We start from the raw sequence: 230,686 nt of genomic DNA, 5'->3' as shown, positions 1-230,686 counted from the left end.
TGACTACGGTCAGTGACAATTCGGACATGTATGTCTATTTTTCCATGACTGAGAATCAGTTACTTGCCCTTACACGCCAGTATGGTAGCATGGATGAAGCTCTGAAGAACATGCCGGAAGTGGAACTGATACTGAATGATAATTCGGTATATAATAAGAAAGGTGTCATAGAATCCATTAGTGGAGTTATCGACCGTCAGACGGGCACTGTAATGGCACGCGTGGTATTTCCTAACGAATCACGCCTGCTTCATAGCGGAGCATCCGGTACGGTAGTGGTGCCCAGCATCTATAAGGATTGCATTGCCATTCCGCAGGGAGCCACTGTGCAGATGCAGGACAAAGTTGTGGTATATAAGGTAGTGGACGGCAAAGCAGTCTCTACACTGATCACTGTAGCCGGAATAAGCGACGGGCGCGAATATGTGGTGCTCAGCGGATTACAATCCGGTGATGAAATTATATCGGAAGGTGCCGGATTAATGCGCGAGGGCACACAAGTAAAATAAGAAGGGAGACAAATTATGAAAGGAAATGTATTTATAAAGCGGCCGGTGATGGCTATCTCCATCTCCGTGCTGATTCTGGTCATAGGGCTTATTTCGCTCCTTACGCTGCCGGTAGAGCAGTATCCGGACATTGCACCTCCCACAGTATATGTAAGTGCCCAGTATACGGGTGCCGATGCCGAGGCGGTAATGAATAGCGTCATCATGCCGCTGGAAGAGAGTATCAATGGTGTGGAGAATATGATGTATATCACTTCTACGGCATCCAACTCCGGCCTTGCTATTATACAGGTCTACTTCAAGCAAGGTACGGACCCGGACATGGCGGCAGTGAATGTGCAGAACCGTGTAGCTAAGGCACAGGGTTTACTGCCGGCCGAGGTAACCAAAATCGGTGTAAGTACGCAGAAGCGTCAGACCAGTTTCCTCCAGATTGGTGCTTTGGTCTGCAACGACGGGCGTTATGATCAGACGTTCCTTGCCAATTATCTGGACATCAATGTACTGCCTCAAATCAAACGTGTAGAGGGGGTAGGGGATGTAATGGAATTGGGTGATACGTACAGTATGCGTATCTGGTTGAAGCCGGAACGGATGGCACAATACGCACTGGTTCCTTCGGATATTACTGCCGTGCTGGGTGAGCAGAACATTGAAGCTCCTACCGGTTCGCTGGGTGAGAGTTCGAAGAATGTCTTCCAGTTCACCATGAAGTATCGCGGACGGTTGAAGAGTGTGGAAGAGTTCCAGAATACGGTGATCCGTTCGCAGAAAGACGGCTCTGTACTCCGCCTGAAAGATGTGGCCGACGTACAATTGGGTACGATGACTTATAGCTTCCGCAGTGAGATGGATAGCAAACCGGCGGTTCTTTACATGGTATTCCAGACGGCAGGTTCCAATGCAACCGCTGTGAATAAGGAAATTACTGCCCAGATGAAGCAGATGGAAAAGAGTCTGCCGGAGGGAACAGAGTTCGTCACGATGATGAGCTCCAACGACTTCCTTTTCGCATCTATCCACAATGTGGTAGAAACATTAATCATCGCTATTATCCTGGTTATCTTGGTGGTGTATTTCTTCTTGCAGGACTTGAAGAGTACACTCATCCCGTCCATATCCATCATAGTGTCGCTGGTAGGTACGTTTGCCTGCCTGGTGGCTGCGGGATTCAGTCTGAACATCCTGACACTGTTTGCACTGGTGCTTGCCATTGGTACGGTGGTAGACGATGCCATTGTGGTGGTGGAAGCGGTGCAGTCCAAATTTGATGCCGGATACAAATCTTCTTATCTCGCTACCAAAGATGCGATGGGCGATGTGACGATGGCTATCATTTCCTGTACCTGTGTATTCATGGCAGTGTTTATTCCTGTAACATTTATGGGAGGAACTTCCGGTGTATTCTATACACAGTTCGGTATCACGATGGCAACTGCTGTCGGTATTTCCATGATTTCGGCTTTGACGCTATGCCCGGCTTTGTGTGCTATCATGATGCGCCCGTCGGACGGGACCAAGAGTGCCAAGAGTATTAATGGACGGGTACGCGCAGCTTACAATGCCTCGTTCAATGCCGTGCTGGGTAAATATAAGAAAGGTGTGATGTTCTTCATCCGCCACCGCTGGATGGTATGGACTTCATTGATAGCCGCTATCGCGTTGTTGGTTTATCTGATGAGCACTACCAAAACGGGACTTGTTCCTCAGGAAGACCAGGGTGTCATCATGGTGAACGTCAGTATCTCACCGGGAAGCACGCTTGATGAAACAACGAAGGTAATGGATAAACTGGAAGATATCCTCCGGGATACGCCCGAAATAGAACATTATGCCCGCGTAGCAGGCTATGGACTTATATCCGGTCAGGGAACCTCTTATGGTACAATCATTGTGCGTTTAAAGGACTGGAGCGAACGAAAAGGAAAGGATCACAGTTCGGATGCTGTGGTTACCCGCCTCAATGGACAGTTCTATGGTATTAAGGAAGCGCAGATATTCAGTTTCCAGCCTGCTATGATTCCGGGGTATGGTATGGGTAACTCCCTCGAACTGAACCTTCAGGACAAGACGGGTGGCGATATGGAAACATTCTACCAGTCGGTAATGCAGTTCCTCGGTGCGTTGAATCAGCGTCCGGAAGTAGCTATGGCTTACACGGCATATGCCATTAATTTCCCGCAGGTATCAGTAGAAGTGGATGCGGCTAAATGTAAGCGTGCCGGTATTTCTCCGGGAGCAGTGCTCGATGCATTGGGCAGCTATTGCGGTGGTGCGTACATTTCCAACTATAACCAGTTCGGTAAAGTATACCGCGTGATGATGCAGGCTTCGCCTGAATACCGCTTGGACGAGCAGTCTCTGGACAATATGTTTGTACGGAATGGTACGGAAATGGCTCCGGTGAGTCAGTTCGTAACACTGAAGAAAGTGTTGGGACCGGAAACTACCAATCGTTTCAACCTGTATAGCTCTATCTCTGCCAATGTAAATCCTGCCGAAGGTTACTCGTCCGGTGAAGTGCAGAAGGTGATTGAAGAGGTAGCCGAACAGACTTTGCCTACGGGCTACGGATATGAATATGGTGGTATGGCACGTGAAGAAGCAAGTAGCGGTGGCGCACAGACTATTTTCATCTATGCCATTTGTGTATTCCTTATCTATCTGATTCTGGCATGTCTTTACGAAAGTTTCCTTGTGCCGTTTGCCGTTATTTTCTCCGTACCGTTCGGATTGATGGGATCGTTCCTGTTTGCCAAGTTGCTCGGGCTGGAGAATAACATTTACCTGCAAACAGGTGTGATTATGTTGATTGGCTTGCTGGCCAAGACGGCTATCCTGATTACGGAATACGCCATAGAGCGTCGCCGTAAAGGAATGGGTATCGTGGAATCTGCTTATTCTGCCGCGCAGGTCCGCTTGCGTCCTATCCTGATGACAGTATTGACAATGATTTTTGGTATGCTTCCGTTGATGTTCTCTTCCGGTGCGGGTGCCAATGGTAACAGTTCGCTGGGTGCGGGTGTTGTAGGAGGTATGCTTGTAGGTACACTGGCATTGCTGTTCGTAGTACCTGTCTTTTATATCATCTTTGAATTCTTGCAGGAGAAGATTCGTCCACCGATGGAGGAAGAAGCAGACGTACAAGTGTTGCTTGAGAAGGAGAAGAGCGAAGCTGAACGGGGTAATAAATAAAAGGAGGAATGATGTATCAAGGATATATATTTTGGGTAGAGCAATTGATAGCATATTGCATTGCCGCTATTTTATGGTGCATTATTGATAAAATCAATTCTAGGAAACATATTAAAGATACTGAAGAATGAAAAAGCAAATCATCACATTAGTTGTCACCGGCCTGCTGCTGAGCAGTTGTGGCATCTATACTAAATACGAGCCCGTTACTTCCGTCCCCGACCAGCTTTATGGCGGGGAAGTAGTGGCCGAAGACACCGCCAGTCTGGGCAATATGGATTGGCGGGAACTCTTCACTGATCCTTATCTGCAATCCCTCATTGAACTGGGATTGCAGGCCAATACTGATTATCAGTCTGCCCAGCTTCGTGTAGAGGAAGCACAGGCAACACTGATGTCTGCCAAACTTGCTTTCCTGCCTGCCTTTGCTCTTGCTCCGCAGGGAACCGTGAGTAGCTTTGATACGCAAAAGGCAACGCAAACTTATTCGTTGCCCGTCACTGCCAGTTGGGAGTTGGATGTCTTCGGCCGTATGCGCAATGCCAAGAAACAGGCGCAAGCTCTTTATGCTCAAAGTGAGGATTATCGTCAGGCTGTCCGTACCCAACTGATAGCTGGGATAGCCAATACCTATTATACGCTGCTGATGCTCGACGAGCAACTTGCCATTTCCCGGCAAACGGAAGAAGCGTGGAAAGAAACCGTGGCGTCTACTCGTGCCCTGATGAATGCCGGAATGGCGAATGAATCGGCCGTATCGCAGATGGAGGCGACGTACTATCAGGTACAGGGTTCCGTGCTCGACTTGAGGAAGCAAATTAACCAGGCAGAGAACAGTCTTGCCCTTCTGTTGGCTGAAACACCCCGTCATTATGAACGTGGTAGTCTGGCACAGCAGCAGTTCCCCGCCGACTTTTCGGTAGGTATTCCGGTGCAGATGCTTTCCGGTCGTCCCGATGTCCGCAGTGCCGAGCGTTCACTCGAAACAGCGTTCTATGGTACCAATAAGGCCCGTTCGGCTTTCTATCCCTCCATTACTTTAAGTGGAAGTGCCGGCTGGACGAACTCTGCCGGTGTGATGATACTCAATCCGGGCAAGTTTCTGGCATCTGCTGTGGGATCGTTGACGCAACCGCTCTTCAACCGCGGACAGGTAGTTGCCCAGTATCGCATTGCCCGTGCACAGCAGGAAGAAGCCGCACTTGGCTTCCAGCAAACCTTGCTCAATGCAGGCAGCGAGGTGAACGATGCTTTAACGGCTTATCAGACCAGTCAGGGCAAGAAACTTCTGTTGGATAAACAGGTCGCTTCTTTACAAACCGCCCTGAGAAGTACTTCCTTGTTGATGGAGCATGGCAATACCACTTATCTGGAAGTACTCACAGCCCGGCAGACATTACTTAGCGCACAATTGTCGCAGACTGCTAATCATTTTACCGAAATACAAAGCTTAATTAACCTATTCCAAGCGTTGGGAGGCGGACAGAATTAAAACTGTATCATACTCTCTTTCTGTTACTTTACTTCAATGAAAGGAGAGCTGCCCGGGAGGTGTTCCGTGGCAGCTCTTTTCTTGTACTAGTGATGAAATCTCGCTTTTGGTTCAGTTCTTTTACCTCCTGGAAATTCATCAGCTTTTCTTTGATACACCCTCCATTCCATAGGTATTCGAGTTCGATACACACATTCTTTCTTCATTTTCTAAGGTTATATACGCAGTGAAATCTTCTTTTTGCCACTCATCCGGTAAAGAAAATTTGCAATGGCTATCCTTTCTCATTTCTTTTCGATTTCCGTTTTGTCGTGTTCATCTGGATAGTATGGAGTCAACCAGTAATTTAGTAGACGTATTCTATCTGTCATGCAGAGGTATCTGCATACTAATGGGAATAGTAGTGGGACATCGGGATGAATCTAAATGATTTCTGCTTCTGTACTTCCTGTGAATTCCATAGCATCAGCCTTTCATCAAAGTATAATCCGCAGGTAGCCGAAAAGTTATTCAGCAATGCGCTGACAACCTGACACAACGATGTGCATATAAGTACCGCCTTCCATCTGGCCGAACTGTGCGGTATAAAAGATCAAGCCGAAATTCCATCCGACGTTGGTACACTTGGTACAGCCCTTCTTTCGTCTCACACACGCGCGTAAGGTGGACGCTCAAGAGGAAAATGTGGCAAATGACAGTAATCCGCTGTCATGGGCGGAGCTTTCACGCTTCGCCTCACCGAGGAGCAGAAGAAGGAATTCAAGCCCTATGGGATCTCGCCATTACCTCCGCTTCCATTTGGCTGAAGCACTTGCGAAATACGGTCTGTTGGAAAGCGCAGATGGAAATGGAACTTATACAAAGTCGGATAAGCGGTGAGGAATGATCGGTGGTGGTGGCTGAGTGGTGGGGATTCACACCTTAATTATACGCGCACGTGTGTGTGAGGAAAAGGAGCCGGTGAACCTCTGTACCAAGTGTACCAACTTCATCATTACAAAACCATACCTCAACTCCGCAAAAATGAATCTCAACTTTACCTCGCTAAACCTCAGCTCTAGGTTCTCAAACCTTAGCTTTATACCTCCAATCCTCAGCTTTAAGGTTCTCCCTGTGCTTTTTCCCGCCTCTGTTCACGCGCACATTTCGCGCACGTATATATAATAATGTATCCTCTTCCCCTTCTTTCATCCTTTCTTTCAGAATTATGTTCTACAACATCCTTATCAATCAGCCATTTACGAAATTGTTTCAGAAATATGGTGAAAAAGTGATAGATATATTTGGATTGAATCGTAATATGCCCTACTTTTGCATCCGCTTTCCAAGAGACGGTAAGCCTTGCAATTGACATTCTGACAGAAACGGCGTAGGAACTCCACCGTTTTTCTTTTCTTTGGGCTTAATTCCAACCAAGAATACAGCATTTTAAAAGAAAAAAGAAAAAAAACTTCCGGAAACATTTGGAAGATATGTGATAAAGTTCTTACCTTTGCGCCCGCTTTCCAAACGAAGGCAATCGATAATTGACTTGCTGATTAGGAAACCGGTGTTGCTAAGAACTCCTTTCTCTTTCCTCTTTTATCTCCCTTTCGCAAAGAGAGACGACGAGAAAAAGAAAAAAGAAAAAAAACTTCTGAAATTATTTGGAAGATATGCTTAAAAGTTCTTACCTTTGCATCCGCTTTCTGAAAAGAAAAGCAGTTTTGAAAAGAAGCGATCTTTGAAGAATTTACATAAACAATACAAGTAGTACAAGAGCAGAATGCTACAATGGTTAGTAATGAATAATTAATAACCAAGCGTACATTCTGGGTATAAAAAAAAGAACCGTCAAGTAACTTATATATATAGGTAATTTGAAGACTTTTAATAAACCGAGCGTCCTGAACAGAGCAAAATCACTAGTATTCTTACTAGTAATAACAATACTTTTACAATGAAGAGTTTGATCCTGGCTCAGGATGAACGCTAGCTACAGGCTTAACACATGCAAGTCGAGGGGCAGCATGGTCTAGCAATAGACTGATGGCGACCGGCGCACGGGTGAGTAACACGTATCCAACCTACCGGTTATTCTGGGATAGCCTTTCGAAAGAAAGATTAATACCGGATAGTATAACGAGAAGGCATCTTCTTGTTATTAAAGAATTTCGATAACCGATGGGGATGCGTTCCATTAGTTTGTTGGCGGGGTAACGGCCCACCAAGACATCGATGGATAGGGGTTCTGAGAGGAAGGTCCCCCACATTGGAACTGAGACACGGTCCAAACTCCTACGGGAGGCAGCAGTGAGGAATATTGGTCAATGGACGAGAGTCTGAACCAGCCAAGTAGCGTGAAGGATGACTGCCCTATGGGTTGTAAACTTCTTTTATATGGGAATAAAGTGCAGTATGTATACTGTTTTGTATGTACCATACGAATAAGGATCGGCTAACTCCGTGCCAGCAGCCGCGGTAATACGGAGGATCCGAGCGTTATCCGGATTTATTGGGTTTAAAGGGAGCGTAGGCGGAAGCTTAAGTCAGTTGTGAAAGTTTGCGGCTCAACCGTAAAATTGCAGTTGATACTGGGTTTCTTGAGTGCAGTAGAGGTAGGCGGAATTCGTGGTGTAGCGGTGAAATGCTTAGATATCACGAAGAACTCCGATTGCGAAGGCAGCTTACTGGACTGTAACTGACGCTGATGCTCGAAAGTGTGGGTATCAAACAGGATTAGATACCCTGGTAGTCCACACAGTAAACGATGAATACTCGCTGTTTGCGATATAATGCAAGCGGCCAAGCGAAAGCATTAAGTATTCCACCTGGGGAGTACGCCGGCAACGGTGAAACTCAAAGGAATTGACGGGGGCCCGCACAAGCGGAGGAACATGTGGTTTAATTCGATGATACGCGAGGAACCTTACCCGGGCTTAAATTGCAACTGACGGATTTGGAAACAGATCTTCCTTCGGGCAGTTGTGAAGGTGCTGCATGGTTGTCGTCAGCTCGTGCCGTGAGGTGTCGGCTTAAGTGCCATAACGAGCGCAACCCTTATCTTTAGTTACTAACAGGTCATGCTGAGGACTCTAGAGAGACTGCCGTCGTAAGATGTGAGGAAGGTGGGGATGACGTCAAATCAGCACGGCCCTTACGTCCGGGGCTACACACGTGTTACAATGGGGGGTACAGAAGGCAGCTACACAGCGATGTGATGCTAATCCCAAAAGCCTCTCTCAGTTCGGATTGGAGTCTGCAACCCGACTCCATGAAGCTGGATTCGCTAGTAATCGCGCATCAGCCACGGCGCGGTGAATACGTTCCCGGGCCTTGTACACACCGCCCGTCAAGCCATGAAAGCCGGGGGTACCTGAAGTCCGTAACCGTAAGGAGCGGCCTAGGGTAAAACTGGTAATTGGGGCTAAGTCGTAACAAGGTAGCCGTACCGGAAGGTGCGGCTGGAACACCTCCTTTCTGGAGCGGCGCTCAAATTCAATTAAACGATTGAAACAAATATTAGAGGTTGGTTCTTTTGTGATACTTCCATTAGAACCTCTTGGACTACGCGTAGTTGTTTATATAATATAAGAGAAAGAAGAAGCCGAGCCGCAAGGCGAGGGTTTGACTGACAGTCCTATAGCTCAGTTGGTTAGAGCGCTACACTGATAATGTAGAGGTCGGCAGTTCAACTCTGCCTGGGACTACTCTTTAAGTAATTACAAATTATGAATAAAAATTACTCCGTTCGGACTTGTAGTTGTTATTTAGTAATTCGTAATTAAAAGGGGGGGATTAGCTCAGCTGGCTAGAGCACCTGCTTTGCACGCAGGGGGTCAACGGTTCGAATCCGTTATTCTCCACTCTACCTTTTCTAGGTAATCGATCTTTGACATGATGTACAAAAAAAAGTAAAGTTATAACAAGCTGAAAGTATATATCGAGCCATACGGCTAGGTAAGACTAAAAGTAAGTAAGGGCGCATGGCGGATGCCTTGGCTCTCGGAGGCGATGAAGGACGTGATAAGCTGCGATAAGCCGCGGGTAGGTGCAAATAACCTTTGATCCGCGGATTTCCGAATGGGACAACCCAATATCTTGAAGAGATATTATCCATCTAATGATGGAGGCGAACGCAGGGAACTGAAACATCTTAGTACCTGTAGGAATAGAAAATAAATAATGATTCCCCTAGTAGTGGCGAGCGAACGGGGAACAGCCCAAACCATATGTGTTACGGCATGTATGGGGTTGTAGGACCACGTCGTGGGACGACAGTTAGTGAGTAGAATGATCTGGAAAGTTCAGTCATAGACGGTGATAACCCGGTATACTAAGCTAACTTAACCCTAGTGGTATCCTGAGTAGCGCGGGACACGAGGAATCTTGCGTGAATCTGCCGGGACCATCCGGTAAGGCTAAATACTCCCGAGAGACCGATAGCGAACCAGTACTGTGAAGGAAAGGTGAAAAGCACTTCGAACAGAAGAGTGAAATAGTCCCTGAAACCATGCGCCTACAAGCGGTCGGAGCAGCTTTTAGCTGTGACGGCGTGCCTTTTGCATAATGAACCTACGAGTTACTTTTTCCGGCAAGGTTAAGGATCTTGAGATCTGCAGCCGAAGCGAAAGCGAGTCTTAATAGGGCGGATAGTCGGAAGGAGTAGACGCGAAACCAAGTGATCTACCCTTGGCCAGGTTGAAGGACAGGTAACACTGTCTGGAGGACCGAACCGATAAGCGTTGAAAAGCTTCCGGATGAGCTGAGGGTGGGGGTGAAAGGCTAATCAAACTTGGAGATAGCTCGTACTCCCCGAAATGCATTTAGGTGCAGCCTTGATTTATACTAATATGAGGTAGAGCGACTGATAAGATGCGAGGGCTTCGCCGCCTATCAAGTCTTGACAAACTCCGAATGCGTATTAGTTCTATATCAGGAGTGAGGGCATGGGTGCTAAGGTCCATGTCCTAAAGGAGAACAATCCGGACCATCAGCTAAGGTCCCGAAATAATTGCTAAGTTGATCTAACGAAGTCAGATTGCTAAGACAGCTAGGATGTTGGCTTGGAAGCAGCCATTCATTTAAAGAGTGCGTAACAGCTCACTAGTCGAGGAGTTTGGCGTGGATAATAATCGGGCATAAGCAATTTACCGAAGCTATGGGATGTTTATACATCGGTAGGGGAGCATTCCACTCCGCGTTGAAGGTGAAGCGTGAGCTTTGCTGGAGCGTGTGGAAAAGCAAATGTAGGTATAAGTAACGATAAAGGGGGTGAGAAACCCCCTCGCCGAAAGACTAAGGTTTCCTGATCAACGCTAATCGGATCAGGGTTAGTCGGGTCCTAAGGCTCAGCCGAACGGTGAGGCCGATGGCAGAACAGGTTAATATTCCTGTACTACCTTAAGGAGTGACGTGGAGACGGAGGCGTGACAGTGCCGCGGACTGACGGAATAGTCCGTTGAAGGGTGTAGATGTTGATCGGGGTAGGCAAATCCGCTCCGAGAGTCGAACCTGATAGTATGGAGCGTTCTTCGGAACAATCCAATAGCGCATGTAAACATACTCCCAAGAAAATCCGCTAAACTTAATCTTTAAGGTACCCGTACCGCAAACGGACACACGTAGTCGGGTTGAATATACTAAGGCGCTTGAGTGATTCACGGTTAAGGAACTAGGCAAATTGACCCTGTAACTTCGGGATAAAGGGTCCCCGCTGCGAGGCGGGGCGCAGAGAATCGGTCCAGGCAACTGTTTAACAAAAACACAGGGCTGTGCCAAATTGAAAGATGAAGTATACAGCCTGACACCTGCCCGGTGCTGGAAGGTTAAGAGGAGATGTCATCGCAAGAGAAGCATTGAATTGAAGCCCCAGTAAACGGCGGCCGTAACTATAACGGTCCTAAGGTAGCGAAATTCCTTGTCGGGTAAGTTCCGACCTGCACGAATGGTGTAATGATCTGGACACTGTCTCAACCGTGAGCTCAGTGAAATTGTAGTATCGGTGAAGATGCCGATTACCCGCGATGGGACGAAAAGACCCCGTGAACCTTTACTATAGCTTAACATTGAATTTGGGTAATTGATGTGTAGGATAGGCCGGAGGCTTTGAAACAGGTACGCCAGTATTTGTGGAGCCGCTGTTGAAATACGGCCCTTTGGTTATTTGAGTTCTAACTCGCGCTGCGAGGACACTGTTTGGTGGGTAGTTTGACTGGGGTGGTCGCCTCCAAAAACGTAACGGAGGCTTCTAAAGGTGCCCTCACGACGATTGGTAACCGTCGGCAGAGTGTAATGGCATAAGGGCGCTTGACTGGGAGACTCACAAGTCGATCAGGTAGGAAACTAGAGCATAGTGATCCGGTGTTTCTGTATGGAAAGGACATCGCTCAAAGGATAAAAGGTACTCCGGGGATAACAGGCTGATCCCTCCCAAGAGCTCATATCGACGGAGGGGTTTGGCACCTCGATGTCGGCTCGTCACATCCTGGGGCTGGAGAAGGTCCCAAGGGTTGGGCTGTTCGCCCATTAAAGTGGCACGCGAGCTGGGTTCAGAACGTCGTGAGACAGTTCGGTCTCTATCTATCGTGGGCGTATGAAATTTGCGTGGCTCTGACACTAGTACGAGAGGACCGTGTTGGACTGACCTCTGGTTTACCAGTTGTGCCGCCAGGTGCATTGCTGGGTATCTAAGTCGGGATTGGATAAGTGCTGAAAGCATCTAAGTACGAAGCCAGCCACAAGATTAGATTTCTTAGGGTCGTTGAAGACTACAACGTTGATAGGATGCAGGTGTACAGGTGGTAACATCATAGCCGAGCATTACTAATTGCCCGTTGACTTTTGGTCCTTGCCTTGTATGGCGGATATATACGTTCAGTTTTCTAACTTTGCTTTTTACATCGTGTCTAACTTATTTCAGGTGACTATAGCATCAGGGTTCCACCTCTTCCCATTCCGAACAGAGAAGTTAAGCCTGGTCACGCCGATGGTACTGCGTCAAGTGGGAGAGTAGGTAGTCGCCGTTTTTGAAGGAAAGCCTCCATATCGAAATGATATGGAGGCTTTTTGTGTTTATAGGTATAATATTTCTTTGGCATTTACGTTTATATACCGTAAGTTTACATCTTATTTATATATAATGCGCTTTATAAAGGAAATCCATCCGATAAAATTCTGGTTGGTATTAGCTGCCATGGTGATAGCTGTTGCCTCTCTTTATGTCTCACATTCTCTGATAAGCGATTTATCTGCTGAAGAACGAGTACGTATGGAAGTGTGGGCGGAAGCAATGAAGAATTTGCAAACTGCAGATGGAAATACGGATTTGACTATGGTCTTGAAAGTTCTGAATGCCAATCATACTATTCCGGTAATCGTGGTTGATCAGAATGAGGATGTACAGACATATAGGAATATAAAACTGTCTTCGGCTGATACAATAGCCTCCTTAAAGAGAAAACTGAGTGATTTTAACCGTGAAAGTAACTGTATTCGCATAGATCTTAATGGCGATGGCGATTATCTGAGTGTATATTATGGACCTTCCCTTATGCTTACCCGGTTGGCTGTTTATCCTTATGTTCAATTAACGGTAGTACTTATTTTTGTTCTTATTGCTATCTTTGCTTTGTTGAGTTCTAAAAAGGCGGAACAGAATAAAGTATGGGTTGGGTTATCCAAGGAAACTGCCCATCAACTGGGAACTCCGATCTCTTCACTAATGGCATGGACGGAATTACTGAAGACACAATATCCACAGGATGATTTGATTCCTGCTATGGCGGAAGATGTGGAGCGTTTACAGATGATTGCTAATCGTTTCTCTAAAATCGGTTCTATCCCTGAGCTGGAGGATGCTGATTTAAAAGCTCTGTTGGAACGGGTGACGGATTATATAGCCCATCGTACTTCAGACAAAGTGAAAATCAGTACCCATGTACCCGATTCACTTTCCCCCGTGCGGCTGAATGTTGCTCTGTTTGAATGGGTGATAGAAAATCTTTGTAAGAATGCTGTTGATGCAATGGGTGGAGTAGGAGTATTGGTTATTTCGGTGCAGGAAACGTCAAGATATTGGTGTGTTGATGTGGCAGATACGGGGAAAGGAATTGACAAACGATATTTTGAAACGGTCTTTGCTCCTGGATATACCACTAAGAAAAGGGGATGGGGATTGGGCCTTTCATTAGCACGAAGGATTGTGGTTGAGTATCATTCTGGATCCATTTTTGTGAAGCAATCGGAGATCAATAAGGGGACGATATTCAGAATAGAGCTTAAAAAATGAATATTTCGTTGCTAATTTCTACATTATGAGGATAATTATTTGTATCTTTGTCGCCCGAATAAATAAAAGAAGCTTTGGGAAAGTTTGATAAATACAAAATTGATTTGAAAGGCATGCAGGCAGACTCTTGTAAGTATGAGTTTGTACTGGATAACCTTTTCTTTGCTAACATTGATGGACCAGAAGTACAAAAGGGTAAGGTTAATGTTACGCTGGTTGTAAAGAAAACATCTCGTGCTTTCGAATTGAACTTCCAGACGGATGGAATGGTATGGGTACCGTGTGACCGCTGCCTGGATGATATGGAACAACCGGTAAGCTCTACAGATAAGCTGATGGTGAAGTTCGGTCATGAGTATGCTGAAGAAGGTGATAACCTCATTGTGATTCCCGAAGAAGAAGGAGAGATCAATGTGGCATGGTTTATGTATGAGTTTATTGCATTGGCTATTCCGATGAAGCATGTACATGCTCCCGGAAAGTGTAACAAGGCAGTGAGCAGTAAGTTGCATAAGCATTTGCGGACGAAAGCGGACGAAGATGATGCGGAAGATGAAATCTTTATTGAAGGTGAAGATGCAATGCCGGGAGGTGATGTAGAGGAAACTCAGATTGATCCGCGCTGGAACGAATTAAAGAAAATATTAGATAACAATTAAAGATTAAAAAAAATGGCACATCCTAAGAGAAGACAGTCTAAAACAAGAACTGCAAAGAGAAGAACTCATGATAAGGCAGTAGCTCCTACATTGGCAATTTGCCCGAACTGTGGTGAATGGCATGTATATCACACTGTATGTGGTGCTTGCGGATATTACAGAGGCAAGCTTGCTATTGAGAAAGAAGCTGCTGTTTAATTTGCAGCCTGATAAAGAATATACTTGAATGCCGGATGTCTAAAAAGATTTGTAAGCACAAACCTTTTTAGACTACCGTTGTTTAGGTATTCATTAACTTAAGCAGGATTAATGGAAAAAATAAATGCAGTAATTACAGGAGTCGGCGGATATGTACCCGATTATATCTTGACGAATGAAGAGATATCAAGAATGGTGGATACCAATGATGAATGGATTATGACCCGTATCGGAGTAAAGGAAAGACATATCTTGAATGAAGAAGGGTTGGGAACTTCGTACATGGCTCGTAAAGCCGCAAAGCAGTTGATGCAGCGTACAGGTTCTAATCCTGATGATATTGATCTGGTGATTGTCGCTACTACTACTCCTGATTATCATTTCCCTTCTACAGCTTCTATCCTATGTGATAAGCTTGGATTAAAACATGCTTTTGCTTTTGACTTACAGGCTGCTTGTAGTGGTTTCTTGTACTTGTTGGAAACGGGAGCTAATTTTATCCGTTCGGGGAGATATAAGAAAATTATTTTAGTGGGTGGTGACAAAATGTCGTCTATGGTGGATTATACCGAACGTGCTACTTGCCCGATCTTTGGTGACGGGGCAGCTGCGGTTATGATGGAACCGACTACTGAGGATGTTGGTGTCATGGACGCTATTTTAAGAACAGACGGTAAAGGGTTACCTTTCTTGCATATGAAGGCCGGTGGTTCTGTATGTCCTCCTTCTTATTTCACAGTGGATAATCACATGCACTTTCTTTATCAGGAAGGTCGTACAGTATTTAAGTATGCCGTATCCAATATGTCGGACGCTTGTGTGGCTATTGCGGAAAGAAATAATCTCACTAAGGATAATATCGACTGGATTATTCCTCATCAGGCGAACTTGCGCATCATTGATGCAGTAGCTCACCGCTTGGAAGTTCCTCGCGAAAAGGTAATGATTAATATAGAACGTTATGGTAATACAAGTGCCGGTACGCTTCCGCTTTGCCTGTGGGATTTCGAGGATAAACTTAAAAAAGGCGATAACTTGATCTTTACGGCATTCGGTGCAGGATTTACTTGGGGAGCCGTTTATGTGAAGTGGGGATATGATGGAAAAAAACAGTAACAACGTTACGTTAATAAATAAGAAAAAACGCATCCTATTTTCGATGCGTTTTTTTGTCTCAACTAAAATAGAGGAATGTGATGCATAAAGCTGGTTTTGTAAACATCGTGGGAAATCCGAATGTAGGTAAGTCTACGCTGATGAACGCCTTAGTGGGTGAGCGGATTTCGATTGCTACTTTTAAGGCGCAGACAACTCGCCACCGCATTATGGGTATCTATAATACGGACGATATGCAGATTGTATTCTCGGATACTCCGGGCGTGCTGAAGCCACAGTATAAGTTGCAGGAGTCTATGCTGAATTTTTCTACCTCGGCATTGGCGGACGCGGATGTTTTGCTATATGTGACGGATGTGGTTGAGACGCCTGATAAGCATAATGAGTTTATAGAAAAGGTGGCACGTATGGAAATACCTGTCCTGCTGCTTATCAATAAGATCGATTTGTCGAATCAGGAGAAATTGGTGGAGCTGGTGGAAGCATGGAAAGCATTGTTGCCTAATGCAGAAATTATTCCGATTTCCGCAACTACGAAATTCAATGTGGAATATGTGATGAAGCGGGTGAAGGAATTATTGCCGGATTCGCCGCCTTATTTCGACAAGGATCAATGGACGGATAAACCGGCGCGTTTCTTTGTGAATGAGATTATCCGCGAGAAAATTCTATTATATTATGACAAAGAGATACCCTATTCGGTAGAGGTAGTGGTGGAACAATTTAAGGAGGATGCGAAGAAGATACATATCAATGCTGTGATTTATGTAGAGCGTGATTCGCAGAAAGGAATTATTATCGGTAAGCAGGGCAAGGCACTGAAAAAAGTGGCTACTGAGGCGCGCCGTGATTTGGAAAGGTTCTTCGGAAAGACTATTTTCTTGGAGACATTTGTGAAAGTGGATAAGGATTGGCGTAGTTCGGACAAAGAGTTGCGCAATTTTGGTTATCAACTGGATTAGAATATTCATACGACTGGGATAGTCGCAAAAACAATGAGAGTGAACTATGGGAAATTTAGTTGCAATCGTAGGACGCCCCAATGTGGGAAAGTCTACTTTATTTAACCGCTTGACTAAAACACGTCAGGCGATTGTGAACGAAGAAGCAGGAACAACACGCGACCGCCAGTATGGTAAATCGGAATGGCTGGGGAAGGAGTTCTCCGTGGTAGATACCGGTGGATGGGTGGTGAACTCTGACGATATTTTCGAAGAAGAGATACGCAAACAAGTATTGATGGCTGTGGATGAAGCAGACGTAATATTGTTTGTGGTAGATGTAATGAATGGAGTAACTGACCTTGATATGCAGGTGGCTGCTATTCTGCGCCGTACTCAAAAGCCGGTATTGTTGATTGCCAATAAGACCGATAACGGAGAACTGCAATACAATGCTCCCGAATTTTATAAGCTGGGATTGGGTGATCCTTACTGTATCTCGGCTATGACGGGTAGTGGAACGGGTGATATGATGGACTTGATTGTTGGTACATTCAAGAAAGAAGCTGACGAAATACTGGATGAAGATATTCCCCGCTTTGCAGTGGTGGGACGTCCGAATGCAGGTAAGTCTTCTATTGTGAATGCTTTTATAGGTGAAGATCGTAATATTGTGACGGAGATTGCCGGTACAACACGTGATTCTATCTATACACGTTACAATAAATTTGGTTTTGATTTTTATCTGGTAGATACTGCTGGTATCCGTAAGAAGAGCAAGGTGAATGAAGATTTGGAGTATTATTCCGTAATCCGTTCTATCCGTTCTATTGAGAACGCTGATGTGTGTATCCTTATGTTGGATGCTACCCGTGGTATTGAGAGTCAAGACTTGAATATATTCTCACTGATACAGAAAAATGCCAAAGGTTTGGTAGTGGTAGTAAATAAATGGGATTTAGTACAGGACAAAACTGTGAAGGTAATGAAGACTTTCGAAGATACTATCCGTAGTCGTTTTGCTCCGTTTGTTGATTTCCCTATTATCTTCGGTTCGGCATTGACCAAACAACGCATTCTGAAGGTATTGGAAGAAGCGCGTATAGTGTATGATAATCGTATGACGCGTATTCCTACTGCCCGGTTGAATGAAGAAATGCTTCCTTTGATTGAGGCGTATCCACCTCCTGCAACCAAAGGCAAGTATATCAAGATTAAGTATATTACGCAGTTGCCTAATACGCAGGTACCTTCTTTTGTGTATTTCGCTAACTTGCCGCAGTATGTAAAGGAACCCTATAAACGTTTCCTGGAAAATAAGATGCGTGAGAAGTGGAGTTTGACCGGAACTCCGATAAACATCTATATCCGTCAGAAGTAGGATTGTCAGGGCTTTAAGATATTGAAATGAAACCGCTTGATTTAGTTATAAATCGGGCGGTTTTTTGTGTTTTATCAGTGAAATGCAAACAAAAAATAGGTTAGTATGAATATAATATTTATTTTTGCTTAGGTAACAGAAAAAAAGGATTAGATGAAACGCTACGGGTGGTTATTGGGATGTTGCTTGTTCCTGTCCATAGGTATGCTATGGGCTGCGGATGAGTCGGATTTACGTGTACTTCAACAAAAGGCTGCCCAAAGCAGAGATATGGAGGGCTATGTCGGAGTTTGTAAATATCTCTACCAAACGGAAGAAAATCCTGAATTACTTCTTTTATATGCAGATTCTATTCATCAGTTGGCTACGAAAAGCAAGAAGCCGGAACAACTCGTAGAATATTATATTTGGGCAAGTGAGGGACACTTCATCAAGGGAGATTTCCAGCGGGGATATGCCTTAAAGCGGAGAGCTATTGCTCTGGCTGAAAAAGCGGGGTTGAAATTTGCAATAAGCCAGTCTTGTTGTGATATGGGGTATTATTATAATGTGGATGCTCGTTATGATTCCGCACGTTACTATTTTCGTAAAGGGTTGGAAGCCGGAGAGGATTTATCGGAGGCAGGAGAGGCATGCCGTACCATGTTGACAAATTATGCCAGCTCGTTTCTTTTTGAAGGGAAGACGGATTCTGCTCTAGTTTATACTATCCGTGCCAGCGAGCGTTCTGCTGCTGATAAAGATACAGTCATGTTAATTGAAAATTTGAATCAGTTAGGTACTATCTATCGTCGGAAAAAGGATTTAGAGAATTGCATTGCCAACTTTGAACAGGCACTCCATTTATGTGAGTTACGTGGAAATCATAATGCAGTTGCTTTTATATATGGAAATATAGCAACGGCTTATTGTGATTGGAATCGTCCGGGAGATGCGATTCCTTTTTCTGAGAAAGCCGTGGAATATGCTTTGAAGACAGGTAATAAACGAAGGATAGGTACATGTTATGTCAATTTGGGAGCTATTCAGACCCGATTGGTGCAAATGCGTGCGGAGGGAATTGTTACATTATTGAAAGCCATACCTATTTTGGAAGAAGTGAATGACAGACGACTATTGTGCGATGCTTATAATTATTTGGTGAATGCCTATCGGATGGATGGAAATCTGAACCAGGCAATGCGTTATTTGCAAAAGCTTGATAAGCTGGCACATGAAATGCAAACTGATACGGAACGGTTCCGATATTATCAGGCGAAGGCGGGTTTATTGCAAGAGAGTAAAAATTATGCGGAAGCCATTGTTTATTATCGGAGAATAATCGATATGCTCCGTAGTGGCTACAAGGATACCCGTGATTATGAACATTATAAGCGGTTGGCAGATTGCTATCTGGCTACGAACAACTCATCTCAGGCCTATGAGTATCTGACCCAAGCCTATGCGCTGCGTGATTCAGCCTTTCATACTGAACAGACCGAACAGCTATCTGAGTATTCAGTAAAATATCAGACGAAAGAGAAAGAACTGGAGATCGTTACTTTGAGGCGGGAACAGTTGGAGCAGGAGACGTATATGTTGCGTCACCGTATCATTGTAGGATCAGTAATTTCACTGTTGGGAATTCTATTATTAGGTTCTCTCTATGCACGTCAACGCCAAAGGGCAAGGATCGCTGTGTTGGCTAATGCCGCTAATGAAAAAGAACGTGAGTTTCTGGAACTTCAGAAAGAGACTGAGCAGCGCTTGACACGAAAATACATTGATGGTTTGGAGAGTGAGCGTGAACGTATGGCGACTGAATTACACGATGATGTGTGTAACAGTTTGCTTGCGCTTGAAATGAATATTCGTACTATTTCCGGTGAGGAAAGTTCGGATTTGAGTGAACAGTTGGGACTATTGAGCAATACGCGCGAGAGGTTGAGAACTCTTTCGCATGAGTTGATGCCACCCGCTTTCCAGTATGCTACGCTCGACGAGATGTTGGGAGACTATGTGCTGCATTTGGCATTACCGGAGGATATATATGCGGAGTATCACTCTACAGAAAATGTCGACTGGAACATAATTCCTAAAGCTGTTGGATTTGAATGTTATCGTATTGTTCAGGAAGCGGTGAGCAATGCAGTGAAATATGCCAGCTCTGCCCGTATACAGGTGAAGTTAGCACTGGAAAACAAGAACCTTTCCATACTTGTTACAGACGACGGAAAAGGGTTTGATATGAGCAAGAAAACCAAAGGTATTGGCTTGCATACCATCTGGCAACGGGCTGAAACGATTGGTGCTAAAGTTGAACTGACTTCTGCTCCGGGTGAAGGAACCCGGCTGAGAGTAAATGTAATAATCTAATCGAGCAATGGAAAAGAATGTGAAAGCGGAATTATTGGTAGTGGATGACCATAGCCTGATTTTAGAAGGTATTTGCAAAATTGTGAATAAGATGCCGGAAGTAATAGTAGCAGATGCAGTGACTTCTGGAAAGCAGGCTATAAAGTTGATTGAAGAGCGTGATTATGATGTATATATTCTGGATATCAGTATTCCCGATATTTCAGGTTTTGAATTGATTGCCAAAATTCGTGAGTTGAATGACCAGGCAAGGATTGTTGTAAATACGATGCATGAGGAGATATGGATGGTGAACCGATTAGTGCAATGCGGAGTAAATGCGGTTATTCTGAAATCTTCAGCTCATGCAGAACTGGTGGTAGCTATTCGCAGTGTGCTGAGGGGAGAGAGCTATACTTGTCCTCGTTTTGCTTCTATATTGCAAAAGTTAAATTCTTCATCATCAGGTTTACAACCCAAAGATGCTCCGACACGGCGCGAACGCGATGTTCTGGAAGCTGTAGCCAAAGGAATGAATACGCATGAGATTGCTGTGCTATTAAAAATTTCAGAAAATACTGTAGAAACATTTCGCAAGAGGCTTATTAGTAAATTTGGGGCGAAAAATGCAATAGATATGGTAGTCAAGGCTGTTTCACAAGGATGGATAAAGCTGGATTGATTTATAGAAAATTCAATAAGTAACGGTTTTCCGTGATTTTTTATTGATATATTTTGGTTATCTTTGTTGCGTAATTGAAATTGTTCTTCATGTTTTCTCATGAAGATATAGGGACAATCAAAGTATGTCGTGAGGATATATGTCAATTCTATTAACTGGTTTTATGAGAAAAAAGCGTCCGGGGATATCTCCGGACGCTCTTATTTATGACAGATGGATGAGATTAAGCGGCTTATCCCTCTATGTTTTGTACTTCCAATTCCTTTACTTTACGGAAGAGATCGGATGCAAAGATGAAGTCATTCAATTTCTTGTTGCTAGAGGTGAAGATATCATCCTTACTGCCTTCCCATTCTTTATATCCGTCGTAGATATAGATAATTTTCTCACCTATTCCCATAACAGAGTTCATATCATGAGTATTGATGAGGGTGGTCATATTATATTCATGCGTGATGTCGTGTACCAGTTCGTCAATGACGAGCGACGTCTTTGGGTCCAGACCAGAGTTTGGTTCGTCGCAGAACAGGTATTGAGGATTCAGAGCAATGGCACGGGCAATGGCGACGCGCTTTTGCATACCACCACTGATCTCTCCCGGAAATTTGTCCTTTGCTTCTGCCAGATTCACGCGGTCCAGGCAGAACATAGCACGGCGGGTACGGTCGCGGAATGTATCGTTACTGAACATGTTTAATGGAAACATCACATTATCCAATACAGTCATGGAATCGAACAATGCTGCACTTTGGAAAATCATTCCCATTTCTCGGCGCAATGCTTTCTTTTCCTTCTTGCCCATGGCGAGGAAATTTCGGTTATCGTATAATAATTCACCACGTTCCGGCGTCAGTAGTCCGACAATACATTTCATCAGTACTGTTTTCCCTGAACCACTTTGTCCGATGATGAGATTCGTTTTTCCGTTCTCAAAAGTGGCGTTGATATCCTTCAATACATCCCTGCCTTCAAATGATTTCCAAAGTCCTTTCAGTTCAATCATCCCATTAAGAGTTTAGTTAATATTAAGTCGGCAAATAAGATAAGTACGCTGCTGCATACCACAGAGTCCGTAGAGGCTTTGCCTACCTCTATAGAACCGCCTTCGACGGTATAACCGAAAAAGGCCGATACACTGGCAATGATAAAAGCGAAAAACAATGATTTGATAATACCGCACCAGATGAACCATTCCACAAACATGTATTGTAAACCGTATTCCAGATCTACCGCCGACATGATGCCACCGAACCAACATGTGGCAAAGGCTCCGATGATACCGGCAAAGATACTGAACGTCACCAGGAAAGGGATGGTGGTGACCATGGCAAAAATTTTGGGTAATATCAGGTAATTGGCTGAATTAACTCCCATGATCTCCAGTGCGTCGATCTGTTGTGTCACTCGCATGGTTCCCAGCTCTGAAGCGATATTGGAACCTACTTTTCCCGCTAATATCAGGCACATGATGGAGGAAGAGAATTCCAATAGCATGATTTCACGCGTCACATAGCCTACCGTCCAACGCGGCATAAACGGGCTTTCGATATTTAGCTTGATTTGTATGGTGATAACAGCGCCGATAAAGAACGAAATCAGCAACACAATGCCGATAGAGTTCACGCCGAGTTGCCCCATTTCGTTAATGTATTGACGGAAGAACATACGCATACGCTCTGGTCGGGCAAAAGTACGCCCCATCAACATGATGTATCTTCCGACAGTTTTAAGTGCTTTTATCATGACTCTTAACTATTTTGTCTGCAAATATAGCCCATTTTCAGCTGATAATTGCTACATTTGCCGCAAAATGTGTGAGTGACAAGCTTGTCACTTGTGGTTTTGACAGTTTGTAACTGAAAGAATATGGAAGAAAGTAAAATGGTGCTTCGCACCGAAGACTTGGTGAAAAAGTACGGTAAACGTACAGTAGTGAGCCACGTCTCCATAGATGTGAAGCAGGGAGAGATTGTAGGTTTGCTGGGACCGAACGGTGCCGGTAAAACGACTTCATTCTATATGACCGTTGGATTGATTACGCCGAATGAGGGACGTATCTTTCTGGATGATCTGGATATTACGAAATATCCGGTGTACAAGCGTGCGCAAACCGGAATCGGATATCTGGCACAGGAAGCATCCGTATTCCGCCAAATGAGTGTGGAAGATAATATTGCTTCGGTACTTGAAATGACAGATAAGCCTTTGGAATATCAGAAAGAAAAACTGGAAAGTCTGATTGCGGAGTTTCGTTTGCAGAAAGTGCGTAAGAATAAGGGTAATCAACTTTCGGGTGGTGAGCGCCGCCGTACGGAGATTGCTCGCTGTCTTGCTATTGATCCTAAGTTTATCATGCTCGATGAACCTTTTGCAGGAGTTGATCCGATTGCGGTAGAGGATATTCAGCAGATTGTGTGGAAGCTGAAAGATAAAAATATTGGTATTTTGATTACTGACCATAACGTGCAGGAAACATTAAGTATTACTGACCGTGCTTATTTGTTGTTTGAAGGTAAAATCTTGTTCCAGGGGACACCGGAAGAATTAGCAGAAAATAAAATTGTGCGTGAAAAATACCTGAGTAATAGCTTTGTGCTGCGTCGCAAAGACTTTATGAAATAGTGATTAGGGGTAAGTGATTAGTGCAACATTAATCATCTATTCCTAATCACTAAAAACAAAGTCCGCCTGCTCTCTTTCTGAAAGGGTGCAGGCGGACTTGTTTTCTTTTCTCCTGTATAATTAGTATTTCGGAGGTCTTGCTTCTTTAACTACCATGTTACGGCCAAAATATTCGGCTCCATCGAGTTCTTCAATAGCTTTAGCTGCAGCTGCTGCATCTTCCATTTCTACAAATGCGATACCTCTGAAACGACCGGTTTCGCGATCTTTAATAAATTTGACTGCGGTTACAGCACCGTAATCTTCCATGACCTTTTGGAGGTCTGATTCCCTAACTTTGTAGTTAAGGTTTCCTACGTAAATGTTCATAATGAAAATGTAAAATAAATAAATGAATAAAACTCTCTTGGAAGGGTAACTATAATAAAAGGATCACAACAACAGAGAGTTTACAAAAGCGTTTCATGAAAAACGGAAGTAAAAACCATGTACTGAAAATCTAAGAACTAATGTATTACCATTCCGCAACAAAGAAACATAATTATTTCGGATTTTCCATATTTTCTTTCTGTTTTTTTGCTTTTTATTCCGATTCTGAAGCTAAATGCCTAATATAATTACGATCTGTAGTTTATGGGGAATAATCATAATTATGTTTTCATTAAACAATACAGGGAGTATGATTTAGTGATAACTAATCTCTCCTTTTGTTATAAAGAAATAATTCAGCAATGTTTTTTTGATAATTGAAAGAATAACGCTAATTTTGCACCCTCATTTGAGATTGGAACAAAGTATAAATCAAATAAATAATTGTCAGAATGAACGTTTCATTACAAAACATTGACAAAGTAAGCGCTCTGCTTACTGTGAAGCTTGAGAAAGCCGATTATCAGGAAAAAGTTGATAAATCATTGAAAAATCTTCGTCAGAAAGCTCAGGTTCCGGGATTCCGTCCGGGGATGGTGCCAATGAGTCTGGTGAAGAAAATGTATGGCAAATCTGTTATTGCTGAAGAAGTAAACAAGGCACTTTCAGAAGCTGTATATAAGTATATTCAAGATAATAATGTATCTATTCTCGGCGAACCGCTGCCAAATGAAGATAAGCAACCGGATATTGACTTCGATACTATGGAAGAATTCGAATTCCTTTTCGATATTGCTCTGGCACCTGAATTCAAAGCTGAAGTAAGCGCTAAAGATAAAGTTGAGTATTATTTGATTGACGTTACCGAAGATATGGTAAACAATCAGGTGAAGGCTTACACACAACGTAATGGTAAGTACGAACAAGTGGACGTTTACGAAGATAACGATATGCTGAAGGGATTGCTGGCTGAATTGGATGAAAACGGCAATACTAAAGAAGGTGGCATTCAGGTAGAAGCAGCTGTAATGATGCCGTCTTACATGAAGAATGATGAGCAAAAAGCTATCTTTGCCAATGCAAAAGTAAATGATGTACTCGTATTCAATCCTTATACTGCATGGGATGGTAATGCAGCTGAACTGTCTTCTTTGTTGAAGATCGATAAAGAAGAAGCCGCTGAGATGAAATCTAACTTCAGTTATCAGGTAGAAGAAGTGACTCGTTTTGTAGCAGGTGAACTGACTCAGGAAATTTTCGACCAGGTATGTGGTAAAGATGTTGTGAAGACTGAAGAAGAATTCCGTGCTAAAGTAAAAGAAGTAATTGCTAATCAGTTTGTAGCAGACACTGATTATAAATTTCTGATCGACGCTCGTAAGATGTTGATGGAGAAAGTTGGCAAGTTGGAATTCCCTGATGCATTGCTGAAACGCATCATGCGCATGAATAACCAGGACAAAGACGAGAAATTTGTAGAAGACAACTATGATAAGAGTATCGAAGAACTGACATGGCACCTGATCAAGGAACAGTTGGTGAAAGCTAACGATATCAAGGTTGAACAGGAAGATGTAGTCAATATGGCTAAGGAAGCTACCCGTGCACAGTTCGCACAATATGGTATGATGAGTGTTCCTGAAGATCTTCTGGAAAACTATGCAAAAGAAATGCTGAAGAAGAAAGAAAGCGTTGAAGGTTTGGTAAACCGTGTTGTTGAAACTAAATTGGCTTCTGCTTTGAAGTCTCAGGTGACGCTGGAAAACAAAACAATTTCTGCAGAAGAATTCAATAAGATGTTTGAATAAGCTTTTTTATTCTGAAAACAGTTTAAAAACATTAAGAAACACAGAGTCTTATATCATATAACTCTGTGTTTTTTTGTGTCTCTGTGTTCTTTTTTGTTTCTTTGCATTTCAATTTACTAAACCTAAAAAAGAAAGTAATATGGATGATTTTAGAAAATACGCTACCAAGCATTTAGGTATGAATAGCTTGGTGTTGGACGATGTGATTAAATCACAAGCCGGGTATTTAAATCCTTATATCCTGGAAGAACGTCAACTCAATGTAACCCAGTTGGACGTTTTCTCCCGCTTGATGATGGATCGCATCATTTTCCTTGGTACACAGGTTGACGATTATACCGCTAATACTTTACAGGCGCAGTTACTGTATCTGGATTCGGTAGAACCGGGTAAAGATATTTCTATTTATATTAATTCACCGGGTGGTTCCGTATATGCGGGATTGGGTATCTATGATACAATGCAGTTTATCACGAGCGATGTGGCTACTATCTGTACAGGTATGGCAGCAAGTATGGCTGCAGTGTTGCTGGTGGCAGGTGCAGAAGGCAAGCGTTCGGCGCTGACCCACTCTCGTGTAATGATACATCAGCCAATGGGTGGTGCACAGGGACAGGCTTCGGATATTGAAATCACGGCACGTGAAATTCAGAAGCTGAAAAAGGAACTGTATACTATTATTGCTGACCACTCTCATACTCCTTTCGATAAAGTTTGGGCAGACTCTGATCGTGACTACTGGATGACGGCGCAGGAAGCCAAAGAGTATGGCATGGTAGATGAAGTGTTGATTAAAAAATAAATATGGCAGACTCAAAAAGAAACAAAAATAGGTGTAGTTTCTGTGGGCGTACGGAAGATGAAGTCGGATTTCTGATTACGGGAATGAACGGCTACATTTGTGATAGTTGTGCCACTCAGGCCTATGAGATCACTCAGGAGGCGCTGGGTGGAGCAAAAAGGAGTGGCGCTGCAACGAAACTGAACCTGAGGGAACTTCCGAAACCTTTAGAAATAAAAGAATTCCTTGATCAATACGTCATTGGACAGGATGATGCAAAACGTTTCCTTTCCGTGTCGGTATACAATCACTATAAACGCCTGTTGCAAAAAGACGGCGGTGATGATGTGGAAATTGAAAAGTCTAATATCATCATGGTAGGTAGTACCGGAACGGGAAAGACGCTGCTTGCACGTACCATTGCTAAATTGCTTCACGTACCTTTTACTATTGTAGATGCTACAGTGCTTACTGAGGCTGGATATGTGGGCGAAGACATTGAAAGTATTCTGACCCGCCTGCTTCAGGTGGCAGATTACAATGTTCCCGAAGCTGAGCAGGGTATTGTGTTCATTGATGAAATTGATAAGATTGCCCGTAAGGGAGATAATCCTTCCATTACACGTGATGTAAGTGGAGAGGGTGTTCAACAAGGTTTACTGAAATTGCTGGAAGGTTCTGTTGTGAACGTTCCGCCCCAGGGTGGACGCAAGCATCCCGATCAGAAGATGATTCCGGTGAACACAAAGAATATTCTTTTTATTTGCGGTGGAGCATTCGATGGCATTGAGAAGAAGATTGCTCAGCGTCTGAATACACATGTGGTGGGCTATAGTGCAGTGCGTAACACAGCGGTAATTGATAAAAGCAATATGATGCAATATATTGCTCCTCAGGATTTAAAGTCATTCGGTCTGATACCCGAAATCATCGGTCGTCTGCCGGTGCTGACTTATTTGAATCCGTTGGATCGTGCCGCTTTGCGCTCTATCCTGACCGAACCTAAGAACTCCATTATAAAACAATATGTTAAACTGTTTGAGATGGATAATGTGGAACTGACATTCGAGGCGACTGTCTTTGAGTACATCGTAGATAAAGCTGTAGAATACAAGTTGGGAGCTCGTGGATTGCGATCCATTGTGGAAACCATTATGATGGATGCTATGTTCGAAATCCCGTCCGAACACAAGGATCACTTTGAAGTGACGTTGGATTATGCTAAACACCAGCTTGAAAAAGCAAACATTGCAAAACTGCAAACTGCTTAAAATCAAATGGTAAGGGTACACGAAACCGACTATTTTGTTTTTTATTGAAAAATATTCATTGGATTATGCTTGAAATTTAAGAAGTTGTTTATAACTTTGTTAGAGTTCTTACAAAAAGAATAGCTAACCGAGATGTTAAACAATCACTCAAAAAACAACCTAATGAATCATGGCAGGGAAGAAGATTAATTTGACAGACCAGCTGAAGAAGTACTTCGGATTTGACACATTTAAAGGAAATCAGGAGGCTATCATACAAAATCTGTTGGCAGGTAACGATACATTTGTGCTGATGCCTACAGGTGGAGGAAAATCACTATGCTACCAGTTACCGTCATTAATGATGGAAGGTACGGGTATTGTGATTTCTCCGTTGATTGCCCTAATGAAGAACCAAGTCGATGCGATGCGTAACTTCAGTGAAGAAGATGGTATTGCCCATTTTATCAACTCTTCTCTTAATAAAGGTGCGATAGATCAGGTGAAGTCTGACATCCTCAGCGGTAAGACAAAGTTACTGTATGTAGCTCCCGAATCGCTGACGAAAGAGGAAAATGTAGAGTTTCTGAAGACAGTGAAGATTTCCTTCTATGCTGTAGACGAGGCCCACTGTATCTCTGAATGGGGACATGACTTCCGCCCGGAATATCGTCGTATCCGCCCTATTATCAATGAAATCGGAAAAGCTCCGGTGATTGCTCTAACTGCGACTGCGACCCCTAAAGTGCAACATGATATCCAGAAGAATCTGGGTATGATTGATGCCGAAGTGTTCAAGTCGTCGTTCAATCGTCCAAACCTCTATTATGAGGTACGTCCCAAGACCAATAACATAGATAGAGATATCATCAAGTTCATCAAGAATAATTCGGAAAAGTCGGGCATTATTTATTGCTTGAGCCGGAAAAAGGTGGAGGAGCTTGCTGAGATTCTACAGGCGAATGGTATTAATGCCCGCGCATACCATGCAGGAATGGATTCTGCAACACGCACGCAAAATCAAGACGACTTCTTGATGGAGAAAATAGATGTGATTGTAGCTACCATTGCTTTTGGTATGGGTATTGACAAGCCTGATGTGCGTTATGTTATTCATTATGATATCCCGAAAAGTCTGGAAGGATATTATCAGGAAACAGGACGTGCCGGAAGAGATGGGGGCGAAGGACAGTGTATTACTTTTTATACCAATAAAGACTTGCAGAAACTTGAAAAGTTCATGCAAGGTAAACCTGTGGCAGAGCAGGAAATCGGTAAACAGCTTCTGCTGGAAACCGCTGCTTATGCCGAATCTTCCGTATGTCGTCGAAAGACGCTGTTGCATTACTTCGGTGAAGAGTATATGGAAGAGAACTGTGGAAATTGTGACAACTGTTTAAACCCGAAAAAACAAGTGGAGGCTCAAGAATTATTGTGTACCGTGATAGAGGCTATTCTCGCGGTGAAAGAAAATTTTAAGGCAGATTATATCATCGATATTATACAAGGACGTGAAACTACCGAAGTGCAGGCGCATCTGCATGAAGACCTGGAGGCTTTCGGCTCCGGCATGGGAGAAGAAGACAGAACATGGAATGCTGTCATTCGCCAGGCGCTCATTGCTGGTTACTTGAGTAAAGATGTGGAAAATTACGGTTTGCTGAAAGTAACGGATGAAGGAAAGAAGTTCCTGAAACATCCTAAATCGTTCAAGATAACCGAAGATAATGATTTCGAAGAAGTGGAAGAAGAAGCTCCGGCAAGGGGTGGTGGCTCTTGTGCTGTCGATCCGGCTCTTTATTCCATGCTGAAGGATTTACGTAAGAAGCTTTCCAAGAAACTGGAAGTACCGCCTTATGTAATTTTCCAGGATCCTTCATTGGAAGCCATGGCAACCATTTATCCGGTGACACTGGATGAATTGCAAAACATTCCTGGGGTAGGTGCAGGTAAGGCTAAACGCTACGGTGAGGAGTTTTGCAAGCTGATAAAACGTCACTGTGAAGAGAATGAAATCGAACGCCCTGAAGACTTACGTGTTCGTACGGTTGCTAATAAATCCAAGATGAAAGTGGCTATTATTCAGGCTGTAGACCGTAAGGTGGCATTGGATGATATCGCACTTTCCAAAGGCATTGAGTTTGGTGATTTACTGGACGAAATCGAGGCGATTGTTTATTCTGGTACGAAGTTGAATATTGATTACTTCCTGGATGAGATTATGGACGAAGACCACATGTTGGATATCTATGATTATTTCAAGGAATCTACTACTGACAAGATAGATGACGCACTTGATGAACTGGGTGATGATTTCACGGAAGAAGAAGTAAGGTTGGTTCGTATTAAGTTTATTTCTGAGATGGCGAATTAAAGATAAGAATACATTTTTGTTAAAACCGGGCTTATGTTTCATGAGTCCGGTTTTTAAGTTATATATTTGTCTGGTTAATAAATAAGTAACTACATGACAAGGAAATGATAATGAGATATATAGGATCTTTCATATTGCTACTTTGTTTTTTATGCTTGCGAGCTAATGCTCAAGGTCTTGAATTTAATACTTATGAATCTGAAACTATACAAAAGACAAGCTATTCTGTTTTTGATGAAAATCCTTTGACCTTTAAAGGTCATTTCTCTATATCTTATGATTTGGCTATTCAGGATTATGGATCTTTCGGTTATATATTCCGATTAAAAGATCTGAAGCGTGAAAATGCAGATATTTACAGTTTTGTTTTCTCTTATGACAATGACGAACGGAGTTATCTAAAGTTTAATATTGAGGCAAAAGAATGTCTTATTATAGATACTCTATGTAATAAAACACTTGGCCCTTGGCGTTGGATACCCATAGAAATCTCCTTTTTTTTAAAAGAAGATTCTGTATGCCTTACTATTGATAAGCGACAATATCAATCAGGAAAATTAGGCTTATCCGGAGAATTGACTCCTACCATCATGTTCGGAAGTAGTAAGTTTTCTGAAGAAATTCCTTCTTTTGCAATACGGAATTTAGTAATTTCCGACATGGATCAACAAATCAATTTTCCTTTGAATGAAAGTTCCGGTATTCTTGTTCATGATAAACAAGGAAAGATCAGAGGAAAAGCAATTAACCCAATCTGGTTAATAAATAAATCTTATTATTGGAATCTGCTTCATTCGCAGGCTTCTGAAAGTACGGCGGGGTATAATTATGATTCCAAATCTGGCAATTTTGTCTATTTTAATAGTGACTCTCTGTATACCCTGGATATCCGCCGTAATATCTGGGAAGGGTATAAGCATCAACCCCTACCGATGAAGATGTATTTGGGAACAAACTTTTTCTATCCGGATTCTCATTCTGTTTATATCTATGAAGTGGATAATCATGCGGATGTTTGTACCATTTGTGCTTTGAATGTACTTACAGGAGAAGTGGAAAAGGTTGATGATAAATTTTTGCCTTCACAGCGACACCACCATTCTTCTTATCTGGATACTATTCATAATAAGTTCTATATTTTTGGAGGTTTTGGTTCACGGAAATATACCAATACATTAGAAGTATATGATTTGGATCAAAAGTCATGGAATACTATTAAATTGAAAGGTGATTTTGTAGCCCCTCGTTTTTTCTCTTCTATGGGAGCGTTGAATGCTAATGAGTTGCTTTTGTTTGGTGGCACTGGGAATAGTAGTGGGGATCAGAGTATCGGGAAAATATACTATTATGATCTTTATAAGATAAATCTGAAAGATTCGACCGTGCAGAAAGTGAGGGACTTCTCTTATGATGGAACTCAGATTGTTCCGGTAAGAAACCTTCTTTTATCTGATGATGGAGCTTCTTTTTATACGTTGTGTTATCCTATGCAGGAAGCTTCTTCCCATTTGCAGCTTTATAAGTTCTCGTTGCAGAATGATTCCTATGAAGTATTAGGTAATTCTATTCCTATGGAGTCGAAGGCCATTTTATCTAATGCAAACCTTTATTATAATAAAGAAACAAAGGAGTTTTATTGTTGTACGCAAGAATTTAATGAACGTGGCGGAGAATCTTCGGTGACGCGTTTTTATTCATTGTCGGCACCTGCCATTGCAGAGAGCGCATTGTTTTTATATGCTGTTGAAGAAGGACTTTCTTTGCGTGCTGTTATTTTTGTAATGATTGTTGTACTGGTATTGATTATTGGCATTGCGTATTATTTGAAAAGGAAGAAGGAGAAACAACTGATGCCTAAAGCCACACCTATTCGTGAAACTTTCACTCAGGTTGAAAATAGAAAGTCATCACAGGCAAATGCTTTGTATCTGTTTGGGGAATTCACTATAATAGATAAAAAAGGAAGAGATATCACTCATCTATTTAGTTCCAAGATAAAGCAGCTGTTCTTACTTACTTTCCTGAATGGTTTAGGTAATAAGGAAGGCATTACCTCGAATTATATTTATGGGCTGTTATGGCCTGAAAAAGAATTGAGTAGTGCCAAAAATTTGAAGGGCGTAACAATAAATCGATTAAGAAAAATACTGGATGATTTAGAAGGTATTGAATTGGTGTATACTAATAGTCGCTATTCTATCCAATTGTCAGAGGCTTTCTATTGCGATTATCAACAATATCTTGAACAAATGAATAAAATCCGGCAAAGTGATGCATCTCAGGAAGTCAGCCAATCACTGATCGGAATTTTGTCGCGAGGGAAATTCTTAAAGTCTATTGACGACTCTATGTTTGATTCCTTTAAGAGCGAACAAGAATATGAATTGCATGAGATGTTGACGATTGAGTTGAATAATCTATATATGAAAGCTGCGTATGAGCAGGTTGTTCAATTGGCTGAAATCTGGCTGAGAGTAGATTCATTGAATGATACGGCTTTGTGGTATATGCTGAATGCCTGCCATAAGCTGAAGAAGGAAGATCAGGCAATGAAGAAATATTATCTGTATATTGCAGAATATAATAAAAGTATGGGTAATAACTATTCATATTCTTACTCTGATATCATACACAATGACTTAAGGACAAGTTTTCAATAATCAGAAAAAAAGGACTGTTTCCAATTTATAAGTTTCTATATTTAGAGGCAATCTTTTTATGTCTGTAACTTTATGCCATAGAGCATAGATTTTCTTAAATTAATCGGGTAATTAATAAAATACCTCTCAAAATTAACCCTCGATTAACCCTAATGTAACCGCTATTGTAATCTATCAGCATCTATTTTTGCACTCGAACGCTAACGAAAGCAGAAGTAGATTCATAACTTCTATTATTAATCTTAAAAAACACATGTATGAGTAAAAGAACCTTTGTCTCTTTAGCCTTTTGCCTTGCAGGAATGTTTGCACTGTATGGACAAGAAGAAAATCAGAACAATTATGGTGTCGATGAAGCCAATACCAAGTTCAGTCTTCAAAGTGGAGTTTTAGGTGGAGAAACCAACTATACTTACCTTTCATTAAAAGATCATGAAGACGTAAGCGGAGTGCCCTTGGGTGGTATTGGAGTAGGCAATATAAATTTCGCTCCAAGTGGCAAATTCACCAGGATAGGAATGAATAATATTCATACTCCTATTAAACGTTCGGAGCATTCATTCTTCTCTTTATGGACACGGAAGGGAAATGAAAAAGAAGCTGTTCGTCTGGTTAGGGATAATCATGTTTTGTATGGAATGAAGGGAGTAGAACATACTCAATATAGAGGATTATTTCCTACAGCAGAATTAAGTTATGCGGATAATAATTTGAAAGTAACCCCTGTAATTCGTGCCTATTCAGGATTGGTGCCGCACAATGTGAAAGATTCCTCTTTGCCGGTAGTATGGTTTGAGGTTGATCTCATATTTCAGGAGGACATGGAAGCTGCATTAGCCTTTTCCTGGGAAGATTTTATCGGGTTGTTTAATGATCCGAAGAGCTTGGAAGGTTTTGATAATGGTCAGTTATTGAGCGAAGGTAGAGCTAATATAAATAATGGAGAAAACTGGCCGTTGCGTGAGAAAGCTAAAACCTATGTAGAACCTTATCAGATGGGGAGTCTGAAAGGACTGATACAATATGCTGCAGATAACTTACAACCTCGCAAATTGACTTTTCAGAACTATGTGAATCAAGTGGTGATTGCAGTGGAAGAAGAAAAGAATGTATTTTATCTTCCAGCTTATCGTTCGAATTCTGAAGCATGGGATCAGTTTAGAAATAATGGAGAATTCACTTCTTCACTAACCAAAAATGTACTGACGGAGCAATCTCAAACTTCTTCTGCTTCTGCACTGGCTGTTAAGACACAGTTGAAAGCGGGTCAAAAGAAAACAATTCGTTTTATGCTGGCATGGTATGCTCCTGAACTGCAGATTGATGCGGCAGCCCTTCCTATCGGTAGCTACTGGCCTTGTGGGGCTGACTACAATAAATACTATCATAATTATTTTAATAGTATGAATTCTCTGGTGAGCTATGCTGTATCCAATAGGGCAAGAATTGCCCGACAGACTACGGAGTGGCAGATCCCGGTTCTTGAGAGTAGCCTTCCTGACTGGTATAAGTTTAAGCTTATTAATAGTGGATATGTCATTTACACCAATATGGTACTTACTAAAGGAGGTGATGTTATGGTTAATGAGGGAGCTATGGGTGGTTTTGCCGGAACAATGGATCAACGTCTGAGTTCACATCCTTTTTACCAGAAATTTTTCACTCAACTGGATCGTTCGGAGATGGATATTTTTGCAGATGCAATGGATCCGGAAGGTTATATACTTCATTTCATCGGACATTACTATGTAGGTATGGGTACTGTAGGTGGTCGTGTGCCAACGGAAAAGGGTTGGATGTTGGACAATACTTCCGGCTGGATCATACAACTTGTTAAAGACTATGAGCAGACTGGTGATACAGAGTACTTGAAAGCGCATCTTACGGGAGTTAAAAGAGCCATGAAGTTCTTATATAGTCGTATGCCCCAAGGCAGTACAATACCTGTAGGTCCTACTACGTACGATGATTTTACTCATCCTCCTTTGTATTCTTACTATGCAGGTGTATGGCTGACTACACTCAAGGCTTACGAAGCTATAGGAAAAGCTATTGGAGATGAAAGCATCGTGAAACAGGCGCAACAACAGTTTGCTACCTCTCAGAAAGAGGTTCTTGAGAAGTTGTGGAACGGACGTTTCTTTGCCTACGGCTGTGAACCGGATGGCTCCAAAAGACTAGATAATGTATTGTTTACGGGCCAGTTGGCAGGTCAGTTCCTGAGCCGTTACTGCGGATGGGGAGACGTGTATCCTATGGATATAGTGAAGGCATCTATGATATCTCAATGCAAGATTTCCCTTTCCAAGTCTCCTGATTATTACGCTAATAAAGTGTGGGATATCAATCAGAACCGGGGCATTGATAATAGGGGATCACAATGCTGGCCCTTCTATCTGGAAAGTTATACTGCTTTGGCCGGTATGCAGGCGGGATTTTATGAAGATGCCATGGACATTATGAAACACATCCAATTAGTACATCTGCGTAAAGGATGGACATGGACTCAAAACTTGTGGAACCCCAGTGACATTACTTATATGACAGCTCCGGTAACTTGGTTCTCTACAGATGTATTGGCTGGTGCAGGCGTTAACATTCCCCGAAAAGAATTGCGTCTGGCTCCTGTAGTGGCCGATGATAAAGTAATCAGCATCCCTTTGTTTTATCCTAACTTTTGGGGAGTAGTAACTGCTGATCCTCAGAAGAAATCCATTACTTTCAAAATAACGAAGAAATATGGTAAAGAGCGGATCAGTTTCAATAAAGTGATATCGGAGCCTGCGGGACTTCCTACTTCCGAAAAGAGAGAAATCGAAATTAAAGAGTTTGTGGTGGAAGAGGGAAAAACGTTGGATCTGAGTCCGTATTGGGATCGCATTATTGACAATCGTTTGGAAGCCCCGGTACTTTCGGAGGCGGATAAACATGACTTTCGTTACGTAACAATAAAATAAGAATGTTAACCCCTAAAAGAAAATGCCTATGTTAAAAGAAAAGATTAAATGACCCCAAGAATGTATCCACTGAGAAAAGTTGGAAACGTAACATTTAGAAATCTTTTATGTAATTGTAAAGTTAGAAATCTTTTTTTATATGATAAAACACATGAATCATTTAGCACGTACCTTGTTGGGATGTATCATGTTACTCTGTACCACAATGGTATATGCGCAACATGCACAGTTTAAAGGACAGGTGATAGACCAGGAAGGGAATCCGCTGGTTGGTGCGACTGTTGTAGTGAAAGGAGACAATAATAAGAATGCCGTGGCAGATATGTCGGGTGAATTTGTACTACAAAATCTTGAGAAGAACGCTGTTCTTCAGATATCCTATATTGGTTTTCAGACTCAGGAAGTCAGAGTAGGAGCCGAAAACTCAGTAAGAGTGGTGTTAAAGGAAGATGAAGCCGTTTTGGGCGAAGTTGTAGTTGTGGGATATGGTACCCAGAAGAAACAGACACTGACTGGGGCTATTTCTACTCTTAGTGGTGACAAAGTGCTGACGACCAAAAGCACGAGTGTGGCTCAGAGCTTGCAGGGAAAGATTGCCGGTGTGCAGATCCGTCAGCAGGACGGTCAACCTGGTTCGTTCAGCTCTATGGTACAAATTCGTGGTTTTGGTAGTCCGCTGTATGTAATCGATGGCGTTGTCCGCGATAGTGGTGACGGTGGTTCTGAATTTCAGCGCTTGAATCCGGAAGATATTGAAAACATTTCTGTACTAAAAGATGGTGCTGCGGCAATCTATGGTATGAATGCAGCTAATGGAGTTGTGATTATTACCACTAAAAAAGGAAGAAAAGGTAAAGCTCGCTTTAATTACAACGGTTCATTCACGGCTATTTTCCCCACTTCCATGATGAAGGTTATGAATGCTGCCCAATATGCGGAGATTTCCAATGAATTGTCAATGAATGCAGGTACCGGACCTACTACCACTCCTGAAGAACTAGCCAAATGGCAAGCCGGTGATCCTGGCTATGAAAGTACTGACTGGTTGGATGCTGTATTCAAAAAAAGTGCAGGTAGCCAGCAACATACTCTTTCTATCGAAGGTGGTAGTGATAAGATGACCTATTATGCTAGTTTCGGTTATGCTCACGATGGTGACTTGACACGAGGAGGCGATTTCAATTACGAAAGATATACTATGCGTAGTAATTTTACAGCCCAGTTGTCTAAGTATCTTAAAGCGGAAGTTAATGTTTCCGGAAGATATGACGTGACGAATACCCCTATTCAGGGAGTCTTTGACTTACTGTTTAAATCTACATTGATGAGACCGACATCCGGAGTGTATGCCAATAACAATTCCGAATACTACAATGCAGCTTATCCTTTCCTGGACAATCCAGTGGCAGCAATGAATGGTGATCTCACCGGTATGAATACCAGTAGAGGACGTAGTTTACAGTCAACTGCCACATTGACCTATGATGTTCCTTGGGTAAAGGGATTAAAAGCTAAATTAATGACTTCGTATGATGCCAGTGATAACCGTACTTCGCATGAGAGAAAGCTCTACCAGTTGTACAGTTATAATTCGCAGAATGAATCGTATGATGTATCAAAGACAATTAATGACCCGAGCAGTTTGTATGTGAATATGAATAATGGTAATAATCTCAATATTCAAGCACAATTGTCTTATAGTACTACTATTGCGCGCGACCATAACATTTCTTTGATGGCTATGTACGAAATGAATCATGGCTGGAATGATAATGTTTCTGCTACCCGCGAGTATGAGATTTACTCTAAACCTATTCTTGACTTAGGCTCTCAAACGAACATCCAGAATTCTGGCGGCTATGGAGAGACGGCAAACATCTCTTATCTAGGGCGCCTGAATTATGACTACCAAGGCAAATATCTGTTGGAAGGTGCTTTCCGTTATAATGGTTCTTATCGTTATGCTCCGGGGAGTCGTTGGGGATTTTTCCCGGTTGTCAGTGCAGGCTGGAGAATGTCCGAGGAATCTTTTATTAAGGATAATATACCGTTTGTCAGTAACTTGAAGATAAGAGCCAGTTATGGAGAAACCGGTATTGATGCCGGTAATGAATTCCAGTTCATAGAAGGCTTTACAATGGGATCAAAGGGGTATGAGTTCGTTGACGGTACACAAACCAATGGAGTACTGACTCCGTCACTTATCAATAAGAACCTGACCTGGATTACGACACGTACTTATGACCTTGGTGTGGATATAACCTTGTGGGACGGCTTGTTGGACTTCACATTTGATGTCTATCGTCGTGACAGAGATGGGCTGCTGGCTACCAGAGGCAGCCAACTGACCAACACATTCGGAGCTTCCCTGCCGGAAGAGAATCTGAATGCCGACCGCACCGAAGGTATTGAGTTTACCTTGGGGCACCGGAACAAGATCGGTCAGGTTTCATACGGTGTACAAGGAAACTTCAACTTTGCCCGCAGTAAGATGACCCGCCAGATACATGGTGAATACGAAAGTAGTTGGGATGTTTGGAAATCCGCTACCGAAGGACGTTGGAGTGGCATCGGCTGGGGGTATACAACAGCTGGGCAATTCCAGAACTATGATCAGATTTATAATGCGCCTGTGCAAAGCGGTGATAGAGGTAACACCATGATTCTTCCAGGAGACTATTATCTGCAAGATGTAAATGGTGATGGATACATCGATGGCAATGACATGAAGCCTAAGTATTATGGATTGAATATGCCGGCTCTGAATTATGGCGTCACTCTGACAGCTGAATGGAAATGGTTCGATTTCATGGCTTTATTCCAGGGAGCAGCCTGTTATTCTATCCAGATCCCCGACAACCTGCACAATTATGCACCTTGGGAAGGTAATTCATCTGCTTATCTGTATGACAGATGGCATCGTGAAGATCCGTTTGATGCAAACGGCAACTGGATTCCGGGAAGATTCCCGGCAGCCCGTGTGGCCAACTACAATCCGATGGGGAACAATGCACAGGAGACAGACCGCAATACGGTGGATGGAAGCTATCTTCGTCTGAAGAGTCTTGAAGTCGGTTATACGTTACCTCAACGTTGGGCCAGTCATGTAGGCTTGCAAAACCTGCGTGTTTATGTAAATGCTTATAACATCTTCACATTCTGTGACTCTTATTTGAAGAAGGATTTGAAGCTGGATCCGGAGAAAACAGCCGGTCAGGATAATCGTATGATGAATTATCCGTTATCGTCTTCTATCAACTTCGGTGTAAATGTTAGCTTCTAATATAAAAAACGTTAGATATGAAAAATATAAAATATTATTTGGTTATCGGTCTATCAGCTGTGTTTACGGCATGTACGGACTTGCTGGACATTGAGCCTAATAACAAGATCACCCCCAATGAGCTGTTTAATAACCCTAATGGGGCAAAAGCTTTTATGGCAACTATTTATCGCGATTTGCCTATTGAGGATTACATGTTTATGCCGGGTACCAGCGGAGCAGGAGGTTTCAATAATCCGACAGGAAATATCGGTTTATTATGGTATGCCAACATCTGTGAGGAAGCTGTACAAAGCCAGTGGGGTGAGCAATCACCGGGATACGTTATTCGTGCGGATTATTTTAATCATGGCTATGAAACGCTTCGTAGTATCAATTTGCTGAAAAGCATCATCCCTACACTGGATATTCGTGACAGTGAAAAGAAAGAACTGGAAGGGGAGGCTGCTTTCATGACTGCTTATGTATATTTCTACCTGGCAGAAAAATTCGGTGGAGTACCGCTGATCAAGGAATTGCAGGAGTATGATCCGGCCAATCCGGGAGCTTTGGTGGTTCCACGCAGCACAGAGTATGATACATGGGATTATGTAATGCAGCAATGTGATCTTGCAGCAGCACAACTTCCCAAAGAGCGTTCGGACAGACGGGCAACCAGATGGGCAGCATTGGCTTTAAAATCTCGTGCCGCTTTGTATGCTGCTTCTATTGCCAAATTCGGAGAACTGGCGCCGATGGAAGGAGAGGCTGTGACAAAAGGCTTAGCCGGAATGAAACCCGAAAATGCAGCCTATTTCTATCAACATTGCATTGATGCTTCCCTGGCCATTATGACAGAATCGGACCATAAACTGTATAAACCGAATCCTGCCAATCCGAAGGAAGCGGAGGAGAACTATCGTAGTATCTTTGTTAATCCGAACCAAACAGACGGAGAGGCTATTTTTATTAAAGGTATTGTAAAAGAAGGATCTGAGTTTGCCAGTAGTTTAAATTACTTTATCGAGCCTTACCAGACACAGGGACAGGGCAAAATGTCTCCAGCTCTTAATTTGGTAGATGCTTATGAAGATTATACGGACCTGCCAGGTATCCGTTCGGATGCAAAGGTCAAGACTCGTGTCAATGACAATTATTCCAATGCAGGTTTTGATACTGGCTATACTGATTATATCAAAGTAAATAGGGATACCCCTTATGATTTGTTTAATGGCATCGCTTATGGAGATGAGAAAAAAGCGAAAGATGCTCGTCTGTGGGCTTCCATCATACTTCCCGGTACCGAATGGAAAGGGACTAAGATTGTGATGCAAGGCGGTGTGATTCAACCGGATGGAACAGAACTGTATCGTGTTCCGACTACAGTGACTGGAAAAGACGGTAAGACTTACTATTCTTTAGGAGGTGAAAAGCATCAGGTGTCCGGTTTCTGGTCGGGAGACGGAACTCATTCCATGTCTGGTTTCCTCATGAGAAAGATGATCAGTGAAAGCATGCCGGCGCAATATCATAAGACGACGTTGGATTATATTGTATTCCGCTATGCGGAAGTGTTGCTGAATTATGCAGAAGCAGTCTGCGAAAGCGAGTTGGGGGATAAGACTATTGCAGCAAAAGCGTTGAACGATATTCGTAAGAGAGCCGCACATACCAATGAAATAGAATTAACGAGAGAGAATGTGAGAAACGAACGCTTTGTGGAGCTCGCTTTTGAGAATATCCGTATCTGGGATTTGCGTCGTTGGAGAGTGCTGCATACATTGATGAATAATTTCTCTCATGACATTTTGGTGCCTATGCTTGATTTGCGTGATACGAATCCTTCCCTGATATTTGTGCGTAAAACCACTATGGGAGCAAGTCTGAATGGTCCCAATAGCTATTCAATCTCCGAATACTATGAAGATGTACCACGCAATGCCATTAACCAGATGATTCAGAATCCTTAACTTTTAAATTAGTACAGAATATGAGAAAGATTAAATATATAATAGCCGGAATCAGTGCGGCGGTCTTCATGGTAAGCTGCGAACTGGATAATTTTGATGGTCCGGATGCACAAGTATATGGTGCGGTAATTGATGCCGAAACAGAAGAGTTGATTCAGCAGGAAATAGGTACCAGTGGTGATGCAGCTTGTGTGCAGGTTATAGAGTATGGATATGCTATCCGCAAGGTGCAGCAATGGAAGCTCATGCTGAATGGGGAATACAGAAATAATCTTGTTTTCTCCGGTACTTATGATGTCATTATGAATAATGGCAACTTTGTGAAGCTGGATACGATTAAAGGATATCGTTTCGACAAAGGAGAAAATAAGCTTGATTTCAGGGTGATTCCGAATATCCGTATCAAAGAGCCCGTTGTGAAGAAAGAGAATAACGCTATTGTTGCCACCTTTAAATTACAGTATGGTCACAGAACAGGTAAAGCCGAAAAGGTGGCCCTGTTTGCTCAATCGGATCAGAATCCGTCCAACTCTTTCAATCTGGCACATGTAACGGCTAATATTGAAGGCGATGATATCAATTTTGAGAATAATAGCCGGAATGCGAATAAAGTCTTTACATTGACATTAGACTTGAACTCTGACGAAGGTAAGAAGTTGAAAGCCGGACAGAAGTACTTCTTCCGTATCGGTGCACTGCCCAAAGATCTGGGTGAAGGTATACAGGCTAAGTATAATTATTCTCCGGTTTTTGAGATACAGTTATAGTTAGTAGGTAGGATAACAGTTTTCAATAGGTATTTTTTTAGTTGAATCATGAAGTTTATTATTGGTTTCCTGTTGCTTTTTGCTGGGCTGAAAGCGATTGGCAGTGTTCCTTATCGTTTCTCTGAAAGTCCATGGATATCTGAATCTGTGGCAGATGAGGGAAAATATCACATGCCCGGAATGAAGGCTAAGCCGAAGAAGTACTGGAGTTGTGTGGGTGTAATCCCTGTGGATAGCCGTAATAGTGTAGACGAAACAGATGAGATGCGCGGATTGCAATACCATCTCTTGTGTCAGTCCTTGGCGGGACTGACGAACCGTGCGGTAGAAAAAGGCAAGAGCGAAATAGCGGTCTGGTTGTGCGACCACGGTGGAAAGACTTCTTATAAACTTTCCAGACAGGCTTTGGAAGATATGGGGATACATGAACAAGGCATGCAGAATGGTCTTGAACTGGCATGCAATGAATACTCCTCTGTGGATGGTGTAAAAGTCCAGTTAAAAGGAATGTTCGATGGATATGTATTGACCGATGTGAAGAATAATCCGGAAAGTGGTGTAGTGGCATCTGTCGCTTCTCATGTGTACAATTCCATTATTGTGGATATTCGTGATAAGGAGTATTTTGAGAAAGCGGGGTATAAGATGAAATATGATGCCACCCGAAAGACTACAGTGGATGCCTGGCGTGAATTCAGAAATAAATGTAGTAAAAAGGCGCTGGTCATAATGCCGGTGCAAACCGGAGAATTGCGCGAATTTGCCATCAAGAACAATCTGTTTGTATTGAACCTGAACAAGGAACTGGGAGACGCTGAGGCCGGACAAAACATTTCATTACTCGAAGAAGTGCTTGCCTGGCTGGAACCCAATGCTCCGGTATACGGCTGGGAGCAAGGAATGAGTGAAGATCAATTTGTAGCCCGTGTATCCAAAAGCGGACATCCGATGATTCCCTGTGATTGGAGCTATAATCATTCGTTACTGTCCCTGCTTTATGAAAAAGGCCGGGAACAGGTGTTGCCCCGGATTTTCGATCCCCGGTCTATCGATTTCAAGAAAAAGAAAAACTTTGTTTCTTTTTTCCTTTCCGATGGTGATAACATTCAGTGGATGATGCAGGATTTTGCTTCCCGGTATTATGATGTTCCGGAGGCTGAAGATGTGAAGATGACTTTTGGATTGCCGGTTGCTACGTTGGCGATGATGGCTCCTGTACAGTTCAACAATCTGATGGGCTTGCAGAAACAGAATTGCTCGCTTATGGAAATGCTGGGCGGAGGCTATTATTATGTAGATACGTACAGTCAGGATAATAACCGGAAAACCAATCTGAGAGTGGCGGCAAAACGCCTGGCGGTTTCTATGCGTCAATATCAGATCAAGTTATTGGGAATAATGGCTATGGATGTGAAGTCGGAAGCGGCCAAAGAAGCCTATCAAGTTTATGTGGACGCTAATGACCAGTTGGAAGGTATCATTGTTTTGCAATATTCTCCGTATGCCGGAGGTGAGGGAGAAGTCTTCTGGGTGACTAATAAGGCCGGATATGATATTCCGGTTATTACGGTGAAATATTCTCTCTGGGACAGAATACATGAACGTGAAGGTTCTCCCGACTTTATAGCTTCGAAGCTGAAAGAGGAAGCGCAGGAAGAAAGCTTTTCAGTGGTATGTGTGCACGCCTGGAGTCGTTTTGAAGGCGATACTTATGGAGCCTCGGCTGCCAAACGGTGTGCCGAACGGTTGGACGACCGTTTTGAGGCGGTTAATATGCAGGAATTGGTTTGGCGTTTACGTATGAGTCGACGTCCTGAACAAACTCTGGACTATTTGAATAAAATCTATTAATGCTTATGAAGAAATTGATTTGCTTTTTCAACCTTTGCCTTCTGCTCGTTTCGTGCGGACAGAAGTCTCAGGTATCTTTAGTATCTCTGGTGAATCCACTGATGGGAACTGAGTCGACTTTCGAGTTTTCACATGGCAATACTTATCCGGCAGTGGCTGTACCCTGGGGGATGAATTTCTGGAGTCCGCAGACAGGAGAAAATGGAAGTGGCTGGATGTACACATATAAGGATAGCTTGATAAGAGGCTTTCGCCAGACACACCAGCCCAGTCCGTGGATCAATGATTATGGAACATTCTCCATTATGCCCGTATGGGGTGAACTGACTATGGATAATCAGAAACGTGGAATGCGTTTTTCACATGAAAATGAGAAAGCGGCTCCCGATTGTTATCAGGTAAAGTTCGATAATGGAGTCAGTACAGCATTGTCCGCTACTTCACGCGGAGCTGTTTTTGAGATTACATATCCTTCGGAACAAGGGCAGTATATCGTGGTGGATGCTTATCAGCACGGTGGAAGTGTGGTATGGGACAAAGAAGAGAACTGCATCTATGGTATCACTCATTATAATAATGGTGGAGTGCCCGAAAACTTTGCTAATTACTTTATTATCGAATTTGATAAACCCGTTGTCGAGTCCGGTATCGATGAAAATTCTTGTGCGTACGTTAAGTTTCAACTGGAAGCTGGCGAGAAAATGACTGTCCGTACAGCTTCCTCCTTTATTAGTCACGATCAGGCACGTCTGAATTTCAATCGTGAAGTGGCCGGGCGCTCACTGGCAGAAGTCTCAGCAGAAGCGAAAAAGAGATGGAATGACCAATTGGGACGTATCCAGGTGGAAGGCGGAACACATGAGCAGCAGAAAACATTCTATTCATGCTTATACCGTACCCTTTTATTTCCACGTGAGTTCTATGAATTTGATTCGGACAACAAACCTGTTTATTACAGTCCTTATGACGGACAATTGCATGACGGATATATGTATACTGATAACGGATTCTGGGATACTTTCCGTGCGGTACATCCATTGTTTACTCTGGCATATCCCGAGGTTAGCGGACGAATCATGCAGTCCATAGTGAATGCATACGATGAAAGTGGATTTATGCCAGAGTGGGCCAGTCCCGGACATCGTGGCTGTATGATCGGAAACAATTCAATTTCTTTGCTTACCGATGCCTGGATGAAAGGGATACGGACATTTGATAAAGAAAAAGCTTTGGAAGCCATGTTACATCAGACGCAGGCACGCGGAGAAATAGCATCGGTAGGACGTGACGGATATGAGGAATACGACCGTTTAGGCTATGTGCCTTATCCTGAAGTGCCCGAGGCCACAGCCAAAACTCTGGAGTATGCTTATGCTGACTGGTGTCTGGCACGTTTTGCAGAAGCTACTGGAAATCAGGAAATCGCGAAAGCCTATTATAAAAAGGCACAGAACTATCGCAATTTGTTTTATCCCGAAAAAGGTTTCATGTGGGCAAGGGATACCAATGGCAAGTGGCGTGACAACTTTGACGCCACCGAGTGGGGAGGACCTTTCACTGAAGGCTGTTCCTGGCATTGGACCTGGAGCGTATTCCATGATCCGGAAGGTTTGTCTACGCTTCTGGGTGGTCATGAACAAATGGCAGAACGACTTGATTCCATGTTTACGGCTCCTAACACGTTTAATTATGGTACTTATGGTTTCGTTATCCATGAAATAGCTGAGATGGTGGCACTCAATATGGGGCAGTATGCCCATGGAAATCAACCCGTGCAACATGCTATCTATTTGTATAATTATATAGGTCAGCCCTGGAAAGCGCAATACCATACCCGCAATGTGCTGAACAAACTGTATAACTCCGGTCCGCAAGGTTATTGCGGAGATGAAGATAACGGTCAGACCTCGGCGTGGTATGTATTCACTGCATTGGGATTTTATCCCGTATGCCCCGGTGCTTCCGAATATGTACTGGGAAGTCCGTTGTTCAATAAGACAACTCTTTCCTTGCCCGGAGGAAAACAGTTTGTAATTCATGTAGAAAACGCTTCAGAGGATAATTGCTATATTCGTTCGGCAACTCTGAATGGGAAGAATTTCTCCCATAATTTCCTAAAACATGAGGAACTGACGCAAGGCGGTGAACTTAAACTGATCATGGATTGCGTTCCTGATAAAGAAAGAGGAGTAAAGCCTGAAGATGCTCCGTATTCTTATAGTAAATAAGCAAAAGGATATTCTTTTTGTGGAGCTAAATAGTACCTGGGACGTACTTGTTCCGTACCAAGTCCGTACTTTCTCCGTGCAGAGGTACTTCTGACCGAAGAATGTACGGAGCAAGTACGGTTCTGATACGTCCCGGATACGGACCAGGTATATATTGAGTACGTTTCGGGTACAGTCCGGCTACTGTCCGTTTGAAAAGGAAATAAAAGGATTTTGAGGCTATACGGTTTAAAAAAAGTGAACTGTTATAAGCTTTTTATGCAGACATAGTGTGGTTAAACAAGAAAAACCGTATATTTGCACGCAATAAATTTTAAACGCATAGCCCTATGTCATTTATTGCTGATAAGATTGTAATGGATGGATTAACTTATGACGACGTTTTGTTAATCCCCGCTTACTCTGAAGTGCTTCCTAAAACTGTCGAACTCTCGACAAAGTTTTCTAAAAACATTGAGTTGAAAATTCCGTTTGTAACGGCCGCTATGGATACGGTTACCGAAGCGAAAATGGCAATTGCCATTGCACGTGAAGGTGGTATCGGTGTTATCCATAAGAATATGTCTATCGAAGAACAGGCACGTCAGGTAGCCATCGTGAAGCGTGCCGAAAACGGTATGATTTATGATCCTGTAACCATTAAGAGAGGTTCTACCGTAGGCGATGCATTGGCATTGATGGCGGAATACAGAATTGGTGGTATACCGGTAGTGGATGATGAAAGATATTTGGTGGGAATTGTAACAAACCGTGACCTTCGTTTCGTAAGAGATATGAATAAGCATATCGACGAAGTGATGACAAAAGAAAATATTATCACTACTAATCCGACTACTGATATGGAGGCTGTTTCTCAAATTTTGCAGGAACACAGAATTGAGAAGTTGCCGGTTGTAGATAAGGAGGGTAAGCTGGTAGGCCTCATTACTTATAAAGATATAACGAAAGCTAAGGATAAACCGATGGCTTGCAAAGACTCGAAAGGTCGTTTGCGTGTAGCGGCCGGTGTAGGTGTAACGGCTGATACCCTCGACCGTATGCAGGCTTTGGTGGATGCCGGTGCTGATGCGATTGTTATCGACACGGCTCACGGACATTCTATCTATGTAATAGAAAAATTGAAGGAAGCTAAGAAGCGTTTTCCGAACATTGATATTGTGGTAGGTAACATTGCTACCGGAGAAGCTGCTAAAGCATTGGTGGAAGCCGGTGCTGATGGAGTGAAAGTTGGTATCGGACCAGGTTCTATCTGTACCACTCGTGTTGTGGCAGGTGTGGGAGTTCCTCAGTTGTCTGCTGTATATGATGTGGCTAAGGCGTTGAAGGGTACAGGTGTTCCTTTGATTGCTGACGGTGGTTTGCGCTACTCGGGTGATGTTGTGAAAGCTTTGGCTGCCGGAGGATATAGCGTAATGATCGGTTCGCTGGTTGCCGGAACGGAAGAGTCTCCCGGTGATACAATTATCTTCAACGGACGTAAGTTCAAATCTTATCGCGGTATGGGTTCGCTGGAAGCAATGGAGAATGGTTCAAAAGACCGTTATTTCCAGAGTGGTACCAATGACGTTAAGAAATTGGTGCCGGAAGGTATCGCTGCCCGTGTACCTTATAAGGGAACTTTATACGAAGTGATCTTCCAGTTGGTAGGTGGTTTGCGTGCCGGTATGGGGTATTGCGGTGCAGGTAGCATAGAGCAGTTGCACGATGCCAAGTTCACCCGCATCACTAATGCAGGCGTGCTTGAAAGCCACCCGCACGATGTGGCAATTACAAGCGAGGCTCCGAATTACAGTCGTCCCGAATAAAATATAGGTAATTTATATAGAAATACCCGGGGAGTAACCAATACTTTTCCGGGTATTTTTCGTTTAAAGAAAAGGCATCATCTGTTTGGTGTTGAGGCAATATAAAAGATGTTTCCCCGTTATTACATTATTCTTTTCTAAGATAATAGTTATGATAAGAAGTGGATTGACAATAATTCTCCTTTGCCTGGGATTGGCGGTTTTTGCTCAGCAAGATCCGGTGTTGATGCGTATTAACGGGGAAGAAATTCTCCGTTCGGAGTTCGAATATATCTATAATAAGAATAATGCCCTTGCTGGTATCGAACAGAAAACATTGAGTGAATATGTTGATTTGTTTGTGAATTTTAAGCTGAAAGTCGCTGCAGCCGAAGCTGCCGGATTGGATACTACCCGGGCTTTTCGTGAAGAACTGGAGGGATACCGTCGCCAGTTGGCAAAAGCTTATTTGACGGATGAGTCTGTATCAGAGCTTGCAGCCCGTCAAGTATATGATAAAATGAAAGCTAATAATCGTGCCGGACAGATACGGGTAAGTCATATCTTTAAATCTCTTCCCCAAACAGTAACCAGTCATGTGCTGCGTTCTGTGGAAGCTCGGATGGATTCTCTTTATGCCGCATTGCAGAATGGGCAGGCGGACTTTGATGAGTGTGTACGTAATTTCTCCGATGAAAAAAAATCTTTTTGGGTAAGTTGGTTACAAATGCCTGTCGAGTTTGAAGATATTGTATTTGCATTAAAACAAGGAGAGATATCCCGACCTTTTTTTACACCGCAAGGCATTCATATTGTCAAGGTGATTGAACGGAAAGACATCCTGCCCTTTGAAAAAGTGAAGGATGAAATCATGCGTCGCCAGAGCCGTCGTAACGGAATGGACAGAGGGACGGAAGCTCTGGTGGAAAAGCTGAAAAAGGAATATCAATATACGGAAGATAAGACTGGAGTGGATGAATTGCTATCAAAAGGGCAGACGGATAAGAGACTGTTTACACTTGACGGCAGGGAATATACAGGAAAGATGTTTGCCGGTTTTGTAGCTTCCCACCCTCAGGGTGTGCAACGCCAGCTGAAAGGATTTATCATGAAGTCCGTACTGGATTATGAGTATAGTCGTCTGGAAGATAAATATCCGGAATTCCGTATGCTCATGCAAGAGTATCGGAATGGAATGTTACTGTTTGAAATCAGTAACCGGGAGATTTGGGAACGTGTACCTTCAGATGAGGTCGGACTGGCGGCCTATTTTGAAAAGCATCATTCGGATTATCATTGGAAAGTCCCCCGTTATAAAGGAATTGTGTTACATACTACAACGAAAAAGCTTGGAAAGCAAGCCCGTAAATTCCTGAAATCTCTGCCGGAAGAGGAGTGGCAGAATGCCATCCGGCTGACGTTTAATGCAAAGACGCGGCAAGTGCAGGCAGAACAAGGCTTATTTGCTCCCGGAGATAATGCTTATGTAGATGAAGAAATCTTCAAAAAGGGGAAAGCTGAACCTATGACGTCATTTCCTTTTACCACTTTTCTGGGTGAAAAGGTGAAGGGGCCGGAGACTTATCAAGAGGTGCGTGTACTGCTTGTAGGCGATTATCAGAACTATTTGGAGGAGCGTTGGATTGCACAATTACGGAGCACCGCTAAGGTTGAAATAAACCAAGAGGTTTTAAAAACCGTTAATAAGCACTGATGCAACCGATTAAACCGTTATCTTCGTACCTTGAAATAAAGTAAATATCAATCGGTAATGCGAATATTTTTCCTGGCACTCCTCTCCATCCTTTTGTGTGTGGCCTGTAGCGAGCAACACGACCATAAAGGAAAGACACCACTGGTGGAATTGGACGGCAATTTCCTTTACCGGGAAGACTTGCAATCTGCGCTTCCGGCGAGATTGTCGAAAGATGATAGTTTACTGTTCGCAGAACATTATATCCGCAATTGGGTGGAAGATGTCTTATTATATGAGAAAGCGCAGAGTAATATTCCCGATAACGGGGAGATTGAGAAACTTGTGGAGAATTATCGCAAGGCGCTGATTATGCACACCTATCAGCAGGCATTGATTCACCAAAGACTCTCGAATGAAATTTCAGAGGGAGAGTTGGCGGACTATTATGAAAAGAATAAAGAGCTTTTCAGGTTGGAACGGCCGCTGATGCAGGGGTTGTTCATCAAAGTCCCCCTCACCGCACCACAACTAAACAATGTACGTCGTTGGTATAAAGCAGCTACGCAAGATGCAGTGGAACATCTGGAAAAGTATAGCTTGCAGAATGCCGTGAAGTACGAGTACTTTTATGATAAATGGGTACCGATGGCAGATGTGCTTGATCTGATACCATTGAAAGTACCCGAAGTAGAAGATTATGTGAATAAGAACCGTCATATCGAATTGAAAGATACGGCGTTTTATTATTTCCTGAATGTGAGTGATTTTCGTTCGGTGGGTGAGCAGGAGCCTTATGAGTTTGCGCGCCCTAAAGTGAAAGATATGATGCTGAACCTGAAACAAGTGGAGTTTATGAAAAAAGTGAAGGATGACTTGTATCAGCAGGCAGTGAAGAAGAATGAGATTAAATATAATTAGTTTAGATACACAGAATGAAAAATTTTATGAACTTTAAGTTTGTAGTTTTATGTGCCTTGGCGCTGATGACCGGTTCTGCCGTTTATGGACAAGACAACGTGATTGACGAAGTAGTTTGGGTAGTGGGCGACGAGGCTATATTGAAGTCTGAAGTAGAAGAAGCTCGGATGAGTGCTCTGTACGAAGGGCGTAAATTTGACGGTGATCCCTACTGTGTGATTCCTGAAGAAATAGCAGTACAAAAGCTGTTTTTGCATCAGGCTGCTCTCGATAGTATTGAAGTTTCTGAAAGTGAGGTGATCCAACGTGTGGACCAGATGACGAATATGTATATCGCCAATATCGGTTCGCGTGAAAAGATGGAGGAATACTTCAATAAGACATCCAGTCAGATTCGCGAAGCTTTGCGCGACAATGCCCGTGAAGGATTGAAAGTGCAGAGAATGCAGCAGAAACTGGTAGGAGAGATTAAAATCACTCCGGCAGAGGTGCGCCGTCACTTCAAGGATTTGCCGCAGGACAGTATTCCTTATATCCCTACTCAGGTAGAGGTGCAGATCATCACACAGCAACCGAAAATTCCTTTGGAGGAAATTGAAGATGTAAAAAGTCGTCTGCGCGAATATACGGATCGTGTGAATAAGGGAGAAAGCTTCTCTATGTTGGCACGTTTGTATTCCGATGACCGTGGTACGGCTATCAATGGTGGCGAAATGCCATTTACGGGACGTGGTTATCTGGATCCAGCATTTGCTAATGTGGCTTTCAATCTGCAAGACCCCAATAAGGTTTCCAAGATTGTAGAGTCTGAATATGGCTTCCACATTATCCAGTTGATGGAAAAACGTGGTGACCGTATCAAAGTACGCCATATCTTGTTGAAGCCACACGTACCGGAAGAAGCACTGATGGCAGGTACTGCCCGTCTGGACTCTATTGCCGATGACATCCGTAATGGTAAGTTTACTTTTGAAGAAGCAGCTTCCGTACTTTCACAGGATAAGGATACACGTAACAATCACGGTCTGTTACCTAACCCTCAAACCAATACATCAAAGTTTGAGATGCAGGAACTTCCGCCCGAGATTGCTAAAGTGGTGGATAAGATGAAAGTAGGAGAAATCTCCGAGGCATTCACTATGATTCCGCAGAAGACCGGTAAAGAAGAATGTGTAATCGTGAAACTAAAAAGCCGCATCAACGGACACAAAGCAACTATTTCGGAAGACTATCAGAACCTGAAGGAAATTGTATTGGAGAAACGTCGTGACGAGATGCTGGATAAATGGATTCGCGAAAAACAAAAGCATACGTACGTGCGTATCAACGAAAATTGGAAGAACTGTACATTTAAGTATCCGGGGTGGATTAAAGACTGATCCCGGGTGATACACTAACTTTTTGTATGCAGAAGAAAAATACAAGAAATAATTTTCTGAACAGGCATAGATTCCTTCTCACAGGCCTTCTATGCCTGTTTGGCATCTGTTTGCTGAGTGCCCAGGATAAGCAGAAACAGCCGGAAAAGAAGAAAACCCGGGTTGATTTGCTTCACGCTGAGGAGGCGCAGGCGGATAAAATCCTGCTTCCGGATGTTCAGATTCTGATCCGGTCGGTAAAGCTGCGCCATGACAGTATGTATATGTACTGTGACAGTGCGTTGATTTACGAGAAGACAAATTCGGTGGAAGCTTTCGGTAATGTCCGTATGGAACAGGGGGATACGCTCTTTATTTATGGAGATTATCTGTATTATGACGGTATGTCGCAGTTGGCAATGCTTCGTGAGAATGTCCGCATGATTAACCGGAATACGGTATTGACAACGGATAGTTTAAACTACGACCGTCTGTATAATTTGGGCTATTACTTCGATGGCGGCACATTGACCGATGAAGAGAATGTGCTGACTTCCGAGTGGGGAGAATATAGTCCGGCTACGAAGATTTCCGTATTCAATCATGATGTGAAGCTGGTAAATCCGAAATTCGTATTGACTTCGGATACCCTGAAATATAGCACCGATACGAAGATTGCTACGATTCTGGGTCCTTCGGATATTGTGAGTGATAAGAACCACATCTATTCCGAACGAGGTATTTATAACACCACTACAGAGCAGGCTGAACTGCTGGATCGTTCCGTGCTGACCAACGAAGGCAAGAAACTGACGGGTGACAGTATTTTCTATGATCGTGTTTTGGGATATGGTGAAGCGTTTGACAATGTGCAGATGAATGATACCATTAACAGGAATATGCTCACGGGTAACTATTGCTTCTACAATGAGATTACGGGAAGTGCACTTGCCACTCAACGTGCGGTTGCCATTGATTATTCACAAGGTGACAGTTTGTTTATGCACGGTGATACACTGCGGTTGATTACCTATCATATAAATACGGACTCCATGTTTCGTGAGATGAGGGTGTATCATAAAGTACGTGCTTACCGTACGGATGTTCAGGCAGTATGCGATTCTTTGGTATATAATTCTAAAGACTCTTGTATGACGATGTATACTGATCCTATCTTGTGGCATGGCTCACAGCAACTGTTGGGTGAGGAAATTAAAGTCTATATGAATGACAGTACCATAGACTGGGCGCACATCATTAATCAGGCTTTGGCTGTGGAGCAGAAAGACTCTGTTCACTACAACCAGGTGACGGGCAAAGAGATGAAAGGCTTTTTTGTCGGCGGAGATATGCGTCAGGTGGATGTGAACGGTAATGTGCTGGTTGTCTTCTATCCGATAGATGATAAAGACAGTACCATGATAGGATTGAACTATTCTGAGGGCAGTTTCCTGCGTATGTTGCTGAAGGAAAGGCGTATGGAGCAAGGAGCCTTTATAGGGAAAGCGAATGGTACGCTCTATCCGATGGACCAGATTCCGGCTGATAAATATAAGCTGCCGCCTTTTGTCTGGTTCGACTATATCCGACCGAGGAATAAGGAAGATATATTTGAGTGGAGAGGTAAAAAGGCTGGCGAACAATTGCAGAAATCAGACCGTAAGCCTATAGTTTCACCAAGGAATATGAATATAAAAAGAAATAAATAAGCGCTATGGGAATGTTCACAATGAGAAAGCCTCGTGGCTTTAATCATCCATATATATATGTGGATGAGCGGAAAGAAAAGTTGGCGAAGATGGAAGAAAACGCCAAACGTGAATTGGGAATGTTGCCTGAGAAGGAATTTTCACCGGAAGATATCCGGGGAAAATTCGTAGAAGGCACTACCCACTTGAAACGACGCAAGGAAAGCGGGCGTAAACCGGTACACTTGGGGGTAATACTGGTGATTATTGCTTTGCTGATATACTTGTGGTATGCCATAAGCACCGGAATCATTTAATTTAATTACGAATTACAAATTACGAATTGCAATGTAGCATCATGGAACCTGTTGTTATTCGTTATTTGTAATTCATAATTCATAATTCATAATTTGTAATTATCATGAGCGACATAATTCATCTGCTGCCCGATTCGGTTGCCAATCAGATTGCTGCCGGAGAGGTGATTCAGCGTCCGGCATCCGTCATTAAGGAATTGGTAGAGAATGCGATTGATGCCGAAGCACAAGAAATACACGTATTGGTGACAGATGCAGGGAAAACCTGCATACAGGTGATTGACGATGGCAAAGGTATGTCCGAAACGGATGCGCGCCTTGCTTTCGAACGCCATGCCACGTCTAAGATAAGGCAGGCCGCCGATTTATTTGCCTTGCGCACGATGGGATTCCGTGGAGAGGCGTTGGCTTCTGTTGCTGCGGTGGCGGAAGTAGAACTCAAAACCCGTATGGCAAATGAGGAACTGGGTACACGGATTGTGATAGCCGGCTCTAAAGTAGAGAGTCAGGAAGCCGTTTCGTGTCCTAAAGGAAGTAACTTTTCCATTAAGAACTTATTCTTTAATATACCTGCCCGCCGCAAGTTCCTGAAGGCGAACTCAACAGAATTGAGCAATATCCTTACTGAATTTGAACGCATAGCTCTGGTACATCCCGAAGTGGCTTTCTACTTATATAGTAATGATACCGAATTATTCAACCTGCCTGCGATGCCGCTTCGCCAACGCATTCTTGCCGTATTTGGCAAGAAGTTGAACCAGCATCTGCTGTCGGTAGATGTGGATACTACTATGGTGAAGGTCTCCGGCTTTGTTGCCAAACCGGAGACGGCGCGTAAGAAAGGAGCTCATCAGTATTTCTTTGTGAACGGGCGTTATATGCGTCATCCGTATTTCCATAAAGCGGTGATGGATGCTTATGAACAATTGATTCCGGCAGGCGAACAGATTTCCTATTTCATTTACTTTGATGTGGATCCGGCCAACATTGATGTGAACATACATCCTACCAAGACCGAGATTAAGTTTGAAAACGAGCAGGCAATTTGGCAGATTGTTTCCGCAGCGGTAAAAGAGTCATTGGGTAAATTCAATGCTGTGCCGTCCATTGATTTTGATACGGAAGGTATGCCGGATATTCCCGCGTTCGATCAGACTCGTCCGATAGAGCCTCCGAAAGTGCATTATAATTCAGACTTCAACCCGTTCAAGACTTCTTCCGCTTCTTCTTATAGTGGTGGCAGCTATTCCCGGCCGAAAGTGGACTGGGAGGGACTGTATGATGGTCTGGAGAAAGCCAGTAAGATGAATACGCCTATGGAAGAAGGACCTTTTGTAGACGAAACGGACTGGACTTCTGCGCCTGTATCGGTTGATATGTCCGAAGAACGTACTCCGTATGTTCAGGAGACGGAAACTGTATCCTCTCCATCTGCATCGTTATATACCAACGAACCGGCAGTGGAGAAAGGTGCGCAGCATTTTCAATTCAAAGGGCGCTTTATCCTGACTTCGGTAAAATCCGGTTTGATGCTGATAGATCAGCACCGGGCACATATCCGGGTGTTGTTTGAACGCTATATGAATCAAATACGCCAGAAACAAGGTGTTTCTCAGGGAGTTTTGTTCCCTGAAATCGTGCAATTGCCCGCTTCGGAAGCTGCGGTATTGGAAAGCATCATGGAAGACTTCTCGGCAGTTGGGTTTGAACTGACGCCTTTGGGAGGAGGAAGTTATGCGATCAATGGTATTCCGTCCGGCATTGAAGGGTTAAATCCGGTGGAGCTGGTGCGCAATATGGTGCATACGGCTATGGAAAAGGGAAATGACGTGAAGGAAGAAGTGCAAACGATGTTGGCTCTGACACTGGCAAAGGCTGCTGCCATTGTTTACGGTCAGGTGTTGAGTAATGAAGAAATGGTTAATCTGGTAGATAATCTGTTTGCTTGTCCTACTCCGAATTATACACCGGACGGGCGTACCGTATTGTCAACGATTAAAGAAGAAGATATTGAAAAACTATTTGTTCGTTAAAGTAGTATAATCTATTTGTTAAAACTATTTTGCACATACGTGTGAATGATATTCGCCCCTACAGGACTTTTAAAGGCACTTGTAGGGGCGAATCATCATTTATTTATCTGTATATAAGCCTTTCTGCCCTGCCGGTGGAGCGGTTGGAACAAAAAAAACTCTCTTCGTAAAACCTTTTAGTTCGGATGGTGTTATTTAAACAGTTACAATAATGAATTTAAATTAACCACTTAACTATTTAAGGTATATGAAAAAGATTCTAATGTTACTGGCTTTGGCCGGTTTGTCTTCTGCGGCTATGGCGCAACAGAAGACTGAAGTAGTCGAATACGAAATTATCCAGGTACAGGATAAATATCAGGTAATCACCAATCCTTTCTGGAGCAATTGGTTCTTCTCTATCGGCGGCGGTGCTGAAGCAACTTTTGGTGATAATGATAGTGCGGGAAGTTTTGGTAAGCGTATCAGTCCTACATTAAATATCTCTGTCGGTAAATGGTTTACTCCCGGTTTGGGATTGCGTCTGCAATATAGCGGCTTACAGGCAAGAGGCTTTACTTATGATAAAGGTGCCGACTATGTGAAAGGTGCCGAACTGAAAGATGGTTACTATAAACAACGTTTTGACTATATGAACTTGCATGGTGACGTGATGTTCAATCTGAATGCTCTTTTCGGAGGTTATAATCAGCATCGTGTTTATGAGATTATTCCTTATGTAGGTGCTGGTTTCACTCACAATTACTCCAAACCTCATCGCGAAGCTTTGTCTGTGAATGCGGGTATTATCAATAAATTCCGTATTTCGAATGCGGTAGATATTAATCTGGAATTGAGTGCAATGGCTGCTGAAGATAAATTTGATGGTGAAGTTGGTGGTGATCACGGATATGATGGCGTATTGAGCGCTACGGTTGGTTTGACTTATCGTTTCCCGGCCCGTGGTTTCCGTCGTCCGATGCCGCAGTTGATCTCTCAGATCGAACTGGCTGCCATGCAGGATAAGTTGGCTATGATGGGTGCACAGAATGCAGAATTGAAGAATGCATTGGTACAGGCTGAAAACCAACCGGTAGCTGAAGTGACAGAAACTCAGGTGATTGTTCCGGATCCGGATATCGCACCGCGTACTGTATTCTTCCAAATCGGTTCTGCTGAATTGTCCCCGCGTGAAATCATGAACCTGTCTTATCTGGCAGAACAAATGAAACAGTTCCCGAATGCAACGTACACCGTAAACGGTTATGCTGACTCTGCAACCGGTACTCCGGCATTCAACAAGGAGTTGAGCTTGAAACGTGCACAGGCTGTTAAGAATGCATTGGTCAAGAATTACGGTATTGCTGCCGACCGCTTGAATGTGGAAGCCGGTGGTGGTGTAGACAAGTTTGGTCAACCGATTCTGAACCGTGTGGTATTAGTGAAATCTGCTAACTAAATATAGTCTTTTCATTAAAAAGGGAACGCCCTGTTCTCTCGTAGATTCTACGGGAGGTCAGGGCGTTACTCGTTACAGGGGATATTGTTTTTATTCTCCGCTGAATTTCTTCACTTGTTCTGCTATCAGTTCCGCATCGTCGAAGTAGTTAATCTTCATCGCTTTGCGTACATCATCCAATGTAGCGGCGGCAACTTCGCGTGCAGCGTCGCAACCTTTTTTCAGCATATCATAGATGGCAGGAATGTCTTTTTCAAATTCTTTGCGACGATTGCGGATCGGTTCCAGCGTCTCCTGCATGATGGAGTTAAGGAATCCTTTCACCTTCATATCGCCCAGACCGCCACGCTGATAATGTGCTTTCAGTTCATCGAGGTTCGGATATTCGGGCAGGTAAAGACCGAAGTGTTCGGGACGGCAGAAAGCGTCCAGATAAGTAAATACAGGATTGCCTTCTACTTTACCCGGGTCTTGTACACGCAAGTGGTCGGGATCGGTATACATACCTTTCACTTTTTTCTGTACTTCGTCGGCAGAGTCGGAGAGGTAGATGCAGTTTCCCAGGCTCTTACTCATCTTGGCTTTTCCATCTGTTCCGGGCAGGCGCAGGCAGGCGGCGTTGTCGGGCAGAAGGATTTCCGGCTCAACCAATGTTTCACCATAAATATAGTTGAAGCGGCGAACTATTTCGCGTGCCTGTTCCAGCATTGGTTCCTGGTCTTCGCCCACAGGGACAGTTGTTGCCTTAAAAGCGGCAATGTCCGCAGTCTGGCTGATGGGGTAGGTGAAGAAACCTACCGGGATGCTGGCATCGAAGTTGCGCAACTGAATTTCCGCTTTTACTGTGGGATTGCGTTGCAGGCGGCTTACGGTCACCATATTCATGAAGTAAAAACTCAATTCGCACAGTTCGGCAATCTGAGATTGGATGAAGATGGTGCTTTTTGCCGGATCCAGTCCGCATGCCAGATAGTCAAGCGCCACTTCGATAACATTCTGACGTACCTTTTCCGGGTTGTCCACATTGTCCGTCAATGCTTGTGCATCGGCTATGAAAACAAATATCTTGTCATACAAACCGGAGTTCTGCAACTCTACTCTTCTTCTTAATGAGCCTACATAATGTCCTATATGCAGGCGTCCTGTAGGGCGGTCGCCCGTGAGGATGATTTTCTCTTTGGTCATATATCGTTTCTCTTTAGTCTGTTAATACCAATTTTTTCGCAGAGATGCTGGATTTTTTTTCTTTTGCAACGTAGTCACGATGTACTTCCGTCATTTTTCGGTTAAAGGCATCCATAGCCTGATAATCTTCTTTAATGGAGAACCTCCTTATAGTTATATCCTGCAATATTGAAAAAGTTTACAAAAGTAGATATAATAATTGAAAGTCTGATCAATTTCCTTCACTTTTCACATACACTTTATGATTGCCTCTTCCGCTGGTCTCGATGCCAGTGCCCGATGTATGCGCCCATTTGCGCAGTTCGGTGGTGGCAGCGGTTTGTAGCAATCCCGTCAGTTGGCGGTAGTCCGATACGGTGAGGTAAGGATGTTCTTCCAGATAAGCTTTCGCCAGTGCCAGGCGTTGTTCGGCGGTATATTTCCGCGAGGAGCGTACGGGCTTCCAGGGAGCGCGTTTAAGGTCGCACCAACCGTTGGTTTCTCTTATCAGGTCTTTGTCTACGCGGAAGTTCACTCCACCCACACGAATGCTTTGTGCGTTTCGTTTCGTTGCATTTTCTCCCATCCCTTCCCGTTCCTTGTCCGGGCGCAGGGTCAGTGCCGGGGTAAATATACCCAGACCTTCTATTTTTACGGAGCGTCCCATGCCCATTTCGTGGGCAAGTGCTTCGCCCAGTTCGCAGATTACTCCCTCAGTCACTCCTTTGGAGAAGGCGCATTTCATGGCGATGTATTCGGCTAGTTCTCGTGTACTGGTCTGTCCTGTCATCACCATTTGCGGGTAGGTGGTCTGTTCGCCTGTGTCTTGCATATCGGGCATTTCTTTCATTATGTAGTGGGGCATTGTTGGGCTCTCCTTTCTTGTTTGATGATTAATCCGGTTGCTTAGTTGCCTTCCTGCGGTGGAAAGGTGTTTGTCTTACAGTGCAAACTTCCTTTTATGGCAGGAAAGACTTGAAACGAAGTCTTCATTTTTAAGAGTGAAATCTTCGTTTTTAAGAATAAGGCTTTCGTTTTTAAGAATGAAAGTCTTGCTCTGAGTCTTGGCAGGCACAAAGATAACTATCTGCAACTGGGAAAGCAAGTTTTTATTGGGAGAATCGTTCTTTGTTTTTTATAGCTCCAACGAATTGTCCTTCAATAAGAAATCATATATGCTTATGATTGGTCAGGGCACCGATGCCGGAAGCCATAATATTGATGAGCTCTTCCAAATCATCGCCCTTGCGTATCTCATGGCGGTCTTTGATGTCCTTGATATAAGTTTCATCGAACAAGGTTTTCAGGAAACGTACTTTCTGCTCTTCAGTGCCATACGACAATATCTGCGGAAGTCCGCCATAGAGCATATATTCATTGAATCTGGCCTGTACCGTACCGGAATATGCGAAATTTATGTCACTGGATGACGGCGTTTTCGATTAGTGGATTCTTTTCACGCATCAGCCTTGTCCGATTGTCCCTGCCACCTTTTGAAAGCCGAAAATGCAGTTGGTGTAAAAACGGATACTGAATGATATTGATAATCTTTTCTTGTGTGGTTGCAATACTTGTAAGAATATTGTGGACGATAATTTGTTTATTATCGAAATAAGTCGTTACTTTGCACAAATTTTAGAGAAACGATGCAACAACACGGGAAAAGAGATACATATAATCTGCATTCGAATGTATTTCATTCGTTAGTCGATGATTTCTCTTTCTCTGAGAAGATATTGTTAGTTCTTTGGTAATGCGTTAATCCTTTGTTGGGTAACGCATTTTTTTTGTGCCCGAATGTATAGGAAGAAACTTAATAGACAACAAGAGAATATATGGAAAAGAATTTGAAGAAAGTGTTGGTCTTGGGCTCAGGTGCACTCAAGATCGGTCAGGCCGGGGAGTTCGACTATTCCGGTTCGCAGGCATTGAAGGCTCTGCGTGAAGAAGGTATCAGTTCAGTGTTGGTGAACCCAAATATTGCTACTATCCAAACATCGGAAGGTATTGCAGATCAGGTTTATTTCTTGCCTGTAACCACTTATTTCGTAGAAGAAATCATCAAGAAAGAACGTCCTGATGGTATTCTGTTGGCTTTCGGTGGCCAGACGGCTCTGAACTGCGGTGCCGAGTTGTACACAAGCGGTGTGTTGGCTAAGTACGGTGTGCGCGTATTAGGAACTTCGGTAGAAGCTATCATGTATACGGAAGACCGTGATCTCTTCGTGAAGAAGCTGGACGAGATCAATATGAAAACTCCCGTCAGCCAGGCTGTAGAAAGTATGGAAGATGCAATTGCAGCTGCTGAACGTATCGGTTTCCCGATTATGGTTCGTTCCGCTTATGCACTGGGCGGTTTGGGTAGCGGTATCTGCCAGGATAAAGAAGAGTTCCTGAAGCTGGCCGAAAGCTCTTTCGCTTTCTCTAAACAAATTCTTGTAGAAGAGTCTCTGAAAGGTTGGAAAGAAATTGAGTTCGAGGTTATCCGCGATGCTAACGACCACTGCTTCACGGTGGCAAGCATGGAAAACTTCGACCCGCTGGGTATCCATACGGGAGAGTCAATCGTAGTGGCTCCGACTTGTTCGCTGACTGACGAGCAGGTGAAGATGTTGCAAGATCTTTCTACGAAGTGTATCCGTCATCTGGGCATCGTGGGCGAATGTAACATTCAGTATGCATTTAATGCGGAAACTAATGACTACCGTGTGATTGAGGTGAATGCTCGTCTGTCGCGTTCTTCTGCTTTGGCTTCTAAGGCTACGGGTTATCCGTTGGCATTCGTTGCCGCTAAGATTGCATTAGGCTATACGCTCGATCAGATTGGCGAAATGGGTACTCCGTATTCAGCGTATGTAGCTCCGCAACTGGATTATCTGATTTGTAAGATTCCTCGTTGGGACTTGACGAAGTTCGTAGGTGTATCCCGTGAAATCGGTTCCAGCATGAAGTCTGTAGGTGAAATCATGTCTATCGGACGTTCTTTCGAGGAAATCATCCAGAAAGGTCTGCGTATGATCGGTCAGGGTATGCACGGATTTGTAGGCAACGACTTGCACTTCGATGATTTGGATCGTGAGCTCTCACGTCCTACTGACTTGCGCGTGTTCGCTATCGCTGAGGCCTTGGAGAATGGCTATACGATAGACCGCATCTTCGAACTGACCAAGATTGATCCCTGGTTCCTTGGCAAGTTGAAGAACATTGTTGACTATAAGTTGAAACTTTCCCAATATAATAAGGTGGAAGATATTCCGGCCGACGTATTGCGTCAGGCAAAAGTATTGGGCTTCTCTGACTTCCAGATTGCGCGTTTCGTGCTCGAACCGCAAGGCAATATGGAGAAAGAAAATCTGATGGTGCGTGCACGTCGTAAAGAATTGGGTATCCTGCCGGCTGTAAAACGCATCAATACGATTGCTTCCGAGCATCCTGAACTGACTAACTACCTGTACATGACGTACGCCGTTGAGGGTTATGACGTGAACTATTACAAGAATGAAAAGTCAGTGGTTGTACTGGGTTCCGGCGCTTACCGTATCGGGTCTTCCGTAGAGTTCGACTGGTGTTCGGTAAATGCTGTGCAAACTGCACGTAGGCTGGGTTACAAGTCCATCATGATTAACTACAATCCCGAAACCGTATCTACGGACTATGATATGTGCGACCGTCTTTACTTCGATGAGCTGTCTTTTGAGCGTGTACTCGATGTTATTGACCTGGAACAGCCGCGCGGTGTAATCGTATCTGTAGGCGGACAGATCCCGAACAATCTGGCAATGAAACTGCATCGTCAGTCAGTGCCCATCCTGGGAACTTCTCCTCTTTCTATCGACCGTGCTGAAAACCGTAATAAGTTCTCCGCTATGCTCGACCAACTGGGTATCGACCAGCCGGCTTGGCAAGAGCTTACCAGCCTGGAAGATGTGAAAGGTTTCGTTGAGAAAGTGGGTTATCCGGTACTGGTTCGTCCGTCTTATGTACTTTCGGGTGCTGCGATGAACGTATGTTACGATGAAGAAGAATTGGAGAACTTCCTGAAAATGGCTGCCGAAGTTTCTAAAGAATATCCGGTGGTGATTTCTCAGTTCTTGCAGAATACAAAGGAAATCGAATTTGATGCTGTTGCTCAGAATGGTGAAGTAGTGGAATATGCAATTTCCGAGCACGTGGAGTTTGCCGGTGTACACTCCGGTGACGCTACATTGGTATTCCCTGCACAGAAGATTTACTTTGCTACGGCACGTCGTATCAAGAAGATCAGCCGTCAGATTGCAAAGGAACTCAATATCTCCGGTCCGTTCAATATTCAGTTCCTGGCACGTAACAATGAGGTGAAGGTAATCGAATGTAACCTTCGTGCTTCACGTAGTTTTCCGTTCGTGTCTAAGGTGCTGAAGCGTAACTTTATTGAAACTGCTACCCGCATCATGCTGGATGCTCCTTATACCCGTCCTGACAAGTCGGCATTCGATATCGACTGGATTGGTGTGAAAGCTTCTCAGTTCTCTTTCTCCCGTTTGCACAAGGCAGACCCGGTACTGGGTGTAGATATGTCTTCTACCGGTGAAGTAGGCTGTATCGGTGATGACTTCTCCGAAGCATTGCTGAGTGCCATGATTGCTACCGGCTTCCAGATTCCTCAAAAGGGAGTGATGTTTTCTTCCGGTGCCATGAAATCGAAAGTAGATTTGCTGGAGTCCAGCCGCATGCTCTTCAATAAAGGATATAAGATTTATGCAACGGCAGGCACAGCCGCTTTCCTGAATGCTCATGGAGTGGGCACTGAAGCTGTTTACTGGCCCGATGAACGTCCTGATGCAGAGAACAACGTGATGAAGATGATTGCCGAACACAAGTTCGATTTGATTGTCAACATTCCGAAGAATCATACGAAGCGTGAATTGACGAACGGTTACCGTATCCGTCGTGGTGCTATCGACCATAATATTCCGTTGATAACGAATGCTCGTTTGGCAAGTGCTTTCATCGAAGCATTCTGCGAACTGAAGTTGGAGGATATTGCTATCAAGAATTGGCAGGAATATAAGTAACTGAAGAGGAAATAAAAAGGAGGATGCTCGAAAGTGTCCTCCTTTTTTTATCTTTAGTTTTTTTCTGGCGCTATCACTGACTATAAGGCTTATTATTGGGGCTCTTGTGCCCACCAATAGTATATATAATTTAATTTTTTGCCCTCTTCAGTAGGGATATACCAGACCTTTTCTTTCAAATCTGTTTCGATTTTACGGTAAACAGAGATAGGGATTGTGGCATAAGTACCGAAGTTCATGAAAGAAAATTCGACCTCATCAACCTTGCCGGTATCTGAATTTATGCACATTGTTATTATGAGTTCGTGGCCTTTTACTCTTTGCTTTTCACTAGCGGAAAATGCAGCATTTACAATGGAAAGGCGCTCTGCTCGTGTCCATGCGTCATATTGGAGTAAAACGATACCTTCATCTGTTTGTGAGAAAGTTTCTCCTGTATTTTTGTAACTTTGAGTGGTAAAGAGTAATTTGTTACTCTTGTTATAGAGTGTGACTGTCTTTGACGCTGCCACATCGCATTGGTAGGTGTAACCATTTTCATTGAATGTTTTAGTTACAGCATAATAATTTGTCTGTGCATATATATATGTACTACAAAGTGATATGCATATAAAAAAGAATATAGTTTTCATAATCAGCAATTTATTGTTAGCTTGTTTATACATTTAAAATTCTCTAATCCCGGTCGGTTATATTCGAAGGGGTATTTATCCGCTGTGTAGTGATACTTATGGAAAGTAGGGACGATATCATCTTTTATTTTATTTTCTAAATCGGTACGATTCACTCCGGGAAGTAAATTCCCTTTATTATCAATGTAATTCGTTAAACTTTTTATTCTTCTGCGACGGGGGTCTGTATTGTCCCTGTCTTCCCACTTACTGTCTTTATATTCTGGTAAGTTGCTCGTGTAAAGATATTGTGCGTACCATGCTTCTATTTCTCCATTCAGAGTTGATTCTTTGTATGACGCAGTGGTTTCTTGATAAGCTCGGTAAGCATGCATCATTTCATGAAAAAGCTGATTGCTTTCCATCTGCCTGCCAAGACATATTCCTGTTGATTCTCCTTGGTAACCGAAAGAACCCGTCGTACTTGCTCCAAATTGAATGCTTAAGGTTTTTCCATTGAGCAAATTTGTTAATTCATTATATAATGCTTCTCCCATACAGTCTTCTACAATCTTATCAAGCATATTCTCTATTATTATCCAATTTTCTTCTGTCATGTTAGAGTTACGGAATATTGCCTTGGCTCTAGGGGTGTCCTTCTTGCTGGAGTTGTTGCTGCCTCCATCACCCCAGTCTAAATCTCCTCCCTCGCCATTGCCATCTCCATCAATTAATTCATCAGTGTCACGATCTTCACGCAATCTTTCCTCAGTCCAGCAGTAATAAGTATCATATTCATAGGGACCACATTCAGCGGTATAGATAAGTTCGCAATTTTCTTCCGAATCCCAATCCCAGCTTCGTGTATTTATGGTCGCCTTATTGTTTATAAAAGTAAGTCCACTTACTGGTTGCTTATGTAGAGCATATTGAGTAAAGTAATCAAACATCCAAGTTTGCTCAACTTCATTTCCTATTTGGCGGGTTATGACATCTGCCATTTTACGAGTATAGATGTGGTAATGGGTACGTATCCTGCCAATTGAAAAATACCAGATTGCTTCAATTTCTTTGTTAGAATTTAAATTCTTCACCGGAATTGCGTATACTTTACGCCCGTTTTCACGGAAAGATCGAGCATTCTCCCACATTGGGTAACCATAAGCATTAATAAACTTAGAGGTAAATTCCACTGAATCATTTTTTTGTTTTAGCAGGAAAACAATTTGCTGAATGTCTGGGTTGGCAGCGGAAACTTTGAAGAAGTGATCAGATGCATCTGTAATAGGTACTTCTTCGCTAATACATGAAGCCACTAGTAGTGGTACAGCAGATAAATAAATTAGTTTCGTCATTTTCATAATACAAAATTTGAAGGTAATACACTGTACTGTCAGTTCTCAGAGCAGTATTATTATGATTCTTTCTTCTTGATAAAAGAAAAAAGTGCGGGAACTTCCCAGTTTGTCTTTAAAATAGTTTTATTGCGAATGCTTGTTTCTGTTTAAATTGCAATAAATATACGAATATTTTTTGTATATAAAATAGTATAGCTGCGATTCTTTTGAAAACATTTACTGTTTCTTTTTATCAGTATGGTTGGCTGTTTGGAATAAATATCTATTTTTGTGGAAAGTGTAATGGCGAAAGGGTGAATAATTACGCTTTTGAGAGTATAATCTGGTAATTGAAATATATGAATGAAGTAGAGAAAATGCGTAGTTCGCAACTGGCGGATATGTCTGCCCCGGAAGTACAGGCAAAGTTTGAATATGCCAAGAAGTTGCTGGCAAGAATGCGGAAACTGAGTACTTACGATGAGGCTTACAGAGGATTGTTGGAAGACCTGATACCGGGAATACCGGAGACATCCGTTGTGTGCCCGCCTTTCCATTGCGATCATGGGGATGGTATCCGTCTGGGTGAACACGTATTTGTGAATGCAAATTGTACTTTTCTGGACGGAGGTTATATCACGATTGGTGCCCATACATTAGTGGGACCTTGTGTACAGATTTATACTCCACAACATCCGATGGATTATATAGAACGTCGTACTCCGAAGGAATATGCCTATCCGGTGACGATAGGAGAGGATTGCTGGATTGGCGGTGGTACTGTAATTTGTCCCGGCGTAACAATTGGTGATCGCTGTATTATTGGGGCCGGAAGTGTGGTGACGAAAAATATACCCGATGATAGTGTGGCGGTAGGAAATCCGGCGAAGGTGATCAGAAGGAATATATCGGAATGACGGTGTGCTTCTATATCACCGGTTCGTAGATGATGAAAAAAAGTTTCTTTGTTAAATTGCTGAATTTCAATCAGTATATATCTTTCTGTATATTTTTCTTAGAAAATAGTTCGCAATTGTTTTGGTAATTTCAAAATAAGCTGTACCTTTGCATCGCTTTTGAAACGAAAGTGTACGGGCGCTTAGCTCAGCTGGTTCAGAGCATCTGGTTTACACCCAGAGGGTCGGGGGTTCGAATCCCTCAGCGCCCACACTAAAAACCGCACACTTTCGGACAAAAGGGCGCTTAGCTCAGCTGGTTCAGAGCATCTGGTTTACACCCAGAGGGTCGGGGGTTCGAATCCCTCAGCGCCCACATTTGATTTTTATGATGAGTGGTCTTGCAAGCTATTGTGAGGCTATTTTTTTATCTGTTAACTTCCTTACTTAACTTTCTTTCCCCTTTATGGCTTATTACTCAGAAAAAAAAGCTAATTTTGCGGCTCGATAATTATCTAATATACACGTATGGAACTTGATTTACTTACTGCTATCTCTCCGATTGATGGTCGATACAGAGGAAAAACAGATGCTTTGGCAGCTTACTTCTCGGAATTTGCCTTGATAAAATACCGTGTGCAAGTGGAAGTGGAATACTTCATTACCTTGTGCGAATTGCCTTTGCCGCAATTAAAAGGCGTAGACAAAAACGTATTTGAAACATTAAGAAATATCTATCGTAACTTCTCTGAAGCTGACGCGCAGCGTATCAAAGATATTGAGGGCGTAACGAACCATGATGTAAAAGCCGTAGAATACTTCCTGAAAGAAGAGTTTGATAAAATGGGTGGAATGGATGACTACAAAGAGTTTATTCATTTCGGACTGACTTCACAGGATATCAATAATACTTCCGTTCCTTTGTCTATCAAAGAGGCTTTGGAACAGGTTTATTATCCGCAAATAGAGGAACTGATTGCGCAGCTTCGTACGTATGCGGAAGAATGGACGGCTATTCCTATGCTTGCCAAGACACACGGTCAACCGGCTTCACCCACTCGCTTGGGAAAAGAGGTAATGGTATTTGTATATCGTCTTGAACGCCAGCTGGCTATTTTGAAGTCTTGTCCGCTTACTGCCAAGTTCGGTGGTGCTACCGGAAATTACAATGCGCATCATGTGGCTTATCCGGAGTTCGACTGGAAAGCATTTGGTAACCGGTTTGTTGCTGAAAAACTGGGTTTGGAACGTGAAGAATATACTACGCAGATTTCTAATTATGATAATCTGTCTGCTGTATTTGATGCTATGAAGCGTATAAATACGGTAATGATCGATATGAACCGTGACTTCTGGCAATATATTTCCATGGAATATTTCAAGCAGAAGATTAAAGCCGGTGAAGTAGGTTCCAGCGCCATGCCGCACAAAGTGAATCCGATTGACTTTGAAAATGCGGAAGGTAATCTGGGTGTGGCAAGTGCCATCCTGGAACATCTGTCGGTGAAACTGCCTGTGTCCCGCTTACAACGTGACCTGACGGATTCTACCGTATTGCGTAACGTAGGCGTTCCCTTCGGGCATATCGTAATTGCCATTCAGAGCTCATTGAAAGGCTTGCGTAAATTGTTGCTGAACGAAACGGCTATCTATCGCGATCTGGATAATTGCTGGAGCGTGGTAGCTGAGGCTATTCAGACAATTCTGCGCCGTGAAGCATATCCGCATCCGTACGAGGCGTTGAAGGCCTTGACCCGCACTAATCAGGCTATTACGGAGGCTTCTATAAAGGAATTTATTGAAGGATTGAATGTAGATGAGGAAATAAAGAAAGAATTACGTGTGATTACTCCTCATACATATACAGGAATCTAAGATAGAAACATTAAATTTAGCTGTATAATGAAGGCAACATTTTAAATCCGGCGATTGTTAATATAGTATACATATATAATAAAGGTATAAGAGTGATAATAGAATGGCCGTGAGGCCAACGTTTAATTTTATTCGAATAAAACAATGAGTACAGAAAACGAAAATTGGCGTGACGATTCTTCCAGTGAGGAGAATTCAGGCAACAGATTTGAAAGAGAAAACAATTACAGCCGTCCGTCTTACAACCGTGAAGGTGGTGACCGACCCTATCGTCCGCGTTTTAACAGCGAGAGTGGCGAACGCCCACAGCGTGCTTACAGCAGTGATCGCCCGTATCGCCCGCGCTTTAACCCTAATGCTGAAGGTGGTGACCGTCCGCAACGTTCTTATGGTGACCGTCCGTCTTACAATCGTGAGGGTGGCGATCGTCCGCAACGTTCTTATGGTGATCGTCCGTCCTATAATCGTGAAGGCGGCGATCGTCCGCAGCGTCCTTCTTATGGAAATAACAGTGGTGGTGACCGTCCTTATCGTCCTCGCTATAATAGCGGTGATGGTGGTGATCGTCCGCAGCGTCCTTCTTATGGAGGCTCTTCTTTTGGTGACCGTCCCCAACGCCCGCGTTTCAATAGTGGTGACGGACAGCGTTCTTATAACAACGACCGTCCTTATCGTCCTCGCTATAATAGCGGTGATGGTGGTGATCGTCCACAACGTCCTTATGGTGGCTCTTCTTATGGAGGTTCTTCTTATGGCGACCGCCCGCAGCGTCCACGCTTCAATCCAGATGGTGGAAGAGGCGGATATGGTCGTCCCCAACAGCGCCGTACGCCGGATTATGATCCGAATGCAAAGTACAGCCGTAAGAAACAGATAGAATATAAGGAACAGTTTACGGATCCTAATGAGCCGATCCGTTTGAACAAGTTCTTGGCTAATGCAGGTGTCTGCTCTCGTCGTGAGGCAGATGAGTTCATCACGGCAGGTGTGGTTTCAGTAAATGGAGTAGTGGTTACAGAACTCGGAACTAAGATCAAACGTGCTGACGAAGTGAAGTTCCACGATCAGATGGTGAGCATTGAACGTAAGATTTATATCTTGCTGAATAAGCCGAAAGATACTGTGACTACCTCGGATGATCCACAGGCACGTCGTACAGTGATGGATTTGGTGAAAGGGGCTTGCAATGAGCGTATTTATCCGGTAGGTCGTCTGGACCGTAATACTACAGGTGTGTTGTTGCTGACGAACGACGGTGACCTGGCTTCCAAACTGACACATCCGAAGTTCCTGAAGAAGAAGATTTATCACGTACATACAGATAAAAATGTGACGAAAGCTGATATGGAGCAGATTGCAGCCGGTATTCAGTTGGATGACGGTGAAATCCATGCAGATGCTATCAGTTATACGGATGATGTTAGACGGGATGAAGTGGGTATTGAAATCCACTCAGGTAAGAACCGTATTGTTCGTCGTATATTTGAGTCACTAGGTTACAAAGTAGTAAAACTCGACCGCGTATTCTTTGCCGGACTGACTAAGAAAGGCTTACGTCGTGGTGAATGGCGCTATTTGAGCGAACAGGAAGTAAACTACCTGCGCATGGGCTCTTTTGAGTAATTATATAATATAGGTTTAACACAAATTTATGGAAAAGATTAGTAGAACAAAGATTGTTGACGTGTTGAAGCGCGAAGATTTCGGCGCTATGGTCAACGTGAAAGGCTGGGTTCGTACCCGCAGAGGTAGTAAACAAGTTAATTTTATCGCCCTGAATGACGGTTCTACAATAAATAATGTGCAGGTCGTAGTAGATTTGGCAAACTTTGATGAAGAGATGCTGAAAGATATTACCACCGGTGCCTGTCTGAGTGTGAACGGTGAATTGACGGAGTCAGTAGGCTCCGGTCAGAAGGCTGAGATTCAGGCTCGTGAGATTGAAGTGCTGGGTACTTGTGATAATACATATCCTTTGCAGAAGAAAGGTCATACGCTGGAGTTCCTGCGTGAGATTGCTCACCTGCGTCCCCGTACGAATACTTTCGGTGCAGTGTTCCGCATTCGTCATAACATGGCGATAGCTATCCATACTTTCTTTCATCAGAAAGGTTTCGTTTATTTCCATACACCTATCATCACGGCTTCTGACTGTGAAGGTGCCGGACAGATGTTCCAGGTAACGACGAAGAACCTTTATGATTTGAAGAAGGATGAAGCCGGTTCCATCATTTATGATGACGACTTCTTTGGTAAGCAAGCCAGTCTGACGGTTTCCGGACAGTTGGAAGGTGAACTTGCTGCTACGGCGCTGGGCGCTATTTATACGTTTGGTCCTACATTTCGTGCAGAAAACTCCAATACTCCACGCCATTTGGCTGAGTTCTGGATGGTGGAACCGGAAGTTGCGTTCAACGACATTACGGACAACATGGATCTGGCAGAAGAGTTTATCAAATTCTGTGTGAAGTGGGCTTTGGATAACTGTGCTGACGACGTGAAGTTCCTTAACGATATGTTTGACAAAGGCTTGATTGAACGTCTGCAAAGTGTATTGAAAGAATCCTTCGTACGTTTGTCTTATACGGATGGCATCAAGATACTGGAAGAGGCTGTTGCCAAAGGTCATAAGTTTGAATTCCCGGTATACTGGGGTGTGGACCTGGCTTCCGAGCACGAACGTTATCTCGTGGAAGAACACTTCAAACGTCCGGTTATCCTGACTGACTATCCGAAGGAAATCAAAGCGTTCTACATGAAGCAGAACGAAGATGGTAAAACTGTACGTGCAATGGACGTATTATTTCCGAAGATTGGTGAGATTATCGGTGGCTCCGAACGTGAAGCGGACTACAACAAGTTGTTGACGCGTATTGACGAAATGCATATTCCGATGAAGGATATGTGGTGGTATCTTGATACCCGTAAGTTCGGTACGTGCCCTCACTCTGGTTTTGGTCTGGGCTTTGAACGCTTGCTTTTGTTTGTGACGGGTATGGCGAATATTCGTGACGTAATACCTTTTCCGCGTACGCCACGTAATGCAGAGTTCTAGCTTTTAAAATAAATAAGTGAAGTAGCCCGCACAATCTTCTTGTGCGGGCTCTTTTTTTACTAATAAATTGTTATAATATTAAAATAATTACTTATATTTGTGACAGCCAGATGCCTATACGTTAACCAAATATATACGAACATGAAGAAGAAGTATTTCATTACCATGTTGGCAGCAGTGCTGTTGGCGGTAACAGGAGCGACAGCGCAGAAGAAGGCGAGTTTCAAACCTGCGGATTTGAAAGGTATCTGGCAGCTGTGTCACTATGTATCCGAAATTCCGGATGTTCCCGGTACTTTGAAGCCCAGTAATACATTCAAGGTATTGAGCGATGACGGGCGTATCGTCAATTTCACTCTTATTCCCGGCAAAGATGCTATAATCACCGGATATGGTACCTATATCCAGCTGACGGACAATAGCTATCGGGAAAGTATTGAGAAGAATATTCACCTGCCCATGCTGGATAATAAAGATAATGTCCTGGAGTTTGAGATGGGAGAAGGCGGGCTTATGCATCTGAAATATTTTATTTCTAAAGATTTGAACGGCAATGAATTGAACTGTTGGTATCATGAAACCTGGAAGCGGGTAACGATGCCGTCTGTATTCCCTGAAGATATTGTTCGTTAAAACGGGCTTTCCGGATATAAAGTAAATCCAGGCATAGTCATAATAAGCAATGTTCCGATGCAAAGCAAGCAATCTTTTGCATGGGAACATTGCTTGTTTTGTGTCCTAACATTGCTTGTGATTGATAGTCAGCTTCTTTAAAAAAAAGAAGAAAACGTTTGCCAGTTTTGGGAAAATCCGTACCTTTGCAAGCCGATTATTATCTAATAAGGATAAGCAATTAATTCAGAGCGAGTTAATCCACCTTTGTCCGGGGTGGCTAATCCGTAATGAAGATTTTTTTTAGTAGTAACATTTAAAAAACAAATCAAGAGTGGATACTTTAAGTTACAAGACCATTTCTGCAAACAAAGCTACGGTAACCAAAGAATGGGTTATTGTTGACGCTACAGACCAAGTATTAGGTCGTCTGGGCGCAAAAGTTGCGAAACTGTTGAGAGGGAAGTATAAACCAAACTTTACTCCTCACGTAGATTGCGGTGATAATGTAATCATTATCAATGCCGACAAAGTTAAAATGACAGGTAATAAGTGGACTGACAAAGTGTATTTGTCATACACAGGTTATCCCGGTGGTCAGAGAGAAATGACTCCTGCTCGTCTGCAGGCTAAACCGAACGGTGATGACAGACTGTTGAGAAAAGTAGTAAAGGGTATGTTGCCTAAGAACAAATTGGGCGCTAAATTGCTGGGCAATATGTACGTATATGCCGGCAGCGAGCACAAACATGATGCTCAGAACCCGAAATCAATTGATATAAACTTACTTAAATAATAGATATGGAAGTAGTAAATGCATTAGGCAGACGTAAAAGTGCAATTGCACGCATTTTCGTAACCGAAGGTACAGGAAAGATTACTATTAACAAGAGAGACCTTGCAGAGTACTTTCCATCAACTATTCTTCAGTATGTAGTTAAACAACCGCTGAGCAAGCTGGGTGTTGCTGAAAAATATGATATTAAAGTAAATCTTTGCGGTGGTGGTTTTACCGGTCAATCTCAGGCTTTGCGTCTGGCTATCGCCCGCGCATTGGTGAAGATGAATGCTGAAGACAAGGCTGCTCTCCGCGCTGAAGGCTTCATGACTCGTGACCCGCGTTCTGTTGAACGTAAGAAACCGGGACAACCGAAAGCACGTAGAAGATTCCAGTTCAGTAAACGTTAAGAGTTGCAGAAACGTTGGGGCGGACAAGTTGCTTAATTCTCAACTTTTATCTCTCAACTCTCAACTGAAAGAGCGTTTAGTATCTAAACTACCGGGACTCTGGATTGATAGACTACCCGGCGGTTGGTTTAGAAAAAACAAAAAAGAAAGTAAACGATTTAAAGAAAAAACAAGATGTCAAGAACAAATTTTGATACATTATTGGAAGCCGGTTGCCACTTTGGTCACCTCAAAAGAAAGTGGAATCCTGCAATGGCTCCTTATATTTTCATGGAACGCAATGGTATCCACATCATTGACCTCCACAAAACAGTTGCTAAAGTAGACGAAGCTGCTGAAGCTTTGAAGCAAATTGCTAAATCAGGAAAGAAAGTCCTGTTCGTTGCTACTAAAAAACAAGCTAAACAAGTGGTTGCTGACAAAGCATCTGCTGTAAATATGCCTTATGTAATCGAGCGCTGGCCGGGCGGTATGTTAACTAATTTCCCTACAATCCGCAAGGCTGTTAAGAAGATGGCTACCATCGATAAATTGACGAATGACGGTACGTATTCTAATCTGTCTAAGAGAGAAATTCTGCAGATTTCACGTCAACGTGCTAAGTTGGACAAGACTTTGGGTTCTATTGCTGACCTGACTCGTCTGCCGTCTGCACTGTTCGTTATTGATGTTATGAAAGAAAATATTGCAGTTCGCGAAGCTAACCGTTTGGGTATACCTGTATTCGGTATCGTTGATACGAACTCTGATCCTTCTAATATCGACTTCGTAATTCCGGCTAATGACGATGCTACTAAATCAATAGAAGTAATTCTGGATGCTTGCTGCGCTGCTATGCAGGAAGGTTTGGAAGAAAGAAAAGCTGAAAAAGTAGATATGGAAGCTGCTGGTGAAGCTCCTGCCAATAAAGGCAAAAAGAAAGCTACAAAAGCAAGACTCGACAAATCTGACGAGGAAGCAATCAATGCAGCTAAAGCTGCTGCTTTCCTGAAGGAAGACGAAGAGGCTTAATCATAATTGAATGGTAAGATGGTAAAATGATAAGATGATAATATCGTCTTACCATCCTATCATCTTACCATTTTATCATTTAGAATATTAATTATAAAAAGAAAATATATTATGGCTGTAACAATGGCTGATATTACCAAACTCCGTAAAATGACCGGAGCAGGTATGATGGACTGTAAGAATGCATTGACGGAAGCTGAAGGCGATTTCGACAAGGCAATAGAAATAATCCGCAAGAAGGGACAGGCTGTTGCCGCTAAGCGTTCAGACCGCGAAGCTTCTGAAGGTTGTGTTTTGGCTAAAACTACCGGTAACTTTGCCGTAATCATTGCGTTGAAGTGTGAAACTGACTTCGTAGCTCAGAATGCTGATTTCATAAAATTGACTCAGGATGTTCTTGATCTTGCTGTAGCTAACAACTGCAAAACTTTGGATGAAGTGAAAGCATTGCCGATGGGTAACGGTACTGTACAGGATGCAGTGACTGACCGTAGCGGTATTACAGGCGAGAAAATGGAACTTGACGGCTACATGACTGTAGAGGGTGCAAGTACTGTTGTTTACAATCATATGAATAGAAATGGTCTCTGCACTATCGTTGCTTTCAATAAAGAAGTTGACGAGCAGTTGGCTAAGGAAGTGGCTATGCAGATTGCTGCCATGAACCCGATTGCAATTGACGAGGATGGTGTTTCTGAAGAAGTGAAGCAGAAAGAGATTGAAGTTGCTATCGAGAAGACCAAAGCAGAACAGGTACAGAAAGCTGTTGAGGCTGCTTTGAAGAAAGCCGGTATCAATCCGGCTCACGTGGACAGCGAAGACCATATGGAAAGCAATATGGCTAAAGGTTGGATTACAGCTGAAGATGTAGCAAAAGCAAAAGAAATCATTGCTACTGTTTCTGTTGAAAAGGCTGCACACCTGCCTGAACAAATGATCCAGAATATCGCTAAAGGTCGTCTGGCTAAGTTCTTGAAAGAAGTTTGCTTGCTGAATCAGGAAAATATTATGGATTCTAAGAAGACTGTAAGAGAAGTATTGGCAGCAGCTGACCCTGAATTGAAGATTGTAGATTTCAAGCGTTTCACTTTGAAAGCTGAATAAATCAACTCAATATATAAAAAACGACCGCACGGGAATTTCCGTTGCGGTCGTTTTTTATGCATATTTTCCTCCTTTGGAAGAAGTGATATACTTACTGATAGACCGTCTGTTTCGGTGAACCGAATTATCCGACCGGCTTGGTCTGCGTATATCCCTCTTTTTTAAGTAGTTCCAGCACTTTCTGTTTGAAATCTCCCTGTACGATGATTTCTCCGTCTTTGGCACTTCCGCCTACGCCACATTTGGACTTCAGCAATTTACCTAACTCCTTCAGGTCATTTTCCGTACCTATGAAGCCTGTGACAAGTGTGACTACTTTTCCTCCTCGATTCTTGCGATCCAACTGAACACGCAACTTCTGCCTGGAAGCTTCCGGGGTAACTTGTTCCCCATCATCTTCCATTTCATAGTTATAGTCCGGATTGGTAGAATAAACAACATTCAACCGTTCTTTCCAATCATTATTCTTCATATTCGTTTTGTTTTAAGAATCAAAAGTAATATTTTGCATGGAACTTTGCAATCTTTTGGGACTTTTGTCGTCTAATAGAAAACGCTAATTAGCTTCAAATATACGAAATATGAAAAGAATCATCTGGCTATTCCTATTGTCTTTGGTTACTATACTATCTTTTGCACAATCTTTCAAGGGTACTGTTACGGATACTGACGGAAAGCCGGTTCCTTATGCCGCTCTCTATCTGAGAGAAATGAAGTCAGGTTTAACTACCGATGAGCATGGGCGGTTTCAAACGAAATTATTAGCCGGACAATATACCTGTGAGGTCTCTTCTTTAGGATTCATATCCCAGACCTTTACTTTTCAAATGCTGAATCGTGATTATGAGAAAGATATAGTGCTTGCCGAACGTACTTATAGCCTGCCGGAAGTAAACATCACCAAGGGAAATGAAGATCCGGCTTATGCAGTGATGCGTAAAGCGATAGCACGTGCTCCTTATTATCGCACTCAGATAAAAAGCTACACTGCCGGCACGTATTTGAAGGGAACCGGTAAAGGGACCGCTATTCCCGCTGTCCTGAAACTATCCAAAGAGGTGCGGAAAGATGCAAAAGAATGGCTTGGAAAGCTGTTTGTCTTGGAGCAACAGCAGATCGTGAATTTTACTGCCCCCAATGTCTGGAATAATAAGGTATTAGCCAATAAGAACTCTTTTCCAGAAGAAATAGGGGTGGACATGGGTATAACTACGATTAATCTCTATACCCCCGAGCTTTTCGGTAAAGTTTCCCCGTTAAATAAAAATGCTTTCTCGTACTATCGTTTCAAACTTGACGCTTGCTTTGTGGAAGAAGGACAAATGATAAATAAGATCCGTGTGATTCCCAAGAAAGACGATAACCGTTTGCTGGAAGGAGACCTGTTCATTGTAGAAGATTTGTGGTGCATATCGGCTGCTGATGTCAATGTTCGTGCTACCGGGGTGAAAGCAAAGATTAAAATCACTTGCAAGGAAGTACAGTCATCTGTTTTTCTGCCGGTTTCTATTACGACCTCTTCTACCATTGATATAATGGGTTTCAAGGCAGAGGCTTCTTATCTGGCAGCAATACACTATAGAGAGGTAAAAACGGATATCCAGCCGGAGACCAATACAGATAAAACGGCAAAACTTGTAACTGCCACTGTAGTAGCGCAGCCAAAGAAACATAAATTTGAACGTCCGGTACGGATCGGACGCAAAGATACTCAGGTTGATTCGCTTGCCGATAAGCGGGATTCTCTTTATTGGACCACTATCCGTAGTGTGCCGTTGCGATTGGAAGAAGTGCAGAGTTATCAATATAAGGAAGAAAAGATTGCGCTGAACGACTTATCACCCGGAGAAAAATCCGAGAAGAGAACAGCGGTCGGGCAAGTACTGAATACCATTATGTGGGGAAAGACTTTTAGGACTTCCAATAAAAATGCATGGTTAACTTTACCTGGTCTTTCCGCTTATATTCCCGAATATAATTTTGTGGATGGCTTCTGGTTAGGAGTTAAGCTAAAGACGGGAGTGAAGTTATCAGAATCTTCTACACTTCGTTTTGTGCCTTCTTTCTATTATACCACTGCCCGTAAAAACTGGATTGGACAAGGAGAACTGACGCTGGATTATGCTCCCCGGAACCGTGGTTATTTATCTTTTTCCGGAGGTCTTCTGTCCGCCGATTATAATTCGGAAAGCGGAGAATCCCGTTTGATTAACGGTATGTCAAGCTCCCTGTTCGGTCATAACCATCTGAAGCTTTATGAGAATACCTTCTTCACTGTTGACCATGCAATAGAGCCGGCTAACGGATTACTTTTTTCTTCCTCACTTTCCTGGCAACGCAGGAAGATGCTGGATAACCATATCCGTAAAAGTTGGTTTAAAAGAGATGCCGAACCGAATATTCCGGAAAACACAGCTTTTCGACCAATGCCGGAGAATGATATCCTGAAAGCTTCTTTTGAGTTGGAGTACACTCCGGCTCACTACTATCACATGTCGCAAGGTAAGAAAGTGTATGAAGCTTCCCGTTATCCTACATTTGCCTTGAAATATGACAGAGCTTTCCCTATGAGCGGAAGCCGTTATCTTACTTCGTACCACCTGATGCAATTCTCAGCTAAACAGAAAATCGAATTCGGTATGTTCAATCGCCTGCATTGGTCAGTGAATGCAGGCTCATTCTTTGATGCAAAGAATCTTCAGTTCCCCGACTTTAAGCATTTCGCTTCTACCCGCATATTGGTTACGGAACGTTCTTTCGATACCGGGTTTAGTTTACTGGATAACTACGTTTTGTCCACTAATACCCGCTGGGCACAGGCTAATGTCTCTTGGTATACTCCATATCTGCTTTTGAAATATCTTCCTTTTCTGTCAAGAAAAGCATTTGATGAAGCCTTGCATCTTCGTTCCATCGTGATATATGGTCGGCGCCCTTATACGGAGATTGGATATTCGATCGGGTTTTCCGATAAGGCACGGATAGGAGTCTTTGCCGGTTTCGATTGCCTGAAGTTCCATTCGGTGGGAGTTTCCCTTAGTTTGCCGTTATCCCTCTTTGCTGACAAGTAAAACTTTTGTGGAAATTATGTTAACTTTCTTCTGTTGGAGTATTCTTTTCCAAAAAAAGCGTATTTTTGTCCACCTGTAACCGAAAGAAATGAAGAAAATGACCACGAACCAGGCAATTCAATATAAGGATAGCATGAAAGTGCCGGAGCCTACTTTGCGCAGGTTGCCGTGGTACTTGTCGAATGTTAAGCTGCTCAAGCAGCGGGGCGAACGGTACGTCTCTTCTACACAGATATCCAAAGAAATCAATATAGACGCTTCACAGATAGCCAAGGATTTGTCGTATGTCAACATCTCCGGGCGTACGCGTGTAGGCTACGAAGTCGATACGCTGATAGCCGTACTGGAAGACTTCCTCGGATTTACCGATATGCATAAAGCATTTCTATTTGGAGTAGGTAGCTTGGGTGGTGCATTGTTGCGCGACTCCGGTTTGAAGCATTTCGGGCTGGAAATTGTAGCGGCATTTGATGTGACCCCAGAATTGGTAGGCACTACATTGAACGGAATTCCGATCTTCCATTCCAGTGAATTCGAGCAGAAGATGCGCGAATATGATGTGAACATCGGTGTGCTGACTGTACCTATCGAGATAGCCCAATGCATTACGGATACCATGATAGCCGGTGGTATCAAAGCTGTATGGAACTTTACCCCGTTCCGTATTCGTGTGCCGGAAAATATCGTTGTTCAGAATACTTCTCTATATGCTCATTTGGCGGTGATGTTCAACCGCCTGAATTTTAACGAAATCGAATAATGAAGATTATTGCTGTCGGAATGAACTATGCACTGCACAATAAAGAGCTGGGGCATACGTTAGTTAATAAAGAGCCGGTTATCTTCATGAAGCCCGACTCGGCTATATTGAAAGACGGAAAGCCTTTCTTTATTCCCGATTTTTCGGATGAGGTTCATTACGAAACTGAGGTGGTGGTACGTATTTGCCGTTTAGGAAAAAACATTGCGCCGCGCTTTGCCAATCGTTATTATGACGCAGTGACTGTAGGCATTGACTTTACGGCACGCGACTTGCAGCGTAAGTTCCGTGAAGCGGGTAATCCTTGGGAACTTTGCAAAGGGTTCGACCATTCGGCAGCTATCGGAACTTTTGTTCCTTTGGAGCAGGCAGGAGGCGATTTGCAGCAGCTTGATTTCCGTCTGGAAATAGACGGCAAGGAAGTGCAGCATGGTAATACCTCGGATATGCTTTTCAAAGTGGATGAGATCATTGCATACGTCAGCCGCTTTATGACGCTGAAAATAGGCGACCTGTTGTTTACGGGAACTCCCGCAGGCGTAGGTCCGGTACAGATAGGACAGCATTTGGAAGGATACCTCGGAGAAGATAAGTTGCTCGACTTTTATATTCGTTGAGTCAATTTATTACGATATGTTTATCAAACGTTGCTGGTTGCTTTGTTGCTTTATCGCTTTTCTTCTTCCGGTTTCAGCGCAAGAATTCATTACGCTGAACTGGCAGGAATTGTCTCCTGCACAGACGCTTCCCGTAGTGACGCGTGAACTCCCTTTGGGGAAAGACTTTCGTTACTTCACCTATCAGGTGGAAATAGAGTTTCCGGAATATCAGAAGTTAAACCGGAGTGAGGCGGCAGCATTAGAGATGCGACTCGATAGTTTACGTCAGCTACCCAATGAAAATGTTGCTTTCCGGGAAGGCCTGCCGGCATCTCCACAGATAAACTCTTCCATCAAGGTCTCCACACACCGCGGTTTTCTCTCCATAAGTTTTGTTCCTGTTGTTTTTCGTGAAGGAAGTTATCAACGGCTGAATTCTTTCAAACTATCCGTGAATTCTTTTCCTAAGAAAGATAAAATAGGAGAGGAGACAGCTGCCCGAAATCTAAAAACAACTTTATCCGAAGTATCTCTAAAAGATTGTACAACATCACTTCTTGCTTCCGGCCGTTGGACGAAGATAAGTGTGAGAAATACCGGAGTTTTTAAAATCACGAATGCCGAATTAAAAAAGATGGGATTCTCAAGACCCGAAAAAGTCCGCGTATTTGGTTATGGCGGTTATTTGCTGTCCCAACGTTTCAATGAACATCCGGCAGCTGACTTACCCGAAGTGCCTTTGTTGCGTTTGTCAGATGGTGTGTTATTTTATGGTCGTGGCACTGTATCCTGGGCTCCGGATAGTCAAAATACTTACTTTGTCCGCGAGCGCAATTTCTACTCCGATGAAGGGTATTACTTCCTGACTGACCGGGAGGATATTCCGGTAATGGAAACTGAAATTTTCTTTTCGTTGAAAGAGACTTCGGCCAACAGACTGACGACTTTTAATTCCTTTGCTATCTATGAAAAAGATGCATATAGTTGGGCTGGTACCGGCAGGCAGCTTTATGAAGATTATGACTATGTGGCCGGAAATACGAAAAGTTATACGCTGAATTTGCCGGGCATTGTGCCGGAAGCTGCCGGATGGTTGACTACTGTCTTTGCCGCCCGCTCCATTGATGCGTCTACCAGCTACTCTGTTTCAGTGAACGGTGAACAGAAAGGAAACATTGCGCTGGCATCCATCGATTCCGATAATCAATATTATACCAGAGCTACTTCTGCAACGATGAATGGCTCCTGGCAAGGGACTAAGTCGGAAAATACGGTTGTAACCATCACCCATACCCGCCCTTCGGGTACATCGGGGCGTCTGGATTACATCGCCTTGAACTATATGCGTGCACTTACGTTGAACACTCCTTATCTCACTTTTCGCTCTTTGGCTTCCATTCATAAGGAGACAACGTTCGTTCTTTCCGGTGCCACTGCTTCTACTGTTGTGTGGGATGTCACTAATCCTGCAAACATTGGTAGGATAGAAGGCAGTTTTGCCGATGGCACCTATACATTTACCATCCCCGCAGGAGAGTTGCGTGAGTTTGTTGCCGTCACTCCCGAAGCGGTAGGTTTCGATACAGTGGAAAACGTAGGTGGGGTTGCAAACCAGAATCTGCATTCTCTGGAAGCTACGGATATGATTATCATTGCTCCTGACCGGAAAGACCTGCTGGCACAGGCGGAACGACTGGCACAAGCCCATCGTGAGAAAGACGGATTGTCCGTCCTTGTCCTTACCGCTCCACAAATCTACAATGAGTTTTCCTCCGGCACACCGGATGGAACGGCTTATCGCCGTCTGATGAAGATGTTGTATGATCGTTTCCCGAATGAAGCTGAACGTCCCAAATATTTGTTATTCTTCGGAGATTGCAGTTACGATAATCGTATGTTGACTTCTTCCTGGAAGAGTTACCGGCCCGAAAATTTTCTGCTGTCTTACCAATCGGAAACTTCTCTGGAAGAGACTTCTTCCTATGTAACTGACGATTATTTCGGTTTTCTTGATGATGAGGAAGGTGATGATCTTACGGCCGGTATGTTGGATATTGGTATCGGACGTTTCCCCGTTCGTACAGCGGCTGAGGCAAAAGCTGCTGTAGATAAGACAATTGCTTATATGGAAAATAAACAGGCGGGTCCGTGGAAACATACAGTTTGCTATGTAGCTGATGACGGAGATAAGAATCTGCATGCTTCTCAATCTGAATTATTGGCAAGTTACACCGAGAGAAATTATCCTTCCCTGCTTGTCAACCGGATCTATGCCGATGCTTTCCAACGTGAATCTTCCGCTACCGGAGAAACTTATCCTGATGCTACGAAACGCCTCTTGCAGTTATTTAACAGGGGAATGTTAGTAGTCAACTATACAGGTCATGGAAGTACTTCCGCATGGGCGGCAGAGAATCTGCTGACGATGGCTGACATTACTAAAATGACGTCTCCCCGCCTTCCTCTATGGATTACCGCCACCTGTGACTTTACCCGTTTTGATGATATACAAACTTCCGCCGGAGAGCAGGCTTTCCTGAATACTAAAGGTGGCGCTATAGCTTTACTCACTACATCGCGGGTGGTATATGCTTCGCAAAACTCCACGTTGAATCAGGCTTTCCTCCGCCATATTTTTTCGCGTCCCGAAGGTAAACGTTTGCGTCTTGGAGACATCATGCGGTTTTCCAAGTGCGATGAATCTTTGGCTAACGATAGGAATAAACTGAACTTCTCTCTGATTGGCGACCCTGCCCTGACTTTGGCATATCCCGATTACCAGATGCAGGTAGACGAATTTGCAGGTGTGAATGTGGCAGAAGAAATGAGCGTTTGTCCGCAGGTGAAAGCCGGTAGCAAGATTACAGTAAAAGGACGTATTCTGACTCCCGAAGGAGCTTTGGCTGAAGACTTTACCGGTACAGTGCACCCTACTGTGTTGGATAGCAAGGAAGAAGTGACGACTCTTGATAATCGTGATGAGGGAGCTTTCACTTATACCGAGCGCAGCAAAACTCTTTTCTCCGGCAGTGACTCGGTTCGTCAGGGACGGTTTGAATTTACTTTCCCCGTGCCGTTGGATATCAACTACTCCGATGAGGAAGGTTTATTGAGCCTTTATGCTCTGGATGCCGTTCATTCTCATGAAGCCGGCGGAGCTTTCGACCGCTTTCTGGTAGGTGGAACGGATGATGATGTTTCTCTGACGGACACATTAGGACCTAAGATAACTGTTTATCTGAATACGCCGGGCTTTAGTTCCGGTGGACAAACCAATACCACCCCGTTGTTTGTGGCGGAGTTGGAAGATGCGGATGGTATCAATACGGTTGGTAATGGCATCGGGCATGATCTTTCGCTTTGTATCGACGGCAGTGTGGTGCTGACTTATAATCTGAATGATTATTATACTCCGGTAGCGGGAGACTATACCCGGGGAACGGTATACTTTTCTGTGCCCGAACTCACTGAGGGCAAACATACGTTGTCGTTCCGTGCCTGGGATTTGCTGAATAATTCCTCTACAAAGACTTTGGAGTTTGAGGTGGTTCGCGGACTGCGTCCCGGTCTGTTCTCTGTTATTTGTACACAGAGCCCTGCCCGTGAAAGTACTACATTTGTTCTTTCTCACAATCGCCCCGGTTCCACGCTTGCGGTCCGTATGTCCGTATACGATTTTGCCGGGCGGGAAATGTGGACACATCTGGAGAGGGGAGTATCCGAAGGACAAACTTATTATGTGGAATGGGATTTGTGCAGTAATGGCGGGCAACGTCTGGCACCGGGTGTTTATCTGTATCGTGCATCTATTGTCTCCGACGGTAGCCGCGAAAGTACGAAATCACAGAAAATCATTATCCTGTCACAATAAACAGGGGAATTCTCTGTTTTATTAGTATAAAAGATATTTTTCATCCACAGATGACGCAGATTACGCGGATATTCTTTTGCATAGCTTTTAAATCTGTGTTATCTGCGTCATCTGCGGATGAGAAATTAAATGATATTGTATGAAGAAATATATCTTACTCTTACTCATAGCCTTCTTGTCCGCAAGCCTTCTTGCCCAGGACAAGAATCAGTTTAATCCCGTTAATACCGGTGTTAACTCTTTGGGTATTGCCCCTGACTCCCGTGGCGGTGGTATGGGAGATGTGGGTGCGGCTACAGATCCGGACGTAAACTCTCAATACTGGAATCCGGCTAAGTATCCGTTTACAATCAGCCGTGCCGGAGTAGCGGTTTCCTATACACCTTGGTTGCGTAAGTTGGTGAATGATATTGATCTGGCATATCTGGCAGGCTATTACCGTATCGGAGATTATCAGGCTGTCAGCGGCTCTTTGCGTTATTTCTCTTTGGGTGAAGTGCCCGTAGCATATCAGGATGAGAATTCTCCCGGATATACCATTAAACCTTATGAAATGGCGGTAGATGTGGCGTACTCCCGCATGCTTTCCGAACATTTCTCTGCTGCGGTTGCCTTGCGATACATTTACTCCGACCTGGCGTACAGGGAAGATGAAGAAGTTTCCGCCAGCTCTGCTTTTGCTGCCGATATTGCCTTCTATTATACGAATTACGTCATACTTGCCCAACGGGAGTGTATGCTTTCTTTCGGACTGAATGCTTCCAATATCGGTACGAAGATTTCTTATGATAGTGGAAATACCAGTCAGTTCCTGCCTACCAACTTACGTTTGGGTGCTTCCCTGTTATTCCCGATAGATGATTATAATACAATCGGAGTTAGTTTTGACGCCAATAAATATATGGTTCCTACCCGTCCTGTTCGTGGAGAAGATGAGTCGCAGGAAGAGTATGAAGAACGTTTGGACCGTGATTACAATGATATCTCTCCCATTAAAGGGATCTTCAAGTCTTTCAGTGATGCTCCCGGCGGCTTCAAGGAAGAATTGCAGGAGATACAGTGGTCTTTGGGATTGGAATATACTTATCACGAACAGTTTTCCATTCGTGGCGGTTATCACTGGGAACATGAGAACAAAGGAAACCGCAAGTATTTTTCTTTTGGTGCAGGATTCAAGATGAGCGTATTCTCGCTGGATGCTGCTTATCTGGTATCTACGGCACAAAGTAATCCCCTCGACCAGACGCTTCGTTTTACGTTAGGTTTTGATCTGGATGGGATAAAGGACTTGTTCGGACGTCGCAGAAGATGAATCAGCTACGAGCTACGGGCTATAAGTGCCTTTCGGCAGAAAGGGGGAGTTGTGTGTAGAGTATTTAGCGATGCTGGTTCCAGTAGTCCAGATATACATTCGCTATCCCCAATAATATATCCGTTATATTCAGTTTGTCTTCCGGTAGTTTTAAGCGTAGCTTTTCGCTATCGTAGATCATTGCGTTTCTCTCTTGTTTTTTCGGAGTGGTTTTTACGAACATATCCTTCAGATTAATCGTAATAGTGTTGAAGCTCCGGAAGAAATCCATTCCTGCTACTCCGTCTCCAACAAAGTGAAGAGCATCTTCTCCGGGTGTTGCCACTACACTCAAACTATCAATGCATCCCGTATATTCTCCTATCTGGAAGCATCCTCCACCGGGTATCTTGTAGACACAAACTCGTGTCGTTCCGCCGAAACCTGCCATTCTCATGGAATCCTTTTCCGCTATTTGTTCAATACGATCTTTATGTCGCTTGAAATAATCGTAGTTCAGTTGGCTGACGCCGGAACCACTGTCGAAGTTCATACGTAACAGTTCTTGGTTATACACTACTTCCAAATCAAGAATATTTTTCCCTGTATGGCAGATATTCGGTGCAAACGTCGGTGCGGGAGTCAGGACTTTGGGAATAGTCAGCCGGTTCGTAAGGAAATCCAGTCTGATTTCCTGGAGCTGATTAAGTAAAGGCAATCCGATGATAGCTTCCAAATGCTTCATATAGCGGTCTGCTTTTTCTTCTCCGGTCTTCATATCCAGTACATAGAAAGGTACGTTCCGGACCACGAGATCACCTATTCTTACTTCCTCTGCCAAGGCAAGATGCCCGCTTCCCACTCGTATTCCATGTGCCGTAATTTCCACATCCAGCATCTTCATGCCGCAGGCTTCCGCTACTTCGGGTGTCACTACATTGACTCCGGCACCGGTATCCAGTGTATAGTTTCGTTTCTTTCCGTTTAGTTCTCCTGGCAGGGTAATAGCGGTAGAACCTTTGGTTCCTATACTGTCTATGCGGAAGGGGAGGATGAGATCGTTATCTGCTTTGTTCCATTGGTATAGGTCGTATTTCGCCAGTGCCCAGTATTGATATTCCCTTGTCCGGTAGTCGGCAAGGAAGGCGCTGTCCACCTGACCTTCCAGTTGGTCACAAAAACTTTTCAGCGTTTCGGCAGCTTGGTCGTTAGCTCCCAGCTTACTCAGGTTTTCGGATAAGAAGTAAATCATGGAAGCTGTATTTTCAAATCCCATATTATTTTGTTGTTCGTTCAGTAATTTGCCTATGGATTCGCAGGCCGCTTCAGGGCGGTTGAAGAAATTATCCAATAGTGCCTGACCGAATTCTTGCAGGAAAGGATGTAGGGAGTCTTTGTTAATAGCGAATTCGCGTTGCAGACTGAACCAGTCTGCCTGATTCATGTAAGTTCCGGCACGTTCATCGGCTGTTTGGGCAGATGTGCTGAGGCTTATGCAGAGAAGTAAAAAAAGCAATATTGTCTTCATATCTACAGATTGTTTTAGGGTTAGACAATCTTCTGGGTGATTCATTTTTCAAATATACGCAATATTCCATTTGGGTGGGCTAAGAGATAACGTGAAAGTTTTATTTGTTCTGATTTCTATCGTATTGTCTAAAAGTAGTTCATTTAGATATGGAAATACGTATGTCTTTCCTCCGTGGAAATATGAAATAATTATAATAAGTAAATATTACGACTCAGTTTATTTCTGAATTGTTATTATATTTGTGAACCTATAACGATAAAACTAGCTATTATGAAGAAGTTCTTGCCTTTTTTCTTATTGACAATAATACCACTATTTTATTCATGCAGGAATAACTCTCATCTTGCTAATTCTATTTTACTGTCAGCTGATTCTTTGATGCAATCGCATCCTGACAGTTCACTTTATCTGCTTGAACAAATATCCGATCCGCAGAAAATGAAGAAAGGAAATCGGGCTTTGTATTGTTTGTTGTTAACGCAGGCGAGGTATAAGAATTATATATTGTTACAGAATGATTCATTAATAAGGATAGCAATAGAATATTATAGAAACAGTAAGAATCAGGAGCGACTTGCGAAGTCTTATTTCTATCTGGGTTGTGTTTATTTGGAACAAAGAAAGCTTCCGGCAGCTATTGATTTTTATTTGAAGGCTGTAAATATAATGCCTAAAGAAAAAGACTCAGTGTTTTTATCTATGATATATAGTCATTTAGGCGATTGCTATAGTGAGCAGGATCTGAATAAGACGGCCTTATCTATGTATAAAGAAGCGTATGCTCTGTGTATAGGACGAGATTCTTTGCGTACATGTTATAATCTGAAGAATATAGCAAATGCTTTTTTATTGGAACAACAATGGGACAGTACGTACTATTATTACAAAAAGGCATTACCCATAGCTCTTTCTTTGAATAATTCGGCTATGGTGTCGGCTGTATATAAAAATATGGCTACTCTTTATAATGAACAAAATAAATTCGTAGATGCTGATACCTGTATATCGAAAGCTTTGGTTTATTTATCCGAAGGTGAGGGCTATACCGCGGCTTGCTCTGTTAAGGGGGATATAATGAATCATCTGAATAAGAAAGATTCTGCTGCCTATTATTGGAATATAGGAGCAAGGTCATCTAATATATACACTAAAACATCATCTTATCATTCTCTCTTTCAAGAGAGTAAAAGAATGAGAGATTGGGAGAAATCTACCTTGTATGCTGATTCCTTTATAATTTTCTATGATTCTATTCAGATAATGAATGACCGTGCAGAGCTTGATGAACTGATGGACAATCATTTGGTTGAATTGCATAAATATAAACTGTCTGTTAAAAATCAGCAGGTAGTTGTAATCCTAGTTGTTGTATTCTTATGTCTGGTATTTATTTTGGTTGTACTATACTTGTGGCGTGATAGGATCCGACAAAAGAAATATGTATCCTTGCAACAGCAATTAATTAAGAACCGTACTGAGGTCATGTTATTAAATGAAGAGCCTGATACTACAGCTGAAGATAAGGGGGTAGAATTATGCAAGTTGGAAGAAGAACGATTAGAGATTTGCATATCTCTGTTCAAAACGACTAACGGTTATAAAAAACTATATGAACTTGAGAACTCATCTCCTAAAAAACGTATTTCGTTAGTTGCTAATTATAGGATGAAGATTATCAATGATATTCGAAGAACCTTTATAGATGTTATGACCGGGTTTAAGGAGCGTTGCACGGCTTTGACTAATGACGATTTATTATATTGTATTTTAACTCTTCTGAATACCTCCAAAGATGTTATTTGGGATATAATGGACTCTACTCCGGATGCGATAAAAATGAGAAAAAGCCGTATTAAGACAAAAATGGATATTGAACTGTTTGAACAAATCTTTGGTTGCTGAAAATTAGTGGTTTAGAACGCTATTTGTTACCATTGTTACTGCTGTTTTATATTTATTGTTACCATTGTTACTTCATGTTTTTTTGTTCTTATATAAATGATTAAGTTATTTGCGACAATAATTTATATCACATACCTATGAGAGCAAAAACTTTATTACTGTTTTTATTTCTATTATCATTTGTAAATGGAGGTGCAACTGTACAAGAGTCTGGAAAGAGTATTGTACTGAAGAAAAGTACTACTTCTGATGGAACATTACGCTCTGCCGGTTTATTTGCTTCCGCCTATTTAGATCTCAGCAATGAATTGCTATTACTTAATTTTGAGAACTGCTCAGATGATGCTTTTATTTCCGTGACTAATCTTTCAACCAATGACGTAATTTATTCAGGACTATATGGAGCTTCGGATAATATTGTACTGAATATGGCAGGACTATTGCAAGGAGGAGAAAATTACCGTTTGGAGATGACTATTGGAAAGGTGATTCTATACGGAGATTTCACTATTTGACTTACTTAATTTAGGCTTATGGTGTTGCTTAACCATTCAAAGACGTGAAAAAACATTTATTATTCACTCTTTTAGGAGTGTTGACGTGCTACTCATGCAGTAACAGTTATGATTTATTAGAGAATGATATGGAGTTGGCTAAAGCCGCTGCGGATTATGAAGTATCAACCAGGTCAATGGAAGAAAACGCTGATACTCTCAAGATTGAAACAGTTGCGGATGAAGAGACTATTCAGAAGCTTATGGATGATTATGTGACTGAGTTGATGAATCGTACCTCTATTGCAAAAGAGAAAGTGATGCGAACTGTTTACAGTGCTTCTAATGATGTCGTAGGAGTTTTTAAGATTGGTTCGTGTGGTGTCTATACGGAGTTGGAAGTTAATATTGACGCGGAAGATACAAAGCAGAATTCTAAATCAGAGGGTGTGATAGGAGATTCATACATTGATAGCAATGGTAATGTCCGTTTGAAATTTTGTTTAACGGAAGCAAGTCAATATTATCCGGGAGGTGTATTCCTTGTTAATCATATAAACTATTACAGACCGGGGTTTAGTTTTAACCATCCTTGGATGAAAATAGTAGCTCGTTATCATGACTGTGATGATAAACATACTGATAATAGGGTGGTAAGTCTAAATCCTGATTATGATGAAAAAAGCGATATTTCTAAAGGATATACAAAGATAGATGATAACGCCGTTTTAGCTTGGGCCTTCCCTGATGCATTGGGAGTGCCGAGTACAATTGCAAGTGGGAATTTTGGACCTAGAAGTCGGATAAATTATGGAGTAATTTGTGGTTCTCCTCTTGCGACAATGGGAAAAATCCATTTTGATGATGAAGACTCAAGTAATAAAAACTGGGCTAAATTATATACCGGAAATACCTTTACTAAAGATTTATTATCAGATCATTTCTATGGAGAATATGGTTTGAATACCGGAAAGAATACATGGTATAGCTTGACATTCAATACAGATCTCTCTTATTTTAAAAATAAGAATAGGTATCATCCTGGGAGGGTTATGGCTAATTAAATGAAACATGTATTATTAGTGCTGACTGTGTTACTCTGCTCTTGTTCTAAAGGTAATAAGGAAGTTGTAGCAGAAATAAACGGGCATAAGCTTTATGCATCCGAATTGTCTCAGGTGACAACCCAAGAGACCTTCGATTTATTGAATATGGCTTATGAAATAAAGTCAAGAGCCTTGGACGACTTAATCAAACAAAAATTGATAGAGTATGAGGCAATTGATCGGGGAGTACTCACTGATGAGTTTCTGAATGCTTATATTGATAGTATTATGGTCGATCCAACAAAGGAATATATGGAGGATTTGTTAGCTAAAAACAGAGTACGGAGTGTTTTAATCCGGCATTTGGCAGATTCACTATTTAATAGAGCACAAATCAAGCGGTATATCTATCCTCCTAAACAGCCCAATTGTGTTGTAGCCGATTTATGCGTTCAATATAGAGGAAATCTTGATGCTGCTACTCATTTGATAGTAGCATCAGATTTCAATTGCAAACGTTGTGCTGAATTTGAGAAAACGTTGAAACGTATTTATGATAAATACCATGACCGGGTGAAATTTGGCTTTATTAATTTTGCCGACGAACCGAATCTTGCGTCATTGGCTTGTGAAGCGGCTGGTAAATATGGTAAATTCTGGGAGTTTCATGATGCCATATTCTCCTATGATGCGTTGCCGGACTCTGCATATATCTTTGACCTTGCCCGGGCTTTAGGATTGGACGTTGGCGCATATAAGCAAGATGTGCTGTCCGCCGAAACTTATGATAAGGTAAACCATACTATTGATAAACTGATGGAACGGGGACTTTTTGCCACTCCTACCATTATAATTAATAATCGCTTGGTTTATATTACGAATTCTTATGAAGAACTGACTAAACTTTTAGATAAAGAACTACAAAACGAATGAAAGTCTTATCTGTCTATTTGTTTCTCCTCTGTTTCTGTCTGCACACTGCCTTTGCTCAAAAAGTGATAGTACGAGGACGTGTGACGGATGCGAAAACAGGGGAGACTCTCTCGGATGCCAATGTACTGGAAAAGAATTCGAGTACAGGTATGGCTACAAATGCATACGGACTCTATTCCATTACCCTCCATACGGGGAGGTGTGTACTTCAGTGTTCTATGTTGGGCTATACCACCTGGTCGGATACATTGCAACTATCGGGCAATGCGGTGGTCGATATAGCTTTGCAGCCTAATGACTATTTGCTGAAAGGGGTTGAAGTACTGGGAGCCCGAAAACATAGCGGACAATTTATGTTGGATGCACAGAAGATACAAGCTCTGCCTGTTGTGGGAGGAGAGCCCGATTTGATAAAGACTTTACAATTTTTGCCGGGAGTGCAGAGTGGCAATGAAGGGGCTAACAATATTTCTGTGAGAGGAAGTAATCAATGGGGGAATCTGGTCTTACTGGATGAGGCTGTGGTCTATAATCCTACTCATGTTTTATCTTTTTTCTCTGTATTTAATAATGATGCCATTCAAAAGGTGGACCTGTATAAGTCCTATTTTCCACTGAAATATGGAGGACGGTCTTCATCGGTTATCGATGTCCGTATGCGCGAAGGCAATAGTAAAGAGCGCAAGCGGAGTGCAAGTCTGGGATTGATTGCCTCTAAAGTATTGCTGGAAGGTCCTTTGAAGAAAGGCTCTTATCTGGTTTCCGGCAGATTCGGTTATCCGGGAGTCACACTCAGTTTATTAGGTGGTGATCTGGCCTCTAAGCCACAGATGTGGTTTTATGATGTCAATGCTAAGGTGAATACGGCATTGGATGACCGTAACCGTCTTTTCTTTTCGTTGTATAGCGGAGGCGACCATACTGTTTTCAATAAATTGATCAAGGGATATGGTATGGACTGGGGAAATGCCACTGCTACAGTGAGATGGAACCATATTCTGAATGATAGAACTAATATAAATACAAGTGCTGTTTTCAGTAATTATTATTATAGGTATAAATCTTTGGCAGACGGATTACAATATCTTTGGAAATCGGATATGCAGTCTTATCAGTTGAAGTCTGACTGGGAAACACACTTGAATAACTCCTTGAGCCTGAAGACGGGAGCAAGCGTACACTTCTTTACCACTATGCCCGGTTCGGTAGAAAAGTATGGCGATGAATCGAATGTGGTACCTTCCCGTTTGCCCAAAAAGACCTTGTGGGATATAGCTCTCTATGCAGAGGGTGAATATAAGTTCCTTTCCCGTTTCCAGCTGAATGCCGGAGTCCGTTTATCCGTTTTGTATGCTCCGTCCTCTTCTTCGTATGGGGCAAAAACGTATGTTGTTCCCGAACCGCGGGCAGAGTTATCCTATACTCTTAATCCTTCCAATCGTATAGCTGTCTCTTATACACAGGCGGCGCAAAGCATACATATGCTCTCAAATTCCTCAGTAGGAATACCTTCGGATATGTGGATACCTGCCAATGCGTTATTGGAGCCATCTGTTATGCGGCAAGTGGCACTTGGCTATGAATATAACTTTCCGCACAGAGAGTATACTTTGTCAGTAGAAGCTTACATCCGGAAAATGCGCCATGTGGTGGACTATGTGGAAAATGCCAATATATTCCAGAATGACCGGATTGAAAAGGAAGTAGAGAGCGGCACTGCTGATGGGACTGGACTGGAGTTGTACTTTTCAAAGAATCAGGGAGCCCTGACCGGATGGCTTAGTTATACACTTTCGCGTGCAAGAAATAATATCAATGGCGAGAAATATAAACCGATATATGACCGTCCGCATAATTTAAAACTGTTTCTGAACTGGAACATCGGTTCTCATTGGTCGCTGTCATCTACTTTTTCTTATGCTTCGGGAATGAATCTGACGTTGCCGGTAGGAAAATATTATTTCCATCACTCTGTATTCTATATCTATTCCGGTAGAAACGGGTATCGTGCTCCGGCATTTCACCAATTGGATTTCTCCACAACATATAAGTGGAAGAATCGGAGTCTTTCCCTTTCAATCATTAATGCATATAACAGGGAAAATGTTTTTTCCATTTATGCGGGGCGTAATGGAAACTTTTCCATTGCACAGCCTCTTATGTATAAATTATATCTTTACGGCATTGTGCCTTCTTTAACTTATACATTTAAATTCTGATAGTTATGATAAAGTCGGCTTCTTATATCTCGTGTGTTCTTTTAGTCTTGCTTATGTCGGGCTGTGAGAAAGTGTTTGATGTGGATTTGTCGGGCTATGTTTCGGATGCACTTGTTTTTGAAGGGACTGTAACTAATGAACGTCCGCCCTATTTCTTTCATCTTACCAAGCCTGCTGCAATTACAGGGGGTGATTATTATAATTATGAAGGAATAGATGATGCGGTAATTGTGATTACAGATATTACGGAGGGTATCAAGGATACGCTTCAATATGTGAAACCTCGTTTTGAAAATCATGTGTATTATGACTATTATAATTATGATAAGAAGCGGAAGGAAGAGGCTAGTGTGAATGGGATATATAGGAATTCTGCTGGTGGGGTGTATGTGACAACTAAGCTATATGGTATTGAAGGTCATTCCTATTCATTGGATATATATTATGCTGGTAAGCATTTTGAATCGGATGTACAGAAAATGGAGCCAGCTTTTGTTATTACTGATCTCAAGGTAACTAAAGTGGATCTTGGTGAAAAGGGGGAGACCTTTGCACCTTGTATTAGTTTCATTAATCCTCCGGGAGAAAATTATTATTTGCTTTCTTTCTTTCCTGCGTCATATATTTATTTTACCTTCTCGAAACCTAGTGCTTTATTTGGCGCGAATTCACGTTGGCGATATTCCGTTTTAAGTGATGAACACTTGCAGGAGAATGTAGTAGACTTTGCCGTAGATGACGGAGAGAATGCTTTTGGTTATCCTAATGGCTGGGGTTATGACCATTCGAGCGATTCTGTATATGTGTGGGCGCAAACCATTTCCAAGAGTTGTTATGATGTTTTTGATCAGATGTTGAAGCAGTTCCGTACGGATGGCGGTGCATATACTCCGGCTCCATCGTCAATAACCGGGAATATAAGTGGTGGCGTATATGGCTGTTTTCGGGTAAGTGCTGCTTCTGAAAAAGGGATATATGTAGGGGAAAGAAATTAATAATTAACTTATATCTTTGAACTTGTACACTATGATAAAGTCAGCTTCTTATATCTCATGTGTTCTCTCAATCTTGCTTATGTCGGGCTGTGAGAAAGTGTTTGATGTGGATTTGTCAGGCTATGTTTCAGATGCACTTGTTTTTGAAGGAACTGTAACTAATGAGCGTCCGCCCTATTTCTTTCATCTTACCAAGCCTGCTGCAATTACAGGGGGTGATTATTATAATTATGAAGGAATAGATGATGCGGTAATTGTGATTACAGATATTACGGAGGGTATCAGGGATACGCTTCAATATGTGAAACCTCGTCGTGAAAACTTTGTGTATTATGACTATTATAATTATGATAAGAAGCGGAATGAAACGGAGCATATAAACAGTGTATCTGAAGATGCAGCTGATGGGGTGTATGTGACAACGAAGCTATATGGTATTGAAGGTCATTCCTATTTATTGGATATATATTATGCTGGTAAGCATTTTGAATCGGATGTACAGAAAATGGAACCGGCTCTTGTTATTACTGATCTCAAGGTAACTAAAGTGGATCTTGGTGAAAAGGGAGAGACCTTTGCACCTTGTATTAGTTTCATTAATCCTCCGGGAGAAAATTATTATTTACTTTCCTTCTTTCCATGGTCGTATACTCACTCTACGTTCTCTAAGCCTAATGCCCTATTTGGTGCGGGTTCACATTGGCGATATTCCGTTTTAAGTGATGAACACTTACAGGAGAATGTAGTAGACTTTGCCGTAGATGACGGAGAGAATGCTTTTGGTTATCCTAATGGCTGGGGTTATGACCATTCAAGCGATTCTGTATATGTGTGGGCGCAAACCATTTCCAAGAGTTGTTATGAAGTTTTTGATCAGATGCTGAAGCAGTTCCGTACGGATGGCGGCGCATACACCCCGACTCCGTCGTCAATAACCGGGAATATAAGTGGTGGCGTATATGGCTGTTTTCGGGTAAGTGCTGCTTCTGAAAAAGGGATATATGTAGGGGAAAGAAATTAATAATTAACTTATATCTTTGAACTTGTACACTATGATAAAGTCAGCTTCTTATATCTCATGTGTTCTCTCAGTCTTGCTTATATTTATTTTGATTTTAATTTGATTAAACTCTGTGATACTCTATGCTCCGTGTGTTCCGTGATCAGAATATATTCATAACGGAAAAGAAATGTACATATTCCGCCTATAGTTGTATTACACTCTTTTTAGTCTGTTTCTCCTGCTTCCCCCGTACCCGAATCGTATCAGGTCCGTATTATCTCCGTATCCTAACGCTTGGACTTGACACGGCCTTGGTACGGTTTTGATACGGACCGGGTACGGGGAAGGGCATGAGATTGGTTTATAAGTCGGAAAAAGAGGGCATCTATTTGGTTTACAGATGAGAAGTAATGAAATAAATTATTGCTTCCGGACATGTTGGAAACAGAATTTATGCTTACCTTTGTGCTAATTAGAAGACAAAAACAAAAGTTATGGAACAGAAAGATAAATATATACGTTTTGATTGGGCAGTGAAGCGTTTGCTGCGCAATAAGGCTAACTTCGGCGTGCTCGAAGGTTTCCTCACTGTATTGCTGGGTGAGCCTATCCGCATCGTCGAGATACTGGAAAGCGAGGGCAACCAGCAACGTGAAAGCGAGAAGTTCAACCGGGTGGACATCAAGGCGCGCAATAGCAAGGATGAAATCATCATCGTTGAGGTGCAGAACACGCGCGAGATATACTATCTGGAGCGCATCCTCTTCGGCGTTGCCAAGGCCATCACGGAGCATATCGAATTGGGAGAACTTTACTCTCAAGTGAAGAAAGTGTACTCCATCAGTATTCTCTATTTCGACATCGGCAAGGGAAACGATTACCTGTACCACGGTCAGAACTCCTTTGTGGGCGTGCATACGGGCGATTTTCTGGAAGTTACCACCAAAGAGAAGGACGCTATTGTGCGTAAGCTACCTGCCGAAATCTTCCCCGAATACTTCCTGATTCGTGTGAATGAGTTCAACAAGGTGGCCGTCACCCCGCTTGAGGAGTGGATAGAGTATCTGAAAACCGGTATCATCCGCCCCGATACGAAAGCTCCCGGACTGGAAGAGGCACGCCGCAAACTGATTTATTACAATATGGACAGGTCGGAACAACTGGCGTATGACGAGCATATCAATGCCGTGATGATTCAGAATGATGTGCTGAGTACGGCGGCGGAGGAAGGAAGACAGGAAGGCAGACAGGAAGGGCTGGCAGAAGGACTGGCAGAAGGGTTTGAACAAGGAAAGCAAGAGAAAAACATAGAGAATGCCCGTACGATGAAAGCCTTGAATATCTCCTCCGAGGTCATCCACCAAGTGACGGGTTTAGCCATCAAAGACATAGAAGAATTATAAATAGCAAGATACTATTCATTTTCGTCTCGCCCGATTTTCGTTTTTTGAGAAGCAGGCGGGACGTTCTGTTTTCCGGTGTAGTTTTTTACAGATACCCTGGGTAGGTTCATGCCTCTGTCTCTAGGATGCAAGTCTTACAGGCTTAGGAAATACACGTTGACAAATCATCATTTCATTCAAAACCGAAAAGAAACGAATATAATTACTGGTCATCAGTTCGTCTCCTTTCTTTTGTTTTGTTTTCATTTCAACAAAGGTAACATGAACATGTTGAATGTCAAAATGCCGGGTACGGATTTATTTTAAGCGCCCGTTCACTTTTCTTTTTTTGCTTTCAAATAAAAGTTGAGCTCATTTTACTCTCACTCCTCTCACTTTTCGGACAGCTTTGGGGGGGAGGAATGCTGATTCGCCGCATGAACAAAGCGTTTGTCTCGGCAAGATGACGAAGTGATTGAAAAAAAAGGAATATGACGGCAAAAAGTCAGAGGAATAGATTATAAGCTAACAACCGCTGTTTTCGAAAAGTATAAAATAGAGGCTTTCCCAAACGGATTACCGCATATACATGCAGTATATTCGCATTTTTCCTGTCGAATATGGAGAATTGAGCCGCCTGATCTATATCTCCAGCAAGTCCGATCTCTATTTCCTGCGTGTCGGATCTATATTTCGGGCACATTGGATATAGAGATCGGGCACATTACTTGTTAATCCCCGGCACATAGTATCTTAATCCGCGGCACATTGCTTGTTCCGGTGCGGCACATTGCTTGTTATTTTCTGTAGAATAATTGTACGTATTTCTGTATCTGGTTGTAATACAGTAGAATGCGGTTTTTCCTTTCGGTATTTCCTCTGCAACGCACTCCCGGACGCAAAGAAACGATTCTCGGAGCGTTGATAATACAAAATGTCAGAATGATACTTAGCGCCCGGCCGGAACGGTTTTGAATGAACGGGAAACAGTCCGTTTTTCGGTCTTATTTACAGCCTTATTTATGTACCGAAGGCGAAAACCAGCACATATCTGACGATATTAGGGCTGTTTAGTGCCGTAAATACGGAATGAATCAAATAATGAAACATACTGTCTCAACCTCTTTGTCAAAGGCAAGTAGTAACACATTCATGTTACATTTTCGGCTTTTCAGCCGTCCGGCCTCCACATTTGCCCGATTTGACTTGCCTTTGAGGTTAAAAGAGTTTTTACTGCTTCTGCCTAATGTTGTAATCTGGTAAGCATAAAAAAAGCGGTAAGGCATTTGCCTATCCGCCAGAGAGGGAGTCGAAGCCCTTACGCACAAACAGGAAACGCCTACCGCATAAACGGTGAGGCGTATAGTCTGTTCTATGTGCGTATAGATTATTTTCGACTTTTCTCTGGCACAAGAATCAGCTAAACGCTTTTTCTTTAATATGTAAAATCATAGTCGTGTTTACGACTGCACAAATATAATAAATAATCGAATCATTGAGTACAGAATTCTTTATTTTTTTCAGCAAAGCTTATTTTTTTCCTTTATGAAACCGTACGTCAACGTTTCCGGTGAATTCCTGCCAAAAGACTCATGAAACTTTCCATTTCAGATATTTATTCCGTACTTTTGTCCGTGAAGATTTATTGTTAAACCGTGAAAGAAATCCATATGAGGCAACTGAAAGTAATTTTGGCAGTCTTCTTTGTATCCCTGTCCCTGTATTCTTATGCCACTGAAACAGACTCTTTGCTTCGGGTACTTGATATGTCTATCAGGAGCCGCCCTCAATATACATTAGAACGCCAGGAGCAGATAGATGCTTTGCAACGGAAACTCCGTTTGCTTCATTCGGATCAGGAACGCTTTGATGTCTATCGCGAATTGTTCGGCAAATACCGTTCTTATCGCATGGACTCCGCCTTGTGGGTTGCCAACCAGCGTGTGGAGCTTGCCAAGCGCATGAAGAATCCTCTTCATATTTATTCCGCGGAACTGAATGTGGCCGAAGTCATGATCGGAGTGGCCATGTATAAGGAAGGGCTGGAGATACTGGACGGCATTAAATCCAGCGACTTGGATGCTTCCGGCATTTCTTACTATTATTATCAGTATCATCAGGTTTACACGTTAATGGCGGATTATGCTTTTTCCGATAAGATGAAAGATCACTACCGGAGCCTTGCTTATCAGTATAAAGATTCTATTCTCAATATCCGGAAGTCAGGTTCGCAGGGCTATCTGTTGATGAAAAGTGAGAAACTACTGTACGAGGAAAAATACGATGAAGCCATCGAGATACTGAACAGTTGCTACGAGACGCATAAACAGAAAGGATATAGCGTTGCCATTCCTTCCATCGGGCTGGCGAATGCTTATGGCGTGATGGGAAAGACGGAACTACAGAAGAAGTATCTGATTATTTCCGCTATCGCTGACATTCAGGCAGCGACGAAGGAATATATTTCTCTTTGGAAACTGGCAAACCTCTTGTTTCAGGAAGGGGATATTAACCGTGCTTATACCTATATAGAATGTTCCATGCAGGATGCCACATTCTGTAATGCCCGCTACCGTACACAGGAGATTTCAGAAATGCTACCTATTATTAGCCGGACTTATGAGAACAAGTTGCGGCAGGAAAAGACACAGATGGTTGCTTTGTTCGTCTTGACTTCTGCTCTGCTGATAATCCTGCTGATTGCCCTGATTTTCATTTTCTATCAGATGAAACGGCTGAACGTTGCCCGGAAGGCAGTGAGCGATATGAACGAGGAGCTCAAGCATATCAATGCAAACCTGCATACATTGAATGATAAGTTGCAGGAGTCCAACCAGGTGAAGGAAGAATACATCGGTTACGTCTTCAATATGTGTTCGCTCTACATCAACAAGCAGGAGGAACAACGGAAAATGCTTGCCCGTAAAATCAAGACCGGGCAATTGGATGATTTGTATAAGACTGTCAATTCCTCTTCTTTTGTTGCCAATGAGTTAAAAGAATTCTTCTACACGTTCGATAGTGTGTTCCTGAAACTCTATCCTAAGTTCATAGAACAGTTCAATACTTTGCTTCAGGAAGATGAGCGTATCTGTCCGAAGGAGGGTGAACTGCTGACACCCGAGTTGCGCGTCTTTGCTCTGATCAGATTGGGTATTACAGATAGTGGGAAGATTGCTAACTTCCTTCATTATTCTGCCCAGACGGTGTATAACTATCGTCTGAAAGTGCGGAATAAATCTTTGCTTTCCAAGGATGAATTTATGGAAGCGGTGCAGCAAATTGGATGAAAGATCATGCATATTCGGTGAATTATAGTAAAATGACGAATAATTTATTTAGTACTATTCATATTATTACTATATTTGTATGCTAATTAAGTCCCCTTTGTTTTCATGATTTAAAAATAGGAGGTAATATGAAAACAGTAGAAGTTATCGTCGAACATGCAGGAAAGAATTTCAGTGCTTATATCGAAGGTGCCCCGGTTATCACTGTGGGTAATGATATGCGGGAAATTGAGGATAATATGAAGGAGGCTATTGAGCTGTATCTGGAGGACAATCCTGATCCTTGCGAATTGTTATCCGGGGAGTTTGATTTGAAGTTCAAGATTGATGCTGCTACCTTTATTAACTATTATAGTAATATCTTTACCAAAGCTGCGCTAAGTCGTATCACGGGAATCAATGAACGTCAGTTATGGCATTATGCAGCTGGAGTTCATAAACCTCGCAGGCAGCAATTGGAAAAAATACAGAAAGGTATTCAAGCGTTGACGAAAGAGTTATCTGCCATTAATTTGCTTTAGGATACAGACTACCTAAAATATCAAGAAACACTATATTGCATTGATGAAATCTTGCAGAATGGTGTGTTATCGAAGTGAGGAGGCTATCTTTTGCCTCCTTTTATTTTCCTCAAACATCTCCTCTCATCTACTTTTCTTGTCTATACCAAGGAGAAGTCTATCTTCAGAATATCAGTTGCTTATCTCTTTTTTATTTCTGTTTTCGTCTACTTTGCCCATCTACTCAGATCACTTCCCCTGAAAGTTATGCTTTAACTTTGGCGTAGAAAATAAAGTTAACAATAGGTCTTCTTTAGGTATTAGTTTTTATTGGGTAAAATGTAGAGAGAATTATTTTTTTATTAATTTATAATAATAACCTTATGAAAAACATTTTTAGACTTGTCAAGGGACTTCTCCCTTTGTTGGGATTACTACTATCCCTGTCGCTTTCAGCACAAGACATCATGGTGAAAGGGCATGTGAAGGACGCCACCGGTGAATCGGTTATCGGAGCTAACATTCTTATTAAAGGTACTTCTATAGGTACTATTTCCGATGTGGACGGCAATTTTACACTGAAGGTGGCTATCGGAAATGTACTTACCGTCACCTGTATCGGCTATAAAGGGCAGGAAATCACCGTGACAAACAAACCTCTCATTGTAGTTACCATGCAGGAAGACAGCGAGTTGCTGGACGAAGTAGTAGTCATCGGTTACGGACAGGTGAAGAAAGGCGATGTGACCGGATCTTTGCTGACCGTGAAACCGGATGAGCTGAACAAAGGTAAGCAATTGACTGCTGAAGATGCTCTGGTGGGTAAAGTTGCCGGTGTGAATATCGTGCCGGGTAATGGTGCGCCGGGTAGCGGCGGTACCATCCGTATCCGTATGGGAGCCTCTTTGTCGGCAGATAATGATCCGCTGATTGTTATTGATGGAGTACCCGTGAGCAATACTTCTATCAGTGCCATCAATCCGAATGACATTGCTTCCTTTACGGTATTGAAGGATGCTTCTGCCACAGCTATCTACGGTTCGCGTGCCTCCAATGGTGTCATCATCATCACTACCAAGAAGGGAAGTGCCGACGGTACCTCTCGTCCCTCCTTCAACTACAACGGAAACATGACAGTGAGCAATGTATATCAGTATATGGATGTACTTTCTACCGAAGAATTCCGTCAGGCTTTTGCTGGGCATGCCAATGCTCCGGAGACTTTCAAGCTAGGCAATGCAGATGTAGACTGGCAGAAAGAAATCTACCGCGTGGCACTGGGTACGGATCATAACTTGTCCATGACCGGAGCTTTGAAGAATATGCCTTACCGTGTATCCGTAGGATATACTAACCAAAATGGTACATTGAAGAATAATAACTACGAGCGTATCAACGCCAGTGTAGGTCTGTCTCCGAAGTTCTTTGATAAACATCTTTCTGTAGATATCAACGTCAAGGGAAGTATTGAGAATAATAAACCGGTTTCAACAGGTGTGATTGGCAGTGCCATCTCTTTTGATCCTACCCGTCCCGTTTACGAAGACTATGAAGGTAATGTAGGTCTGGGATATTATACATGGATGAATGGCGGTAAACCCATCACGCTGGCCGCTGCGAATCCGGTTGCCGATTTGGAACTGGCTGACAAACTCGAAAAGACAAAACGTTCTATCGGTAACATTGCCCTTGACTACAAGGTGCACGGATTGGAAGACTTGCGCTTCAATCTGAATATGGGCTATGACATCCAGAAGAATGACAATCGTGAAAATGTACCCGATCTTGCTCCCTCCATGTACACTGGTAATCAAAATGACGGTACGGGCAAGCGCTATAAATACCATCAGACCAAGCGCAACACCTTGCTCGATTTCTATGCCAATTACGACAAAGAACTTAAAGATCATCACATCAATGTCATGGGTGGTTACGGCTGGCAACGTTTCTGGTATAAGAATAATAGCGTTACCACCGATACCGAAGGCAAAGAACTGGCTACTCCTCAGCATGCCGAAGCCGAACTTTATCTGCTTTCTTTCTATGGACGTGTAAACTACTCCTGGAAACAACGCTATATGCTGACGGCTACTCTGCGTGCAGATGCTTCTTCACGTTTCTCTCCTGATAACCGTTGGGGGTATTTCCCTTCAGTTGCGGCAGCCTGGCGTGTGAACGAAGAGGCTTTCCTCTCGAACTTCAAAGCCCTGTCCGATTTGAAACTCCGTTTGAGCTACGGGCAGACCGGTCAGCAATCCATCGGTTCTTACTATCAGCACCTGCCGACTTATACGGCATCTTATGACGAATCCCGCTATTACTTCGGTGATCAATGGTACACTACTTACCGTCCCAATGGCTACGATGCCAACATCAAGTGGGAGACTACCGAAACTTATAATATCGGTATCGACTATGGTTTCCTGAACAACCGCATCTCCGGTACGATTGATTATTACTGGCGTACTACCAAAGACCTGCTGAATAAGATATTCGTTCCTGCCGGAAGCAACTTTACCAATATGATTGAAACTAATATCGGTAATATGAAGAGTAAAGGTCTGGAAATCGGTATCAATGTGATTCCCGTGAAGAATAAGGATTGGGAATGGACAGTCGGCTGTAACTTTACCTGGAATACTTCCGAAATAACAAAGCTGAACACCATCGACCGTGAAGATAACTATGTGAAGACTGGTAATGCCGGTGGTACGGGTAAATATCTGCAAGTCCACATGGTAGGCGAAACTCCGAATACTTTTTACCTGTTGCAACAGGCTTATGATGATAATGGTAAGCCGCTGGATGGCAAGTATATCGCAAAAGATGGTTCTACCACCAGCAGCGAAGAAGATGCCAACAAGTACGTGACCGGCAAAAGCTCCAAAGCTCCTTACTACTGCGGTCTTTCTACCCGTCTGACATATAAGAACTGGGATTTGGGTATCAACGGACATGGAAGCTTCGGTGCTTATGTTTATAACTATGTGAAAGCCTCCGATTCTTTGGACGGACTTTATGGTGGAACCGGCGTTTCCAGCAATATTCTGCGTTCTACTCTTGAAACCGGATTTACGCAGGATCGCATCTATACCGATTATTTCCTGGAGAAAGGCGATTTCTTCCGTATCGATAACATCACGTTGGGGCATACCTTCGATAAGTTGTGGAACGAAAAGACCTCTCTTCGTCTCTCTTTCACAGTACAGAACGTATGTACGTTGACAGGTTACAGTGGTCTTGATCCGGAAATCTACAGTGGCATCGATAAGAACATCTATCAGCGCCCGCGTATGTTCATGCTGGGAGTAAATCTTAATTTTTAATTCATGAAAAATCAGAAAACAATGAAAACGAAATATTTCAAGTTAGCAAGTATATGTCTGGTATCTCTCTTCCTTCTTTCTTCTTGTCTGGGAGATTTGGATACATTGCCTTTGGACGACAATGAGTTGGTGGGCGAGAAGGTTTATTCTACGCCTGAGGGATACATCGGAGTATTGGCAAAGTGTTATGCCAGCCTTATCCAGACCGGACAAAAGGGTGGTGATGGCGGAAACGGTGACGTGCCGGGTATTGATGAAGGTTATAGTGGTTATACACGTGCTCTGTTCTATTTGCAAGAGGCTTGTACGGATGAGATCGTTTTCCATTCCGGTGGCAGTCATGGAAGTTTGTCACTGTTGTATATGAACTGGGACCCTTCGACAAAGATTATTTGCTATTCATATTATCGTCTGTATATGGCCATTAACTACTGTAATGAGTTCTTGCGCGAAAGTGCGGAAGGGAAGCTGAAAGCCCGTGGTGTATATGATGCTTTGCAGGCTGAAATGCCTTATTACCGTGCCGAAGCACGCTTCATCCGTGCTTATTGCTACAGCATGATTTGCGACTTGTACGGTTCGGGTCCCTTCATTGATGAAACGATGGATGTAGGTACGATTCCCCATCAGAAGACCCGCCAGGAAATCTATGACTATGTGGTTTCTGAAACGGAAGAACTGACAACCTTGCTGAAAGAACCGAAGCGGAATGAGTATGGCCGTGTGGATCGTGTGTCGGCTTGGTTTCTTCTGGCACGTGTCTATCTGAATGCCGAAACATGGGTAGGCAAGAATGAATATACCAATGCTTATAAATATGCCAGGAAAGTGATTACGGAAGGTAATTATCCGTTGGCTTCCGATTATCGTCACATCTTCCTGGCAGATAACAATACTTGCTCCGAAATCATCTGGCCCTTGGTGCAGGATGCTGACTATGCGCAGAGCAGTGCCGGAACCAACTTCCTGATTAAAGCATTGATGAATGGTCCGATGGATAGCTATGTAAAAACCGGAGTAGGTAGCCGTGGCTGGGGTAATGCCCGTGTGAAGGTGGCGCTTGTAGATAAGTTTGATGAGGCTGACCAAACCTTCTATGAAAATGATCCCTGGGGAGATAATAAGAAGGATAAGCGTGCACAGTTCTTTACCATCGGTCATACAAAGGAAACCTGGGTAGAAGGTAAGGCTTTCCAGAAGACTTTTGAGAATGGTTATGCGTGCATCAAATGGAGAAATGTAACCAGGGACCGTAAGGAATTGGTAGATGGCGGTACTAAGTATTCGTCTGTAGACCTCCCGATGTTCCGTACGGCAGATGCTTACCTGATGGCGGCTGAGGCTATTCTTCGCGGGGCTGCGGAAGGTACGCGTGCTGAGGCGCTGGGTTATGTAAATGAAATCAGAGACCGTGCTTATATGTCCGGCAACTATGGTGACGGGGTATCCGGTCGTATTACCGACGGTCAGTTGAATCTGGATTTCATTCTGGATGAAAGAGCCCGTGAGATGAATATGGAGTTGGTGCGTCGCACAGACCTGATCCGCTTCGGCAAATTCACAAAAGGATATAACTGGGATTGGAAAGGCAGCAGTGACGGTGAAGTTGGTACGTATGTGGGTAAAGATGTGAACGATAAGTACAAATTGTATCCCATTCCGCAGGATGAGTTTACCACGAACCCGTATCTGACGCAGAATCCGGATTATCAGAAATAAGGATGAAGGTTGATTCATTACTTTCCCTTTTTACTAATACAATAATAAATACATTAAAAATAATAACTTATTTATGAGAATGAAACGAACTCTTTTTTCAATCGTCCTGTTAGCAGCTTTTGTTGTTCAAGGTTTATATGCACAAGCCACACGCGAAGAAATCTTCAATGATATTGCAACGACAGGTGGTGTATATTACGCTTATCCCGGTCCTTCGGGTGTCCAGACCAAGGCTCCGAAAGGTTATGAACCCTTCTATATCAGTCACTATGGCCGTCATGGTTCCCGCTGGCTGATTGCGGATGAAGACTACGTCCGCGTGATGGAAGTCTTTGAGAAAGCCCATGCAGCCGGAGTATTAACCGATTTTGGCGAAGATGTCCGTAAACGTCTGGACATTGTCTGGGCAGATGCCAAAGGACATGGCGGCGACCTCAGTCCGGTAGGAGTGAAGCAACAACGAGGCATTGCCGAACGTATGTATCAGGCATTCCCTGAAGTATTTAAAGGTGAACCGCAGATGTCTGCCCGCTCTACCGTAGTTATCCGTTGCGTGCTCAGCATGGATGCATTCTGCGAACGCCTGAAGGAATTCAACCCGAAGATGCAGATTGAGCGCGAATCCAGCAATAAATATATGGATTACCTGAATTTCCATACACAAGAAGCTATGAAGTTTACTTCACGCAAAGGGCCTTGGTATGAGGAATTCCGTAAGTTCGAAGAAGAACATGTCCGTCCGGAACGTCTGATGAATACACTGTTCAATAGCAAAGAGTATATTCGTAAGAATGTGAATCCTGAAGAACTGATGCGCGGTCTGTATTGGGTTGCTTCTGATATGCAGAACGTGGAACCGGAGGTTTGTTTTTATGATATCTTTGAGAAGCAGGAATTGTTTGATATCTGGCAGATACATAACTATAAGAACTATGTATGCGACGGTCCTTCGCCCATGACGAACGGACTGATGCTGGCAAACGCCAAATCTCTGGTCGAGAATATCATGGACTCGGCAGACGCGGCGATTGCCTCCGGTACAAACTCGGCCACTTTCCGCTTCGGACACGACGGTAATGTTATTCCTCTGGTGGGCTTGCTGAGACTGGAGAACTGCTATAATGAAGAGTCCGATCCGGCCAAATTCTATCAGGCATGGTGTAACTTCAAAATGGTGCCTATGGCTGCCAATGTGCAGATTGTTTTCTTCCGTAAGAAAGGCAGCGCAGACGATATCATCGTGAAGTTCATGCTGAACGAGAAAGAAGTGAGTATTCCGGTGAAGACCGACATCGCTCCTTTCTATCACTGGAAGGACGTCAGGGCATTCTACAAAGACCTGCTGTCCCAACTGCCGGATAGACCGTAAATCATAAGGAATACGGAATAGAACGCAAATTACACAGGTTACGCAATTTCTTTCAGGCCTCCTATCGGTTGCCTTATATAAGACGAAAAATTGCGTAATTTGTGTAATTTGCGTTCTGTCTTTATTCCCCACTTGCTTTTTTTCCGTACTTTCGTGCATTCATCCAATAAAATTAAAAGAAGAACGATATGAAAATACGTGTAGGCTTTGGCTTCGATGTACACCAGTTGGTGGCAGAACGTGAACTCTGGTTAGGCGGTATCCGCCTGGAACATGAGAAAGGATTACTCGGACATTCAGATGCCGACGTGCTGATTCATACCATTTGCGATGCCTTGCTGGGAGCCGCCAATATGCGTGATATCGGTTACCATTTTCCCGATACCGCAGGAGAGTTCAAGGACATAGACAGCAAAATATTACTGAAGAAAACCGTAGAACTGATTGCAACCAAAGGCTATTCCGTGGGCAACATTGATGCAACCATCTGTGCGGAACGCCCCAAACTGAAATCCCATATTCCCGCCATGCAGCAGACGCTTGCCAAAGTAATGGGAATAGATGAAGACGACATCTCCATCAAAGCCACTACTACGGAAAAGCTTGGTTTTACCGGTCGCGAAGAAGGTATCTCAGCTTATGCAACAGTTTTGATAACCAAAGAATAATACTGATTTCAACCTAATAAACTACCTAAAAACTAATTACTGACAACATGAAGAGAATTTCTTTAACCCTTTGTCTGGCTTTTCTGACAGTTCTGTTCTGCCAGGCACAGGTTGCCCCCTTAAAGTTTAACAAGAACGGAGAGTTTAAAATCGTCCAGTTTACCGACATCCATTTTCAGTATCACAATCCTGCTTCAGCCATTGCCTTGAAGCGTATCAACGAAGTTCTGGATGCCGAACGTCCCGATTTGATTGTTTTTACCGGAGATGTAGTTTATGCACCGCCTGCTGATACAGCCATGCGGGCCGTACTTGATTGTGCTTCCTCCCGTAAGATACCTTTTGTTGTGACTTTCGGTAACCATGATAACGAACAAGGCAAAACGCGTGCCGAATTATACGATATTATCCGTTCCATGCCTTACAACATCCAGCCCGACCGCGGTAGTGTTGAGTCTCCCGACTACGTCCTCACCGTGAAATCTTCGGATGGTAGGAAAGATGCTTCAGTACTCTATTGCCTGGATTCTCACTCGTACTCCAAATTGCCGGATGTGAAAGGGTATGACTGGCTTACATTCGATCAGGTGAACTGGTATCGTCAACAAAGTGCGGCTTTTACCGCTAAGAATAACGGAAAGCCATTGCCTGCTTTGGCATTCTTCCATATTCCTCTGCCCGAATACAACGAGGCAGCTGCTGATGAGAACGCCATCCTTTATGGTACACGTATGGAAAAAGCCTGTTCGGCTGCCATTAATACCGGTATGTTTGCCGCTATGAAGGAAGCAGGTGATGTAATGGGTACTTTTGTCGGACATGACCATGATAATGATTATTCAGTCATGTGGAAAGGTATCGTACTGGCTTATGGACGTTTCACAGGTGGTAATACGGAATATAACCATCTATCTAACGGTGCACGCGTAATTGTGTTGAAGGAGGGGGAACGTACCTTTACTTCCTGGATACGCCTGAAAGGTGGTGAGTTAAAAGATAAAACAGTCTATCCCGATAGCTATGTGAAGGATGACTGGCGTAAACGTCCGTTGGTTACGGAGTAATACTGCAAGGAAAGTATATATTCAAATAGTTGAGGCTGAATCAAAAATCCTAGTTTGATTCAGCCTTTATATGTTATGACAATCTTATAAAGAATGATGTCATTTTGTGAAAGAGGATTACTTTACTTTTACAATAATCTGTGTGAATGATCGCGGAGCAAATGAATATGTTATTTTCTCACCGGAAGTTTTTATTTCTTCTTTCTTTATATCAATGTTCTGTTCGTTTACAGAGTTTGTAATATTTGCATTTGCTCCTGATACAATATTGGCTGTCGCTTTTTTATCGAAAGAGCCGGTTTGAGAAAGGATATCAGCTGTAATAGCTTTGTCTTTATTACGGTTAACGACATTGATCACTACTTCGTTCCGTGAAGGTTCGTAAGTGGATGAAACGTCCAGATAAGGAACTTCTTTATATTTATCAGTAGAATACGCCGGACTTTTTATATATATGTCCAGTGCTTTTCCACGGCAGTTATTGGCAAAAAGATAGAGTGGGTAATAAGTGGTTTGCTTCCATAATTTATCATTGTCAACACGCATCGGAGCAATGACATTTACTAATTGTGCCATATTGGCCATCTTGACAATGTCACAAGTGCGTAAGAATATATTGAGGTATTGAGCTACAATAAGAGCGTCCTGTAAATCATATATTTCCGATAGGGTATTGTCAGTACCTCCGAATGTCCGAGTCCATGCATTCCATTCGTCGAAAGCTATAAAAACATCTTTGGAAGAACGATTCTTCATTTTTGCTTCCTTTATCTGTTGTTCTACAATACGGATGTAATTCTCTACTTCAATAGTATTTGTCAGATATGTGTAGTAGTCTGAGGTATTGTGCGAATAATGATGAAGAGAGATGTAATCGATGTAGTTATACATTTCGTCCAGTATTGTCCGGTTCCATTTATTCCAGTCGGCATCGTAATTGCTTGAACCGCTGGCAATGAGCTTGATGTCTTTGTCAATCCAGCGCATTAATTTTGCTGTTTCTATTGCTATTTTAGAATAATCTTCGGGTGATTTGTGTCCCATTTGCCACGGACCGTCTACTTCATTGCCTAACCCCCAATACGTTACTTTATGCGGTTTTTCAAATCCATTTTTACGGCGAAGGTCTGAGTAGTATGTTCCTTTCTCCACATTGCAGTATTCCACCCAATTTCGTGCTTCATCCAATGAACCGGTTCCCAGATTGACACAGAAATAAGGTTCCACTTTTGCTTTGCGGGCAAATTGAATGAATTCATCTGTTCCTATCATATTACTTTCTTTACCTCCCCAAGCCAGGTCAATCCGAGTAGGGCGTTTGCTACGATCTCCAATACCATCTTCCCAATGGTAACCTGAAACGAAATTCCCTCCGGGCCATCGTAAGATGGAAACTTTTAACTCTTTTGTCTGTTCGATGACGTCTTTGCGAAAGCCATCTTCATCTGCCTGAATAGACTTCGGATCATAAATACCTCCATATATACCTTGTCCCAGATGTTCCGAAAAATTTCCGTATAGATGAGGATTAATCTGGTCAATTATGCGATCTGTGTCTATTTTTATAATTGCTCTTTCTTGAGCAATCGTCTCATTGGGAAATAGAAATAAGAGAGAAGCAAATAATAAATTATACTTTTTCATAATGGTTGAATTAATAGATTTATAATAATACGGGAGTGTTGTTAACCGCTGCAAACATACATATAACACTCAAAAGTAATCATTCAAAAAATACTAGAAATCATTCAAACGCCTCAAATAACAGATTATTGATACTTAATGACGGCTTATTTTTACTTGTATTTGAATGAGGGGGATATCTTTGCATTACGATGTTGTTAACCCTCGTTAATGTTTTTATTGAACCTGTTTTATTAATCTTTAAAACTAATAAGATGATGAACGATTTCTTTAATAACAAGCTTAGCTTGTTGAAATTTATTCTCTTATCAATAGCCTTTGGAAGTTTCTTCGTATCAGAAGGCTATGCAATGACAAAGTCTGTTGTTATTGCTCAGCAAGAGAAAACTGTAAAAGGGAAAGTTACCGATGACAATGATGAACCTTTAATAGGGGTATCAGTACGGGTTGCCGGTACGAGTGTAGGTACTGTTACTGACTCTGATGGAATATTTCAGTTGAATGTTGCTGGTTCCGGTGTTTTGGAGTTTTCTTATGTAGGCTATAAAACTGTAAAAGTTACAGCTGGAAATAAACCATTTCTTTCTGTCATATTGAAAGAAGATCAGGAAATCCTGGATGAGATTGTTGTGGTGGGATATGGGACTAAACGTAAAGGGAGTATTGCTGCGGCAGTTACTACTATTGGTACAGAAGATATCGCCCGTACTACTTCTTCGACTGTTTCAGGAGCATTGGTGGGTAAAATAGCCGGTATTACTACCCGACAGAAGTCGGGACAGCCGGGTAGCGGTACTTCTATTCAGATCAGAAATATGGGTACTCCTCTCTTTGTGATAGATGGTATTATAAAAGATGAGGCGCAGTTCAACAATCTGGATGTAAATGATATTGAGAACATTTCTATATTGAAAGACGGGGCTGCTGCCATCTATGGAGTAAAAGCGGCCAATGGAGTCGTACTGGTTACTACAAAAAATGGTTCTAAGAACCAAAAGGCAGCCGTAACTTTGGATTTCAATTACAGTTGGCAATCATGGACTTCTTATCCCAGAATGTTGAATGCGTATGAATGGCAATATGCTAATTATATGAAGGAGGCTAATCTGGGTACCCTGTCAGTTTCTCCGGATGTGGCTAGAGCTGAATTGGAAAAATGGCGTACGGGATATTATAATCCTGAAACCGGTGAAGACTATCGTGGATTTGATTGGAGAGATAACTATGTTAGTAATGCAGCACCGCAATCTTACATACATGCAAACCTGAGTGGCGGTGGAAATAAGACAACCTATTATTTATCAATCAGCAATATTGACCAGGATGCAGTTTTCAAGGACTATAATTTTCAGCGTACTAATATTCAGTCTAATTTCAATATTGATATCAGTGAAAAACTGAAGTTGGGTTTCCGGTTGAACGGACGTTTGGAGAATCGTACTAATCCAGCTCTTCCGGGTAGTGATGATTATGCAAATGCCCGTCAGGCGGTTTTTAATCTTCCGCCCATTTACCGTCCTTATGCAAATGATAATCCCAACTATTTGAATAATGTACCCGGTGCTTCTGGTCTTAACCTGGCTGCACTAACTATTGATAATGCAGGTAAATCAGATAACAATACTACCGTGGTACAGATTGATTGGGATATGGAGTGGAAAACACCCATTAAGGGGTTGACGGGAAAAGGCATTTTTTCCTATTGGACCTCTCAGAATAAGGTGAATAATCTGGAGAAAGGTTGGAAAGAGTATACTTATGACAGGGCTGCGGATGAATATATTGTGGCCTATGATAAGTCAGCTGCTAATGAAACTTGGATGGAAAGATTTAATACGACTATCAAAGAATTTTCCGGGCAGTTTCTGCTAAACTATGACAATATGTTTGGTAAACATCATGTAACTGGTGTAGGTGGTTTTGAGTTTACCAAACGGGATTATCATTCGCTAAATGTACAGCAACATCCGGTTGAGAATGAATTTATAGATCTTATTTCAACTAATGATAACAACTTGGTAAGCGAGAATAAAGCTATAACTTCTACAGCCAGCTGGGTATTCCGTGCAGGTTATGATTATGAAAACCGTTATATTCTTGATTTATCGGCCCGTTATGATGGTTCATGGAAATTCCCGAAAGGCAACCGATGGGGCTTTTTCCCCTCAGTTAGTGCGGCATGGCGTATTTCGGAAGAGAACTTTTTTAAGAACTCATCTATAAGTAGCTGGTTTTCGAATTTGAAGTTGAGAGCGTCGTATGGTATGATGGGAGATGATAATCTGGGCGGTTTATATCCTGACTTTGCATACCTTTCCGGATATACTTATTACAAAGGTCAGTCACTTATGCCTGATGACCCGTTCAGTTCTGTGAAAAGTAAAAAAGTAATAGGCTCGGCACCTAAGGGAATTCCTGTAACCACCATTTCATGGATGAAAATTAAATTGATGAATGTCGGTATTGACTTTGGTTTCTTTGATAATCGACTTACAGGAGAGTTTGACCTCTTTAAACGTATGCGTGATGGTATTCCGGGCACACCGAGTGATATTATGTTTCCGTTGGAGACAGGTTTGAGTGCTTTGCCTGAGAATATGAATTCTGATATGACGGTAGGATTCGATGCATTTGTGAAATGGAATGATAAAGTTGGAGATTTAAAGTATAGTGTTGGGGCTAATATAACATTTGCCCGACAGAAAAATGGTAAACGCCATGGAGAAATATTCGGTAATGCATGGGATAAATATCGTTGGGCACAATCCAATCGCTGGTCCAATGTAGTGCTCAATACGGATCAGGGTAATGCCGGAGGTGTATGGATGTGGGAAGTAATCGGTCGTTTTGAAACACAGGAACAGATTGATAGTTATCCGGTTGATCAGGACGGTCAAAACAATGCTACTGTTCGTCCAGGTGACGTAATACTTCGTGACGTCAATGGTGATGGAATTATCAATGATTTTGACGAACGTCCTCAAGCCTATGCATCGGCTGACTGGCCCTGGGATTCAAGTACATCCAATAAGAATCCGTTGATTTCAATGGGTATTAATTTAGGATTTGAATGGAAGGGGGTTGATGTGGCTGCTGACTTTGCCGGTGGTTTTAAAAATACATTTGTTGCTGACTGGGATTTGAAGTGGGGTGTAACGCGCAGCGTGAATGGATATTACTATAACAATATTGACGTATGGAGGCATGAAGATATTTTTGATCCGAAGTCTCCTTGGATTCCAGGGAAATTCCCGGCCTTGCGTGGACAGGAAAGTCATTCGGGGCGTTGGTGGAATAGTTTCTATACGAGAGAAGTTAATTACCTGCGTCTCCGTAATCTTGTAGTTGGCTATTCTTTACCCAAAAACTGGATAAGAAAGGTAGGTATGGAACAATGCCGCATATATTTCCAAGGAACCAATCTTTTCTGTCTGAGTTCGTTGCATGATTATGGTTTTGATCCTGAAATTTCAACAGTGAATGGTCAGGACTATCCGCAACATAAGGTATTGACATTAGGTGTTAACGTTAAATTTTAAAAGAAGAGCATAAATATGAAAACAAAAATATTAGTATATGCATGTGTCGCTTTGTTGAGCTTTACCTCGTGTGAAGACTGGTTGAGTCAGAACGATCCCAAAGAATTATCCGAGGATCAAGCATATTCATCTGTTGCCAGTATCAGTAGTATTGCTGCAAATTTATACGGGCGCATCAAGTTGGACCAGAACTTCGCTTCGGATAATGAATCTTATGATATATGCAGGTGGGATGAAGCTACCAGTAATAGTTATTATTGGCAATTTTCGAGTAATGTTGGTCGTACCTATCGTAATTACTATGATTATAATCTGATACGGGACATCAATATTCATATCAGGAATTTGTCAGAGAAAACCTCACATTTGCCTGAAAATCAACGCGCTTATTTTCTCGGTGAAGCACGTTTTCTAAGAGCATTTACTTACTTCAATATGGTGAAAAATCTGGGAGGCGTACCTTTAATTACAGAAGTGTACGATTATAGTACTACTCCGATAGAATATGCTAAACCCCGTGATACAGAGGCAGCCGTATATGAGTTTGTTGCGACAGAAATGGATGAAGTGAAAGAGGCGCTTGATATTGCTCCGCAGGGAAGTAGCTTACTTACACGTGCCACTAAGGCTTCTGCATTGGCACTCAAGTCACGTGCAATGTTATATGCAGGTACTTTAGCCTATAATGAGGATAAAAGTAAAACAATGGGATTGACCTTGACAAGCGGAGCAGTCGGAATCTCTAAGAATAAAGCAACAGAATATCTGCAAAGTTGTATTGACGCCTATCTGGAGCTAAAGGAGATAGGGCGGTATTCTTTGCTAAAGGGTACTGGAAGCAGTCTGGGTGAGAACTTTAATAATGTGTTTGTATCCAAGACGGATAATCCGGAACTTATTCTCATTCGTGATTATGATGGAAGTACTGATTTCCCAAACAATTTTACAGTGTGGAATATTCCTCGTTCTCAACGTTCAACTGCTAATTTTGGTGGTCATGTGAACCCGACGTTAAACTTAGTCGAGAGTTTTGAAACTATAAATTCCGGTTCATCACAGCTGAATGCTTATGTTGGTAATGAGATTATCGAATCAATGGGAAATGAAACTTCCGCTTATAACTATGTTCTTTATGATTCTCCGATGGGTATTTTCGAAGGACGTGATCCGCGTTTGTGGGGAACCGTAATTCTGCCTGGTGCGGATTTCAGGGGAAAAGAGATTCAATTACAGGCAGGGCTGGCTGTGAAAACAGCTTCCGGTTATGATTTGAAAATGCTGGATTTAATCGAGAATGTATACGATCCGGACAAAAACTTTTATAATGGGCAGCAACTGACCAGCATTGACGGTCCTATCCGTAATAGTTATTATACCAGCCATACAGGTTTCTTGTTGCGTAAATATATAGATCCGGTTACTGGTTCCGAAGCATCAGGAAAGAGCGCAGTACCATATATCATTTTCCGATATGGAGAGATTCTGCTTAATGCGGCTGAGGCTGCTTATTATCTTAATCAACTTGGTGTTGCTAATTATAAAGGCAGCAATACATTACAGTTGTCTTCTGATTGTCTGAATGAAGTAAGAGAACGTGCCGGAGGTACTGCTTTCCGTATTGAAAGTTCGGATTTGACACTTGCACTTTTGCAGAATGAGCGTAAGATAGAGTTGGCATTTGAGGATCATCGTTTTTATGATCTGAAGAGGTGGCGTATTGCTGATCAGATATGGTCGGGTGACTGGAATACTTCGACAGCCCGGATGACTGGCTTGTGGCCTTATAAAGTGTATGCTCCGGGACAGCCGGAAGATGGAAAGTGGCTTTTCCGAAGGGTGTATATTGAGCATCGTGGTAATGATAATGAGAAGGGATTACCTATCCGGTTCGGACAAGATATGTATTATGCAGAATATCCGATGACAGAAGGTAATCCGCATATTGAGAAGAATCCGAAACACTAAAACCTATTAATAGTAAATTGATTATGAAGAAGATTATTATATTATTATTAGCTACGATATTGTTTACTGCTTGTGAGTATGATAATTATGATGCGCCGAGCGTAACTTTCTCTGGGCAATTACTCTATAATGATAAACCATTTCTATGTGATGGTAATGATGCGCGTGATATATTTCTCTTTTTCCAGGAAGGGTTTGGTAAGGTAGACTGGGGAACGAAAATGCACACTTTGGCTGATGGTTCATACCAGCAATTGCTACATTCCGGAGAATATAAACTAACTTTAGGGAATGTAAAGTATCCGTTTGAAATAAATGAGTTTCCAGCTGGGACAGTAGGATATGATTCTATTTATTATGATCTGAAAAAGGATGTACGTCAGGATTTTCACATCACACCTTATTATGAGATATCTGATTTGGATGCAAAATTGGAAGGCATTAACATTGTTGCCAAGTTTAAGGTAAAGAAAGTTTCCGGAACGAGTAAGCCTGCTCCACGTATAGTGAAAGCTCGTATTTATTTAGGTATTAACCACTTTGTAAACAGTAAAAGTCCGGTTGTTGCCGAACAGGAAGTGGATGCTAATTTTAGCGGTGACGGAGAACTGACGGTGTCTATAGATGCGATAAAATATCGTACCGGCTATAAAGAGAATTACAGGGACAATGCTTTTTATCGTGTGGCACTTGAGTTGGAGAATATTCCTGATTATTATCTTTTCTCAGAAACGAAAGAAATTACTGGGATTCCGGAAGAGTTTGATGATATTACGAATCAATATCTAAAGAATTATAAACAGCCGTTTAATGTTGTTTCCTATTTCCCGGATTCTCGCCGTGGCATCCTTTCAGACTGGTTAACATCTAACGCAGCCGTACAGTATACAATGTATGACGGTTGGAGTGACCGCTTGTTTATGTGTGCTGAGAACTGGGGGAATCCTACTGCCTTACAGGGAGCTGTTTATCAGACATTCACTTTGCCTGCAGGAAAATACCTGTTTATAGCTACCCGTGGTTTCAATTGGTGGGATATTGAAAATGAAGGTGGAAAAGACCGTGCTTTCTTTGTTGTAGCAAAAGGTAAAGGAATTGAATGGAAAAGTCCGAGTATTATAGCCCAGAGTGATTGTGGAGATCCTGCAAGTCGTGTTTCCATGCCACTTAATATAACTTTGGAACAAGAAACGGAAGTTAGTATGGGATATGTAGTCAATTTCCCGGGTGGAGAAACGAATGCATTATCATTTACAGCATTTACTATCTATGCAATTTAGAATATGGACAATAAAATAATGAAAATTATAGCAGTTGTTTTTTGCCTGATGCTGAATGCAGGATGTTCAGATAATGATGATTTAACAGAGGAGCCTCCAGGCCCGGTTCATAATGAAAATATTAGTATAGGTTCCGGTAATCCGGAACTTATGCTCGCCTGGAAAGAGAATACGGGTTATACAGTAACAATAGCAGGATGGGGGCAGAAATATATACCTGTCGATGAAGCGATTGTGTGTTTAGAGGTATTCCCAGTAGGTGTACAGTCGTCTAAATGGTACAGGGCAGCGTATCAGGAAGCAGAAAAACAAAATGATCGATTGGTTTGTAAAGCCAGGATAATCACGGACTCCGGTTCTGATTTTGAAGTGACAGATGTATATACGGTGGCGGAGAATGAAGATAAATTACGCTTGTCGAGAGTAGTAGATGTCATGAAAGCTTCCGGTAAGGATCATGCGTTTAACTCTTACTTTATGGTACGGAATGAAGTACAGCAAGCTATTACCGGATGCGAATATTTCATACCTTCTCTCATATATAAAGATGAATCTAATTTAAGTGAATCCTCCATAGGCGCAGATTTTACTCATGATTGGATACTAGCTCGTGAGGAACGTATGGGATTACCTCTGGCCATGTTCAGAAATAAAAGTTCGGAGGTATCTGTTGCTTTGGCAGACTATAATCTCAATCCGGTTACTTTTAAGGAAGAGGTGGGAATGGATCATCTGGTAAATGCGGATATGCATTTCGGCTCATTGGGTTTTTATTTGGCAAGCCAAAGTCCTGCATTAGTATATTGCTTTCCTGGTTCTGAAGGTGAGCATACTTATGCAGACGGAGGTGGAACTCGTGAAAGACGGTGGGCGCGTCGGAGTCATCCTGTACGGGTTGGTGTAGAACATGCCTATATGCTGGAATTGCAATTTAAGAAAGAAGTAGCTTTTCCAAAAGCGCTTGAGGAACACTGGAAAGCGACGTTCAATCTGTACAATCCTGAAGTATTGGAGGTGGATAACGAAGATGTAATGAATTACGGCCTGGAGGTTTTAGATCATTATTGGCTGAAAGATAATGATGCCCCCGGTTTTCCTTTCTCCGTACATCTTCCAAGTGGGGAAGTGAATGAGATTTCCTATTCTATGGGATTTGTGGGGATGCAGATTCCTTGCGCATATTATCTTTACCGGAAAGGCTTGGAAACCAATAATTCCATCTATACGGATAAGGGAGAGCAGATACTTGATTTCTGGGCGGAGAACAGTTCGGCACCTAATGGGATGCCACGGATATGGTGGGATATATCTCCTTGGAATTTCTTTCGTAATCATAATGACTTACGTAATATGCAAGGTGGATTGGAGGCTATGATTTTAGCATGGTCGCATGCTGAAAAACATTTTCCCGGAAGTAAAACTAATTGGTTGGATTATTGCCGGCGGTCAGCTGACTGGATGGTGAGCCGACAACATGCCGATGGTAGCTGGGACAAAGCTTTTGACAATGGCGGGACTTCTATAGATTCGGGTAAACTACTTACTTCCAATCTGATCCGTTTTCTTACTTACATGTATATAGTTACTAAGGAAGAATGCTATAAGACAGCTGCTGTTAAAGCCGGAGAATTTTGCTATCGCGAGATTCATGAACCCTATAAATATGTGGGAAGTGTAATTGATAATCCGTATGTAAAAGACCGTGAGTCCGGGCAAAAGATTATTGAGGCTTTCCTTTGTTTGTACGATTTAACCAAAGATAAAAAATGGCTTGAAGGAGCATCCCAAGCGGCTTATTACACTGTAACCTATATGTATGCCTGGAATATTCCGGCGGCTGGAGGAAATAACCTCATGGCTTGGGATAGCAAAAAGACTACTGTTGGAATTACAATCATTTCCACCGGACATTCCGGAGCAGATTGTGGGCTTTCATATAATTCTTTTGAATACCTGAGACTCTATGTTTTGACAGGCGATGAGTATTTCCTGCATATTGCCCGGTTATTGGAGAAAAATACGAAACAGACTATGGATTATGATGGTACGTTGGGGTATGCTTATCGAGGATTGCAGACGGAAGCCTTAAGATTGGTCACCCGTTGGGGAGATGGAGTAAATTTGTGGCTACCCTGGGTTACTGCATCTGCTTTAGATCCATTGTTCAAGATACGGGATGCTTATGGAGATATGGATATAGAACGTATAGGAACAGAATCTTTATCTACATTGAGACAGAAAGATGCGGTATATGCTGCACATCAGGGAATAATATATTAATTCAGGAGCTTATGGAAAAAGATAGAAGAATAAGAAAGGTTGTATTCCGGATACTGATGATATCAGGATTTTGTCTATTGGGCATATCCTGCCATTATCATGCCATGATCGGGAAAAGTGATTTGAAAACTATTTCTCAGGAATGTATAGAAGAAAGTGATACAGAGAAAATCATTAAAAATGGTGATTATTTCCTTATACTAAGAGAAGGGGATGAAGGTTTTGCTGTATTTTTACAGAATGGTAAAGAGATAGTGGGAAGCCAAGAACTGCCTGCATGGATCACTGTCCGGGGAAGTGATACTTTACCAACGGGGGAATATATCGAAACAGATTATAAGCAACCTTATCATCAGGTCATAAGAAAGAAATATGGCTTTTGTGCTACAGCCAGTGTCCACACGGAAAAAGGGTCTGTATTTATTGTAGAAGATAAGTATACTTTATTAAAGGATGGGGTATTTGGGATATATAGAGATGTGAAGGTGAAAGAAGCGCAGGCAGAGGATGTCGGATTTGCCAGTACAATTTCATTTCAAACCGGGCTTCGTTCGTCTGATAACAATGATTTCGAGTATTTTATTCCTTCTGTTTTATATAGAAATACCTCTGAAGTAAGAGAGGATGCGATTGCTGCTGACCTGAATACTGACCGGATGTATGTAAAAGAAACGCGTACGGGACTGCCGCTGGCTATGCTTCGGGAAAAGGTAACAGGAGCTACTTTAACCCTCATGCATTATAATCCCAGGATAGATGTCGGACAAAATCCTGGTGGTGGAACATTCTATGAGGTGAATGATGCGTTACAATATGGTTCAATAGGTTACTCTATATATCCTTCATTGTCGGTGGATTTTCATTATCCGTGTGCAGAAGGGCCTAGAACATATGAAGCTGCCGGAAGAAAAAGGGATGCAAAGACTATATGGTCCAAAAGATACCATTCGGTGAAAGAGGGTAATATACATAGCTATTCTGTAGCCTTGATTCCTGATAAAAAGGATAATTATAATGAAGCTATGATGTATGCGTTTGGCATGGGCTATAAAACGGAAGAACCGACAATCGTGGATATGAATATGGATGAAATCTACCGGCAGAATATAGAACTTTTTAAAGCTGAATATCGGATGTTTGGAAAGGGAAACATAAAAGCGGCAGGTTTACCATGGTCACTTGATTTACCTGATGGTACAAACACTGAAGGGATATCTTTTCAAATGGGTTTTGTGGGACAACAAATAGCCGTTGGATATCACATGTATCGTTATGGTCTGGATCATCATGATTCAGAGAATAAGAGGAAAGGTAAATCAATGGTTGATTTCTGGGTTTCTGATGCCATCATGAAAACTTATTTCCCCACTGTATGGTGGGATCCTGCTGATAATGCCACAGCTGGACAAAGGCGGGAATATCCAAGTTTTCTTCGATGTTTTGTAGATGGTATGGAGGGATTACTGGATGCCTATCGTATTTCTGTAGCTCACAATGAACCTCAGGAAGCGTGGAATCAAGCTCTTAAAAGGGTTGCTTCTAATTTGGTGAAGAAACAAAATGAAGACGGTTCTTTTTATAGAGCATATAAGACGAATGGTGATGTTGAGACAGGAGGGGATAGGAATACTCATGGGACTTCTAAATTGAATACTCCGGTGGCTATTAGATTCCTGGTGAAGATGTTTGAACATACCGGAGAGACTAAATATAAAGAAGCTGCAATCAAAGCTGCTGATTTCTCTTACAATGAACTGTATTTGAAATTAGGGAAATATGTAGGTGGAACTCCGGACAATCCTAATACTGTTGATAAAGAGGCAGCCATATTTGCTCTCTACGGATTCAATGCTATACATGAACTGACAGGGGATCTGAAATATCTGAAAGCGGCAGAACATGCTGCAAACTGTGCTATGAGCTGGACGTATTGTTATGATTTTGCCATTCCTAACCGAGATGCAATGGATACCAAAAAGAATCCTTTTGTTAAAGGAGGTATTACAGGGTTTTCTATTATTGCTACAGGACATTCGGGTGCTGATAATTTTATAGCTTATGTGTTTTATGAAATGTATAAATTGTATATCAAAACCGGAAATGAACTCTATTTATATATGGCAAAATTCTTACAGAATAATACGAAACTGAATACAGACTTTGACGGTAGAATGAATTATAAGTATCGTGCATTTATGCCGGAAGCAACTAATGTTGCTGATTTGGCTTTCAGGTCTGTATCCTTGTGGCTTCCATGGGCAAGCATTGCGAACATTGAGCCGATTGTTAATCTGGAAGAAGCTTTCGGAAAAAAAGATCTATCTCAGATTGATATGAGTTTACCTGAACTTCGCAGTAGATTGACAATCTATGGAGTAGGTGGAAAGCCTCTCCATAGATAGAATGGCTTTGGTTTGATATATGATCGGAAAAGAACCATCTGTTGCTGGGGGAGTAGCCTGTTTTTATTATATTTGTAGATCACTTTCAATGAATCATATTGTATAGTTATGCTCATAAAGAAAAAAGAAATAGCGTTATTACTAATTTTTCTCTCTTTGGTAGTAACTAACCTTTTTGCCGAAAACTATTATTTTAAGCGATATGACAAAGAGAATGGGCTTTCTCAGCAAACTGTTTTCTGTGCAGTTCAAGATCGTAGAGGTTTCTTGTGGTTTGGTACGAAAGTTGGTCTGAACCGGTTCGATGGTACAAAGTTTAAGAACTATGTGGCCGATCCGGAACAGCCCAATTCTCTTCCCAACAATACAGTTCTTGCTCTGGCGGAAGCACCGGATGGTTCTCTCTGGTTAGGGACTTCAGATGGTTTATGTACTTACAATCCGGAGAAGGATACTTTTGCTCCGTTTGTCAGTGTTGACCTGACAATTGAAGGTTTAATAGATAATTTAGTTTTTGACAAGCAGGGAAATCTTTGGGTTATAAATTCTAAGGGCATATACTGCTTGGATGTAAAAAATGGAAATCATAAGTTTTTTCCTGCATCTGATTTCTTTGTGCCTACAGGGATAACAGTGACTCAGTCCGGTAGTGTATGGGTATTAGGTCTGGATGGTAATATCTATTTGTTTAACCCTCAACGCATGGAGTTTTCGTCTTATCCTATATTGACAAAAGAAGAGAAAACAAAACATATTCTACTTTATCGGATTCTGGAATGTAGTAATGGAGACTTGGTTGTGACTACAGATCGTATTGGGGCCAGGCGTTTTTCCCCTAACAATGGTGAAGTTAAAGTCTTGTTTTGCAATGATTCTCAGAATAATCCTATTTATATCCATACGGCTATTCAGCGGAATAAAGATGAATTCTGGTTTGGTACAGAGTCAGGTATTCATATCTATCAATTGGATTTGGGATTTATTGATCATTTACAGAAGTCGTATAATGATGCTTATTCGCTTTCTGATAATGCTGTTCATATGTTGTTGAAAGACCGTGAAGAAGGTATTTGGGTAGGGACTTTTTTTGGTGGTGTGAATTACTTGTCGAGTAATAATACATTGTTTGATAAGTATTTGCCGAAAGATGAAAAAGGAAGTATAAAGGCAAATGTTATTCGTGAAATTCATCCGGATGTGGAAGGAAATTTATGGGTAGGAACTGAAGATGGAGGGTTATGCTATTTTGATACCAAGACAAAAGTATTCAGGGCATTGACTAATCTGAAATGGGACGGACGTCCCATATCCAAAAATATACAATGCTTGCTGGTTGATAAAAATATGATATGGATTGGAACTTTTGATAGTGGTATCTACCTGTTTGATTTGAAGTCGCAAAATATAATCAATCATTTCTGTAGTGAGAATACTGGTTCCGGATTATTGGTTAATGGGATCGTTTGTTTCAGGAAGACTTCTTTTAATGAAATATTGGTTGGTACAATGGGAGGATTATACCGCTATGTAGAGTCAAAGAATAGATTTGAAATTGTTCCGCAACTGGATTGGGGACTTGTACATTCCATTTATGAGGATTTAGATCATACTTTATGGGTTGTTACAATGGGGAGAGGATTGTTTACATTCAAATATAATGGGATACATGAGAAGATAACAGTTAAGACAATGCCATTCATCAGTAACTATATCACTACTATCTTCGAAGATTCCCGGAAGCGTTTATGGATTGGTACTGAAGGAAACGGGCTTTTTCTTTATGACAGGATAGATGGGACATTTACTCAGACTTTATCTAAACTGGATTATTCCGGACAAATTATTTATCAGATTATAGAGGATGCCACAGGAATGTTATGGGTAACTACTTCGAATGGCTTATTGCATTATGATCCTGAGCAGAAAGCTTTAAGCAGGTTTACAACGTTGAATGGATTGCCGATAGATCAATTTAATTATAATTCCGGCTATCAGGATCGAATAGGCAATATTTATTTTGGCTCATTGAAAGGAATGATAGCTTTCTCGCCTGAGAATTTTATAAAGGCATCAGAACCATTAAAAGTATTCTTTACAGGTTTTCAGTTATTTAATAAAGAAATAGAGACCTGTCAACCGGATTCTCCTTTGAAACAATCGATTATTTTTACAGATAAAATAACATTGCGTTATGATCAGTCTACTTTTAGTATTGATTTTGCTATACCTACTTATTCTATTTCTCAGGACGTATGGTATAGATATAAGCTTGAAGGGTTAGATCATGAATGGATTGTTAGTCAAGGACCTAAGAAATTGTATTATACAAAGTTACCACAGGGGAGATACACTCTTCGTGTACAAGCTTCAAGAGAAAGCGGAACATGGACTGGCGAAGCTTCTTCATTGGTTATCATTGTAAAACCTCCATTCTGGAGTATGCCATTTGCGTATTTCTTGTATGTTCTTATTATCTTTACTACATTTACTTGGTTTTTCATCAGATACAAAAGAAAACTCAAAGAGAAGGAACGACACCAGATAGAAATGTTACAGAACGAGAAGTATAAGGAAATTCTTCAGGCTAAGATTAGTTTCTTTACAAATATTACTCATGAAATAAGAACCCCTTTGACATTGATAATGGGGTCATTGAACCGTATAATAAAGTCGGGAGAAAAGAAACTTGCTGAGAATGAAAATATAGCTGTCATGAGTAAGAATACTCAGCGTTTGCTCGATCTGGTAAATCAGCTACTTGATTTCAGAAAGATAGAATCTTCTACCTTCTTGATGAGTTTTGTAAAACTGGATATCAAACAACTACTTGAAGAGACTTATAGCCGTTTTACTCCGATAGCTCAAACCAGATGCATTGATTTTCATTTTTCCATGCCTGATGAGGGATGTGAAATAATAGCTGATAAAGAGGCTTTAATAAAGATATTAAGTAATATGTTGAACAATGCGATTAAATTCTGTGACCATATTGTTGAGGTATCTTTAGTGAGTATACAGAAAGAAGACAATTCGATTGTTCGGATTAGGGTGAACAATGATGGAGAAAGAATCCCTAAAGATGTGACAACAGACATCTTTAAACCTTTTTTCCAGTATTTCGGAGAAGATGCAAGAGTATCGGCAAAAGGTTCCGGATTAGGGTTGCCTTTAGCTAAATCACTGGCCGAGATGCATAATGGCGCTTTTTATCTTGATAATTCCATTACTGAGATGAATTCCTTTGTGCTTGATCTACCCTTGGAACAGCATGATGTTGCAGAGCCGGGACATTCTCCTTTTTATAAGGAAACCTCTTCTGTAGAAGGAAATAAAGACTATATGCATAAGAGCATGTATAATGTACTGGTGGTTGATGATGAAGTAGAATTGCGTCAGTTTGTTTGTGAAGAACTAACCCCACAATATAATGTGTTGGTTGCCGATAATGGGAAACAAGCATTGGAAATCTTGGAAAGTCATGTAGTATCGCTGATTATTAGTGATTTGATGATGCCGGTGATGGATGGAATTGAATTGTGTAAGTCTGTCAAAACAAATATAAAATATTGTCATATTCCTATTATTGTATTAACAGCTAAAGTTTCTTTACAGGCCCATATTGATGTACTGGAATCGAAAGCTGATGCTTATATAGAGAAGCCGTTCTCTACAGAGCATTTACTGGCTCAGGTTTCAAATCTTTTAGCTAACAGAGAGCTTATCCGTTCTACATTTGTTCGCTCACCTCATGCACATCTCATAAGTGTTGCGTCTAACAATATAGATGAGAAATTTATTGGAAAGATGAATGATTACGTGATGAATAATTTGTCTGATTCCTGTTTGTCGGTTGAAAGCCTGGCTGAATATATGAATATGAGCGTATCGACACTTTATAGAAAAGTGAAAGCTATCACTTCTTTGGCGCCTAATGACTTTATTCGTTTATGCCGATTAAAGAAGGCTGCTGAAATGTTGGCTAAAGGTGATCTTCGGATCAATGAAGTTGCTGAGAGTTTAGGATTTTCTACCACTTCATATTTTACCTCATGTTTCATGAAGCAGTTTGGAATTACTCCGAGTGAGTTTATTAAGTTGAACAAGAATAAATGAAATATCCCCATGTTCCAGACATGGGGATATAATCCTTTCTGCTGTTAATCAGTTTGCTCAGTGGAAGTAATCTGCCTTCCGTTCACCTCTACGTTTTCGAGTGTTAAGTTCACCACATTATCCATCTGTATGGCTTTCGGTGCCTGTTTTACCTTTATGTTCCGCAGGGTGATATTATAAAGTTTAGCTTCCGGCAATCCGTTTGCCATGAGTGCTACGCTGTCCACGCGGTTGCAGGTTACATCTTCTATGCAGATATTGCGGAAGAGTGTCGGATGATTTCCACCGCGGTATCCGTGGTAATTCGTACGGAAATTAATCACTCCCCACAGGCAGACGTCCGCTTCTATCCGGCGCATGTTCAGGTTTTCAAAGTATCCGCCACGGTCCAGATTTGATTTGAAGTAAATACCGTTGCGGCAACTGTCTATCTTGCAATCCTCGATAAAAATGTTCCGTACGCCACCGGACATTTCACTACCGACGGTAATGGCCCACCGGGCGAAGTGGCAGTTGCGGATAATCACATTTTCCGTGGCTTGGCCGATGCGCCAGCCGTCCTGGTCGCGTCCTGATTTTATGGCGATACCATCATCTCCCACATTGAAGTCCATGTTCTCAATCAGTACGTTCGTACTTGATTCCGGGTCACAACCATCGTTGTTGTAGTTGTTACTGTCTATATATACATTGCGTACGGTGACATTGTCGCAGAATACAGGATGGATAATCCAGAACGGAGAATCGTAGATCTGTACATCTTCTACAAGTACATTCTTGCAGCCGTAGAATTGTATCATGCATGGGCGCAGGTAATATCCCTCTCCGAATACGCGTTCGTATACCGGGATGGAATCGATACCCATCTGGCGCAAGCGATCCAGGGCGGGACCTTGCAGGGCGTGCCAACCATTGAAGGTTACAGTTCCGTTACCGTCAATCGTGCCTTTGCCGGTCAGGGCGACATTGGTGCACTGGTAGGCATAGATGAAAGGGGAGTAGTTGAAACATTCCGTTCCTTCCCATTTGGTCAATACCATGGGGAGATAGTCAGAGGCCACGGTTGAGAATTCCAGACGTGCGCCTTCCGCAACGTGCAGGTTTACGTTACTTTTCAGCAGGATGGCGCCTTTGCTGAAATAGTTTCCGGCAGGGATGAGAACGGTGCCGCCACCATTTGTATTACATTGATTGATGGCTTCCAATATGGCAGGTCGGCTGTCAAAACTCGTATCGCTTTTTGCCCCGTAGGCAGTTACGTCATATATACTGTCCGGAAAAGTTGGCGGAACAATGTTCTTCAGGATTTCGGGGACTTTTGCCCATTCACCGGATTCTTTGCGGGTAGTTGCAGTACCGCTACATGCTGCCCACAGAATGGGAAGCAGACAGGATAAAAAAGCTAATTTCTTCATGGTATTCAATCTAAATAATGCATGTGGCAAAAATACCTGTTTCCAGTCGAAGTATATAGGCAGAATTGATTTTTGGATTGGAGATTTTGATATTATCGTTGCTTCATGAAGCAAATAATGATAAATTCATTAGTTTTGCCGAAAGAAAAAATGAAAGATATGGATAAGATAAGAACCGGATTGGCTGCCTTTGGAATGTCGGGACAAGTGTTTCATGCTCCTTTTATTTCCACAAATCCTCATTTTGAGTTGACTGCTGTCACTGAGCGTAGTAAAGAATTGTCACGGGCGAAGTATCCGCAATCCCGTATTGTGCGTAGTTTTGATGAGTTGATAGGAATGGAAGAACTGGAGTTAGTGGTAGTGAACACCCCTGACAGCTCCCATTACGAATATGCCCGTCGTGCTCTCGAAGCCGGAAAACATGTTATCGTAGAAAAACCTTTCACCACTACTGTAGAGGAAGGTGAAGAACTCGTAGCCCTTGCTGCGGAAAAAGAACTGACCTTAAGTGTTTACCAGAATCGTCGTTGGGATTGTGATTTCCTGACTGTGAAAGAAATATTGGCTCAGGGATTGTTAGGCCGTCTGGTAGAATTTGAATCAACCTTTCCCCGCTACCGGAATTTCATCAAGCCGAACACCTGGAAAGAAACCGGCGAGAATGGTGGTGGCCTGACTTATAATTTGGGTGCCCATGTCATCGACCAGGCTGTTCAACTGTTTGGCATGCCCGAAGCTGTATTTGCTGATATTGCAACTTTGCGTACCGGTGGTAAAGTAGATGATTATTTTATCATCCATTTGATGAAATCTGCCCGGATGCCGGAAGTGAAAATCACCCTGAAAGCCAGCTACCTGATGTGTGAGAATGAGCCTCGCTTTGTTCTTCATGGAACGGAAGGCTCTTATGTGAAGTATGGTTTTGATCCTCAGGAAGCGGATTTGACTAAAGGTATGTTGCCGGATACCCCGCATTGGGGAGAAGAGGATGAATCCCAATGGGGAGTGCTCCATACGGAAAAAGATGGTAATGTGGTGCGGAAACCTTATCCGACCCTTCCCGGAAACTACGCTGCTTTTTATGAGAATATTTATCAGCATATCCGGAATGGAGAAGTGTTGCAAAGTGATGCGTGCGGAGTGCTTGGTGTTATCCGCCTGATTGAGGCGGCATGGGAGAGTAGTCGTACAGGAAATGTTATAAAGTTGTAACTTGGTTTATGGATAAGAAAGCAATCGTCCTTTCCGTTGCCGGTTCCGACAGTTCCGGTGGCGCGGGTATACAGGCAGATATAAAAGCTATCTCGGCACTTGGAGGTTATGCAGCTACTGCTATCACAGCTATTACAGTGCAGAATACATTGGGTGTGCAAGCTGTTCATCCTGTTGCGGCAGAGCTGGTAGGCCAACAGATGCAGGCCGTGATGGAAGACTTGCAACCGGATGCCATTAAAATAGGTATGACCGGAAACGTAGAAATTATCCATGAAATAGTACGGATACTGCGTCGCTATTCTCCCCGGAAAGTGGTTTTCGATCCGGTGATGGTTTCTACCAGCGGGCATAGCCTGATGACGGATGAAGCATTGGAAGCCATTCGTACTAAGTTGATTCCGAAAGTAACTCTCGTAACTCCTAATCTGCACGAAACAGAAGTATTGTTGCAACAACCGGTTCAGACGATTGATGAAATGGAGGATGCCGCATGCCGGTTATTCGAAAAATATCACTGTGCTTTTCTTATTAAAGGAGGTCATCTGACCGGTCATGAAATGTGCGATGTACTTTATGACGGAAAAGAACTGAATATCTTTGGTGGCAGGCGCATTCATTCCGCCAACCTGCATGGTACGGGATGTACGCTTTCGTCCGCCATTGCCACTTTTCTAGCGCAAGGATCATCCTTGTATGAAGCAGTGGAGCAGGCTAAAGAATACATTTCCTGTGCTATTGAAGCCGGGAAGAATTTACGTATAGGGCAGGGGAATGGTCCTTTGTGGCATTTTCCGTTTCCGACATATCCGGTAAATGAAGGATAGAAAAATGAAACTGATTATTATCACCTCTCCGGATTTTATTCCGGATGAGGTACGCGTCGTCACTGAGTTATTTAAAGCCGGACTGGACTTGCTGCATGTACGCAAACCGGATGCGGATGTTCGTGCGGTAGAAAATCTGCTGCAAGGTATTGCTCTGGAATATAGAACCCGGATTGTCATTCATGATTTCTTTTCTTTGAAAGATAAGTATCTTCTAGGCGGAATTCACTTGAATTCCCGTCATCCGGAGGCACCTGCGAATTATGAGGGAATACTGAGTCGTGCCTGCCATAGCTTGGAAGAAGTGGAAAGTACAGTTTCCCTGTTCAATTATGTGCTTATGAGTCCTGTTTACGATAGCATTTCCAAACAGGGATATCGCTCGGGATATTCAAAGGATGAGTTGAAACAAGCACAGGAAAGCGGAGTCATCCATGAAAAAGTAGTAGCTTTAGGCGGAATAAGTGAGATGAACCTTGCGGAAATAAAGTCTCTTGGCTTTGGCGGCGCAGCGCTATTAGGAGATATCTGGAACCGTTACCATACGTGGAAAGATGCCGAAGCGTTGCTTGCTCATTTCAGGAGGCTGAAAAAGATTGCAGGATAAGTCTATACAAGAGTATGCTGAAAATCACCACATATTACACTGATTTTTGCAGATTACAAATATAGAGAATCAATCGTTTCCCCTTTTATCTGTGCAAATTCGTGTAATATGTGGTGAACAAATTGCCTACCTTGGTAAATAGTGGCTTCTGAGAAGTTACTTCTTCAGTTTCGCGATAATTTCCTCAGCTACCTTTTTACCGGACATCAACATTCCTCCAAAGATCGGTCCCATACGCGGAGTGCCCGAAACGGCGGAAGCAGCCATACCGCAAACATAGAGTCCCGGATAGATTTCCTTCGTGCCGTTTACAACCTCTTCCTCTCCTGCAATTACATCCAGTGAACGTTCACCAATTACACCACCGGTTTCGGTAGCCAGGCGACTGCCATTCTTGCGGGCTACGGTAGCGGCTATTTCGCTGTCATGGCCTGTTCCGTCTATTACTATCTTTGCAAGGATGTTCAGCGGATCCACGTGCATGCCTTCGCGCAATACGGGAGTCCAGTTTACCACTACTCCGCTTACCGTATTATTCTTGAAGATGACATCTTCTACGGAATAGCAGTTGAATATGGTGGCTCCGGCATGTACGGCATGATAAAGCAATGCAGAGGTACTCTCTACGGAGTCCATCACATATAAGCCGTCCTCATATTTCTCGTGGTTGATATTGAATTCCTTTACAATGTCAATCGCTTCTTCCTGAATCACAATCTGGTTGAACATCATGGCACCGCCCCACATTCCGCCGCCGGGAGCAAGCTTACGGTCGAACTGCGCTACTTTCAACCCGGCCTTTGCCAGATAATAAGCGGCTACTATGCCCGACGGACCACCACCTACAATGGCGACGTCCAGATCAAGATTTCTCTCTAATTTCTCAAAATAGGTACTGATGATACCTTTGGATACTTTTGTTTCAATCATTTTCTTATAAGTTTAAAAAGTAATATGTTGCAAGCTACGAGCTCATTCATTGCAATCCTTCAACTGCTGACTGATGCGCATGGCACAGAAGTTGGGCCCGCACATGGTGCAATACCTCCCGTTCAGGTGGTTGGCTTCCTTGTAATATTGCAAGGCGCGTTCCGGATCAAGACTCAGATTGAACTGGTCCTTCCAGCGGAATTCATAGCGGGCTTTGCTTAAGGCATCGTCGCGTACTTCGGCACCCGGATGGCCTTTGGCAAGGTCTGCGGCGTGTGCGGCGATTTTGTAAGTTACCACTCCTACGCGTACATCTTCTTTCTGCGGTAATGCAAGATGTTCTTTGGGTGTCACATAGCAAAGCATCGCTGTTCCGTACCAACCGATTTGTGCTGCGCCAATGGCACTTGTGATGTGATCATATCCCGGTGCAATATCTGTAACCAGCGGACCGAGAGTATAGAACGGTGCTCCGTGGCATTTCTCAATCTGCCGGTCCATATTTTCCCTAATCTTATGCATGGGTACGTGTCCCGGACCTTCGATGAATGCCTGTACATTTTTTGCCCAGGCGCGTTCTACCAGTTCTCCCATCGTATCCAGTTCCGCAAACTGTGCCCGATCGTTCGCATCGCGGATAGCTCCCGGACGCAAACCGTCACCTAATGAAAGTGCCACATCATATTGTGCGCATATATCGCATATATCATCGAAATGCTCATACAGGAAACTCTCTTTCTGATGGATTTTACACCATTGGGAGATAATGCTTCCTCCCCGGCTCACCATCCCGCAAAGGCGGTCATTGGCATAATGAATATTCTTCAGTCGGATGCCACAGTGGATTGTAAAATAATCCACCCCTTGTTCGCACTGTTCAATCAGTGTATCCTTAAATAGCTCCCAGGTAAGGTCTTCCGCCTTCCCGTGTACTTTCTCCATTGCCTGATACATGGGAACCGTACCTACCGGAACAGGACAATTCCGGATAATCCATTCCCGTGTCTCGTGAATATTCTCTCCTGTAGATAAGTCCATCAGCGTATCTCCACCCCATTTGCAACTCCAGACGGCCTTTTCCACTTCTTCTTCAATCGTGGAAGAGGTAGCTGAATTTCCGATGTTCGTATTAATCTTTACGAGGAACTTCGAACCGATAATCATGGGTTCTGCTTCAGGATGGTTGATGTTGGCGGGTAAGGCGGCACGTCCTGCCGCAATTTCATCACGCACAAACTCCGGTGTGATGTAAGTTTCTATACCCAACTCTTGGCAGTTCATATTCTCACGGATGGCTACATATTCCATTTCAGGTGTTATGATACCCTGTTTGGCATAGTACATCTGCGTAATCTGCTTGCCTGCTTTGGCACGATAGGGCAAGGTGATATGATCAAAACGCAGAGAGTCAAGACTTTTGTCTGCCAGACGCATCTTGCCATATTCGGAGCTGATTTCCGACAATCGCTCTACATCCCGCTCCTGTATCCACGGTTCGCGGAGGCGGGGCAGACCTTTCTTTAAATCTACCTTCTGTTCCGGATCACTGTATGCGCCGCTTGTATCATATATGTAGACGGGCGCATTCTCCGTCATAACTTTTTTCCCGTTTTCCACTACTACGGTAGGGGTAAGGTTCACTTTGCGCATCCCAACTTTCAGATAAGGATGGAGTTGCCCCTGCATATAGACTTTCTCGGATTCGGGATAAGTAATTTTTGTTTTATCTTCCATGGTTCACTAATTGATTGCTATTGGGTCAGTCGTATAATTGTTTCCATTTCACGTACCGGATTCTCAGCTTTTAGAATACTGCCGCTCAATGCTATTCCGCTCAGTCCTGATGCTTTCAGGGATGGGATGTCCTCACGTGTGATTCCACCGATGGCAACGACAGGAATTGTTATTCCTTCTTCGTGCATTTGCGTCAGGATGGAATGATAACCGTCCAGCGCCAGAATGGGTGATAACTTTTGTTTGGTAGTTGTGAAGCGGAAAGGGCCGCAACCGATGTAGTCGGCGCCATCAGCGGCATGTTGCCGGATGTCCTCGAATGTGTTGGCTGTTCCGCCAATAATGAAATCTTTGCCCAGCCTTTCCCTTGCTTCTTTTATCGGCATATCCAGTTTTCCTAAGTGGACACCGTCCGCGCCAATCTGTTTCACCAGTTCCACGTGGTCATCAATGATGAACGTGGCTCCGTATTGGCGGCAGAGTTCCTGCACTTGCATGGCTGTGGCTTTCAGTTCTTCTGAAGAAGCATCCTTCATCCGAAGCTGAACCCAGCGGCATCCCCCTTCAAGGGCTATGCGTGCGGAGTCCGAATAAGAAATGGATGCCGTAAAATGCGTAATGAATTGTACGTCAAACATTCAAACTCTGAATTTAGAAATTATACTTACAGAAAGGGATAGTAGTATAAACGAATAGTAGAATATAGAAAGAAAATTCCCTTCGACGGTACTAACCGTATCAGGTTCATTGGGTATAATCTCAGCTATTTTTATAGCACCCCCTTTTCTGCCGGTAAAGTAAGGACGAATGTTTTTAATAGGAATAATACCGCTCTATCTTTTAAGTTTATTTAAACTTGACATAATTGAGGCGGGTGTATTGTTTGTTTCCCGAAGTAAAGGTACAAGAGATGCGTGCCGAAGCAATATATACCGATTCTCCGGGCTTGAAAGCGTGCTCCGTAGCAGGTACCTGACAAGATTCCCGGCTTGCCGTACGCGAGCTGGTCCTGAAAGTGACGAGATTGCCGATAGGGTCTTCCAAGGTAAGTATCTGCCGGACATAGAAATAAGGAGTCGTTCCTTTCACGGTGGTTTTGTAAGGATCGTCTTCCAGTCGGACACGGAGCACTTTCAGTGTCAGTTCTTTCACTTTATCTCCTTCTTTCCCCAGAAAACGGCTGGTAGAGTATTTCTGATGCGCCTGTCGCTTCTGAATATCCAGATGGACGGAATGATATACTTGTGCTATTTGTACGAAGCGTTCCTGTTTAGGTATACGTGGAGTAAACTTATAAGCAATCCAACTCACATATGCCGGATCGATACGGAAGATTTCGTGCAGGAAATGTCCATGATACTTTCCGAAAGAGATAATGTCGTCTCCCTTACTCTGCATGCGTTTGGCGTTGTATTCTACCAACAGAATGCAACGTGGAGAATAATAACAGAGGCTGCTTGCCGTTCGCAGACTTTCATGGATGTCTGTGGAAAGGTCTTGGACGTAAAAGATGGACTGTCGTTCGGGAAGAGGGGAATACACCCATAGGGAGTAGCGGGGAGATTCCGGACGGGGCAGTACAACCAGATAAGCACCTGCCTCTTTGTAAGAGGTTCTTCCCTGATTGTATTCGTTTAGTTTCTTGTACAACAGTTCTTGTTCAGCTTCTGATATACCAGGAAGAATCGGATTTGCCATAAGCTCTGAGTTATTTACTCAAATATATGATTTTTCGGGCAAATAATCAAGTTTTGTATGGAAAAGTTTAGGAAGAACTCATAGATATAAAGAAATATTCGCTACTCTAACAATAATCTTATAAATTTGTCGCATATTTGTATGCAGAGATTAAAAATTGGGAATATGAGTAATCTTCGAATTTTATTGTATGTATTTATCCTTTCTTTGGTTGCATGTCATCCGGAGGGGACTAATGTGAAACAAGGATTGGACAAAGCCGCCCAATTAATAGAGCAAGATCCGGATACGGCATCCATTATTCTTGAAACTATTCGGATGAACCAAATGAATGAGGCGCAACTTGTAGAATATAATTTGCTTTGTACTCAATTCAATGAAGATAAGAATATACCTCATTCTTCTGATAATCAGATTCGTCAGGCCGTATCTTATTATGAGCAATATGGAAATGAACTTCAAAAGTCGAGAGCCTATTATTATCTGGCATGCGTAGAGAGTGATTTGAATCAGGAAAAAGATGCCGAAGCTCATTTCAAAGAAGCAATAAAATTAGCTGCACATGCAGAAGAATATGAGCAAATGACTAAGATTTGCAAGAGATGTAGCCTGTATTATCAGAAATATAAAAACTTTGACGAGGCGCTGGAAATGGAAAGAAAAGCATACGCCAGCCAGTTGATGCTGATTGATAGTAAAGATAACTCTACTGTCATTCTATCTTCTGCCTTAGGCTTGTTAGGTGTTATGTCTCTCTTGCTCGGATTACTTTGGAAGAAACATTTGTCTGTACATTCGCAACTGGATACCTTTAAGGAAGAAATGCATATGAAAGAGGTTGAATCTGACAAACTGGTGATGCAATGTAATTATCTCGAAGAAAAATATCAATCTCTCCAACAACATATTTATGAGAGTTCTCCGGTTGTCTCAAAAGTCCGTCAGCTGAAGGAACGAACGGCTTTATCTTCTAAAATATCTTTTTTCTCTGAGAAAGACTGGACAGAACTTTTGCGACTTCAGGAAAGTGTTTACGGACTTGTATCCAAATTGAGAGAGATAAGTCCGAAACTTACGGAAGAGGATTTAAGGGTATGTGCTTTTTTACGCGAAGGCGTTCAGCCCGCTTGTTTTGCTGATTTAATGAAACTGACTGTTGAGACTCTGACCCGGAGAATTTCCAGGATAAAAACGGAGAAACTGATGTTGGCAAACTCTAAAAAATCGTTGGAAGATATTGTAAAATCATTGTAGGTCTGAATTTGTCTGTAATTGGTAATGTGATATTGTTGGTTATCAGTTGACTATCTCTTCGGGATGTCCGTGCTCGTCCGGTAAATTTCTTCTCTTTTATAGGCCTGTTCTATAACTTTGCAAACAAAAAAGTTATAGAACAATGAGCAACTTATTATTTAAAAAGTGGAATGATTTTAGTGGGTGGATTGTCTTTGTGATAGCAGCTTTTGTATATGGAATGACGATTGAACCTACTGTCAGTTTTTGGGACTGTCCCGAATTTATCTCGTGTGCCGAAAAGTTACAAGTGGGGCATCCACCGGGGGCGCCTTTCTATATGCTTGTTGGAAACTTGTTTACTCAGTTTGCTTCCGACCCGTCACAAGTGTCCTGGATGGTTAATTTTCTGAATGCGTTGCTGAGTGCCGGTTGTATCTTATTTCTTTTCTGGAGTATCACCCGGTTACTAAGATTCCTGATAATAAATGATGGGCAGAATTTATCAACGGCGGATGTTATCATCATTTTGGGGGCAGGCTTTGTTGGAGCCTTGGCATATACATTCAGTGACACATTCTGGTTCAGTGCGGTAGAAGGTGAAGTCTATGCCTTTTCTTCTTTCCTTACGGCACTGGTATTTTGGATGATTCTTCGCTGGCAAGATGAATCGGATTCGGTATATGGCGACCGTTGGCTTATCCTGATAGCTTATATCATCGGGCTGTCAATCGGAGTGCATTTGCTTAATTTGCTCTGTATCCCGGCCATTGTGTTGGTTTTCTATTATCAGAAATATCGGACGATATCGCTTAAAGGAGTAGCTGCGGCAATTGCCATATCAGGTCTTCTCATTATATTTATTCTTTTTGTTTATATTCCGGGCATGGCTGACATAGGAGGCTGGTTCGAGTTGCTTTTTGTCAATGTATTCGGGCTTCCTTTCCACACAGGGCTGATAAGCTTTTTAGCTTTAACATTTTTCGTACTGGCGGGAGCCATTTATCGTTTCCGAAAACGTATGTTGCATACTTCTTTATGGTGCTTGCTTATGCTCACCGTAGGCTATACCACCTATGCGGTGATACTGATTCGTGCCAACGCCAATACTCCGCTTAATGAGAATGCGCCGGACAATATTTTTACGCTCAAAAGTTATCTGAACCGCGAGCAGTATGAAAGTGCTCCTCTGCTTTATGGAAAAACCTACGCTTCCGAACCGGAATATGTGCCCGAGGGTGACTATTACAGAGTAAAAACCACAAAGGGGAGTGCTGTATATCGCCCGGATAAAGAAGAAGGCAAATATAAAATAATCCGGCATAAAGAAGATGTGTGCTACACTCAGAATATGCTGTTTCCCCGGATGTGGAGTGAGCGCATGGCTTCTTCTTACAAAAATTGGACAGGAGGAAACGAGGCCACTCCCACACAAAAAGAAAACCTGACTTATTTCATTACCTATCAACTCAACTATATGTATTGGCGCTATTTCTTGTGGAACTTTGTAGGACGGCAGAACGATGTGCAAGGAAGTGGCGAACCGGAACATGGGAACTGGATAACAGGAATTTCATGGTTGGATAATTTAAGATTGGGAGACCAGAGCTTGTTGCCGGAATCCCTGCGCCAGAACAAAGGGCACAATGTATTTTATGGATTGCCACTATTATTAGGACTGTTCGGTATCTATTGGCAATGGAACCGCAGTAAGAAAGGCAAACAACAATTTAGTGTACTGTTTTTCCTCTTCTTTATGACAGGACTGGCTATTGTGCTTTATCTGAATCAAACACCCGGTCAGCCGCGCGAACGGGACTATGCATACGCCGGTTCGTTCTATGCTTTTGCTATCTGGATAGGGATAGGTGCTGCCGGATTGTGTGATGCGCTTCGCCGGAAAACGACTTCTACGGTACAAGTCAGTGTATTAATGACAATCTGTTTATTGATTCCGGTGCAAATGGCCACTCAGACGTGGGATGACCATGACCGGAGTGCCCGTTTCACTTGTCGCGACTTTGGGGCTAACTATCTGATGACTCTTCCCGATGCGGGAAATCCGATTATCTTTTGTAACGGGGATAATGATACTTTCCCATTGTGGTATAATCAGGATACGGAGGAAGTGCGCAGGGATGCACGTGTCTGTAACCTGAGTTACGCGCAGACAGATTGGTATATTTATCAGCAGCAATGTCCGTTGTATGATGCTCCCGGACTGCCTATAAGTTGGAATAAGAATCAGTATCAGGAAGGTAAAAACGAATATGTGGTCGTACGCCCGGAACTGAAAAAACAAATAGAGGAATTGTACCGGAAACATCCGGAGGAAGCACGTGACAGCTTTGGAGAAGACCCGTTTGAAGTAAAAAATATCTTGAAATATTGGATATTCTCAGAGAGACAGGAATTTAATGTAATTCCTACGGATACGATAAATATCCACATTGATAAGGATGCGCTGCTCCGTTCGGGAATCATGCTTCCTGAAGCAATCCGGCGTTTGAAAGGGGAAGAACTGAAAGATGCGATACCGGACAAACTTTATATTCCTTTAAAAGATATACGTATGCTGAACAAAGTAGATTTACTGATGCTGGAGATACTGGCTAACTGTAATTGGGAACGTCCGCTTTACCTTGCAATCTCCGTAGGGAGTGTTAGTAAACTGAAGTTTGACAATTACTTTGTGCAGGAAGGATTAGCATTCCGCTTTACACCTTTTGACTATAAGAAGTGGGGGGATGCCGACGAAAACAGGCTTTATGCAGTAGATGTGGAAAGGCTTTATGACAATGTAATGAACAGATATAAATATGGCGGGCTGAATACTCCGGGACTCTATCTGGATGAAACAACCCTGCGTACGTGTTGGTATCATCGCAGGCTTTTCGCGCAACTGGCTAAAGAACTAATAATACAAGGAGACCCTGCGCGTGCAAAGAAAGTACTTGCCTATGCGGAACAGGCTGTTCCGGGATATAATGTTCCCGAAACGTATGAAAGCGGTTCTTATAGCATAGCAACAGCCTATGCCGCATTGGGCGAAAAGATGAAAGCGATAACACTGACAGAGCATTTGATAGCCGAAGCGGAAGATTATATCAACTGGGCTTTTTCATTAAAGGGGAACCGTATGGAAATGGTCCACAACGATTGTATCTATAAATTTTGGCAATGGAGCCAATGCAATGAACTCCTGAAGAAGGTCGATGAAAAGAGATATAAAGAGAGTAACAGTCGGTTTGAAGATAAATATGCACTATTTGCTCCAAACATGAGTTACAAGAACTAAAAATAAAACAGAATATGGGATTGAAAATAATGAAGCGGAAAGAGAAAGAAACGGTATTTGGCAGGAGAAATTATGTGATTCTGCTAATTGGTTCGGTCATAATCATAGTGGGATATCTGTTCATGAGCGGCGAGGGGAGTACCTCCGCCGCCTACAACCCTGATATATTCAGTGGATTGCGTATAAGGGTAGCTCCCATCGTATGCCTGACAGGGTATTTGATTAATATATTCGGTATCCTGTACCGAACCGGACGGAATTAATTATTTTCACTATCCGTCATCCTGAACGTAGTATAAATTAATTAGGGTGATGTACTTATCAGCTACAATACACATTTTTATTAAAAGAAGTAACATAAGCGAAAGAACTTGTAACACAGATATGAGGATCCTCTCTAAAAAAAGCATTCTTTTGTAGCCATTTCCAATTAGTAAGCGATATGCAATGAAAAACCTTTTAATTAATTATCAAATGAAACACTTATTCAAATTTTCCTTTTGTGCATTGGCGATTGCCATGAACGTGAATATCGGGTTTGCACAAAACAGCGAAACGGGACTGAAGGATGCCTATAAGGATTACTTCTCAATCGGTGTGGCTGTGAATATGCGTAACATCGCAAATCCCGAACAGATTGCCATCATCAAAAAAGACTTCAACAGTATTACGGCGGAAAACGACATGAAGCCCCAACCCACCGAGCCCGCCAACGGAAAGTTCAACTGGGAGAATGCCGACAAAATCGCCGACTTCTGCCGCACCAACGGAATCAAGCTCCGCGGACACTGCTTGATGTGGCATGCGCAAATAGGAGAGTGGATGTACCGTGACGATAAAGGAGAACTGGTATCCAAAGAAACCTTGTACAAAAACATGAAACAGCATATCACCGCCATTGTGCAGCGCTATAAAGATATCATTTATGCCTGGGATGTGGTGAATGAAGCCATCTCTGACGGAGGTTGGCAGGGCGGACGCAGAGGCGAGGGACAGAAACCGAGTCCCTACCGTAATTCAGCCCTCTACCAGATAGCGGGTGACGAGTTCATTAAGAAGGCCTTCATTTATGCCCGGGAGGCCGATCCCGATGTCCTCCTTTTCTATAATGACTACAATGCCGCCGATCCAGCCAAGCGCGATCGCATTTACAATATGGTGAAATCAATGAAGGAAGAAGGCGTGCCCATTGATGGTATCGGCATGCAGGGACACTATAATATCTACGGTCCGAGTATGGAAGATGTAGATGCCGCTCTTACCAAATACTCCACCATCGTGAAGCACATCCACATTACCGAGCTGGACATTCGCGCCAACGAGGAAATGGGAGGTCAACTCAACTTCAGCCGTGACGGCGCCGATATCAGTCAGGTGGTGAAAACACTTCAGGAAGACCAGTACACACGCCTCTTCCGGGTGCTTCGCAAGCATAAGGACGTGGTAGACAACGTCACCTTTTGGAATCTCTCCGATCATGATTCATGGCTTGGCGCACGTAACTATCCGTTGCCATACGATGAAAACTACAAGGCGAAACGCGTCTACAACCTCATTAAAGACTTTGATCCTGCATTAGACAATGCCGTGGTGAAAGAAGATTTCCGCCCTTCCGTTCTCAATCAGCCCGGACAGCAGTATCCGATGGTCAACTCGCAGGGATACGCCCGTTTCCGTGTGGTGGCTCCTCAAGCTAAGTCCGTCATTGTCAGCCTCGGACTGGGCGGCCGTGGCGGTACGGTGCTTCGTAAAGATAAAGAAGGCGTATGGACAGGTACTACGGATGGTCCCATGGATGAGGGATTCCATTATTACCATCTGACTATAGACGGTGGTGTGTTCAATGACCCGGGCGCCAAGAATTATTACGGCTCTTGCCGATGGGAAAGCGGTATTGAGATTCCGGCTCATGATGAGGATTTCTATGCCATGAAGCAAGTGCCCCATGGAAATGTTCAACAGGTTTATTTTTATTCCAAGAGTACGGATACCCATCGTCGTGCATTTGTTTATACACCGCCTGCTTATGGAAAGGATAAGAAGAAATATCCGGTTCTCTATCTACAACACGGATGGGGAGAAGATGAGACGGCATGGTCCAACCAGGGACATGCGAATCTGATTATGGATAACCTGATTGCCGAAGGCAAGATTGAACCGTTCATCATCGTAATGACGTATGGCATGACGAATGATGTGAAATTCGGACGTATCAGAGAATTTACGGCCAAGGAGTTTGAAACGGTATTGGTGGACGAACTGATACCTTATATCGATAGCAATTTCCGTACGCAGGCCGACAAGAAGCACCGCGCAATGGCGGGACTATCGATGGGCGGCTTTGAGACGAAACTGATTACCCTGCGCCGTCCGGAGGTATTCAATTACTATGGACTGTTGAGCGGTGGTACCTATACGCCGGGAGACATCAAGGATAAAAAGCAGGTGGAATCCATCTTTATCAGTTGTGGAAGTAAGGAAAATCCTGCCGGCGTGACCAAAGCTGTGGATGAGCTTAAGGCTGCCGGATTCAATGCAACCTCTTTCGTATCTCCTGATACGGCTCACGAATTCCTGACTTGGCGCAGAAGCCTGTATCACATGGTGCAATTGCTTTTCAAGTAGGAACAGAATTGTTGAAACTGTTTTTATCCCGTTCAACATTTAGATGCGGAATTTCACGGATTTTCTTTTGTTTGTTGCGTGAAATTCCGCGTAATTAAATTATAAAAGTATGAAGCTGATTGAAGAAAGAGGTGCTATGACGGCACCCCGGGATTTCGTTCGATATGTTTAGAACCGCACCATCAGTTCCAACACAATTTTATCCTGCTCTGACTCTTTGGCAATGCTGTTTTTGGCATAAAAGTATTTCTCGAAATTCAGTCGGAGGTCTGTGCGGAATGCTTTGCTGAGGCTAAAAGTGATACCGCCGGTTATGCGATGTCGCTTATAGTCAGTAGTGGTTAAGGCACCGGTTCCTTCATCAATGGTCTTTCCGTCGCTTTGGCTGGTCATCATGTCATAGCGTACCAGGAAAGACATTTTGTTGAATACTTTTCGCAGTGGTAAGTCGTAGTTGATGAAACTGTTTACGGCATGCACATTATCGTAAGCATTGTCCGCGTATGTTTTGTACAGGTACTCCCCTTCAATGTGGAAGCGGCCGAATTCATAGAAAGCACCGATGTCATAAGAGTTTATCCGTACATCTTGCGGCTGAATGCTCTGTATGCTTAAAGCCAGGTTTAGCTTCTTGGCAAGCAGGAACTGTGCTTTGGCTGAATAATTTACTTCTTTGTGCCATTCCTTTTGGTTGGTCAGTCCCGAACCATTGTAGAGACCGCCCTCTAATGTAACGGGTATTTCGGTTCCGAATTTATATCCCAATGTGACGCCAACGTCACGAACATTACCGACTTGTTTCGCTATAAATGAACGGTTGGCGAAATATTGCTGATGCGGCGAACGGTGTGCGTCGATGGTGAACGGCACACGCATTTGCCCTGCGGTTACAGTTACGTCTTTTACGGGGAAGAGGCGGGCGTAAGCATCCAGCATCTTGATTTGTCCTTCATCCGAAAGGTCGATTTCGGCTTTATATGCTACTATGGGTAAGACGTTACCCGTAATGCTGATACGCGCGTTGCGTACTTCGAAACGGCTGGCGGCCATTTCTGTCTGATACTCAAACTTAGTGCGGATAGTACCATGTATTTCCGGCAGGTAATCCTTTGTTTCCAGTTTTTCTTTGTCGATCTTCTTTCCGTCCTCGTTGCGATACGGATTTTGGGATTTTGCTGCCAGTGGCAGCAGAACAATGAGCAACATGAGTGCGCTTTTCTTCATAACCATTAGTTGTAGCCGATTAATTTATGGCGGCAAAGGTCGGACATACGTGTTATGTTTCTGTTTCATGTGTATTGCATTTTTGTTACATGGCTGTTTGCGAAGATACGTTTGTTTACAACTCGTAAATTTTTCGTAGCTATAAAAGTACGGAGAGGTAGGGAGAAACAAAGAGAATGATGTGAAGTCATGTGAAAAAGGTATGCCTTTTCTGTTTCTTCTCCCCGAAATCATCTATTTTTGTAAGCTAATTGAATGAACATCCTAAAATGAACAGACCGGAGAAGCGAGTATTGGTAGGCATGAGCGGCGGTATAGACAGCACCGCCACTTGTCTGATGTTGAAAGAACAAGGATATGAGATAGTTGGACTAACCATGTGGGTGTGGGGAGACGAACCTGTGGAAGCCCGGCAACTTGCCGACAGTATGGGTATCGAACACCATGTGGTTGATGAACGTGAGGCTTTTCGCAAAGTAATTGTGCAGAACTTTATTGATGAATATTGCCAGGGGCGGACACCCAATCCGTGCGTGATGTGTAATCCTACGTTTAAATTCCGCATACTCACAGAGTGGGCGGACAAACTAGGTTGCGCATTTATCTCTACCGGACATTACAGCCGTCTGGAAGAAAAAAATGGGAATATATATATAGTGGCCGGAGACGATGATAAGAAAGACCAGTCTTATTTCCTTTGGCGACTGGGGCAGGATGTGCTGAGACGTTGCATTTTTCCGCTGGGCATCTATACGAAGTTGCAAGTACGGGAGTATTTGCGCGGGAGAGGCTATCAGTTGAAGGCGGAAGAAGGAGAGAGCATGGAGGTATGTTTCATCAAGGGTAATTATCGGGACTTCCTGCGCGAACATTCTCCTGAAATAGACCGTGAAATCGGTTCCGGATGGTTTGTCAATTCCGAAGGGGTGAAGTTGGGCGAACATAAAGGTTTTCCTTATTATACCATCGGACAGCGGAAAGGTCTGGAAATAGCTTTGGGCAAACCGGCTTATGTGCTGAAGATAAATCCGCAGAAGAATACAGTGATGCTGGGCGATGCCGAACAATTGCGGACTGAATATATGCTGGCCGAACAGGATAACATCATCGATGAACAGGAATTCTTCTTGGCTCCTGACTTGACGGTACGTATCCGCTATCGCAGCAAACCGATTCCCTGCACGGTGAAAAGGCTGGAAGACGGGCGGCTGTTCGTACATTTCTTGTCCGAAGCATCGGCTATTGCACCCGGGCAGTCTGCGGTGTTTTATGTAGGTAGGCGGGTAGTGGGCGGTTCGTTTATTGCTTCGCAGCGGGGAATTGGGCTGGTGATTGCAGAAAATAATTAGAATTATGGCAGAAAGTCAGAACATAGAATATAAGCAAAGTTGGCGTGACGAATATCTGAAATGGATATGTGGCTTTGCCAATGCTTCGGGAGGGAAAATCTATATAGGGGTCTCCGATAGTGGTCAGGTGGTTGGAACGTCTGATACAAAAAGGTTATTGGAGGATATTCCCAATAAAATTGTGAATTTTCTGGGGAATGTTGCTGATGTGAATCTATTGCGTAAGGATGAGCTGGAATACATAGAAATATCGGTTTATCCGTCGAATGTTCCTATTTCTTATAAAGGTACTTATCATTATCGTAGTGGTAGTACAAAACAAGAGTTGAAGGGATATGCTTTGCAGAACTTCTTATTGAAGCGCTTAGGGCGCACATGGGATGACTTTCCTTGTGATTGGGCTACATTTGAGGATATAAATAGAGAGGCGGTTGACTATTTTTTTAAAAAGGCTTCGGTATCCGGGCGCCTTCCGGGTAATTTAGAGTATGATGATATTCATTCTACTTTCTTAAATCTGGGATTATTGGCTGATAATGGGAGACTAAAGAATGCGGCGTTATTGCTTTTTGCAAAGACACCTTCCCGCTTTTTTCCAATGGTGCAATTTAAAATAGGGAGATTTGGAGAGGATGATTCTGAATTGTTATTTCAGGATATTGTAGAAGGAAATATTCTGCAAATGGGTGATAAAGTCATGTCTTTATTGAAGTCTAAATATTTACGTTCTTATATCCGGTATGAAGGGTTGCAAAGGATTGAAGAGTTAGAAATACCGGAAGAAGCATTGTGCGAAGCTATTTTTAACGCAATCATTCATAAAGACTATACGGGTGCTCCTATACAATTAAGTGTATATGAAGATAAACTTATGCTGTGGAATGAAGGCTGCCTTCCCGAAGACTTGACGATAGAAATGTTCTTGGAAAAGCATCCGTCGCGACCTTACAACAAGAACATTGCTGATATCTTTTTTAAGGCGGGTTTTATAGAAGCATGGGGAAGAGGTATAAACAAAATAGTAACAGGGTTTCAGTTGGCAGAGCTTGAGCAACCTTCGTTTGACTTTTCTATGGGCGGGCTTTGGGTTACGATGCCAAGGAAACAAGCTACCACTCAAGCTGCCACTCAAGCTACCACTCAAGCTCTTCAGGTTTTCAAAACCCAAGACCTTATGGAAACATTCTATTCATTGTATACGAAGGCTGATGAATATACGGCAATTTCCTTGCAGGAAGAACTTGGTTTTAAAAATAGGGTACATTTCAGAAAAGCCTATCTGCTACCATTGCTGGAACAAGGAATTCTAAAACTGAAATATCCGCAGAAGCCCAATCACCCGGAACAAAAATATTTGTTAGTCAAATAAAGTCAAAAATGAAATAATAGACATAAGTGATAATGAGAAAACTGTTTTCCTTTTTAGCTTTCGCCCTCTTAGTGGCAGGAGTATCGGCGCAGCAAGATACCTTGAAGTATCGTATTAGCCTGAAAGACAAGGCCGCCACAGAGTATTCATTGAAACAGCCGGAAAAATTCCTGTCTGAAAAAGCGATTGAACGTCGCAAGAAGCAGAATCTTCCCATTGATTCTACAGATCTCCCGGTTTGCCACAAATATATAGATGAGATTCGTAAGCAGGGGGTTAATATTGTGGTGGTCGGAAAATGGAACAATTTTGTAACGGTGTCATGTAACGATACGACTCTGATTGATCGCATAGCGGCACTGCCTTTTGTGCTTTCAACAGAGAAGGTCTGGATTTCTCCCGGTGCTGGCAAACCATCAATGGCAACGGAACGTGATTCTGTACTAAATCAACCAACGATACATCCGGATAGCATTTACGGACGTGCTATCACTCAGATTCAGATGAGCAACGGTGACAAATTACACGAAGCGGGTTTCAAAGGGCAGGGTATGACAATTGCGGTTATTGATGCCGGATTCCATAATGTCGATAAGATTACTGCTATGCAGAATATCCGTATTCTCGGTACAAAGGATTTTGTAAACCAACAGGCTGATATCTTTGCGGAAAGCAGCCATGGGATGAGCGTACTGTCCTGTATAGGTATGAACCGACCTGATATTATGACGGGTACGGCGCCCGAAGCTTCTTTCTGGTTGCTTCGCAGTGAGGATGAATATTCGGAACACCTGGTAGAACAGGATTATTGGTCGGCTGCGGTTGAATTTGCCGATAGTGTGGGAGTGGATGTAATCAATACATCTTTGGGATACTACTCGTTTGATGATAAATCGAAGAATTATAAATATCGCGATCTGGATGGACGTCATGCATTGATGTCACGCCAGGCTTCCCATATTGCAGATAAAGGAATGATACTGGTGTGCAGTGCCGGCAACTCCGGTGCGGGTTCCTGGAAAAAGATCACTCCTCCGGGAGATGCTGATAATGTGTTGACGGTAGGAGCGATTGACAAGAGAGCTGTGCTGGCTACTTTTTCTTCCGTAGGTAATACAGCGGATCATCGTGTGAAGCCGGATGTGGTTGCGGTAGGGGTTGGATCGGATGTGATCCGTACGGATGGTAATCAGGGACGGGCTAACGGTACTTCTTTTTCTTCACCTATCATGTGCGGTATGGTGACTTGTTTGTGGCAGGCTTGCCCGACGTTGACGGCAAAAGAAGTGATTGAGTTGGTGCGCCGATCCGGTGACCGTGCCGGTTTCCCGGATAATATCTACGGATATGGAGTACCTGATATGTGGAAGGCATACAATGATTATAAATCAAATAATAAATAACTGATTACAAGCTGCTACTCGTAGTTCGTCACTTGTAGCTGGTGGCTTGTCACTCGTAGCTGAACAATATGGAAGCGTTATCTTTACTGGAACTTAATGCTTTGGTGCGCCGCAGTCTTGAACAATGCCTGCCTGATGAATATTGGGTACAGGCAGAGTTGAGTGATGTGCGAACGAACAGTACCGGGCATTGCTATCTGGAATTTATTCAGAAAGACCCCCGTAGCAATGGTTTGGTTGCAAAGGCTCGCGGTACTATCTGGTCGAATGTCTATCGGCTGCTGAAACCTTATTTCGAAGAAGCAACAGGGCAGGCTTTTGTTTCCGGTATTAAGGTGCTGGTTCAGGTTACTGTTAGCTTTCACGAGCTTTATGGCTATAGTCTGACTGTGCAGGATATCGATCCTACTTATACGTTAGGAGATATGGCACGTCGTCGTCGGGAAATACTGAAGCAACTGGAAGAAGAAGGTGTGCTTACTTTGAATAAAGAGTTGGATATGCCCGATTTACCGCAACGTATTGCCGTAATTTCTTCCCCTACGGCTGCCGGTTATGGTGATTTTTGCCATCAGTTGCAGAATAATCCCCGTGGCTTTTTCTTCTATACGGAGCTATTTCCTGCTTTGATGCAAGGCGACCGTGTAGAAGAGTCCGTATTGTCAGCTTTGGATCTTATTTTAAATCGTCAGAATGATTTTGATGCCGTAGTCATCATCCGTGGAGGTGGAGCTACTTCCGATCTTTCCGGTTTTGATACGTATTTGCTTGCTGCCGCGTGTGCCCAATTCCCGCTGCCCATAATTACCGGAATAGGACATGAAAGAGATGATACAGTGCTCGATTCCGTGGCGCACACTCGTGTGAAAACTCCGACAGCCGCTGCCGAATATCTTATTGATTGTATGGATCTTGCTGCCGATGGGCTGGAAGTTCTTGCCAGCCGTTTACACGAAAGCGTCCTTTCCCGTCTGACGGAAGAGCATCGTAAATTGAATTTATACAGGAACCGTATTCCCTCTGCCGTTGTACGCCGTATCTCTGATGCTAAGTTGACTCTGCTGGCTGCCCGGAGAGATATTTCCCAGGCAGTTACGTCTTCCCTTTCGCGCCAACGTCATCGTCTGGAACTGTTACAGCAACGCTTGACTGATGCTTCACCCGAAAAGATGCTTGCCCGTGGCTATAGCATCACTCTGAAAGATGGAAAAGCTGTAAAAGATGCCGCTTCTCTGAATGAGAATGATGAAATACTCACCCGTTTTTACCGGGGCGAAGCAACCTCAATCGTAATTCATAAATCATAAATACTCCTATGCCTACTTCAAAGAAAAAAGAAACCTATTCCCAAGCCATGGAGCGCTTGGAGAAGATTGTCCGTCAAATAGACAATAATGAATTGGAAATTGATGCGCTTGCCGAAAAAATAAAGGAAGCGAATGAGATTATTGCGTTTTGCAGCGATAAATTGACCAAAGCTGACAAGGAAATCGAAAAATTACTGTCGGAGAAGCGGGAAAGTGAAGAATAAAGACTAAATTTGTTGCAGAATGTACGTAATGAGATTACTAATACTTTGAGATATGAAAGAAATAGATTGGTCTAATCTGTCATTCGGATACATGAAGACAGATTACAATGTGAGAATTAATTTCCGCGAAGGTGAGTGGGGAAAACTTGAAATCAGCAGTAGCGAACTTATCAATCTGCACATGGCAGCTACCTGTCTGCATTATGGACAGGAAGCGTTTGAAGGCTTAAAGGCATTCCGTGGCAAAGATGGTAAGGTGCGTATTTTCCGTTTGGAAGAGAATGCTGCCCGCTTGCAGTCTACGTGTCGTGGCATCATGATGGCAGAACTGCCGACAGAACGTTTCAAAGAAGCTGTGCTGACAGCGGTGAAAATGAACGAACGCTTTATCCCGCCTTATGAGAGCGGTGCTTCCCTTTATATCCGTCCGTTGCTGATTGGAACCGGAGCACAGGTGGGGGTACGTCCTTCCAATGAATATATGTTCCTGATATTTGTTACTCCGGTAGGTCCGTACTTTAAAGGCGGTTTTGCTGCTACTCCCTATGTCATTACACGTAAGTATGACCGTGCTGCTCCGCTTGGAACTGGTATTTATAAGGTTGGCGGTAATTATGCTGCCAGTTTGCGTGCCAGTCAGGAAGCTCATGCTGCCGGTTATTCTGCAGAATTCTATCTGGATGCAAAGGAGAAGAAATACATTGACGAGTGTGGCGCTGCCAACTTCTTTGGAATAAAAGATAATACTTATATTACACCTCTGTCTACTTCCATTCTGCCATCCATTACCAATAAGAGCTTGATGCAGTTGGCCGAAGACATGGGTATGAAGGTAGAACGCCGTCCGGTGGCTGAAGAAGAACTTACGACTTTTGAAGAAGCCGGTGCTTGCGGAACTGCTGCTGTTATCAGCCCGATTGAACGCATTGATGACCCTGAGAATGGACATTCTTATGTGATAGCCAAAGATGGTAAACCGGGACCTATCTGCACTAAGTTGTACAACAAGCTGCGTGGAATCCAATATGGTGACGAACCTGACACGCATGGCTGGGTAACCATTGTGGAATAACGCATGAGCAAAGGTAAGTTAGCGAAGTTTGCCGATATGGCAAGTTATCCGCATGTGTTCGAATATCCTTATTCAGCAGTAGATAACGTGCCCTTTGAGATGAAAGGAAAATGGAACGAGTCATTCTTCGGGAATGACCGTCCCATTGTTTTGGAATTAGGTTGCGGACGTGGTGAATATACCGTCGGGCTGGGACGATTGTTTCCTGATAAGAATTTTATCGGAGTGGATATTAAAGGTTCCCGTATGTGGTCCGGTGCTACGGAGTCATTACAGGCAGGCATGAAGAATGTTGCCTTTTTGCGTACGAACATTGAAATAATCGACCGCTTTTTCTCGGAAAATGAAGTGAGTGAAATCTGGTTGACTTTCTCCGATCCACAGATGAAGAAAGCTACCAAGCGCCTTACTTCTACTTATTTCATGGAACGTTATCGTAAATTCCTAAGACCGGATGGTATTGTTCATCTCAAGACAGATAGTAACTTTATGTTCACTTATACCCGTTGCATGATCGAGGAAAATCATCTTCCGGTGGATGTGCTGACAGAAGATCTGTATCACTCCGGCATGGCTGATGAAATTCTCAGCATCAAAACCTATTACGAGCAACAGTGGTTGGACCGTGGATTGAACATCAAGTATATCAAGTTCCATCTGCCGAAGGAAGGTGAACTGCACGAACCCGATGTGGAAATAGAGTTAGATGAGTATCGCAGTTATAACCGCAGTAAGCGGAGCGGGCTGCAAACTTCAAAATAAAAAAAAGTAATGACACTTTATCCTAAACTAATTTTAGATGCACTGGCCACAGTGCGATATCCCGGTACCGGAAAGAATCTGGTTGAGGCGGAAATGGTTGCCGATAATTTACGTATTGATGGGATGAAAGTTAGTTTCTCACTGATATTTGAGAAACCGACCGATCCTTTCATGAAATCTGTAATAAAGGCGGCGGAAACGGCTATTCATACGTATGTATCTGATGAGGTAGAAATAGCCATTACTACGGAAAGCAAACAAGCGGCACGTCCCGAACCAGGCAAGCTGCTGTCTCAGGTGAAGAATATTATCGGTGTTTCTTCCGGTAAGGGTGGCGTAGGTAAGTCAACGGTAGCTGCTAACCTCGCGGTATCTTTGGCGAAGTTAGGCTATAAGGTTGGTTTGTTGGATGCCGATATTTTCGGACCATCCATGCCGAAGATGTTTCAGGTGGAGGATGCGCGTCCTTATGCTGAGCATGTAGACGGTCGTGATTTGATTGTACCAGTTGAGAAGTATGGTATCAAATTGCTTTCTATTGGTTTCTTCGTTGATCCTGACCAGGCTACGTTGTGGCGTGGCGGTATGGCAAGCAATGCCTTGAAACAGCTGATAGGGGATGCGAATTGGGGAGAGCTTGACTATTTCTTAATCGACCTTCCTCCCGGAACGAGTGATATTCACCTGACAGTGGTTCAGACATTGGCACTGACAGGAGCTATCGTGGTCAGCACACCGCAGGCTGTGGCGTTGGCAGATGCCCGCAAAGGTATCAACATGTTTATCAATGATAAGGTGAATGTGCCTATTCTCGGTTTGGTAGAGAATATGGCCTGGTTTACACCTGCCGAACTTCCGGAGAATAAATACTATATCTTTGGAAAGGAAGGTGCAAAGAATCTGGCGGAAGAAATGAATGTGCCTTTGTTGGGGCAAATTCCTATCGTACAAAGCATTTGCGAAAGTGGAGATAAGGGTACTCCGGTAGCACTTGACGAGAATACCGTGACCGGACGCGCTTTCCTGCAATTAGCGGCAAGCGTGGTTCGCCAGGTAGATAAGCGGAATGTGGAGATGGCACCAACGGAAGTAGTGAAGATGCATAAATAAATGGTTATCTGCATCCTACTCCTGATTGTGCTGTTAAAAATCAGGAGTAGGACATTGCAGATAATCTTTATGTGAGAGAGAATTAATGTTGAAAAGAGATTGTTTTATTGCAATCTGAATACGATAGGGAATGTATATTTTACATTGACCGGCATTCCTCTTTGTGTACCGGGTTTCCATTTAGGCATACTTGCGGTGACGCGAATTGCTTCTGTATCCAATAAGGGGTCTACGGGCTGGGTAACTTTAGGATTGGTTACATTGCCGTTCTTATCAATGATGACTTGCATTATAACTCGTCCTTGGATTCCTGCTTTTTGTGCCTCTACCGGATATTTGATATTCTTAGACAGATATTGCATCAGTCCTCCCATACCACCGGGAAATTCAGGCATGTTTTCAACCACCTCAAAAACCGGGTCTTCCTCTGCAGGGACTTGTTTGGAACCATATCCCACGACAACAGTTTCATCAATTTTAGCTATAGGCTTATACTCCTCTTTTTGACCATCATCCGATAAGCGGAACATGACAGGAACTGTATATTTCACCCGTACAGCTTTTCCTTTTTGCATACCCGGCTTCCAATTTGGCATTGTGCTGATAACGCGTACCGCTTCACCATCCAATTCCGGGTCTACTCCACGGATAATCCCTATGTTGGAGATGCTTCCGTCTGCATTTACAACAAATTGTACAGTAACGCGTCCTTGCGTACCATTTTTCTGTGCATTTACCGGATATCTGATGTTTTTCGATAAAAATTGCATCAGGCCTGACATGCCGCCATCCGGAAATTCAGGCATTTGTTCCACTACTTCAAATACAGGATTATCAGGATCATCGGCTGGCGGATTTAGCCATTCCCTATCCATGACAATCTTCATGTTGGAGTTGTTTTCTTTGTTGACAGCCACGGGTACTCCCATCATTTTTCCATCTTTTTTCCAAATTACTATCATTTTAGCATTTTCGAATGCTTTGAAAGAAAAATTACCGTTCTTTCCCGTGACATACGATTGACCTTGTGGTAGTTTGTGGTCTTCATCAATGAAAAACTCAGCGCCTTCCACTGCTTTTCCGTCTTTATCCACTACTACTCCTTTGTAGTTCATAAGTTTGTCTTTATCCTGTTGCGGTACCGGTGTTTCCAGCGGTGCCGTTTCAGTAGCAACTTCCATCTCCGGCGTTGTTGAATTGGACGCCAGATTCTCTTCTACAGCTTCTATGACATCTTTTGCCATCTCTTTCGTGGTACGGGCCACGGCTTCGATATTGCTGATTATCATAAGTAAGGCTGCCAAGGGGAGAAACATAAGGTATTTAGTTCTCCCTATTTCTCGGGTTCTCTTTTTGTTCATCATTTTGATGCGTTTTTTTAAAGGTAATACATTAAAACTGTTATAGATAGTTGCTGCAGCCTTATGGTGTGATAATCCTAACAGGTGATACTGATAGGCTTTAGAGTCATGTCCGGTTTCCAGTACGCGGTTGTCCGCCAGATATTCCAGATTGGTGCGGATTTCCCGTTTCATGAGCCAGGCAAAAGGATTGAACCAGCAAAATATACATACAATCTCACTGACAAGTACATCAATGGAATGCCATTGGTTGGCATGAGTTTGTTCGTGGGTTAATATTTCGCTTAGTTCATCTTCTGTATGTGAAGTCGGATGGATAAAAATCCAGTGAAAGAAGGAAAAAGGTCCGCTTGCTTGTCTGAGCAGATGTACATTCGTATTTTCTATCTTTGCTTTCCGGCAACGGAAAGCTAAACGGATAATCCCAGCCAACTGTATGAGGAAGCGGATCGCTAATACAATTACCATTCCCCAATAAGCAAAACCGACCGTTTGGGGCAGGAGGGTTTTCCAGTCGGAAGTTACCTGTTCCGGTGTTATCGTAAATTCCGGTAAAACGATGTCAGCGTATAAATCTGCCATGGCTACCATAGGCTGCTGTTCCGTAATCCATGTCTGTATATTCAGCAGCGGATAAACGGCAGAAACGGCAAAGAAGCAGAGCAAAGCGGCCCTGCGCCACGTAAAGAACGTGTCTTTATAGAAAAATAGCCGATAAAACGCATAAAATAGCGCAATGGCTACATTGATTTTTAGAAAATAAGCTAACATCTTTATTTATTTTATTATTATTCGCCTTTCATAATCTCAGCCACTTTCTGCTTCATTCCATCTCCCCTGAGATTGCGGGCAACAATAGTGCCATCCGGGGCAAATAAAATAATATGCGGGATACCATTGACACCATAAAGTTCCATTACTTTTTGTTGGGTGTCCAGTAGCTGTGGCCATGTCATATTCAGATCTCCTATCGCTTTAATGATTCTGTCTTTTTTATCCCAGGTTGCAATACCTAATATAACCAGGCCTTTGTCTTTATATGTATTGTAGATTTCTGCTAAATTGGGTATTTCTTCCCGGCATGGAGCACACCAGCTTGCCCACATATCAACAAGAACATAATTACCTTTGCCTACAAAATCTGACAACCGTGTTTCTTTACCTTCTGTGTTTTCACCGGCTATATCGACAAACGGTTTGCCTACTGCAGTTCTCTTTAGCGCTTCGAAACGTGCTTTTATTGCCTGTACTGTTTTTAAAGAATTCAGCCAATTGCCTATTTCTGTCTGAAGAGCATCCATTTCATCGGTACTACATGCCATACTATAATCTCTGAAGGCATATTCTCCCACACCATTATCCTTGTTGGATATAATTTGTTGTTTCAGATATCCAAGGAGTGATGGGCGGATTTTTTGCTCATAATATTCTGCCCATACCAGCTGCCAGTCTTCTGCATTCGGCTTTTCTTTTTTTAGTTCTGCCAGATGCGCGAATCCTTTTTTTCGGATACTGTCGACTGTAGCTATCGTCTTATTGAAAGCTTCATTTAGTTTTGTACCCGTAGGAACATGGGTATATAGATTAACCTTTATAGTTCCTTCATCCAAAATAAAGTTGGCATAGTTGCGTCCTGCATCGATTCGACAAAACGAGGGGATTGCAGTTCGTCCCTCAAATGCAAACTTCTGATTTTCAACTCGGGTACTATCAATATAGTGATTGTCATCATATCGCATGATGTATAACATTTTTCCATTAAATGAATTATCTGTCAATTCTCCTTCTACTCTATAGGAGTAAGTAGTCTGTGCGTGAGCAATGAAACTTACCAGACAAGCTAATAAAGAAAAATAGTATTTCATGCGATTCTTTTTTATGTTTATCTTTTTTCAATCATATCTATTATATCTTTCAGGTCTTTAGTTGAAATCTTTTGCTCTTTGGCAAAGAAAGAAACCATTTCCTTATAAGAATTTTCAAAGTAGTTACGCACGAAGCCGCTCATGAAGGTACGCTTGTATTCGCTTTCACGAATGGCAGGTGTGTATTGATATGTATTCCCTACGCGAGCGGCTGTAACATACTGTTTGCGTTCCAGGTTTTTAATGATGGAAGCCACGGTAGTGTAGGGAGGTGCCGGTTGGGGATATTTGGCAACAATGTCTTTTACGAAGCAACTGCCCAATTCCCAGATGTAAATCATTGCTTCTTCTTCTTGTATAGTCAACTTTTCCATGGAAATAAAGTATTAAAATGAATTCGATACAAATCTACGAATATTTCGTAATAAAGCAAACTCCAGACGGTTAATAAGTGTGAATGCACTCAAAAGAGCTGTGGAGCCATAATAGGAGGTCTATTACCTGTTAATTGATGTGAAACTGTTTATAAATGCAGTTTTTCAGTGTACCTTTGAATCATCTTAATATCTACTAATCATGAGAATCAGAGTTTTTATTTTGGGATTGTTGCTGGCTGCGTCCACTCAGGCCCAACTTCTTTATCGCGATGCTTCCGTTTTCCCCTTGTTGGGCAAGGCAACGGATGCTACTCTTACCCGTTATGAACGCCTTCCGGCTTCTTTGGAATCAGTTTCCCGCAAACCGCTTTGGGATTTAGGACGCAATAGTGCCGGACTTGCTTTGCGCTTCCGTTCCAACTCTACATGCATTGGGGCAAAGTGGGAAGTGAGGGATAACAGAAGCATGAACCACATGACTCCTACCGGAATCAAAGGATTGGATCTTTATTGTCTGCAAGATGGTAAGTGGGTTTTTGCCGGTAGCGGGCGTCCTCAGGGAAAGGTAAATGAAGCTACTATCGTGAAGAATATGGATCCTGAAGAACGGGAATATCTTTTATATCTCTCTTTGTATGACGGGGTCACCTCATTGGCCATCGGTGTGGATAGCCTTTCGACCCTTGATCAGCCTACTGTTGATTTGCCGGTGCGTGAGAAGCCCGTTGTCTTTTATGGGACCAGTATTTTGCAGGGTGGTTGTGCTTCCCGTCCCGGAATGGCCCATACAAATATTCTGGAACGTTGGCTCAATCGTGAATGTATCAATTTAGGATTTAGCGGTAATGCTTTGCTCGATCTGGAGATTGCAGAACTTATAGCTACGGTTGATGCTTCCATGTTCGTGCTTGATTTCCTTCCTAATGCCACAGTAGAACAGATGAAAGAACGGACGGAGAAATTCTACTCTATCGTCCGCAGCAAACATCCCGATACTCCTATCCTTTTTGTAGAAGATCCTATTTTTACTCATTCCCGTTTTGATAAAAAGGTTGCAAGGGAAGTGAATGCTAAAAATGAAACGATTGCGACTATTTTTCAGTCAATGAAGAAAAGGGGTGAGAAGAATATCTATCTTCTTTCTTCAAAGGACATTATCGGGTACGATGGTGAGGCTACTGTTGATGGTATCCATTTTACAGATCTGGGTTTTATGCGCTATGCGGAAATATTATATCCGTTAATCAAAAAACATATTCGGTAACTTATTCAAATTTTATTATTCTATGAAATATGGTAGTTGGCTATCTGCCTTATTAATTTCTTTTTCTACTCTGTCATTTGCTCAAAAAGAGCCGGTGGATTATGTTAATACGATAATTGGTGCTTCAACTTCGGCAGAGGCCGGAAAATCGGGGCATGGGTTGGGAAAAACCTTTCCGGGAAGTTGTACTCCTTTTGGACTTGTACAGTTGAGTCCGGACACTAAAACCGGTGGCGATAATGGCCCCGGATATTCGTGGCATCATTCTACTATCGAAGGATTTAGTTTTACGCATTTAAGCGGTATTGGCTGGTATGGTGATTTCGGAAACTTTCTGGTAATGCCTACTACCGGGCCATTACAAACATTCAAGGGTACTGAAAATAAACCGGAGGAAGGTTACCGTTCCAGATATTCCCATGATACGGAGATTACGCAGGCCGGATACTATTCGGTATATTTACAAGATTATCAGGTGAAGGTGGAACTGACATCCGCTCCTCGTTCGGGGATTCTGCGTTTCACATATCCGGAGTCGGAAAAGTCACGTATCCAGATCGATCTGGCCCGTAGAATTGGTGGCACATCTGATGAACAGTATGTGGAAAAAGTAGACGAATATACGATTCGGGGATGGATGAAATGTACACCCGCTTGTGGAGGTTGGGGAAACGGCTCGGGTAAATCTGATTATACCGTTTACTTTTATTGCTGTTTTGATCGCCCATTGACGGAATACGGTGTTTGGAGTGCTTCTATTCCTGAGGGCGTTAGCAGAAAGAATGAAGCCAATGATAATCCGGCCTATTTCAGCTATATTAAGGATGCCCGGATCATATCTGCTCCCGGGAAAGCACAGGGAAAGCACTTGGGCTTTTATACAGAGTTTCCTACCCGGAAAGACGAACAGGTTCAACTGAAGTGTGGTATATCGTTTGTCAGCATGGAAGGTGCCCAGCGCAATCTGGAACAGGACATTCCAGACTGGAATTTTGAGCGGGTAAAAGAAAATACACGTAATCTGTGGAATCAGGCACTCTCTTCAGTGAAGGTTGAGGGAAGCGAAAGGGATAAGACTATCTTTTATACCTCTTTGTATCATACAATGATCGATCCACGTTGCTTCTCTGATTGTGACGGCCGATATATAGGTGCGGATAAGAAGATTCACCAGACGAAGAATTTTACTTATCGTACAGTATTTAGTGGTTGGGATGTATTCCGTAGTCAGTTCCCATTGCAAACATTGATTAATCCCCGATTGGTGAATGATGAGATAAACTCTTTGATCCAGATTGCCCAGTTAAGTGGTACGGAGTATTATCCGCGTTGGGAAGTAGTGAATGCATATTCTGGCTGTATGTTGGGAAATCCCGCTATCTCGGTACTGGCGGATGCCTATGAAAAGGGGATCCGGGAGTATGATGTACAGAAAGCCGTTGAGTATGCTGCGAATACACAAAAGCAGTTTGGTAATGGAGACCTGGGATATACTCCCGGCAGTCTTTCCCATACTTTGGAGTATGCTTATACGGATTGGTGCTTAGGACAACTCATGAGTTCCTTAGGCAAAAAGAAAGAAGCGGCTGAATATGAAAAGCGTGCCAAAGCTTACCGGAATGTGTGGTGCGACAGTGTGCAGTGGTTTCGTGCCCGCGTGAAGGGTGGAGGCTGGTTGCCTTGGCAAAGTCGTACGGCACAGGATCAAGGTACTACGGAAAGCAATCCTTTCCAACAAGGTTGGTTTGTCCCTCATGATATTGACGGAATGAAAGCTCTGATGGGAGGCCAAAAGAAGTTTGATGCGGAACTGGAAGAGTTCTTTGCCAATGTTCCGGAAGATTTTTTGTGGAATGATTATTATAATCATCCTAATGAACCGAACCATCATGTACCATTCCTTTTCAATTACTCTTCCTGCCCGTGGCTGACACAGAAATGGACGAGAAAGATCTGTGATAAAGCTTATGGTGATGATGTTCTGGGATTGTGCGGAAACGAAGATGTAGGGCAGATGTCGGCATGGTATGTATTGGCGGCTATGGGCATTCATCCGGTTTGTCCGGGAAATCCCCGTTATGAGATTACCAGCCCTGTCTTCGAAAGCGTAGAGATAAAACTGGATACACATTTTTACTCCGGTAAGAATTTCAAAATCATAGCGCGTAATAACTCGCCTCAGAACATCTATATCCAGTCGGTATCATTGAACGGCAAGAAATTGAACCGCCTGTGGATAACGCATGATGAGATTGTGAAGGGTGGGGTGCTGGAATTTGAAATGGGACCTGAACCAACTGCAGCGGATGAGCTAATTCTTTAATTACCAATGTTCTGTATTTACCGATTGTTTGCCGCGGAATGTAAAAGTATTTACTGTCACATGTGACGGCTTTCACCTCGGCATGTAAACAGAGTTACCGTGTGAGGTAAACAGAATTACCATGAAAGGTAACATTACAGTATGTTATTTATTCTTGTACTCTTTATATTTCTCAATCACATGCTTCCGGCTCTGGATAATCTGCCAGCGATATACCCAGCAAGTAGTCAGGAAGTAGATGCCTGCCTGTATCCATAATGCACGGTATTCAAAGGCTACTTCGCCCAGTGTAGCTCCCATGCTATTGATGCGTACGTAGCCATTGATGCCGAAAGTGGACGGGAAGATATAAGAGAAGTATCTCCAGAAATCCGGCATGGCGGCTCCCGGCCAGGAAACACCTGAAAGGAACAATAAAGGTACGGATGTGAAGACGAATATTAACATGCAGGTTTCACGGTTGCGTATGGCAATAGAAGCTGTCATGGCAAAGAAAATACATGCTGCCAGATAAGGCAACATAAAGAGGGTCAGTACACCCGGTTGAGCTATCTGGATGAGACTGAACAGACGTGGCACTACACAGAGCACGTATACGGATACAAGTGCATACACCATGAAGTAACTTAAACCTTTACCCAGTACGATACGTAATGTGCCGTTGTAGTGGCGGTTGATAGGAACCAAATCTTTGAAACGATTCTGTTCGCGGGCTGTTCCGGCAGAAAGTCCGATACCAAGCAGCAAGGTTTGCTGAATAATCAGTATCAATACCGCGGGTATCAGGAAAGCCGCAAAACCATTTGCGGGGTTGAATAAGGTAACATCTTCATATTTTATCGGATAGGCGGTAATCTCATCCTGGCGGTTGGTGGTATTGCCGGCACGTTGCATTTTGATATCTGCATTCATATCCAGTGACACGCTGGTATTGGTGTTCAGCAGAGATTTGTAATAAAGCAATCCGCTCATATCGCAATACAGACTGACCTGTGTTTGCTTTCCCCGTGCAATATCTTCACTGAATTCAGCAGGTATATAGATGATGCCATAAGCCAGACGATCTTTCAGCATCAGTTTGGCTTCTTCCATGTCGGCGCAATAAGATACGATCTTCACTTCCGGACTGGAGTCCACTTTGCGCAGATATTCACGGCTTAACGAACTGCGTGAGTTATCCACTACCACAGCAGGTACTTCCCGTATGGTTTCATTGGTATAGATGAAAGCGTAAATCAGTGGATACACCAACGGGACAAGCACAAAGAAGATGAGCACACCCTGATCGCGAAAGGTCGTGCGGAATTCCCGTATCCAGATATAGAATAGGTCGTGGATACCTTGTACTACTTTCTGTTTGAACGTCAGATGTTTCATTAGGGCACGTATTTATAATAAATCAACGCTTCTTTAAGCCGGTGGACGACAAAGAAAGGAAGCATCATAAAAATAAGTAACGCCACATAGTTTATCCATGAATAAATCATCGGATAACCGTTCAGGGCCTGGTCTACATAGATCAGGAAATAGTGACGCAGCGGGAACAGATTGGCTAATCCTTGCAGAACCGGATGCATTGCCATAGCTGGGAATGATAATCCACACATAGAGAATGAAAGCACTCCCCATAAGGATGCAAAACTCAGTCCCAGACGCAGGGTAGGCAATGTACCTATCATCAGTACGCCCATCCCTTGCGAAGCCAGCACAAGGCAGAGAGTGGCAAGAAGCATCGGCATGATGCCACTGTTGCATGGGAAGTGCAGGAAGCCATATAGATATACGTTATACAATATCCCCATCAGGAAGAAAATAGCCGTATGCGGCAACAGCTTTCCGGCAAGGGAGATGTAGATGGAATTATTTCCCATGCGTAGCCATTCGCGCGCGGTACGGTCTTTTATTTCCACGCCGATGGAGTAAACCGTTATCATAAATATAAGCAGCATCAATACGCCCGGTGCAAATGTATTACACAAGTATACGGAGTAATTCAGCCACGGATTGTTCAGCGGATGTGTATCGATGACGATGGGTTGCAGGAATGCCATAGCCTGGTCTTCCGTAGCACCTTTAGCATACAGACTGGCGCGTGCGGCGGCTCCCGATGCCAATTCGCTCATCATCTTCATATCTTTGTAGAGTAGAGAACCGGCGATAAGCAGCGTATTGTTGGTATAGAATGATACGGTGGGCTGTCGTTGAGATTGCGCCTTGGCAGTGGTACCTTTCGGAATGTAGTAGAATCCGTAGATTTCTCCTTTCTGCATGGCGGCACGTGCTTCGTTGATAGTAGGATAATGGGCTACGATGGCGGTCTGCTCAAATGCATCCAGGTTTCGCATCAATTGGCGCGAAGTGGATGTCATATCCTGATCCACCACTCCTACAGGCATATTGACCGGTAAGCCCGAATCCATCAGTGTCGTGAAGAACACGTAGCAGAACAACGGTGCTATCACCATGCAGAACAGGTACAGCGGACGGGAAACGAGCCGTCGGCCTTCCCGTTTCATGACGTTCCACAAAGCTATATATTTCTTATCTCGTGCCATTCCTTTACTTATCACTAATCACTAACTGTTAATCACTTCTTCAGTATCACCGACATTCCGGGACGCAAGCCTTCCACTTTCTCCTGTGGCAAAGCTTTTACCTCAAAAGTCTTCAGATCAAATTGCCCGGTTGTTTTCGTAGCCTTCCAGGCTGCATAAGTGCCAAGATCCTTCATGTAGTTCACTTTCAGGCGGATATTTTTGTCCAATGCCGGAACGAAAGCTTCGAATTCAGTTCCCATTGTCAGACCTTGCAGCAAATCTTCCCGGACATTGAATGTTACCCACATATCATCCAGTATGGCTATGTTCATGATCGGTGCACCGGTTCCCACCAATTCACCCACTTTGGGGAAGATTTCCGACACTTCTCCGGCTGTCTGGGCTATAAGATAAGTTTCTTTGATATAAGATTCTACTTCTGCAACGGCTCCTTTGGCACGGTCTACCAAGGCGGCGGCAGCAGCTTTATCTTCTCGTTCCGCACCGTTCTTTGCCATGTCGTATTGGGCTTTGGCGGCTTTTTCTGTTGCGACGGCAGCGTCTCGCTGTGCAGTCACCTCATCCAGCTTTTGGGTTGACATCACGCCCTGATCAGCAAGATTTTTCACACGTTTGTAAGATTTCTCGGCTATTTCAAGTCCTGCTTTAGCTTTTTGCCACATCTCAAAGGCAGCCTGTACCTGTTCGTGACGGGCGCCTTTCAGTGCTTTCTCATTTTGTGCCTGAGCAGCGGCTTCCGCCGCACGGGCCTGTTCCAGTTTAGCTAATACATCCGGAGCTTCCAGTATGGCGAGTGTATCTCCGGCCTGCACGCTTTGTCCCTCTTTCACACGGAATTCCAGAATACGTCCCGGTACTTTACTCGATACCCGGTATTCTGTGACCTCTGCCTGACCCTGTACGATTTCCGGTCCTTTGCGCAACATGAAGAAACCTACTACGGCTACAATGGCAATGACGCCTGTCAGCGTTAAGAACGCTAATAGCATGTTACTGTTTTGTGATTTGGTATCCATTTTTTTTATTACTAATTACGAATTACTAATTATGGTGTTATTGATTACTGATTACTAATTTCAAACTAAGCGGAAAGCGTTGTGCAATCTCTATAATTTATAATTAGTAATTAGTAATCGGTTGTTTTCAACTGTCCCAATGCCTTCTTCAGATAGATGTCAGTCAGTTTCACGTCAATTTGTGCATCTATCTTTTCGGACTGGGCTGAAAGCCAGGCTGTGTGTGCTTCGAGTACGTTGCTGGCAGCTATCACGCCTTCTTCAAATCCGAGGGTGGCATATCGAAGATTTTCATCTGCTTTTTCCAGATTCTTTTTTGCCATAATCAGTTTTTTAGCGGCTTCATTAACCTTGAAGACGGACTGGTTGACTTGGAGTTCTATCTTTTCTTTAGCATCGTCCAATTGGTATTGGGCGATACGGGCTTCCGCTTTGGCTGCCTTCACCTTGTACATGCCTTCACCCCAGTGCCAGATAGGAACCTGTAATACCACGCCCACATTCCACATACCTTTGAACTTCTTTTCGAAACCATTGAAAACGGAGGGGTTGGTCATCATATAGCTTCCCATCAGAGCCAGTGACGGCAGATATTCGGAGCGAGTGACGTTTACCTTCTGCTTGTAGATTTCTGTGGCAAGTTCCAGACTGCGTACTTCCGGCCGTGTAGCATAAACCGTATTCAGATCAATTCCATTCGCTGCTACCGGATCAGGAGAGAGATCATCTTCCCGTTCATCTTTCAGCGTGATAGGAGAGGATAAGTCCAAACCGCATAACTGGCATAATAACATTCTGGACAGACTCAAGCCATCTTCTACTTTGGTCAGTGTCATTTCCGCTTCGTTCACTCTTACTTTTACGGATAGACCGTCCGCTTTGGTGGCAACACCTTCGGCAATCATCTTGTCCACATCGCTTTCCAGCTTTTGCAGTAACTTGAGGTAACCTTCGGCTAACTTCTTTTTACTGGCGAGTGATACTACTTGCCAGTAAGCCTGGTCGGTACTAAGTATTACATCTTGCAGACCACTGTCATGTTGCTGGCGTGCCAGTTCTTCTGCATATTTGGTAATTTTGTTGTAAGCACGGATTTTGCCGCCCATATATAAAGGTTGTGTCAGCGTCAGGGCGCCGGCATACATGTTGCGGGTATCTGTACGAAATGCATCAACGAGGGAATTTCCGAGACCGTTGAGCGGAGAGGCGACGTCCACACTTCCTAACGCCTGGATCAATGCCATGAATTGCGGATTCTGTGTCAACTCAGGGTGCTGTGTCAGTATACCTTGTATGCCATTTTGCATAGCGCCGCTCACCTGAGTTCCCATTGAACCTAATGCACCTTTCTGGGCATCACTCAATATTGAAATCTCTTTTTGGGTACGCATATATCCACCGGTGGCGGAAATATCGGGAAGGTAGCTGGTAAACGCCGCTTTTCTCTGATAATGTGCAGAGTTAATTTTCTCCTGACTTATCAGTAGTTCTTTGTTATTGGCAATGGCCAATGCACGGCAACTATCGAGGCTCAAAATCTCTTGTGCGCCGACAGAGAAGGTCAGACATACCAACCAAGTGAAACAGAAGAACTTTCTCATCGTGTCTATACATTATTAAGGTGATTAAAATGATGTTTTGTGATGCAACAATAATTGCATAAACAACGATGCAAATGTATAGGCTTTCAGTGAGACCTCAAAATAATTTAATCTTTTTTAGTTCAATGTAAAGGATTGTGAGCCGATAAGTGTTCCGTCTGCGAAAAGATCTACCCGATAGGTACCTGCATATAGATACTCTTCTACGTTCCAGTACACGGTTATATTTTGCTCTTCACCGTTGTATTCAATGTACTTTTTGATGGAATATCCCAACTCGCGGTTTTCATACGGGAATGTATTGGAAGGGTTTTTAGTCAGCACGTCATTATCCGGTTTGGTGATGCGGACATAGATGGTACGTTCGCCTGTTTCGGCTGTGATATTTTTGACGATAGTGAATCCTATCTTGAATTTCACCACGTCTTTTACTTTCTTGGCTACTTTATCCCGTTTGTTGACAGCTTGTATGTTGATATTGGTAGCATCTAACTGTGCGGCAAGGGTGACTTTTTTATTCAGATTCTTTTTCTCTTCCGCCAGATTGCTGATTTGGCGGGAAGCGTCGTTGTACTTTTGCGTGACCTGTGCGATCACCTCTTTCTGATGGGCGGTCAGTCTATTCAGTGAATCTATCTGGTTGATATAACCTATCATTACTTTACGTAAGGTGGCAAGTTCCTTTTTCAGGCGGCGTATTTCTGCGGCATTGCTGCTTTTTACGGTACGCAGTTCTTCCAACAGACGTTGGGTCTTCAGCTGCTCCTGTTCCAACAGTACGGACAAAGAGTCATTGGAGACTGTTAATTTCAGTTCGTCATACTGTTGTGCAAAGCGTGTATATTCGTTTTCCAGGTCTTCCTTTTCCAGTTGAAATTCCTGTACCAGTTCTTTGTTCGTCTGTTTTTCGGAGAGTAATAATACAGTAACGCCTACCAAGGCTAATACTAATACAGTACCTGCAATAATCACCAGCTTATTCTTGTTATCTGCCATATTGTTTCATTAATATAATAGGTGTGTAAAATAGGGTTAGGTCTATTCCACCGCAAAAATAAGCATTAATCGTCAATCACTAATCACCAACCCTTAACTTAATAATCATTTAACTAAAATTATTACGGAAAAATTTCCTTAATTACGAATGTCGTTGTACTTTTGTCGCAACTTTATTACACGTATAAACAAAAAATTGAAGATTATGTCAAAAGTAACCGTAGTAGGTGCAGGTAACGTAGGTGCTACATGCGCTAATGTGTTGGCCTTTAATGAAGTGGCTGACGAAGTGGTAATGCTGGATGTTAAAGAAGGCGTTTCAGAAGGTAAGGCAATGGATATGATGCAGACAGCTCAATTGTTGGGTTTTGATACCACTATTGTAGGTTGCACCAACGATTATGAGAAGACTGCAAATTCTGACGTTATCGTTATCACATCAGGTATTCCCCGTAAGCCGGGTATGACTCGTGAAGAGTTGATCGGTGTGAATGCCGGTATCGTGAAGACAGTTGCTGAAAATGCATTGAAATATTCTCCCAACGCTATCCTTGTAGTTATTTCTAATCCGATGGATACAATGACTTATCTGGCATTGAAATCTTTGGGGCTGCCTAAGAACCGTGTTATCGGTATGGGTGGTGCTTTGGACAGCTCTCGTTTTAAATATTTCCTGTCTCAAGCTTTGGGTTGCAATGCAAACGAAGTGGAAGGCATGGTAATCGGTGGTCATGGTGATACTACTATGATTCCGTTGGCTCGTTTGGCTACATACAAAGGACAACCGGTCAGCACACTGTTGAGCGAAGAAAAACTGAACGAAGTTGTAGCTTCTACTATGGTAGGTGGTGCTACGCTGACTAAGTTGCTGGGTACTTCTGCATGGTATGCACCGGGTGCGGCAGGAGCTTATGTAGTTGAGTCTATCATTCACAACCAGAAGAAGATGATTCCTTGCTCTGTATTGCTGGAAGGCGAATATGGCGAATCTGATCTTTGTATCGGTGTTCCCGTTATCCTGGGCAAGAATGGTATCGAAAAAATCGTTGAACTGGAACTGACTGCTGACGAAAAAGAAAAATTCGCTGCCAGCGCTAAGGCTGTTCACGGAACTAACGCTGCATTGAAAGAAGTAGGTGCTCTCTAATCAAGAAAGCGTTTTTATATTAATATTTAGTAGCGGTTGACTCCCTTTGTGAGTCGACCGCTATTTTTTTCATTCTGAATATGATTATTTCAAGGTGTTAAATAAACAATCATGGTGCAAAAAATGTTGTATATTTAAATATATCAGCGTATATTTGCAACGCTCATCTACAAATAGAAGGAGTTTCGGGGCTCGGTTTATCTTGATATAAATCTGAGCCCTGCGTTTTTTATTCAATATTTGGTAAACGCTTTTTCATCTTTTTCTTTATGCCTTTTTCCGCATACTCTTTATTCAGATAATAGGCTGTTAATAAGTAATAAGAGCTTTTTCTTTGGCATTCGAGAACTATCACATATTTCTCTTTCTTATCGTAAACATATGTTTTGGTAATATCGCAACGTTTTTTCTGATCACGTTCTGTCACACTGAAGACTTCTATATTTTCAGAAGACAATTCTTGAATGTGATGATTGATCCAATGCAATCGTTGAGAACGGTCTTTTTCAAAAACTCGCTTGGCTGGAAGCAAATTACCATTCTCATCTGTTTCTTTTGCCTCTTCGCAAGTAAGGTGCGTAAATTGTCGACCCATATCAGCCACTCCATCTGATTTGATCGGATAGATTTGTTTCTCTCTGAACTTGAAATTTGGATTATCTTCTATATCTCTTTTGTAGATTCTCATAAGAGATTCTTTACGTTGATGCTCATTCATGTGTAGAATTTCAAGTAATTCCGGATATTTTTTCAGTAGATTAAAAGGCATAACTATTATTTTAGTGAGATAAAGAATAGATTGAATTTTTTCTTTGATAGTGGCGTTGTTCTGTTTAAAGAGATATCTGCGTGTTCTTGAATTTTGTCAACAAGTTTTCTTTTTGCTATAACCTTACCTTCCACATCACCTTTTTCAATTCGGAGATTATAGTTAATGGCTCCCATTAATATATCTGCCAACTGCACAAAATAACTTTCGTGAGAACGGATAAACTGAAAGTGTCTGATAGAAGAGTTCCATTTTAAAATATCTTGTAATGTATGGAGCTTCTTATGGCTACATGTATCTTTGATATCAAAAAAGACATTATATTCATTCTCCATGTCGGATAAATGATGCAAGAGTTGATAGTACATTCTAAAATAGAAATCATTGAAAGTATATTCAGGGCGAGTCTCATCTATTTGAGATTTGTCTACGACTACAGCTCTGAATTTTATATCTGTCGTAAAGAAATATTTAATGAGCTCATTATACATCGGAAATGTAGCGTCATGAACATTAGTCCATTTTAATTCACCTTTGTAGTTATACTTTACCTTAATAGCTTTGATTTGTTCTTTAGCCATCTTTATCTGGGGATATGCGATACTAACATAGCCTAAAAGCATATATGGATGTCCATCGTTTTTCAAATGTGTACTTTCGTCGCAATAAATATTGAAAGTTTTACTCATAGATTCTCATACTTTATTTTGATTATTTGTTACAAAATTAGCTTCATTATTGAAAGATATGCCATTTACTGTTTTAATTAATCTTAATAAGATTGCTTTTCTATATTGACAAGAGCAAATGAGGCTTCTTTGCAAAATACTCATATAGCCGTTCGGTAATCGAGAAGAATCTCTTTATTATATGTAAGGGGCTGGCTCCAATTGAGGAGTTAGCCCCTTCTTTTTCTCTGTTCATTGAGAATGGAAGGAAGTGTCTATTTGGAATGGAAGGATTTGTCCATTCAGAATGGAATACTTATATTTGCACTTGAACTTAAAAAGATAAATATTATGATAAGTCGGTCAGATATCATAGAAGCAATCCGCATGCAGAGTGAGCGGATAAAAAAAGGTCAGGGATACAGGCGTGATTTGTTATCTTCTCTTTCTCCGTTATTACAGGATTATGCACTAATTATTTCGGGCATACGCCGGTGTGGAAAAAGTACTTTGCTGTTTCAGATGCTAATGGATAAATATCAGTTGGAAGAGACTGTTTTTTTGAATTTTGATACTCCGCTATTATATGGTTTTGAGTTTAACGATTTCCGCATAGTAGATGAAGTAATTAAGGAAAATGAGAAGTGTAGATTTCTTTTCTTCGATGAGGTTCAGGTTGTTGAAGGATGGGAAGTGTATGTCAGGGGTAAGCTGGATGAAGGATTCTATGTGGTGGTGACTGGTTCCAATGCTTCCATGTTGAGTCGTGAATTGGGGACCAAATTGACCGGACGGCACATTACTAAGGAACTTTTTCCTTTTTCTTATGCAGAATATTGTGGTTATAAAGAACAAGAGATTGGTGAAGGCTCTTTATATGATTACCTGTATAAAGGAGGCTTTCCGCAATACTTGCAATTAGATAATCCGGATGTGTTATCTGATTTGGTCAATGATATCGTCTATCGTGATATCGCGGTAAGGTATAATATTCGTGATGAGCATTCATTAAAAAGTTTATTGGCTTATTTAGTAGGGAATATAGGAAATTTGGTTTCCGCCAATAAACTCAAGCAAGTGCTTGGAGTGAAAAGTACATCTACTGTATCGGACTATTTTTCTTATTTTGAGCAAACCTATTTAATAAGCTTTGTCCCGAGATTCTCATATTCTTATAAGGCACAGTTACTAAATCCTAAGAAAGTGTACTGCGTGGATAATGGTGTAGTTTCAATAGCCTCTCCTTCATTTACCCGTGACGAAGGACGTCGATTGGAGAATATGGTCTTTGCAGAGTTGCGTCGCCGTTATTCGGAAATTTTTTATTATAATGAGAATCAGAAAGAATGTGACTTTATTATAGCTGAAAACAGTGTACCCTGTTTAGCTATTCAGGTTTGCTATTCATTGACTGCCGAAAACAGGAAGCGTGAAGTTGAAGGACTGCTGGATGCCTTGACCTTTTTTAATCTGCCTGAGGGATTATTGCTATCATTTAATCAGCGTGACAAGTTTATTATTGGGGATAAAACGGTTCGTGTACTACCTGTATATGATTATTTCAAAAATATACATTGATGTATTATACATTGATGTATATTTTGTAAGTCTTGATGGGTACTTTAGGATAGCTACACCCTTTCGCCCGTATAGTGTAGCCCTTTGACCTAAAGGGTGTAGCCATAGGAGGTAAAGGGTGTAGCCTTGGCAAATGCTAATATTAGCCTTGATTATCAGCCGTTTCTGGTTTTCTCTTTTCTTAGTGCGGCGATGACGTATTTGCCTTTTGCCAGTACGGTGCTCCACCGTGTACTACTGATTATTTTAAACACATATCCTCCCAGTCTTCCGTAGTCGGATAGCCGCAGAATGGCATTGATTTCATTTCGGTCTACGATATGAAGTTGTTGCAGTTCCAACATCAAACCTTCCAGATTGTGTGTCTTCTTGTTGTAGGCGTATCCCGGAATTTCGAAAGAAGAACCCTCCATTCCTTTTCCTCCGTCCTCCCCTTGGGGAGTTAGAGGGGGAGTGTTTTGCTTTTCTTTACTTTGCTTTTCTTTACTTTGTTCGGAATTGTATGCATTTTCGGGTGGAAACAATACATCTTGTACCTCATTTTCTTCTTTCCCGTTTTTGGGAACTTTGGTTTCCATAAGGAAGTAAGGGAGGGGAGTCAAGTCCCGTTTTCTGCGTTTGGTAGCTTCCAGCCATACTTTCTGTATGTGTACGGATGTCAATACCTGATGTTCCTCATACATTTTCCGGTCGAATATGTCTTTCGCTATCAGAAGTTCTACGATTTCCTGCATTTCCTTGTCCGATAATTCGTTTCCTAATTTGTGGGCAAAGAGCATGCACTGCTCTTTGTTCCACACCAGATAATATCCTTCTTCTTTATAAATTTTTCCGAGTAGCTTTATGAATGCCGCTACACCTTTCAGTCCGAACCGGGCTTCTATCAATTCTGTTGCTACTCCTTCGAGCAGACTTATAGTTATGGGGAAATACAGTACCCCTGTACAATTCATTGCCATTTCTTTAGTGATTAAACGATTAGTGATTAATGATTAGCAAACGGGGCTCCAGTCCAGTAAATTTTCCAACTGGAAACTTCTCCAAGCCTGTGACTCTACATCCCAGTAAACTACAGTACTTTCTATGCGCTTCATTTCATAGAATCGGTGGAAGAAACTTTCATAGGGTATGAGGGTTGCTTTCACCATTTTGAAGATTGTGCCTTGTTTGTGAAAGGCAATAAGGGCATAGCCATACTGCATGTGGTCAATGAGGTCGATCAATCTTTGTGCCATGTATTCTGCACATTTCTCAGAATACCCCTTTTCGAACATGAACCGTTTTTTCCATTTTTCTGCCATTCTTTCACGGACTGGAACCGGATTTTTGAACTCGTGTCTTTTCATCTTACGATATATTTAATTAATAATAATGTTGGTTACGTTTTCAAGCCCATGCCATAGCATAAAAAAAGATGTCGCTTCGCATAAGAGGAAGCGACATCTCATTGAGGTTTGACTTGGTCTTGTTAACGTGAGGGCAAAGGTAAGGCTTGCTGTTTTGACAGTATCTTTTTAATTCCTGTCTTTTCTGTAGAGTGATTTTTCCTTATGCTTTTCATTGTGTCGGACTCTTTTATCCTTTTGCCACATTTTTTCTGCCATTTTGGTTAAAGTGCTCTTTGACATAGGGGTTCCGCCATCATTTAGGAAGAGTTTGGTTTCCGCTATGCGTTCTATAAACGGGGCCAATTCGAGTTTTTCGGGTGGAATCTTTTCATTGTTTCCAACGTAGAAATTACCCTCGATGTACTCATCCAAAAGATTTCCCAGCATGCTTTCCTGGTTGTTGTTAATTCCTTTAACCTTTTTACCCTTAGGACGGCCTCTGTGTGGTTTATTTTCCGCTTGTTCAGAGGATTGGCTGTTCTGTTCACTTGGTTTTACTAACTCTTTTTCTTCGCTTTTTGCAGCGTTTTTTTTGAATTACTCATTTTATAAATGTATTTATTAAAAAATAGTTAATTTGTAAATAAGGGCGCAAAGATACTATGATTGTTAATATGTAGGATAGGGGATGATGAATAAAATGAAATAAAAACTTTTTTGGTAGGTGTAATATGCAGTAAATTAGAATGGTATAGTAAAAAATAGGGGGTGTTCAAAAAACGTTCGTTTAATGGGCGCAAAGATAAGGGGTATTTTTTGAACGTGCAAGATGTTTAATAAAAATATTTCTGTTATTTCAAATTTAGTCAGTTATATTATTAGTAATCAATGTGATAATATTAATGATATATATATTTAATATCCTCTCATTTTTATGCCTTCAAACTTCATTCTGAAGGTACGATGGCGTTGCCCATTAAACGAACGATTAAAAAACACTTTTGGAAGTTTAATATCTTCGTTTATAACACATTAAGTCGAAATATCTATTTGCTACGGTTTGAAAGAGAATATGTCTCATTCAAACCGCGAAGCGCACCCGGAACTATAGTAAAATCCTCGATTCTCTTTTTGCAAGTGATTGAAAATCAAAAATATTGGTTTGCTGCCCGCACTCGTGACAAGCAAGAGTTTGCTGTCCGAAAATCCTTAGATAAGCTTAAGTCCGAAGAGAAACTGGATCTTGACTATTATCTTCCCACGCGAATTGTGATATCACAGTTGAAGTATCGTCGTAAACGTAGTGAGGTTCCTGTTATCCGGAATTTAATCTTCATCCGTGCTACTAAACAAACCGCTTGCGACATATCCAATATTTATAATGTCCAGCTTTTCTACATGAAGGATCTATTTACTCATTCCATGCTGGTTGTTCCTGATAAGCAGATGGAAGACTTCATATTTGTGATGGATTTGAATCCTGATGGGGTTAATTTTGATAACGAACCTTTTGCTATTGGAGATAAAGTGAAAGTTGTCAAGGGGGATTTCAGTGGAATTGAAGGTGAGGTTGCTACGGAAGCTAATAAAACTTATGTGGTTATCCGTATCAAGGGCGTTTTGATCGCAAGCGTCAAAGTACCCAAATCCTATCTAAAGTTTATAAAATAATATCATCTCAATTATAAAATGAATTCTTTACTTTCTCGTGCTGTTGAGCTTCAGCATGCCGCCCATACTTTAATGTATCTCGGCATGGATGGTGAGCCTCTTTATTCTGATGACTTTTGTCGTCAGAATAAAGAGGTTCTCTTGAAATCCGATTCTCTTTTTGCTGCAAAAAGTTCCGATATCGAAGAAGAGGCCAACTTGTGTTTGGCTCTTCTGATGGGTTACAATGCCACTATATACAATTATGGTGATAAGGAGCGGAAAAAGCAAGAGATTCTTGTGCGTGCTTGTGATGTTTTGGAACGGCTTCCGGACTCTTTGCTCAAAGTCAGGCTGTTGACCTATTGTTATGGTGAGACTTATGAAGAAGCTTTGTTACAGTCTGCCCGTAAGATTGTGGATGGATGGGGGCAGGCTTCTCTTACATCCGAACAGATTGAGGCTGTTGAAGAACTTCGTAATATAGAAGAGAATCCCTATCCATGGGAATATGTCGATGAGTAAAAAATAACCGGGGATTTTGTTTGGAGCGTCTGGACTCTACGCATAAATATAAATCAATAAATCACCTCAGGCGTTCCCGTCCCCGGTTTCTATTGCAATATAGGCTTGCTGTCAGAACTTTTGTCAGCGGATGATATATAATAATGATGAACAAGTGTATGCGAATGAGTAAGAAGAATAGCATGAGAATTCTGTTTCTTTTTTGGCTTTTGATGATGTTCGGGCTGATTTATATGCTTTTCCTTTTACTTTTCTGACTTGTTGTCAAGTATACTTTGATATTTAATTTAACACAATCTGTTTTATTTTGGTTATAGCAGTAGATTTTGATGGTACCATAGTCGAGCATCGTTATCCCTCTATCGGTCGTGAGATTCCTTTCGCCATCGATACCCTAAAAAAACTGAGTTCCGAACGCCATAAGCTTATCCTCTGGAGTGTCCGTGAGGGTAAGCTTTTGGACGAGGCAGTTGCTTTTTGTCGTGAGCGTGGTCTTGAGTTTTATGCCGTCAACCGTGACTATCCGGAAGAGGAGAAGAACTTGAATAACCATTTTTCCCGCAAACTGAAAGCGGATGTATTTATTGACGATCGTAATCTTGGCGGTCTTCCCGACTGGGGAATGATCTACGAGATGATTAACCGTAAACTTACCTATGAAGATCTCATGCGCAAATATGAGTATGGTTCTGAACCGGAAAAACCGAAAAGTTTCTTTGCACGCTTATTCGGGAAATAGAGAGTTATTTTTATAACATCATTACTCTTGCTAAAAAAACAAGTAACAAATATGAAAATCAGAAAATTTCTCTTAGTATTGGCTATTCCTTTGGCACTGGCAGGCTGTACTTCTTATAAGAGTGTTCCTTACATGCAGAACCCTGAAGTTGTGAATAGTGGCAGTAATTCTCTTCCTCTTTATGATGCTGAAATCATGCCGAAAGATTTGCTGAGTATCACCGTGAATACTACTGACCCTCAGGCTGCTGCTCCATTCAATTTGACAGTACAGACACCGTTGAATGCTGCCTTGACCAATATCAATACTACTACGCAGCCCACTTTGCAGCAATATCTTGTGAATAATAAGGGTGAAATAGATTTTCCTGTCATTGGGCGTCTTCAAGTTGGTGGTTTGACTAAGAATCAGGCTGAAGACCTTATTCGGGAGAAGTTGCAGCCTTATTTGAAAGAGAGTCCGATTGTAACCGTACGTATGGCTAATTACAAGATATCGGTTTTGGGTGAAGTTGCTCGTCCGGGAACGTTTACTGTTGGTAATGAAAAGGTAAATATTCTGGAAGCCCTTGCTATGGCCGGTGATATGACTGTTTATGGTATTCGTGATAATGTGAAGCTGATTCGCGAGGATGCCACAGGAAAACGTGAGATAATCACTTTGAATCTGAATAATGCCGATTTGGTGCTTTCACCCTATTATTACTTGCGTCAGAACGATATCCTGTATGTCACTCCTAATAAGACGAAAGCCAAGAATTCTGATATCGGCAGTAGTACTACCCTTTGGTTCAGTGCTACTTCCATATTGGTATCCATTGCCAGTCTGATAGTTAATATAGTCCGGTAATCACCCTTATTGTTATTTCAATCGTAAATTGTTAAATTGTAAATATTCCCATGTTGCGAGACGACCAAAATTTAGATAGTGATCAATCAAAGAGTGACGAATCTATCAATCTGTATGCCATCTTCTTTAAATACTTTGTCTATTGGCCCTGGTTTGTAGCCAGTGTGCTGATCTGTTTAGTAGGCTGCTATATTTATCTTCGTTATCAAGCTCCTGTTTATAATGTTAGTTCTGCTGTATTGATTAAGGAGAATGATAAACGTAGTGGTAGTTCAGCTAATAATCCCTTAGGTACTATGCAAGATTTGGGTATGTTTTCTATGACGAATAACTTTGATAATGAAATAGAGATTCTGAGATCGCGCACTTTGATAAAGAAGGTCGTGAATGATTTGGGACTTTATATTAGTCTTTCTGAGGAACGTACTCTGGGTTATAATATTCCTTTATACAAGAGTTCACCTGTTAATGTATATATGACCCCAGAAGAGGCTGAAAAGTTGGAAGCAAGTGTTAAACTGAAAATACAGTATACCAAGGATGGTAAACTAACAGTGAAAGCTGAGTATAAGCTTAATGAAGAGGAACAAACATTAGAACATAGTTTTGATAAACTTCCTGCTGTTCTTTCTACTCCTGTTGGAATACTTGGTTTCACAGTGAATGATGCTATTCTGAATGATACTATCCGGCCTATAGAAGAAAATATTTATTTGGTCGGCTATATTGCTAGTCCTACTATAGTGGCCGAGAATTATTCTGAGAATTTGAACGTTGAACCGGCTTCTAAAACTACCACAATTGCTTTAATGAGTTTGCAGAGTACCATTAAGCAACGTGGAATAGACTTTATCAATCGTCTTATCGCTTTCTATAATCAGGATACCAATGACGAGAAAAATGAGGTTGCTCAAAAAAGTGCCGAATTTATTGAAGAGCGTATTGGTATCATCAATCGTGAATTGGGAACAACAGAGAGTGAACTCGCTGATTTTAAGCAACGTTCGGGATTGACAGACTTAATGAGTGATGCTCAACTTGCTTTGCGAGAAAATTCTAAATATGAACAACAGCGTACAGAAAATGCTACTCAAATCAGCTTAGTGACTTATCTGCGCGACTATATCAATAACCCCAAGAATATTGATGAAGTTATTCCTGCTAATGTAGGGCTACAGGACGTAAATCTTGCATCAATTATTGAACAATATAATGCTATGTTGATTGAGCGTAAGCGTTTGCTTCGCACGTCTTCAGAAAATAATCCTGCGGTAGTGAATATTAATACAGGCATTGAGGCTATGCGTCATAATGTTCAAACTACTGTTAACAGTGTTTTGAAGGGGCTTCAGATCACCCGTGACGACATTGAACGTCAAGCCCGTAAATTTGAAGGTCGAATTAGTAATGCCCCTCTTCAGGAGAAAGAGTTCATGACCATTTCCCGTCAGCAGGAGATTAAAGCTACTCTTTACGTCATGCTTTTGCAGAAACGTGAGGAGAATGCTATTACCCTTGCTGCTACCGCCAACAACGGACGTATCATTGAAGAGCCGTTATCCGGTAAATACCCTGTATCACCTCGTAAAAAAGTTTTTATGTTTGCTGCTTTGATATTAGGTTTGGGTATTCCTGTGGGTATTATTTATCTGAATGATTTGTTGAAGTATAAGATTGAGAACCGTGAGGATGTCGAAAAGATCACCAATGTTGCGGTTCTGGGTGAGATACCTTTGGGAGCCAAGCCTGAAGAGGGTGCCATTGTCGTTCGTGAGAATAGGAATGACATAATGGAAGAGACTTTCCGTGCCTTTCGCACGAATATGCTTTTCATGTTGGGAAGTGATGAAAAGGTTATTCTGGTTAGTTCCAGTCAGCCTGGTGAGGGTAAATCGTTTATTGCCGGTAATATTGCTGTCAGTCTTGCCTATATGGGTAAGAAGGTTGTTATTGCCGGTTTGGATATTCGCAAGCCCGGTCTGAATAAGGTGTTCAACTTGTCCCGCCGGGCAGAAGGTATTACTAATTATTTGAGTGATCCTAAACATGCAAACCTGTTTGATATGATTCAGCACAGCGATATCAGTCCTAATTTGGATATTCTTCCAGGGGGACCTATTCCTCCTAACCCAACAGAACTGGTGGCGAGTGATGCTCTTGATAAGGCTATTGAACATTTGAAGGAACATTATGATTATGTTATTTTAGATACGGCTCCTATTGGTTTGGTGACGGATACTGCTATAATTGGTCGTGTTGCTGATTTGTGTGTCTATGTTTGCCGTGCTGATGTTACTCCGAAGGCGGCTTTTGGCTATATCAATACGCTTCGTGATGAGAAGAAATTTTCTAAACTTGCCACTGTTATTAATAGTATTGATATGAGTAAACGTAAGAATAGTTATGGTTATGGTTATGGTAAGAAGTATGGCTATGGTTATGGTAAGAAATATGGTTATGGTTATGGATACGGTTATGGTTATGAGACAAATGGTAAAAAGAAAGAGGAGAAGAAATAATTTTATGTAGTATATGTTGATATTTGATTTTAATATCAGTTTAGTTAGCTTGTGTTATTGAACGTTGGTCATTATGGCTTGTTGTCTGTAATTTGAATAATATGGAAAGTATGTGAGCGTTTATTTGCAAATTACTTTGGTAAATCATGCTATATCTGCACTTGTTACAAATGTGAGTTTCAGAAGTAGTGTTTTGAATATTAGAGTGAAAGTAATATTCTCTTGATAAAAGAGGATTTTAAAGATATGAAATTGTAATGGCTATTTGATTGGCTAAGATATATTGTTTGTATAATAATAAAATCTACTTTTAGTTCAAACTGACATTTTGAGAAAGTAGAACGTTATTTGATCTAGTTTAGGTTTATTAAGGTTTCATTTTAATGCCAGACACCTCTTTCAACAATCGAAAAATTGCGAAGAATACATTGTTGCTGTACTTTCGCATGTTACTTACTATGGCTGTTTCTTTATACACCAGCCGCATAATTTTGAACACTCTAGGTGTGGAGGATTTCGGTATATACAATGTTGTTGGTGGAGTTGTAGCTATGTTTTCTATCATATCTGGATCTTTGTCCGCAGCTATTAGCCGTTTTATTACTTATGAATTGGGAAGAGAAGGATATGACCGGTTGAAAGTTATATTTTCCTCGGCTGTCACTATCCAGGTCATATTAGCCTTTCTGATATGTATCTTGGCGGAAGTTGGTGGTGTGTGGTTCTTAAATACTCAAATGAACATACCTGTAGAGCGTGTAGTGGCTGCTAATTGGGTGCTGCAATGCTCTATTTTTACTTTTATGATAAATTTAATAAGTATACCTTATAATGCTGCTATTATTGCACACGAACGGATGAAAGCTTTTGCTTATGTAAGTATTTTAGAGGTGGTATTAAAACTATTAGTGGCTTTCGCATTGTATATAGTTATATTTGATAAATTGAAAGTGTATGCAGTACTGTTGTTGATTGTAGCACTTATTATACGTTTTGTATATGCTTATTATTGTAAGAGACACTTTAAAGAATGTACTTATCGCTTTATTTATGATAAAGAAGTGTTGAGAGAGATGGCAGGTTTTGCTGGTTGGAATTTAATAGGTTCCTCGGCAGGAGTTTTAAAAGATCAAGGTGTAAATATTGTTATTAATTTATTTTGCGGAACAACTGTTAATGCAGCACGTGGTATTGCAGTCCAAGTAAATAATGCAACTCAGAGTTTTGTTCGTAATTTTATGACAGCTCTTAATCCACAGATTACAAAGTCATATGCATCTTCAGATAGCGAGTATCTAATGAAGTTGTTATATAAAGGTTCCAGGTTGTCTTTCTATATGTTATTATTACTTTCACTCCCTATAATAATAGAGACTGATTGTATACTGTCTGTATGGCTTAAAGTAGTCCCTGAACATACAGTGAATTTTGTTCGCTTAATTCTTGTATTGGCAATGTGTGAATCTATATCATTACCATTGATAACGGTAATGTTGGCTACGGGTAAAATTCGGAATTATAGTATTATTGTTGGTGGGTTAAATATGATGAATTTTCCATTTTCATATTTACTTCTTTATTGGGGATTTGAGCCAGAAAGCACTATACTTCTTGCTATTGTTATTTCTCAAGGTTGTTTTATTATTCGTATTGTTATGCTCAGAAAAAAGACAGGCTTATCGGCGAGGAATTTTATACGAGAAGTATATATGAACATAATAATAGTAAGTGTATTGTCATGTATATTTCCTATGTTGATTTATAATGTTGTTGGAGATAGAGTTTTGAGAATAGTATTGGTAGTAGTAGGAAGCTTTATATCAACAAGTACTGTGATTTATTATGTAGGATGTACGTCAAATGAACGCGCTTTTGTGAAATCTAAAATTAGGAAATTATTTAAAAAGAAATAGTTTTTCTATGAGAATTTTATTGTTAGGTGGTACTGGTACGTTAAGTTCGGATATTATGAAACTTTCTTTAGAAAAAGGTTATGACGTATCTATACTTAATCGAGGAAATAATAATGAAAGAGTGGATAATAGGGTTTCTATTCACAAAGCGAATTTATATAATATAGAAACAGTTATTCAAACTCTAGAAGGAAAGAGTTATGAAGTTATTATTGATTTTTTTTCAAGAACTGCTGAAAATATTGAACGATTATATTCTGTGTTATCTAATAAATGTATACAATATATTTTTATATCATCAGCTTGTGTTTATTGTAGAGACAGTGAGGATAAAACTTTCATAACGGAACAGACAAGAAAACCTAATATTTTATGGCAATATAATATACAAAAGTATGAGGCAGAACAAATTCTTATAACAGCTAATCGAGGTTCAGGCTGTTATTATACTATAGTTAGGCCTTATATTACTTATAATGACATTAGAATTCCTTTAGGTATTGCCCCAGCTCATAAATATCATCGCACCATTATAGAGCGTATTGTTAGTGGTAAACCTATGTTTATTTGGAACGGAGGGAATAATTATTGCACCTTAACGCATACTATAGATTTTGCGGAAGCTGTTGTGGGTCTTTTTTTAAATGAGAAAGCACAGAACGAAGACTTTCATATAACAAGTGATTATAATTATAGGTGGAGAGATGTAATTCTTGCGCTTTATAAAATACTCAATCAGACTCCTAATATAGTTGATTTACCAGTAGAGAAAATAGTAAATTGCTTACCAGAATATAAAAATGAATTGTTAGGGGATAGATGCTTAAATGCTTTGTTTGATAATAGTAAAATAAAAGCAGCTGTTCCTAATTTAATTTTTAAAATATCATTGGAAGAAGGTTTAAAAAGAGTCGTTGATCAGTATAGAGCAGAACTAAATTTTTATTATGATTTTAAATTTGATGCACGAATTGATCGTATGCTTTCTTCATGTGGAGTCAAGAAACTTTGCTTTATTCCTTATACAAAATGTACTTCCAATGCCAAAGTACAGTATTTCATATTTCGATATTTACCTTTAAAACTCGCAAATAAAGTTTGGTCTTTTTTGAAATGAATAATTAATGAAATTTAAAAGTTATATCTTTACTAAAGAAAAGAAGAATTGTACGGGTTGCGGTGCATGTGCGTGTATTTGTTCACACATGGCATTGACGATGCAAGAAGATGAAGAAGGCTTTTACTATCCGTTCTTGAATCGTGAGAAATGTGTACATTGTGGGTTATGTGATGTTATATGTCCGGTAATGTCAAATAGCCATCAGGCGAATGAATACTTGAATGAAAAATCCTACTTGGTTACATCGAAGAGTCCGGAGTATGGATTAAATAGTGCGACTATTGGGCTTTGTACATGGATTGGACAGTGGTATATTTTGCATGGTGGGTATGTCTTTGGAGTTGTTCTTGATGAAGAAGATTGGAAGGCCAAGTATGTTTGTGTGCATGATTTGGTAACTTTAGAAAAAACAAGAAACTCTAAATATTTACAAAGTAATGCTAGTGAAACTTACGGTGAGGTGAAAAAAATGCTCCTTGCTAAAGAGCAGGTTCTTTATATAGGAACGCCATGTCAGATTGCAGGGTTAAAATCTTTTTTGAGGAAATCTTATGAGAATCTATTAACTATAGATATTATCTGTCATGGTGTATTTAGTTCAAAATTAATGCCTCTTGAAGTGGCTTATTGGGAGAATAAATTCCAAGGGAGACTTTCCAATTTTCGTTTTCGAAGTAAAAGGATATATCCGTGGTCTTTGGGAGGAGTTGTGAATTTTGATATAACAGATTCAGAAGGAAGAAAAAAACATGTAGAACGGCATGCAAAAGCGTCTCCGACATATCGAAGTTTTGCATATAGTGGTGATGGTAAGAATTACAATATTAGAGAGTCTTGTTATGACTGTCCATTTAGAGACAAAGGACGATATGGGGATTTGACGGTAGGCGATGCTTGGGGACATGCAGCAAGGTATAAAAGACTGTTCAATATAAATAATAGAAAAAATGGAATTAGTTCTTTACTCTGTAATACAGGTAAAGGTAAAAAAATCGTTGATTTATTGTCTGATGAATTTATTTTAACGCCAGTTCTTGCATCTGAGACATTTTCTCAAGATGCACTTTTACCAGCTAATAGGCTTATACCACCAGAAAGATATACTATCTATCAAAATCCTGAATCATTATCTTATGTAGATTTAGTTGAAAGTGTATTACACGTGGACTTAGAACAAGCATATAGATCTTTTAAAAGAGACTATTTGCGAACTCGCATTAAACAATTTGTAAAAGAACGTATTTTGAATTTGAAATGTTTGTTATTGATATATTAAGGTGCTTAAAGTGAAATTTTATGCTTTGGAAAAAATCATTTTATGAACTTATATTAAATGAATTGACACCGGTTTTATTTAGTCGCCATTTACGGCGGTTAGTGTATACGCGTTTGTATGGTGTAAAAATGGGAAAGGATGTCTATATGTATCGGCATATAGAGCTACGTGCTCCTCAGAAACTTATAATAAAAGGTAAGAACTCAATAGGGAAGCATGTAATACTTGATGCGCGAAAGGGATTATGTATAGAAGAAGGCTGTGTAATAGCTAGTCATGTTTTAATATGGACTTTGCACCATGACTACAATTCTGATGACTTTAGAGGTGCAGGAGCACCTGTTGTGCTTGGTTCATATTCTTGGATCTGCTCTCGTGCTATAATTCTGCCAGGTGTTAACATCGGACGGGGGGCAATAGTTGCTTCCGGGGCTGTAGTTACAAAGGATGTACCTCCTTATGCAATTGTTGGAGGTGTACCAGCTAAGATAATAAGTTATCGTGAAAAGAAAGACTATCAATATAATCCACGGAATCCGTATCATTTTATTTAATATCATGACTTTATGAAAGAAAGATTTGAATATATTGATTCCATTAAAGGGTTTGCTATATTTTTGATGGTTATGGGACATGTCATCGCTTGGAACTATACTGATTATAAAACTGTTTGTATTTATGATTTTAAGCAGTTGTCAAATATAAAATTGGGTGGACTGGTTTGGCAGATAATTTATTCTTTTCATATGCCTTTGTTTTTTATGGTTTCTGGATTTTTATCATACAAAATATATGATTGGCAAAATCCCATTTCTCAAAAAAAAGATAAGTCGTTTATTTATTCCTTGGCTTTGTACAATTTGGATTGTATATGTGTTGAGAGGAGCAATAGGTTATTGGTTTCTATTGTGTCTTTTTGAACTTTCTATATTAGGTTTCCTTATGATGGTTGTAATGGAGAGGATTAATAGAAAGAGAAGGCTGTTGTTTGATATTGTTTTTATCCTAATGATTTATGCTATTTTTCGTTTCAGTTGTGTTACAACTTGGAAGATATTGGGAATCGATTTGGGACGTTTTGTTGGTGCATTGATACCATTTGGTATGGGTGTATTATTGCGTAAGTATAAATCACTGTTTCATGTATTTATAGAACAATCATGGTTTTATACTATAGCAATACTTTCCTTTTTTATACTTTTTATTAGTCGATATTTTGAAGATTTAGGCATAATTCCACTATACTGTGTTAAATTGGGGGGGTACTTACTTCCATTGTTAGGGTCTCTTATTGTTTTTTATACTTTTTCTCATGGGATATATATGCGTATGCGTTCTGTACTATCCTATTTGGGACGTCACAGTTTGCCTATTTATATTCTTCATATTGCATTTGTTATCCAATTGCCACAAGTCGGTAGTTTTATACTTCAACAGAATGCAATAACTTCGGTTACAATACAAATTCTGTATGCTACAGTACTTACTATTTTCTCTATTAGCTTGTCGCTTGTTGTATATAAAATTATCGTGATGAGCTCATGGTTAAAACGATTGTTTTTTGGGGAATGATTTTTATTTATAATTGTATAGGCTAACTTTTTTGGTTTTTCTTATGTCTAATTGATATATGGGTAGTTTAGTCATTATTGATAATCATAAAATTAGCAAATCAACGAATGAAAAGTATTGGAGAAAAAACGACAAAGAATGTATTGGTATTGTTTAGTATATTATTATCAATGCAATTTTGGAGCTATATTCCTTATTTAAAAATAGATGGGCTTCCTCCAAAATTAGCGGGATTATTATTTGCTATATATATTGTAATCTTGTTTATATATAGGAAAATCTCAATAAATGATACTACAGGTATAGTTCGAATTGTTAAATGGACTATTGTGACAATCTTCATTAGTTTTATTCCGGCTTATATTGAGTGGAATCAGAGTGTCATATCAACAGTAAAGGCTTCTATTGTATTATCTTATGGTTTATTTCTATTTTTAGTCTTACATAAATGGCAATATAGTACTAAAGCTTTGATGTCTGTACTGACATTTCTTAGTGTTGTATGGGTTATTCTTGAGATAGGTCAACAATTTACATATCCGACATTTTGGTTTTCTGGAAGATTTTTACAAAATAATAGTGTTAATGAACGAATGGGAATATGGCGTTTTTATATATGGGGCGTTGATATTGTTATGATTTCTTTTTCTTATTGGTTATTCCGATGCATTGATTTAACGAAAAAGACGAATAAGAATATGGTTAAATCTGTTCTTATAGCTATTTTACTTATGGCAGGTTTACTATGTTATGGATCTCGCAAGCATATTTTTGCAACATTGGCTATCTTGGCATATTCAGTCTTGACAGTTAAGGGAAAGAGGAAATATGTGTATGTATGCATTGCTTTGTTATTACTTCTTTTTCTTTTTGAGACTTTTTTTGCAGGTTATGCAGAGATGTCAGAGCGTGCAAATGAGGCACAAGGAGAAGGTGAGGACTTTATTCGTTATATTTCGGCCCAATATTTTCTCTTTGATTTCTCAAATTCACCCTTATATCCGTTATGGGGAGCAGGACTTGAAGGCGAAGGTAGTTTACTTAAAGGACAACTTGAGCGCTTGGCGGATTATGGATTGTACCAAGCTGACGTAGGTATTATTGGTTATTATTCAAAATTCGGTCTTTTGGGAGTTTCTGCCATTGTATGGTACATATATATATTTCTAAGAAATTGGAAATTTATCGATAAGTGGTTTAAATACTTTTTTATAATGAAAATGTTTCTGATAATATTTGACTTCTGGGCTATATGGTCTGTAGGTATGATGGCTTATGCTGTATTTTTATATATGCTCGACCAAAACATAAAAAAGAATAAAGCTATATTAAAATGAAAATAGGAATCTTAACTTACCATTGCGTCCCAAATTTTGGAGCGCAATTACAGACTATATCTACTGTTGGTTATGTAAAAAAAATGGGACATGATCCAATTGTTTTACATTGGTATCCTCAAGATTTGGAAGATATGTATGTTGAGCGTATTCCTGAAATTCAAGTTAAAGAACATTTAAACTTTACGAATGAGGTGTTGCCTGTTTCAAAATTATGTAGATCTGAAGAAGATTTATTGGAAGTGATAGAAGAAAATCATATTGAAGCTATCATTGCAGGAAGTGATGCACTTTTTAAATATGTTCCTGAAGTATGTCGCAAAAGATTTTCAAAAAAGAAATTTTCTTATGTTTCTATTAAAGTACTTTCAGTCGAAGATAAACACGCAAATCCTTTTTTCTGTGATTATTATACAAAATTACATAGATCTATTCCAATTTGTGCCTTTTCTGTCTCTTCACAGAATTGTCCATATTACCTTTTAAATAAAAATGAGCGGTTATACTTTTATGAAGGAATTAATCATTATAAAAGTGTAACAGTGAGGGATGAATGGACAAAAGAAATGGTAGAGGAATTGTCCAAATTTAGAAATGTTAAAATAACGCCTGACCCAGTTTTCTCTTTTAATACAAATTGTTATATTAGCATTCCTACTAAAGAAGATATATTGCAAAAATTTAATCTTAAGGCTAATTATGTATTGCTCAGTTTTAGTAGTAAATATATGAAACGATCATACATAAAGAAACTTGCTGAAGAACTTGAAAGGTACGAGGTTGAGCCTGTAATCTTTCCTATGCCAGAAGGTTTAATTGATGCTGGTGTTAGCAAAAGAATTGAATTACCACTTTCTCCAATTGACTGGTATGCACTTATAAAATATGCAAAAGGGTATATTGGAGAGAGAATGCATCCAATCGTTGTGTCAATACATAATTCTACGCCCTTTTTTTGTTTTGATGAATATGGAACTGTTTCTAAAAAAATGGGAGGGATCTTTAAAGAGTATAAACAAGAATCAAGTAAAACATATCATATTCTGAAAGCGGCAAGCTTAATTAATTACTTATATGCATACAAGACTAAAATGCAATATCCTACACCTCGGGAAATCATAAGGAAGATAATGTCATTTGATTATGAAAAGTGTAGACTGTTTGCACAATCATATAATATATTATATAATGAAAGTATGAAGCAAGTCTTTATTGATTTAGGGATAACGAAATAGAATATTATATATTATTTTGTTAGATGTTTTATTGTAAATATATACTGATTGAATAGGCCGGTTATGAAGATAGTGTATTTTAGCCAACTTCCATTTACAGACAATGATTTTCCTTTGATTCGAGCTTTTCAGCAACAGGGTATTGATGTGTATTATTATATACAAATAAATAGTTTTAGATTAAGAGCGGGTTTGATTGATATAAAAGAACAGATCCCTAAAAATGGGATTTTTAAAGCTTCAGAATATCAGGAATTCTTGATGTATAAAGATTATATAGATCTTAATAAAATATTTGTTGTAAATAGTACTAAAAGTTTAGGATTGCATCCAAAAACAATTTTGTTGTATTTGAAACTTGTAAAACATATTAAATCTTTTCGTGCTAATATTATTCACATTACTTGGCCTTTAATGGGAATTAAGTTATTATTATATGCTTTTCGAAAGAAAATTGTATTAACATTACATGATCCGTTTCCGCATTCAGGAAAAGAGAGTCTCAAATTTGAATTATACCGTAGGCTAAGTATTGCTTTGATTGACAGAATAGTTATGCTAAATAATCGAAATGTAAGAATGTTTTGCGAGTATTACAATTATCCTTTTAGTAAAATTCTTGTGACCCAAATGGGTGAATTCGATTATATGAGAAATGTTAAATGTTTGTCTGAGACAAAAGATAAACCTTATATTTTATTTTTTGGTTATATATCTCAGTATAAGGGGGTTGAGATTTTGCTTGAATCAATGAAATATATTCATGAAAAATATGCGAATATCAAACTTGTTGTTGCGGGTGGTGGTAAAATATATTTTGATAAATCTTTGTATGAGGAACAAGATTATATAGAAATACGTAACTGCTATATTGGGATTCCTGAATTGGTAGGATTGCTTAGAGGTTGTCTATTTGCTGTATGTCCTTATAAAGATGCTACCCAGAGTGGGGTAATCCAGACGGCTTTTTCTCTTAATGTACCTGTTATTGCAACTGATGTAGGAGCGCTACCTGATGCTGTAACTGATGGAGTAACAGGAGCTATTATTCCGCCATGTGATGTTAATGCTCTTACATGTAAAATTGATGATTGGTTGAAAAATCCTCAGAAAATAAACTTAATGAGGTGTAATATAGAATCTATTTGGCGAAAAAAAATGAATTGGGTGCCAATAGTAAAACAATATGAAGAATTTTACAAAGAATTTATTTTTAATCAATCATGACAAAATTTTCTTTTGTTATACTCCATTATAATACCTTTACTGATACAATTGAGTGTATTGATTCAATTAAAAAGTATATATCGGCTAGGTCTAGGGATATTATTGTAGTAGATAATTGTTCTCCTGATAGTTCGGGATCGTTGTTAAAATTAAAATATGCAGAGGATGACGAAGTACAGGTACTGATGAATTCGGAAAATTTGGGGTTTGCGCGAGGCAATAATGTTGGATTTAAATATGCGAAGGAACGTGGAGCGGATTTTATTGTTATGCTAAATAATGATACATTACTACTTGATAATTCATTTTGTTATCAAGTTGAAAATGAGTATAAGTTGAGTCATTTTGCTGTACTTGGTCCAATGGTAATAACACCAACGCCTCCATATGATAGTAATCCTGGCAGAAATCAATTACCTTCTAAGGGGTATTGCCGAAGGCAAATAGTGAGATATTGTATATATGCTTTGATGAATTGGTTGGGGGTAGATATGTGTATCAGAAGTATTATGTGCAGAATTACCCACAAGAAATCTTCTACAAAAGCTAAAGAAATAAACAAAAGAGTCGAAAATGTACAGTTGCATGGATGCTTTTGGATTTTTTCTCCTAATTATATTGAGCAGTTTGATGGAATAAATGCTCGCACATTCTTATACCATGAAGAAGAGCTTCTTTTTTTAAGACTCAAAAAATGTGGACTTAAGTCTGTATATCTACCAACTTTGAAGATATATCATAAGGAAGATAGGGCGACTAATAGTATTAAGATTAGTAACAGAAAGCGGCAGATGTTTGTATATAAGCATTTGATTTTATCTCATAGAATTCTACTGGATGAACTGTCTGGAAGAGATTGTAAATAGTGCAAGAGGTTATATTGATACTCCATCTATATTATAATGTATAATAAATTCTGTAAGTAATTGAAATGTATACTAGATTTATTATGAGTAATAAACTAATTCTCATTTAGTTTTAAATGATTTTTAAATAAATATGTAGATAATGGAAAAGGATATTAAGATTGCAGTAGCTGGAACAGGCTATGTAGGGTTGAGTATAGCCACTTTGTTAAGTCAACATCATCAAGTAACAGCTGTTGATGTAATACCTGAAAAAGTGGATCTTATAAATAATCGGCTATCTCCAATACAAGATAAATATATTGAGGAATATTTAGCTCAGAGAAAATTGAATCTATATGCTACATTGGATGGTGAAGCTGCTTATAGGAACGCTGATTTTGTAGTCATTGCCGCTCCAACTAATTATGATCCTGTGAAAAACTACTTTGATACAAGTCATGTAGAAGAAGTGATTGAATTGGTGAAGAGAGTTAATCCAAATGCTATTATGGTGATTAAAAGTACTATACCTGTAGGCTATACGGAATGTGTGTGTAAAAAAATGAATACGGAAAATATCCTTTTTTCACCAGAATTTTTACGTGAGAGTAAGGCTCTTTATGATAATCTCTATCCTAGTCGTATTATTGTAGGTAGGCCTAATGGCAACAAACGATTGGAAGAAGCTGCGCAAACTTTTGCGGCTTTGTTGCAAGAGGGGGCTCTTAAAGAGAATATTGATACATTGTTTATGGGGTTGACTGAGGCGGAAGCTGTAAAACTTTTTGCGAATACTTACCTCGCTCTTCGCGTGTCTTATTTTAATGAGTTGGATACTTATGCTGAAATGAAGGGTTTGGATGCGCAAGCAATTATTAATGGTGTGAGTCTTGATCCACGTATTGGCATGCATTATAATAATCCATCATTTGGTTATGGTGGTTATTGTTTACCTAAAGATACTAAACAACTCCTTGCTAACTATGCTGATGTCCCTGAGAATTTGATACAAGCAATTGTTGATTCAAATTCTACCCGAAAAGATTTTATTGCTGACCGTGTTCTTTGCAAAGCTGGCTATTACGATTATTACAATCGCGGTGATTACAAACCCAATGAGGAGAAAAATTGTGTGATTGGTGTATATCGGTTAACAATGAAATCTAATTCGGATAATTTTCGCCAATCATCTATTCAAGGTATCATGAAACGTGTGAAAGCTAAAGGTGCAGTGGTTATCATCTATGAACCTACATTGGAAGATGGTAGTACCTTTTTCGGTAGTAAGGTGGTAAATAATCTAGATGTATTTAAACAAAGAAGTCATGCAATTATTGCAAACAGATATGAAGCTTGTCTTGATGATGTTAACGAGAAAGTGTATACAAGGGATATTTTTAGAAGGGATTAAATAATTATTTGCTTTGAGGTGCTGATTCGTATGATATGTTCCTAATATTTATGATTTGTTAGTAATGGTAAATAATGTGGGGCAAAATGTCTTTTAAACAATTTATTTATGAAAAAAACAGCGATAGTATCATGCTATTTTATACATAATTATGGTAGCATGTTGCAGGCTTATGCTACGCAGAAGGTGTTAGATAAGCTTAATGTGGAAAATGAAACGGTTAATGTCACTGGCTTTTTAAAAGATCTCCGTCGTTCACAATATTTATATATTTTGAAATCAGGCATTACTTCGGATATTTTTCGTACTCGTTTAGGGAAGGCTAAGAACTTATTAGAAAAACGATTTCTGTCAAATGAATATACAAAGAGTATTAAATATAGAGATTTGAAATTTGATGAATTCAAACAGAAATATATTCGTCTCTCGGAAGAATATTCATCCATAGATAGTCTATCTAAAAAATGTGAAGAAAAATATGAGGTAGTATTGATTGGCAGTGATCAACTTTGGCTTCCAGCAAATATTGCAGCTAATTATTATACATTAAACTTTGTGCCTGAAAGTGTGAACTCTATTGCTTATGCAACAAGTTTTGGTGTATCATCCCTTCCTAGGGATACGGCCGAGATGGTGCGGAAATTTATACCAAGAATTAAACATGTGAGTGTGAGGGAGCAATCTGGACAAGCATTGATTGAACAAATTACTGGTCGGAAAGTTCCGGTTGTGTGTGATCCTACTTTACTTCTTACAGGCGATGAATGGTTGGAAGTGCAAGAACAAAGCTCTGTGGAAAGAGAACCTTATATATTTTGTTATTTTATAGGGAAAACTACTGTACATAGGGAATTTGTAAAGAGATTAAGAATGGAAACCAAATTGAAAGTTGTTGCCTTAACACATGTTGATCACTATGTAAAATGTGATGAAGGGTATGCTGATGTTACTCCTTATAATGTAGGTCCCATGGATTTTGTTAGGCTAATAAAAAATGCAACACATATTTGTACTGATTCATTTCATTGTTCTGTTTTTTCTATATTATATTCAAAGAATTTTTATGTATTTAGACGCTATACACAGTTGACAAAGCAATCTACTAATAGCCGACTTGATACTTTATTTGATTTACTCAATATAAAAGGTCGTATACTAAATGGAGATGAAGATGTTAATGCTTGTTTGTGTATGTATATTGATTATGAAAAAGTGCATGGTTTATTGGATGCTTTGCGTGAATATTCATACTCGTATTTGAAAAAAGCGTTATGGAATAATTCTAATTTGATGTAGGTCTAATTAGGTGGCGAGATTTAACAGATGATAGAGATAAAAGATAAAAAAGAATGTTGTGGATGCGGAGCGTGTGCTGCTATATGTCCTAAAGGATGTATTGAAATGAAAAGGGACAGTGAAGGTTTTGCGTATCCTGATATTGAAATGAAATCGTGCATTAATTGCGGTTTATGTGATAAGACTTGTCCTATTATAAATCTTTATGAGGAGAGGCCTTTTGAACAAAAAGGTTATGTAGTGCAAAATAAGAATTTACAAATATTGAAAGAAAGTACTGCTGGTGGAGCTTTTTCTGCAATATCCAAATATGTGATTGATAAAGATGGACTTGTATTTGGAGTTGCATTAAGTGATACTTTGATGGCTTATCATACATACGTAGATAAAGAGGAAGATTTGCAATTATTCAGAAATAGTAAATATATACAGAGTTCTCTGGGGAAAAATATATACGATACGGTAAAATTATTTTTAAATCAAGGAAGGTTAGTATGTTTTAGTGGTACTCCTTGTCAAATTGAAGGATTAAAACATTATCTGAAGAAAGATTATGAAAATCTAGTTTTAGTTGATGTAGTCTGTAGAGCGGTGCCTTCTCCTTTTGTATTTAAGAAATATATAGAACTAAAACAAAGTCACTTAAAGGAAAAAATACGGAAAGTACGATTCCGAGATAAATACTATGGATACAAATATTCTACAATGAATATTATTACAGATAAGAATAACGGTAATTATCATCAAGGGGTAGAGAGTGACCTTTGGTTGAGGGCTTTCTTTTCTGGTATGTGTAATAGACCTTCTTGTTATGATTGTAAATTCAAGAAGCAGTACCGTGTTAGTGATTTTACGATTTGGGATTGTTTTGATGTAGGACGTTTTACGAAAAAAATAGATAGTGATAAAGGGGTAACAAGGGTGCTGATACATACGCAGAAAGGAAGATATATATTTTCACAGGTTAGTAAACTTCTTTATTTCGAAGAAGTTAAAATTGAAAAACTGATTGCAGGAACAGCCGAAATGAAAAGGTCTGTACAATACAATCAGAAGCGGGAAGAATTTATGCACGATGCAGAATATATGGAATCTGATGCTTTATTTAAAAAATATTTTCCACAAACTTGTAAGAACCAAATTGAGCATATTTTGAGATTATTGTGCTATAAAATTGGAATTTATGGTATTGCAAAAAAAGTATATGTGCGCCTAACTAATAAATATTGAATAAATTTTTGATTAGTGTTTTATTGTGTTGAATTTTATTTGTGAAAGTATTTAGATGTGTAAGATGGTAAAATACTTGTTGACTATTATTGTACCAATTTATAAAATAGAAGAACTTTTTTTGCGTAGATGTATAGAAAGTTTAATAAGTCAAAGTGAAAATGGTTATAAAATCATTTTGGTTGACGATGGTTCACCTGACAATTGTGGAGTTATATGTGATGAATATGCACAGAAGACTTCTATTATTACTGTTATACACCAAAAGAATCAAGGTGTTTCAATAGCGAGAAATAATGGAATAAAACAAACTGAGACTAAGTGGTTAACATTTGTAGATGCTGATGACTGGGTTGAAAGTGATTATATATCAACATTGTATAAAATATTGGAAAACGAAGAATTGAATGTTGATGTTGTTATGTATGACTATGTTAGAGAGTTTAAAGGCAGTAGTGTTAGGGAATCTTTTTCTGACCAAAGCGGAATGATTGAGAATACAGATTTGGAAGTATGTAGACGATCTACATTCTATAAATTAATCCAGAATGGAAAATTGAATCCATATTCTGTTATTGCATTATGGAACAAAGCTTATAAAACAAATTTCTTAAGAGATAATGATATTTGGTTCATTCCTGAGGCAAAAAAAGGACAAGATAGGCTTTTTAATGCTGATGTTTTGAATTTAACAAATCATATTTACTATATAAACAGTATGATTTATCATTATAGGTGTTGGGAGAATTCTCGTACTAATAAATTCGATTTAAATATTCCTCAATTAACTTCAATAGAACTAGAAACTTTAGAAGGTATAATGCGAAAACATAAATTGCAGGATAAAGTAGATAAATATTTGAAATGCCGGATATGTACCAGATTATATACTTGTATGCGTCTTTATTTTTTTCATGATAAGAATAGATTGCCGTATCGTGAGAAAATTAATCAGGTACGAAGTCTGATAAAAAAGAATCCGTATAAAGATGCATTGATGATGGTTGATATGAATTTACTAACCATACAAGAAAGAATTTTTGTTTGGAGTTTGAAAGCGAATTTTTACTCTTTATGCTATTTTTTGGTTCGAATAAAAAGTGCTGAATTTAGAAAAAAAATAAATTAAAATATTTATATGTCCAACTTAAACATATATTCTTCTACTGGAATAATCAATGTCTTAAAATAAATCCCTAATAATACTTATGAAAAAAATTTTGATGGTCTGCGAAGCATTCGGAGGCGGTGTTTTTGCATACGTATCTCAGTTGTGTAACGATATGTGTGAGGAGTTTGAAGTCTATTTGGCTTATGCACTCCGTCCTCAAAGTCCTCCAAATTATAAAGATACTTTAGATGTAAGAGTACATTTAATAGAAGTGAAAAACTTTGGGCATCTTAAAAATCTTGTTACTGATATTAAACTTATTAAAGAGTTGCGACATATTGAACGCAATGTGAAACCTGATGTGATTCATTTACATTCGTCTATAGCTGGAGGTATAGGTCGTATCGCCTTTAAAGGCAAAGAGAACACTGTCGTTTATACACCGCATGGCTATTCGTTTGTATTGATGGGAAAAGATTCCCTGAAGATGCGTATGTACAAATGGATAGAAAAGATGCTTGGTAAGGGAAATAGCATTACTTTAACTTGTTGTGAGAGTGAAGATGAGGTGGCAAAGACTGTAAGCAAACGTACTGCATATGTGGAAACCGGTGTTAATTTGGAAGATCTCTCTAATTCATTGGATGGAATTAAACCGATAAAGCATGAGAAGTTTACAGTTTATACACTAGGGAGGATTTGTGTACAAAAGCAACCAGAACTGTTCAATCGCATTGCAGAACTTGTACCAGAGGCAAGGTTTGTTTGGATTGGTGGTGGTGAATTGGCTAATTGCTTAACGGCTCCAAATGTTGAAATAACAGGTTGGAAACCACGAAAAGAAGCATTAGCCATGGCCAAGGGCGCTGATGTTTATGTGCTGTGTTCATTGGGAGAAGCTATAGCCATGAGTCTCATTGAAAATATGTTTATTAAGAAACTCTGTCTTGTAAGTAATGTGATGGGAAATAAAAGTGTGATAGTAGACGGAATGAATGGATACTTATGTGATGAAGCAGAAGACTATGCTGCACGAATAAAACAGGCGATGGCATCATTTCCTACTGCTCTTTCTCAGAAGGCTTATGAGGATGTGTTGAACATATACAATACGCATCAAATGAGAAAAAAATATATTGATTTTTATAACTCTGTATGTAAATAGTATGAAACAGTATGATTATTTGATTGTTGGTTCAGGCCTTTTTGGTTCTGTATTTGCTTATAAAGCTACACAGCAGGGTAAAAAATGTTTGGTGATTGATAAGCGTTCACATTTAGGGGGTAACATTTTTTGTGAAGAAATAGAAGGTATTAATGTGCATAAGTATGGAGCACATATCTTTCATACCTCTAATAAGCAAGTTTGGGATTTTGTTAATTCTATTGTGGAATTTAACCGATATACTAATTCTCCTATAGCAAATTATAAAGGTAAACTTTATAATTTGCCTTTCAATATGAATACATTTTACCAAATGTGGGGGGTGACTACTCCCTCTGATGCCATGGAAATAATAGAAAGACAAAAGAATGAAGCTGTTACATTATTGAATGGGAAAGAACCTCAAAATTTAGAGGAACAAGCATTATTGCTGGTAGGTAGGGATATCTATGAACGATTGATAAAAGGATATACTGAGAAGCAGTGGGGGAGGAAGTGTACAGAATTACCTGCTTTTATTATTAAACGTTTGCCTGTTCGTTTAATTTTTGATAATAATTATTTTAATGATAAATATCAAGGTATTCCTATTGGGGGTTATAATAAGTTGATAAAAGGATTGCTTACGGGAGTGAGAACAATGGTGAATACAAACTTTTTTGAAGAACGGGCTTGTTGGGAAAGAATAGCGGATAAGATTGTATTTACAGGTAAGATAGATGAATATTATAATTATTGTTTTGGTAAGTTGGAGTATCGCACAGTTCGTTTCGAGGAAGAAGTGCACGATTGTAGTAATTATCAAGGGAATGCAGTAGTAAATTATACAGAAGCAGAAGTGCCATACACTCGCATTATTGAACACAAGCATTTTGAAATGTTTGGCACAGAGATAGATAAATGTTCTAAAACTGTGGTTTCAAAAGAGTATAGCACAGAGTGGCAACCTGGGATGGAACCATATTATCCGGTGAATGATGAGAAGAATTCAACTCTTTACATTCAATATAAGAAATTAGCAGATAAGGAAGATAATGTGATATTTGGCGGCAGATTAGCTGAATATAAATATTATGATATGCATAATATTGTGGAGAAGGTGTTGAAATATTTTTGATTATCCGTGAGGACTATATAAGATAGAATGTGATGCATATAAAGAAACTATTATCATTACTTGTATTGATTGTATTGTGTAGAATAGAGGCTGGTGCTCAACTATCTTATGGTACTACTGGCTTGTTGAATATGCCTACGGCGGAAATGCAAAAGGATAAAACGTTAATGTTTGGTGGTAATTGGCTGAATAAGCATGCTACGGTACCTCGGTGGTGGTATGATACTTGGAATTATTATGTAAATATAACTATATTTCCTTGGTTTGAGGTTGGCTATTTGTGTACCGGGCATAAAGCTGTGCCGACAGACTATGGTAATCGTTCTGGTTATTGGGTACCATCTACTTATGGAAGGTTTATTAATCAAGATCGCTCTTTTCATTTTCGTTTACGGGCATGGAAGGAAGGATGGTGGAAAAAGTGGACACCACAAATCGTATTAGGAGCGAATGATGCAATCGGTGATTCATGGAATGGGGGATCTCTGACATATACTTCAGAGGCTATTTATAGCAATGGATTTTTGAATCGTTATTATCTAGCCATAACCAAGCATTTTACTTATTTAAATGTTGGTACTTTAGGCGTACATTTTGCATGGATATATAGTAAGCGTCTTGATAATAAATTGAATGACCCTGCTGCGGGTGCAAATTTTCGGTTTGAATTATTGGACGATAGTTCGTTATTTCATAAATTGCTAAATGGGGTGAATATTATGTCGGAAATTGTTCCTGGGTATACAGATGTGAGAGAGGATTTGACCTTTGATCCTAAAGGAACAAAATATCAAGTAAACATTGGCTTGGGCTACTCAATTTGGAGAGAACATATAACTTTTGTAGGTGAATTGAATAAAATGAAATATTTTTCGTGTGGTATTATTTTCAAGATTCATTTAAAATAAATATTAGTATAGTAAAGTATAAGTGACAGAAACGATTTATTGTAAGAGTCGTATTTAATGGCGATATTTTTCATAAAAATGAAACTTGAACAATTGCTAATATATTTATTGTCTGTGAATTGATTCTTTGTACTCTTATCACCTATAAATTAATTCTATAAATTCAATCATCATTTTTATGAAAATAATGATGTAATATGATTGTTGTTATGATTCTTATTACTGGAAATAAATAATTTGTCGCTCTTGTCTTAATGTATAAATCGTTTGCTAACCTTCTCGTTTCTTACTTTTGATTAATGTTGAATTTGTATGAAAATATTTAGATTGGAAGTGGTTGGAGAATATGGGATAATGATATCTGGATTAAGTCGAAAAAATCAATATAGAAGAATGGAAATAATAAAAACAGAGATAGACGGTGTGGTGATTATTGAACCCCGTATTTTTTGTGACGAGAGAGGTTATTTTTTCGAATCATTCTCACAACTAGAATTTGATGAGAAAGTTATGCCCATAAACTTTGTACAAGATAATGAGAGTATGTCCAGTTATGGTGTGATGCGCGGGCTTCATTTTCAGAAGATGCCTTACACTCAGAGTAAATTGGTACGATGTGTAAAAGGCGCAGTTTTGGATGTAGCAGTGGATATCCGTAAAGGAAGTCCGACCTACGGGCAGCATGTGGCTGTGGAATTATCTGAGGATAATCATCGTCAGTTTTTTATACCTCGTGGCTTTGCACATGGCTTTTCTGTACTCACGGAAATAGCCGTTTTCCAGTACAAGTGTGATAATTTTTATGCTCCTCAGTCGGATGGTGGTATTCAGCTGATTGATGGAAGTTTGGGCATTGATTGGCGAATACCGACCAACAAGGTTATTCTGAGTGAAAAAGATTTGAAGCATCCTCTGTTGGCTGAATATGATTCTCCCTTTGATTACAATACAAATTTATACAAATGATGAATAATCATCAGGCAACTAAGCGACACGTAAAGACCGTATAAAACTAACGTAGGATAATATCCTCACTTTCTTAATAAAAACGTACTTACTATGAAACCGCTGACTTCTGATCGGGCAGAATCCATCCGCGACGTCGCCATACTTGGTGATTTTCTGCTGTTAAACTTCTCGATACTGGCAGTATATTTTCTATTGAAAATGGTAAATGTGCCGGCTGTTGCTTTTCCATTTAAAACCTATCTGGTAATGTCAAATCTGTGTTACGTGCCTTGTATTTCAATTTTTAAAGTGATTTTGCATTATCGGATTGTTCGTCCTGAACAAATTGTAGGTCGTTTGCTAGGAACTGTGACTTTGCATATCGTAGTGTTTTTAACAGCGCTAGCTTTAATAAAAGTTGGAAATTTTTCCCGTATTTATCTTTTGTCTTTTTATCTGTTGTTCCTGCCTTTACTCGTCGGCTGGAGATTGACTCTAAGACATATAGTGAAACTTGTTCGCAAACATGGAAAAAATGTACGCACGGTTGTACTGGTAGGTGGAGGTGATAATATGGCCGAACTTTATCAGGTACTAAGTGATGTGACTTATGGGTATAGAGTAAAGAAAGTCTTTTTTGCGAAGGATGGGGTAGAGGGAGACACATTGTCTGAATCTTTCTGTCGAGCAGAAATGCAAAGGTTGAAGGAATGGCTTTCTGAGAATGAAGTTCAGGAATTATATTGTGGTCTTTCTGCTGTGTACAAGGATGATATTTTATCCATTATTCGTTATTGTGAAAATAATCTGATCCGCTTTTATAGTGTACCTTCTCTACGCAATTATGTGAAACGGCAGTTGCAGTTGACTTTACTGGGGGATGTGCCTGTGTTGTCTATTCGATGTGAGCCTTTGCAGAAACCTATGAACCGTTGGATGAAACGGTGTTTTGATCTACTATGTTCTTCTTTGTTCCTGATAACTGTCTTTCCGATGTTATATATTGTTGTGGGAACGATCATTAAAATCACTTCTCCGGGACCTGTATTTTTCAAGCAGGACCGTAACGGTGAAAATGGGGAGATTTTTCAGTGTTATAAGTTCCGCTCGATGAAAGTGAACAAGGATTCTGATAAGATTCAGGCTACGAAGAATGATCCGCGCAAGACAAAATTCGGTAACTTCTTAAGAAAGAGTAATCTGGATGAGATGCCCCAATTTATCAATGTCTTTAAAGGGGAGATGTCTCTTGTAGGTCCTCGTCCCCATATGTTGAAGCATACAGAAGAATATTCCCAGCTGGTGGATAAATATATGATGCGTCATTTGGTGAAACCCGGCATTACGGGCTGGGCACAAGTGACAGGTTTTCGCGGAGAGACTAAAAAGGTATCTCAGATGGAAGGACGTGTGAAACGTGATCTTTGGTATATTGAGAATTGGACTTTCTTGCTGGACCTTCGTATTATGGTGATGACAGTGGTGAATATGTTCCGTGGAGAAAAGAATGCTTATTGATATGAATTATAAAGAAATAGATACGCAGCGTATCATTGACTACATAGGGGCGTTTGCTAATGGAGTTTCGGTGGATGATATCATTTTACACTCCGGTGCCGATAAATTAAGAGTATATCCTGCTCTGTTTGAACTGGAGCAAAGCGGATGGCTGGAAGTGTTGGAAAGGGAGGAACTAGGAGCACCTTCAATAGTCCGTAAGAAGAAGGTTTAAGAGAAGAAAAGTGACAGGTAACAGCGGTTACTTTGTTTTAGGCGGCAGCCGGGATTGCTCTATAAAAGGAGTGGTTCCGGCTGTTTTGATAATAATAAGTTGTGAATTTGTTGTTTTTAATGGAAAAGATTTGTAGAAAGATGAAACATAAAATAGTGTGCTATGAAAACAATCAAGTTGGGTTATGAAGGTGACGAAGTTGCCTTCCTTTGTCAAGCATTAGTTCGGGGAGGTTATTGGTGGTAAAAGCGGTTTCTTTACTCCGGGAAAAACAGCTATCCTTTCTGAAGGACATATTTGGGGGGATCAATTGAAGAGAAGGGGAATCTCACCCGAAAGGCTTATGGCTGGCAATGAAAATATTTAGCCGCTGTCCGAATTTTCGGCTAGCGGCTTTTGCGTAAAGTAGTCTCCATGTTTTTGAAGTAATTGAATAAAATTCCCTATGGATTTTTGGGTAATACGCAAAAAAAATACTATTTTCGCAGGGAAAGAATTTGTTATGATAGCAAGAAATAGTTATAAAGAGAAAATTCAATCGGCATTTAGATTAGTGCCGATTGTAGTGTTGATAGGTGCCCGGCAGGTGGGGAAGACATCTATAATGAAAGCATATCCTACGAAAAACTTTCGTAATGTTTTGTTCCTGAATGGGCAAGATGTGGAAGTGGCCGCACGTTTCCAACAGTTCAGTACTATTGAGCAGTATTTGAAAATTTATCTGAATGCAGAATTAAATGGCTTGTTACTGCTTGACGAATTTCAGTTTATACAGGGAGTTTCTACTATGTTGAAACTGCTGACTGATAAATATGATAATTTGCGTATTCTTTGTTCTGGTAGTTCAAGTCTGGATATCCTTCAAAATATCGAAGAATCTTTGGCGGGACGTGTACGTGTGATAGAAGTTCTTTCACTCTCTTTTTCTGAATATCTGTTGTTTAAAGATGAAAAGCTTTGGCGCCTGCAACAAGAATTGAAAGATGGGAATGACGATGCTTTAGTGGCTCCTTTGCAACAGGTCTATGAAGAGTACTTGATTTATGGCGGACTTCCGCGCACCGCTTTGACCGAGAATCCGCAAGAAAAGGTGGAATTGCTGAATGACATTTATCAGACTTACCTGCTGAATGATGTACGGCACTATATTGCCAATGAGCATTTTGTCAGCTTTAATAAACTGCTTCGTTTATTAGCTGTGCAGATAGGGAATCTTGTAAATGTAAATGATTTGAGCCGTGAAAGTGGCTTACCATATGCACGATGCGAAGAATACATCTATTTACTCCAGAAGATGTATATCATAAAACTGATAGAACCTTATTTTACCAATAAGCGTAAGGTTATTGGTAAAATGAATAAAGTCTACTTTTGTGATTTAGGATTGCGTAATATCATTTATAATAGCTTCAATGAGATAGCATTCCGAACTGATAATGGTGCCTTGTTTGAGAATTATGTGCTGTTAGAACTTTGGAGAAATAGACAGGCGTCGGATACAATTTACTTTTATCGTACACAAAGTGGTACGGAAGTGGACTTTGTGTTGGATGGTCCTATGAGAAAGTTGGCTGTGGAATGCAAGTTTAAACGTTTGCAGAATCCCGTAAGTATTCCTTCGTTGGTTAATTTTGCTGATGATGAAAAAATTAAGTTACGTTATATAGCTAATATTAATCTGGATACGGAATATAAGGGAGTACATCTGACGCCGGGTATATTAGTGGATAGAATAGGAAAATGAATGAGTACATAAATCTCTGTTTTATACGCGTTTATAACTTTTCTCAGAAAAACCGTCGTTGACATGCTTTTTTCTTCTTCTCATTTAAGATTTTATCCTCACCTTTGCATCGTTGATCAACGAAACGAGTGAATTAAAATAGAATTTAAATCTCTAAATGAAAAAGGTATGAGCGTAATTTTTAGAACGGTGGAGAGACCGTCCGATCCTCGGGTTGAGAATTCTCCCAAAAAGTATTTTCCGCAGTTAGTGACATTAGGACAGAGTGTGAACTTGGATTTCATTGCGCAGAAGATGCAGGATCGTTCCTCGCTTTCTATCGGTGATATCCGGAGTACTATGCAGAATTTCGTGGAAAAGTTGAAAGAGCAGTTGCTGGAAGGCAAGACGGTGAATATTGCGGGGTTGGGTGTGTTTATGCTGGCCGCCAAATCGAAAGGAGAAGATAAGGCTGAAGATGTAACTGCCAAGAGTGTAGGCAGTGTTCGTATTTGCTTTCAGGCTAATAAAGAGTTAAAGATAAACAAGGCCGCTACTCGTGTCGGTGAGAAACTGGATCTGGTTAGTTTGGACGATTATCTGAAAGAGTTATTAAATGTTCCTACGGGAGGCGGATCAGACAGTGGTTCGGGTGGTAACTCAGGTGGCGGAGGACTGGATGAGAATCCGCTCGGATAAGAAGAACTAAAAAATAGGAGTTGAGAATGAAAATCAAGAAAATCGCTATGAAGAAAACGAATTGGAAGGTGATTTTAAAAGTGATTATTGCTGTTGCTACTGCCATCGCAGGTGTGATTGGAGGGCAGGCTATGACATTTTAAGTATAGTTGATAGACGAAGAGAAGCCGTTATCCGAGAAGTTGAAGTCCGGGTAACGGCTCTTTTTTTTATCTTACATCCGCTCCCCACATCAGCTTATTGCGAAGCGTATCAAAGAACACATGGTTGAAGCGTTTGATTACCTTAATGCTGTAATCAGCCCGTGAGATTCGCAGACGGGTTGTTTCTTTGCAGGATTCACTACGACCGTCGATGGCAACCAGAAAACTGTGGCTGCGGCTTTCTACGTCAAGGGTGATTTCCCAATCATCGCAAATAACGATGGGACGGACATTCAAACTATGCGGAGCTACCGGAGTGATAGCAATCGTTTTGCTATGAGGCACGATAACCGGACCACCGACACTCAGCGAATAAGCCGTGGAACCGGTAGGGGTGGATACCACCAACCCGTCCGCCTGATAAGTGGTGAGATGGGCACCATTGATAGCAGTATGAATGCTGATCATTGAAGAACTATCGCGTTTCAATACTGCAATTTCATTGAGTGCATAAGGCGATTCCATCAATTTTTTATCATCACAATGTAATTGCAACACGCTACGTTCTTCCACCTTGTAGTGGTTATTATAAATCTCATCGAAAGTCTCTTCCATCTCTTCCGGAGAAATGTCTGCCAGGAAACCGAGGCGGCCGGTATTGATGCCCAGAATGGGGATATTTTTTTTGCCTACCCGACTGGCTGCTTTCAGGAACGTACCGTCGCCCCCGATACTGATGACCATATCTGCTGTAAAATCGTCTCCGTCAAAGAGTTCGGCGGAAGCGATAGTCATGTGCAGGTCGGAAGTCAGGAAGTTATAGAACTCCCTGCAAATGCAAAGCTGGGCATTACGCCGCTCCAACAAGCGGAATAAAGTTTCCGCATGTGTTGATTTTTTGGCTTGGTAAGTATTTCCAAATATGGCAAATTTCATCGTCTGTACTTTCTTAATGAAATGCAAATATGGTGTTTTTTTCTCAGAACGCTGCCAATGTATCGCTATTATTTGTACATTTGCGGCAAACTATGATCCGAATTATGACTAGATTAAGTGTAAACATAAACAAGATTGCGACGCTGCGTAATGCGCGTGGAGGGAATGTCCCTAATGTGGTGAAAGTAGCACTGGATTGTGAAAGCTTTGGTGCGGAAGGAATTACCGTACATCCACGCCCTGATGAACGTCATATACGCCAGAGGGATGTGTATGATCTTCGCCCGTTGCTTCGTACTGAATTTAATATCGAAGGATATCCTGCCCCCGAATTTATTGATCTGGTATTGAAAGTGAAGCCGCATCAGGTTACTCTGGTTCCGGATAGTCCGACTCAGCTGACTTCGAATGCAGGCTGGGATACCAAGCAGAATCTGGAATTTCTGACTGAAGTACTCGAAACATTTAATGATGCAGGCATCCGTACTTCCGTATTTGTATCGACGGATGTGGAGATGATAGAGTATGCTGCCAAGGCTGGTGCCGACCGGGTGGAACTCTATACCGAACCCTATGCGACCGCTTATCCGCAGAATAAGGAAGCCGCCGTTGCTCCTTTTGTAGAGGCAGCCAAAGTGGCACGTAGTCTGGGGCTGGGTCTGAATGCCGGACATGACCTGAGTTTGGTGAATCTGAATTATTTATATCAAAACATTCCATGGATGGATGAAGTCTCTATCGGACACTCGCTGATAAGCGATGCTCTGTATCTGGGACTGGAACGTACCATTCAGGAATATAAAAACTGTCTTCGTTGATGAATGCAATGTTGTTATTAGCCCAAGTGGCTCCGGCGCTGACCGATTCTATTGCGGGCGCCAATCCGGTATTAACTCCGGTAGCTGGTCCTGAAGAGATGAACTTATGGAGCATGGCTGTCAAGGGTGGTTGGATTATGATCGTTCTTGGACTGCTGTCCATTCTTTGTTTCTACATCTTGTTCGAACGCAACTATGTGATCAGAAAAGCCGGCAAAGAGGACCCGATGTTCATGGATAAGATAAAGGATTATATTCTGGATGGAGAAATAAAAGCTGCCATAGCCTATTGCCGCAGCGTAAATACTCCGGCTGCCCGTATGATTGAGAAAGGTATCAGCCGTTTGGGACGTCCGGTGAATGATGTGCAGGCTGCCATTGAGAATGTGGGAAACATTGAGGTAGCGAAACTGGAAAAAGGATTGACGATTATGGCAACCATTTCCGGAGGTGCGCCGATGATTGGGTTCCTCGGTACAGTGACCGGTATGGTGCGTGCTTTCTACGAAATGGCCAATGCAGGTAACAATATCGATATCACATTACTCTCGGGCGGTATCTACGAAGCTATGATCACTACGGTAGGTGGTTTGATAGTGGGTATTATTGCGATGTTTGCCTATAACTATCTCGTGACTCTGGTAGACGGCGTGGTGAATAAGATGGAGGCTAAAACCATGGCATTCATGGACCTCTTGAATGAACCCGCTTCCTAAGTAATTAATAATTAGTAATTAATAATTGAACTAAGCGTGCTACAACGTAGAGCTAAAATATCGCCCAATTTCAGTATGGCATCCATGACGGACGTCATCTTCCTGTTGCTGATCTTTTTTATGATCACGTCTACGGTTGTTTCGCCGAACGCTATCAAGGTGTTGCTTCCGCAGGGAAAACAGCAGACGTCGGCTAAGCCTTTGACGCGGGTTATTATCGATAAGGACCTGAATTTTTATGCGGCGTTTGGAAATGATAAGGAGCAGGCGATTTCTTTGGAAGAATTGACTCCTTTCCTGCAATCGTGCGCTGCGAAAGAACCGGAAATGTATGTGGCGCTTTATGCTGATGAAGCTGTGCCTTATAGGGAAATTGTGAAAGTGCTGAATATTGCCAATGAGAATAAGTTCAAGATGGTGTTGGCTACACGCCCGCCTGAAGGAAAATAAATGTACGATGGGTAAATTGTACATTGTAAATGGTTAAATAGTAAATGGCAATGGTGGATCCGAAGAAGAAAGGCAAATATATAGGAATGGTAGGTGCGCTACTGGTACATGTAGCGTTCATTCTCCTGTTGATACTGGTGGGCTTCGCTTTGCCGGAGCAGCAGGATGAAGACGGTATGCCGGTAATGCTGGGTGAAGTGCCCAATGCATTTGGAAGTGCTGATCCCTCCCTGGTGAAAGTGGATGTGATGCCTGAGACCGTTGCCCCTAAAGTGCAGGAAACGGTAGAGCAGGAGATGCTTACACAGGAGGATGAAGAAACCGTTGTTATCAAGCCCAAAGCAGAACCTAAAAAGGAAGAAGTAAAGAAGAAGCCGGAAAAACCGGAGAAGACGGAAGCCGAGAAAGCGGAAGAAGCCCGGAAGTTGGCGGAAGCTAAAGCCGAGCGGGAACGCAGGGAGGCGGAAGAGGCGGCCCGTAAGAGGGTGGCAGGTGCCTTCGGAAAAGGAGCACAAATGGGAAGCAAAGGTACGACTGAGGGAACAGGTATTCAGGGAAGTCCCACCGGAAATGCGCCGGAAGGCGCGTCGAGCGGAACGGGAGGTTATGGAACTTTTGACCTCGGCGGACGTTCTATAGGACAAGGAGGTTTGCCGCGTCCGGCATATAATGTGCAGGATGAAGGGATTGTGGTGGTTTCTATTACTGTAAATCCCGCAGGACATGTTATTGCTACCAGTATTGACCGGAAGACCAATACCATAAATTCTGCCTTGCGGAAGGCGGCTGAAGATGCTGCTAAGAAAGCGCGCTTCAATGCTGTAAGCGGTCTGAATAACCAGACAGGAACGATAACATATTACTTTAAACTAAAATAATAAGGAGAACAATTATGGGTACAGTTTATGTTTTTTTTGCAGACGGATTTGAAGAAGTGGAAGCTTTCACCTCTGTGGATGTAATGAGACGTGCAGGGCTGAACGTGGAAATGATAACGGTGACTCCCGATGAGATAGTAACAGGTGCACATGATGTACCGGTGCTTTGCGATAAGAATGTAGTGAACTGTGATTTCTATGACGCAGATTTAGTTCTTTTACCCGGTGGAATGCCCGGAGCAGCTACTTTGGAGAAGTGCCCGGAACTTCGGAAACTGGTCTTGGATTTTGCTGAAAAGAATAAACCGATTGCTGCCATTTGTGCCGCTCCTATGATATTGGGTAAGCTTGGCTTGTTGAAAGGCCGCAAGGCAACTTGCTATCCCGGCTTCGAACAATACCTGGAAGGTGCTGAATGTACAGGTGCTCCGGTGGAAAGAGACGGTAACATCATTACCGGAAAAGGACCGGGTGCTGCGATGGAATTTGCTCTGACGGTTGTAGATATGATGCTTGGAAAAGAGAAAGTTCAGGAATTGAAAGAGGCAATGTGTGTTAATTGATTTATGGTTCAGTATGCTCTGATAGTTGCCGGTGGTAAAGGGTTGCGCATGGGAGGCGAACTTCCCAAACAGTTTCTGCCTATAGGTGGAAAACCTGTTCTGATGCGTACTTTGGAAGCCTTTTATGCCTACAATCCGGAGATACATATAATATTAGTGCTCCCGCATAGCCAGCAGTCTTATTGGACAGAGCTATGTGCGGAGCATTCTTTTTCTTTGCCGCATACAGTGGCGGACGGAGGTGAAACCCGCTTCCATTCGGTAAAGAACGGATTGGCTCACGTAACCACTTCGGGATTGGTTGGTGTTCATGATGGGGTACGTCCGTTTGTTTCCCGGGAAGTTATAGCCCGTTGTTATGAATTGGCGGCTGAAAAAAAGGCGGTGATTCCCGTGATAGATGTGGTGGAGACTGTACGCCATCTCAAAGGAGAAGAAAGCGTGACCGTCAGCCGGGATGAGTATAAATTGGTACAGACTCCCCAGGTGTTTGATGCCGATTTACTGAAACAGGCCTATGAACAACCTTATACTTCTTTCTTTACGGACGACGCTTCGGTAGTGGAAGCGATGGGAGTATCTGTATACCTCGCGGCAGGTAATCGGGAAAACATTAAAATTACGACTCCCTTTGATTTGAAAATAGCCGCTGCTTTGTTGGATTCATGTTTGATTTAGCTTCTCGTGACATAAAATACCTGTCGGGTGTAGGGCCGCAACGTGCCTCAGTACTCAATAAGGAATTGAATATCTATTCCCTTCACGACTTATTGTATTATTTCCCCTATAAATATGTAGACCGTAGCCGTGTCTATTATATCCATGAGATAGACGGTACGATGCCTTATATCCAGCTGAAAGGTGAAATCCTGGGCTTTGAGACGATTGGAGAAGGTAGGCAGCGCCGTCTGATTGCCCATTTTTCGGATGGTACGGGGATTGTGGACTTAGTCTGGTTTCAGGGAATTAAATTTCTCGTCGGTAAGTATAAGGTACATCAGGAATATATTGTATTTGGTAAACCCAGCGTCTTCAACGGACGGATTAATATTGCTCATCCGGATATCGATAATGCTTCGGAACTGAAGCTCTCGACCATGGGATTGCAACCTTATTATAATACAACGGAGAAAATGAAGCGGAGTTCCCTCAATTCTCATGCAATTGAGAAGATGATGAGCGCCGTAGTGCAGCAACTCCGCGAACCGTTGCCCGAGACGCTTTCTCCCGCTATACTGGCAGAACATCATTTGATGCCGCTGACGGAAGCCTTGATGAATATTCATTTTCCGGCAAATCCGGAATTGCTTCGTAAAGCGCAATATCGCTTGAAATTTGAAGAACTTTTCTATGTGCAGTTGAATATTCTCCGCTATGCCAAAGACAGGCAACGGAAATACCGTGGATATGTATTTGAAACGGTAGGAGAGATATTCAATACTTTCTATGCCAAGAATCTGCCTTTCGAACTGACAGGTGCCCAGAAGCGTGTACTGAAAGAAATACGACGGGATGTGGGCAGCGGTAAGCAAATGAACCGTCTGTTGCAGGGGGATGTAGGTAGTGGAAAAACGCTGGTGGCACTGATGAGTATGCTGATAGCGTTGGATAACGGTTACCAAGCTTGTATGATGGCGCCTACCGAGATTTTGGCTAACCAGCATTTTGAAACAATCCGTGAGTTATTGTACGGAATGGATATACGCGTGGAATTGCTGACCGGTTCTGTGAAAGGAAAAAAGCGGGAAGCCATTCTCACCGGTCTGTTAACAGGAGATGTACGAATACTGATCGGTACGCATGCCGTGATAGAAGATACCGTGAATTTCTCTTCACTGGGGCTGGTCGTGATAGATGAACAACACCGTTTCGGTGTGGCACAGCGCGCACGTTTATGGACTAAGAATGCACAGCCACCCCATGTGTTAGTCATGACAGCTACCCCTATTCCACGTACGCTGGCCATGACATTATATGGTGATCTTGATGTCTCCGTTATTGATGAACTGCCGCCGGGACGTAAACCTATTGTGACCATTCATAAATATGATGCGCACCGTGTAAGCTTGTACCAATCCGTTCATAGACAGATTGCAGAGGGCAGACAGGTGTATATTGTATATCCTTTGATTAAGGAAAGTGAGAAAATAGACTTGAAGAACCTGGAAGAAGGCTACCTCCATATTTGTGAGGAATTTCCGGATTGTAAAGTCTGCAAAGTGCATGGCAAGATGAAAGCGGCTGAGAAGGATGCGCAAATGCAGCTTTTTGTTTCGGGCGAAGCACAGATAATGGTAGCGACTACAGTGATTGAGGTGGGCGTAAATGTGCCGAATGCTTCCGTGATGATTATTGAGAATGCAGAGCGCTTCGGTTTGTCACAGCTCCATCAGTTGCGTGGTCGTGTAGGTCGTGGAGCAGAACAGTCTTATTGTATTTTAGTGACCGGATACAAGTTGGTAGAGGAAACCCGCAAGCGCCTGGAAATTATGGTGCGGACAAATGACGGCTTTGAAATAGCTGAAGCCGATCTGAAGCTACGAGGTCCCGGTGATTTGGAAGGCACACAGCAAAGCGGTATTGCCTTCGACCTGAAAATTGCCGATATAGCGCGCGACGGACAACTGCTGCAATATGTGCGCAATGTTGCTGAAGAAGTGGTGGATGCTGATCCTACTGGTATTCGTCCGGAGAATGAAATCCTGTGGCGTCAGCTAAAGGCACTTCGGAAAACTAACGTTAATTGGGCTTCCATTAGTTGAATAACGGTTAAACATACACTTTATTTGCATTTTTATGTTGTAAAACATGTTAGCTCTTAACTTTCCGATATACAGGGAGTTAGGGAATGTTTTAATATGTATCTTTTAGTCCCTTACCGAAAAAATAGTTAAGAACAGCCTTTTCATTTAGAGAAGAAATACTACCTTTGGGAGAATTTTTTAAAAGAATGACGAAACGGAATGAATTTCAATTGCATTAAAACGATCCTAATAGCTGCGACGGCAATGGTCAGCCTGAATTCTTTTTCTCAGGATTTGATTGCCCGACAAGCCCCCATCGACAGGAAACTAAAGAGCGTTGACTCGTTGGCTTTACAGAAACAGATACGTGCTGAACAATCTGCTTATCCAGGTCTAAGTCTATATCCGACTTGGAATAATGAGTATGTACAAGCTTATGGCGATGCTATCGTTCCTGAAAGCTATAAAGTGGACCTGACAGGGTTCTGTATGCCTACAACGCATACGAAGATTACCGATGTATTCGGTTATCGCCCCAGAAGACGCAGAATGCACTATGGCTTGGATGTTAAAGTATTCATCGGTGATACGATTCGAGCTGCTTTTGATGGTAAAGTACGCGTAGTAAAGAATCAGGGACGCCGTGGCTATGGTAAGTATATCGTTATTCGTCATGACAATGGACTGGAAACTGTTTACGGACACTTATCCAAACAGATCGTAGAAATTAATCAATTGGTTAAAGCCGGAGAGCCTATCGCTTTAGGTGGCAATACCGGACGTTCTACCGGTTCGCATCTTCACTTTGAAACCCGTTTCCTGGGAATTCCTATCGACCCCGCTTTAATGTTCGACTTTGAAAAGCAAGACGTTGTTGCTGATCATTATACTTTCACTAAGACCAAGACTTCAAAAGGAACTGCTCGCAGCATGGCTTCCGGTGAAGGTTTGTTCTATAAAGTGAAGAGTGGCGATACATTGTCTAAGATTGCATCCCGTCAGGGAGTATCTATTGACAAGCTCTGTCAGTTGAATCGCATTACACGGAAAACAATCTTACGTCCGGGACAGGTATTACGTTGTTCGTAAGATATCAATAAACCCATAAAGAAGAGGGCACTTTAATATAATTTAGAGTGCCCTCTTTTCTTTTTTCTTTAATTATTTCTACCTTTGCAACCAATTTGTAAGGAAATGAAAGATACCAAACAACAATTTGAACATGTCATTGCCATCTGTCGTGATTTGTTCTCCAAGAAACTACATGATTACGGTCCGGCATGGCGTATTCTCCGTCCGGCTTCCGTGACTGATCAGATATTCATTAAAGCTAATCGTATCAGGAGTATTGAAACCAAAGGAGTGACGTTGGTGGACGAAGGAATACGTTCCGAGTTCATTGCGATAGTCAACTATGGTATTATCGGATTGATACAGCTGGAGCTGGGATATGCGGAATCAGCCGATATCACGAATGAAGAGGCAATGGCATTGTATGACAAATATGCTAAAACTTCATTGGAGCTGATGCTTGCTAAGAATCATGATTACGATGAGGCATGGCGCAGCATGTGTGTCAGTTCATACACTGATCTGATATTGATGAAAATCTACCGTACGAAACAGATTGAAAGCCTGTCAGGACAGACTTTGGTTTCGGAAGGAGTGGATGCTAATTATATGGACATGATTAATTATTCCGTATTCGGTTTGATTAAGATTGAATTTGGAGACTAAGCAGAAACATATAATGTGGAAGAGCTGGGTGAATGTTTGCCGCTTTTTACTGGCGGTGGTATTCATCTTTTCCGGCTTTGTGAAGGCAGTCGATCCGTTAGGTTCTTTTTATAAGATTCAGGATTATCTGACGGCTTTTGGAATGGCTGCATGGTTTCCTACATATTTGCAGTTACTGTTTGCCATCGTATTGTCAGCGTTGGAATTTTCAGTGGGAGTTTTCCTGTTCTTTGGTATACGGCGGAGGTTTGCTACAACTCTGGCACTGATGCTGATGATCGTGATGACACCGCTGACACTGTATCTGGCGTTAGTGAATCCGGTGTCCGATTGCGGTTGTTTCGGTGATGCATGGGTGTTGACAAACTGGGAAACGTTTGGCAAGAATGTAGTATTGTTTATTGCAGCCGTATCTGTCTTCAAAGGTGGAAAACAAATTATCCCCTTTATTACGGCAAAAATGGCATGGATGATTTCCATGTATACGTTCTTTTTCGTGTTTGTGCTTTCGTTCTATTGCCTGGACAATCTGCCTATTCTGGATTTCCGTCCTTACAAGATCGGAAAGAATATCAAAGAAGGCATGGAAATACCCGAAGGAGCAAAACCCAGTGTGTTTGAGAGCAAGTTCATTCTGGAGAAAGACGGAAAAAAGCAGGAATTTACACTGGATAATTACCCGGATAGCACATGGACGTTTGTTGAAACACGTACGGTGTTGAAGGAAAAAGGATACGAGCCTCCGATTCACGACTTCTCTATTGTAAGTCTGGAAACCGGAGAGGATCTGACCGATAGCATTTTATCCGATAAGGGATATACATTCCTGTTGGTAGCTCATCGTATTGAAAAAGCTGACGATAGCGATATAGATCTTATTAACGAGATCTATGATTATAGTGTGGAGCATGGTTACGGCTTTTATGCCCTGACTTCTTCGCCGGAGGAACAAATAGAATTGTGGCGTGACAAGACCGGTGCTGAATATCCTTTCTGCCAGACGGACGACATCACTTTGAAGACTATTATCCGTTCCAATCCCGGACTGATGCTGATAAAGGATGGCGTAATTCTGAATAAGTGGAGTGATAACAGCTTGCCGGATGAATACGTGTTGACGGATAGTCTGGATAAACTGGAACTCGGTCAGCAGAAACAAGAAAGTGATTTGCGCACGATTGGTTACGTTCTTTTGTGGTTTATCATTCCGTTGCTGATGGTTATCGGCGTGGACATCCTGGTTGTGAAGCGCAGGGAAAGAAAGAGAGCGAAAAATAAAGTGATTAGCAATGGAGTGATGAGTGATAAGCAAGAGCTTCCTCAGCCATAAATCACAAATTATAAATCAAAAATACATTAACCCTTTTAATAAATAAAAAACAAAATGAGAAAAAACATTGTTGCAGGAAACTGGAAAATGAACAAAACCCTTCAGGAGGGTATTGCTCTTGCAAAAGAACTGAATGAAGTATTGGCTAACGAAAAGCCTAACTGTGATGTAATCATCTGTACTCCTTTTATCCACCTGGCATCGGTTACTCCGTTGGTAGACCCCGCTAAGATTGGCGTAGGTGCTGAAAACTGTGCTGACAAAGAATCAGGTGCTTACACTGGTGAAGTTTCAGCTGCTATGGTTGCTTCTACAGGCGCTAAATATGTAATCTTGGGTCACTCAGAACGTCGTGCTTACTATGGCGAAACAGTTGCCATTCTGGAAGAAAAAGTAAAATTGGCTTTGGCTAACGGCCTGACTCCGATCTTCTGTATCGGTGAAGTGCTGGAAGAACGCGAAGCTAACAAGCAGAATGAAGTAGTTGCCGCTCAGTTGGCTTCCGTATTCTCTCTGTCTGCTGAAGATTTCTCTAAGATCGTATTGGCTTACGAACCGGTTTGGGCTATCGGTACAGGTAAAACTGCTACTCCCGACCAAGCTCAGGAAATCCACGCTTTCATCCGTTCATTAATTGCTGACAAGTACGGTAAGGAAGTTGCTGACAACTGCTCTATCCTTTACGGTGGTAGCGCTAAACCGTCTAACGCTAAGGAATTGTTCGCTAATCCTGACGTTGATGGTGGCTTGATTGGTGGTGCAGCTCTGAAGGCGGCAGACTTCAAGGGTATCATTGATGCTTTTAATTAATAGATAATGGAAGATTGATAATTGATAACCGGTGAAGTGCCGGTTGTCGGTTATCAGTCTCTATAATCATATTATCAACCGTCTATTATTATATTATTCATTATGAAGAAGCTTGGTTTACTTTTAATTGCATGCTTTGCTTTCGCCGCTTTTGTTTCGGCGCAGAATAACATTGTGAAGAGTTTGGAACGCAATGTGCCGGGACAGGGTAAGGTAACCATCCATCAGGATGCCCGCATTGAGGCCTTGATAGGTCAGGAATATATTCCCAACGGAACGGAAAACAGAGTGCTTAAAAGTCAGGGTTTCCGTGTACAGGTGTATGCCGGAAACAATACCAGTAGAGCCAAGAACGAAGCTCACGCTGTGGGCTCACGAATCAAAGAATATTTCCCGGAACTTTCTGTTTATACCTCTTTCAACTCTCCCCGTTGGCTGTGCCGTGTAGGAGACTTCCGCAGTATTGAAGAAGCGGATGCCATGATGCGCCAGTTGCGTGCTACAGGCGTATTCAAAGAAGTTTCTATTGTGAAAGAGCAGATAAATATCCCCTTATAAAAACTTACTCATGTTAGGAAAAGAAGAAATCGTATCTCCTGCACTGGATGAACTGAAAGAACACTATCAGCGTATTATAACTTTATTGGGCGAAGATGCCGAACGCGAAGGACTACTGAAAACCCCCGAACGTGTAGCAAAGGCTATGCTGAGTTTGACAAAAGGCTATTTCATGGACCCGCACGAAGTGCTCCGCTCTGCCAAGTTTAAGGAAGAATACAGTCAGATGGTGATTGTGAAAGACATTGATTTTTTCTCACTTTGCGAACACCACATGCTTCCGTTCTACGGAAAAGCGCACGTGGCTTATATCCCCAACGGTTATATTACAGGGCTGAGCAAGATTGCCCGTGTAGTGGATATCTTTTCCCATCGCCTTCAGGTGCAGGAACGCATGACGCTCCAGATTAAAGAATGCATCCAGGAAACACTGAATCCCCTGGGCGTAATGGTGGTTGTGGAAGCCAAGCACATGTGTATGCAGATGCGTGGGGTTGAAAAGCAGAATTCCATAACGACCACTTCCGATTTTACAGGTGCTTTCAATCAGGCAAAGACTCGTGAAGAGTTTATGAACCTCATTCGTCAGAATTCATTCACATAACAATCCCATAGCTTATTTCATGAAAGGAAACTGAAGTTCCCGTGAAGGGGGATTGTCGTTCCCATTAAAGGAAACGCGCGTTCCCTCAAGGGGAAACTGTCGTTTCTGTATGAGGAACTATCGTTATCATTAGGAGTAAGGTGATTTAACCGAGTACAACTCTGTCTCCCAATCGTTTAGCCATAATACTTTTGATCTCACGCAGTTTTGAGTAGCGTTTCATGATAGAGGTGCATTGTTCTTCATCATTGGCTACGGCAGGGTCTTGTAAGGCATATATCATGTGTTTCATTTCTTCACTGATGATGGCGAACTTGAAATTAATCATGAGCGTAGGCACCAATTCGAATAGGCGTTCCTCGTCGGTCACTAATCTTTGGGCTTTGGAGTGATATTTACTCAGTTGGTAGCGGTCGGCAATCAACTCTGTACTTAGCTTGCTGATGATAGGATCGGGATGCGCCAGGAAATACCGTTCTGCGATGAATCCTTCATTATGTATATGCTCTGCCGCTTCCGTCAACATCTGCCTGTGCAGCGGGTTATGGAAAGCTAATTCATCCTCTTTCAAGTCATTGACTACGTATTCCGTTACTGTGATGGGAATTTCTTTTCCTTCCTCATCGGGAACGTTACACAATACTTTCTCTCCGTAGCGTACTACCATTTGCAGGATAAGGCGCTCGTATTTGTAGAATTCCTGTCCTTCTTTTCCTTCTTGTGGGATATACGATACGTATTCGGCAGCTTCCGGTGGAAGCGGTGCACCGCTGTCAGGCATTTCTCCATCCATGGGATAAGGAGGCATGTCTTCAGGGTAGGGTGCTTGCATTCCGTCGGGAAGCGGTGCTTGTGCAGCATCGCGGGCTGCATTATTCTTTCTTATTTCCCGGTTTCTTTGTTCCGCCTGCTTTTCAGCCTGAGTTTCGCGTCGTTTGGCAACTTCCGAAACCAGTAGCTTGTCTTCTATACGAAGCAGTTGGCTACATTCTTTAATATATACATCGCGGACAATCGCCTCCGGAATAATAGATATACTTTGTACAAGATTACCAATTAACTCCGCACGTTTGATAGGATCTTTTCCAGCATCTTCCAACAGAAGATTAGTTTTGAAACGTATAAAGTCTGTTTCATTGTCTTGTATGAATTTCTGGAACTCCGTAGCGTTGTGCTTGCGGGCGAAGGAGTCCGGATCTTCCCCGTCGGGAAGTAAGCAAACCTTGATATTCATTCCTTCTTCCAGCAGCATGTCGATACCACGGAGAGAAGCCTTGATACCTGCCACGTCACCGTCATAGAGTACCGTAATGTTATTGGTGAAGCGGTGAATGAGCTTGATTTGCCCTGGAGTCAGTGCCGTTCCCGAAGAGGCAACCACATTCTCCACACCTGACTGGTGCATGGAAATAACGTCCGTGTATCCTTCCACCAGGAAGCAGCGATCTTGTTTCACAATCGCCTGTTTGGCAAAATAAATGCCATACAACTCATTACTCTTATGATAGATTTCCGATTCGGGAGAATTGACATATTTAACCTTGACTCCCTTCGTCGCACTGCTAAGCACGCGCCCGCCGAAAGCGACTACCTTACCGGAAAGTGTGTGTACCGGAAAAATAACACGTCCCCAAAAGCGGTCGCGCAAGCGGTGATCGTCCGTTTCGTAGCAAAGTCCTGTCTTGACAAGATATTCTTTCTTGAATCCTTTCTTGATGGCTTCCTGAGCCATAGCATCGTGACTTTCGGTGCAATAGCCTAACTGGAACTTTTCGATGATATCATCCCGGAAACCACGGTTGCGGAAGTATGCCATACCAATGCTGCGTCCGTCCACATGGTTTTTAAGTATATTTTGGAAGTAATCACGTGCAAAGTTATTCACGATGAACAGACTTTCACGTTCGCTCTGCATCAGCTTCTCTTCGCTGGACAGTTCGCGCTCCTTTATTTCGATACCGTATTTCTTTGCTAGATATTTCAGAGCTTCGGGGTAGCTCATCTGCTCGTGCTCCATAATGAAGTGCACCGCATTGCCACCTTTACCGCAGGAAAAGCATTTGCACAACCCTTTGGAAGGCGACACATAGAAAGATGGCGTCTTGTCATCATGGAACGGACACAAGCCTACATAGTTCACACCTCGTTTGCGCAACGTAACGAAGTCCGATACAATGTCTACAATCTGTGCGGCATCCAGAATTCTGTCTATGGTAGGTTGGTCTATCATTGGATAATTGTTTTTGCGAATGCAAAGATAAAAAAAATCCCCCGTTGAGGACGAGGGAACCTAATGTTTTCACAACGGAATAATCCTTATTGTGATTTGCTTCATGTTAGTCTGGCAAAGTCTGTGTCGGTGAACCGACCGCCATCTTCCCGATAAGGCAACATACATAAAAAGTGGCGGTAGATTCTGAAAACTACGTGTAGTTTTCAGAATCTACCGCCACTTTTTTTTAATTTATAACCATGTTTTTTAGAAGATTGGTGATATGGGTTAGGTAGAGTTAGGTAGGATTCTAAACTTTCATGAGTAAAATAAATAAATAGAAAGTAATAACTTTCTATTTATATAGATAATTTATAAGTTCGGAATTCAACCTAACTCTACCTAACTCGGTAGTCTTCCCAATCCCTTAATCCCACCTGTCTATTTTATCTTTTCCCTAATCTTCGTCAGATACTGCTTCATCCCTTCCGCATCCTTCGTACTGATAATTTCCAGTAAATTCTTCAGTTCCAGGCGAATATTTTCCACTTGCGAGGGAGTGCGCGGATTAAAGAGAATTTCCTGAAGCAAATAATCATCCTCACTCAGCAAACCCTTGGCAATAGCCATGTGCTTCTTGAACGTAGTACCCGGAGCTTCCTGGTGCTTCATCACCGCTGCAAAAACAAACGTAGAGACAAAAGGAATAGACAGAGAATAAGCTACCGTCTCATCATGCTCGTCGAAAGTATATTCGAAGATATTGAGGCGGAGCGTCTGGTAAAGGTCCTTGAAGAAAATTTTTCCCAGGTGGTCACCTTCACTGATGATGATAGCATTTTCGCTACTCAGATTGCTGAGGCTGGCAAACGTAGGGCCAAACATCGGATGCGACGATACATAGCGGAAACCACTTTCCTCATAGAATTTCTTCAATCCTGTCTTCACCGAGGCAATATCACTGATAATACAATCCTTGGGCAGCACGGGCAGCACCTTGCGGAATGCATCTAATGTATACTTTACCGTGGCGGCATTGATTACCAACTCCGGTTCGAAGTCCTTTATCTCTTCCAACGTGGTGAAACGATACGTGTTGTAGACAAAACGCAACTGGTGCGGATTCACGTCGAACACTGCCGTTTCATGTTGGAAACTTAGAATATCTGTAAAGAAAGAGCCCATCTTGCCGGCTCCGAGTATTAAAATACGCATAAATCTAATGTTATTAGCTACGAGTTACGAGCTACAAGCTACGAGTATCCTGCGGTATGATGGCGCAGCTACTCGTAGCTTGTAGCTTGTCACTTATTAATTATTTCCATTTGTTGCCTCACACTCTCCTCGTGTATCAGCTCGAATACCTTCTTGATAAATTCCGAATCCACGCCCAGAAGCACGCCTTGTGAACCGCGTTTGTCCAGAATCTCATTGTAACGTCCCGTTTGCAGGATTGTCATATCGTGCTCTTTCTTGAACGTACCGATTTCACGCGCCACACGCATACGCTTGGCAAGTTCCTGCATCAGGTTGTTGTCGCACTCGTCAATCTGCTTGCGCAGTTCACTGAGATTTTCCGTGGTCTGTGTCTCTTTACGGATGACGAGTAGGTTCAGGATGTAATCCAGTACGTCCGGAGTCACTTGCTGTGAAGCATCGCTCCATGCACAATCCGGGTTGCAGTGGCTTTCGATAATCAGACCGTTGAAACCGAGGTCCATAGCCTGCTGGCAAAGCGGTGCGATGAGTTCGCGCTTACCACCGATGTGGCTGGGATCGCAGATGATCGGCAGGTTCGGGATGCGACGACGCAACTCGATGGGGATATGCCATTGCGGCAGGTTGCGGTACAACTTCTTGTCATAGCTGCTGAAACCACGGTGGATGGCTGCCAGACGTTTCAGACCGGCATTGTTGATACGTTCCAGGGCACCGATCCAGAGTTCCAGATCCGGATTTACCGGGTTCTTCACAAACACAGGAATATCCACGCCCTTCAGTGCATCGGCAATTTCCTGCATGGCAAACGGGTTGGCAGTGGTGCGTGCGCCAATCCAAAGGATATCGATACCTGCTTTCAGACACTCGTATACATGCTTCGAAGTGGCTACTTCGGTAGAAACGTACATTCCGGTTTCTTTCTTCACCTCTTTCAGCCATGCCAGACCGTCTACGCCTACACCTTCGAACCCACCCGGTTTGGTACGCGGTTTCCAGATTCCGGCACGGAATATCTTCATTCCCTTTTCGGCCAGTTGCTTGGCAGTGCACATTACTTGTTCTTCTGTCTCGGCGCTGCAAGGACCTGCAATTATCATGGGGCGTTTGTCCTCAATACCCGGCAGCAAAATCGATTCTAATTCAAGTTCCATATTCTTTTATTTTTGTTCAATTATATTTTTATTGTATAGATATTTCTCTGTGTCTTCTGTAAATATATTACTTCATCTCCCTGATACGCTTCAATGCCTCTTCCAATTTATGGTCTTTGCAGCAAAGCGAGATGCGGATATACCGTTTTCCGTTACTTCCGAAGATAAATCCCGGTGTGATGAACACGCGTGCGTTGTGCAACACCTTTTCAGTCAGTTCTTCAACATCGGCGCAGCTATCGGGAATTTTTCCCCAGAGGAACATACCTACCTGTTTTTCATCGTATGTACATCCCAGTGCATGCATGATTTCCCCTGCCAGATGGCGGCGGTTGCGGTAGTTCTTGTTGTTTCCGTCGTACCATTCCTGTTCGGCTTCCAAGGCGTTGGCGGCTGCCAGTTGCATGGCGCGGAACATACCGCTGTCGATGTTGCTCTTCACTTTCAGTATCCATTGCACAAAGTCGGCGTTGCTTGCCAGCATACCGATACGCCAGCCCGGCATATTGTGGCTCTTGCTCATGGAGTTGAACTCGATGCAAAACTCTTTGGCGCCCGGCACACTGAGGATGCTGAGGGGATGGTCGTTCAGGATGAAGCTGTACGGGTTATCGTTTACAATCACGATGTCCTTGCGGCGTGCAAAGTCCACCAGTTTTGCATAAAGTTCCGGGGTGGCGTTAGCTCCGGTCGGCATGTTCGGATAGTTGGTCCACATCAGCTTTACGCGGCTCATGTCCATCTTTTCCAGTTCGTCGAAGTCGGGCATCCAGCCGTTTTCCTCTTTCAGGTTGTAGTTGATGACTTCCGCGCCCAGTATCTTGCTCAGTGAGGTATAAGTGGGGTAACCCGGATTGGGAACCAATACCTGTTCGCCCGGATTGACGAAGGCGAGTGTGACGTGCAGGATACCTTCTTTCGAGCCGATGAGCGGCTGTATCTCAGTATTAGGATTCAGCTCCACGCCGTACCATTTCTTATACCAGGCGGCAAAGCTGCGGCGAAGTTCGGGGATGCCGATATAAGGCATATAACCGTGTCCGTCAGGGTTTTGTGCTTCGCGACACAGGGTTTGTATGGTTGCTTCCGCGGGAGGCATATCAGGGCTGCCGATTCCGAGGCTGATTACGTCTTTTCCTTCGGCATTCATTTGTGCCACTTCTTTCAACTTCTTGGAGAAGTAGTATTCGCTCACGCTGGCCAACCGGTCGGCGGGCTTAATCTTAGATGTTTGATTTTCCGTCTGCATATTCGCCTAATATTTTAAGTTCTTTGGTTAGCGGTGTGATGGCCGCGATGGATTGTTTATATCTCAGCATGTTGTCGAAGACGACGTCTACGTAAAATTGGTATTCCCATTCCCGCCCGATGATGGGCAGCGACTGTATCTTGGTCAGGTTGATGCTGTAGAACGAAAGAATGGACAGTACTTGCGAGAGGCTCCCTTCCGTGTGGGGCAGTGTGAATACCATGCTTGCCTTGTTGGTTTCCGGGTGTGGATGGCGGTGTATCTCGTCCACCTGCCAAGGGTCGGCAACTACCAGAAAACGGGTGAAGTTGTGCTTGTTTGTTTCGATGCCTTCCTGCAACACCTTCATGCCGTAACGCTCGGCAGCAGCCTTGGAGCAGATGGCGGCGTGTCCTTTCAGGTTTTCCCGCTTGATGATTTCGGCGCTGAGGGCGGTGTCTTCCGCTTCCACTACTTTCATTTTCGGGTGCTGGGCAAGGAACTCGCGGCATTGCATCAGTGCGATGGGGTGGGAGTTGACTTCCGTCAGATCGTTCCAGTCCTCGTCGGGCAGGCAGACAAAGCTGTGTGAAATGCGTAGTTTGTATTCGCCTATGATTTGTGTGCCGCTCTGCCGCAGCAACTCATTGTTGTGCAACAGGCTGCCTGCAATGGTATTCTCTATCGCCAACATTCCTATGGTCTTGCTGTCTTTCTTTACGGCTGCAAACACATCCTCAAAAGTAGCGCAACAGATTAACTCTATTTCTTCTCCTTCGAAGTACTTGTGTGCGGCAATGTCGTGATACGACCCTAATGTTCCTTGAATGGCTATTCTTTTCATACTGTTTCTTTAAAAAAAAATCCCGCTTCCATACAATGGAGCGGGATTAAGTATATTACTTTAGTTCTCTATTCAGTTCTTAAGCATCACTGTCACTTGACACATACAAACTCCCGCTCTACTTTCTGGCTAAAGTAAAAGTAAAAAAAGAAGTAATATGCATAAGTAAACAAATTCATACTTTCGTTTTCTTTTTGATTCTTAATTCGTGGCAAAAGTAATACTTTTCTCTTATATGCAAGCAAAAAATGATATTTTTTTTATTTCTTCTTCAAATTTAGCTTTCAGACTACTGCTTCCGACTGTCTTTTTCTACTGGAAATCAGTCAATCGTTGTGCATGATTCTTTTGATTTACTCCCATTTGTTCACGGCATCGTTAGGCTGTGCCTGCCTCGGAGTACTATGACCTTCGCGGATGTACTTTTATAACGGGTGTTTGGGGCACTGACTACTTTTTTGGGGGGGATATCCTGATTCAATAAAAAAGCATTCTTCTTTTGGCTATTCACTGCAATTCATCTATCTTTGCATTAGCCGAAGAGAAATGCGGCATGTTGAAGCTATTTTTGACAAGGAGAAAACTGGTAATTTTATTTAAGTCAAGAAACAGAACTTCAATAAAGATGTTTCACGCAGACCATATAGGGTCGGGCGTGCAAGCGTATTTATTGGTTCTGTGGGTATACCAGTACCTCTCCTTGGATAAATATGAACTATACGTCCGACTTCTTTTTGTATAAGGGGGATGAGGGCGATTTTAAATATTTAAAATCCGAAGAAGACATGAATACCCCGAAGGATGAAATGATAACAGAGGTCATCCATTGCATGGTAGAACAGAGGAAACACGAGATATGGGAAGTGCTCTACCCATTAAGTATAAAATATGGTTTTACGCTCGACTCCGACTATGCCAGCATCAAGCTGGAACCTCCCTGTAAAGACTTTCCGGAAGAAAAATGTGGATGTAAAATACCGCTGGATTCTGTGTTCAGTACCTTTGTGAAAGGTGATTTTCTGTATGTGATGTGCCGCGGGAAAGTGTATTTTATTCTCGATCTGGAAAGTGGTTTGTGGAGACTGTATTTGCCGATGCACCGACCTCCAAGGCTGAAAGTACTGTGGTGGAGGATTCAAGAGACGGTAAGGGATTTGGTGTGGTTGGTGAGGCATTGGAGGGACTGAAGCAATTTTAGTCAGTATTGTTTTTAGGAAGTTGCATTCATCATCTATTGCAAATACCTTTTGAATGTATTCATGTAATCGTTCGGTAGCCCAACGCCTGAAGCGTGTCGCTACCTGAAGTTGTTGCGTGAGCCACACATCGGTATCAGCAAACCGTACATTGACTTTGGGCACACCATTATCATCTTGGTAGATGATTATATTATTTTTATCATCAAACTTCATATAAATCTATTTCATATAATAATATCATAATTTGGGTTATTTATATAGCAAATATTATATACCGTTTTTAGACAAGGTAAAGATAACAGCGATCTTTGGAATTCTACTATTTGTAAAGATGGAATTTATAGCTGTGATGTAAATTATGCCCAAATGTACTTTAGTTCATAACCGTACAAAAATGAACTAAATGCAATAGCTAACTCCGTTCTTAGGCATTCCTATACTTTTTCCCTTCCAACGGTTAGCCTTTTCTGTAGTGTACTGAATAAGTTGACACTTCAAAAATTGAAAATAAAGATGAAATATTCGAAAAAGAAGTACAACTATTACAGTGATGATGAACGAATGTCTTATATTCGTGAGTATTTATCAAGTCCCGAGAGCAAATCTCAGTTTTGTAAGCGTAACGGCTTTTGTGCCAAGCTTCTTACTTATTGGCTTAACAAGTATCAAATGGAAGACAAAGCTATGGGTATATCACCTAAACCGGTAAATAGCGATGCTATTGATTCTAGTATTTCTGAGCTCCAGAAAGAACTATCGCTATTGCGTGCTGAGAACCGTAAACTTCATCGGGCTCTTGCTGATGAGAGTTTACGTCATGAGGCGTGCGAAGAACTCATCAATCTTGCTGAATCCACGTATCATATCAAGGTACGAAAAAACTCCGATGCCAAGTAATCGACACCTTGTCACAGAGGCACTCAACCCGACGCAAACATGGTTGTATAAAGTTCCTCTGTGATTACTTCGGCATAACCCGACAAGGTTATTACAAGCATGTGAACCGGCATTTGGAGGTTGATATCCTTACCACAAGCATCGTGTTGTACTGCAAGGAACTGTTGGAGCTCATGCCCAAAGCTGGTATGCGCGAGTTATACGCCTGCTGCGTGAGTAAGTTTGGACCAAAGATGGTTATCGGTCGTGATCGTTGTTATGACATTTTTCGCTCCAATGGTTTGTGTCAACGTACAAGTCGCAAGCGTCCTAAAACAACGAATTCGAACCATAATTACTATATCTACCCCGATCTGTTGAATGTTGCGCCCAAATTTGTCGCTACGCGATTGGGCGCTATGGTAGTGGCGGATATAACCTACGTAAACACCGGTCAGGGCTGGGCTTACCTCTCGTTGCTTACCGATGCGGCAAGTCGTGCCATCGTTGGATATGCGCTTTACAAAACTCTTGAGACGGAGGGGCCCTTGAAAGCTTTGGAGATGGCAATATCATTCTATGAGAAGTATCACATAGACATGAGCACTCTTATTCATCATTCCGACCGGGGTGTCCAATATTGCTCAAATAAATATGTAGAGAGGCTTAAAGAGCATCAAATCAACATCAGTATGACGCAGTGTGGTGATCCTTTGCATAATGCATTGGCTGAAAGAATGAACAACACCATTAAAAACGGTTGGCTATTCGACTGTGATGATGAGAGCTTCGAGCAAGTAAGCAAGCGCATTGAAGATGCTGTATATGTATATAATCATGTGCGGCCTCATCAAGGGATAAACATGAGGACACCTATGGAAGTGCTCAGAGAAACGGTAGGATTTACAGCATAATACCCGCTCGTCGGGACGGGGGGGCCCGCCCCTTGCCGCTAGGGCGATCCCCGACCGAAGAGTTCTTGTTTGTTGGCAACATTACATTTTCCTGAAGAAGGCTTGCGTAAATAAAGGAAGATGCATAAATTTGCAAGCACCAACAAAAGACAACTAAAATAGGAATAAGAAAAACAAAAGTAAACCTCTTTAGATATTAAAGTATATTGAGTAAACTAATCCAGTTATAACAAACGAAGTTGTCAACTAAAACCAGTACACATCAAACTAAAACCAGTACACATCATTTCCATCCGAACATTTATTCTTTCCACCGTGGAGTTTCTTTCTTTCCACCATGGTGGAAAGAAAGTTTCCCCGTGATGGAAAGCAACTTTCTCCATGGTGGAAAGAATAAGTACCTACTACAATTTTCCTTAACCGTCGTAGCGAAAAGAGATAAAAGTGGCGATGCGGCGGCTTAACCTCTGAAACTTATATTATTCATGCGAATCAGGAGGGGAAATTATGTTCATATCCCGTCAAAAAAGAATTAATTGATTTGATGTACAATGAATCGGAATGGAGTTAGAAACCTTTCCTGTATATCGGTAACTCTTTCCCAAACTCCGTATGAATCACCTGGAAATTGACAAAGCCATTCACGGATTCCGGTTCTAACAGTGTTGCCGCAAGGTTTGCATTCTTCTGTGAAAGACGAATGATGAAACAACCTGCTGGGAAACTCTTCTTTTCCTTTACCGTCCGTGTAGATACTGTGACCGGATAAATCTCTTCCCATTCCTTGGTAGCTTTCTTATATCTGGTAACCATGTACTTCTCTACGGTCGCTGTGAAGGGTTTTCTTGTCTCTTCTACCTCTATTCCTAAAGCCCGCAATTTCTCTGCTTGCATCCGGCAGGTATCCGGCAGAATATATGCTTTGGGACGTTTGCGTACTAATTCAGCTTTCAGTTGAAGCGCATCGAAAGTAGGCAGAGGTTCCGTAAAACGTTCGTTCTTGGCAAGGTCAATAAAAGTAACGGGAAACTCTGTCCGTTCGGATTGAAAATTGACGGATATATCACTCTTTCCTTTACAAGTCTCTTTCACGGCCTTCCGTATCCCATTTCTTACGTCTTTTGAATGAAGAACCGCCGTTTCCAAAAGACTGCGGGATACCAGAAAACCACATTCTGCACGACGGGCAAAACACGCTCTTCCCAATCCTATTCCACGGATTTCTATGAATAGAGATACCGTATTGGTGAGTCCCTGAAACGTGGAACTGGATTGCGGGTTCTTGGCATCTTTCATTGCATACAAGCTATCATTTCTGACACTGGGTGTAAAGTAAAAGCCTGAATGATAACTGTTAGCTTCCAATGCCTTCTCTGCTTCTTCACGGAATAAGCCGTTGGAAAGTGTACGTATTCCGGCAGGGATATTCAAATGCCCGCTGGGTAGGAAAAGGACATCGGGGGCCGTAGCTACTTTAGTACCCCGAAGCAATTCAAACTCCTTGCGGAACGGATTGAATTCGTGAATATCCAGCGCTATTTCGGGATTCCATTCCTTGTACGCTTTTTTAAGAAGAAGAGTCACCGGATCGGCTAGTTTACTTTGATCCCGGTTCAAATCATACCCACTGCCCGATTTACGGCTTTGCATGGCATAACCGTCCGTATTGGCTATGGGTACAAGCGCAAGAGAAACCTTTCTCAATAGTTCAGTACCTTCGGGCGTATTCAGTAAATAATCGACAAGCATACAGGTTGCTTCCGGCCCGGCAGGTTCGTTGCCGTGCAGTCCTGCTTGTATCCAGACTCTTATTTTCTTTTTCTCGTTGGGAGTTCCGAAATAGAGCACGGGGATATCCCTGCCCTGTGGAGTCTTTCCTATATCGGACAGCGTAACCTTACCGGGATGCTTGTCGGCTAAATCCTTCAAATATCTGTTTATCTCGAACAAGGAAGCCAGACCTTCTTCAAGCGGCTTGCCGAGGGTGGGAGTGGAATATTGCTGTTCCGGTTCGGGATAGAAACGGCGGGTTACCTCTTCCGGCTGCAACGTGGGCTGGATATTCCAGAGAGAAGGGTTGCTGAATACGGTTTCTTGCGCAATACGTTGCAGATAGAGTGCTTCCTCTTCGGGCAGTCCGACATAATAAGTACTTGTATAGGGCTTCTGAAAAAATACGCTACAGAATACATTGGCGGCAAGATAAGAACCCTGTTGGGAAGGGTGGCTGTGATCGTTGTTGTAAAGCGTGATACTTGGATTCTCCGTGCGGACACGCTTCCAAGCGATGCCGACGGGGGCACACCAGGCATTCAGTTGAACAGTCATCTCCAAATAACTTTCAGCCAGTCGTTGCTGCATTTCGGTATATGTGTCGATGTCGTGTCCCCAGGTCATGTAGAAAACGGTTTTTCCCTTCGGATTGTAAAGGCGGCGCAGGCTGTCGAGGGAGTGGGCAGGCTTGTATACATTTTCCTGTACCCATTCCTTTTCGCGGGCAGGCGCTTTACTTTGGTCTTGCAGGATGACGAAATCCCAGTTTCCTTCACGAATGGCATCCAGGGTTTCAGGATTGGCGGCATGTTTCCTCAATGTCCAGCCACCGTGTTCCACCAATTTTACAGAAAGCTTGTGGCCGGTGGAGGCGGCAAGAGCTTGCACTTGTCGGACTAAACGGTTGTATTGTGTGTAGCTGTTGCCTATGAACAGTGCACGTAGGGAGTCTCCCAACATGGCAGGAACGGCACGTCTGCCCATTCCGGCGGAGTGGTGTCCGATGCCCTGTTCTTCTATTTTCTGCCAGTTGCAGGGCCAGTTGTGTTCGGCTGCTATCCGGTGAAGGTATCGGTAGAACTGATTGCCACGCTCGTAGCGGTTGCGTCCCTGTGCTTCGGCTTCGGGAGTCTTTCTTAAATACGATTCGCGGATGGTGTCTCCCGTAGCCAATTGGAGGATAATCGGTTTGGCAAGGTACTTCCTGATTGTTTCGGGGGTGACATACGGAATGTTGCGTACTCCGTAGGGAAAATCTTGCGAAGCATCGGGGAAGGTGTACCATCCCGGACTGCCGATAACGGCTTTCTCCACATACGGACTGTCATAAAAAAGCATGAAACGCTGCACAAACTGCCCTCCGGCTGAGTGACCGTAAATCATATATCCTTTCCGTTCACTACCTGAAGATTGGCGGACGTACTCAAAGATTTTATCAACCAGTGCCGGCGTTTGCTTTTCGGCCGGACGTATCGTGTGATCTTTGTCATTCATGACACCGACTTCCTGATAATCGGGCAAAGGAAACCTTTCCAGATCGAAGTGGGGAATGAAAACCATGAATTTATGCTTCTCTGCCTCCTGCTTCCAGGCTTTGAGCAGATAAGTGAAACCGCGGTCGGCACCTTCAAAGACAAAGACAATGGGCATCCGGCGTACATCGCCCGAAGCCGGAATGTAATAGTGCACATCTACCGGACGGTCGGCAAAAGGCGGATAGTCTTTGTAGGTGAACTTGCCTTCACCCACGGGAAGCGCGGAGGCGGCACGGAGTCCGGCGCCCAGAAAGACAATGGTAAAAAATAGAATCAGTCTTTTCATTCTTCATACCTCCCTTTTTTAATGACTTCTTTATCCTTTAGGGCGAGTTTGCCGCGTGCTATGACGTGTGTCAGTTGAAGCTCGGAATCGAGGAAACAGAGGTCGGCATCGAAACCGATGGCTATTCTGCCTTTGGTACGCAGTTTGAGGTTGCGTGCCGGATTGCTGGTGATAAGGGTCAGTGCCTGTTCCAGAGGCAACAGACCTTCTTTTACGAGCAATCTCATCTCCTGCAAGTTGAGGTGCAGGGGAGCGGGGCGATAGGTCGTTTCTTTGGTTTCGGGATTGGTACGGCGCACTCCGCCACGGCCGTCACTGGAGAAGGTGATGCGGTCGAGGGGTACATGGGCTTTGAGGGCTTTCATGACGCAGCGATGGGGAGCGTCGAATTTGGTTCCTCCGGTGGAGAAATCTACCATACCACCCATGCAGGCAAATTCTACGGCTTGCCAGAATAAGGCTTCCGTGCGTGTCAGGTGGGTAGGCGAGAGATAGGGAATCAGCGTGGGATATTTGCGGGCGATGTCCAGCAACGGGGTGATACCGTCGGGTAAGGCTCCCAGATGAATATGCAGGATACCTCCTTTGCCGGAAGTGAAACCGCCGAGGCGTACTTGGTTGATGAGGCGCAGTATCTCCAGTTCGGTGGGGAGAGCGCTGCGGTCGTCACTCATGGCAAGTTTGCAACCGATCACTTTGTCGATGAAGATGAGATCGTCGGCTACGCAGGACATCAGTGTTTTGGGAGGTAATCCGTAGAAACTGGTAAGCATGTAGGCGCTGAGGCCGTCATCTTCCAGGGCTTTGGTTTTGGCATAAAGGGTGGTCAGTTCTTTTACGAAACCGTCTGTGCCGAGTAGTCCTACCACGGTGGTGGTTCCGCAAGCCACCAGTTCGCTCATGGAGACGTCGGGGACTAAGGAAGCATAGCCGGTTTGTCCGCCGCCACCGGTGATGTGGACGTGCTGGTCGATAAAGCCGGGGGTGACGGCGCACCCGCCGGCGTCTATGGTATCAAATGGAATACCGGTCAGTTCTATCTTCCGGTCTATGAGGGCTATTTTATCATCTGCCAGCAGAACGTCGTTCATGCCAAGATGTTCCGGAGAGTATAAGTTTGCATTTTTAATGAGTGTGAACATGATTCGGAGTTGTTTTATAGTGTTATGAAATGATAAGCTATCAGGAATAGAATGCTGCCTATAAGGGGCAGGGTATTTCTCTTTGCCAGTTCAATGGGCGATACACCCGCCACGCCGGCAATGGCGACAATGATACCCGCTATGGGAGATGCGGCACGCCCCATACTGGCGGATAACTGCAAAGGAAGCACGAGGGAATAGGCAGGCATACCCAACTGTCCGGCAATTCCGGGCAGCAACGGACCGAACGAGAAGAAGGCCGCGTTTCCGCTTCCCATCAACATGGCCGCACAGAAGATTATCAGGGCGAAGACTGCTGCGATGGCAATGCCGGAAAGTCCTATATGTGTGGAGTAATCTACCAGTGAGTCGATGAAACCGAGGCTAATCAGTCCTTTGGAAAATATCTCGGAGGCAACAATTAGTGTCACGACACTTCCGAAGACATTTCCCATCCCTTTCCAGAAGCTGGAGAAGGCGTCAAAGGTTTTCCGTATATTGCGTGTATGACAGCCTACGAATACAAGTGAGACAAAGAGGGAAAATAACATGGCGGTCGTTGTATTGAGTGTTATGGGAGGTTGGAACAGCCCCACATAGGGTGAAAATATAATGAGAAGCGCAAGCGGAAGTACGGGCAGCATGGCGAATATCAATGGAATATCCGGTTGGGTAGAGGTCTGCGGGACTTCTGCTGTTTCATGGTTTTCCGTACTCTGCCTGGCGGCTTCTTTTTTATCGAAATATCTATTGTTGAAGTAAAACAGGGTCATGACTACCAAGGTGGTAGGGATAACCAACGGGAGTTGGTGGGTAATGAAATAAGCTACGTTGGTCTGGTCGATAAGTTCGGCAGCAAGGGCTGTGTTTGCCGAGCCGGGACCTTGGTCGAACAGTGTTGCGGCGGCAATGACGGATAATGCGGTGAGGCGGCTTACTCCCAATTCGATGAGGACGGGGTAAACGGAGGCGACAAGCAAGAGTCCTAATCCGGCTGCCGAGGGGGTAGTGATAAAGAGCAACTGGCCGATGGGAATGGTGACGGTAGCTGCCAGGTAGGGGTAACGACGAAAGAAACCCAACGGTTTCATGGAGATGTGTACCAGGGCATTGGTGGCTTTTATGTGATTCATAAAAGCTACATAGCCGCCAATGGTCATAATCATCAGTCCTGCGCGGGACAGGTTGCCGATGAATGTTTCTTCCACCACTTTCACCAAATCGAGAACAACGCTGCCGGTGGATTTATCCGGAATGATGGGTTGGACATTGAGAATGAGGGCGAATGTCAACATCACAAGTCCGGCCAGCATCAGAACTCCTTGCGGATTCAGCTTCCGGTAGAGATAAATAGCGGTGACGGTGATCACTAATATACAGAGGAAGAAGGCTACGACTGACATAATCTGATTGGTTCTGGGTTATAAATTGTTTTTTGAGGAGTGATTTTAAATGATAATTTAATGAAGAACTAAGAATGAAGAATTACCTTGCGGCATGCTTGCATAGCCGCAGCCAAATTCTTCATTCTTAGTTCTTCATTTCGCTAAATTATCATTTCGTTCATTTCCGTACCGTTCTTTTATAAGTACCCCGGATTATTCTCCAACTGGCGACCTGTATTGGAATCAATGAACTCTTGCGGAATCGGGAACAACACAGGCGTATCATACGAATTCATGCCTCGTGCCTCGCGTCCTGCAATCTCATTCAACTGTCGCATACGGCGTTTGAAGTAATTGTTCACATCACGTTCATCTCCACCTTTCTCCTGACTTACGCGAATCAGGGTGTGGCGGCGTTCTTCTTCGGAAAGAAGTTCACGGCTACGTTCGTCCAGAATGAAATCTACGCCTCCTGCGGTGAGTTCAGCTTCTGTGATGCTGACTGCATTGGAACGATTGCGTACCTTGTTAATCCATTTGATGGCTTCACCTGCCTGGTTGTTTTTCAGTAAGGCTTCCGCATAAAGCAAGTACGTGTCGGCGAGGCGGAGATAAACAATATCCTGATAACATCCATCCTTGTCACCATTTGCCAGCAACGGTGCCACGTAATCCCATTTGCGGGTAGTGGGCCAGTTATACTTCTTGATGGTTGTCTTATTATCATCCAGCATAGCGGCGGTTACAGTGGTGTCTACCACCATCTTACCGTTGTTAAGGAATTCCGTAATCTTGCCGTCGGCACCCTTCTCGTTAATAGTCCATACCACTGCATAATCGGATACACGGTCGTCCTGAGTTCCCTGATTTTTATAGTTGTAGAGGCGGAAAGCACCTCTTGAAGGCACGCAACGTCCGGCACCTTTACCACCGTTGTTTATCCAGAACACCTGAGGCCAAGTGGCTGCACCGCTTGTATAGTCGGGATCGTACTTGTTGCTCTTGTTGATGACACCGTCGTTGGAGTAATAGTTCTTATATGTACTCTTCATGTAAACCTCGGCTGTACCGAAAGCACTGTTTTCCGGTTCCGTGTTGACAAAAGCGTATAAAACCTCCGTGTTTCCGTCCGCATACATCGGTGTGCGGAATACGTCGATGAACGGACAGCCCGGATTGGCGGAGTTCTTGCCGAAACGGTTGGTTATCAAACTGTATTCGGAACCTTCTGCCAGTGGCTTCAAAACTTCGACTGCCTTGGAGGGCTGGTCCATTGCCAGGTATAGTTCACCCAGATAATGGCGTGCCATGGCTCCTGAAATCTTGCTGTTGTTTTCTTCACGCAACGGTAAATTGTTCATGGCGAAAACAAAGTCCTGCTCCATGACTTCACGGATGGATTCTACAGAATTGCGCTCCCAGTCGTTACGGTAGTTCATACCTGTAATTTCTTCGGTGGACAAAGGTACGGCACCGAATGAATACGTCAGATGACGGTAAGCCCATGCGCGGAAGAAGCGGGCCTGTGCGATGATCTTATTCTTGTGGGCGGCAGCTTCGGTTTCAGTTCCTTTCCAGTCGATACCACTGCCTTCGGCGCGTGAAATCACCATGTTTGCTGTATTGATGATACGGTAACACCATTGGAAGATGTTCTGGAATATCCGTAAGTCCGTCTGGTTGATTTGCGACGGATAGTACATGTATTTAAAGTCGCTGTGTGAGTTATTACTCCATGAATTGTCCACACCGCAACCCCATGCAGAGTGCAGAACGAGCGGCAGACCGCCACCGAGTGCATCGGCACGGCGGTATTCGTTACGCATCATTCCGTAGAGGCTGGTTACCATGGATTGGAATCCGCTGTAATCTACTAACAGATTTTCAGGGTAGAGTGAAGCACGCGGATCTTCTTCCAGGAAGCTGGATTCATTGCATCCGGTCATGCAGAGCACGAGTAGTGCTATCAGTGTATATTTTAGCTTTTTCATACTGTTTCTCTTTGTTTTAGCGGTTTATAAATCAAGTTTCAGACCGAATGTGAATGAACGTACCTGCGGAGTGGACTGTTGGTCGCTGATAAATTCCGGGTCGAGGCCGGTCCAGCTTGTCCAGGTTGCCAGGTTCTTGATGTTCATATATACTTCGAGGCGGTTCAGGGAAATCTTCTTTAACCAACGCTGAGGAACACGGTAGGCCAGCGTGACATCCTGCACACGGAGGAAGTCGGTCTTTTCGTAGAAACCTGCGCTCATCGGGTTTACAGAAGTATCCAGTGAGTTTTTCGGGTACTTGTTGGTAGGATTCTCCGGTGTCCAGAAGTCTACCATGAGGCGGTTCTGGCGATAGGAGTTGTGAGATACGTCGTAAAGCCAGTTATTGGCTGTCTGTCCCAGTTGGGCATTGAGGAATACGCTCAGACTGACATTCTTGTATCGGAAAGTATTCGTCATACCCATTGTTACTTTAGGAATTGCCGAGCCGATGATTTCCTTGTCTGCCGGGGTGATGTCGTTCACGCCGTCCTTGTCATGATACTTCATATATCCGGGGATGGAGTAGCGATAGTTCGGGTCTTGCTGTCCGTTCGGGTTAGACGGGTCGGTGATCTGCCAGATACCGATGAAGCGGTAGTCATAGTTCACGCTGATAGGTTGGCCGATGAACCACCTGGAACCGATATCATCCATAGGGTTGCCGTTGGCATCGTAGAGACCTACATTTACGATCTTTGTCTTGTAGTGCGACAGGTTGAAGGTAGTGGACCAGTCGAAATCTTTCTTGGCAATGTTGTTGGAAGTAATCTGCAACTCTAAACCGCGGTTCTTGGTCTCACCGATATTCTCGGTAATGTTTCCCGTACCGTTGATGGTGGGGATGGAGCGATTCAGCAACAGGTTGCTTGTCTTCGACCAGTACATGTCGAATGTTCCCTGGATACGTCCGTTCCACAGTTGGAAGTCGATACCGGTATTGATGGATTGTGTCGTTTCCCATCCCAGTGAGGGAGAAGCCAGCTTGGAAGGATAGAAACCGTAGTTGGGAGTATGGTCGTCTTTCAGATAATTGAAGGTGGAAAGGTCAGGCAATGTAGTGTAGGCGCCTACCGCTTCGTTACCGTTCTTACCCCATGACAGGCGGTATTTCAGGTTGCTTACCA

General features: G+C 42.1%; 173 protein-coding genes, 4 tRNA genes, 3 rRNA genes, 2 pseudogenes and 1 riboswitch (2 of these 183 running past the window's edge). Of the genes and pseudogenes, 138 read left to right on the top strand and 44 right to left on the bottom strand.

The genetic code is table 11. The annotated features are described in order from the left end of the window. The 3 genes from VYM24_RS01625 to VYM24_RS01615 all read left to right on the top strand — a co-directional run. Positions 1-509 carry the end of an efflux RND transporter periplasmic adaptor subunit gene (locus VYM24_RS01625; protein ID WP_060407582.1) on the top strand. The gene continues 595 nt to the left of window position 1, outside the view, so the window shows 509 of its 1,104 coding nt (coding positions 596-1,104); its start codon lies beyond the left edge, outside the window; its stop codon occupies positions 507-509. A gap of 15 nt (positions 510-524) precedes the next feature. Beyond that, positions 525-3,704 carry an efflux RND transporter permease subunit gene (locus VYM24_RS01620; RefSeq protein WP_330941301.1) on the top strand — a complete coding sequence of 1,060 codons (3,180 nt, stop codon included), beginning with the start codon at positions 525-527 and terminating at the stop codon, positions 3,702-3,704. Between the two features lie 127 nt (positions 3,705-3,831). Continuing rightward, positions 3,832-5,196, top strand: a complete 1,365-nt coding sequence (locus VYM24_RS01615; RefSeq protein ID WP_291555395.1) for an efflux transporter outer membrane subunit — start codon at positions 3,832-3,834, stop codon at positions 5,194-5,196. Positions 5,197-5,702: 506 nt separating this feature from the next. On the opposite strand, the gene VYM24_RS01610 is transcribed toward VYM24_RS01615, so the two are convergent. After that, complete coding sequence (locus tag VYM24_RS01610) at positions 5,703-5,846, bottom strand: hypothetical protein (protein WP_330941300.1); 144 nt, start codon at positions 5,844-5,846, stop codon at positions 5,703-5,705. A gap of 13 nt (positions 5,847-5,859) precedes the next feature. Between VYM24_RS01610 and VYM24_RS01605 the strand changes: the two genes are divergently transcribed. The 14 genes from VYM24_RS01605 to VYM24_RS01540 all read left to right on the top strand — a co-directional run bounded on the left by VYM24_RS01605 (position 5,860) and on the right by VYM24_RS01540 (position 20,776). Then, positions 5,860-6,075, top strand: a complete 216-nt coding sequence (locus VYM24_RS01605) for a hypothetical protein (RefSeq protein ID WP_330941299.1) — start codon at positions 5,860-5,862, stop codon at positions 6,073-6,075. Positions 6,076-7,132: 1,057 nt separating this feature from the next. Continuing rightward, a 16S ribosomal RNA gene (locus tag VYM24_RS01600) occupies positions 7,133-8,655 on the top strand. Positions 8,656-8,811: 156 nt separating this feature from the next. Continuing rightward, positions 8,812-8,885 (top strand) — tRNA-Ile (locus tag VYM24_RS01595). Between the two features lie 82 nt (positions 8,886-8,967). Next, positions 8,968-9,041: transfer RNA gene (locus VYM24_RS01590), tRNA-Ala, on the top strand. A gap of 100 nt (positions 9,042-9,141) precedes the next feature. Further along, positions 9,142-12,024: ribosomal RNA gene (locus VYM24_RS01585) — 23S ribosomal RNA — on the top strand. Positions 12,025-12,093: 69 nt separating this feature from the next. Beyond that, positions 12,094-12,203: ribosomal RNA gene (gene rrf, locus VYM24_RS01580) — 5S ribosomal RNA — on the top strand. Together the 16S, 23S and 5S rRNA genes with 2 tRNA genes alongside form the textbook arrangement of a ribosomal RNA operon. 113 nt (positions 12,204-12,316) lie before the next feature. Beyond that, on the top strand, positions 12,317-13,465 hold the full coding sequence (locus tag VYM24_RS01575) for a sensor histidine kinase (RefSeq protein ID WP_291553347.1): 1,149 nt from the start codon (positions 12,317-12,319) through the stop codon (positions 13,463-13,465). A gap of 74 nt (positions 13,466-13,539) precedes the next feature. After that, positions 13,540-14,124, top strand: coding sequence for a YceD family protein (locus VYM24_RS01570; RefSeq protein WP_291553343.1), 585 nt, complete (start codon positions 13,540-13,542; stop codon positions 14,122-14,124). Between the two features lie 12 nt (positions 14,125-14,136). Continuing rightward, positions 14,137-14,322: a 50S ribosomal protein L32 gene (gene rpmF, locus VYM24_RS01565; protein ID WP_002562387.1), complete on the top strand. Its 186-nt coding sequence runs from the start codon at positions 14,137-14,139 to the stop codon at positions 14,320-14,322. Between the two features lie 111 nt (positions 14,323-14,433). Next, a complete protein-coding gene (locus tag VYM24_RS01560; protein WP_007210034.1) occupies positions 14,434-15,438 on the top strand; it encodes a beta-ketoacyl-ACP synthase III in 1,005 nt (334 codons plus the stop codon). Positions 15,439-15,518: 80 nt separating this feature from the next. Further along, entirely contained in the window at positions 15,519-16,400 is an 882-nt protein-coding gene (era, locus tag VYM24_RS01555; RefSeq protein ID WP_291553345.1) for a GTPase Era, read from the top strand. A 46-nt stretch (positions 16,401-16,446) separates the two neighbouring features. Beyond that, complete coding sequence (gene der, locus VYM24_RS01550) at positions 16,447-17,760, top strand: ribosome biogenesis GTPase Der (RefSeq protein ID WP_330941298.1); 1,314 nt, start codon at positions 16,447-16,449, stop codon at positions 17,758-17,760. 153 nt (positions 17,761-17,913) lie between these two features. Continuing rightward, entirely contained in the window at positions 17,914-20,115 is a 2,202-nt protein-coding gene (locus VYM24_RS01545; protein WP_330941297.1) for an ATP-binding protein, read from the top strand. A 7-nt stretch (positions 20,116-20,122) separates the two neighbouring features. Continuing rightward, entirely contained in the window at positions 20,123-20,776 is a 654-nt protein-coding gene (locus tag VYM24_RS01540) for a response regulator transcription factor (protein WP_330941296.1), read from the top strand. 232 nt (positions 20,777-21,008) lie between these two features. Here VYM24_RS01540 and VYM24_RS01535 read toward each other — a convergent pair whose 3' ends face one another. Together VYM24_RS01535 and VYM24_RS01530 are read right to left on the bottom strand one after the other, a co-directional pair. Next, positions 21,009-21,779: an ABC transporter ATP-binding protein gene (locus VYM24_RS01535; protein ID WP_291553333.1), complete on the bottom strand. Its 771-nt coding sequence runs from the start codon at positions 21,777-21,779 to the stop codon at positions 21,009-21,011. Continuing rightward, positions 21,776-22,519, bottom strand: a complete 744-nt coding sequence (locus tag VYM24_RS01530; RefSeq protein WP_007210210.1) for an MlaE family ABC transporter permease — start codon at positions 22,517-22,519, stop codon at positions 21,776-21,778. Before VYM24_RS01530 ends, VYM24_RS01535 begins: the two co-directional genes overlap by 4 nt. Positions 22,520-22,642: 123 nt before the next feature. On the opposite strand from VYM24_RS01530, the gene lptB reads away from it, so the two are divergent. Further along, a complete protein-coding gene (gene lptB, locus VYM24_RS01525) occupies positions 22,643-23,398 on the top strand; it encodes an LPS export ABC transporter ATP-binding protein (protein WP_007218708.1) in 756 nt (251 codons plus the stop codon). Between the two features lie 120 nt (positions 23,399-23,518). On the opposite strand, the gene VYM24_RS01520 is transcribed toward lptB, so the two are convergent. After that, on the bottom strand, positions 23,519-23,767 hold the full coding sequence (locus VYM24_RS01520; protein WP_007210212.1) for an RNA recognition motif domain-containing protein: 249 nt from the start codon (positions 23,765-23,767) through the stop codon (positions 23,519-23,521). 452 nt (positions 23,768-24,219) lie between these two features. Here VYM24_RS01520 and tig point away from each other — a divergent pair, with 452 nt between their 5' ends. The 19 genes from tig to VYM24_RS01425 all read left to right on the top strand — a co-directional run bounded on the left by tig (position 24,220) and on the right by VYM24_RS01425 (position 56,907). Beyond that, positions 24,220-25,575 (top strand): trigger factor, encoded by a 1,356-nt coding sequence (gene tig, locus VYM24_RS01515; RefSeq protein ID WP_299092190.1) that lies wholly within the window; start codon positions 24,220-24,222, stop codon positions 25,573-25,575. Between the two features lie 139 nt (positions 25,576-25,714). Next, positions 25,715-26,377 (top strand): ATP-dependent Clp endopeptidase proteolytic subunit ClpP, encoded by a 663-nt coding sequence (gene clpP, locus VYM24_RS01510; RefSeq protein ID WP_007210214.1) that lies wholly within the window; start codon positions 25,715-25,717, stop codon positions 26,375-26,377. A gap of 2 nt (positions 26,378-26,379) precedes the next feature. After that, positions 26,380-27,627 (top strand): ATP-dependent Clp protease ATP-binding subunit ClpX, encoded by a 1,248-nt coding sequence (gene clpX / locus VYM24_RS01505; protein WP_007218710.1) that lies wholly within the window; start codon positions 26,380-26,382, stop codon positions 27,625-27,627. A 169-nt stretch (positions 27,628-27,796) separates the two neighbouring features. Further along, positions 27,797-29,980: a DNA helicase RecQ gene (gene recQ, locus VYM24_RS01500; RefSeq protein ID WP_007210216.1), complete on the top strand. Its 2,184-nt coding sequence runs from the start codon at positions 27,797-27,799 to the stop codon at positions 29,978-29,980. 245 nt (positions 29,981-30,225) lie between these two features. Continuing rightward, the gene (locus tag VYM24_RS01495) at positions 30,226-32,640 is read left to right on the top strand and encodes a Kelch repeat-containing protein (protein WP_330941295.1); all 2,415 of its coding nucleotides are present in this window, start codon (positions 30,226-30,228) and stop codon (positions 32,638-32,640) included. 257 nt (positions 32,641-32,897) lie between these two features. Further along, positions 32,898-35,597, top strand: coding sequence for a GH116 family glycosyl-hydrolase (locus tag VYM24_RS01490; protein ID WP_330941294.1), 2,700 nt, complete (start codon positions 32,898-32,900; stop codon positions 35,595-35,597). Between the two features lie 151 nt (positions 35,598-35,748). Beyond that, positions 35,749-38,880, top strand: a complete 3,132-nt coding sequence (locus tag VYM24_RS01485; protein ID WP_330941293.1) for a SusC/RagA family TonB-linked outer membrane protein — start codon at positions 35,749-35,751, stop codon at positions 38,878-38,880. A gap of 17 nt (positions 38,881-38,897) precedes the next feature. Next, the gene (locus VYM24_RS01480) at positions 38,898-40,829 is read left to right on the top strand and encodes a RagB/SusD family nutrient uptake outer membrane protein (RefSeq protein WP_330941292.1); all 1,932 of its coding nucleotides are present in this window, start codon (positions 38,898-38,900) and stop codon (positions 40,827-40,829) included. A 20-nt stretch (positions 40,830-40,849) separates the two neighbouring features. Then, complete coding sequence (locus VYM24_RS01475) at positions 40,850-41,596, top strand: DUF3823 domain-containing protein (RefSeq protein ID WP_217716198.1); 747 nt, start codon at positions 40,850-40,852, stop codon at positions 41,594-41,596. 48 nt (positions 41,597-41,644) lie between these two features. Beyond that, positions 41,645-43,447 (top strand): hypothetical protein, encoded by a 1,803-nt coding sequence (locus tag VYM24_RS01470; protein ID WP_330941291.1) that lies wholly within the window; start codon positions 41,645-41,647, stop codon positions 43,445-43,447. 5 nt (positions 43,448-43,452) lie between these two features. After that, positions 43,453-45,675, top strand: coding sequence for a GH92 family glycosyl hydrolase (locus VYM24_RS01465; RefSeq protein ID WP_425286623.1), 2,223 nt, complete (start codon positions 43,453-43,455; stop codon positions 45,673-45,675). Positions 45,676-46,004: 329 nt separating this feature from the next. Beyond that, entirely contained in the window at positions 46,005-47,480 is a 1,476-nt protein-coding gene (guaB, locus tag VYM24_RS01460; RefSeq protein WP_007218717.1) for an IMP dehydrogenase, read from the top strand. A 151-nt stretch (positions 47,481-47,631) separates the two neighbouring features. Next, positions 47,632-49,173: a peptidylprolyl isomerase gene (locus tag VYM24_RS01455; protein WP_330941289.1), complete on the top strand. Its 1,542-nt coding sequence runs from the start codon at positions 47,632-47,634 to the stop codon at positions 49,171-49,173. Between the two features lie 57 nt (positions 49,174-49,230). Further along, a complete protein-coding gene (locus tag VYM24_RS01450) occupies positions 49,231-50,073 on the top strand; it encodes a peptidylprolyl isomerase (RefSeq protein ID WP_291553308.1) in 843 nt (280 codons plus the stop codon). A 14-nt stretch (positions 50,074-50,087) separates the two neighbouring features. Continuing rightward, on the top strand, positions 50,088-51,452 hold the full coding sequence (locus VYM24_RS01445; protein WP_217716204.1) for a peptidylprolyl isomerase: 1,365 nt from the start codon (positions 50,088-50,090) through the stop codon (positions 51,450-51,452). Positions 51,453-51,478: 26 nt separating this feature from the next. Then, positions 51,479-53,140, top strand: a complete 1,662-nt coding sequence (locus VYM24_RS01440; protein WP_291553305.1) for an OstA-like protein — start codon at positions 51,479-51,481, stop codon at positions 53,138-53,140. A 5-nt stretch (positions 53,141-53,145) separates the two neighbouring features. Then, entirely contained in the window at positions 53,146-53,436 is a 291-nt protein-coding gene (locus VYM24_RS01435) for a hypothetical protein (protein WP_044269543.1), read from the top strand. 104 nt (positions 53,437-53,540) lie between these two features. Next, positions 53,541-55,469, top strand: coding sequence for a DNA mismatch repair endonuclease MutL (gene mutL, locus VYM24_RS01430; RefSeq protein WP_330941288.1), 1,929 nt, complete (start codon positions 53,541-53,543; stop codon positions 55,467-55,469). A gap of 247 nt (positions 55,470-55,716) precedes the next feature. Then, positions 55,717-56,907 (top strand): OmpA family protein, encoded by a 1,191-nt coding sequence (locus VYM24_RS01425; RefSeq protein ID WP_007210422.1) that lies wholly within the window; start codon positions 55,717-55,719, stop codon positions 56,905-56,907. Between the two features lie 90 nt (positions 56,908-56,997). On the opposite strand, the gene trpS is transcribed toward VYM24_RS01425, so the two are convergent. The 3 genes and pseudogenes from trpS to VYM24_RS01410 all read right to left on the bottom strand — a co-directional run. Beyond that, on the bottom strand, positions 56,998-58,092 hold the full coding sequence (gene trpS / locus VYM24_RS01420) for a tryptophan--tRNA ligase (protein WP_044269539.1): 1,095 nt from the start codon (positions 58,090-58,092) through the stop codon (positions 56,998-57,000). Positions 58,093-58,303: 211 nt separating this feature from the next. Beyond that, entirely contained in the window at positions 58,304-58,936 is a 633-nt protein-coding gene (locus VYM24_RS01415; protein WP_330941287.1) for an HU family DNA-binding protein, read from the bottom strand. A gap of 319 nt (positions 58,937-59,255) precedes the next feature. Continuing rightward, positions 59,256-59,480: pseudogene (locus VYM24_RS01410) on the bottom strand (ATP-binding protein); the annotation flags it as partial. 426 nt (positions 59,481-59,906) lie between these two features. Between VYM24_RS01410 and carB the strand changes: the two are divergent. Beyond that, a complete protein-coding gene (gene carB / locus VYM24_RS01405) occupies positions 59,907-63,125 on the top strand; it encodes a carbamoyl-phosphate synthase (glutamine-hydrolyzing) large subunit (RefSeq protein WP_299092175.1) in 3,219 nt (1,072 codons plus the stop codon). Positions 63,126-63,217: 92 nt separating this feature from the next. Here carB and VYM24_RS01400 read toward each other — a convergent pair whose 3' ends face one another. Both VYM24_RS01400 and VYM24_RS01395 read right to left on the bottom strand, forming a co-directional pair. Next, positions 63,218-63,757, bottom strand: coding sequence for a DUF5043 domain-containing protein (locus VYM24_RS01400; RefSeq protein ID WP_291554475.1), 540 nt, complete (start codon positions 63,755-63,757; stop codon positions 63,218-63,220). Positions 63,758-63,759: 2 nt separating this feature from the next. Beyond that, positions 63,760-65,097 carry a hypothetical protein gene (locus tag VYM24_RS01395; RefSeq protein WP_330941286.1) on the bottom strand — a complete coding sequence of 446 codons (1,338 nt, stop codon included), beginning with the start codon at positions 65,095-65,097 and terminating at the stop codon, positions 63,760-63,762. 335 nt (positions 65,098-65,432) lie between these two features. Here VYM24_RS01395 and VYM24_RS01390 point away from each other — a divergent pair, with 335 nt between their 5' ends. The 11 genes from VYM24_RS01390 to tsf all read left to right on the top strand — a co-directional run bounded on the left by VYM24_RS01390 (position 65,433) and on the right by tsf (position 74,814). Continuing rightward, complete coding sequence (locus tag VYM24_RS01390) at positions 65,433-65,990, top strand: sugar O-acetyltransferase (RefSeq protein ID WP_330941285.1); 558 nt, start codon at positions 65,433-65,435, stop codon at positions 65,988-65,990. Between the two features lie 176 nt (positions 65,991-66,166). Then, positions 66,167-66,241: transfer RNA gene (locus VYM24_RS01385), tRNA-Val, on the top strand. Between the two features lie 29 nt (positions 66,242-66,270). Continuing rightward, positions 66,271-66,345: transfer RNA gene (locus VYM24_RS01380), tRNA-Val, on the top strand. A gap of 152 nt (positions 66,346-66,497) precedes the next feature. Continuing rightward, on the top strand, positions 66,498-67,844 hold the full coding sequence (purB, locus tag VYM24_RS01375; protein WP_291554469.1) for an adenylosuccinate lyase: 1,347 nt from the start codon (positions 66,498-66,500) through the stop codon (positions 67,842-67,844). A gap of 144 nt (positions 67,845-67,988) precedes the next feature. Continuing rightward, entirely contained in the window at positions 67,989-69,467 is a 1,479-nt protein-coding gene (locus VYM24_RS01370) for a pseudouridine synthase (protein WP_299092171.1), read from the top strand. Positions 69,468-69,495: 28 nt separating this feature from the next. After that, positions 69,496-70,899 carry an asparagine--tRNA ligase gene (gene asnS / locus VYM24_RS01365; RefSeq protein WP_007659589.1) on the top strand — a complete coding sequence of 468 codons (1,404 nt, stop codon included), beginning with the start codon at positions 69,496-69,498 and terminating at the stop codon, positions 70,897-70,899. A gap of 141 nt (positions 70,900-71,040) precedes the next feature. Beyond that, complete coding sequence (locus VYM24_RS01360; protein WP_291554465.1) at positions 71,041-71,532, top strand: DUF4488 domain-containing protein; 492 nt, start codon at positions 71,041-71,043, stop codon at positions 71,530-71,532. 313 nt (positions 71,533-71,845) lie between these two features. Continuing rightward, on the top strand, positions 71,846-72,307 hold the full coding sequence (rplM, locus tag VYM24_RS01355; RefSeq protein WP_291554463.1) for a 50S ribosomal protein L13: 462 nt from the start codon (positions 71,846-71,848) through the stop codon (positions 72,305-72,307). Positions 72,308-72,312: 5 nt separating this feature from the next. Beyond that, a complete protein-coding gene (gene rpsI, locus VYM24_RS01350) occupies positions 72,313-72,699 on the top strand; it encodes a 30S ribosomal protein S9 (protein ID WP_007210470.1) in 387 nt (128 codons plus the stop codon). Between the two features lie 174 nt (positions 72,700-72,873). Continuing rightward, on the top strand, positions 72,874-73,710 hold the full coding sequence (rpsB, locus tag VYM24_RS01345) for a 30S ribosomal protein S2 (protein WP_291554460.1): 837 nt from the start codon (positions 72,874-72,876) through the stop codon (positions 73,708-73,710). Between the two features lie 111 nt (positions 73,711-73,821). Beyond that, positions 73,822-74,814, top strand: coding sequence for a translation elongation factor Ts (gene tsf / locus VYM24_RS01340; protein WP_291554458.1), 993 nt, complete (start codon positions 73,822-73,824; stop codon positions 74,812-74,814). A gap of 124 nt (positions 74,815-74,938) precedes the next feature. On the opposite strand, the gene VYM24_RS01335 is transcribed toward tsf, so the two are convergent. Then, positions 74,939-75,286 (bottom strand): translation initiation factor, encoded by a 348-nt coding sequence (locus VYM24_RS01335; protein ID WP_291554456.1) that lies wholly within the window; start codon positions 75,284-75,286, stop codon positions 74,939-74,941. Between the two features lie 109 nt (positions 75,287-75,395). Between VYM24_RS01335 and VYM24_RS01330 the strand changes: the two genes are divergently transcribed. The 5 genes from VYM24_RS01330 to porV all read left to right on the top strand — a co-directional run bounded on the left by VYM24_RS01330 (position 75,396) and on the right by porV (position 84,427). Then, positions 75,396-77,885, top strand: coding sequence for a DUF5686 family protein (locus VYM24_RS01330; RefSeq protein ID WP_291554455.1), 2,490 nt, complete (start codon positions 75,396-75,398; stop codon positions 77,883-77,885). 97 nt (positions 77,886-77,982) lie between these two features. Continuing rightward, positions 77,983-78,645: a redox-sensing transcriptional repressor Rex gene (locus VYM24_RS01325; RefSeq protein WP_007218733.1), complete on the top strand. Its 663-nt coding sequence runs from the start codon at positions 77,983-77,985 to the stop codon at positions 78,643-78,645. Beyond that, positions 78,645-79,262, top strand: a complete 618-nt coding sequence (locus tag VYM24_RS01320; RefSeq protein ID WP_007210477.1) for a fumarylacetoacetate hydrolase family protein — start codon at positions 78,645-78,647, stop codon at positions 79,260-79,262. The genes VYM24_RS01325 and VYM24_RS01320 overlap by 1 nt, the downstream gene beginning before the upstream one ends. Positions 79,263-79,278: 16 nt before the next feature. Continuing rightward, positions 79,279-83,115 carry a type IX secretion system sortase PorU gene (gene porU, locus VYM24_RS01315; RefSeq protein ID WP_330941284.1) on the top strand — a complete coding sequence of 1,279 codons (3,837 nt, stop codon included), beginning with the start codon at positions 79,279-79,281 and terminating at the stop codon, positions 83,113-83,115. Between the two features lie 139 nt (positions 83,116-83,254). Continuing rightward, a complete protein-coding gene (gene porV / locus VYM24_RS01310; protein ID WP_330941283.1) occupies positions 83,255-84,427 on the top strand; it encodes a type IX secretion system outer membrane channel protein PorV in 1,173 nt (390 codons plus the stop codon). Positions 84,428-84,491: 64 nt separating this feature from the next. Here the strand turns inward: porV and VYM24_RS01305 are convergent, their stop codons facing one another. After that, on the bottom strand, positions 84,492-85,934 hold the full coding sequence (locus VYM24_RS01305; RefSeq protein ID WP_330941282.1) for a retropepsin-like aspartic protease: 1,443 nt from the start codon (positions 85,932-85,934) through the stop codon (positions 84,492-84,494). A 273-nt stretch (positions 85,935-86,207) separates the two neighbouring features. On the opposite strand from VYM24_RS01305, the gene VYM24_RS01300 reads away from it, so the two are divergent. The 8 genes from VYM24_RS01300 to VYM24_RS01265 all read left to right on the top strand — a co-directional run bounded on the left by VYM24_RS01300 (position 86,208) and on the right by VYM24_RS01265 (position 95,932). After that, positions 86,208-87,839 carry a tetratricopeptide repeat protein gene (locus VYM24_RS01300; RefSeq protein WP_330941281.1) on the top strand — a complete coding sequence of 544 codons (1,632 nt, stop codon included), beginning with the start codon at positions 86,208-86,210 and terminating at the stop codon, positions 87,837-87,839. 137 nt (positions 87,840-87,976) lie between these two features. Next, positions 87,977-88,354, top strand: coding sequence for a DUF3244 domain-containing protein (locus tag VYM24_RS01295; RefSeq protein WP_224320623.1), 378 nt, complete (start codon positions 87,977-87,979; stop codon positions 88,352-88,354). Positions 88,355-88,398: 44 nt separating this feature from the next. Continuing rightward, a complete protein-coding gene (locus tag VYM24_RS01290; RefSeq protein ID WP_291554448.1) occupies positions 88,399-89,397 on the top strand; it encodes a hypothetical protein in 999 nt (332 codons plus the stop codon). After that, positions 89,398-90,312: a thioredoxin domain-containing protein gene (locus tag VYM24_RS01285; protein ID WP_291554445.1), complete on the top strand. Its 915-nt coding sequence runs from the start codon at positions 89,398-89,400 to the stop codon at positions 90,310-90,312. Beyond that, complete coding sequence (locus VYM24_RS01280; protein WP_330941280.1) at positions 90,309-92,531, top strand: TonB-dependent receptor; 2,223 nt, start codon at positions 90,309-90,311, stop codon at positions 92,529-92,531. Before VYM24_RS01285 ends, VYM24_RS01280 begins: the two co-directional genes overlap by 4 nt. A gap of 5 nt (positions 92,532-92,536) precedes the next feature. After that, entirely contained in the window at positions 92,537-93,526 is a 990-nt protein-coding gene (locus VYM24_RS01275) for a DUF4249 family protein (protein ID WP_330941279.1), read from the top strand. A 31-nt stretch (positions 93,527-93,557) separates the two neighbouring features. Then, positions 93,558-94,547: a DUF4249 family protein gene (locus tag VYM24_RS01270; RefSeq protein ID WP_330941278.1), complete on the top strand. Its 990-nt coding sequence runs from the start codon at positions 93,558-93,560 to the stop codon at positions 94,545-94,547. Positions 94,548-95,023: 476 nt separating this feature from the next. Continuing rightward, positions 95,024-95,932 carry an Rpn family recombination-promoting nuclease/putative transposase gene (locus tag VYM24_RS01265; protein WP_330941277.1) on the top strand — a complete coding sequence of 303 codons (909 nt, stop codon included), beginning with the start codon at positions 95,024-95,026 and terminating at the stop codon, positions 95,930-95,932. A gap of 120 nt (positions 95,933-96,052) precedes the next feature. Here the strand turns inward: VYM24_RS01265 and VYM24_RS01260 are convergent, their stop codons facing one another. Beyond that, positions 96,053-96,178 (bottom strand): hypothetical protein, encoded by a 126-nt coding sequence (locus VYM24_RS01260; RefSeq protein WP_330941276.1) that lies wholly within the window; start codon positions 96,176-96,178, stop codon positions 96,053-96,055. 1,403 nt (positions 96,179-97,581) lie between these two features. Here VYM24_RS01260 and VYM24_RS01255 point away from each other — a divergent pair. The 7 genes from VYM24_RS01255 (at position 97,582) to VYM24_RS01225 (ending at position 107,847) form a co-directional block, all read left to right on the top strand. Beyond that, entirely contained in the window at positions 97,582-99,201 is a 1,620-nt protein-coding gene (locus VYM24_RS01255; RefSeq protein WP_330941275.1) for a DUF6377 domain-containing protein, read from the top strand. Positions 99,202-99,329: 128 nt separating this feature from the next. Continuing rightward, on the top strand, positions 99,330-99,722 hold the full coding sequence (locus tag VYM24_RS01250) for a type II toxin-antitoxin system HicB family antitoxin (protein ID WP_330941274.1): 393 nt from the start codon (positions 99,330-99,332) through the stop codon (positions 99,720-99,722). Between the two features lie 362 nt (positions 99,723-100,084). Continuing rightward, the gene (locus VYM24_RS01245) at positions 100,085-103,027 is read left to right on the top strand and encodes a SusC/RagA family TonB-linked outer membrane protein (RefSeq protein WP_330941273.1); all 2,943 of its coding nucleotides are present in this window, start codon (positions 100,085-100,087) and stop codon (positions 103,025-103,027) included. Between the two features lie 21 nt (positions 103,028-103,048). Beyond that, complete coding sequence (locus VYM24_RS01240; RefSeq protein ID WP_330941272.1) at positions 103,049-104,746, top strand: RagB/SusD family nutrient uptake outer membrane protein; 1,698 nt, start codon at positions 103,049-103,051, stop codon at positions 104,744-104,746. A gap of 73 nt (positions 104,747-104,819) precedes the next feature. After that, positions 104,820-106,115 carry a histidine-type phosphatase gene (locus tag VYM24_RS01235; protein ID WP_330941271.1) on the top strand — a complete coding sequence of 432 codons (1,296 nt, stop codon included), beginning with the start codon at positions 104,820-104,822 and terminating at the stop codon, positions 106,113-106,115. Positions 106,116-106,303: 188 nt separating this feature from the next. After that, a complete protein-coding gene (gene ispF / locus VYM24_RS01230; protein ID WP_217716628.1) occupies positions 106,304-106,783 on the top strand; it encodes a 2-C-methyl-D-erythritol 2,4-cyclodiphosphate synthase in 480 nt (159 codons plus the stop codon). 47 nt (positions 106,784-106,830) lie between these two features. After that, positions 106,831-107,847 (top strand): metallophosphoesterase family protein, encoded by a 1,017-nt coding sequence (locus VYM24_RS01225; RefSeq protein WP_299097013.1) that lies wholly within the window; start codon positions 106,831-106,833, stop codon positions 107,845-107,847. Positions 107,848-107,964: 117 nt separating this feature from the next. On the opposite strand, the gene VYM24_RS01220 is transcribed toward VYM24_RS01225, so the two are convergent. Continuing rightward, the gene (locus VYM24_RS01220) at positions 107,965-109,491 is read right to left on the bottom strand and encodes an alpha-N-arabinofuranosidase (RefSeq protein ID WP_330941270.1); all 1,527 of its coding nucleotides are present in this window, start codon (positions 109,489-109,491) and stop codon (positions 107,965-107,967) included. A 254-nt stretch (positions 109,492-109,745) separates the two neighbouring features. Here VYM24_RS01220 and VYM24_RS01215 point away from each other — a divergent pair, with 254 nt between their 5' ends. The 6 genes from VYM24_RS01215 (at position 109,746) to VYM24_RS01190 (ending at position 125,070) form a co-directional block, all read left to right on the top strand. After that, the gene (locus VYM24_RS01215; RefSeq protein WP_330941269.1) at positions 109,746-113,030 is read left to right on the top strand and encodes a SusC/RagA family TonB-linked outer membrane protein; all 3,285 of its coding nucleotides are present in this window, start codon (positions 109,746-109,748) and stop codon (positions 113,028-113,030) included. 15 nt (positions 113,031-113,045) lie between these two features. Continuing rightward, a complete protein-coding gene (locus VYM24_RS01210; protein WP_330941268.1) occupies positions 113,046-114,995 on the top strand; it encodes a RagB/SusD family nutrient uptake outer membrane protein in 1,950 nt (649 codons plus the stop codon). Positions 114,996-115,018: 23 nt separating this feature from the next. Continuing rightward, the gene (locus tag VYM24_RS01205) at positions 115,019-116,275 is read left to right on the top strand and encodes a DUF5013 domain-containing protein (RefSeq protein ID WP_022208584.1); all 1,257 of its coding nucleotides are present in this window, start codon (positions 115,019-115,021) and stop codon (positions 116,273-116,275) included. A gap of 18 nt (positions 116,276-116,293) precedes the next feature. Beyond that, positions 116,294-118,555: a hypothetical protein gene (locus tag VYM24_RS01200; protein WP_330941267.1), complete on the top strand. Its 2,262-nt coding sequence runs from the start codon at positions 116,294-116,296 to the stop codon at positions 118,553-118,555. A gap of 11 nt (positions 118,556-118,566) precedes the next feature. Then, positions 118,567-120,957: a hypothetical protein gene (locus VYM24_RS01195; protein WP_330941266.1), complete on the top strand. Its 2,391-nt coding sequence runs from the start codon at positions 118,567-118,569 to the stop codon at positions 120,955-120,957. A 108-nt stretch (positions 120,958-121,065) separates the two neighbouring features. Further along, positions 121,066-125,070, top strand: coding sequence for a hybrid sensor histidine kinase/response regulator transcription factor (locus VYM24_RS01190; RefSeq protein WP_330941265.1), 4,005 nt, complete (start codon positions 121,066-121,068; stop codon positions 125,068-125,070). A 44-nt stretch (positions 125,071-125,114) separates the two neighbouring features. Here the strand turns inward: VYM24_RS01190 and VYM24_RS01185 are convergent, their stop codons facing one another. After that, complete coding sequence (locus VYM24_RS01185; RefSeq protein WP_330941264.1) at positions 125,115-126,485, bottom strand: glycoside hydrolase family 28 protein; 1,371 nt, start codon at positions 126,483-126,485, stop codon at positions 125,115-125,117. Positions 126,486-126,644: 159 nt separating this feature from the next. Between VYM24_RS01185 and VYM24_RS01180 the strand changes: the two genes are divergently transcribed. From VYM24_RS01180 to VYM24_RS01170, 3 genes are read left to right on the top strand one after another with little or no spacing between them, the layout of a single operon-like run. Then, the gene (locus tag VYM24_RS01180) at positions 126,645-127,700 is read left to right on the top strand and encodes a Gfo/Idh/MocA family oxidoreductase (protein WP_330941263.1); all 1,056 of its coding nucleotides are present in this window, start codon (positions 126,645-126,647) and stop codon (positions 127,698-127,700) included. 8 nt (positions 127,701-127,708) lie between these two features. Further along, a complete protein-coding gene (thiD, locus tag VYM24_RS01175) occupies positions 127,709-128,527 on the top strand; it encodes a bifunctional hydroxymethylpyrimidine kinase/phosphomethylpyrimidine kinase (RefSeq protein WP_330941262.1) in 819 nt (272 codons plus the stop codon). 4 nt (positions 128,528-128,531) lie between these two features. Further along, entirely contained in the window at positions 128,532-129,134 is a 603-nt protein-coding gene (locus tag VYM24_RS01170) for a thiamine phosphate synthase (protein ID WP_330941261.1), read from the top strand. Positions 129,135-129,290: 156 nt separating this feature from the next. On the opposite strand, the gene VYM24_RS01165 is transcribed toward VYM24_RS01170, so the two are convergent. From VYM24_RS01165 to VYM24_RS01150, 4 genes are all read right to left on the bottom strand, one after another. After that, positions 129,291-130,064 carry a sulfide-dependent adenosine diphosphate thiazole synthase gene (locus VYM24_RS01165; protein ID WP_299097045.1) on the bottom strand — a complete coding sequence of 258 codons (774 nt, stop codon included), beginning with the start codon at positions 130,062-130,064 and terminating at the stop codon, positions 129,291-129,293. A gap of 42 nt (positions 130,065-130,106) precedes the next feature. Then, positions 130,107-131,798, bottom strand: coding sequence for a phosphomethylpyrimidine synthase ThiC (thiC, locus tag VYM24_RS01160; RefSeq protein ID WP_299097047.1), 1,692 nt, complete (start codon positions 131,796-131,798; stop codon positions 130,107-130,109). Between the two features lie 17 nt (positions 131,799-131,815). After that, the gene (locus tag VYM24_RS01155; protein ID WP_299097049.1) at positions 131,816-132,436 is read right to left on the bottom strand and encodes a thiamine phosphate synthase; all 621 of its coding nucleotides are present in this window, start codon (positions 132,434-132,436) and stop codon (positions 131,816-131,818) included. A 59-nt stretch (positions 132,437-132,495) separates the two neighbouring features. Beyond that, positions 132,496-132,590: riboswitch (TPP riboswitch) on the bottom strand. A 54-nt stretch (positions 132,591-132,644) separates the two neighbouring features. Next, complete coding sequence (locus VYM24_RS01150; RefSeq protein ID WP_299097051.1) at positions 132,645-133,496, bottom strand: exodeoxyribonuclease X C-terminal domain-containing protein; 852 nt, start codon at positions 133,494-133,496, stop codon at positions 132,645-132,647. 165 nt (positions 133,497-133,661) lie between these two features. Here VYM24_RS01150 and VYM24_RS01145 point away from each other — a divergent pair, with 165 nt between their 5' ends. The 4 genes from VYM24_RS01145 (at position 133,662) to xyn10D/fae1 (ending at position 140,652) form a co-directional block, all read left to right on the top strand. Then, a complete protein-coding gene (locus tag VYM24_RS01145) occupies positions 133,662-134,750 on the top strand; it encodes a tetratricopeptide repeat protein (protein WP_330941260.1) in 1,089 nt (362 codons plus the stop codon). Between the two features lie 142 nt (positions 134,751-134,892). After that, positions 134,893-138,027, top strand: coding sequence for a glycosyltransferase family 117 protein (locus VYM24_RS01140; protein ID WP_330941259.1), 3,135 nt, complete (start codon positions 134,893-134,895; stop codon positions 138,025-138,027). Between the two features lie 14 nt (positions 138,028-138,041). Beyond that, positions 138,042-138,290 (top strand): DUF3098 domain-containing protein, encoded by a 249-nt coding sequence (locus VYM24_RS01135; protein ID WP_330941258.1) that lies wholly within the window; start codon positions 138,042-138,044, stop codon positions 138,288-138,290. A 211-nt stretch (positions 138,291-138,501) separates the two neighbouring features. Further along, positions 138,502-140,652 (top strand): bifunctional endo-1,4-beta-xylanase/feruloyl esterase, encoded by a 2,151-nt coding sequence (gene xyn10D/fae1 / locus VYM24_RS01130; RefSeq protein WP_330941257.1) that lies wholly within the window; start codon positions 138,502-138,504, stop codon positions 140,650-140,652. A gap of 168 nt (positions 140,653-140,820) precedes the next feature. On the opposite strand, the gene VYM24_RS01125 is transcribed toward xyn10D/fae1, so the two are convergent. Beyond that, positions 140,821-141,876 carry a porin gene (locus tag VYM24_RS01125; protein ID WP_330941256.1) on the bottom strand — a complete coding sequence of 352 codons (1,056 nt, stop codon included), beginning with the start codon at positions 141,874-141,876 and terminating at the stop codon, positions 140,821-140,823. A gap of 269 nt (positions 141,877-142,145) precedes the next feature. Between VYM24_RS01125 and mnmA the strand changes: the two genes are divergently transcribed. The 8 genes from mnmA to VYM24_RS01085 all read left to right on the top strand — a co-directional run bounded on the left by mnmA (position 142,146) and on the right by VYM24_RS01085 (position 150,472). After that, positions 142,146-143,225, top strand: a complete 1,080-nt coding sequence (gene mnmA, locus VYM24_RS01120) for a tRNA 2-thiouridine(34) synthase MnmA (protein WP_330941255.1) — start codon at positions 142,146-142,148, stop codon at positions 143,223-143,225. A 4-nt stretch (positions 143,226-143,229) separates the two neighbouring features. Then, positions 143,230-144,594: an RNA-binding domain-containing protein gene (locus VYM24_RS01115; protein ID WP_330941254.1), complete on the top strand. Its 1,365-nt coding sequence runs from the start codon at positions 143,230-143,232 to the stop codon at positions 144,592-144,594. Between the two features lie 32 nt (positions 144,595-144,626). After that, positions 144,627-145,997, top strand: coding sequence for a S8 family peptidase (locus VYM24_RS01110; RefSeq protein ID WP_330941253.1), 1,371 nt, complete (start codon positions 144,627-144,629; stop codon positions 145,995-145,997). A 68-nt stretch (positions 145,998-146,065) separates the two neighbouring features. Beyond that, the gene (gene xseA, locus VYM24_RS01105; RefSeq protein WP_330941252.1) at positions 146,066-147,304 is read left to right on the top strand and encodes an exodeoxyribonuclease VII large subunit; all 1,239 of its coding nucleotides are present in this window, start codon (positions 146,066-146,068) and stop codon (positions 147,302-147,304) included. An 8-nt stretch (positions 147,305-147,312) separates the two neighbouring features. Continuing rightward, the gene (gene xseB, locus VYM24_RS01100) at positions 147,313-147,528 is read left to right on the top strand and encodes an exodeoxyribonuclease VII small subunit (protein ID WP_044269476.1); all 216 of its coding nucleotides are present in this window, start codon (positions 147,313-147,315) and stop codon (positions 147,526-147,528) included. A gap of 52 nt (positions 147,529-147,580) precedes the next feature. After that, positions 147,581-148,600 (top strand): branched-chain amino acid aminotransferase, encoded by a 1,020-nt coding sequence (locus VYM24_RS01095; RefSeq protein ID WP_299097067.1) that lies wholly within the window; start codon positions 147,581-147,583, stop codon positions 148,598-148,600. A 3-nt stretch (positions 148,601-148,603) separates the two neighbouring features. Then, positions 148,604-149,362 carry a tRNA (guanosine(46)-N7)-methyltransferase TrmB gene (gene trmB / locus VYM24_RS01090; RefSeq protein ID WP_299097069.1) on the top strand — a complete coding sequence of 253 codons (759 nt, stop codon included), beginning with the start codon at positions 148,604-148,606 and terminating at the stop codon, positions 149,360-149,362. Positions 149,363-149,371: 9 nt separating this feature from the next. Continuing rightward, positions 149,372-150,472: an Mrp/NBP35 family ATP-binding protein gene (locus VYM24_RS01085; RefSeq protein ID WP_299097072.1), complete on the top strand. Its 1,101-nt coding sequence runs from the start codon at positions 149,372-149,374 to the stop codon at positions 150,470-150,472. Between the two features lie 104 nt (positions 150,473-150,576). Here the strand turns inward: VYM24_RS01085 and VYM24_RS01080 are convergent, their stop codons facing one another. Genes VYM24_RS01080 through VYM24_RS01070 form a run of 3 tightly spaced genes read right to left on the bottom strand, consistent with a single transcriptional unit; the run spans position 150,577 to position 154,072 of the window. Beyond that, complete coding sequence (locus VYM24_RS01080) at positions 150,577-152,604, bottom strand: M56 family metallopeptidase (RefSeq protein WP_299097076.1); 2,028 nt, start codon at positions 152,602-152,604, stop codon at positions 150,577-150,579. Between the two features lie 17 nt (positions 152,605-152,621). After that, a complete protein-coding gene (locus tag VYM24_RS01075) occupies positions 152,622-153,698 on the bottom strand; it encodes a TlpA disulfide reductase family protein (protein ID WP_330941251.1) in 1,077 nt (358 codons plus the stop codon). A 17-nt stretch (positions 153,699-153,715) separates the two neighbouring features. Then, on the bottom strand, positions 153,716-154,072 hold the full coding sequence (locus VYM24_RS01070) for a BlaI/MecI/CopY family transcriptional regulator (protein WP_007210515.1): 357 nt from the start codon (positions 154,070-154,072) through the stop codon (positions 153,716-153,718). Between the two features lie 202 nt (positions 154,073-154,274). Here VYM24_RS01070 and VYM24_RS01065 point away from each other — a divergent pair, with 202 nt between their 5' ends. Further along, entirely contained in the window at positions 154,275-155,339 is a 1,065-nt protein-coding gene (locus VYM24_RS01065) for an SGNH/GDSL hydrolase family protein (RefSeq protein ID WP_330941250.1), read from the top strand. A gap of 22 nt (positions 155,340-155,361) precedes the next feature. After that, positions 155,362-157,662 carry a GH92 family glycosyl hydrolase gene (locus VYM24_RS01060; protein ID WP_330941249.1) on the top strand — a complete coding sequence of 767 codons (2,301 nt, stop codon included), beginning with the start codon at positions 155,362-155,364 and terminating at the stop codon, positions 157,660-157,662. Positions 157,663-157,806: 144 nt separating this feature from the next. On the opposite strand, the gene VYM24_RS01055 is transcribed toward VYM24_RS01060, so the two are convergent. The 5 genes from VYM24_RS01055 to VYM24_RS01035 form a co-directional block, all read right to left on the bottom strand. Further along, positions 157,807-159,039, bottom strand: coding sequence for an ABC transporter permease (locus VYM24_RS01055; protein ID WP_007210520.1), 1,233 nt, complete (start codon positions 159,037-159,039; stop codon positions 157,807-157,809). Then, on the bottom strand, positions 159,039-160,217 hold the full coding sequence (locus VYM24_RS01050; protein WP_299097083.1) for an ABC transporter permease: 1,179 nt from the start codon (positions 160,215-160,217) through the stop codon (positions 159,039-159,041). Before VYM24_RS01050 ends, VYM24_RS01055 begins: the two co-directional genes overlap by 1 nt. A 32-nt stretch (positions 160,218-160,249) precedes the next feature. Then, the gene (locus tag VYM24_RS01045) at positions 160,250-161,236 is read right to left on the bottom strand and encodes an HlyD family secretion protein (RefSeq protein ID WP_330941248.1); all 987 of its coding nucleotides are present in this window, start codon (positions 161,234-161,236) and stop codon (positions 160,250-160,252) included. 110 nt (positions 161,237-161,346) lie between these two features. Further along, positions 161,347-162,837, bottom strand: coding sequence for a TolC family protein (locus VYM24_RS01040; protein WP_330941247.1), 1,491 nt, complete (start codon positions 162,835-162,837; stop codon positions 161,347-161,349). Positions 162,838-162,954: 117 nt separating this feature from the next. Continuing rightward, positions 162,955-163,833 (bottom strand): coiled-coil domain-containing protein, encoded by an 879-nt coding sequence (locus VYM24_RS01035; RefSeq protein WP_299097089.1) that lies wholly within the window; start codon positions 163,831-163,833, stop codon positions 162,955-162,957. Between the two features lie 205 nt (positions 163,834-164,038). Here VYM24_RS01035 and mdh point away from each other — a divergent pair, with 205 nt between their 5' ends. Continuing rightward, entirely contained in the window at positions 164,039-164,980 is a 942-nt protein-coding gene (gene mdh / locus VYM24_RS01030; protein WP_007210525.1) for a malate dehydrogenase, read from the top strand. Positions 164,981-165,209: 229 nt separating this feature from the next. Here the strand turns inward: mdh and VYM24_RS01025 are convergent, their stop codons facing one another. Both VYM24_RS01025 and VYM24_RS01020 read right to left on the bottom strand, forming a co-directional pair. Beyond that, a complete protein-coding gene (locus VYM24_RS01025) occupies positions 165,210-165,749 on the bottom strand; it encodes a hypothetical protein (RefSeq protein ID WP_330941246.1) in 540 nt (179 codons plus the stop codon). Between the two features lie 5 nt (positions 165,750-165,754). Beyond that, positions 165,755-166,438, bottom strand: coding sequence for a DUF3800 domain-containing protein (locus tag VYM24_RS01020; protein ID WP_330941245.1), 684 nt, complete (start codon positions 166,436-166,438; stop codon positions 165,755-165,757). Between the two features lie 330 nt (positions 166,439-166,768). On the opposite strand from VYM24_RS01020, the gene VYM24_RS01015 reads away from it, so the two are divergent. Further along, positions 166,769-167,995: an ATP-binding protein gene (locus VYM24_RS01015; protein ID WP_330941244.1), complete on the top strand. Its 1,227-nt coding sequence runs from the start codon at positions 166,769-166,771 to the stop codon at positions 167,993-167,995. Between the two features lie 155 nt (positions 167,996-168,150). Here VYM24_RS01015 and VYM24_RS01010 read toward each other — a convergent pair whose 3' ends face one another. The 3 genes from VYM24_RS01010 to VYM24_RS01000 all read right to left on the bottom strand — a co-directional run bounded on the left by VYM24_RS01010 (position 168,151) and on the right by VYM24_RS01000 (position 169,770). Then, entirely contained in the window at positions 168,151-168,954 is an 804-nt protein-coding gene (locus tag VYM24_RS01010) for a DUF4373 domain-containing protein (protein WP_330941243.1), read from the bottom strand. A gap of 33 nt (positions 168,955-168,987) precedes the next feature. Next, complete coding sequence (locus VYM24_RS01005) at positions 168,988-169,341, bottom strand: SH3 beta-barrel fold-containing protein (protein ID WP_299097096.1); 354 nt, start codon at positions 169,339-169,341, stop codon at positions 168,988-168,990. Between the two features lie 168 nt (positions 169,342-169,509). After that, positions 169,510-169,770, bottom strand: coding sequence for a hypothetical protein (locus tag VYM24_RS01000; RefSeq protein ID WP_299097098.1), 261 nt, complete (start codon positions 169,768-169,770; stop codon positions 169,510-169,512). Between the two features lie 690 nt (positions 169,771-170,460). Between VYM24_RS01000 and VYM24_RS00995 the strand changes: the two genes are divergently transcribed. The 28 genes from VYM24_RS00995 to VYM24_RS00860 all read left to right on the top strand — a co-directional run bounded on the left by VYM24_RS00995 (position 170,461) and on the right by VYM24_RS00860 (position 199,616). Continuing rightward, positions 170,461-170,994 (top strand): UpxY family transcription antiterminator, encoded by a 534-nt coding sequence (locus tag VYM24_RS00995; protein WP_330941242.1) that lies wholly within the window; start codon positions 170,461-170,463, stop codon positions 170,992-170,994. 18 nt (positions 170,995-171,012) lie between these two features. Further along, positions 171,013-171,498 (top strand): UpxZ family transcription anti-terminator antagonist, encoded by a 486-nt coding sequence (locus VYM24_RS00990; RefSeq protein ID WP_330941241.1) that lies wholly within the window; start codon positions 171,013-171,015, stop codon positions 171,496-171,498. Between the two features lie 307 nt (positions 171,499-171,805). Next, positions 171,806-172,237 carry a BT0820 family HAD-type phosphatase gene (locus tag VYM24_RS00985; RefSeq protein WP_022209274.1) on the top strand — a complete coding sequence of 144 codons (432 nt, stop codon included), beginning with the start codon at positions 171,806-171,808 and terminating at the stop codon, positions 172,235-172,237. Between the two features lie 51 nt (positions 172,238-172,288). After that, on the top strand, positions 172,289-173,086 hold the full coding sequence (locus VYM24_RS00980) for a polysaccharide biosynthesis/export family protein (RefSeq protein WP_007210042.1): 798 nt from the start codon (positions 172,289-172,291) through the stop codon (positions 173,084-173,086). Positions 173,087-173,136: 50 nt separating this feature from the next. Beyond that, positions 173,137-175,605, top strand: a complete 2,469-nt coding sequence (locus tag VYM24_RS00975) for a GumC family protein (RefSeq protein WP_330941240.1) — start codon at positions 173,137-173,139, stop codon at positions 175,603-175,605. Between the two features lie 383 nt (positions 175,606-175,988). After that, complete coding sequence (locus VYM24_RS00970) at positions 175,989-177,518, top strand: lipopolysaccharide biosynthesis protein (RefSeq protein ID WP_061434036.1); 1,530 nt, start codon at positions 175,989-175,991, stop codon at positions 177,516-177,518. Between the two features lie 7 nt (positions 177,519-177,525). Beyond that, complete coding sequence (locus VYM24_RS00965) at positions 177,526-178,635, top strand: NAD-dependent epimerase/dehydratase family protein (protein ID WP_061434038.1); 1,110 nt, start codon at positions 177,526-177,528, stop codon at positions 178,633-178,635. A gap of 7 nt (positions 178,636-178,642) precedes the next feature. After that, on the top strand, positions 178,643-179,914 hold the full coding sequence (locus VYM24_RS00960; protein ID WP_061434040.1) for a Coenzyme F420 hydrogenase/dehydrogenase, beta subunit C-terminal domain: 1,272 nt from the start codon (positions 178,643-178,645) through the stop codon (positions 179,912-179,914). A 20-nt stretch (positions 179,915-179,934) separates the two neighbouring features. Then, positions 179,935-180,468, top strand: a complete 534-nt coding sequence (locus VYM24_RS00955; protein ID WP_082787990.1) for an acyltransferase — start codon at positions 179,935-179,937, stop codon at positions 180,466-180,468. A 12-nt stretch (positions 180,469-180,480) separates the two neighbouring features. Next, the gene (locus VYM24_RS00950; RefSeq protein WP_330941239.1) at positions 180,481-180,834 is read left to right on the top strand and encodes an acyltransferase family protein; all 354 of its coding nucleotides are present in this window, start codon (positions 180,481-180,483) and stop codon (positions 180,832-180,834) included. A 22-nt stretch (positions 180,835-180,856) separates the two neighbouring features. Then, positions 180,857-181,486 (top strand): hypothetical protein, encoded by a 630-nt coding sequence (locus VYM24_RS00945; RefSeq protein WP_330941238.1) that lies wholly within the window; start codon positions 180,857-180,859, stop codon positions 181,484-181,486. 107 nt (positions 181,487-181,593) lie between these two features. Continuing rightward, the gene (locus tag VYM24_RS00940; protein WP_149947376.1) at positions 181,594-182,823 is read left to right on the top strand and encodes a hypothetical protein; all 1,230 of its coding nucleotides are present in this window, start codon (positions 181,594-181,596) and stop codon (positions 182,821-182,823) included. Beyond that, positions 182,820-184,058 carry a polysaccharide pyruvyl transferase family protein gene (locus tag VYM24_RS00935; RefSeq protein WP_061434049.1) on the top strand — a complete coding sequence of 413 codons (1,239 nt, stop codon included), beginning with the start codon at positions 182,820-182,822 and terminating at the stop codon, positions 184,056-184,058. The genes VYM24_RS00940 and VYM24_RS00935 overlap by 4 nt, the downstream gene beginning before the upstream one ends. A gap of 63 nt (positions 184,059-184,121) precedes the next feature. Further along, on the top strand, positions 184,122-185,285 hold the full coding sequence (locus VYM24_RS00930) for a glycosyltransferase family 4 protein (protein WP_061434051.1): 1,164 nt from the start codon (positions 184,122-184,124) through the stop codon (positions 185,283-185,285). Continuing rightward, on the top strand, positions 185,282-186,151 hold the full coding sequence (locus VYM24_RS00925) for a glycosyltransferase (protein WP_061434053.1): 870 nt from the start codon (positions 185,282-185,284) through the stop codon (positions 186,149-186,151). The genes VYM24_RS00930 and VYM24_RS00925 overlap by 4 nt, the downstream gene beginning before the upstream one ends. 142 nt (positions 186,152-186,293) lie before the next feature. After that, on the top strand, positions 186,294-187,544 hold the full coding sequence (locus VYM24_RS00920) for a nucleotide sugar dehydrogenase (RefSeq protein WP_061434055.1): 1,251 nt from the start codon (positions 186,294-186,296) through the stop codon (positions 187,542-187,544). A gap of 108 nt (positions 187,545-187,652) precedes the next feature. Continuing rightward, the gene (locus VYM24_RS00915) at positions 187,653-188,840 is read left to right on the top strand and encodes a polysaccharide pyruvyl transferase family protein (RefSeq protein ID WP_330941237.1); all 1,188 of its coding nucleotides are present in this window, start codon (positions 187,653-187,655) and stop codon (positions 188,838-188,840) included. A 27-nt stretch (positions 188,841-188,867) separates the two neighbouring features. Continuing rightward, a complete protein-coding gene (locus VYM24_RS00910) occupies positions 188,868-190,070 on the top strand; it encodes a Coenzyme F420 hydrogenase/dehydrogenase, beta subunit C-terminal domain (RefSeq protein ID WP_330941236.1) in 1,203 nt (400 codons plus the stop codon). A gap of 64 nt (positions 190,071-190,134) precedes the next feature. Beyond that, the gene (locus VYM24_RS00905) at positions 190,135-191,199 is read left to right on the top strand and encodes a glycosyltransferase (RefSeq protein WP_330941235.1); all 1,065 of its coding nucleotides are present in this window, start codon (positions 190,135-190,137) and stop codon (positions 191,197-191,199) included. A 79-nt stretch (positions 191,200-191,278) separates the two neighbouring features. Then, positions 191,279-192,346 carry a glycosyltransferase gene (locus VYM24_RS00900; RefSeq protein WP_330941234.1) on the top strand — a complete coding sequence of 356 codons (1,068 nt, stop codon included), beginning with the start codon at positions 191,279-191,281 and terminating at the stop codon, positions 192,344-192,346. A gap of 1 nt (position 192,347) precedes the next feature. Further along, positions 192,348-193,463: a UDP-galactopyranose mutase gene (glf, locus tag VYM24_RS00895; protein WP_149947380.1), complete on the top strand. Its 1,116-nt coding sequence runs from the start codon at positions 192,348-192,350 to the stop codon at positions 193,461-193,463. A 32-nt stretch (positions 193,464-193,495) separates the two neighbouring features. After that, positions 193,496-194,371, top strand: coding sequence for a YjbH domain-containing protein (locus VYM24_RS00890; RefSeq protein WP_149947381.1), 876 nt, complete (start codon positions 193,496-193,498; stop codon positions 194,369-194,371). A 393-nt stretch (positions 194,372-194,764) separates the two neighbouring features. Then, positions 194,765-195,337 carry a dTDP-4-dehydrorhamnose 3,5-epimerase gene (rfbC, locus tag VYM24_RS00885; RefSeq protein ID WP_270576128.1) on the top strand — a complete coding sequence of 191 codons (573 nt, stop codon included), beginning with the start codon at positions 194,765-194,767 and terminating at the stop codon, positions 195,335-195,337. A 93-nt stretch (positions 195,338-195,430) separates the two neighbouring features. Then, positions 195,431-196,837, top strand: coding sequence for an undecaprenyl-phosphate glucose phosphotransferase (locus VYM24_RS00880; RefSeq protein WP_330941233.1), 1,407 nt, complete (start codon positions 195,431-195,433; stop codon positions 196,835-196,837). Position 196,838: 1 nt separating this feature from the next. Then, positions 196,839-197,051, top strand: coding sequence for a hypothetical protein (locus VYM24_RS00875; protein WP_330941232.1), 213 nt, complete (start codon positions 196,839-196,841; stop codon positions 197,049-197,051). 502 nt (positions 197,052-197,553) lie between these two features. Further along, complete coding sequence (locus tag VYM24_RS00870; RefSeq protein WP_330941231.1) at positions 197,554-198,795, top strand: ATP-binding protein; 1,242 nt, start codon at positions 197,554-197,556, stop codon at positions 198,793-198,795. A 168-nt stretch (positions 198,796-198,963) separates the two neighbouring features. Beyond that, the gene (locus tag VYM24_RS00865) at positions 198,964-199,473 is read left to right on the top strand and encodes an HU family DNA-binding protein (RefSeq protein WP_044266132.1); all 510 of its coding nucleotides are present in this window, start codon (positions 198,964-198,966) and stop codon (positions 199,471-199,473) included. Positions 199,474-199,520: 47 nt separating this feature from the next. Next, entirely contained in the window at positions 199,521-199,616 is a 96-nt protein-coding gene (locus VYM24_RS00860) for a smalltalk protein (protein ID WP_157445240.1), read from the top strand. A 66-nt stretch (positions 199,617-199,682) separates the two neighbouring features. Here the strand turns inward: VYM24_RS00860 and VYM24_RS00855 are convergent, their stop codons facing one another. Continuing rightward, entirely contained in the window at positions 199,683-200,552 is an 870-nt protein-coding gene (locus tag VYM24_RS00855; protein ID WP_007218803.1) for an NAD kinase, read from the bottom strand. Positions 200,553-200,656: 104 nt separating this feature from the next. Between VYM24_RS00855 and VYM24_RS00850 the strand changes: the two genes are divergently transcribed. The 13 genes from VYM24_RS00850 (at position 200,657) to folE (ending at position 211,760) form a co-directional block, all read left to right on the top strand. Further along, the gene (locus VYM24_RS00850; protein WP_330941230.1) at positions 200,657-201,370 is read left to right on the top strand and encodes a pyridoxine 5'-phosphate synthase; all 714 of its coding nucleotides are present in this window, start codon (positions 200,657-200,659) and stop codon (positions 201,368-201,370) included. After that, positions 201,370-202,086, top strand: coding sequence for a MotA/TolQ/ExbB proton channel family protein (locus tag VYM24_RS00845; protein WP_022391859.1), 717 nt, complete (start codon positions 201,370-201,372; stop codon positions 202,084-202,086). Before VYM24_RS00850 ends, VYM24_RS00845 begins: the two co-directional genes overlap by 1 nt. A 75-nt stretch (positions 202,087-202,161) precedes the next feature. Next, entirely contained in the window at positions 202,162-202,536 is a 375-nt protein-coding gene (locus VYM24_RS00840; RefSeq protein ID WP_007210072.1) for an ExbD/TolR family protein, read from the top strand. Between the two features lie 50 nt (positions 202,537-202,586). After that, positions 202,587-203,414, top strand: coding sequence for a TonB family protein (locus VYM24_RS00835; RefSeq protein WP_007218805.1), 828 nt, complete (start codon positions 202,587-202,589; stop codon positions 203,412-203,414). A 14-nt stretch (positions 203,415-203,428) separates the two neighbouring features. Then, positions 203,429-203,977, top strand: a complete 549-nt coding sequence (locus tag VYM24_RS00830) for a DJ-1 family glyoxalase III (protein ID WP_044266135.1) — start codon at positions 203,429-203,431, stop codon at positions 203,975-203,977. A 3-nt stretch (positions 203,978-203,980) separates the two neighbouring features. Next, complete coding sequence (locus VYM24_RS00825) at positions 203,981-204,655, top strand: 2-C-methyl-D-erythritol 4-phosphate cytidylyltransferase (RefSeq protein WP_330941229.1); 675 nt, start codon at positions 203,981-203,983, stop codon at positions 204,653-204,655. Then, positions 204,643-206,739: an ATP-dependent DNA helicase RecG gene (gene recG, locus VYM24_RS00820; protein ID WP_299094611.1), complete on the top strand. Its 2,097-nt coding sequence runs from the start codon at positions 204,643-204,645 to the stop codon at positions 206,737-206,739. The genes VYM24_RS00825 and recG overlap by 13 nt, the downstream gene beginning before the upstream one ends. Before the next feature lie 201 nt (positions 206,740-206,940). Further along, positions 206,941-207,810, top strand: coding sequence for a M23 family metallopeptidase (locus VYM24_RS00815; RefSeq protein ID WP_007210077.1), 870 nt, complete (start codon positions 206,941-206,943; stop codon positions 207,808-207,810). Between the two features lie 105 nt (positions 207,811-207,915). Continuing rightward, on the top strand, positions 207,916-208,458 hold the full coding sequence (locus VYM24_RS00810; RefSeq protein WP_330941228.1) for a DUF1599 domain-containing protein: 543 nt from the start codon (positions 207,916-207,918) through the stop codon (positions 208,456-208,458). After that, a complete protein-coding gene (locus VYM24_RS00805) occupies positions 208,448-209,788 on the top strand; it encodes a BT_3928 family protein (protein WP_330941227.1) in 1,341 nt (446 codons plus the stop codon). The genes VYM24_RS00810 and VYM24_RS00805 overlap by 11 nt, the downstream gene beginning before the upstream one ends. 54 nt (positions 209,789-209,842) lie before the next feature. After that, positions 209,843-210,598: a triose-phosphate isomerase gene (gene tpiA, locus VYM24_RS00800; RefSeq protein WP_007659726.1), complete on the top strand. Its 756-nt coding sequence runs from the start codon at positions 209,843-209,845 to the stop codon at positions 210,596-210,598. A gap of 102 nt (positions 210,599-210,700) precedes the next feature. Then, a complete protein-coding gene (locus VYM24_RS00795; RefSeq protein WP_299094602.1) occupies positions 210,701-211,156 on the top strand; it encodes an SPOR domain-containing protein in 456 nt (151 codons plus the stop codon). A gap of 10 nt (positions 211,157-211,166) precedes the next feature. Then, complete coding sequence (gene folE / locus VYM24_RS00790; RefSeq protein WP_007210082.1) at positions 211,167-211,760, top strand: GTP cyclohydrolase I FolE; 594 nt, start codon at positions 211,167-211,169, stop codon at positions 211,758-211,760. A gap of 145 nt (positions 211,761-211,905) precedes the next feature. Here the strand turns inward: folE and dnaG are convergent, their stop codons facing one another. The 5 genes from dnaG to VYM24_RS00765 all read right to left on the bottom strand — a co-directional run bounded on the left by dnaG (position 211,906) and on the right by VYM24_RS00765 (position 218,416). After that, positions 211,906-213,990 (bottom strand): DNA primase, encoded by a 2,085-nt coding sequence (gene dnaG, locus VYM24_RS00785; protein WP_330941226.1) that lies wholly within the window; start codon positions 213,988-213,990, stop codon positions 211,906-211,908. Between the two features lie 423 nt (positions 213,991-214,413). Continuing rightward, positions 214,414-215,187: a prephenate dehydrogenase/arogenate dehydrogenase family protein gene (locus VYM24_RS00780; protein ID WP_007659729.1), complete on the bottom strand. Its 774-nt coding sequence runs from the start codon at positions 215,185-215,187 to the stop codon at positions 214,414-214,416. A gap of 89 nt (positions 215,188-215,276) precedes the next feature. Next, positions 215,277-216,344 carry a bifunctional 3-deoxy-7-phosphoheptulonate synthase/chorismate mutase type II gene (locus tag VYM24_RS00775; RefSeq protein WP_186972432.1) on the bottom strand — a complete coding sequence of 356 codons (1,068 nt, stop codon included), beginning with the start codon at positions 216,342-216,344 and terminating at the stop codon, positions 215,277-215,279. 67 nt (positions 216,345-216,411) lie between these two features. Continuing rightward, positions 216,412-217,593 (bottom strand): pyridoxal phosphate-dependent aminotransferase, encoded by a 1,182-nt coding sequence (locus tag VYM24_RS00770; RefSeq protein WP_330941225.1) that lies wholly within the window; start codon positions 217,591-217,593, stop codon positions 216,412-216,414. Continuing rightward, the gene (locus VYM24_RS00765) at positions 217,568-218,416 is read right to left on the bottom strand and encodes a prephenate dehydratase (protein WP_291555412.1); all 849 of its coding nucleotides are present in this window, start codon (positions 218,414-218,416) and stop codon (positions 217,568-217,570) included. Before VYM24_RS00765 ends, VYM24_RS00770 begins: the two co-directional genes overlap by 26 nt. A 785-nt stretch (positions 218,417-219,201) precedes the next feature. Between VYM24_RS00765 and VYM24_RS00760 the strand changes: the two genes are divergently transcribed. Continuing rightward, positions 219,202-219,603: a hypothetical protein gene (locus VYM24_RS00760; RefSeq protein WP_330941224.1), complete on the top strand. Its 402-nt coding sequence runs from the start codon at positions 219,202-219,204 to the stop codon at positions 219,601-219,603. A 36-nt stretch (positions 219,604-219,639) separates the two neighbouring features. Here VYM24_RS00760 and VYM24_RS00755 read toward each other — a convergent pair. Beyond that, a pseudogene (locus tag VYM24_RS00755) lies at positions 219,640-219,828 on the bottom strand (virulence RhuM family protein); the annotation flags it as partial. 300 nt (positions 219,829-220,128) lie between these two features. On the opposite strand from VYM24_RS00755, the gene VYM24_RS00750 reads away from it, so the two are divergent. Together VYM24_RS00750 and VYM24_RS00745 are read left to right on the top strand one after the other, a co-directional pair. Then, positions 220,129-220,512 carry a transposase gene (locus VYM24_RS00750; protein WP_224320807.1) on the top strand — a complete coding sequence of 128 codons (384 nt, stop codon included), beginning with the start codon at positions 220,129-220,131 and terminating at the stop codon, positions 220,510-220,512. An 8-nt stretch (positions 220,513-220,520) separates the two neighbouring features. Beyond that, complete coding sequence (locus tag VYM24_RS00745; RefSeq protein ID WP_244436642.1) at positions 220,521-221,405, top strand: IS3 family transposase; 885 nt, start codon at positions 220,521-220,523, stop codon at positions 221,403-221,405. A 567-nt stretch (positions 221,406-221,972) separates the two neighbouring features. On the opposite strand, the gene VYM24_RS00740 is transcribed toward VYM24_RS00745, so the two are convergent. The 5 genes from VYM24_RS00740 to VYM24_RS00720 form a co-directional block, all read right to left on the bottom strand. Beyond that, entirely contained in the window at positions 221,973-224,999 is a 3,027-nt protein-coding gene (locus VYM24_RS00740) for a M14 family metallopeptidase (protein ID WP_330941223.1), read from the bottom strand. Then, positions 224,996-226,141: a beta-aspartyl-peptidase gene (gene iadA, locus VYM24_RS00735; RefSeq protein ID WP_330941222.1), complete on the bottom strand. Its 1,146-nt coding sequence runs from the start codon at positions 226,139-226,141 to the stop codon at positions 224,996-224,998. Before iadA ends, VYM24_RS00740 begins: the two co-directional genes overlap by 4 nt. A gap of 14 nt (positions 226,142-226,155) precedes the next feature. Further along, positions 226,156-227,544 (bottom strand): C4-dicarboxylate transporter DcuC, encoded by a 1,389-nt coding sequence (gene dcuC, locus VYM24_RS00730; protein WP_330941221.1) that lies wholly within the window; start codon positions 227,542-227,544, stop codon positions 226,156-226,158. Between the two features lie 179 nt (positions 227,545-227,723). After that, positions 227,724-229,517, bottom strand: a complete 1,794-nt coding sequence (locus VYM24_RS00725; protein ID WP_330941220.1) for a RagB/SusD family nutrient uptake outer membrane protein — start codon at positions 229,515-229,517, stop codon at positions 227,724-227,726. A gap of 24 nt (positions 229,518-229,541) precedes the next feature. Then, positions 229,542-230,686 carry the final stretch of a SusC/RagA family TonB-linked outer membrane protein gene (locus VYM24_RS00720; protein ID WP_330941219.1) on the bottom strand. 1,891 nt of this gene lie beyond the right edge of the window, so 1,145 of the gene's 3,036 nt are visible here — the last part of the coding sequence; its start codon lies beyond the right edge, outside the window — the gene reads right to left on this strand; it ends in the stop codon at positions 229,542-229,544.

It is taken from the genome of Bacteroides sp. MSB163 (assembly GCF_036416795.1).
Lineage (GTDB): Bacteria > Bacteroidota > Bacteroidia > Bacteroidales > Bacteroidaceae > Bacteroides > Bacteroides maternus.
This window is presented reverse-complemented; position numbering and strand designations above follow the sequence as displayed.

Excerpts from the sequence above, each read along its gene's own strand:
- VYM24_RS01620 (WP_330941301.1), top strand. The coding sequence starts at position 525 with ATGAAAGGAAATGTATTTATAAAGCGGCCGGTGATGGCTATCTCCATC.
- VYM24_RS01615 (WP_291555395.1), top strand. The coding sequence starts at position 3,832 with ATGAAAAAGCAAATCATCACATTAGTTGTCACCGGCCTGCTGCTGAGC.
- VYM24_RS01575 (WP_291553347.1), top strand. The coding sequence starts at position 12,317 with ATGCGCTTTATAAAGGAAATCCATCCGATAAAATTCTGGTTGGTATTA.
- rpmF (WP_002562387.1), top strand. The coding sequence starts at position 14,137 with ATGGCACATCCTAAGAGAAGACAGTCTAAAACAAGAACTGCAAAGAGA.
- VYM24_RS01560 (WP_007210034.1), top strand. The coding sequence starts at position 14,434 with ATGGAAAAAATAAATGCAGTAATTACAGGAGTCGGCGGATATGTACCC.
- era (WP_291553345.1), top strand. The coding sequence starts at position 15,519 with ATGCATAAAGCTGGTTTTGTAAACATCGTGGGAAATCCGAATGTAGGT.
- der (WP_330941298.1), top strand. The coding sequence starts at position 16,447 with ATGGGAAATTTAGTTGCAATCGTAGGACGCCCCAATGTGGGAAAGTCT.
- VYM24_RS01545 (WP_330941297.1), top strand. The coding sequence starts at position 17,914 with ATGAAACGCTACGGGTGGTTATTGGGATGTTGCTTGTTCCTGTCCATA.
- VYM24_RS01540 (WP_330941296.1), top strand. The coding sequence starts at position 20,123 with ATGGAAAAGAATGTGAAAGCGGAATTATTGGTAGTGGATGACCATAGC.
- VYM24_RS01535 (WP_291553333.1), bottom strand. The coding sequence starts at position 21,779 with ATGATTGAACTGAAAGGACTTTGGAAATCATTTGAAGGCAGGGATGTA.
- VYM24_RS01530 (WP_007210210.1), bottom strand. The coding sequence starts at position 22,519 with ATGATAAAAGCACTTAAAACTGTCGGAAGATACATCATGTTGATGGGG.
- lptB (WP_007218708.1), top strand. The coding sequence starts at position 22,643 with ATGGAAGAAAGTAAAATGGTGCTTCGCACCGAAGACTTGGTGAAAAAG.
- VYM24_RS01520 (WP_007210212.1), bottom strand. The coding sequence starts at position 23,767 with ATGAACATTTACGTAGGAAACCTTAACTACAAAGTTAGGGAATCAGAC.
- tig (WP_299092190.1), top strand. The coding sequence starts at position 24,220 with ATGAACGTTTCATTACAAAACATTGACAAAGTAAGCGCTCTGCTTACT.
- clpP (WP_007210214.1), top strand. The coding sequence starts at position 25,715 with ATGGATGATTTTAGAAAATACGCTACCAAGCATTTAGGTATGAATAGC.
- clpX (WP_007218710.1), top strand. The coding sequence starts at position 26,380 with ATGGCAGACTCAAAAAGAAACAAAAATAGGTGTAGTTTCTGTGGGCGT.
- recQ (WP_007210216.1), top strand. The coding sequence starts at position 27,797 with ATGGCAGGGAAGAAGATTAATTTGACAGACCAGCTGAAGAAGTACTTC.
- VYM24_RS01490 (WP_330941294.1), top strand. The coding sequence starts at position 32,898 with ATGAGTAAAAGAACCTTTGTCTCTTTAGCCTTTTGCCTTGCAGGAATG.
- VYM24_RS01485 (WP_330941293.1), top strand. The coding sequence starts at position 35,749 with ATGAATCATTTAGCACGTACCTTGTTGGGATGTATCATGTTACTCTGT.
- VYM24_RS01480 (WP_330941292.1), top strand. The coding sequence starts at position 38,898 with ATGAAAAATATAAAATATTATTTGGTTATCGGTCTATCAGCTGTGTTT.
- VYM24_RS01475 (WP_217716198.1), top strand. The coding sequence starts at position 40,850 with ATGAGAAAGATTAAATATATAATAGCCGGAATCAGTGCGGCGGTCTTC.
- VYM24_RS01470 (WP_330941291.1), top strand. The coding sequence starts at position 41,645 with ATGAAGTTTATTATTGGTTTCCTGTTGCTTTTTGCTGGGCTGAAAGCG.
- VYM24_RS01465 (WP_425286623.1), top strand. The coding sequence starts at position 43,453 with ATGAAGAAATTGATTTGCTTTTTCAACCTTTGCCTTCTGCTCGTTTCG.
- guaB (WP_007218717.1), top strand. The coding sequence starts at position 46,005 with ATGTCATTTATTGCTGATAAGATTGTAATGGATGGATTAACTTATGAC.
- VYM24_RS01455 (WP_330941289.1), top strand. The coding sequence starts at position 47,632 with ATGATAAGAAGTGGATTGACAATAATTCTCCTTTGCCTGGGATTGGCG.
- VYM24_RS01450 (WP_291553308.1), top strand. The coding sequence starts at position 49,231 with ATGCGAATATTTTTCCTGGCACTCCTCTCCATCCTTTTGTGTGTGGCC.
- VYM24_RS01445 (WP_217716204.1), top strand. The coding sequence starts at position 50,088 with ATGAAAAATTTTATGAACTTTAAGTTTGTAGTTTTATGTGCCTTGGCG.
- VYM24_RS01440 (WP_291553305.1), top strand. The coding sequence starts at position 51,479 with ATGCAGAAGAAAAATACAAGAAATAATTTTCTGAACAGGCATAGATTC.
- VYM24_RS01435 (WP_044269543.1), top strand. The coding sequence starts at position 53,146 with ATGGGAATGTTCACAATGAGAAAGCCTCGTGGCTTTAATCATCCATAT.
- mutL (WP_330941288.1), top strand. The coding sequence starts at position 53,541 with ATGAGCGACATAATTCATCTGCTGCCCGATTCGGTTGCCAATCAGATT.
- VYM24_RS01425 (WP_007210422.1), top strand. The coding sequence starts at position 55,717 with ATGAAAAAGATTCTAATGTTACTGGCTTTGGCCGGTTTGTCTTCTGCG.
- trpS (WP_044269539.1), bottom strand. The coding sequence starts at position 58,092 with ATGACCAAAGAGAAAATCATCCTCACGGGCGACCGCCCTACAGGACGC.
- VYM24_RS01415 (WP_330941287.1), bottom strand. The coding sequence starts at position 58,936 with ATGCCCCACTACATAATGAAAGAAATGCCCGATATGCAAGACACAGGC.
- carB (WP_299092175.1), top strand. The coding sequence starts at position 59,907 with ATGGAAAAGAATTTGAAGAAAGTGTTGGTCTTGGGCTCAGGTGCACTC.
- VYM24_RS01400 (WP_291554475.1), bottom strand. The coding sequence starts at position 63,757 with ATGAAAACTATATTCTTTTTTATATGCATATCACTTTGTAGTACATAT.
- VYM24_RS01395 (WP_330941286.1), bottom strand. The coding sequence starts at position 65,097 with ATGAAAATGACGAAACTAATTTATTTATCTGCTGTACCACTACTAGTG.
- VYM24_RS01390 (WP_330941285.1), top strand. The coding sequence starts at position 65,433 with ATGAATGAAGTAGAGAAAATGCGTAGTTCGCAACTGGCGGATATGTCT.
- purB (WP_291554469.1), top strand. The coding sequence starts at position 66,498 with ATGGAACTTGATTTACTTACTGCTATCTCTCCGATTGATGGTCGATAC.
- VYM24_RS01370 (WP_299092171.1), top strand. The coding sequence starts at position 67,989 with ATGAGTACAGAAAACGAAAATTGGCGTGACGATTCTTCCAGTGAGGAG.
- asnS (WP_007659589.1), top strand. The coding sequence starts at position 69,496 with ATGGAAAAGATTAGTAGAACAAAGATTGTTGACGTGTTGAAGCGCGAA.
- VYM24_RS01360 (WP_291554465.1), top strand. The coding sequence starts at position 71,041 with ATGAAGAAGAAGTATTTCATTACCATGTTGGCAGCAGTGCTGTTGGCG.
- rpsI (WP_007210470.1), top strand. The coding sequence starts at position 72,313 with ATGGAAGTAGTAAATGCATTAGGCAGACGTAAAAGTGCAATTGCACGC.
- rpsB (WP_291554460.1), top strand. The coding sequence starts at position 72,874 with ATGTCAAGAACAAATTTTGATACATTATTGGAAGCCGGTTGCCACTTT.
- tsf (WP_291554458.1), top strand. The coding sequence starts at position 73,822 with ATGGCTGTAACAATGGCTGATATTACCAAACTCCGTAAAATGACCGGA.
- VYM24_RS01335 (WP_291554456.1), bottom strand. The coding sequence starts at position 75,286 with ATGAAGAATAATGATTGGAAAGAACGGTTGAATGTTGTTTATTCTACC.
- VYM24_RS01330 (WP_291554455.1), top strand. The coding sequence starts at position 75,396 with ATGAAAAGAATCATCTGGCTATTCCTATTGTCTTTGGTTACTATACTA.
- VYM24_RS01325 (WP_007218733.1), top strand. The coding sequence starts at position 77,983 with ATGACCACGAACCAGGCAATTCAATATAAGGATAGCATGAAAGTGCCG.
- VYM24_RS01320 (WP_007210477.1), top strand. The coding sequence starts at position 78,645 with ATGAAGATTATTGCTGTCGGAATGAACTATGCACTGCACAATAAAGAG.
- porU (WP_330941284.1), top strand. The coding sequence starts at position 79,279 with ATGTTTATCAAACGTTGCTGGTTGCTTTGTTGCTTTATCGCTTTTCTT.
- porV (WP_330941283.1), top strand. The coding sequence starts at position 83,255 with ATGAAGAAATATATCTTACTCTTACTCATAGCCTTCTTGTCCGCAAGC.
- VYM24_RS01305 (WP_330941282.1), bottom strand. The coding sequence starts at position 85,934 with ATGAAGACAATATTGCTTTTTTTACTTCTCTGCATAAGCCTCAGCACA.
- VYM24_RS01300 (WP_330941281.1), top strand. The coding sequence starts at position 86,208 with ATGAAGAAGTTCTTGCCTTTTTTCTTATTGACAATAATACCACTATTT.
- VYM24_RS01295 (WP_224320623.1), top strand. The coding sequence starts at position 87,977 with ATGAGAGCAAAAACTTTATTACTGTTTTTATTTCTATTATCATTTGTA.
- VYM24_RS01285 (WP_291554445.1), top strand. The coding sequence starts at position 89,398 with ATGAAACATGTATTATTAGTGCTGACTGTGTTACTCTGCTCTTGTTCT.
- VYM24_RS01280 (WP_330941280.1), top strand. The coding sequence starts at position 90,309 with ATGAAAGTCTTATCTGTCTATTTGTTTCTCCTCTGTTTCTGTCTGCAC.
- VYM24_RS01275 (WP_330941279.1), top strand. The coding sequence starts at position 92,537 with ATGATAAAGTCGGCTTCTTATATCTCGTGTGTTCTTTTAGTCTTGCTT.
- VYM24_RS01270 (WP_330941278.1), top strand. The coding sequence starts at position 93,558 with ATGATAAAGTCAGCTTCTTATATCTCATGTGTTCTCTCAATCTTGCTT.
- VYM24_RS01265 (WP_330941277.1), top strand. The coding sequence starts at position 95,024 with ATGGAACAGAAAGATAAATATATACGTTTTGATTGGGCAGTGAAGCGT.
- VYM24_RS01260 (WP_330941276.1), bottom strand. The coding sequence starts at position 96,178 with ATGAAAACAAAACAAAAGAAAGGAGACGAACTGATGACCAGTAATTAT.
- VYM24_RS01255 (WP_330941275.1), top strand. The coding sequence starts at position 97,582 with ATGAGGCAACTGAAAGTAATTTTGGCAGTCTTCTTTGTATCCCTGTCC.
- VYM24_RS01250 (WP_330941274.1), top strand. The coding sequence starts at position 99,330 with ATGAAAACAGTAGAAGTTATCGTCGAACATGCAGGAAAGAATTTCAGT.
- VYM24_RS01245 (WP_330941273.1), top strand. The coding sequence starts at position 100,085 with ATGAAAAACATTTTTAGACTTGTCAAGGGACTTCTCCCTTTGTTGGGA.
- VYM24_RS01240 (WP_330941272.1), top strand. The coding sequence starts at position 103,049 with ATGAAAACGAAATATTTCAAGTTAGCAAGTATATGTCTGGTATCTCTC.
- VYM24_RS01235 (WP_330941271.1), top strand. The coding sequence starts at position 104,820 with ATGAGAATGAAACGAACTCTTTTTTCAATCGTCCTGTTAGCAGCTTTT.
- ispF (WP_217716628.1), top strand. The coding sequence starts at position 106,304 with ATGAAAATACGTGTAGGCTTTGGCTTCGATGTACACCAGTTGGTGGCA.
- VYM24_RS01225 (WP_299097013.1), top strand. The coding sequence starts at position 106,831 with ATGAAGAGAATTTCTTTAACCCTTTGTCTGGCTTTTCTGACAGTTCTG.
- VYM24_RS01220 (WP_330941270.1), bottom strand. The coding sequence starts at position 109,491 with ATGAAAAAGTATAATTTATTATTTGCTTCTCTCTTATTTCTATTTCCC.
- VYM24_RS01215 (WP_330941269.1), top strand. The coding sequence starts at position 109,746 with ATGATGAACGATTTCTTTAATAACAAGCTTAGCTTGTTGAAATTTATT.
- VYM24_RS01210 (WP_330941268.1), top strand. The coding sequence starts at position 113,046 with ATGAAAACAAAAATATTAGTATATGCATGTGTCGCTTTGTTGAGCTTT.
- VYM24_RS01205 (WP_022208584.1), top strand. The coding sequence starts at position 115,019 with ATGAAGAAGATTATTATATTATTATTAGCTACGATATTGTTTACTGCT.
- VYM24_RS01200 (WP_330941267.1), top strand. The coding sequence starts at position 116,294 with ATGAAAATTATAGCAGTTGTTTTTTGCCTGATGCTGAATGCAGGATGT.
- VYM24_RS01195 (WP_330941266.1), top strand. The coding sequence starts at position 118,567 with ATGGAAAAAGATAGAAGAATAAGAAAGGTTGTATTCCGGATACTGATG.
- VYM24_RS01190 (WP_330941265.1), top strand. The coding sequence starts at position 121,066 with ATGCTCATAAAGAAAAAAGAAATAGCGTTATTACTAATTTTTCTCTCT.
- VYM24_RS01185 (WP_330941264.1), bottom strand. The coding sequence starts at position 126,485 with ATGAAGAAATTAGCTTTTTTATCCTGTCTGCTTCCCATTCTGTGGGCA.
- VYM24_RS01180 (WP_330941263.1), top strand. The coding sequence starts at position 126,645 with ATGGATAAGATAAGAACCGGATTGGCTGCCTTTGGAATGTCGGGACAA.
- thiD (WP_330941262.1), top strand. The coding sequence starts at position 127,709 with ATGGATAAGAAAGCAATCGTCCTTTCCGTTGCCGGTTCCGACAGTTCC.
- VYM24_RS01170 (WP_330941261.1), top strand. The coding sequence starts at position 128,532 with ATGAAACTGATTATTATCACCTCTCCGGATTTTATTCCGGATGAGGTA.
- VYM24_RS01165 (WP_299097045.1), bottom strand. The coding sequence starts at position 130,064 with ATGATTGAAACAAAAGTATCCAAAGGTATCATCAGTACCTATTTTGAG.
- thiC (WP_299097047.1), bottom strand. The coding sequence starts at position 131,798 with ATGGAAGATAAAACAAAAATTACTTATCCCGAATCCGAGAAAGTCTAT.
- VYM24_RS01155 (WP_299097049.1), bottom strand. The coding sequence starts at position 132,436 with ATGTTTGACGTACAATTCATTACGCATTTTACGGCATCCATTTCTTAT.
- VYM24_RS01150 (WP_299097051.1), bottom strand. The coding sequence starts at position 133,496 with ATGGCAAATCCGATTCTTCCTGGTATATCAGAAGCTGAACAAGAACTG.
- VYM24_RS01145 (WP_330941260.1), top strand. The coding sequence starts at position 133,662 with ATGAGTAATCTTCGAATTTTATTGTATGTATTTATCCTTTCTTTGGTT.
- VYM24_RS01140 (WP_330941259.1), top strand. The coding sequence starts at position 134,893 with ATGAGCAACTTATTATTTAAAAAGTGGAATGATTTTAGTGGGTGGATT.
- VYM24_RS01135 (WP_330941258.1), top strand. The coding sequence starts at position 138,042 with ATGGGATTGAAAATAATGAAGCGGAAAGAGAAAGAAACGGTATTTGGC.
- xyn10D/fae1 (WP_330941257.1), top strand. The coding sequence starts at position 138,502 with ATGAAACACTTATTCAAATTTTCCTTTTGTGCATTGGCGATTGCCATG.
- VYM24_RS01125 (WP_330941256.1), bottom strand. The coding sequence starts at position 141,876 with ATGAAGAAAAGCGCACTCATGTTGCTCATTGTTCTGCTGCCACTGGCA.
- mnmA (WP_330941255.1), top strand. The coding sequence starts at position 142,146 with ATGAACAGACCGGAGAAGCGAGTATTGGTAGGCATGAGCGGCGGTATA.
- VYM24_RS01115 (WP_330941254.1), top strand. The coding sequence starts at position 143,230 with ATGGCAGAAAGTCAGAACATAGAATATAAGCAAAGTTGGCGTGACGAA.
- VYM24_RS01110 (WP_330941253.1), top strand. The coding sequence starts at position 144,627 with ATGAGAAAACTGTTTTCCTTTTTAGCTTTCGCCCTCTTAGTGGCAGGA.
- xseA (WP_330941252.1), top strand. The coding sequence starts at position 146,066 with ATGGAAGCGTTATCTTTACTGGAACTTAATGCTTTGGTGCGCCGCAGT.
- xseB (WP_044269476.1), top strand. The coding sequence starts at position 147,313 with ATGCCTACTTCAAAGAAAAAAGAAACCTATTCCCAAGCCATGGAGCGC.
- VYM24_RS01095 (WP_299097067.1), top strand. The coding sequence starts at position 147,581 with ATGAAAGAAATAGATTGGTCTAATCTGTCATTCGGATACATGAAGACA.
- trmB (WP_299097069.1), top strand. The coding sequence starts at position 148,604 with ATGAGCAAAGGTAAGTTAGCGAAGTTTGCCGATATGGCAAGTTATCCG.
- VYM24_RS01085 (WP_299097072.1), top strand. The coding sequence starts at position 149,372 with ATGACACTTTATCCTAAACTAATTTTAGATGCACTGGCCACAGTGCGA.
- VYM24_RS01080 (WP_299097076.1), bottom strand. The coding sequence starts at position 152,604 with ATGTTAGCTTATTTTCTAAAAATCAATGTAGCCATTGCGCTATTTTAT.
- VYM24_RS01075 (WP_330941251.1), bottom strand. The coding sequence starts at position 153,698 with ATGAAATACTATTTTTCTTTATTAGCTTGTCTGGTAAGTTTCATTGCT.
- VYM24_RS01070 (WP_007210515.1), bottom strand. The coding sequence starts at position 154,072 with ATGGAAAAGTTGACTATACAAGAAGAAGAAGCAATGATTTACATCTGG.
- VYM24_RS01065 (WP_330941250.1), top strand. The coding sequence starts at position 154,275 with ATGAGAATCAGAGTTTTTATTTTGGGATTGTTGCTGGCTGCGTCCACT.
- VYM24_RS01060 (WP_330941249.1), top strand. The coding sequence starts at position 155,362 with ATGAAATATGGTAGTTGGCTATCTGCCTTATTAATTTCTTTTTCTACT.
- VYM24_RS01055 (WP_007210520.1), bottom strand. The coding sequence starts at position 159,039 with ATGAAACATCTGACGTTCAAACAGAAAGTAGTACAAGGTATCCACGAC.
- VYM24_RS01050 (WP_299097083.1), bottom strand. The coding sequence starts at position 160,217 with ATGGCACGAGATAAGAAATATATAGCTTTGTGGAACGTCATGAAACGG.
- VYM24_RS01045 (WP_330941248.1), bottom strand. The coding sequence starts at position 161,236 with ATGGATACCAAATCACAAAACAGTAACATGCTATTAGCGTTCTTAACG.
- VYM24_RS01040 (WP_330941247.1), bottom strand. The coding sequence starts at position 162,837 with ATGAGAAAGTTCTTCTGTTTCACTTGGTTGGTATGTCTGACCTTCTCT.
- VYM24_RS01035 (WP_299097089.1), bottom strand. The coding sequence starts at position 163,833 with ATGGCAGATAACAAGAATAAGCTGGTGATTATTGCAGGTACTGTATTA.
- mdh (WP_007210525.1), top strand. The coding sequence starts at position 164,039 with ATGTCAAAAGTAACCGTAGTAGGTGCAGGTAACGTAGGTGCTACATGC.
- VYM24_RS01025 (WP_330941246.1), bottom strand. The coding sequence starts at position 165,749 with ATGCCTTTTAATCTACTGAAAAAATATCCGGAATTACTTGAAATTCTA.
- VYM24_RS01020 (WP_330941245.1), bottom strand. The coding sequence starts at position 166,438 with ATGAGTAAAACTTTCAATATTTATTGCGACGAAAGTACACATTTGAAA.
- VYM24_RS01015 (WP_330941244.1), top strand. The coding sequence starts at position 166,769 with ATGATAAGTCGGTCAGATATCATAGAAGCAATCCGCATGCAGAGTGAG.
- VYM24_RS01010 (WP_330941243.1), bottom strand. The coding sequence starts at position 168,954 with ATGGCAATGAATTGTACAGGGGTACTGTATTTCCCCATAACTATAAGT.
- VYM24_RS01005 (WP_299097096.1), bottom strand. The coding sequence starts at position 169,341 with ATGAAAAGACACGAGTTCAAAAATCCGGTTCCAGTCCGTGAAAGAATG.
- VYM24_RS01000 (WP_299097098.1), bottom strand. The coding sequence starts at position 169,770 with ATGCTGGGAAATCTTTTGGATGAGTACATCGAGGGTAATTTCTACGTT.
- VYM24_RS00990 (WP_330941241.1), top strand. The coding sequence starts at position 171,013 with ATGAATTCTTTACTTTCTCGTGCTGTTGAGCTTCAGCATGCCGCCCAT.
- VYM24_RS00980 (WP_007210042.1), top strand. The coding sequence starts at position 172,289 with ATGAAAATCAGAAAATTTCTCTTAGTATTGGCTATTCCTTTGGCACTG.
- VYM24_RS00975 (WP_330941240.1), top strand. The coding sequence starts at position 173,137 with ATGTTGCGAGACGACCAAAATTTAGATAGTGATCAATCAAAGAGTGAC.
- VYM24_RS00970 (WP_061434036.1), top strand. The coding sequence starts at position 175,989 with ATGCCAGACACCTCTTTCAACAATCGAAAAATTGCGAAGAATACATTG.
- VYM24_RS00965 (WP_061434038.1), top strand. The coding sequence starts at position 177,526 with ATGAGAATTTTATTGTTAGGTGGTACTGGTACGTTAAGTTCGGATATT.
- VYM24_RS00960 (WP_061434040.1), top strand. The coding sequence starts at position 178,643 with ATGAAATTTAAAAGTTATATCTTTACTAAAGAAAAGAAGAATTGTACG.
- VYM24_RS00955 (WP_082787990.1), top strand. The coding sequence starts at position 179,935 with ATGCTTTGGAAAAAATCATTTTATGAACTTATATTAAATGAATTGACA.
- VYM24_RS00950 (WP_330941239.1), top strand. The coding sequence starts at position 180,481 with ATGAAAGAAAGATTTGAATATATTGATTCCATTAAAGGGTTTGCTATA.
- VYM24_RS00945 (WP_330941238.1), top strand. The coding sequence starts at position 180,857 with ATGATGGTTGTAATGGAGAGGATTAATAGAAAGAGAAGGCTGTTGTTT.
- VYM24_RS00940 (WP_149947376.1), top strand. The coding sequence starts at position 181,594 with ATGAAAAGTATTGGAGAAAAAACGACAAAGAATGTATTGGTATTGTTT.
- VYM24_RS00935 (WP_061434049.1), top strand. The coding sequence starts at position 182,820 with ATGAAAATAGGAATCTTAACTTACCATTGCGTCCCAAATTTTGGAGCG.
- VYM24_RS00930 (WP_061434051.1), top strand. The coding sequence starts at position 184,122 with ATGAAGATAGTGTATTTTAGCCAACTTCCATTTACAGACAATGATTTT.
- VYM24_RS00925 (WP_061434053.1), top strand. The coding sequence starts at position 185,282 with ATGACAAAATTTTCTTTTGTTATACTCCATTATAATACCTTTACTGAT.
- VYM24_RS00920 (WP_061434055.1), top strand. The coding sequence starts at position 186,294 with ATGGAAAAGGATATTAAGATTGCAGTAGCTGGAACAGGCTATGTAGGG.
- VYM24_RS00915 (WP_330941237.1), top strand. The coding sequence starts at position 187,653 with ATGAAAAAAACAGCGATAGTATCATGCTATTTTATACATAATTATGGT.
- VYM24_RS00910 (WP_330941236.1), top strand. The coding sequence starts at position 188,868 with ATGATAGAGATAAAAGATAAAAAAGAATGTTGTGGATGCGGAGCGTGT.
- VYM24_RS00905 (WP_330941235.1), top strand. The coding sequence starts at position 190,135 with ATGGTAAAATACTTGTTGACTATTATTGTACCAATTTATAAAATAGAA.
- VYM24_RS00900 (WP_330941234.1), top strand. The coding sequence starts at position 191,279 with ATGAAAAAAATTTTGATGGTCTGCGAAGCATTCGGAGGCGGTGTTTTT.
- glf (WP_149947380.1), top strand. The coding sequence starts at position 192,348 with ATGAAACAGTATGATTATTTGATTGTTGGTTCAGGCCTTTTTGGTTCT.
- VYM24_RS00890 (WP_149947381.1), top strand. The coding sequence starts at position 193,496 with ATGCATATAAAGAAACTATTATCATTACTTGTATTGATTGTATTGTGT.
- rfbC (WP_270576128.1), top strand. The coding sequence starts at position 194,765 with ATGGAAATAATAAAAACAGAGATAGACGGTGTGGTGATTATTGAACCC.
- VYM24_RS00880 (WP_330941233.1), top strand. The coding sequence starts at position 195,431 with ATGAAACCGCTGACTTCTGATCGGGCAGAATCCATCCGCGACGTCGCC.
- VYM24_RS00875 (WP_330941232.1), top strand. The coding sequence starts at position 196,839 with ATGAATTATAAAGAAATAGATACGCAGCGTATCATTGACTACATAGGG.
- VYM24_RS00870 (WP_330941231.1), top strand. The coding sequence starts at position 197,554 with ATGATAGCAAGAAATAGTTATAAAGAGAAAATTCAATCGGCATTTAGA.
- VYM24_RS00865 (WP_044266132.1), top strand. The coding sequence starts at position 198,964 with ATGAGCGTAATTTTTAGAACGGTGGAGAGACCGTCCGATCCTCGGGTT.
- VYM24_RS00860 (WP_157445240.1), top strand. The coding sequence starts at position 199,521 with ATGAAGAAAACGAATTGGAAGGTGATTTTAAAAGTGATTATTGCTGTT.
- VYM24_RS00855 (WP_007218803.1), bottom strand. The coding sequence starts at position 200,552 with ATGAAATTTGCCATATTTGGAAATACTTACCAAGCCAAAAAATCAACA.
- VYM24_RS00850 (WP_330941230.1), top strand. The coding sequence starts at position 200,657 with ATGACTAGATTAAGTGTAAACATAAACAAGATTGCGACGCTGCGTAAT.
- VYM24_RS00845 (WP_022391859.1), top strand. The coding sequence starts at position 201,370 with ATGAATGCAATGTTGTTATTAGCCCAAGTGGCTCCGGCGCTGACCGAT.
- VYM24_RS00840 (WP_007210072.1), top strand. The coding sequence starts at position 202,162 with ATGGCATCCATGACGGACGTCATCTTCCTGTTGCTGATCTTTTTTATG.
- VYM24_RS00835 (WP_007218805.1), top strand. The coding sequence starts at position 202,587 with ATGGTGGATCCGAAGAAGAAAGGCAAATATATAGGAATGGTAGGTGCG.
- VYM24_RS00830 (WP_044266135.1), top strand. The coding sequence starts at position 203,429 with ATGGGTACAGTTTATGTTTTTTTTGCAGACGGATTTGAAGAAGTGGAA.
- VYM24_RS00825 (WP_330941229.1), top strand. The coding sequence starts at position 203,981 with ATGGTTCAGTATGCTCTGATAGTTGCCGGTGGTAAAGGGTTGCGCATG.
- recG (WP_299094611.1), top strand. The coding sequence starts at position 204,643 with ATGTTTGATTTAGCTTCTCGTGACATAAAATACCTGTCGGGTGTAGGG.
- VYM24_RS00815 (WP_007210077.1), top strand. The coding sequence starts at position 206,941 with ATGAATTTCAATTGCATTAAAACGATCCTAATAGCTGCGACGGCAATG.
- VYM24_RS00810 (WP_330941228.1), top strand. The coding sequence starts at position 207,916 with ATGAAAGATACCAAACAACAATTTGAACATGTCATTGCCATCTGTCGT.
- tpiA (WP_007659726.1), top strand. The coding sequence starts at position 209,843 with ATGAGAAAAAACATTGTTGCAGGAAACTGGAAAATGAACAAAACCCTT.
- VYM24_RS00795 (WP_299094602.1), top strand. The coding sequence starts at position 210,701 with ATGAAGAAGCTTGGTTTACTTTTAATTGCATGCTTTGCTTTCGCCGCT.
- folE (WP_007210082.1), top strand. The coding sequence starts at position 211,167 with ATGTTAGGAAAAGAAGAAATCGTATCTCCTGCACTGGATGAACTGAAA.
- dnaG (WP_330941226.1), bottom strand. The coding sequence starts at position 213,990 with ATGATAGACCAACCTACCATAGACAGAATTCTGGATGCCGCACAGATT.
- VYM24_RS00780 (WP_007659729.1), bottom strand. The coding sequence starts at position 215,187 with ATGCGTATTTTAATACTCGGAGCCGGCAAGATGGGCTCTTTCTTTACA.
- VYM24_RS00775 (WP_186972432.1), bottom strand. The coding sequence starts at position 216,344 with ATGGAACTTGAATTAGAATCGATTTTGCTGCCGGGTATTGAGGACAAA.
- VYM24_RS00770 (WP_330941225.1), bottom strand. The coding sequence starts at position 217,593 with ATGCAGACGGAAAATCAAACATCTAAGATTAAGCCCGCCGACCGGTTG.
- VYM24_RS00765 (WP_291555412.1), bottom strand. The coding sequence starts at position 218,416 with ATGAAAAGAATAGCCATTCAAGGAACATTAGGGTCGTATCACGACATT.
- VYM24_RS00760 (WP_330941224.1), top strand. The coding sequence starts at position 219,202 with ATGAATACCCCGAAGGATGAAATGATAACAGAGGTCATCCATTGCATG.
- VYM24_RS00750 (WP_224320807.1), top strand. The coding sequence starts at position 220,129 with ATGAAATATTCGAAAAAGAAGTACAACTATTACAGTGATGATGAACGA.
- VYM24_RS00740 (WP_330941223.1), bottom strand. The coding sequence starts at position 224,999 with ATGAAAAGACTGATTCTATTTTTTACCATTGTCTTTCTGGGCGCCGGA.
- iadA (WP_330941222.1), bottom strand. The coding sequence starts at position 226,141 with ATGTTCACACTCATTAAAAATGCAAACTTATACTCTCCGGAACATCTT.
- dcuC (WP_330941221.1), bottom strand. The coding sequence starts at position 227,544 with ATGTCAGTCGTAGCCTTCTTCCTCTGTATATTAGTGATCACCGTCACC.
- VYM24_RS00725 (WP_330941220.1), bottom strand. The coding sequence starts at position 229,517 with ATGAAAAAGCTAAAATATACACTGATAGCACTACTCGTGCTCTGCATG.